Source organism: Butyricimonas faecihominis, from assembly GCF_033096445.1.
GTDB lineage: Bacteria > Bacteroidota > Bacteroidia > Bacteroidales > Marinifilaceae > Butyricimonas > Butyricimonas faecihominis.
This window is the reverse complement of the sequence record NZ_AP028155.1, coordinates 1-230,686: the sequence shown is the minus strand read 5'-3', so window position 1 is coordinate 230,686 and position 230,686 is coordinate 1. Positions and strand designations below refer to the sequence as shown.

The window sequence follows — 230,686 nt, the reverse complement described above, 5'->3', positions numbered from 1 at the left end:
CGGAAAGCGAAGACAACATACAGGCTCTCACGAAATACCGTTCATCCACCCCGGCAGAAGGATAAAAACGAGTAGCCTTCCGGTTACCGATCGTGATCGTACCTGTTTTATCCAGTAACAGCGTGTCCACGTCACCCGCCGTTTCAACCGCCTTACCCGATTTTGTAATCACGTTGGCACGTAACGCCCGGTCCATCCCAGCAATACCGATCGCCGAAAGCAATCCCCCGATTGTCGTCGGGATCAAGCACACGAACAGAGATATAAAAGCTGCCACCGTGATATTGGTTCCCACGTAATCACCAAAAGGTTTCAGCGTCGCGCAGACAATCACGAACACCAGCGTGAACCCGGCCAACAGGATGGTCAGCGCGATCTCGTTCGGGGTCTTCTGGCGAGATGCACCTTCCACCAGAGCGATCATCTTATCCAAAAAGCTCTCTCCCGGCTGGGTCGTCACCTGTACACGGATCTTATCGGAAAGGACCTTAGTTCCCCCGGTCACGGAACTCTTGTCCCCTCCCGCCTCGCGGATCACCGGGGCGCTCTCACCCGTGATGGCACTCTCGTCAATAGAGGCTAATCCCTCGATAATTTCCCCGTCGGAAGGAATCACGTCCCCGGCCTCACACTCGAAGACATCCCCTTTCTTCAATTGGGAGCTACTGATCACCTGTACTTTACCGTTCACGATCATCTTCGCCGGAGTCTCCTCTCTTGTTTTTCGCAAACTATCAGCCTGTGCCTTCCCTCTCGCTTCGGCGATAGCCTCGGCGAAATTGGCAAACAACAAGGTGATAAATAATATGATGGAAACCGCCACGTTATAACCGAATGACCCCTGATCCGTGATCCCGGCAAAAAGAAAATACAACGTGGCAACAATCATCAACACCGTACAAATCTCCACCGTGAACATCACGGGATTCTTTACCATCAGCCGCGGGTTTAACTTCACGAACGACTGCTTCAAGCTCTCCAGCACCAATTCCCGCGGGAAAAGTGAAGTTGATTTATTGGATTTCATATTCATACACGATTTATAATTCAAATTCTAAAATGATAAATAATCAGCGATAGGCCCTAACGTCAATGCCGGGAAGAACGACAAGGCTGCCACGATAAAGATTACGAGGAAAGTCATGACGGCAAAAGTCGTCGTGTCCGTCTTTAGCGTACCCGCGCTCTCCGGGATAAACTTCTTACTTGCCAGCAACCCGGCAATGGCCACCTGACCGACAATCGGGAGGTAACGTCCCATGATCAGCACGATACCGCACGTGTAGTTCCAAAAATAGGTGTTATCGCTCAATCCCTCGAAACCGGAACCGTTATTGGCAGCCGAAGAGGTGTACTCGTATAGCATCTCGCTTAAACCGTGGAACGAAGGGTTATTCAGCCAAGCTCCCGCCAGTTCGGGATTGTGAGCCGCCAAGAAACTAGCTATCGCCGTGAACAACAAGATAAAGAACGGGTGAGCCAATGCCACGATCATGGCTATCTTCATCTCTCTCGCTTCCACCTTCTTCCCTAGGAACTCCGGGGTACGCCCGACCATCAATCCACTGATAAACACGGCTATGATGATAAACACGTAGTAATTCATGAATCCCACTCCGACACCGCCGAACCAACAGTTTATCATCATGTTCAACATCGTGAACATTCCCGTGATGGGAGTCAGACTATCGTGCATACCGTTCACGGAACCATTGGATGTCACCGTAGTCACTTGGCTCCACAGGGCCGTACCCGCGGAACCGATACGGATTTCTTTACCTTCCATGCTTCCCAGTTCTTGGGCTATCCCCAGCTCGTTGATCTGCTCACTGCCTCGCATTTCAAAATAATGAGCGGCAAAAACACCCACAAGGAAGGCAAACAACATCACTCCGAAGATCGTGTATGCTAACTTTTTACGTTTCAAGTAGAATCCCAGCGCGAACACCATCGCCATCGGGATAATTAATATCGACCAACATTCCGTCATGTTCGTCAGGAAAGTCGGATTCTCCAAAGGATGGGAAGAATTCACCCCGAAATAACCACCGCCATTCGTTCCTAACTGCTTGATCGGCACGATGGCAGCCGTCGGTCCCTGTGAAATCATCTGGGTCTGTCCCTCCAACGTGGTCACTTCCATTTTCCCGTCAAAGCCCATCGGAACACCTTCTATGATCAAGATAAAACCAACAACCAAAGCTAACGGTAACAAGATTCGGGTACAACTCTTCACGAGCAACGCCCAGAAGTTACCGAAATCCCGTGTCGTTTTGGCAGCCATCGCCCGGAATATCCCGGCCAACGCAGCCATACCCGTGGCGGCAGTGATAAACTGAAACAACATGATCACGAACAACTGGGTGAAATAAGTCAATCCCGATTCACCGCTATAATGCTGCAAATTACAGTTTACCATGAAACTGATACAGGTGTTGAACGCCTGATCGGGTGTTTGTCCCACATTCCCATCCGGGTTCAACGGCAGATGCCCTTGGAAGACCAGAAGGAACATTCCCCAGAAGAACCAAAACAGGTTGATCGTCAACAATGCCACCAAGAATTTCTTCCAGTTCATTGACTCTTCCGGGTTTATACCGCTTAATTTAAACATCCATCTCTCCACGGGAGCCATAAAATCCGTCCATACACGCTCCCCTTTGTACACTTTTGCAATGTAACGTCCCAACGGGTAAGCCAGTACCACCAACAGGACGACCTGCAATACACTACCTAGAATCTCTGTATTCATTTCTTATTTTATCTAAAATTTCTCGGGCCGAACCAGTACATACATCATGTACCCGAACATCACCACACTAAAAATAAATAATACCGTAAACATTTTTTTCCTCCTTTAAATCTTCTCAAACCAATCAATACACTTAAAGAAAAACCAGTAACAGACGACGCCTGTCAGACACAAGAAAATAAATGATAATACCTGTTCCATAATTTCATATATTAATTCAATAATCTTTGCCCTTGTGATACCAATGGTATGCCACATGAAGAAACAATTATTATAACCATCTATGAAACAAGAATATAAACATCTTTATTGGAATGAATAAAAGACAAGAAACCCTACCAAAATGAAAAGGTCATCCTTCCATTTCGGTATAACAAAACGGAAAACAAACGAACGATACTTGTTATTTATCTCCCAAACCGTATTCCTCGATTTTACGGTACAAAGTAGTTAACCCGATACGCATCAACCGGGCAGCCTCCGTCTTGTTGCCCCCCGTGTGTTGAAGAACCCTCCGGATATGATTTTTCTCGATATTCGCCATGTCGAAATCGGAAAATCCTCCCGTTTCTCCCGCGGCCGGAACCGGACGTCGCAATTCAAGCGGCAGATCATCCTCCGTCAACTGCCCCTCTCCCGCGATCACGATACTCCGTTCCACCACGTTACGCAATTCCCGGACATTTCCATGCCAGCCGTAACGTTTCAAACATTCCATGTAATCCGGATGAATCTCCAACCCCTTCTTCTTCATCTTCGCCCCGAAATATTGCACGAAAGCCCGCGCGTACACTTCTATATCCTCCACCCGTTCCCGCAACGGCGGTAGCGGAATACAGAACACGGAAAGCCGGTAATATAAATCCTCCCGGAAATGCCCGTTCCCGATCTCTTTTGTCAAATCCCGGTTCGTGGCTGCGATCACCCGCACGTCCACCTTCGTGGGTTTCGTATCTCCTATTTTAATAAATTCACCAGCCTCCAAAATACGCAGCAACTTCGCCTGCAAATCAAACGCCATTTCCCCGATCTCATCCAAGAATATGGTGCCGTGATTCGCCTCTTCGAACAATCCCTTTTTGTCCTTCAAAGCGCCCGTGAAAGAACCCGCTTTATGTCCAAACATCTCGCTCTCCAGCAATTCCTTGCTGAAAGCCGCACAATTCACCGCCACGAAAGACTTCTTGGCCCGTTCGCTATTCCGGTGAATCGCCTGCGCGAACACCTCTTTCCCCGTTCCGGTTTCCCCCGTTAATAGCACGGGGACATCCGTCACGGAAACCTTCTTTGCCAGCGCAATGGCCTCCCGGATTGCCATTGAACTCCCTAGAATCGTGTCAAACGAGTATTCCCGATCCACCGGAATCTCCGCCTGACTCTCCTGCTTGGCCTTTGCCACCTGATCCATAGCCCGACTGATCAACGGGATAATCCGGTTATTATCATCCCCTTTCGTGAGATAATCAAATGCCCCGTTTTTGATCGCCTGCACCCCATCGGGAATATTCCCGTGGGCCGTCAGCATGATCACCTCCACCAGCGGCTTTACCCGCTTGATCTCCGCAATCAACTCCACCCCGTTCCCGTCCGGCAAACGCACGTCACACAACACCACGTCCGGATCGTGCAAAGCTAATTGCTTTAACCCGTTCTTGCAGGAATCCGCCTGGAAGACCTCGTACCCCTCCAGCCCTATGATCCGGGATAATAATCCCCTTAATTGATCTTCATCGTCTATAATCAGTACTTTATTCATAAAACGCCAATATGGGTACGAAGATACAATCATTTTATTACATTAAAAAGAACACGGGTTTCCAAAAACGACTTTTGCCTAAAACCAATAGATAACATTCGCCTATTCGTAGATAAAAAATTAGGAACTTATATACGAATTTGCAGTAAACCAACTCCCTCCCGGCTTCGCCGTACTCCCTCTATAAACAGAGGGAGAGTTGAAATACTCCCGGTCTTCGGGAAGAGTCACCAGCTCCTCCTCTGTTCATAGAGGAGGTGGCACAAAGTGACGGAGGAGTTTGAGTATGAAAACAAGCATTACCTTAGAGGAACCCACAACCTTCGGACTTCTCATGAATGCGTTACGAACCCACCATCCCTTCGTTCGAATCCTTTAAAATACAAAAAAGAGTCAGCTTTCGTGTGCTAACTCTCTCGTTTCGTGCGACTTGGGCGGAGAGGGAGGGATTCGAACCCCCGGTACCTCGCAGTACAACGGTTTTCAAGACCGCCGCAATCGACCACTCTGCCACCTCTCCAAATGCGGATGCAAAGATAAAGGAAAATTTAAATTCACAAAAGAAAGAATTTGTTTTTTCTTAAAAATATCCATCCCAATTAATACAGTTTAAAATCCCGATCCCGTAAACTCTTGACGGCAAGTTTCTCGTGTAAAACCAAAGGAGCTAACTCTTCTCCCGACAGACTTGATTTTGCCGGGATAAAAACCACGTGAGGATAGTTCAAAATAAGACCATGTAGTAATTTCACCCGCTCCATGTGAAAATCAGAAGTAACAATGAACAACAAATCCGGCCTTTCCCGCTCGATTATCGGCTTTGACATCCGGAAGTCCTCCACCGTATTCGTGGTCAGCGCAAATTCCAAGAAATCACTTTCCCTTACCCCTCGCTCGATCAAAAAACGTTTTGAATAATAAGCATGAGGATGATTGGTCGTGTTGAAGGATTCACCAAATCCCCCGGTACAAAGAATCTTCACACCATCATTATGAAGATAAAGCCCTAATGTACACTCTAGCCGATCCACCGCCATCGGGCTTAAATTTCCCTGTTCATCATTCGGTGCCCCCAATGTTAAAACGATCTGTTTCATATAATACCCCGGTTAGTTCAAATTTACGATTCCAAAGTTAAAGAATATTCATTATTTTTGTAAACAATACAACGTATTATTAACACAGGCAAAATGACAGAATCATGGACGGAAAATTAAGTATCAACACGGGTACCTGCATTAAATGCGGCAAGTGCGCACGAGTATGCCCTTCACAGATCATCACACAGGAAACAAAAGGCTCCGCGGTAAAAGTACAAAACGTAGAAAACTGCATCGTGTGCGGGCATTGCGTGGCAGTATGTCCTACCAGCTCGGTACTTCATTCCGAATTCCCGCCTGAAAAGGTACACGCGTTCAAATACAGTGACTACCCCACCCCCGAACAAATGATGCTCGTGTGCAAAGCCCGCCGTTCGAACAGGGCATTTTCAACCAGACCGATTCCCAGAGAGATGCTGGAACAAATCATCGAGGCCGCCCATCGTGCTCCAACGGCAAGTAATATGCAACAAGTACACTTCACACTGGTAACCGATCCCAAACAACTGGACGCAATCAGCCGTTTCACGCTAGACGTATTTAACTCGGCCGCCAAGAAATTGAAAAACCCGATACTAAAACCCATCTTGAAACGAATTATGCCGGACGCCTACCGTTACCTGCCCGTGTTTGACCGCCTGAACCGGGAGTATGCCAACGGACACGACATGATTCTGCGGGGAGCCACAGCCGCCCTGTTTATCCACACGCCCAAAACCAGTCGTTTCGGGAGCGCAGACGCAAATCTGGCTTATCAGAACGGGTCACTCATGGCGGAATGTCTCGGGGTAAACCAATTCTCCATGGGATTCGTCTGCACTGCCATCCATCAGGAAAACAAGGGAACTCTCGCTAATATGCTGGGAATAAACGGCACGATTCATGCCGCCATGGCCCTCGGTATGCCAGAATTCCGTTTCTCCAATTACATTGACAAAAAAGACACGGTAGAAACAGACCTGTAATTTACCGAGCCTCCAAACCGGACCTACTGTTCCGCCAGTAGTTTCTGTAACTTTACCGGAGTAAGAACTTCTCGGGTATAAAATTTCCCATCCACGAACACGCTATACGTGGTGAGCGGCGCCCGATGATCCCGTGCCATTTCATGAGTCATTATCGGGTGTACCCGCACGGGAACACTTGAAGATTGAATAACCGGATCTAGTAGTTTGATATAGGGCACCGTAAAAGGACATTGTGCCGTGTAAAATATATCTATTCCCTTAACATCATCGCCCAAACCGGCAGAGGCACACGATTTAAAACGAGGAAACGGTGCATCCGGTCTGAACCGTTTTACCAATAATTCGATGTTCGGAACACACGAATCACACACCTCGTACCCGTGCCTGATGAAAAAAGCCTTGTCCGAAAGATACGGTAACTTCTTCTTCCCTACCATCACGACCACACCGTTTGTACCCGCAACATCTTCCTCACACGTTTTCAACAACTCCCGACCGTATCCGTGTCCTTTAAACGATCCGGCCACCCACAGACAATTGATGAAGGTGTAGCCGTCCGCCTCGATAGGCACCCAAGCATATTCAGCCGGTAAATACTCGATGAAAACTTTTCCCCGGACATTCAGTTTGACAAACTTCAATCCCTCCTCCATACGACACGCCAACCACTCTTTCTTGGCCTCCACACCCTCAGCACTTTTCTTGTCAGACATGGCACAACAAATATGTTCCTGTTCTATATTCTCTTGGGTTAAAATTACTTTATCCATATTCTCATTTTGCAGATAAAGATACAACAATTATATACACAATCATCTCTATTTTGGAATTTTCCGGACAACCCGACAAGGATTTCCCACGGCAACCACGTTAGCCGGAATATCCTTCGTCACAACACTCCCCGCGCCGATCACCGTATTAGCACCAATAGTTACTCCCGGTACAATCGTCACGTTTCCCCCAATCCAGACATTATTCCCGATATTTACCGGATAAGCGTATTCCAACCCCGAATTACGAATCTCCGCATCCAATGGGTGACCTGCCGTGTATATGTTCACGTTCGGGGCAAGCATCACGTTATCACCAATCGTCACGGGAGCCACGTCGAGAATCGTACACCCCACGTTCGCATAGAAATTCTCCCCGATGCGGATATTATACCCGTAATCACAATTAAACGGCTGTTCAATCAGAAAATCATCCCCTGTACTTCCTAATAATTCCCGCAAGATACGTTCCCTGATCTCTTTCTCGGAAGGCCGGGTATGATTATAATCGTACAACAACTCTTTGGCCCGACTCCTCTCCGCGTATAGTACGGGGTCCATGGCGTTATACAGCTCCCCGCCAAGCATCTTCTCTTTCTCTGTCTTCATCATTTTTTTTACTTTATACAGAGAGGCCGTTCGGAAAGTCATTTTATTTCCAAAAACTCCTCCGTCACTTCGTGCCACCTCCTCTATAAACAGAGGAGGAGCTGGTGACTCTTCCCGAAGACAGGAAGTATTTCAGCTCTCCCTCTGTTTATAGAGGGAGTACCCCGAAGGGGGGAGGGAGTTTGAGAAGAGACTTTTTGAACAGCCTCCTTGACTCAATATATTTTCCTCTATCAAGCGTCATTCTTGGCATACTCGGACAATTCACACCCGAAAGTATCCATCAGGTAATTATCCAGCTCATCTGCCTTGAATGCCATATTCGTGATATTTTTCTGTACCTCGTCTGCAAAATCAGAGAAGATGTCGGAGATATGAATCCGGTAAGACAGATAAATCTGATTACCGTCCAATCCCAATTGATAAGGTTTCACCTCTGCATTCAACAAGTACGTCAACACGGGTTCGAGATTCTTCTTCGGTAACACGTTGATCGGTGAAGTACAGAACAGGTAAGAACGCTGGTACACGAACATACGGATCTCTGAACTTCCCTTGTGGAACACCCAACTCTCGTAACCGACACGGGCCAACACGGGATTAATTCCCATAGCCTGAATAGCTTCCTCGCAGAAAACTGCCAAGTCGGTCAATGAACGTTCCTGGAAAACATTCGACGGCAACTTATCCCCGCATGACGGGCAATATTCCTCTTCATCGGAAATAAACTCGTCACAACTATTACATTGCACGTTATATACGCTTGTATCCAGATCACCGATCTGTTCCAATAACTCACGTAAAGCCGTCACCGGAATACCGAATCCCATGTTATCCGCATCCGTGATTTTGCTTGCCGTGATTGCGACCAGTTCATCCCGGTCATTGAACATCGGTCCCCCGCTGTTTCCCGGATTCACGGCGGCATCCGTCTGGATATAATAACTATCGTTAATCAACTGCCTTGGGGACGACACGGTTCCCTCGGTTACCGTGAACGGCATCCCGAACGGGTAACCTGCCACGTTGATCTTCTGGCCGATAGACACGCTATCTAACGCGGACAAAGCGATTTCCGGTAGGGCGGAGAAATCCCCCTCGGCTTTTAAAAAGGCTATATCCTTTGCCGGGTTCACCAACACTACTCTAGCGTAAAAACGATTTTTGTCGTTATCTTGCAGGGCAACCTCGCGGAAACCGTCCACCACGTGGTAATTCGTCACGAACAGGTCATAATTTTTCAAGTAAAAACAACTGCCTGACCCACCGGCATGATTGACCTTATATACAGTGTTAAAAATATTCTGTTCCATAATCATTAAATTTCATTATTGTTGCTGACCGTTCCCCATATAAGTGGCGGCTAACTGTTGTACTTTCAACATATAATCTTCCATACTCACCTGTCCGGCAGCTAGCTGTTGCTGCAACTCCTGCACCTTCTGCACGTACTCCATCATTCCACCGCCCTGTTGCATGGCTTGTGCCGCTTGTTGCATTCCTTGCTGCATCATTTGCTGCATACCCTGCATCATCTGGGACATATCAAATTCACCTTCCTCGTCGTCGTCATCATCCGGTTCCAACTCTCCCTCCATGATATTATCCATGGCAGCATGTAAGATCGGGGCAGCCTCATCCCAAGGTTTGGCGGAAGCTTTTTCCAAGGCACGAACCACAACCGCATTCACGTCATCCTGCACGTTATTATAATAGTACATCTCGTAGAACTTGTAAACAATCATCAAGCAACACGTCATGTAATCACCTGTTTCAAACGCTTGGGTCGCACGATTGTATGAATTCTCGAAATTCTCCTGAATATTCTTCAAATTAGAACGACGTTTATCCGAAATAAAGGTCTCCACGTAATACAAATCCTCAGCCCATTGCTCTTTCGTCATTCCCTGCAAGCGGGCAATGACAGACTTCCCGTAATTCACCACTTCCGGCAGCGGAATATCTTCCCGATCCATCTCGGAAACGGCCTTATTCAAGTCATTCAACAACTGTCCCTGCGGGTGAGCGTAATACAATATCTTCAATATCGTCGTATCCAGCACGTTCCACGCAAACCCGTATTTCCGGTCCACCTCAAAATCCTTCACGGCATCCATACACTCCTTACAACTCAATTGTACCACCTCGTAAACCGTGTTCAGCGTCTCATCGTCAAAAGGAGTTACTTTCGGTTCATATATCCGTTGAGCCCCGAACTTGGTCTCGAACTCGTCATCATACTTGTCTCCCGTGTTACAAATCTCCTGAAGAATATAATAAATCTTGTAAGGATTTGCCAGTGCCAGCGGGCAAGTGTACTCGAATGCCAATCGATCCTTTTTCAACTCAACTTGAGCCAAGTCCATAGCATTAAAATTCAAGCCTGCAACCTGCCGTAACAAGGGAATACGATTCTTCTCCGGCAAAGAGAGAAACGGTGCGTGAATCAACAACCGATCATCCTCGATCTTTATATTCACCACGATCGAACCATGAGGAATATTAAATTCCGTTCCTTTCGCGTTCCCGTATTTCTCACGGAATTCGTCGTTCACATAGTCCAATAAAGCATAGAACGACTGCAAATATTCTCCATTATCGAACGCCTCTACACTCGTATCGAAATAATCGACCTTAATTTTACTTTCCGTAGAAGCGATCGTGGAAAGGTTAAATGTCAATGTTTGTTTCATGACTTATAATGTATTAAATAAATAATTATGATTCACGCGCTCACTCGTGCCACATCCACACGGGAGCGCTATAAAATTATACAATTATCCGAGAAATCCACCCCTCGGTTCGTGAAAATAGGTTATAAACCAAAAAATAATCATCAAATTTCTCATAATCAGCATCTCAAAACATATAATTTATCATAAGCAATCAAGGCCACACCGCCAGTATACACCATGCCCCGACCAACCTCCTTTCCCCCAACAAATAATTTTTAATAAAAAGTTTGAAACTGCACCCGCTCTTTTATCGTATATATAAGAAATTTATAAACTCAAAAACACTCAAAACATGGAAATTACACATGATAAAACCAGACATATGTTCGAATTCTCCAAAAACGGGAATTCGGCCGTCGTAGAATACAAACCCTTTGACGGGGGAATCAACATCTTACACACATTCGTTCCCAAACCTTTGCAGAATAAAGGCTACGGGGCCAAACTTGTGAAAGAAACGTTGAATTATGCACGGGAAAATCACTTGAAGGTTATCATCACCTGTCCTTTTGCCCGCGTATACGTGGCCCGTCATAAAGAATACGAAGATCTACTTTAATGCCATCTTCCCTACTAGCAAACACCTGCACATCAGAACGAAAAACAAAAATATTGCAAAAAAGGAGTGTTTGCGACAGAACAATTTTCCAAAAAATATAGAAATTTATAATTCTATCCTTTGGAACATCGGTAAAATTTAACAACTTTGTGGTGAATTACAAGAAGTGTGTAGCATGAAATATAACATCATTATCGCGATACTAATATGTGTAATCCTGTTTATTTTATACAAGTATATACAGGCGAAACAAATTATTAGCGACAAAAAAGGAGAAATCAAAACTTCTGAGGCACTATTCAATTTTATTTTACAACACATAAAGTCCTATATCCTTGTCATTGACAGGAACTTTATCGTGGAGAAAACGAACTATTACGCGATCACAGACACCGAGGACTCTGGACAACCTAAAAGAGTCGGGGAACTACTTAATTGTGTCAATTCCCTGAATAAAGGTTGCGGCAACGGAGAACTTTGCAAGGCTTGTCCCATCAGACAGGCAGTAACGGAAGCCTTTAAAACGAAAAAGGACTTTTCTAACTTGGAAACCACTGTAAGCCTGCGTCTATCAGACAAGAAAACCTTCAAATGCAATGTTGCCGTTTCCGGTTCATACATGAACATTCACAACCGTCCGGAAATGTTAATTACCATTCATGACATCACGGAACTCAAACAGGCTCAAATTCGCTTACAAGATGCTTTGGCCAAAACAGAACGGATTGAAAAGTCAAAATTCACGTTTCTCGAAAAACTGAGTAACGAAATTAACGACCAGTTAAACTGCATCTTAGGCTGGACCAACCTAGTAAGTACGGATAAAACACTGACACCTAACCAGCAAAACGAGTACATGAATCTTATATACGAACACTCCGACCAACTCTCGCATCTGGCAAATGACGTGTTGCGGCTGGCCCGGATCGATGCGCACAAGATCGATTTACAGATGGCAACCTTCTGTCTGCACGAGTTTTTTCAGGATATTATCCTTCTTCGAATGAACAACACCCACCCGAACGTGGAATTGTATTTGGAAGGAGACTCCCCGAATCTCTTGGTGTACACGGATCAACAAAAATTATATCAGGTAATTCTCAATCTCCTGTCCAACGCCCAGAAATTCACAAACAAAGGACACATCAAACTCGCTTATTCCGTGGATGAAGAACAAAATATGATTAACTTCATCGTGGAAGACACGGGCTTAGGAATGCCGCCCAGAATACACACGTACCTCTTCGAGAGATTCTATAAGGCAAACACCTTTACCGACGGCCCCGGACTGGGTCTATCTATTTGTAAGGCATACATTGAGGCGATGGGCGGAACCATTCAATTTACCTCTTCTGAAGGACGTGGAACTCGTTTCCATTTCTCTATAAGAAAAGAACCGATTCCGGCAGGTGATGTTGCACTGGATATGCACAAGTAATACATTATCCACCACCACGACCAAGTGTTTGAGTTTTTAATATAATTTACAAGACCGACTCAAACCTTATCCGGGAAGTTTCCGTTTATCACGAAAAAACGACACGAATGGAAACAACTCAAAAGCCAAAAGAGATCATCGGGCATCTCATGGTCTTGTCTACAATTGTCATATATAGCTTTAACACGAATTTCATGAAGATCCTCATGCCGGAATGGATCGGTCCTCATGGCCTCGTGTTAATTCGTTGCACGGTCATGGCTTTCGGTTTCTGGATCATCTCCCTCTTCATCCCGGCAAATAAACAACAGGCAAAACCCAAAAGAAAAGACATTTTCATGATGATGCTGGGCGGTCTGCTCGGCATCGGGGGTAACTTACTACTATACATCAACGGCTTGAATATCACGGGTCCCGTGGATGCTTTTGTTATCCGTACCGTGCAACCTATTATCGTAATTGCACTCGCCGTACTGATTCTTCACGCGGACTTCAATCGCTACAAAGCCATCGGTATCGTTTTGGGACTTGCGGGAACTCTTTACGTTTCAATCACCCCGCACGCAGGAGCGGTGAAAGACTCATTCACAGGAGACGTTCTGATCTTCGTTGCCTCGGTTTTCAACGCGCTCTATCTCATATTAATCAAACCCTACACCCAGAAATTCAATTCGGTTATCGTGATGCGCTGGATGAGCTTGGCAGCCTTTATCCTCGTACTCCCTTTCGGCTTGCATCAAACCCTCGAAGCCCCGCTATTCACGTCAGAGGCTCCCGTACATATCTGGTTGGAACTCGGTTTCGTGCTTATTTTCGCCACGATGATAGCTTACTTCCTAAACTTGAAAGCCCTGCTATACATTTCGCCCTTTGTGGAAAGCGTGTATATTTACCTCCTCCCTATCACCGGAGCCATCGTGTCAATATCGCTCGGTCTCCAGAAATTCTCATGGCACGACCCAATCGCCCTCGTATTATCATTGCAGGATTCGCATTGATAAACAAAAAGAAAAAAGTGAAAGCTGTTATAAACAAATCTTGAAATCAAACTATAAAAACACTTTCATACTCTCTGATAAATCGGCAATAATACCCTTATGTTTCTTCAGAAATTCACATATCTTCATCTTGGACTCGGGATTCTGTAATATTTCCGGGGATTCCAGCATCAAAGTCACCACATTTAGCAACTCGTTTGTCTCCTTGACACTTGTTGCCAACATCTGCATGAAAAACACTCTTTTCTCCTTATCCTCGAACAAAATTTCGAGCTCTCTCCGTAATTCCTCACCATCAATATTCGCCAATTTAACCTCACTCATCATTGTCTTATCTTTTTAAATTTCCAGATCTTACCACAATCAAAACACTTGTTTGCCGACCGGAATATCGGAAATAACGCCGACAACAAGAAATAAAGAATCACCATCGCCATTCCCGGCGTGTTTCTTTTACCGATATTCGCAGAACCACAGAACGGACAACAAGTCATATCCGTGGAACTATCTGCTCCCACGATCAAAATCTCCTCATCCGTTACCGAATTTTCGGGATTAATGTACCCGCCTTCTTTTAACAAAGCCACCCCCGATTCCAAATCCTCCGTGCGTACCATCAGTCTCACACCACCAATCGCCGTGGTATAGAAATTATTCACCTGTGCGGTAAACTCATCCGGTATCAAAGTCTCGATTCCAGCCGATTCCAAGTAAGACTTGATCATGTAAGCATCCTGCAAAAACGTAACTGTATGCACTACACTCCATTTACTCATACTCCATTCTCATTATATTTTGTATTCTCACTTTCCCCACAAATACCCGGACACAAGTTAGCATATTTTCGCTATATTTCCAAATATGCTACAATAACATTCCATTTTATTCCAATAACAAGATAAATCAATACAACATTGTCATGCTTTTCCTTCCTTCTTCCTCTTCTTCCACAACTGCCAACTATTGATACTATTCTGCCAAAGGACATAAGCGGCAGGTCCTATCGAAGAAAGAGGCGAAAGATACACTTGCGCCATCCATATAGCCAAAATCGTGTTTTTCTGTCCCAATCCTTGGCCTCCTGCAATGGTCTCACCATGTCGGCGACCGACCCAACGCCCGATCGCAAATTGTCCGATACACAATAACAACGCGGCAAAAGCGATTAAAAACTCTTCCCCGTAGTTTTTACTATCCTGCTGCATAATGAAAGACACCGTTTTCCCGACCACGATTGTCAGGCTGAACGACCACAAATAGAAAGAAATGCTTTGATGACTTTTCAACACCTTATGTGCTGAAGGAATAAAATATTCCAAGATCCATGCCCCGGCCAGCGGCAAAAGTAACAACGGCCCAACCTGCCGGCAAACGTACCATAAAGACGCACCGAAAGACATTTCCCCTTGCGTCCCCACGAGAGAGAAAATCACAGGTGACACGATTGCCACGCACAAATTACTCGCTAACGTGTAAGCGGCTAGACATGGCACACTCCCGCCCAGCATCCCCGTGACAACCGTCGCAGCCACGGCCGTCGGGGCCAGCACGCAAATCATCATAGCCTCTCCCAACAAGGCATCAAAAGGGCATAACACGGCGTACACGCACACGCTACCCACGACCTGAACCACAAGCATCCACACGTGTAACCGGGTAAAACGCATTTCTCTGATCGACAAACGACAACACGTGATTAATAGCATCACGGAAATCAAGTAAGGAGTCAAGAAAGAAAACAAGCTGAAAAAAGAGTAAAATATACCCCCGCTTAACATCGCCAAAGGCAACATCCATGTTTTTAATCGCTCTAACACGTCTTCATTATTTTTCCATCGCAAAGGAACATTGAATTCGTTAATAATCCAAATAAAAAAACAGAAGATCCCCCCTTCTGTCAAAACTTGTAAAATACCAGTTATAATCTTTCGTTTTTAACCCTAAATCATGGCTATTATGCAAAATTTGTCTACTTTTGCCCGTGAAACAGGAAAACATCTCCAAGGCGTATAATCACTACTAAATAGATTCGATCATGTCTGAAAACAAGAATACCGCAATTCCGGTAAATGAATTAGAAGATTTACAAGAGAAAGAGTTTATACTCCACGAACTACAAAAATCAGCAAAAATCGGCTGGTGGAAGGTAAACTTCAACACTCACGAAATCATTTGTTCAGACTACATCATGGATATACTCGATCTATCTAAAAACACCATGACCGTAGAAGAGTTCCTAAACATCATCAACGTGGAACACAGGCAACGTATCTCTTCCTCGTTCATCCACATCCGGACACAGAATTTCTACGACGAAATATTCCCGATCCAAACAAAGTATGGAGAATTATGGATTCATTCCAAGCTGGGCAACAAAATAGTGCGGGAAGACAACACGATTATCGCCATCGGATTTTCCCAAATACTTGATGAAGAAACGAATACATCCCTTTATAAAAACAAGGAAGACTCCCGTTTAAAGGAATTACTGGTCCGGCAATTTGCCCTGTCTCAGTCCCTATCAAACTTCTTAAAAAGTGCAGACACCCCAAAAGTCATCACGGACACGCTGAAAGATTTATTACAGCAATTTAACGGGGACCGCACTTATATATTCCAGTACGACAAGGCAAAAGGTACACAAAGTTGTATCTACGAAGCTACCCGGGAAGGAGTTTCCCCGGAGATCGACACATTGCAGGATATGGACATCAACTACAACCAGTGGTGGAGTAAACAAATGTTCAACAACGTGCCTATCATCATCAACAACCTAGATGAGATGCCACCGGAAGCCATAAGCGACAAGCAAACTTTGGCCCGTCAGAATATTGCCTCCCTCATGGTATTCCCACTTCTATCCGCACAAGGTATTTGGGGGTATATGGGGATAGACATTGTAAACACACCCCGCCTTTGGAGCATGATCGACAAGGAATGGTTTTCAGCCATCTCCAACATCATCAACATCTGTATCGAATTACGGGCATCCGAGAAAAAAGCCCAACAGGAAAGAGAGTATTTCAAGAGCCTTTACGATCATATGCCAATCGGTTACCTACGGATGCAAATCTTATATGATCATTCCGGCAAAGTAACCGATTACAAATATCTGGATGCGAATCCCGCCTTTTACAATATAACAGCATCGCCAATCGGTTCGTATATCGGTCATACTGCTAAAGACTTCAACGCGAACAAACCCGAAGAACTGGAAGTGTTGCAGCAAGTCGTTTCAAGCGGCAAAGTACTTGAAACCAATCGACTAATAGCAAATACAGGACGCCAGTATCATATCTTGATCTACTTACAAGGTCAACAAGAAGTCGTCGCTTTGTTCACGGACATCTCAGAACGGATGAAAACGATCGAGGCCCTTCGCCGTAGTGAAGAAACCTTACACAACATATACAAAAACATACCCGTCGGTATCGAAATCTATGATAAAGATGGAACCTTAATCGCTCTAAATGACGTTGAAAGCGAAATCTTTGGCTTCGAACACAAAGAAGACGTACTGGGAGTTAATCTATTTAAAAATCCGAATCTTCCCCAGCAACATCTCGAAATGTTACGGCAGGGCAAGGAAATCACATTCCCGCTGACATACAAATTCACGAACGTGAATAAAACCTACTACAACACGAAATACGAGGGAACGAGAAACTTGACGGTAAAAGGAAATTGTCTCTATGATACCAACAATAACATAGAAAACTACCTTCTCATCGTCATCGACAACACGGAAGCCATCAAGGCTTACCGCAAAATTGAAGACTTTGAAACCCTGTTCAATGACATCGCGGAATTCTCCAAAGTAGGTATTTGCCGCTGGAACCCGCTAAGTAACAACTTTTTGGGTTCGGACGTTTGGTTTCATAATCTAAACCAGACACCCCGCCAGATCAACAATATCATGGAAGCCTACGAGCATGCTCACCCGGATGATCTCCAATGTCTCGCCACGTTTTTCCAAAACGTCATGGACGGGGAGGAACAGTCATTCTCCGGGCAGGTACGTATCCAATTCGAGGATAGCTGGCGCTGGATGCGTATACGTTTCAAAGTGAAAGAATACAATCCGCAGAAAGGCATTATTGAACTCATCGGGCTAAATCTTGACATCACGGAACTAAAAGAAACAGAAAGTAAACTCATTGCCGCCAAGCTGAAAGCCGAAGAGGCTGATCGCTTGAAATCGGCCTTCTTGGCTAACATGAGCCATGAAATCCGTACCCCTCTCAACGCAATAGTAGGTTTCTCCAACTTGTTGGCTGACACGAGCAACATCGAGGAAAGGGAACAATACATCTCCGTGATACAGAAAAACAACGAACTTTTATTGCAACTCATCTCTGATATACTTGACCTCTCCAAAATCGAGGCGGGAACCTACGAGGTCACGTTTGCCGAAGTGGACGTGAATGACCTATGCGAAGAAATCATCTGTTCTCATGCTATGAAAGTCCCTCAGGGCGTGACGTTATCATTCGAGGAACACGAGCCTCATTGTTCCATTTGCAGTGACAGAAACCGCATCACGCAGATTCTTTCAAACTTCATCAACAATGCGATTAAATTCACGGAATTCGGTTACATTCACGTGGGTTATACTCTCTCGGAAAAGTACATCCGATTCCACGTGCAAGACTCGGGTATCGGGATCTCGACAAAGAATCAAGAACAAATCTTCGATCGTTTTATAAAATTAAATACCTTCGCGAGAGGTACAGGCTTGGGTTTGTCCATCTGCAAGAGTATCGTTGAAAAACTGGGCGGGGAAATCGGGGTTAAATCCACACTGGGATGCGGCTCCACGTTCTGGTTCTCGCTCCCCTACGATCCCTTGTATAAAGCAAAGTCAGGCGCTACCGACCATTGATAATTTGTTTAACACGATCGAACATGCCATTAAATCCCGAAATATCCCGTTTCATCCGAGAGCATCTGGACGACAATCCGGATCAGTTACTATGGAAGAAAAACGAGTACCCGGATGATCGTGTCGTGTTGGCCGTGGAACAAATTCAAGCCCGGGAGAATATCAAGGAGAAACTTCCCTCGTGGTATGCCTGCCGGGACATCTTCTACCCGTCCAAGCTATCCACCGAACAATGCTCATCCGAGACAACTGCTCCCTACAAGGCTCGACTCGCCACCGGTAACTCTCTCTGCGACCTCACGGGTGGCTTGGGCGTCGACACGTACTTCTTTTCCCGGCAAGTAGATAAAGTGACATACGTGGAACGCGATGAATCGTACTGCGAGGCTGCTCGTTCCAATTTCCTAGCGCTGGGAGCGACCAACATCGAGGTTATTCACGCTGACGCGACAACCGTGGCCAGCCAAGTTATTGCCGACACGTACTATGTTGATCCCGCCCGCCGGACAAGCGATAACAAGCGGGTGTTCGCCCTGACCGATTATGCCCCGAACGTACTGGAAATCAAGGAAACACTTTTACAACAAGGTCAACGCCTGATCATCAAAATCTCCCCCATGGCCGACCTTTCCGCAGTCCTGCAACTCCTACCCGAAACCACCGACGTGCATGTGGTTTCCGTCCGCAACGAGTGTAAGGAACTTTTATTCGTGCTGGATAAAACCCCGATAAATCAAGCGGTGAACATTCACACCGTGAATTTTGCTACCGACACGGAGCAATACTTTTCCTTTCTCTTGGAAGAGGAAAAGGACGCACAACCTCGCTACATGAGTCATATCGGCTCCTACCTTTATGAACCGAATAGTTCCGTCCTCAAAAGCGGAGCCTTTAAACTCGTTGCCAACCGTTACGGGCTGGAGAAACTCCACCCTCACAGCCACCTCTACACTTCGGATCATCTTGTTGCAGACTTCCCCGGTCGTGCATTTCAAGTCAAAGAAATACTGGACTTTTCAAGCAAACTGCTTAAACAGATTTCCCGCACCATCCCCAAAGCAAACATCACCACCCGCAACTTTAAACTATCTGTCAACGAACTCCGTACCCGAAGCAAGATAAAAGACGGCGGCACCACCTACCTTTTTGCCACCACCCTCAATGACGGACGAGCCGTAATCGTGAGGACAGAAAAATGAAGTTAGTATGAATCTTTTCGCTTGTTTCCCCCGTATAGTGCAGAAAACTAAACAGGACCAACATGAAAATACAAACCGGCCATGGCATGATCACGCTCACGGCACTCCTTGCCATCTATTCCATATCGATGGTAACTTCATTACCCGGCTTGGCCATCTCGCCGATTCTCGGTGATCTCAAGAACATTTTCAAGGATGCCAGCGACTTGGAACTGCAAATGCTCGAATCGCTCCCGTCGTTTATCATTGTCCCCTTCATCTTGCTGGCAGGACGATTATCTTTAAGGATTAACAAAAAAAGAATCCTTATCATCGGGTTATCAATATTCTTCGGGTGCAGCGTGATTTACCCTTTCAGTAATTCCCTGTGGCTGCTACTGGTAGTCAGCGCCCTCTTGGGCGTCGGGGCCGGGATGATCATCCCGTTTTCCACAGGACTTATCGCTGACAACTTCACGAAACGTTACAGGACCCGCCAACTAGGTATCGCCTCGTCGATCACCAACATCACGCTGGTTCTCACCACCTTTCTTGCTGGCGTTCTCGCCGACATCAACTGGCATTACGCATTCCTCGTGTACTGCCTGTCGGGGATCTCGCTGTTGTTCGCTTTTAAACTGAACTCTGCCCCTCCGGCAGCACCGCAAAGAGCCCAACCTGCAAACGATACTCCCGTATCGACAAACCACAACTGGCCTGTAGCGCTCATGTTTCTCTATTACTTTATCACGTTTATCGTGCTGACAGTCCCCTTTAACCTGTCGATCTATATGGAAACGTTGAAATTCAAGGACCCGGACATTTCCGGCACATATATTTCCGTCTTTTTCCTCGCCATGACAATTCCCGGACTTTTTATCAACAACATCATCGGATGGTTGCGCAGTTACACGAACGTGTGCTCCTCCGCGGCCATCGCCCTCGGTTTCGTGCTTTTCCTCGTGAAAGGCGGGCCGGTACTGCTAACCATCGGTGTTATCCTTATCGGGTTGGGGTACGGGTGTATGCAACCCATCATATACGACAAAACATCCACGAGTACGGCCGAATCACACGCAACATTCGCACTGGCACTGGTGATGGCCATGAATTATATGGCAATTATCACCTACCCTTTTATTCTCGAAATTTTACAGGGAATATTCTCCACGGATACCTCCTATTTCCCGTTTTTACTCAGCACGATACTGGCCGGGATATTTGCTGTGTTCACCTATTTTAAACGAAATACGAGTACTTTGGGAATACAAATTCAACGTTAAATATGGCGCGAGAAAGAACCTTCTCGCCTTTTCTCCCGTATTTACCCCATGCAAACAAGACAGATATAACTAACCAAAATTTCTAGATTATAAATTCTAAACTAAATTAATTCAAGATGACAACAAATTCAAACACAAAAGGGACTGCGATGAAACTCGGCGTGATGACCCTCGCAATTATGAATGTCGCGGCGGTTGTGAGTCTTCGTGGCCTACCGGCAGAAGCCGTTTATGGGTTGAGTTCTGCATTCTACTATTTATTCGCAGCCATTGTATTTCTGGTTCCCACGGCTCTCGTGGCAGCCGAATTAGCCGCCATGTTCGCCCAGAAAGAGGGTGGAGTTTTCCGTTGGGTAGGTGAGGCGTACGGAAAACGTTTTGGTTTCCTAGCAATATTCCTGCAATGGATCGAGAGTACGATCTGGTACCCGACGGTTCTGACATTCGGGGCCGTATCCATCGCGTACATCGGCTTGAACACCTCCGAAGATGCCCTGCTGGCATCCAACAAAATCTTCACGCTGGTTACCGTGCTGGCTATTTACTGGGTAGCAACCTTTATCTCGCTGAAAGGACTGGGATGGGTAGGTAAAGTTTCCAAGATCGGGGCCATGGTCGGGACGATTATTCCCGCCGGGCTTCTGATCGTTTTCGGTATTATTTACATTTCCACGGGCGGGCATAATAACATGGACATGAGCCAAGGTTTCTTCCCCGACTTGACCAAGTTTGACAACCTCGTGCTAGCCTCGGGAATCTTCCTTTTCTACGCCGGAATGGAGATGATGGGTATTCACGTGATGGACGTGAAGGAACCTGCATCGAAGAACTACCCGAAAGCGATCTTTATCGGTGCCGGGATTACCGTGGTTATCTTCGTGCTGGGTACGTTCGCGCTGGGTTTGATTATTCCTGCAAAAGACATTAACCTGACACAAAGTTTGCTTGTCGGGTTCGACGGGTATCTCAAATACCTGCATATCAGCTGGGCATCCCCGGTAATAGCTATCGCCTTGATGTTCGGTGTGCTTGCCGGAGTGCTTACTTGGGTTGCGGGTCCGTCAAAAGGTATTTTCACCGTGGGTAAAGCCGGTTACTTGCCTCCATTCTTCCAGAAAACAAACAAGATCGGTGTTCAGAAGAACATCCTGTTCGTACAAGGAGGAGTTGTTACAATCTTGGCATTGTTGTTCGTGGTCATGCCTTCCGTGCAGTCGTTCTACCAGATATTGTCGCAGTTGACCGTCTTGTTGTACCTGATTATGTACCTGTTGATGTTCTCCGGAGCTATCGTGTTACGCTACAAGATGAAAAAAGCAAATCGACCGTTCGCTATCGGCCGGAAAAGTAACGTCGGGATATGGATCATCGCCGGACTGGGATTCTGCGGGGCCTTGCTGGCTTTCGTGTTGAGTTTCATCCCGCCTTCACAGATCAACGTGGGTAGTAATACCGTCTGGTTTGCCGTGCTGATTATCGGGTGCGTCGTGGTTGTTGCCACTCCGTTCATCATCTACTCCTTGCGTAAACCGTCATGGAAAGACCCGAAAGCTGAAATCGCCCCGTTCCACTGGGAAGAACAACCGGTTGCCCCGGCTACTTCAACGACTTCAACTAGCCCGGCCACTCCGGATGCTAAAAAATAAAAAACGTAAAAACTACCCCCTCTAACTCCCCCTTACACAGGGGGAGAAACGAACGCAAGAAAGCGCCACAATGTTTCAATGCAGCGTATCCTCTCCCTGTGTAAGGGGGAGTCAGAGGGGGTAGTCTTTCATTCTAAACTCTAAATTTTAAATTCCAAACTATAATCACAGGTATGAAAAAAACAATTACAAGCAATGACCTCAAGAATTTAGTGAACGAGGCTCATGCACAAGTGAAGGATTTGAAGGGTGGGAAAAAGCGAATTATATTCCATTCCTAGACAAAATTGATTCTAATTTATTCGGTATATCCGTTTGTCTCCCGTCGGGAGAAGTTATCGAGGCCGGAGACACGAATTACGTTTTCGGTATCGAATCCGTCTCCAAAGTGTACACCGCAATTCTAGTCTTACGCCAGTATGGGGCGCAAGCCGTGTTAGACAAGATCGGGGCGGATGCCACGGGGTTGCCGTTTAACTCAATCATGGCAATTCTACTGGAAAACGATCACCCGAGTACCCCGCTCGTGAACGCCGGGGCCATCAGTGCCGACAGTATGGTGAAACCCGTGGGTAACAGTGAGGCCAAATGGAAGGCAATCACCGACAATATGCGGGAATTAAGCGGTAGCGATCTGAAGTTACTGGATGAACTCTATAAATCGGAATCCGAAACGAACTTCAATAACCGTTCTATCGCGTGGTTATTGAAGAATTTCAACCGGATTTACGATGACCCGGATATGTCGCTAGACCTGTACACCCGGCAATGCTCGATGGGTGTAACGGCAAAACAATTATCCATCGCCGCCTGCACGATTGCCAATAACGGTTTGAATCCCGTGACAAAACAACAGGTATTCGACCCATCGTTATCTCCTAAAATCACCTCCCTGATCGCAACCGTGGGATTCTACGAACACACGGGAGACTGGTTGTACACCAGTGGCGTTCCCGCTAAATCGGGAGTTGGTGGCGGTGTACTCGGAGTTGTTCCCGGACTGTTCGGTATCGCCGCTTTCGCCCCCCCTCTGGACGAGGCCGGAAACTCGGTGAAAGCACAGGCTGCCATCAAGTATATCGCACAGAAATTAAACGTGAATGTCTTCGGGGGAGATCACGTGGAAGTAATCAATTAGTTCATAAAGGGGCTGTCCCAAAAGTCAATTTTAAACAACTACCCCCACTACCCCCCTCTTACACAGGGGGAGAAACCGCTTGGTCATCAACTCTCCCCCTGTGTAAGGGGGAGTTGGAGGGGGTAGTTTGTAGATACTGGATAAGACTTTTTGGACACCCTCCTTATGGACCTTATAAACCCATTTTCTATGAAAAGAAGTAAAGTTTTCGAGCAAATACTCAACGGGCTTGTATTGTTGGGTAGTTTGGCAATTATTATTGTTGCCTCTATCGAACTACTGGACGGGAATAACGCTCTCAGCGAGGCTTTCATATTGAAATTCCATCTCTGGGTGTGCGGGCTTTTTCTGGCAGACTTTTTCGTTCGGTGGTACACGGATGGATGGACCGGGCGTTTTTTCAATCATAACTTGTTTTTCTTGCTGGTCTCGATTCCTTACCTTAATATCGTGTACGGTTTATCAACCACCATATCCCATTCCACGTGGCTAATCCTGCGGTTAATCCCTCTGGCACGAGGCATTTACGGGGTATCACTCATCGTGAGTTGGATGACACGCAGCCGGATCACCAATTTGTTCGCCACGTACCTGACGATTCTTTTCACGACGATCTATTTTTGCAGCATCATTTTCTACTACATGGAACACGGTGTTAACCCTCCCGTGAAAACATACTGGGACGCTTTCGACTGGGCGCTGATGAACGTCACCACGGTCGGGTCGAATATTTTCGGGGTCACGAAGATCGGGCAAATCCTTGCCGTCATTCTCGCCGCCGCGGGTATGATTTTCTTCCCGATATTCACCGCTTACGTCACGACAATATTCCAGCGAAAAAGAAAAGAAACGAACGGCACGGCCGATGAACAAACGACCCTTTAGACTAACGGCTTGTGCCGTTTTTTATAATTTTGCGGATCTCTCTTTCTTCTTCAGATAAACTGACCGGGAATTCGAAAGTCGTGCGCCCGCTAATAGTGACATACTCAACCTCACCAACTCTTTTTCTATGTTCTTTCAACGCATTCTCCGCCTGTTGAGCCTGCGATAATCTTTCAAAATGGTTTGTGTTCTTTTTCATGTGAATTGATTTATACTGCCAATTGATTATTTATTGTACAAATATTTACGGCATTCATTCCCCGTTTCCCTCGTTCCAAATCAAACGTTACTATATCATTCTCCACGATATCAACAAGGACATTATTGACATGGAAAAAGTATTTATCCGTCCCTACCAGATTCTTGATAAAGCCATACCCTTTCTGCGAGTCAAAATACTCCACCCGACCTTTCAAAATGGCGGGAGCTTCCTGCCTGGGGATTGAAATTTGTATATCCTCTTGCACGATTTTCTCCTCATCATGCCGCTCTTCAGGCGGTGTCGAGGTAATCATGCCATGTTCATCAACGTAAGCGATCATGTCATCGAAACTGGTCGCTTTACCGGATTGTTTTCTCTCTTCCTTCCGGTTTTGTTTTGCCTGTCTTCGGGCTTGTTTTTTCTTCTCGTTTTCTTTTTTACCAAATGTAGTAGGTTTTGCCATACAATTTATTTTAATTAATAATATCATTTACTTCTAGTGTCCTTACAGATAGGATGGGTATAAATAGTCAAACTTCCGGCCATGATAAAAAAAACGGGACACAGAAATTCAATTCATTCGTTTTAAAATGACAAATTAGAGATAGGGAGAATTAAAGGAGAAACCTGATTAACTTGTAAAAACGTTCCGATCAATAATATTCGAAATTCTAATTGAAACAAAGATAACACAATTTACCGGAAAAACAATCTTATTTCCCGATTATCGCCCTGCCATCACTTTAGCCATCGAGCAAACAGCCCCGTGTTGCCCTTCCCCCGGCAAACCGTCTCCTTAACAGTTTTCCTTCTCCACCACTTCTCCACCTGTTCATAACCACTTCTTCACCTGTGTACACGTGTTGATAAACAGCCTGTTAACACCTTTAAAGCTATTAACATAAAAGAATCATCAAGCAACAGAAAAAGAGGACTGCCAAGGCGATCCTCTATATAGTAAATAGTTGACAAACAGCACGTTTATCTGGAATGATTAAAACCTCTCGGTTTCTGCGGTTCTTTCTTCGCCCACATCAGAGCGCTATTTGTCGGCTCTTTCAGAGCATCCAACTGGTTCACGCAACGTTTGATGTCCTCCATCAACAGATCGGCCAAATCAAACCCGGTGCCCTGTCGAACAACAACACGCATGATTATCACGTCCTCCATCGCTTTCGGCATCGTGTAAGCAGGCACCTGCCATCCTTCCACGTGCAGCGCATCCGACAAATCGTACAAAGTCCATTTCCGGTTTGGATCATCTTTCAATTTCCAGATAAACAACGGGTTCGGCATATCATTACTGAAGAACTCGAAAATACCCATCTTTTTCAATTGCTCTTTCAGGTAGAGACAAACGTTCAGGCAATTTTGCTGTACTTTCTTGTACCCTTCCTTACCCAAGCGCATGAATTGGTAATACTGGGCCAATACTTGATTACCCGGACGAGAGAAGTTAATGGAAATACTCGGGATGTTGGCTCCCAGATAATTCACGGCAAAGTTCATTTCCTCGGGCAAATATTGCTTGTCTTTCCAAACCACCCAACCCACACCGGGATATACCAGACCGAACTTGTGACCTGAAGTACTGATGGAAAGTACCCATTTCAAACGGAAATCCCAGATCGTTTCAGGATCGATGAACGGGTGGATAAACCCACCAGTAGCGGCATCCACGTGGATACAAATCTCCCAACCTTTCTCGGTGTTCAACTTGTCGAGTGCATCGTTAATCTCCTTCACGTTATCATTCAACCCGGTAATCGTCACTCCTTGAATCGGCACCACGCAAATGGTGTTCTCGTCGCAAGCCTTGACCACGTCCTGCGGGTCAAGCGTGATCTTCTCCGCCGTCACGGGAATCATACGCATCTCGACATCCCAGTAGATAGCGAATTTCTCCCAAACCACCTGCATACAGGTCGAGATGATGAAATTCGGTTTATCGATAGGAAGACCTTTTGCCTTACGTCTCTTCTGCCAGCGTTTCAAGGCGGCAATACCACCCAGCATACAAGCCTCGGAAGAACCCACGGTACTCGTACCCGTGCAATACGGTTTCTCAGGTGAATTCCACAACTTGGCAAGGATATTCACGCATCGACGCTCGATCTCCGCCGTTTGCGGGTACTCCGTCTTGTCGATCATGTTCTTATCCATGTTCTCGGTCATCACTTTTCTAGCGTAATCATCCATCCATGTAGTCACGAAAGTCGCCAGATTCAAACGTGAATTACCATCCAACATGGCCTCGTCATGCACGATTTGATAGGCAACTTCGCCCGGCATCATACCCTCTGGCATCTCGTATTTCGGTGCCACCCGGGCCTCTTCATCCGTCCCAAAAACCGGTGTGATAGGATTTTCTGTCTTCATAATTAATTAGTTTAGTTTATTTAGAAAATTTTTAAAGGGCGTGTCTGTCAAGACACTCGTGAATAATTACGATGCCGCAGGACGAAAGTTTCAACCTCCCGTCACATTTAACAACCCTTGTACTTTGCTGACATCACTTACACATCCTTGACAACCAGTCCTAAATAGCGGGTTAAATCCAACGCCTGCACGGGTGACACGATCACGCCACGTAAATCCCCCACACCCAGCCGCAAGCCTTCCAACCGTGAGGATGTTAAGTCCATCCCCTTCAATGAAGTACGAGAAAACTCAGCCTCCACGAGGCTACACGTGTCGAACGCCACCGCCTCCAACCGGCAACTCTCCAAGGCACTTCCCTGCATATCACCGTGGGCGAAAAGTACTTGTTTCAAACGCCCCATCGAGAGATTCATGTAACGGGCGTTACAATGCCGGAACAACACGTTATTCAACACACCGTCCGATAGGTTCGTCCCCATCAACTTGCACGAACGGAATTCCACCCGGAACAACACGCTCCCCGACAAGTCCACGTTCGACAGGTCACAATTCTCGAACAACACGTCCGTGAGCCGGGACTCCCGGAAACGGCAACCGGGAAACGAGACATGATCAAACACGCAGGACGACACGTTCACCTCCGACAAATCTACCCCGTCAACCACCTCCCGACTGAACGAGCGACGATCCACCTCGTCATCGTCCACCAACAACTCGCTGAACAACTCGTTCCCCGTCTCTACCCCCTGCAACACGGGCGGAACCACCCTTACCTCGTTATTATTTCTTTTCACGTGACCTGATTTTTTCTTGTTTCACGCGAATATACACAAACCTCTCCCCGGATAAAAATAAACCCGCGAGAAAAACATTTCAAGTTAATTTTCAGTATAAGAAGAGAATATTAATTATATAACATCATGGAAACGAGTTTCTTGAAACTTATAGAATACAGCATAAAAGAACACTGGCACCTTCCCTCCCTGACGGACTACGAGGGTGCGGAACATAACTATAAAGACGTGGCACGGTGGATTGAAAAATTACATATCCTTTTCGAGGAAGGCGGTATCCGACCGGGAGATAAAGTGGCGCTATGCAGCCGCAACACGTCCAACTGGGGAATAGCTTTTCTCGCCACGCTCACTTACGGGGCGGTGGCCGTTCCCATCCTTAACGAGTTTAAACCCGACACGATTCACCACATTATCAACCACTCCGGGGCCCGGCTCCTGTTCGTGGGAAAATCCGTGTGGGATAACATAGACCACGAGAGTATGCCTGCGCTGGACGGGATCATCGCCATGGCTGATTATTCCGTGATCTCCTCCCGCAACCCGGTTCTCTCGGAAACCACAACCCGGCTGGAGACCTTGTTTTCCACCCAGCACCCCGGGGAACTGCGAATCGAGGATATACACTACCGCACGGAGGAACCGGAAGAACTGGCCATGATCAACTACACATCCGGCACCACCAGCTCGCCCAAAGGCGTGATGCTCCCTTACCGCAGTATGTGGTCCAACCTCCGCTACGCCCTTGACCAGATGGGTTACACGCCGGGCGAAAAACTTGTATCCATCCTTACCATGGCCCACATGTACGGGCTGGCCTTCGAGTTCATTTACCCCTTCGCCAGCGGAATACATATCTATTTCCTACAAAAAATGCCCTCGCCCAAGATACTGGGGGAAGTCTTTGCCGACATCCGCCCGCACCTGATCGTCGCCGTGCCTTTAATTATCGAGAAGATCATCAAAAGTCGAGTACTCCCGCAACTGGAAAAGTTTCATATCAAGCTGATGCTAAAAATGCCCATCATCGGGGGAAAAATCCGCCACAAGATCAAGCGGCAGATTCTTGATGCTTTCGGGGGACGATTCAAGCTACTCGCAGTCGGGGGAGCCGCCCTCAATAAAGAAGTCGAGGCATTCCTCCATTCCGTGAAATTCCCCTACACCGTGGGCTACGGCATGACCGAGTGTGGGCCTGCCATCGCTTTCGACCACTGGCAGACGTTCCGTCCCACCTCCTGCGGGAGAGCCGTGGACCGCATGGAAATCCGCATCGACTCGCCCGATCCGTTCAAACAAGTTGGAGAAATTCTCACCAAAGGCATGAATGTCATGGACGGGTACTACAACAACCCGGAAGCATCCAATACCGTGCTTTCCCCCGACGGATGGCTCCACACGGGGGATCTCGGCGTGCTGGATCCGGACGGGTATCTCTACATCAAAGGTCGTAGCAAAAGTCTCATTCTCGGCCCCAGCGGGCAGAACATTTACCCCGAAGAGATCGAAGACCTACTCAACGCCCAACCTTATATCGCAGAATCGCTAGTGATTGAACGGGAAGGTAAACTCGTGGCCCTTGTCTATCCGGATGCCGAGGCCATGAAACAAAACAAAATATCCCGCGAGGCACTTCTCAAAATCATTCACGAGACCCGCAAACAGATCAACCAACAGATCCCGGCATACAGCCAGATTGCCCGGATAGAGATTCACGACGAGGAATTCGAGAAGACCCCAAAACGAAGTATAAAGCGGTTCTTGTACCAGTAGTGAGGGAGTAAATTTGCAAATATCCCTTATTTTTACTATATTGTGAATCCATTCAGCGAATTATGGCTCGTGGTACATGATTTGCTATATATTAAAATGACATTTATATTCACGAAAAAACAACAAGAACATGAAAACACTGAAAACAATCATTCCAATAGGAATACTCCTTTTTACCTGCCTCTTCGCGATGGGTGAAAAGAAACAGAAAAGCGACACCGCGGGTATCGCCAAGATCGAACAACTCATGAAAAGCCGTGAATTCTACATCGAGGTAGATCAAGCCTTCCCGACAGGTAACAGCAGCATCACCATCGACTCCAAATACGGGCAGAAACGCATTGGTGGCGAAGGCTACGTTTCGCTGGCTACCAACGAGGGACAACTCTTTATCCTCGACACCATAGCCACGGGACGCCTGCCATTCTTCGGACGGGCCTACTCCACGGAATACGGACAAGGCGGCGGGATTGAGTTCGAGAAAGCAAAGATTGAAAACGAATCATTCAAGGTGATTAACAAACGCAAAAAACATTACATCGAATACAAATTCAACGTGAGAAATCGCAACGATGTCTTTAACTTCTACGTGGAAGTTTACGGTAACGGGAAATGCAGCGTCAACGTGACCAGCAACAACCGGGCAAGTATCTCATACGGTGGTGATCTTACTCCAATTCCGGATGATAAAAGAAAAGCTCTGGGGATATAAATAAGTTTATAAAATCGAACCTTTGCTTCTGAAAGGGGCTGTCCAAAAAGTCATTTTTAAATAACTACCCCCACTAACTCCCCCCTTACACAGGGGGAGAAACCGCTTGGTAATCAGCTCTCCCCTTGTGTAAGGGGGAGTTGGAGGGGGTAGCTTGTAGATATTGAATAAGACTTTGGGAACAGCCCCCTTACTACTTTTTCCCCTTCCCTCGAAATCTCGAAAAATATTCGTAACTTTGACACTTGTTTGACAGTATACTTACAGATGGAAGAAAGTTTTATATATTATATAGAGAGTAGTATCAAAGAAAACTGGGATCGTCCGGCACTGACCGACTATCACGGAATAAATTGTAACTACAAGGACGTGGCCCGGAAAATAGAAAAATTACATATTCTTTTCGAACACGCAGGCATTAAAAAAGGAGATAAAATCGCATTATGCGGGAGAAATTCCACAAATTGGGGAATTGCATTCCTCGCCACACTAACCTACGGGGCTGTCGTAGTCCCCATCCTAAACGAATTTAAACCGGATAACATACACAATATCGTGAATCATTCCGAGGCTCGCCTACTTTTCGTGGGTAGCGTCGTGTGGGAAGGATTGAACGAGGCCTCGATGGAAGCACTGGAAGGTATTCTAAGCTTGGAAGATAATTCAATACTCGTGTCGCGTAGCCAAGCATTATCACACGCACGGGAGCGACTGAACGAACTGTTCGGGAAGAAATACCCCGACCGTTTCCGCCCGGAAGACGTGAACTACACGTATGACAAACCGGAAGAACTCGCCATTATTAACTACACGTCGGGAACCACCAGTTTCTCGAAAGGGGTTATGCTCCCCTATCGCAGCCTCTGGTCGAACCTCACGTTCGCCTTCGGGGTATTTGGGAAATTACCCGGAGAACAGGTTATATCCATGCTCCCCATGGCACACATGTACGGGTTGGCTTTCGAGTTCATCTACGAGTTTGCCAGCGGGGCTCATGTATTTTTCCTGACGAGAACCCCGTCCCCGAAGATCATCGCGGACGCATTCTCCACGGTAAGACCCAACTTGATTATTTCCGTACCCTTGATTATCGAAAAGATTATCCGGAAAAAAGTATTCCCGGCACTGGAAAAACCATTGATTAAACTCATGCTTAACCTGCCGTTACTCGACAAGAAAGTGAAGAATTCCATCCGTCAGAAAGTCATTGATGCCTTCGGCGGGAATTTCAAAGAACTCATCGTCGGCGGAGCCGCACTGAATAAAGAAGTAGAAGAATTTTTACACTCGATAAACTTTCCCTATACCGTGGGTTACGGTATGACGGAATGCGGACCGATCCTCTCGTATGCCGGATGGGAAACTTTCAAAAAAGGCTCCTGCGGAAGGGCTGCACCCCGTATGCAACTGAAAATAGACTCGCCCGATCCGGCACATATCGTCGGGGAGATCCTAGCCAAAGGAGATAATCTCATGATCGGGTACTACAAGAACGAGGCGGCCACACATGCCGCATTCACACCCGACGGCTGGCTCCGCACGGGAGACCTTGGACTGATTGACGAAGAAGGCAACCTTTTCATCAAGGGGCGTAGTAAAAACATGATTCTCGGCCCCAGTGGTCAAAACATCTATCCAGAAGAAATTGAAGATCATCTGAATAACCTTCCTTACGTGAGCGAATCTATCGTGGTCGAGAAAGAAGGCAAACTCACTGCCCTCATCTATCCTGACTTCGAGACTATCAATGCCGACAACAAGAACTCGGATGAGGCCATCGCTGCCATCATGGAGGAAAACCGGAAACAAATTAACGAAACTCTCCCGGCATACAGCCAGATTGCGAAGGTTACGATATACAACGAAGAGTTTGAAAAAACACCCAAAAAGAGTATTAAGCGCTTTTTGTATCAATAGTTTCGCCGGAGGCGAAATAACAAGTTACAGGTTGTTATTAACCTGTAACTTATTATTATTGAAATAAAACAGCTAGAATTTACGAGGCTTACCCTTATCGTATATAACATACAGGGTATTTCCCTGCATCAAGATTCCCCGGCCTTTACCTGCCTCTCGGTTCTTTTGATTATTCACGTTCACGGCCACAACTTTCCCGTCAAAGAAGGGAGTCACGTCATCAAATATCGTGTGTCCCACGAATATACGGTCTACACCGTATTGTTCCAAAATACGCTCCACATCCTCCGGCGTGGAAGGACTATATTTCTCCTCATCTTTCACCATTCCTCGGAACCAAAAAGGTCCCCGATTACAATAGATGGAATCAGACAAGGCAGACAACTCCTGCCGTTCTTTTTTCGGCAAGAAAATAGATCTCGCCATCTCTTCGTTTACTTCTGTCACGGCATTTCCCATTCCGGTAAACTCCTTGCTCAGTCCGGCATGGACGAACAAATTCTTTCCCACGACCTGAATCAGATTACGAGAACGCAACCAACGCCCCAACTCGCTCTTCTCATGCCACAAGTCGGCATATTCTATCCCAAGTGATGTTGCTAAATCCTTATACTTGCTCCGGGTATATTTCAAGTTACCCCGCAACACCATTTCCTCGTGATTCCCTAACATAAAAGTCATCACCCCTCCCGCATCCTTCGCCTCCTGTTCCAACTTGTACATCAACCAGAAAATGGGCAACACGTCCTTTCCCCGGTCAAAGACATCACCGATGACAATCACCTGATTCTTACCGAACTTCCATTTATAATTCTTTCCGATCACACCATTGTTGCACAACACGGAAACGAAACTCTCCAAGTCTCCATGAGGATCAGAAATAATCAATGTTTTCTCCCGCTGTCCGGACTTCCAAAGTGGACGCTCCACGGGATGTAGTTTCACCTGAAAACGATGGCCGCCTTTCTGCGAAACCACGTCTAGTTTAAAACCTTCCGGTAGTTTCCCGTAAACACTATCCCGCACAACACCCCGTTCATCCACACGGATCACCCGTGCATTTCCGACCTCATCATATAACACGTACGGCCCGTCCACGGGAGCTTGCTTTGCCTGTTCTTCTTTCTTTGGCTTTAACGGGGTATCACCGTAACCGACACACCAAACAAAACTGAAAAACAACAAACAAGCGACTATTTTTAATACATTCATTTTATTTTAATTTTCAACTTTTATTTTCTAGTTTTCCAACTCCCCCTTCCTCAGAGGGAATTGGTGGGTGTAATCTACAATAAACAGGAACCTAGTCTTCCTCCAGTTTCATCCAGATATTCGGATCTTTCAAACTCCTGATCCAATACACCGTGTCCGAATCCCGGATAACCACAAACCCGTCTCCCGAGAAGAAGGCGTCGTAAACTGCTTTTGTATTCTTATTCTTTTTGATAGAATACAAATCCTTATCTGTAAAACCTGATGTTGATGAAGATGCCGCCTGATTATCAAAGATAACCTTATTCACACTATTATCCAACAACTCGAAGGTTTTGAAATCATAATTGTAATACTTCACGGAAGTACCTTGGTAAGCTCCTATCCGGAAGGAACCCTCATAGCCATCTTTCCGGTTCAATTCTAAATAGAAATCAATGAAATTCGGCAGACTATTCCGAATAATATCCCGTTGAGCCTCCAATTCCGCACTCATCTCGGTAATCACGTAACGTGCATCATCCCCATTCGTTGTTCTTAACAGATCGACAGATGCAATATTCTTATTGGGAACATACGTCGGAATCTGGTCTCTCGTCAAATTTAACGGGGCAAAATTCTGGATAAAGAACCGAATACTCCCGCCTTCATCGTTAGAAACAAATTCCCGGTTATTGAAACCCTCGCTTAAATCAACATTCAAACCGGAAAACTTAATTCCTGCCACTTCAATTTCCTGCATGAACTGGCACCCTTTATCCGTCATAACGTAGGGACTCTCAACCGACACGGCATCTCCTTCCTCATCTTTATAAGATATTTCACAGATATGATATATATCATCTAACTCTACCAGACCCGATGCCATTAACACGCCATGAACCGACATACCCAATCTTTCGTTCTCACTCAAAGCAAAACAGGAAGACATTTCGGCCATCATGCTAACTAGCTGCCAATCTTCCCCGGTCGCTTTCGTCAACTGGACTTCTACCCGATTCTTTTTCCCCACCAGATATAATGTATCGGCAGTTACTTTTTTCACCACGAACTCGAAATCCCCCTCTACCCCGTAACCTTTTTTATTCGAGTAATCAGGAGCCGGGTACTGCGGGTCGGCCAAACGATGTAAAGGACTATAAGAATCAAACGTCAGAACAACACTTTCCGATGTATTAAAATTATAAGAATAATCCGTATCTTCACTCGTGTCAAAATCACTGATCATCTGTACCCGATTCTTCGCCCCGAACTTGAAAAGAAAAGTATAGCCTCCATAACTTTCGACTTTCGGGTAATACACCATTTTCCAACCATTCTCGGCTCCCCTTAACGTCGTGTTACACTCGTCAATCACCGCCTGCAAACGTACCCCCGATTCTTCCGAGAACACATCATCGTCATCCGTACAAGCTGCCGGCAACAACACACTCGCCAACAACCATAAATATATTAACTTCTTCATAGGTATCAAGGATTAACATTATTAACAACCTCGTAAATAGCTTTCTCGCATTCTTCTTGTAAAGCATACAAGTCAACATTCCACACATCCCGGTAATAATTCAACACCATTTCCAATTTCTGTTGCAATTTGTCTTTTCCATCCTGCGTGGCAGGTTTATCCAACAAGACTTCCCACTCGGCACGACTATTGGAAAGCATAATTCCCACCATCTCGGCAAAATCTTCTGAAGGCTCGCTCATCGCGTAAGGAGAAATAAACCCGGCATCGTAGGCTTCTTGATCCTTCATGTTCTTCCACTGTTCCACGTAACCGGGGCTGATCAATTCATATTCCTTCGGGAATTCGATCGTTTGATTAGCAATATGCGTGAACTCGTGATGGATCGTCTTCATATAACGTTTCAAACGGGTTGCATTAGTACGGTCAAACTGGTTCACTTCGTAAATAATAATCTTCCGTCCTCCTTCAGCCGACCCTTTCGTGACGGTTCCATCCGAATTGTAACGGGAAGAACCGATAAACATCAACTGTTTGGGGGCCAATTTGCAGAAAAAATCATTGCCGGCAATATTCACGTAAGGGAGACACCAGATTTTTTTCAGAACATCGGCCAACCCCGCCGCATTATCCTCGGTCGGGGGTACGAGTGTCGCCGCCATATCCGACTCGATATCCAACCATTTATAAAGGACCTCAATGTTATAAGGTTTCGTGAAATTAGCCTGCATCCACAAGTCTAACTCGGTTAATTCCTCCGTTGAAGGATCAAAAATAGACGGTCCCAAATCATCGTCAGAACAAGCCGACACGGAAAAGAGCATAACCAACAAAAACAAATTCAATATATATCTTTTCATAATCTAAAGTATTTACGATTAATACTAACGGGGATTAGGTTCTACACCAAATCCTTGTGCCTCCGTCGGGATCTGAATTGCCCGGCGTAAATCATCACCCGTAAGAGTTATCGCCGGATCTCCCGTGAACTTGAATTCGTGAACCACCGGTAAATGGAAACGCTTAATGTCGAACCAACGCAATCCTTCCTGCATAAACTCCCGGCGCCTCCAATCCACGACGCATTTCAACAACGACATCTGATCCTCATCAATTTCCGACGCGTAAAAAGGAGCCAAATCCGGATATTTCTCGTTATCATCATAAAAAGCTTTAATCTTTGCCAAATTCACCCGATAAGCCGTAAAGTCTGCATCCACGTCATTCTTATTCACCCATATTCTTTCACTAAGTAACAAATTAATATCTTCCAAGGCCAAATCGAACTCATGTTTCATGATATAGGCCTCAGCCCGATTCAACAAAGCCTCCTCCGTACTCAATAAACATCCCACCGCATAGCCTTTACCGGTTGTCGATCCCACGGAATTATATTTAAACAACTCCTTGAACTTACGCATCTGTGCCGCATCGGAAGGAGTATAAGTAGAAGTAATATAGAAAGTTGCCGAACTTCCCGATGTTCCACAAATGTTCTTGTTGTAATACAAATCCGTGTAAATATCACGCGTCATTCCGAAACGCAAGCTGGTAGAATAATTATCACGAGCCCACCAACTTATAGCCGATACCATCAATAAAGTAGAAGCATGTTCCCCGTAGAAATAATCCTGTTGATAAGCATCCTTGTCCGAGCGATTCTTGATATGCCGCAAATCACGTAGTTTTTTCTGTGGATTAGCCCCCAACACGTTAGAAGTATACTCTATCACCTTATCCCAATCCCCCTTGTATTGATAGAAACGAGCTGCAAAAGCAGAGGCTGCCGCTTTTGTAAAATGATACTTCGGGACCTCGTAAGTTTCGTCTTTCAACAAAGGCAACCCTTTTGTCAGATCCTCCTCAATCAATTCGTACACACGCTTCAAGTTATCACGGGTATAGTAAACAATAGCCTGTGTCTCCGGTTTCGTGTTGTACGGAATACCCAGCATATTTTCCGCTTTATTCGGATCATAATGTTCAGCAAACAGATTGACCAGAATAAAATGATTAAAAGCCCTACACACCAACGCCTCTCCCTTGGCAGTAGAATATTCATCCGTGTCCCCGGCCTCTTCTATCGCCTCCAGCGCCATATTGGATGCGGCGATTGCCTCATAATAATTCGTCCACACGTACACGGGATTATCCTGTGATGTTTCCGTTCCGTCATCCCAGTAATACATCTGTTTATTCAACGTCGCACGGCTATGCGTGCTACTCACCTTTCTCTCCTGCGCATTATCGCTCATCACCTCACATATATGGTAATAATGAGCTTGGGGATAAGCCGATACCAGAACTTCTTTCACCGCATCGGGAGAGTCCAACAACGTCCGGTTGTCGGGTACAACGTCCAGAAACGAGTTACACGATGCTGCCAACATCATCATCAGACCGCCTGTTAATATATTTGTCTTCATATATATTCGATTTAATTCATTCATCAAACTTTTGTTAGAACCCTACCCGCAAAGAGAAGGTAATTTGTCTCGGCACTGGCATCGCCACACCGCCGGAACGGAAAAACTCCGGATCCTGACCGTGTAACTTCTTGTCTCTATACAACAAGGCCACGTTGGAAGCAATACATTTCAAAGAGGCAGATCCCAAACCGATCGTCTTCATCCATCGATCCGGAAGTTTGTATGTCAAACTAATGTCTTTCAATCGGATAAACGAACCGTCAGCAATTCGCTCCGTGGAAAAATTATAAGCATTGTAAGCCTCTTTATATTCATTCTTCGGACGTTGCTCCTGACGTTGGGAAAGAATAACCGGGATATTCGTTTTCGTCTCATCGCCCGATAACACCCAACGATCATCAAATTCTTTCGGCATCACGGTCATATCAGAATACTCGCTCTTGAAATAATCGTACAACCGCACCTTGTTGCCAAATTGGTAATTGATAAAGAAACTGAACGTCCAGTTCCGGTATTTGAAGGTATTCTCAAAACCTCCGGTAATTTTCGGATCAACCGGTCCTTCATATTTCAAGAATCCCAAGTTAATCGTCTCTTGAAAATCAATATCTCCCGTACAAGGTTGCCCGTCAGCATCCATCAATATTGGCATACCTTCCGCGTTCAATCCTAAAAAAGGAATAGAGAAAATACCTCTCACGGGATACCCCTTCAAAGGGGCTCCTTCTGCCTGCACCAGATCGATCACCCGCGGACGAGATTCCAGTTTCGTGATCTTGTTCTTGTTGAAAGCAAACGTCCAGTTCGTTGTCCAGCTAAAATTGGAATAAACCAGATTTTTCGTGTTTAAAGTAAACTCGACACCATTAGATTTCATATTTGCATAATTGGCCTTCTTCGTCTGTTGCCCTCCAATTCCCGAAGTCCGCACGTTACCAATCAAGTCAAATCCCTTTCTCCAATACACGTCAGCACTCAAGCTTATGCGATTATCAAAAATCCCCAGATCAATACCCACGTTCGTTTCATACTGCTTTTCCCATGTCAGTTCGCTATTCTCTAAAGAACTGATATATATCAAATTCTCCCTGTCACTTTGGTTCGGACGATAAGCCACGTCATTATACAAAACGGCTATCGAATTACTTGAGGGTCCCATACTCGCCGTCAACCCGTAAGTCGCCCGTAAGGTCAAACGGGATATTGTTTCAACTGGCTCCATGAACTTTTCATTCGTTACGTGCCATGCACCACTCACGTTCCACGTCGGTAACCAACGAGCAGACCGGGATTTACCCAATTTGTTAGAACCATCGTAACGCCCCGTCACGTTAAAAATATAAGTACCATTGTAACTGTATCCTACCGTACCGAAGAAAGCGGCAAAGCGATCGTATTCTTCTTCCATCCCGTAATAATCGACACCGTTTTCAATCTGTTGTTTCAACAAATCAGGGTCCAGAAAAGGTACTCCACCACGATCCCATTGGTAACCAAATCCCTTGTTAAAAGCTATCGTCCGGTTCGTATAACGTACTTCCTCTCCCGCCATCACGTTCAAAGTATGAATTCCCTCGTTGAAAGAAGTGTTGTAATTCAATATTCCCCGTTGGTAATAATTCAGCATCGTATTCTCATCCCGGTTATAAAATCCACCCTTCGGCATCACAACCTTAGCCGGATAGCCCGGATTATCCGGATCTTTATACAGGAATTTATTATTATCCCGAATCTGTGCATCCATATCAGCCCGGTAAGCCTCTGCCGCATTCGACTTATCGTTAATTCGATGTTCCCGGGTTGTCTTCACGTAGCGCACCGCACCCAAAGCCTTCACTTCCAATCCCTTCAATGGACGAATTTCCAACTCGGCCTGAAATTTAGCATCCAGCATATCAATATTCAACTTATTCGTATTCAACTCGTTCAGAATACTAAACGGGGCATAATTCATCGTGTAATACTCGTAATTCCCGTTATCATCATACGGACGTAGAGTACGGCTTGTATTTAAAGCGTAACTGAACGGGTTAATGTCAAAATCACGTTCAAAAGTTCCGTCCACGGCATTCGTCCTGCGACTATTCGTTCCCGGAGCCTTTTGCATACGCAAAGAATTTGTTGTTAACAAATTAACTGAAATCCATGGTTTTATATCGAAAGAGGCGTTCATGTTCGCCGTGTAACGATTCACTTTATCAGCGAGAGTCCAACCGGCATCATTAAAATAACTCAAAGAGGCATAAAAACGAGATCTTTCCGAACCGGAAGACAAACTTAAAGAATGTACCTGTTGCAAAGAATTCCTGAAAAGCACATCAAACCAATCCGTGTTTGCCATCTCGTACTTTTGTAGAAAAGCAGCTTTCGCTTGAGGAGTATTTTCTAACCCGAACTTACCTGTTACCGGGTCGTAGGTAGAAATCAGATCAGCCATTTTCTTATACACGCCACCATTTTTATCCCGAGAAATGTCCGCGTAATTCAACCAACCTTTCTCCTCCATCTCTTCGTAAACCATCATCTGCTCTTGAGAGTTCATCAAATTAAACTGGGAATAACTGGGTTTCATCCGTATCGTGAATTCACCGCTATAATTCACGGTCATCGTGCCTTTTTTACCTTTCTTCGTCGTGATCACCACCACACCATTCATTGCCCTCGCCCCGTACAATGCGGTCGCCGAGGCATCCTTCAATATCTGAAAGCTTTCAATATCATCCGCATTCAACCCGGCAATAGCCGAACTGATCAAAGTCTCCGAATTCCCGGATGACAAATCATCTGCAGAAATCTCAACGATATCTTCCAACACCAATCCATCCACCACCCACAACGGTTTCTGGTTTCCATAAATAGAAGAGGCGCCCCGGACCCGCATCTTCGGGGATGCCCCGAACGTACCCGACACGTTTTGAATCTGTACCCCGGCAGCTTTACCCTGTAACATCCGGCTCACGTCAATGGAACCCTCGACCATAGCGTCCTCGGCCTTGATAACTGCCGCAGCACCCGTAAACAATTTACGGTCTATTCTCTGGTAACCGGTAACAATCACCTCGTCGATATTCTCTACCACCTCTTTCAACACGATCTTTTTCAACGCCTCGGCATTAGCCACCGGAATTGTCTGGGAAACATATCCCACGAAAGAGATTTCCAGAACGGCTTTATTGTTCGGCACTTTCAACGAGAAATTCCCGTCCGGCCCTGTAACGGTTCCCCGCAACACCCCTTTCTCTCCCGGTTCGTCCTTTACCTTCACCGTCGCGCCCGGTAAAGGCTCTCCCTTTTCGTCAACAACTCGCCCTTTCACCTCGATCTCTTTCTTCGTGTTATCATCCGTCCCGTAAAGAATAATCGTACGATCCTTAATACGGTAAGTGATCCCCGAATCCTTCAGACACTTGGTAAGAATCGCATCGATGTCCTCTTGTTTCACGTGCAAAGTAATGTTTGTCAATTTCATGACCATAGCATCGTGAAAAAAGAAAGTAAAATCAGATTGATTTTTTACCTGCTCCATGAACTGTCCGAAAGTCGCATTCTCCAAATCTATGTCTAACCTCACCTCCTGTGAATAGACCATTCCAAATGAATGACAAACTGTCAGCATAAGGAAAAGCAATGTAGCTTTCATAATCCTGCATGTTTTTTTCAATGACCCGTACTTTGGAGGGTCATATTCTCCATTTTTTTTCATACATTTGTGTCGTTTAAGTTATTATTGCTGATTAACTTACTCTTGAAACAACCTCGTGTTCCAGCACCGGTTGTTTCTTTTTAATATACTATTATTGTTCTATCTTCTATCCTAAAATGGACAACTTGCGTCGATTCGATCACGTCCAACACCTCCGTGAAATCATCATACTTTTTCACCGCTCCCGTAAACGAAACTTCTTTCAATCGCTCTTCCGTAAACACAATATCGACATCATACCAACGGGCTAAATGTTTCAACATATCGCCTAGACGAATACTTTTAAACACCATACGCCCCGTGATCCAAGCGGTGTACATATCCACATCAACTTCTCGCTTTGCAAGCTTACCCCCAACAAGACAACCCTGTTCTCCCGGTTCCAGCCGAATTCGATTGCCAGCCCCACGCTCTTTCAAATCAATAGCTCCCCGCACCAAAGTGGCCGCCACTTCATCCTCGTTGGGATAAGCGTAAACATTAAATGCCGTTCCATACACCCGCACCTTCGCTTTTTCCGTCTCGACAACAAATTGTTTTTGTTTATCACGCGTAACGTCAAAAAACGCTTCTCCCTCCAAATACACTTTCCGTTCATTCCCCACGAACTCCACCGGATAACGCAAACTCGTTTCCGCATTCAACCAAACCTGCGTTCCATCACTCAAAATCAAGGTAAACTCCCCACCTCTCGGAACCGTGATCATATTATATTGTTCCTCTTTCCCTCCTTGAACCTCAGCAACCTGATACTTTATCACCCCGGAGTCCTGCCGGATTTCCACGCCATATTCCGGTTCGATGCTCCGGGAAGAATCAGACGTTAGGAATACCGTCTTTCCAGAAGCTAGTTGCAACGTTGCCCGCGGCTTTCCTGCCAATAATTTCGGAATTTCCTTGTGTTCCTGTCCTTCCCCGACCGGGGCATTTCCCGTCTGAATATAATAAAACCAAATGCCCATACAGGCAAATAACAACACGGCCGCACAACTTCCCAAACGGATAATTCGCCTTTTACGTCCGGCCAACCTCAATTTCTTTTTCTGCTCCAACAATTCTTTCAATGCATCCTCCCATTCCACACGCCCGTAAGCCAGAATCTTTCCAGAAGCGACTTCCTGACGAACCAACTCTTCGAACAACAATTTGTTACGAGGAGATTTATCCAGCCAACCATTCAGTTCTTCTTTTTCCGATTCAGTCATACTCCCCAACACATACCGGGAAATCATTTCTGACACCTGAAAAGTTTCATCCGCTCTATTCATAATTCATTCTATTTATGCCTTTATAAATAAAACAGGAATGGAAAGAAAACGGGGGGATCAAAATGAAGAAAAAAATAAACTATTTTTACAAAAAAGAAGAATTTAAAAGAAAATAGGAATAAACAACTCCAATCCTAAAGATCGTAACCGGACACTCAACCGTTTCTTTCCCTCTTTCTTATACTCCTTGGCAGTCTCTAAAGAAATACCCATTTTTTCCGCAACTTCAGAAATCTTGTACCCATCCAACGAAAGCATCATCACGTTGCGGTATTGTCGAGGCAATTCCTGCACGACTTCCAAAACCCGCGCATAAACATCTTCCTCCAAAACCCGATCCCAGAAAAGATCGACATCATCAAATTCCCGCAATACAAATGCCTCGTAACGCCCCTTGACCTGTTCATGCTGGATATAATTCATGCACCTATTTTTTACCGAATGATAAAGATAAACTTTTAACGCCGTGACATTCTCGAAATCCTTTTTCTGCCCCAGCATGGAAATGAAAAACTCCTGCACCACGTCCTTTGAGGCCTCTTCATTGTTGATATATTGACTGGCAAAGAGTACCATCGGCACGTAAAACTGCTTATACAAAAGAGTATAAGCCATATCATCATCCTTGGCCAGATGTTCTAAAAGTATCTCTTGCTCGCTCTGCATTAATCCTCGTAATCACATGATTAAAAAAACAAATAACAATCAACAATCCTTCGTTTATTGCAACCGAAAAATTAAAGGAAATAACCTGTTTTTCCTAAAAACAAATATTCTTTTTTTATCATTGATAGTGATTTTGTTTACGCAAAATGTAACAAATCATTTCTATTGATTTTCTTCTCGTTTTATAACAATCAATAAACGAACGTTTTATTATATTATCACACCAATCCCACCCACCAATTTTTATCAAACAATCAGATACAATGTATAAGCAATATAAATAACTAACAGCACGCCACCTTCCCCCCGCCCGATCTTGAATCCCGTTCGCATGAAAGGCAACAGAAGTAAAGAAGTTCCGAGCATCACCAGCATATCCGTCCAGTTAATCTGGTTGGTCTCCACGGGCGCAATCGTCGCTGTTAATCCTAAAACAGCCAAAAGATTGAATATATTCGAACCGATCACGTTACCGATGGCAATATCCGTACGTTTTTTCAAGGCAGCCACCACGGAAGTTGCCAGTTCCGGCATACTTGTCCCTGCTGCCACGATCGTCAAACCGATCACCGCCTCGCTCCATTCCAAGGCTTTCGCAATAATCACGGCATTATCGACGAGCAAGCCCGATCCCCATACCAACAAAGCAAGTCCCGCGATCACCAACACGACATCCAGCATCCAGCTCTTCGTGGGTTTGATTTCCTCGTCCCCTTCAACCACCTCTCCCCGCTTGGCCTTGTACACGCAGTAAATCATATAGGCACATATCCCGGCAAAAAACAATATCCCGGCCCATCTTCCGAAACTCCCGTTATGAAATATCCCCACGAACAATAACGTGGCCGCCAGCATCACGGGTGCATCCAGCCGAATCAACCGGGGATTCACCCTCAACGGGTAAATCATCGCTGAAATTCCAAGGATAGCACAAACATTAAATATATTAGATCCCATCACGTTTCCCACGGCAATTCCCGGATTACCTTCCAATGCCGACTGCACGCTAACCAGTAACTCCGGCGCACTCGTCCCGAATGCCACCACGGTCAAACCGACTACTAAAGGAGATATTCCAAAACGCACGGCCAGCGATGAACTACCTTTCACCAGAAAATCTGCCCCGAAATAAAGTACCACCAAAGAGGCCACGACAAGAAGTACAGGAATCAACATGAAAATCAAAAGTTAAAAGTTAATACTAAAAGTTCACGATCACGAGAACAAATATTCATCGTTATTCGTACTTTTGAAGTTCCAAAAATAATAATAAAATTACACGATCGGCTTTTAACCTTTAGCTTTTAACTCGAACAACATGTTAAAACAATTCAAAGAACTACTGAACACGGCAAAACATAACCCGAAACTCGGAGGACTGGAAATATTTAAATATATAGGTCCCGGCCTACTTGTCACCGTGGGCTTTATCGATCCGGGAAACTGGGCCTCCAACCTAGCTGCCGGAGCCGAATTCGGTTATTCCCTATTATGGATGGTCACCCTGTCCACGATCATGCTAATCGTGTTGCAACACAACGTGGCCCACTTGGGGATTGCCTCCGGCTTGTGCCTTTCGGAAGCCGCCAGTGAATACTTGAAACCCCGTTATGCCAAAGGTATTCTTTATTCGGCCATGCTCGCCTCCATCTCCACATCTTTGGCCGAAATACTAGGTGGAGCCATTGCCCTGCAAATGTTATTCAACATCCCGATCCGGACAGGATCAATACTCATATTGATTTTCGTGGTTATCATGTTGTTCACGAATACCTACCGGGTGATCGAGAAATGGATCATTGCTTTTGTTTCCATCATCGGCTTATCGTTCATCTACGAACTCTCCCTCGTGGAGATCGACTGGAACACAGCCTTGCCCGCATGGGTTACCCCCGCTTTTCCCGAAGGTTCCATGGTCGTTATCATGAGCGTACTCGGGGCCGTGGTCATGCCCCACAATCTATTCCTTCACTCGGAAGTGATCCAAAGCCGTCAATGGAATATACAGGATGATAAAATCATCAAAAAACAATTACGCTACGAATATGCCGACACGATCCTCTCCATGGTGATCGGTTGGGCCATCAACAGCGCCATGATCCTACTGGCCGCTGCCGCATTTTTCAGAACCGGAACTCCCGTCACGGAACTGGAACAAGCCAATTCCCTGCTGGCACCATTGCTTGGGAATAATGCCTCCGTGATCTTTGCCGTGGCTCTCCTGTTTGCCGGAATTTCCTCTACTATTACCTCAGGAATGGCTGCCGGCTCCATTTTCGCCGGAATATACAAGGAGCCTTACGACATCAAGGACAGTCATTCCCGCCTCGGTGTGCTAACTTCTCTCATCCTCGCTTTTGCCCTGATCATGGTAGTATCGAATCCTTTCCAAGGGTTGATTTACTCGCAGATGGCTCTAAGCGTGCAGTTACCGATCACCATTTTCACGCAAGTTTACCTCACTTCCTCGTCCAAAGTCATGGGGAAATACAAAAACTCTACTTACACGAAATGGCTCCTGTACGTGATCGGGGGAATTGTCACCCTACTGAACGTCATGCTACTTATCAGTTTTTTATAACCCAAATAAAGTAGAAATAAAACCCAGTTAAAGACTTATCCGACACGTACAAGTGTTAAAAAAAAGAGATAAAGACGACTCCACTCGGCTTTAAGTCGTCTTTATCTCGGCTATATCTCGTCTGTATCGTCCTTTCACGGGACTTTCACGAGATATTCACGATTGAATTCGGGTTAATTCGTTTACTTCACAAATTGATCCGGCACGTCTATCAAATCCTGCCCCCTCAACTCCTTGGCCAGAATCTTCCCGTCCGGCCCGACCAGTATGATATGGGGAATCCCCTTGATGCAATAGCGATCCATCACGTCATCCCCTTTCTCCAACATCAGATGATCCCAATAACTGCCATCCTCGTGAATCGCATCCATCCAAAGTTTCTTCACCCGATCAGAAGACACACCTAGTATTTTGAAATTCTTCCCGGCAAAATGCTCCAAGGCCCGTTTCAATGCCGGTGTTTCCTCCCGACACCAGTGACAATACGAGTTCCAAAAATCAACCAGCACGTAATTCCCACGCAGATCACTTAACTTCAATTCATTTCCTAACGTGTCCTTCCCTACAATTTCGGGAGCCTCGTGACCTATCGCACATCCCTCATATTTACCTAATTTCTCCATTACCCAAGGAAGATAACGGGTATTCTTCGCGGCCGCCCCAAAACTCTCAACATAAGCCTTTTCCGCTGTAATCTCTTCCAGCGTTGGAAAATCTTTATGTTGAAATTGCTTGTAATAATACAAATACATTCCAAAAGAATTCTCTTTATTCTTTTTCAAAACCTCTTTCACTAAAGCATCACTCCTTATCCTCCCTTCATCGTAATAATGCATAGATTCCTCTTTTATTCTAGCCATTTCTTCCCGGTTCCCCGCATCACGAGCCTGAAAAAAGAGTGCGTCCAAAGAATCGGTTATCTGCTTAAAAGTCGCCTCATCCCATTGCTCCATAAAGGCACGATATTTTTGATCCAAAAAAGCCCCCTCGACTTTCCAAAAAATTTCTTCTTCTGTCACGTTTTCCGGTTGCACTTTTATCCTCTTCCCATCCAGAAAAAAATACCCTCCATGATTCGGAGAATCTCCCAAAAAATAAAGTTCCGGCTGCACATTTTCCAATTCAAACATGAATTTTCCGTCTATCACGTCTGCCGAGTCCACGGCTCTATGGGATTTCCAATAATCACTCACGACCTCGCATAAATACATTTTATTTGTATTCAAATCACCCGTTTCCCCTTGGATTATTTGCTTGCCCGGTTGACAAGCAAATAACCCACAAGATATTAAAACGACAAAACTTTTTACACTTGTCTTCATAAATCAAATTATTAATCCTTTTTCAATTCGTTTTTTCCACCGTGGCAATCACCTCATCGCAGAAACCAGTCTTGGCATACATTTTTTGAGCCGAAATTCCACCAATACTGTTTAAACGATACACGGCAATCCCTCCCGATTTAGACGACAACTTTTTATCTTTAACCCCCACAGTCAATTGCACGAACGATGCTTTCGGATCAGTCTCTGTCGGGGCAGCCACTTCTGTACAATCGACGCTTGTCACCGTGTACCCCTCCGTATCTCCATCAATCAATACACCTCCGGACAAAGTCTTCACGTTAAAAGCCATTACTTTATTATTGCTTACAAAAAAGAATATATCCGAAATTCCTTTAGCGCTCATTTCCCACGGATTCATGTGTCCGATCTTCGGTTTCGTCCCCGGGATAAAGATTGATGCACTATAAAGATCGGCATTTGACGCTTTAGAAAGTGCCGATTTTGACAAAGAGAAAAACGTGTAACTAGTCCATGCAACAAACGTGAACTTGTACGTGATCACAAAGTACTCATCTTTATTTTCATCTTTCATCAATGCCCAAACCTCATCAAGCGTGCTATTCATGCTCCCGGACAAAATCATTTTAACCCCCTTTCCCATATTATTAGGATCAAATTTCGAGAAATCCGAATCTACCCCTGCCAATGAACTAAAAAATCCACCTTGTTGGTTAAATGCAAACCGCCCGTTTAAATTATCATAGAATAACGGAGAGGCGTAGAATGGATGATCTGTCGGGTGAGCCGTGTAATCTGCCATGGCATAATCTGTCGGGTCTGCAAGAAAGACTAAAGCCGGATTCCAACTCACGTTTTCTTCAGAAGACCCGTACTCTCTGACATACACTTTACCATTCATTGTTATATAATCCGTTCCCTGTCCTTCGGCATATCCCGTGATAGCCAATTTCCCCTCTAACTCGTCACCGAAAACGAACTTATTTTTCATATCATCCTTTCTCTCGAAAATAGTGGGATCCAGATAAACACCCCCAGTCTCGTCATCACAAGTAACAATAACGGCTTTATACCCCAACGGATTTCTCGGGTTAAGATCCGTTTGGAAAATTCGTTTAGATGCTGTACCCAACTTTTCGCCATTATTTGCCATAGTATAAATATTCTCGTACAACGTCGTCCCGTCTTTCTTCAACATAGCCAAATCCATTTCCCCATCCGTTTTACACAAAGCCAACGTTCCGCCCGAGTATTTACCTACCGTAGTGAAAGTAGATTTATTCAACGCATAAACACCCGTTTGATCGTCAATCACTTTAAAGACCAATGTATTTTCAACACCCGGTAATACATCACCGATAACAATACTCAAATCTTTCTCACGGGACAAAGTATCTGCCACATGTTGCTCTTGATTGTATTTATACCACACGTAAGAAAGTTTCGATTTCTCCCCGAATTTAGTGGTCACTACCGGAGAAATTTCCAACTTGGAACCGACCTCTATTTCCCGACTTTTCTCTATACCTGCAATCTCGATTTCATCTATCTCGGTATCACTAAATTTCGACTTGTCATCAATACATGAAAACGGGACAAGGAGCAATAAAATCAATATATATTTCAAATTTTTCATAACAATCTCATTATTAATCCATCATAATTTCTTACTATTTAAGGAACCATCCACCCCTGCATGACCTTTCCATTTTCATCCTCTATCCTATTCTCCGTGATGATCTTGTATAATTTTCTGGCATACGGGGTATAATAACCGGACTCGTAATAAATTTTATAATCATCGTTATAATCAGGCCTATCCCCGTAACCGAGATCCCAAAAATCATGCCCGGTCAACTCGATAATCATCGTATGTTTTTTCCTTGAATACTCACCGAATAATCCCACGAAGGCCCCCATATCTTCATAATACGCATCTCCTTCCGGCTTCCGGAGCATATCCGAAATAATCAACCGCACAACGGAACGATTCTCGTAAGCAATACCCAAACCGGCAACCGGAACAAGACGCAACGCCAAGATAACCGGAGCTTTCGTGATCCCCTCATCTCCTTTAATCAATGTCACCGGCATTTTGTACTCAAACACCCCGGTAGGGAACTCGTATGTTTCAGGAAGTTTCTGGTAATGAACACCCTCTTTCGCTGTCGTTTTTCCCGGAATCACCTCCAACTTGAATTTTTCCGAGACACGCAACGTATCACCTAAAAGTTTGACATTAATTGTTGTCGTCAATTCCCGTTCTGCCGTCAGTAAAGACACGAATATACTGTCTTTGTCCTTTGTCACGTCAGAATAATATATATCATGCATTCCCTCACTATATATCAAACGATCATTCTCGCTGCAAGAATAAAATACGATTCCTAAAAGAAGAATAAATAATTTTCTCATAGCTTCTATTTTTTTATGTTTCCAAAATCAACTTCATTCGTGGGGATCGGTAAATTATAAATCGCATTAGGATTCTTTATTGCAATGTTATTATCCGCCCCGATCACTTGCATCACCTTACGTTTATAGTAAAAGAACATTTGTCCTTCTCCTATAAATTCCCGTCGGTACTCCTGAAAGATATTATCTTCAAGATCTGCCGTCGGTGCTACATTTGCCAATCCCCTATGATTCCTCAATTTATTCAAATAACCATAGGCCTCACTTCCAGTTGCCGTTTCTGCCGCAATCAGATAAAGCTCGGAAAGTTTAAACATCGGAATATATTTCATGTCTTTATATTTTCCCAGGACATAAGAATCTCCATCGGTTCCCAATGTCATCCACGAACTTCTAAAATCACTCTCCAATCCCCCGGAATTAAATATATTTGCCTTACCGGACGATGACATGGAAAGTATGCTGGAAACAGAATTGGAGTTTTCAGTAAAATAAACCTCACTCAAATCTTTCAATTTCTGCACATCCAAGGTGAATATCAGCTCCGAACTAAACATTGGATTTCCCGAAGTAGCAGAACTATTGGCCAACTCGTAAGAAGTAGGGTTCTCACCATTCACTTCCCCAATAATCTCCTTCGCCTGTGCAAGTGCCAACTCTCTCTCGTTACCATAAAGATACACGCGGGCAAGAAGAGCCGTTACCGCATAATAATTCATCCGTTGTCCCCGGTTATATTGGGGATCAGAAGACTCCATCAATCCCTTGAACACTTCCAGACCTTTCATCAGGCCTTTAGCTGCCAAAAGATCGGTTTTTACCTTCTCCAACACCTCTTTCACCGTCAATTGAGGCCGGGCAACATTCGTATAAACATCAACGTAAGGAATTGCCATCGAATTCAAACCATTACCGTTATCCATGCTCGCCGATGACGCAAAAAGACGCAACATGTCAAAATGTAAAAACGCTCGTAAGGCCAAAAACTCCCCTTTATATATCTTATAAATATCTTCCGAAGAAAACACGTCCTTCTTCTTATCAATATATTCAAGAGCCAGGTTAATATTGGCTATCGCCGTAAAATGGTTTTGCCAAATAGCCAGAATCCGTGCTTCTTCCGCCGTTTCCTTGTAATTATACTCAGCCGCTTTCTTGAAATTATGCTCATATCCCGAAGAGGTCAACTGATGGGGACTCTTGTAATATTGAGCTAGCACGTCGAGATAACCATACGTCAAATCCCTTGCATAACTGTCCTCCCTGCACATTAACGCATAAACACCGATCAACCCATCCCGGAAACCAGCCTCGGTCAAAAACAGATCGTCCGCTTTCATATCTGATTTCGGCGAAACATCCAACCAATTGTTACATGCCGTAAGCATGAGAACCAGTGAAAGAATTATTGCTTTATTCATTCGTTTTTTCATAATGTTACCTGATTAAAAAGTTAATTGGGCCGAGAGAGAGAAAGTACGTGCAAAAGGATACGAAGTACCTCTTTCCATTTTCACCGTTGACGAGGTAAAAATATCATTACCGATCGCAGAAAGTTTCAGACGCTGAATCCCTATTTCTCTCAATTTATCACAACTGAAATCATAACCAATTGACAAAGATTGTAATTGAATGTAGTTTTCTTTCTCTATAAAACGTGATGTCGGGTTAGTCACGGACACGTCACTCACTTTTTTAAATTTAGCCACATCCCCCTCTTTGTTCCATCGGTCATACAAAATCCGTTTATCACCATTCTCGTTCGGGTTCACGTTCTCCACCTTATCCACGAGAGTTGAATTGTAGATATAACCGCCATATTTATAATACAGGTGTGCATTCAATTCCCACTTTTTATACGTGAACATGGTTCCTATCGTACCGTAAATCTTGGGATCCGTCGATCCGAATGGTTTGTAATTCGCTGCATCCCACTCGTTCACTTTATTCCCGTTCATATCCAAAAAAATTTCCTCCCCGGTTGCCGGATCGATACCTAGCGACTCGTTGGCCCATATCGTGTTCTGTGACAAGCCTTCTTTATACCGTATCACCGGTTTATTCTTCACTTCTGCATCTTGCTTGTCATTAAAAGCAGTCAATGCCTGATTGATCTTCGTCACCTTGTTTTTATTATGAGCCAGATTATACATGATGTCCCAATAAATTTCACGTTCTCTATCCCGAATTACCGTACCTTTCAATGTTAACTCGACACCACTGTTTTTCACCTCTCCCAGATTCTCCTTGTAAGAAGAAAATCCCAGCGAGGGAGCAAGAGTCACGTCAATAAGTACATCCTTGGAAATATCATTATAAACGTTGAAAGACCCCGTCAAGCGTCTGTCAAACAACTCGAAATCCAAACCCACATTTTGTTTTTCAACCTTCTGCCACCTCAAATTTTTATTACCGAAAGCCTTCAATATAGCTCCGATATAACCACTATATGAAATCGAACTAATTCGGTCATCGTTATAAGAATACATTGCCATGGATTGATAGGGGTTAAAATTCTGTCCCCCGGTCGTTCCGATAGATCCCCGAATTTTGAGCAAGTTGATAAATGTCAAACGTTCCATAAATTTCTCGTGATGTAAATTATATCCCAATCCTAACGACCAGAACGTACCCCAACGATTATTCGATCCATACAAAGAAGAACCATCACTACGAACGGAAAAATCAAGCAGAAATCGCTCGTCATACGTGTAACCCAAGTTACCCACAAAACCCACCAAACGGGTCACATCGTAAGCTCCACCGGGTTTATCACCCTCTTTAAACCCGGCACCCATCGAAATATGGTCCATGTTGGCATTCGGGAAACCAAGCGCATACACATCCGTCTGATCATGATTCGTTTCACGCAGGTTATAAATAAAACCGGCATTCAAGACATGCTTTTTAAACGTTTTGAAATACGTCAATATAATATTTACATCATAACTGAAATCCTCGTATTGTCCCTGCGAGTAACTTCCCTTCTTCTCTTTATCAATAAATTCCGTGTTTTCATATGGCTTATAAACATCTGTCCTTCCATTGTCAACACTTAACGATAAATTCGCCTTTAACTTCAACCCTTGAATAATATCATACTCGATAGCAAAATTATTCAAGAAACGATTTGAGGTCGATTGATCTTTAGAAGGTAAAACAGCATTATACAACTCATTGTACATCTTTTTTGTCTGAAACCCCCGGTCATAATACGAGTACTCGTAGAGCATCTTTTTCACATTCCCGTTCTCATCATAAGGATTATAATAAGGATTGTAATATTGATAAGCACTGAAATTACCATAAGGAGAATTCACGGATTTCACGTGATCAAACGAAGCATAATCCGTAAACTTCAACTTTTTCAAATTATATTGAAGCCGTATTCCTCCTCCGTATGTTTCACGTTTGGAACCTTTCATCACACCTATTTTATTAGAATAAGAAAGGTCTAAAGCATAACGAAACGATTCGTTACCACCTTCCGCAATAATAGAATGTTTGTGACCAACTCCTAACTCCCTCACGGGAATGGCCAACCAATCCACATCATTTCCTTGCTTAACAAGTTTCAATTTTTGATTATACGCGTCAAACGTGTCATCCGTCCAATCAGGCCTGTCTTCTTTATCATACAGTCCCGCACGAACTTCATATTCCAATTTTTCCTCCGCATTCATCAAATTATAATCGGAAAGATCAGCCACCTCAAAATTCATGCTCCCGTTATAAGATAATTGCAATTTTCCCGGTTTCGGCGCCTCTGTCTCAATAACGACAACCCCATTCGCCGCACGAGAACCATAAATAGCCGTTGCTGCCGCATCTTTCAATATCGTGATAAAACGTACCCGAGTCGGATCAAGGTCAAACACTTTTTCCGCCGACACCTCAAAACCATCCATGATAAATGTCGGCATATTCGGATTCCCGTCAAAATCAGCTTTCAAACTACTGGAACCGCGAATCTCGAAATTAGGAATCGTGTTCGGGTCACTCCCCATCTCGTTATTCACAACTTTCGTAAAAGAAGGGTCAAGCATGGACAACGTGTTCAGAATGTTCCCCGTGGATACTTTTCTCAAATCATTCCCGGAGAAGGTCGTAGAAACACCCGTGTAACTCTCTTTTTTTCTGGTAAAATAACCATTTACCACCACCTCATCTATTTTTTCGACATCCTCTTTCAACACGACATTAATCGAATCCTGACCGGTATATCGAACCTCTACCGGAACCATCCCGACAAACGAGAAAGCAAAAACAACCTCCTTCTTATTCTCAGGAATCGTGATGGAATATTTCCCGTTTATATCCGTGGCAACACCCACGCTCTCGCCTTTAATCAAGACGGAAACACCCGGTAAGGTCACCCCATGCTCATCTTTCACCGTCCCGTTCACCACCTTTTTCTTTTGCTGCTCACTCTTTCCCTCTCCTTTTTGGCGAATCAAGATCACGTTATTAAAAAATTCGTATTCCAAGTTGACTTTACCCAACACCATACTCAGCACGTCCTTCAACTCCTTGTTTTCAACTTTCACTGAAATCTTCCCCGCCTGACGGATAAGAGATGAATTATACATGAATTTAAGTGACGTCTGCTGTTTAACCACTTTCACAAACTGTTCAATGGATACATCAGATAAATCCAGCGACACAATATTCTTTTGAGAATACACATTCGCAGACAAGTTCAAAGTGAACAAGCAGATAAAAGCAATACACCATTTCATAATCATTAAATTTTTCTTGTACCTTTTTAATAGGCCAGGAAACCTAATTAATCGATTTTTTTTCATATTATTGTAGTTTATATTAATAATATAAATCGAGAAGGGACAGACGCCGAACCTGAGAAATTTGTTGTCTGTCTTTCTCTTTTTATTTAAATAGGACGATTGTATTTTTCTTTATTTCATACCGAATTTCTTTTAATTTTTCCAACAATTGCAAGAATGTATTAATAGAATCATATCTTTCAAGGCTACCCGTGTACTCCAATTCTTTCAGGCTTTCATCCTGAAAAATCACGTTTACTCCATACCAACGCTCCAATATTTGCATGATTTCAGCCAATGTTTTATCTTTGAAAATGAACACTCCATCTTTCCACCCGACAAACTCTTCCACATCCACGTTCCGTTTTTCCAAAGTTCCGGAAATATTAACTACAGCCTGTTCCCCGGGAGTCAAAACAACTTGTTCCTGTCGTAGAGAAGTAAAACGGACACTTCCCCTGACCAAAGTCGTGTAATTCGGATAACCCGGGTAAGCACTCACGCCAAAAGAGGTTCCAAGTACTGTTACATCACCACTTTCCAGACTTACAACAAAAGGACGAGTATCCTTTTTCACATCAAAATAAGCCTCTCCCGACAGGATCACTTCACGACTTTCCCCGCTAAACGCAATAGGATATTTCAATTTTGAATCTGCATTTAGCCAAACTTCCGTCCCATCATCCAAAAGAACATGACACTCTCCACCAATAGGCACAACCAACTCATTGTAGACATCCTTTATCGCACATTCTTCTCCGGATGAATAAGAAAGACGTCCGTTTTCATATTTCACCACACTTCCTTGAACATCTTTAAGTTCCAGAGGCTGTTCCCCGATCTCGATCATTCTCCCATCAGCCAACTTTAGAATAGCTGCATTACTCCCGGGAGGTATAATATGTTGCGTTACTTCAACTAACTCCTGTACCTCATCATGATATTCCCAAGGACGAACCAACACAAACACAAGAATCAAAATCGCAGCGATAGACGATCCCCAAGCTATCCACTTGCTCATCCGGGTATGACGCTGGTAAATTTTCAACTTATTAAAGGCAGGTTTATAGCTATATATTTCAAATTCCCGGAATTTATCCAGTACAAAAGTTTCATCCGATAATTGATCATATACCTCCTTCAAACAACCATCTTGCAAGGTTTCGTCCAATTCCTCTTTTTCTGCATCGGAAAGTGAAGTCGAAAAAGATTTTCGAAACAACTCTACCACTCTATGTAAATCCAATTTCATCTTCTATTAATTTATATCATCCAAGCATTTACCACGATTTCGAGAAAAAACTCGAAATATCAATAATGGATCGTTTCTTAATAGAAATGACGGATAAGCCAATATTAGTTTTTGAAAAAAGTAACTGTTTGGTTGTGAGAAACATGAGAAAAGGCAAAAAACGAGATATTAAGCGTTTTGTTGACAATAAAAAAACGATCGTTTAATTGTATAATACATGAAGTCATAAAGAGTATGACAAAAACGATAAAAAATTTCGGTCAAATTAAAAATAACAGCACGGAATCTTTCAACTTCTCTCGTAAATACTTGAAGCTCCTACTTTTCTGTGTTTTCACGGTGTGAATCGTGATCCCTAACTTTTCTGCAATTTCAGGCCCGGACAACCCCAAAATACTTAATTCCATTATTTCCCTTGCACCATCCGGTAATTCCTTGATATAACAATACAACTGTCTCAATAACTCATCCCTCACGGTAATAGCAAAGATCTCGTCAGAAAATTCCACCTCAGCCTCCAATACGATCTTTTGTTCTATACCCTTACGGATTTGAACATTACGCTTATAAATCAACGCATTGTTATAACAAGAACGATATAAATAAGAAGTCAGTTCCTTCATATCCCCAAACTGCTTGGAAGATTTCCAGATAGCCACCAAAACATCCTGTACAATGTCCTGAGCCTGATCCCGATCCCGCAAGATATTGTTCACGTAAGAACACAACACGGCATAATACCTTGCATAAAGCTCTTCCCACGCCCGCATATCTTTTTTATTAACGCCTTCCAATAATGAATCGAAATCTATTGACATATAAGAGGGATATTTAATAAAACAAATATACGCGGAAAAATAAACTTTTCACAATTTAAAGAAATAATATACGCTATTGTTGGACTATATAAAAAAGCATCTTTCCAAGATCAAACTCGTGATCATGAAAAGATGCCTAATAATAAATTCAAATCCGCCTACTCGAACTCTTTTAATGTTTTCTCGATGATACCTATCGCTTCAATCAATTGCTCTTCATTGATAACCAAAGGCGGGGCGAAACGAATAATATGCTCGTGAGTCGGTTTAGCTAACAAACCGTTGTCACGTAACTTCAAACATACATCCCAAGCCGTTTTACCATTCTTCGGGGTAATTACCACCGCATTCAGCAAACCTTTACCGCGGACAAGTTCCACCATATCGGATTTAATCGCTTTCATTCTCTCCCGGAAAATCTTACCCAATCTTTCGGCATTCTCTTCCAGTTTCTCATCCTTGATTACCTGTAAAGCAGCCATAGACACTTTGGCCGCGATGGGATTTCCCCCGTAAGTCGAACCATGTTCTCCCGGCTTAATGGTCAACATGATCTCGTCATCTGCCAACACGCAGGAAACAGGCATTAATCCTCCGGAAATAGCTTTACCTAGGATCAAAACGTCCGGACGCACCCCCTCGTGATCACACGCCAGCATTCTACCCGTGCGGGCAATACCGGTCTGCACTTCGTCAGCCATAAACAACACGTTATGAGCCTTACACAAATCATACGCTTTTTTCAAATATCCTTCATGCGGTACATAAACACCAGCCTCGCCTTGAATCGGTTCTAACAGGAATCCGGCCACGTTCGGGTCTTTCAACGCCTCTTCCAAAGCAGGAATATCATCATACGGTATTCTCACGAATCCGGGAGTGAAAGGTCCGAATCCAGCATAAGAAGAAGGATCGTTAGAAAGCGTAACAATCGTGATCGTACGCCCATGGAAATTATTATCACAAACAATAATCTTAGCTTGATCGGCAGGGATTCCCTTCACGTCATATCCCCAACGACGGCATAATTTCAAAGCAGTCTCGTCAGCCTCAGCACCACTATTCATCGGTAGCACCTTATCGTACCCGAAATATTTGGTGATATATTCTTCCCATTCACCCAGCACGTTATTATAGAAAGCCCGGGAAGTCAAAGCCAACTTTTTGGCTTGCTCCGTCATTGCCTCTACAATCTTCGGGTGGCAGTGTCCTTGATTCACGGCAGAATAAGCCGACAGGAAATCGAAATAACGCTTTCCGTTAACATCCCACACGTAAATACCTTCTCCTTTTTCTAACACCACGGGAAGTGGATGGTAATTGTGAGCACCGTATTGGGCCTCGCGGTCCATGTACTCTTGTTCGGTCATTTTTTTCATGATATAATTTTAGTTAGGTTCGACGTTTTCACGTAACGAGCACAATTTGATGAAAAAAAATCAAAAAAACAATGACAAAGAATGGAAAATTAAAAATGAAAAATTGGAAATGAAAATTACTGCTTATTATCAGAAGATTGCACGGGAGACGTCGATTGTTTTTTCCGCTTAAAAATAGCCAAGTATTTACGGAATAACTCTCGGAAGGTATCAAAAGTCTCTTGATAAGAGACACCGACACCTTGCACGGTCTCGGTCGCATTATAGGTAATCTTCTCGTCTGTATGCGAATAGGCCTTCAGATGCAGCGTCCCCTGACGATTTAATTTCACATCCACGTCAAAATCACCCGTGATTGACGTGTTGGAATTAGTCTTTGCTTTCTCCATCATGTTACCATTGGCAGAAATCGTCACCCGGTTATTCCAGATCTGGGTCGACAAGGCCAGCTCGAACTCGTTTGTCGTCACCTGATCACCCGGACGGTAAGAAAAACCAATATCAAAATTATTACTGATCTGCGATAACCAACGAGATAGTTGATTTGACAACAACTCACTCGCTGTCGTCACTCCCATCTGGTAACCTGCATTCCGTTCCTCCAGTTCGGCATCCTTATCAATATAATCCGGAGTATAGAACTTGTTCAATATCAACAAAGAAAACATCTGTTTATTAATCTCGTCCTGACTGGAAAAAAAGCTCTGCATCAGACTTCGCATCTGCACGTCGAGAGAAGGGAAATTAATGCCGAACTGCACGTTCGGGTTCATCAGATTCTCCCCCAACTTCAACTCGCACTCAACAGGCACTTTCGTTGTCTTATCCACCGTCGTCGTAGTTCCGGCAAGCAAATCACTCAAAGAAGTACGTAAATTATATATAGCACTCACGTCGATTGTGGCATCATACGGCGAGCCATTCCACCTGATACTTCCCCCGGGGTTAAGCACGAACTTCTTATTAATCAAATTACTCAACGTGAACAAGTAATCCCCTTTCTCGATCTTATACTCCCCGAACATATCCAACTCGTTATCTTTCCCCAAACCGAAACGCAGATTACCACTTCCCACCGTTTTCAAAATATCCCCGATCGTGGGGTCGAAAATAATCTGAACCTCCAGATTATTATTGATCTCGATATTAGCATTCAAATCAAAATTAGAAACCAGTGAAGAACGCTCTTCTTCCGCACGCCGTCCCTCATCTGCCTGACGATTATTTATAAAATGTAGGAAACTCCCATCTTCCTCCGTCAACGCGGAAGTCAATGGAATGTAAAGTACGGAATGCGCTTCCGGTTTTAGATTCACGGATAAAGCCCCGTCCCCGGACAAATTATTCATCCGGGTCTGTCCCGTGATATACAGTTGCCCGTAAAATGCTTCATTCTGGTTTGCCTTGGTATTCAACACCCGAAAATTATTAAATTTAAGCGACACGTCGTATAAATTCGAATTCAGATCGTAATACCCCGAACAAACCGACGCGTGTCCCTTGGCATCATATATCTTGAAATTATCCAGCACGACCCGATTATTCTTCACGGGTAAACGCTCATCGACTTTAAACGCCGTGTTCAATCCGGCTACCGTAAGCGCCACGGAATCCATTTCCAGAAAACCGTCAACCGAGGCTTTTTGTGTTGTCCCCTTCATAACCAGATTACCCGAGATCGTACCCTCACCACCTTTCAACATATCGGGGAAATAACCGGCCAGATAATTCACCTCGATCTTGGAAAGCTCCAGATTCACGTTCAAACTATCCGTAGAAGGCTTATAATACCCGAATACCCCGATCGGGGTTCTCTCCTTCATCCGGTTAACCATGCTTATCTCCAAAGCACTATTCAACGCGTCCCAACGAGAATTCAAATCCAGTACCCCTAATGTATCCCGGTTAACTCCCCACTGATCCACATTCACGTTGGCATATATCAAATTATCATTATACAAATCTCGAATCTTCACTTCACCATTTACCTGACCGAAAAGTTGTAATTTATTATCAAAAAGGATCTTGTTAAACTCGGTCAAACTGAAATCATGAAACTCCAAAGAAAGAACATCACGAGGATTATCCGTCACCCGTCCCCATAAACGAAAACGCTGTTCGCCCCGGTTGATTTCAAAATTATTCACGAAAATATTATTGTCCTCCTTCAAAATCATGGAACGTGCCACGTGCCATGTACTATCCGCCATAACAAACGTACTCGGATGAATAAACACTTGGGTTAAATGGCGGTCTCCGTATTTCAACAAACGCAAGTTAGCTGCAAACGACCCGCTATAACTCTCCCTCTCCCAATTACACCAAGTCAGACGCTCGCTCACGTTATTCGTGTTTACTTCTATCACGTTCCGCACATTATACAACTTCCCGAAATTCATATATCTCAATTCATCAGCAGAATACGTGCAGTGCAAGTTTATCCCGTCCCCATTCAGTTTCATTCGGGAATCACGTAATTTAAAATCACCATAGGAAATTGTATCTGCCTCCAAAGACAACTCTACTTGACGATCGGCATAATGATACTCACAGGCCAAGTTCCCACCCCGGGACAATTTCAGTTGCGGGTAAGCCACCTTCAAAAAAGGATTAATGTCATTTAAATGCACATCCAGCATCAGGCTCGTACCCTCCGGCAAAGCCTTGTCAACAGCATACTTATAGTCGGGCAAATAACTTACCAAAAAACTATTCCACAAATCCGTCACTTCCAAGGAATGGAAGAAACCTTCCATCGTCACGTCCGCCACATCCGACTGCAATTGAGTGAAACTGTACTCTCCCAGTATAGTCGTGGAAAATTTTAAGGAATCGGTACTCCACGTTCCCCTACTGTTCTCGTACTTCAACCCCGGCACCAGCAATTCCACCCAGCAATTATCCTCACTTTGCTTCAAAGTACCGCTAAAATCAAATTCAACAGACTCTCTCTCCCCAAAAACAGAGGGAGCCCACGAATCCCACCGACGCACGTTCACATAGCCTTCAGTCTTTGCCAAACTCAACGTGTCGCCCATAATATAATCCAAAAGAACATCAGCCTGCAAACTATCATTTTTCACGGAAGAAAGTAAATACAAGTGTTCACCTTCCGTTCCCAATGTCAAGCGAATATCCCGAATTTCCTTATCATATAACTGCAAACGACGTACATTACTCGACAAATTAAATCGAGAAATTGTATCACCCAACACCCCATCAAACTTCCCGAAAAATGACCCTCTACCCAAAAAGGATTGTTCCGTGAGAAATCCGAATTGCACCTGTCCTAAACCGAACCAACCATCGTAACGAATATCCCCGATACTGTCCATCACGCAATTAAAAAGCACGCTTCCCACCATTCCGGGAGTCGTGGTACGAGCCTTAACAGCAAAGTCCTCAATCTTTCCCTGAAAATTCCCGTCAAAAGTAAAGACATCATATTTATGCAAGATTTCCGGTATTTTCACGTAATGACTTCTAAGCCAAGGCATATAAATAGCCTCCAATTCCGGTGGAGACACCTTCGTGTCCGTGAAATCGATATTGAAATCCGTTTCGAAAAAAGCAGGTAACCCGTGCGATGCAAATGAACCATGCAGCACGCTTTTATCCCCCAAATAAATCTCTAAATCACGCCCTTCCAGATTATTTATCGTGTTAAAGACCACCCCGCTACCGAAAACGGTATTATGCATCCCCAATAACTTCCCGTTAAAATACGACAGATCATCAAAACTTACCCTAGAATCGGTAAACACGTAACGCTGTTGCATCCTCGTGGTAAAATTACGCCAGTAATCGTGTTCCGGAACCCAGTTATACTCCAACGTATCCAAATAAACCTTACTTCGTTCTGTCTGTATAAACGTGTTTGTTATCAACAAATTATCATCACTCGCCACGACTTCCCCTCCCATATTGGTCACCTCGAAACCGGACTTTTCCTTGAAACGAAGTCCCGCAACTTTAGCCCGATATTGCTTGTTCGAAAAATCAATACCTGAAACACGCACGTTCAGATTCTGACACTCCACGTCTGTCCAGTTAATCCCGTAATCTGTCGGTTCATAATCGCTCTCGATATACCGGAAACGACAATCTTTCAATATTACCTGAGTCAGATTCACGTTCCACCCCGAAGAGGTTTGAGGCACGGTATCGACCTTGGAAGATGAAAAAGAATTAATGAGCTGTTCCACGTTTGTAAGACTCTCCCCTCCATCTTGCCTACGTTCGATCCATAAATTAAACTTGGCTTTTTCGAAAGCAGCCTCCGTAATCGTGAAACGTCTTTTCACGAAACTCACGGAATCCACCTTCATCACCAGTCGCTCGCAAAACACAAGCGTATCTTGACGACAATCCCGAACAAACACATCATTTAAAATCAATGACTCTATCGGGCGGAATTCCACCCGTCCGATAGAAATCGTGGTTCCCGTCCGTTCCTCTAAAATACGGGTAAAATAATCCACTAACCTCGTCTGTACAAACGGGGTCATTAAAGCCATGTATGCAGCAAAGGCCAAAAAGACCAATCCTATCACACACCGAGATAATATGGAGATTATTTTTTTTATGCTGTCATTATTTTAGTTTGCACGCAAATTTATTAATATTGCAGGACATTTCATCTTAATAATTGAAAATTAAGAAAAATGTAAAACGAATTAATTTCGTGATGACCGATTTAATGATTCCGTGATTAATAATCACTAAATCTAAAATCACCAAATCATGAATTATGCAATCTAAAATTTAAAATCTAAAATCAAGAAATTAAAATGGGCATTGTAATTCTCGGTATTGAATCTTCTTGCGACGACACCTCGGCCGCTATACTAAAAGACGGGGTTGTGCTATCGAATGTTATTGCCAGTCAAAAGGTTCACGAGGCCTACGGAGGAGTCGTACCAGAATTAGCATCCCGGGCACACCAGCAAAACATTATCCCGGTGGTAGCGCAAGCTTTAAAACAAGCCGGAGTCTCAGAAGATGAAGTAAATGCAGTGGCTTTTACCAGAGGCCCCGGATTACTGGGTTCTCTCCTTGTGGGAACGTCCTTTGCCAAAGGATTCGCTATTGCCAAACAAATACCCATGATCGAGGTGAACCATTTACAGGCTCACATCCTAGCGAACTTCATCAAAGAACCGGGTGTGGAATCCCGTCACCCGAAATTCCCGTTCCTAACCCTACTCGTGTCCGGGGGAAACTCGCAGATTATCATCGTACGGGACTACCTAGACATGGAAGTTATCGGGCAGACCATTGATGACGCGGCGGGAGAAGCATACGACAAATGCGCCAAGGTAATGGGCCTCTCTTATCCCGGAGGACCGGTAATCGACCGTTTGGCAAAAGAAGGTAACCCGGAAAGATTCACGTTCAACAAACCGAATATCCCCGGATTGGATTATAGTTTTAGCGGGCTGAAAACCTCGTTTCTGTACTTCATCCGGGATGAAATCAAAAACGACCCGGATTTCATACAACATAACCTCAATGATCTTTGTGCATCACTGCAAAAAACGATCGTTGATATTCTCATGGCCAAATTGAAAAAAGCCGCTAAACAAACCGGGATCAAACAAATCGCCATTGGAGGCGGAGTATCAGCCAACTCCGGGTTACAAAAAGCCGTGTATGACGAAGGCGCCCACCTCGGTTGGGAAGTTTTCATCCCCCGGTTGGGTTTCTCGCTGGATAACGCAGGGATGGTTGCCGTTACGGGATATTACAAATACTTGGCATCACAGTTTATCGGCTTGGAAGCCCCAGCAGATGCCCGAATGAGTTTGAGAAAAGTTTAGAGTTTAAAGTTTAAAATTAAAAATATGAAAGTTCTAGTTACTTACAACATTCCCCGCGAATCATTCGCCAAACTGGGAAAAGAACACACGATCACAATGCCGGAAGGCGAGTATTTCACCACGGAAGAATTAATCAAACTTGTTCCGGATTACGACGTTATTCTAGGCATCTTCACCCGTTCTATCGATAATGCGGTTATCGAGGCCGGGAAAAAGTTAAAAGTAATTAGCAATTTCGGTGTCGGTTACAACAACATCGACATCAAATTCGCCCGTTCCAAAGGAATCGCTGTTTGTAACACCCCGAAAGCCGTATGTTTCCCGACAGCAGAAATGGCCATGGGCCTCATGCTGAGTGCAGCTCGCCGAATTACCGAATGTGACCGCCGCATCCGGGTTGAAAAAGAAAGCATGTGGGGCGTTATGAAAAATCTCGGTTTCACGCTGGAAGGGCGCACATTGGGAATTATCGGCATGGGAAATATTGGTAAAACAGTGGCTAAACTGGCAGAAGCATTCCGTATGAATGTTATTTACTACAATCGTCGGAGTACAGTAGAAGGATACGAGAAAATCGATCTTGACACGTTACTGAAAAGATCGGATTTTGTTTCCATCCATACCCCGCTGACGGACGAAACCCGCCACATGATCGGGAAACGGGAAATCGAATTGATGAAGCCGACCGCCATTCTGGTAAATACCGCTCGCGGGGCTGTCATTAACGAGAAGGAATTAGCCATCTGTTTACAAAATAAAACGATCGCCGGGGCCGCCTTGGACGTGTTCGAGGATGAACCCCATGTTACTGAAATGCTCTACGGCTTGGATAACGTGATCCTTGCCCCTCACAACGCTACAGGCACTATCGACACGCGCATTGCCACCGGGCAGGAAGCTGTTGATAACATCCTGAACTTCTTTAATGGTACACCCACTAATGTTGTAAATTAATGAAAACAATTATCACAATGCTGGTACTAACAGTATTAGGCAGCGCAGTCAGCGCCCAAAACATCAAATTACCCGCCCCGAAAAAGAGCGGGGGGAAAGCACTCATGGACTGTTTGAACGAACGGCAAACAGACCGTAATTTCGACTCGAAACAACTATCCTTACAAGACCTTTCCGACCTAGTGTGGGCCGCAAACGGTATTAACCGTCCGGAAAGCGGCAAACGAACAGTTCCCACCGCCACCAACTGGCAAGAAATGGTGCTTTACGTGGCCACGGCAGATGGAATCTACCGCTATAACGCAGAGAAACACGAATTGGAACTCGTGAAGAAAGGAGATTTCCGTAAAGAGTGTGGTCCACAACCTTTCATGGGTGTCGCTCCCGTGTGTTTTATCTACACGGCCGACCATAACAAGGAAGGGCGAATCACGAACCCAGAACACCAGAAAGAATACTCTTACCACCATGCCGGCTACATGGCACAATCCGTTTATTTGGTATGTGCAGCAAAAGATATGGCAACCGTGGTCATCGGTTCCGTGGATAAGGAAGAATTAGCCAAAGTCATCGGACTCCCGGCAAAACACATCGTTATCTACACGCAACCCGTAGGATACAAAAAGAAATGATTAAAACCGCCTTCGGGCGGTTTTCTTTTTCCCCTCTTTAAAAAATATTATTTATCCCTCCGACAAATACAATCTGCCAAATGATCGTTAATGAACCCCGCAGCCTGCAAATGGGCGTAGCAAATCGTGGTTCCGAAGAATTTAAAACCCCGCTTTTTCATGTCCTTACTCATGGCATCAGATTCAGGAGAAGATGCCGGAATTTCGCTTAAAGACCGAACAATATTGACAATCGGTTTCCTGTTGGGAAAAAACGACAGCGTGTAGTCATAAAAACTACCGAATTCCTTTTGAATATCAATAAATAGTCTTGCATTAGTAACTGTTGATTTGATTTTTAGACGATTTTTCACGATACCATCAAACTGCATCAATCGTTCAACATCTTCATCCGTCATTCGTGCTACCCGCTCGACATCAAAATCACAAAAGGCTTTGCGGTACCCCTCCCGTTTCCTAAGAATAGTTATCCAACTCAATCCGGCTTGAGCACTCTCCAACACTAGAAACTCGAATAATTTCTTATCGTCGGTCACTAATTTTCCCCACTCTTGATCATGGTATTTTACATATAGTTCGTCCGTTCCGCACCAACCGCAGCGTCCGTTTATTAAATCTTGCATAATTATAATATTTATAACACATTACAAATGTAGTTATTATTTCATCCATACATACAATTATCAAACGTAAGAATACTATTTACGCCATAAACTCCGCTAAACAACCCTCTGAACTCCTTTACATTATTAAAGAAATTAAATATCGACACGCAAAAAATCACCAAAAACTATTGCGCCAAAACCAAAAAGCTGTATATTTGCACCCGAAATAATTGTTCTTTGAACAAAGGGGAGATACCAAAGTGGCCAACTGGGGCTGACTGTAACTCAGCTGACATCGTCTTCGTAGGTTCGAATCCTGCTCTCCCCACTTATTCGCGGAAATAGCTCAGTCGATAGAGCACTAGCCTTCCAAGCTGGGGGTCGCGGGTTTGAGTCCCGTTTTCCGCTCTCATTTTAAAGCACTTACGATTGTAGGTGCTTTTTTCATTTCAGGCCATTTTCATGGTTTTTACCCCCTCATGTAAACCAAGATGTAAACCAGAAATGCAAACTAAATGCCTATGAATGCAATAGTTAGCATCATCTGTTATAAACAGAAAACATTAAAAGACAACAAACATCCATTAATGCTTAGAATTACCAAAGATGGTAAAAGGAAATATCATAGTTTAGGAATAGCAGTACATCCCCAACACTGGGACTTTCAAAAGAACAAACCAAAACCCAATTGTCCAGATAGAGATTTAATTAACAAGCTCATTTTAGCGAAAGAAACAGAATACCAGCAACAGATTTTAGAACTAGCTGCAACACAAAAACAATATACTGCGGCATCATTGGTAGAAAACAAGCAAAAGAAGTTTCAACTAAAAACTGTGAAGGAGTTTTATCAACAACTGATCAAGGAGTTTGAAGAAAACAATAAAGTTGGCAATCGACTTATTTACAAAACATCATTCAACTCTTTAAAAGCTTTCACTCAAAGTGAGCTTAATTTCTATTTCAGTGATATTGATAAAAATTGGTTACAGGCTTATGAAAAATGGCAAAGGAATAAAGGTAATAAAGAGACAACAATCAGCTTGCAATTCAGAACTCTCAGGAGTGCATATAATAAAGCTATTGAGGAGAAGGCTGCAAGTAAAAATGATTATCCTTTTGATGATTTCAAGATCGGAAAATTTAAAACAAAAACAAGGAAGAGAGCCATATCCAAGGATGATGTGAAACAAATTATCACAACAGAATCTAATAAGGATACCCCTTTGCGGAAACTTGCAAAAGATATATTCACATTCTCCTACTTATGCGGTGGGATTCCTTTTGTTGATATATCTAATCTAACGATGAAAAATATCCAGAGAGGAAGGCTTTTATATACCCGCCAGAAAACACATGGAGATATAAACCTCCAATTGTGTGATCAAGCTAGGGAGATTATAAAAAGATATTCCTCACACCAAAAGAATGCGATTTATCTCTTCCCCATCTTGAATGCTAATATTCATAAAACTGAACTACAAAAGCAGAACAGGAGGCATAAAGTGTTGGCACAAATTAATAAAGAACTGAAAGAACTAGCCTCTGAACTTGGAATTGAATCAAAAGTGACAACCTATGTTGCGAGACATTCATTTGCAAGTGTTTTAAAGAAATCTGGAGTTAATGTAGCCTTGATTAGCGAGGCGTTGGGGCATACAGATTTAAAAACAACTCAAATTTATTTGGATAGCTTTGAGAACACCCAGATTGATGCAGCAATGCAAAACCTTTTATAGTCACAAAGTCCTGTTTCCAGCTTGGATTCAGGACTTTTTTTTCTCTTTTCTTATATAATTAATCAAATTCTGTCCCTATCTTTGAAAACAAAAAGCATCATGGAAAGCGTGGATCAAAAAGATGAGCAATATCTAGGCTATCAATTTAACGGTGGGGATTTAAAAGAGATACTCCCAGTAATGCAAGAACATTTTTCATTCACTCTCTTTGAAATAAATGGTATGCTGGACTGGTGCAACAAGAAACTATATAACAATCAAGCCACAGAAACCACCGTTGATGAAAAAGGAATGCATCATTCACGTTTCAATCCAAAGAAATTTTTCATTGAAGAGAACCATCCAATCACTATTGTCTACCCAGAATCACTGGCTAAAAAGATACAGGAATTTTTTGATGATGAATCCAATTTAATCAAGGATGAGAAACAGAAGATCATCCTGTGGATAATGTTTTACGTTTACAGTGAATCTATCATTGAACCAGATTATTCAGAATGCTGGGACTACAATTACAGGATTTTCTATGAATTTGTGAGACCAGATATGCTGGCACTATATAAATTCCTGCATGATAATCATAAAAACTTCTCTTCCGATCAACAAGAGTACAAAGACTCTCCAAAATATAGAATGGAAGGGGCATGGTCTGATCCATATAAAAATATAACACTTTCTTATGGAAAACATTCCCTGACATTGAACAACATGAATAACTGGTTTCTCACCCATCTCACAGAATACCTTTGCCAGTATTTAAAAGAAGATGATATTAAAGAGGTGGAGTTTGAATTGAAGGAATATAAAAATAGAGTGGGAGCGAAACCAGATCATGACTTCCACAGGATTGTAACCCAGTTGTACCACTTCTTGCAGGATGAAACACCCTACCATGACCCAGAAATGAAAACAACTGATAAAATCTGCACCTTCATCACCAAATTTTTGGAGGTTCTGGGATTCCTTACCATAGTCCCGGATGATGATGAATTTAATATTAAAAAAGAAGAGAAGAAAAGGAGCAAGATTCTCTCCACTTGGGTCAACAACATTCGCACTAACATCAAGTACAATCTAGAGAGAGAGAAAGAAAGAGGGGCATATAAAAGCAAGAAACAAGAATTTTTTGAGAAAGCCTCTATTCAACCAGAATCTAATGAAGAAGAAGGGAAGACATTAATGGAGATATGGAATCCCAAGTACTGGTAAAAATTTATGCCATGAAACACCCTTAACTCTCTGGTTCTTATCACATAGAAAATTCACCCTTATCTTCTGGAATTACATTTTTTCCTGCCAAAATCCATTGCCATACCTTTGCATTGTAATCAACATCATAAAGTTGGTTACGGTGTTCTTTAGCTATTGAACAAAATGATGAATGTAAGGTTGAGAGGATTCCAGTCTCACAAGGTGGGACACTCCAAGGTAAAAGAAAAAATGGAGAGTTTGGAAACTTCACCCCCGAAACTCGTCACCCCCAGAAAGGATGAAATGGCCAATTATTCGGAATGGGGTTTTAAGTTAAATTTTTTTAATATAAAAATTATGAACGAAAAGATTCAAGAAGAGATTGGTGCAGAACAAATAGTAGAGCGTGCAGAACAAGTGGCTAAAGTTGAAACTAAAGAAGAGGTTATGGAAAATCCAGATAAAAAAGAGGAAGTAGCTCAAGAGCAGGTTGAAGAAACAACAGCAGAGCAGTCTCCTGCACCTGTAACTGGTATGGATAGAATCAAAGAGGCTATTGCTAGGATGACCAAAATTGAGATCAAACCTTTTTACAATATTAATTACTCCAAAAAATACGAGCAATTGAAAAGACATTGCGCATACAAACCAGTGCTGAGAATAACTACAGCCAAGGATGCCGGGGAGAATAGCCTATTTTGGATAGGGATTGGAGAAGCAGAAACAATAAAGTTGCCATTAAAGGCTAACAGTGAAAGCTTCTTGAGTTTATTGAGGTACATTCAAGAGGGGGTTCTTGATGATGAAGTTGACTTCAATAACAGCGACTTTGACGGGATGGAAGAAGACTGGGAAATAATGTACCTCAAGTCTTTGGGGAGCAAGAAATGTGATTTCACAATTTACTACGGGAACAAGCAGAATGTCTACTTATCCTATAAAAGCCAGTTCGGGGTGTTGACCTTCAATCTAAAAGAAGAAGGTGAAACTAAATACCTACTTTCCCAACTTTTGAGCAAGTAAATGTTTAACCTCTAGGAGGGGGGGAATCCCCTCTCCTGTCAAATATCTAATTCACATGAAAGCTAAATTACAATTTAACAAGGAAGGTTATATCACCGCCATACCAGTCAATTGCATCATTAACAAGGCAAGACCCAACTGCGGGGCTACCACCTGTGAAATTAATTCCCCCAGAAACTCCATCATCATTGAACCCAACCTGCCAGTTATCGAGGGGAAAGAAATATCCATGCAAGGGAAATTTTTCCCTGTCAAAAACGGGGTTAAGGTAAAAGAGATTAAAGACTACTTGAAGACAACGGTTGGATATAAAAAATTCATGACCACCCCGGAATCATTTCACAAGTTAAGAGAAGCCTTCAATGCCACTGGAGAAGATTTACATTCTTACTTCATGCTGTTTGATGAATCTCACAAGATAATCAATGATGCCCGTTTTAGGGTGGCTATCACCGCCATACTGGAAGACTTCTTCAAGTGCAAGGAGAGATCGCTAATATCTGCCTCCCCTTTCTCCAAGGAAGATGTTGAGCTGTTTAAACAGGAGGGGCTATACACCTGTGATATTAAACTGGAGAAGAGATACAAAAAAGATATAACAGTGATCAGCACCAACAACACCATCCAGACATTGAAGGATATATTATCCAGAAACACTTCAAGACAATACTTCATCTTTTTAAATTCAATTGATACCAGCTTGCAACTGGTGGAGAAGCTGGAGATTAAAGAGGAGAGTAATATCTATTGTAGTGGTGATGAGCATAACAAGAATAAACTCTACAGGAATGGTTACCATCAATTCCATCACCAGATAGGGAATTTCAATAAATATAATTTCCTTACAAGCAGGTTTTTCTCTGCCTTAGATATAGAACTGGATTACAAGCCAGAAGTGATCATATTCTCCGATTATAGCGTTGCCAGAAATTCTGTGATCTCCCCCCTTGATGATACTTGGCAAATTATAGGGAGGTTCAGAAATGGTGTGGCTTCCACCACTCACTTGGCCTTGACCACTCCAGAAGCTGTACCGGAATCTAAAGAATTAATCCTGCAAAAAATAATGGAAGAATATAATGCGTACAAGCTGGTGAAGGGATATAAAGAGTTACTCCCCCACTCTTTCCAAAGTCCATTGCAAGAATTTCTAGAGCATCTTCCCATCCATGAATATATAATGCCAAACGGGGAGTTGAACCGTTACAGGATTCATAACAGGTTAAATCATGAAGAGGTGGTGGGGATATACCAGACCCCGGAAACATTGAGGGAAGCGTACCTGCAATGCAATGATTACTTCAATCTCACTTTTGCAGAAGAATATCACGGGAATAAAGAGATGAGATTGGGTAAAAGGACATATAACAAATTCATGAAGAACATGAAATTCATGGAAGAATTCTATTACTTCAAATTGAATGAACCACTTGTAAACCAGCAGCAAAAGATGATTTTCAACTCTCTAAAAAAAGAAGATCCCCTGTTACTAGAGGCCTGCCAGCTCCTAACTAGGGAATTTATTGAAGAGGTGAGGTTTGATCGACAAACCTTATCCAGAGAGATCATCAAGGAGAGGTTCAATAGAGGGATAACCCGGCTTCCTGTCATTGATCTTGTTTTGAACACCTTTCATGAAAACAGGTTATACACTGAATCATATATAAAACAGGAATTGAATAATATATACAAGATTGCCCAACTGGAAAGGGAGGCTAAAGCCACTGATATTTCCCGCTTCTTTGAAACCTCTAAAAGGAGAACAGTGAACAAGCAAGGAGAGAAAGGATATTTACTATTGAATGCTAGATACTCCCTTTCCGGGAATAACCCCCGGCCAGAATTTAAAGAAACTAACACCGGGATATTGCTTGAGGTTGGTAGACAATTCATCGCTTCATGAAGAGATTCTATATAAAAGGACAAAACTGGATCTATCATATATAAATAAACAATTATTGTCCTTCATCCCCTGTCATCAATAGTTTTTAACCAGCATGTAAAAACAGCCCAAGGCTTGTTTTATGGCTATACTTTATCCATGCAAAAAATGAGAAACAGAATATAAACATATATATATCAATAGATTAATATTCAAACATGATGATATTTTCATAGTTTCCCGTGCCGGATTTTCTTATCTTTATATCATGAAATTGAATCAAGCTCGACTTCATTTCTCCCTGGAGATAAAAACAAGGAAAGGTGAAATAATCACTTTCTCACACCTTGAATATTCAATCCATGGCACTCTATTGGAAAAGCCATGTAAATTATCCATGTTTAAATAACACCCCCTGGAAATCAATATTTAAAATTGGAGGGGAGAAACACATCATATATAAATCCTCCCCCTGTTAAACGGGATATTATCAATCAAAACAATGATATAAACTGGATAAAAAGATAACATACATCAATCAATCTAGAAATCAGTCAATCTAAAAATAATATAACATGATAAATGAACAATCTAGCATCAATAAAGAAAACACCAATAAAATGGACATCAAGCAAAAAAGTGAAAAAGAAATATTCTATTTAAAAAGAATACCTGTTTATTATCTCTATATAAATAATCATTTCCACCTCGATTCCGGTTGAAATTTTTAAATATACCTTTATTATAACAAGCAATTTTATATCACTCTAAAAATCCGGGATGGTACAGGAATTAATTATTTATACCCCGTATATAAAGAGTTTTGAAAGGAAATGAAGAGAATGATGATCTAGAGAATATAATGAAGGTATGGTTATTAAATAGATTTCTATTCAATATTCACTGGATGGAGAAACAGTATATAATATCTTGATTAGATATATTTCATTTCAGGTGCTTGTCTTGATCCCATCCAAGTTTTAGATGGTTAAGGATGATGGAGGTTTAACGATCAAGAGGTGGTTGATTCACATGATATAGATTGTTTCCTTCTATCTCTTTATTAATTGATGTTTAGTTAATTTATTGGTTGATGGACAGATATTCATTTACATACTAGAGATAGATACTTTCTTGATTCATTTCCCCTTCCGGATTTTTTGAGCTTGTGGGAGATGATGATCAAGAGAAGAGGGAGGTTCATGAAACTTATCCTTGAGGTTGGCAACAGGATTATTCAACATTGCCACTCCATGATATAATCATTACTAGACAAGGACATTATTATTCCAAGTACAATTTATAAATAACAGGTAAAGAATACATTAACATTATCAATTAAATATAAATAATGATGAATATAAAATATTTAAAAACAATAACCATCCCGGAAGGGAAAGAATACTTGAACCAGTATCTAGAAGAATTTCCAGTTAATTGCTTGTTACATAAAGGAAAAACTGGATGCGGGGGTACTGAAATGGTTCTGAATGACAAGAGGAACACCATTATAGCGGTTCCTACCAAGGATTTGATAAAAAACAAGATAGAGCCTAATTTAAATAGAAAAGAGAGAAGGGATAACATACTGGGTGTGATGGAAGGGGTGGAAGAATACCAGATCAAGAATTACATTGACGAGCATGAAGTGAAGAAAATAATGGTTACATACGATTCATTACCCAAGGTTATAAAGATCATAGCTGCCAAAGGTGGGAATGCTTATGAAGATTACTTTTTACTGGTGGATGAATATCACAGGTTGTTTCTTGATAACCTGTTTAGAGATAAAGCGGTGAGGAATTTACTGGATGAAGCTACCAAGTTTAAATCTGTTACCTTCATGACTGCCACACCCGTGGATGAAATGTTTATCATGGATGAATTGAAATTCCTGCCAGTGCAAGAAATTAGCTGGAAGACACTGGAGCCGGTCAAGGTCACGGTGGTTAGAACCAACAGCTTGCTGGAACAGGTTCTTTTTTATATAGCTTACAGTAGAGGGTGTGCCATGCAAGGGGATATAAACCTTCATTTCTTTGTTAATAGCGTGGCGTTCATTTCCTCTATTATAAAAAAATCCCAGTTACCACCGGGGTTGTTTAGAGTGGTGTGTTCCAATAATAACATGAACAAGAAAAAACTGGGTGAAGGAGTAGAAATATCCACCACCAGCTCCCCTTCCAAAAAATTCAACTTCTACACCTCCACCGTTTTTGAAGGTAGTGATATTCTAGACATGAATGGTTACACCATAGTGGTGAGTGATGGTAACTCTGAAGGTAGGATTATAGATATATCCACCTCCATGAAACAGATATGTGGAAGGATCAGGGATAGCAAGTACAAGAACAGGGTGACTTACATTTGCCCTTTCCCCAAAAAACTAGAATTATCATGGGAAGAGTACAAGGCTTTTATTGATAAAGAGCTGGAAAATACTAGGGCTGGAATTGAAAGGATCAATAAACTGGAAGAGAAAGATAGATTGTGGGAGATAGATCTCGTGAAAAAAGGATTGAATGACACTTGCATCTTTATAAACAAAGAATCCAAGCTGGAAGTGGATACCAACAAGTACATGCTGGATTTATATAACTACAAAAAAAGGTGTGAGCTACTTGGAAAGGATTTAAACTTGAAACAAACCTTCAGCAGCCAGAATTATATCGTTTCCGAGATAGACCATGTTCCACACGAGAGAACTCCTTCATTGAAATTACTGGCAGGAACCTCCACCAGAAAATGTTTCAAGGATTACTTTGAAGAGTATGTCCAGTTAATGGAAAAAAGGGAAGGTGAAAACTCTCTAGCTTATCACTTCTCTAGACTGTTCAACTTGGAAGAAGAAAGACATCAAGTTCTGGCGAAAGAATACCCTCTAGTGAAAGAGGCTTATGAAAAACTGGGTGTGGATAAAGTGAAGAAGATGAAATATAAAACTTCTAACATAAAGAGGGAGCTGGGTAAACTGGCAAACATTCCAGATGCCAGAAGAGTGGTAGATTACATCAAGAAACGTTATGCCTTACCGGTTAAACTGGAAGTCAGCAGTTGGAGGGAGATCTTAAACCATATTTATCATGTAGAGTTAGGGCTGCAAGAATCAGCAAGGGCCAAGGCTACAGATTTAGATAAATGGTTTATCACCCGGTATGGATATTTTAATCAAGACGGGAAAACAGTGGATGCCATGACCGTTATAAGGGAGAAATCCATCATGGAGGAAGGGACAAAAGTTGATGAATGATATTAGAATAGACACTCTTTTGTCCTCAAGCTCCATTTCCCCGGCTTGGAAAATCACTATCATCCAAGTTGGGATCACTGTTATTTCCAGCGAAAAAATAGTCCTGTTTTTTAATATCTCCAGCTAGACCTCTATATTGAAAATAATAATATAATCATAACGGGTTAAATGGAGAGGGAGATTGAATTCATTCCCCCCTACCCTAGAATTTATCAAGGTTTATATTTTACTCCATCTAGCCAGAATCATGAAGAGCTTGTTTGAAAATATCATGATCTGGTTAGATACTGGAAGATTTTACAGGCAAGCACCGTTCTATCAAAATTATTACAAGTTCCAGTTGAATGACAAGAGCATTCCCCTCTTACATCCCCCAACATGGCTTTAAATAAAAACAAGATGGAAAGAGGATGATTCATGGTGATACTTCATTCATTTTTCATCCACTTCTCTATTTAAAACCAGTGTCTTATCAATTAAATTTATAATCATGAATGAAAAGAATCTATCATCACCACTCATCAATGAAACTAAAGCGGGAGAAGATTGTGATGATCTAACACTATTATCAGAGGTGGAGATTAAATACAAGCCAGAGGTTAAACCCAAGGATAGACCAAGGGTCACGATGGCGATGGAGGCATATAAACTCATCAAACCCTTTTTTGAAGGTTGTTTATATCACCATGAGGAAGCATGGGTGATGCTATTAAATACAAGCTGCAAGGTGTTAGGTGTCGCAAGGCTCAGTGTCGGGAATCAAGAGCATACTATCATAGACCCAAGAACCACCTTGCAATTGATGGTAAAGACCAATGCGGTCAATCTAATTATATTCCATAACCACCCAAGCCAGAGTTTGGCTTTCAGTCCAGAGGATATAAAAATAACCAAGAACATGATGAAGGCCTGCAAGCTGTTAAACATGAATTGTCTGGATCATATTATCGTGGGGGAAGATGGTTATTCCAGCTATTCAGAGGAAGGTTACTAGGAGGAATAATTATACTCAAGATAGATGAGAGATAAGAAATTTGAAAGGAATTTAAAACGGTACATGGTGATGATCTTGATCACTTTCATGGGTTACACCATTGCCTTGTTCACCATCTATCCAAAATCAGCAATAGTGGAATCTTGTGCTGTTTTTATCTTTTTTATAATCCTGTTACTATCCAAGAGAGGGTAAGGATTTTCACCTCTTTGGTTGTTTATATTGAATAGGCAGCCAGAGAGGTGAAAATCATTGATCGGAAGATTATCATGTTAAATTTTAATATTTTTGCAATCGACACCCCTTCGTGGACGTTTGTTAAATGCCATTTATTCTATATCTTTGTTGTGTCACTAGAGCGATCTGGTGATGGAATTTAAATATAGAAGGCGTTTAGTTTTATCCTGTAACTGAAATCTGGACAATTTCAACACACGAGGATAAGCGATACAAACGTTCATGCTTGCCATATATACGACTTGCATATAATGGTTTAGCGTGGGGTGTCGTTTTATCCGTGTGTAGGGAGTCCAGACCCTCAGTTGCGATAATTCTAACAGTTCCCACGCTTTTCTTTTTATATAATACCTTCTGGGAATTGAGGAAAAATACACTAGTAACCATGGAATTTAATAAAATTGAACGCATTGCTATTACATCTATTTTAATTGGAATGATGAATGTTGATAACGATGTCGACTTAAGAGAAGTTTTATATTTTAATCAAATACAAAACACAATCGGAATCACTCAAGAAGAATTTGAACAAGGGAAAGAACAGAACATCTTACTTTCTCTAGTTCTTATAAAAACCATGTCTGATAATAAAAAACTCGCTCTTGTTAAAATGCTTATAGAGATGATAAAGGCAGACGGTAAAGAAGCTCCCCAAGAAATGCAATTATTTAATATTATCATTGAATCTACGGGGATAAACAAATTACTTTAATAATGATCACTCAAAATATAATAAATATGCTAGTAAAATTTTCATCTAAAGACACAGCTACACTTTGTAAAGGATTAAACAAGTTAGTGAATTATAATACTTCTAAACCACTCAGTAGATTCTCTGATATACCTCAATATATGCGTCAAAAAGCAACACAAATAATGGCTGAGTTAAAACAAGATGGCATGACCAAGCTTGAGATAGATACATTGAAAATTCTACTGACCGCAACAAAAGAATTTGGTGGACTTTTTTATGATGTAGCTCTATTTCAGAAAATACAGAATTTAATGTACCAATGTGAATATAACCAATGTAAACCCAATTTTAAAACAAGAGAAGGTGAGGATATTATATTTATACCCTAACATTCTATCGTAATAGCAATTAAAAATTTATCATGGACAGGGAAGAATTTAAAACAGGAATGATTACCCATTATATCATTAAAGCTATAATCTGGGCTTTTATTATAGGCATTCTAGTTATGATATTCGATTAAATTTCAACCATTCACCAAGATACTATTATCTAATTACTAATAATAAATAAATCACCGTATGAAAAAATACAAAATAATACCAATCTTATTGATACTTGGATTACTATTTTCAGCTTGTAGTAAAGAAAAAAAACTGACAATAACAGATGTCTCATTTTCAAGTAGTAAAGCCTATTCTTTAGATCAACAATCTATAAAAAGAAAATTGCTAGGAACTAAAGTCGGCATAACTAAATTCGATGATCAAATCAAAATCAATTTTTATAACTCAAAAAATATTGTTGAAGAAAGTTTCATCCTAGATAAAGCTCAATTCAAATCATACGATTATTATTATGAAAGCGAGCAGCAATATAAAGGTACACTATTATCTCATAATTATTTACCCACAATTCCAATTCAATTTGCACAAGTAAATGGAAACCTGTTTTCACAATATATAAAATTTGAAATACAATTAACAATACAGAAAAATAAAACAGGTCGCATTTCTTCAGCCAAAATGGAAGTTGGTAACACGCAAGGAAAAATGTTCTTAACCCTTAAATAGAAATCTGATACTTCAATTACTACTAATATGAAACCTCTTTACATAGCTTGTTGCATCATATTAGGAATAGCTCTCCTACCAATCACAGGGGGATTTTATACCCTAGTGAGAATAGCCATAACCATTGGTGCTGTTATTGCAGCATTCCAAAATTCAAGTAACGGGATAAATATATGGAGCATCATGTTTGGGATTGTTGCTATACTATTTAATCCTATTATTCCTGTTTATTTACATGACAAAGGAGCATGGATGATGATTGATATTATTGCCATGATCCTATTTATTATCCAGATTGTGAGAAATAAGGAGTAGGACAATAATTGATGAATTATATATAGAATGAACTAGATTTGTCCCTCTAAATAGTGAGGCTATAGAAAGGAGCCAAATTCATCACTCATTACAGAAAATATCTAAAAGACAAAGAAAACGATGTAAACCTCCTACCAATCGGAGCATTACACGCCAGAAAACACAACATCAATGTTGAAGGAGTAGTCACTAACAAAGGAATCCCTGTCCTAATGGAAAAAGGAGGTTCCACTAAACAAGCGGCTGAGATTGAGAAGAATGAGATTATATTCAGACCAAAGGTAACTGAGAGGTTAGAAGAGTTATTTAAAGAAGGCACTGATGATGCTGCAATTGAGGCTGGGAAGTTATTAGTTAGAGAGATATTATATAATACTAAGGATGAAGGTGAATTTATTAGTACTGTAGAATGATGATAGATTTTGAGAAAGTAAATGCTTATTTGAATAAAGTAAGAAAATTTAGTAAAGGTGGAATAGTGAAAAAGGATGAACCTATTAAACAGACACAGGCAGAAAGAGCCTATAATTTTATAAATCCAGCAGATGGGTTTAATCTTTTCTCCACATTAAGATATTCAACTTTTCCAATTTATAGTTGGTTAGGCTCTACTATACCTCTAAGACCTGAAAATGATATGGCAACTCCAGTAGAAGAAGCATATTGGAAACACTATTTAAACTTAGGTAGAAATAAAACATTAGTTCCTGATACTAAATCTAAAATTAATTGGGATAAAGAAAATGGGTCTAATTCAGAATATGTTGGGGTTCCTCAACCAGTAGCTAGAAGAGTTCAAGCATTGGCTGACACTCTTAACATGGGAAGAATAGTAAGAAACTATCAAACATACAAAGAAAAATATCCAGAATTACCAGAAGAAGATACAATGAATGATATGTACAAATTTGGTAAGGAATTATTAGATTCAGGAAAAGCTCAACAGGCTAAGGAACATATGTCAATCAAAGAAGTTAAAAGAAATCCTAATTATATACAAGATAGGGCTTCTGGATTAGAGATATTAGGTAAGTTTGGCATGAAATGGGATAAGAATACTAATACCATTAAATTATATGATACTTATGATTTTCCTTCAAGATATACAGGTAAATATAGTATCCCAGAAAGAGAAAAAACTTTAAGAATACGTGAAGATATTAAATTTGATCCAAAACAAGGATCATTTCTATTAAGAGATAACATGAAGAATTATTATACAAATGAAGATAAATACTACCAATAAACTACCATTATTAATAGTTGCAGGATTAAATCTTAGTGTTATATCATCAATGTTAATAGCAATCGCATTAAGAGAATATTGGGGAATATGTAATCTAGTATATTGGAAACAATTATCTAACATATCAGATTATATATTGCTAATGGCTATCATATTACTAATTCCTTCAATTATATACTATGGCTATATAAGAAAATGGAAATATTTAATATGGTTATTAGTAATCGGATTTAATCCTATAACTATTATATGGTTAATAACAAATATTTAAAATGAACATGAATTATGTACACAAAAATAGAAACACCAAAAGAAATTCAAGTTACTTGGCGTTACCAAAGTACAGAATATCCCATAGCCGCATTTAAAAATGAAGAAGGGACTATATACGCTATTACTTATGAACACCCTAATTTTTCTGTATTTAGAAAAATAAATGATAAGGAATACATTACATCTAGATTAGGAGGACATTTAGAGGCAACAGAAGAAGAATTAGAGTTATTTAAATCTCTGTTAGATCAACTTCCAGAAGAAAAGAAAAAGGAGGTAAAAGCAGAATATAAACGCCCCTACCTCACAGATAAATACACAATGGAAGATGGTACTATTATTATTCTAAAGAGTTTTTAATATCTTGAAAAGCTTGAATGATGTCATCTATAATTTTAATTCGCTCATCATGTGAGGGTTCTTCTAATACACCTACATATAAAATATTATATGTCTTACCATCATACACATAAGTTTTTGAAATGGAATTTAAACCACTACTATCAACTTCACCACAAAAGACAACATCCATTCCAGTATCTGGTAAATGGAGATATGTAGTTTCAATAACTAGAATATAAACACAATCTTTAATTGGAAGTATGTCCTCAGGGTAATAACAAGAAAACTCATAATCTTTTTTAGATTTACCACGAAGAGTGAAGTAAGTTTGACGATCGCTCATAATGAATAAATTTAAAATTAATAACAGCAAATATAATAAATAAGGACAAGAATTGATGAATTATATATAGAATCAACAAAAGTTGTCTCAACAACTATTTATATTCATTCTAAATAATATATAACACATTGGAAATTATGAGAATATATATTAAATTTGTGATAGATAAATACTTAGAAATAGCAGAGTACAAAGCCCTCTGCAATGGCTTTAGATATTATTACCTTCTAGGTAATCTGCGGCAGTATGCTGACACATCCTCCCACTTACCGTATCTAAAGCGGCGATAACCATGTACAAAGACAGGTTTTGAAAAGGTGCAATTACAGATCATAATTAGTTCCTCCCATTAAATTAATTAATACTCAATTATTTTTAAAGTTGCAAGAACTATTTGAGCTGTAATTACACCACAAAATAACTAATAATTTAAACATAAATATGAAGAAATGGCTTTAGATTTTGATAAAGTAAATTCTTACTCAAGAGGATTAAAAGAGAAAACTCAGCCTAGAGATAATACTAGAATAAATAGTAAACTAGAACCTAGATTGAAGAAGAAAGAAGAAAAGGAGCTTCCAGATAATAGGACTTATTTATCTCAAGCTCCTTCTAAAGATATTAGAGAAGCAAATAATCTTAATCATACATTAAAACAGATTCAAGATTTTGGAGATAAATTGAAACAAGTTGGATTGGATTTAAGAGATTATGCAGCAGTTGGGACTTCTATGTTAAATCCAGCTGCAGGGATGGTGTTAGGTTTGGGTGATGCTGGGATTAGTGCAGCTAAGGGTGATTATGTTAGTGGTGGTGTACAAGCTGGGTTGGAGATGTTACCTTATGGTGCTGGAAAACTTTCTAAAGTTTCTAAACTTCCAGATGAATTATATAAACTAGCATCCAAAACAAAAGTAGGAGAAAAAATCATAACAAAACAACAAGATAAAGCTTTCCAAAAAGGAATTGACGAAGTAATTCAAATGTGGAATGGCAGTTCTGATCTATCTAAATATAAAATATATAAAGATTCTCCATATATGCCAGAATTAGTTAAATATGATCTTGATCCTAATATTGCAAAAAGAATTAAAAATTCTGGATTAAATGTTAGAGATAAATATAGTTATATGCTTGATTCGGATGGAGAAGAAATAAATAGGTTTATTTTATATGACAACAGTCCTAAAAGAAATCATTATCAATATAAAGGAGAATCCGACTTAGGCTCTGTAAAAGAAAATTTAAAAAATAAGTCTATAACAGGATATTTTGATGATTCTCAAGGATATAATGATATAGCTATAAAACGTAGAGATAACTCTGGAATTTTAAGAAAACCCAAGGAGATTAGAAGAACTTCTAACCATGAGGCAACACATTTATTACAAAATAATTATGGAGTGTCATTAGATGTTTTAAACTCTAGTGGAACTTATGGAAAGCTAAATGCTAATACTAATGTAGGAAATAAATTAAGTAAATTCTTAAATACTTCTAATGAATGGGCTGCAAGTGGAGATGAATTACATTCAGATTTATGGGCATTTAGAGTAAAACATAAAATTGGAACTAGAGATTTAACTGATGAAGAAGCTAAACAATTTATAATTGAAAATAAAAGACATTTTATAAAAGGAGTAGATTCAAATAATAAAACATTGATTGAAGGAATTAAATTGGCTCCAAGTGTGATTCCCGGATTTTTAGGTGTTAAATCATTAATGAATATGAGCAATGAGTCCAAATGATAATTTAAATGAACTTAAACTTGTTACATTTTATAATTCTGCCAAATCTAATTTTGATGTAGTCACTAATATATTTGATTTTTTCAATAAAGATGAATTATTATGTGAGGTAAATAAGGATAATCTAAATTTATTATACCTTATGTTTAAAGATCTTGGAAGATATAACACAAACTATTCTGAATATAAGAATAGAGAAGAAATAAGACTAGTCCAAAACAAATTGGATAAAGTTAATATTCAGAATCTATCAGAACTTAAGGAATATATAATTACAGCTTCCAAGTTTTATAAATTATTAGATAATGATAAATATAATGAAATTATTGAATTCCTAGATACAAAGAAATTTATTCCAAAAGAAACTAATTAATGAATAATGAATGTAATTTAAACACACTAACAGGGGCAGAAATTCTACAGTTAATAGATAGTGGTAAATTTATAAATGCAATTAGTAAATATGGATATGCTACAGTTCCCACAGCAATTGGAGGAGCTACAATGTTAAATAATAAAAATGAATAATTATGGAAGAGAATGATGATGAATATGAACATTTAGGAATATTATATTCTATAGAAAATAAAATTACTGGGGAATGCAAATGTTTTAAAACACGTAAAGAAAGCTTTGAATATTTAAAAGTAAATAATCTATCAGAAGGAGAATATGAAGATGGAATATTATTCATAACTGTTCCAGATCCATTATTTGAGAATATACCTCTTTTTCCAGAAGAAAAATAATAATTCAAATAATAAAAATGAATAAATATGTTTATACCTTGCCCTATTGTTTGGATTAAAGATGATGAAGGTAATGATGTCATTTTCCCAGTATTATCTGATCCAGAGATAAAAGAAGAAGAAAATATTATTCCTCTCCCAGAAGAAACTAATAATCTAAATAATAAAAATGAATGATTATGAATATTGGAAGTGGATATGCTTTAACCTTAATGCTCAAAGCAACAGAAGAATATATGGTATTTTATTCTCAAGAAGAATTTGATGAATATATAAGAGAACATAATCTATCAGAAGAGGATTATATAGATGGGTTTATACATTATGAACTTCCTCCTGAAAAACTAACAATTTAAAATGAACATGAGTATGAATAACGAAATAAAACAAACACCTCTCATGCAAGTAACATGGGATGGAACTTATGTACAACATAGAGATGGAATCTCTTTAGATCCGAATACTCAATATTTTCAAAATCAATACCCCAACTACTACAGTAGGATTTTTAATAGCAGAAAATGATAAAGTAATAGTTTTGGCATCCAGTATATATGGAATATGCATCCCAAACTCTATGGCAAAGAATTTTATAGAGATACCTAAAAGTTATGTAATAGAGAGAAAGGAATTAGATCCTAACCCTCTAGATCACTAATTCTACTTTCTAAATCCTCAATCTTACTTTCAAGTTCTTTGATCTTGTCAAGAAGAGGTTGGGGATCTGGAAATACTCCAATATGGGCATTACAGTTGCTACAAGTTATGACAATATAATCTTTCCCATTTATATATGTTTCATTAATATCGAAAATATCACTCTGGCATTCTTGATTAGGACAATTCATAATATAAGATTTAATTAATAACAGCAAATATAATAAAATAACAACAATTGAAATAATATGAATTATGAAAAATAAGCAGATACCTCTCTTAGATATATAAATCTATAAAAGCTATATCATAGAGATTAAGAAATTAGATAAAATAACACAACATCTTGTAAATTAAAATTTTACAAGGTTACTAGGAAACAAGGTTAAAAAGTTTTATTTTTGTAAATAATTCAAGATTAAGAGTTTGTAATTAAAATTTAAAATTAAAAATTAATATTATGAAAATAAGTGAGAATTTAATAAAGAAACTACAGGATGGTGGTCAGATGCCACTACAAGTTTGTACAGCTCAATTCAATTAGTTTACAAACTGAATCTTTATTACTAAATTTTCTAATCCCTATACTAACTTTATAATATCTATATTTCATATCTATATACAGGACAAAAACATATCAATCATATATAAAATCAAATAAAACTGTCCCACGATGAAAACACAATCTAATATCATAATTACATTCCTTTTCCTTATCATCTCCTTTAATGCTTGTAACACCAAAACAAGTTCGCAATTTAATAACTACAATATAGCTCTAGATACCATTATATCTGGATATAATAGTAAAGACTTGGACATATACACAGAAGCACAGCACAGAATCACATCTAATATCAATATATATGATAAAATGCAAGAAGATACTCTCCTATCCCCAATGGAAAGAAAGAATCTAATTGCTAAGCTTAGTAATGCATCACTCACATGGAATCAAGTAAATCACATCTTCACAAAGATAATATTTATCCCTGATGATAATAACAACATCATGGGATCAATTGAAGTTTCCTATATAAATCATGATCATGATAATGTTAATGATACAGATAGCATTACAATTCTACAAATCTACACCCCAGAAGAAATGAAAAACATTCAAGTAACATTAGCTGATTGGGAACAGGATTCTATATATAATGAATATTATTTAAATATTATATCACTAGAGCATGGGAGCTTCATTTCTCGATTGAAAAATAAAGATCAAAAAGAGTTCCTAGAAAGAGATGTTATGCTTATATATGAATATATACAAGAGATAGATTCATGTTATATAGCTGCATCTATACCCTTAAAAATACTCCAAAAACAATTGAAAGAAGATAATATGGAATGAGATTAATGGAAGAAACTAAATGTGAATCATAAGCATTTTATTTAAGTTCCTATTCAACCACACATCTATAAAAGGATAGTTGATAACTTTAAAAATAATGACCTATGAGCAACACTAGCTAAATACCAACCACCAACACTTCAATCTGTAATATATAAGATATAAATACTATTGAAGTGTAGAGGATGAGATAATCAGTAGAACATCATTTTTACTCATTATCTTATGAATTTTATGAGAAATTTTTATTACCAACTAGGTAAAATCATAAAAAAAATTCATGATTTTCATCAAAATTGGGAATGAAAACATCAACAATAATATATTGATATTTAAATATTTGCAAAACAAATTACTTCATTTCTGATTTTACATTGAGGTAAACCAACAGGTAAACCACAGAAATAAAAAGACATTTACCAAGTTGTAAGTGATTATAAATAAATAGATTGCGGAAATAGCTCAGTCGATAGAGCACTAGCCTTCCAAGCTGGGGGTCGCGGGTTTGAGTCCCGTTTTCCGCTCTCATTTTAAAGCACTTACGATTGTAGGTGCTTTTTTCATTTCAGGCCATTTTCATGGTTTTTACCCCCTCATGTAAGCAATGATGTAAGCAAAATCCCCCGTGTAAACCAAGATGTAAACCAAATCATTATCCGGCTCCCCGTGTGCGCGTTAAAATAAAAGAAGTAATGGTAATCCTACCGAGAATGAAGAGAGAAGGTACCTCTTTTTCGAAACTGATCCAGAGCTTACTCGTGGCTCATGCAGCCCGGATAGAATAAGCCCCGGTTAAGCTCTGAATAAGCAACGAACGAGAGGTAGCTTCTCGATTACTTCACGGTTAGATTACACTTGGTTCTCTACATAAACTGGAAAGCTGAACTTCAGGTATGATTCAATTTCAACAAAAGTTAATTCTGTTTACCATAAACCTTTTAAGATGAAATTTCTAGGAAGAGTAGGCGTTTTTTACCGAAACTATTACAATTTTTAACTGTATCATATTAAAAATGGTTTCAGTCATTTTTTACCTGCATCAAGTAAATCCAAATCTTCTTCAATCATAACGTCCAGTTCCCGATTTGAGAACTGGACGTTATCCCACCTTCGATATAATTTTCCTCAACTAGAAATTCAAGTAACTGCACATAACACCCCTAGTTTTCCAAGGAATATTTTTTACCTTCCAAGATCCAACTCTTCGGTCGTTCGCCTTTCAAATAGTAGTTAAAATAATCCATCACACGAGACGTTTGATCCAACATATTCTCGAGCAAGCCAATGGTATGTCCCTCTCCTTTATAAGCCAACAATATACACGGTTTTCCCAAGCGACGCATCGTGATATATAATTCCAACCCTTGACGCCAATCAACAGCCCGATCATCCGTACCAAATGACATTAACAAAGGAGTCTGAATACTTTGTGCTTGAAATATCGGGGAATTTTTAACATACTCCTCCCCTATTTCCCACCAAGGCAAACGAAAACGAGCCTGTCCAGTTTCAAACATCTCCTGATTCGAACGCCCATTTTCCCAGTATATACTATTGTACATACTAACCATATTCGTAAGAGGAGCACCAGCCACGGCTGCAGCAAACATCGGAGTCTGAGAAATAATATAAGCGGTCTGATAAGCCCCCCAACTATGTCCAAGCAATCCTAAACGCATCGAATCTATATCCCCACGTTTCAATACCTCCTGAACAGCAGCAATGACACAATCAGCCGCAGATTCTCCGGGATGATTTATCTCATAACGAATGTCCGGTTGGAAGACGAAATAACCCTGCAACACGAAATTCATCATATTATAAGTCTCCCGGGCGGAAGGATGCGTGAAAACATTCAGACGATGAGATAACAATTCATAAAGATGAACGATCATCGGATACTGTTGTCCTTCCTGATAATTCACGGGATAATACAAAGCACCTTGCAATTCCTGACCTCGAGAATTCCGATAATGAATCAACTCACTTTTTCTAAAACGTAGTGAATCACTTTGCCTTTGGGTTGAAACTACAGATCGTACCACACGGAACTCCTTATCTGTATAAAACAATTCTGAAGAAGTAATATTATCTTCCCGAGCAAACAGGTAACCTCCTTTAGCCCCAGCCTTTACTAAACGAGAATAGCTATAAGGTCCATACAATAATTGTTGATGTTGTCCTTTCGGATCATAACGAAATACACCCGTTTGTCCGTCACGACCTTTAACCCGCAATAAAAACTCCTTATCAATCGTCGGATTTCCCCGCTGCATGGACCGAAAAACAATACCTTGCTCACGTCCTTGCGTAAGTCGTTTTGTCTTTAACGTGACGGGATCAATACTCCAGATATCATACTCATCATAGCACCAGAATTCTTTATCTCCCGTAAGCCATCCGGCTACCCCGAAAGAAGGTGCAATATCAATAGGACCATCATAATATGCATCACTCAACTCTTCTGGAAGCTGATCCGTCAAATTAATTAATTTTCCCCGTGCAATATGATATGCCCACCAATTTTTATCCTTGAAATAATAAACATATTTCCCTTCACGAGAAAAAGATAACGACAATATGGTATTCTCTAACAAAAGAATACGTTGCCCCGTAACGGTATGTACCAAGTACCAATCACGATGTGCCTCCCGATAATGAGGTCGATAGGGCTTGTCATCTACAGCCAATACATAATCTCCATTAGGTGCAATGGCTGCCACACCAGAAAAGGTAGTGTCAATAACTTGTTTCCAACGTTTTTCTTCCGGCCACCAAGCACATAGGAATGCTTTCATTCGATTTTCATAATAACGGTCTTTCTGCCTGGATTGTACCTCGCCATCTCGCCAATGCCAAATGTCGACAGCCACCTTGGGACCAGCAGACTTGATTTGAGCCTTGGAAGTCAAACCAAAAAACAGTACTTTTCCATCCGCAGACCAACGTGGAGTATAAAACTCGCTTACCTTCATATTCTCCGGCAAGTTATTTTTCATATCTTCTGACAATGAATAATGGCGCAATTTACCTCCAATATTCCGAAGCACTTTAATGTCCCTATTACGATGTGCAGGAATACTATCAGCACATACTCTTACCAATGTCAGTCCCCATGTATCCCATTTCAAATTCTCGTATGTAGCTTGTTCTATCTCTGGGAATATCGTGCAGAAATCCGAAAGATTTATAATTTCTAAATGACTTTCATCACTTCCTGCACTTCGACACAAATAAGCCAAATATTGATGCGTGGGATCTAACACGTAAGAATTAATATTTGCAATTGTTTTGATGAACTTTTTCTCTAAATGATAAAGATTCAACTCCATTGCTTTTTCAGCACGACCTTTCAATACAAGATAATGACTATCTTTCGTAAAGGAAAAACTTTCTGCACCCTTAAATATTTTTTCCGTTCCTGATCCTAAATCAAGCAAACAGGTCTGATAAGCTACCCCGGCAGAGACATCATGATTCCCCGGCATTGAAAACGCTATCCAACGAGAATTCGCTGCAAATACAGCCATTGAAGCCGAAGCATATTTATACTCTTTACCTGAACGGAGATGACAGATATGCAAAGAATCGATCCCCATGGCATACTGGATACGCCACATTCCCCACTCACCATCAGGAGAGAGATCATACTCCAAAAGTTTATGCCAGATCTCAAACTCATGGTAATTTCTGTCCTCTTTTTCTGTTGCACACAATTCTCCTCCTTTTCCCAACAAGCAGAGGCCCATCAGGAAAACAATAACCAGTTGTCTAATGTTCATTATTTACCCAGTAATTTCTTCAATATTTCTTTTAATTTAGGATCAGACGGACGAGACGCATTTACATCCACCCATCGTCCCTCTGGATCTATCAGCATAAACCGTGGGACAGAACCTAATTTCAATTCATGAGGTAATTCGGTCCAATCACCCGCCCACAACTGGGTTCCACCTAATTGTCTCACTCGAACAAAATCTTTCCAAGCTTTCCGGTTTTTATCAATAGAAATGCTGATAAATACAATATCCTGCCCCTCAAGTTCCTTTTCCAGACTTTGTAGAGAAGGAATTTCTTTTTTACAGGGAACACACCACGTGGCCCAAATATCGATGTACTTGTACTTGCCCTTGAAATCAGCCATAGAATGCAATTGCCCGTTTGTATCGGGATACATCAGATTAGGAGCCAATTCTCCCGGCTGGAGAATTGAAACCGGACGTTCTTGTAAATGACGCATACGCTGCCGATAGCTTTCCGGCAATAACGGCATATAATAACGCTCATATTCGCAATAACGACGATAATCGGTTGTCGGTATTTTTGCCAATATATACTCAGCCTTCAATTCCGGAACATTCAATTCTGCCAAACGTTCCTCCATAGTATACTCCCGATCGCGGAAAATGAATGTCTGCTTATAAGTAAAGTAATTATTCAACAACTCCATGCCATAAGGTTGTTTCAATGATCGACTATCCTTTTCAGGAAAACTTTTCATGATCTGCTGGTAGTAGGCACTCTCTTGCTCTTCTGACTCATAATTCTGTTGTCTTTTAGCGACATACATGACAAAATGATTCAGCAAATCCAGCTCCACGATTTCCTTCAATTCCGTAACATAATTCGGAAGTATCCGCTCCACCTCACTCAACCAGTTGTTCACATTCTTTCTGACAGACTCAAAACGGGGGAAAAATGCACCATAAGTATCACTCTTCTGATCCCCTTTTAACTCTCTCTCCATCTCCCGCCACGTTTCCAATAAACGGTTTTCTTCATTCCCGGATTGTATTACACGAAAATTCTGATCTTCCCACACAACCTCTGTTTCCACACCAGCCTGCAGATAAAGCCGACAATACCCCTTCCCATCATACAAATAATAATAAGGTTGATTTTCTTCCGGCTCCAACATGAAAGCAAAACTTCCCCCGGAAGCAATGGAAGTACCGGCATATTCTACCGGTACTCCATTTTCTACTCTCATCAATTGTATATTCAAAGGTTGCTGCTCTCCCGATACACGTCCTTTTACTGTGGCAAAACCTTCAGCCTGAAGGCTTCCCACCTGCAAAATACAAAAGAGAAAATATAATAATCTGATCATATTAATAACACATATAAACATTATTCATATATGGACTCATGTACATTACTTCGGATGGAATTCCTGTTCCATTATACACTTCTGGGTTATCTTTCAATTTATTTGCTGTAATTTCAAATAAATACAATTTGTAATTATTCCCATCACTGGTAGCTACTGCCAATTTATTTATTTTATCAGTAATTGTCTCATCCATATAATCAGTATAATCAAATATCCAGTGTTTTATCAACACTATATTTTCTCCACTTGGAATAGCCAAGGAACCGTTATCCCGTACAACCTCCTGTTCTTTTTTATTGACTAAATCATAATAATATAACTTATCATTTACTCCAAAATAAAGCATTTGATCTTTACGATGCATCCCGAAACAGCTTGCCGCAGCTAATTTACTTCCAGCCTCTACAGTCTGTATATCTGTGATTCTATTTTTCAAGTAATCATTTTCGAAATTAACCAAACATTTCAGATCAAAATAAAATATAGCACGGCTACCATCCTTTTTATTATTCATCACCACATACCCTTTACCTCCTTCCCACATTCCTTCATCCAAAAATCCGGCATAAATAGGTTCCATATCCGGATAAGCAAGAGAATAGGCAGAATTTTCATCATTTTTAAAATAAGAAAGAGAAGTAACATTCCTTGCCGATGTACAAAATTGTCCTGATTTCAAGTCAAATAGCAAAGGAGACATTGTACCATTTTTCGTAAAGACACTCGATAATTTATAATCTCCCTCTTTCGGGTACGACAATTTATTCAGACCAAAAGCATCATCATATCCTGAATAGGTATATAGATATCCATCATTGATAAAGCCACTTTCTTCCGATCCCTCATACCATTTCTGTGGAGCAACAGTTGGCGCATTTTCAAAGAATAGTGAATTAAAATCACCCAGCTGTTTCATATCCGAAATCCGCACCAATGAAACATCTCCTTCCGAAGCCAATAAAAGGCATTGATTACCTGTTTCTACTTTATCCTCCTCTTCATTCGCCCATGTATAATTACCCACAAATCCCAAAGATCGAGGCTTTCCTGTCAACATTTTTCCCTGTGTTTGTTGTAACAAATCCGTATTCTCTTTTCCTTTCCAGAAGAAATCAAGATCAGTACCCCCTTCTTTCTCCTTCAATACATACCAACCTCTGGAATTTTGCGATTCCACGCTCAAACTAGAATATACATACTTCGTTATTTCAGTTTCCCGGTCACGGTACGCAAAAATCAACTGATAGGAAGACAATGACAACGAAACCGTATAATCCAAATCTTTCTCTAAAGACAAAGTATCTATACTTTTCCTGAAATCATTCTTATCATAACACATCCATATATAATCGTATACCCGTTCTTTATCCTCAGATTGAATCGTCGGAGTAATAACCAACTTTTCCATAAAAATAGCCGTGTACATACTATCAATACCCGCTACTTCAGCTTGATTTAAAGCATGATAGTCATAATTCCCCTTGTCGTCATAACAAGAAATACAAAACAAGGGAAGTAATATCAATAAAAATAAATATAAATTTCTCATAACCATATTATTTAAGGGAATACCACTTCATGACCATTTTCATCCATCAAAGGAGGATTGTTAGCCGGGTCTGCATTATACTTTTCTAATTCTTTTTTTATCTTTTTCAAAAGATATAAACCTTCAGCCGTTGGTCCCGCTTTAATATAAAGCTTTATACAATCATTATCCCATTTTTCACCCGTGGCATTGATCATAAAACGATGTTTTACCTCCGACCAATTTCCTAAATAAGTTGCACAATCATAATCAGTGTCTTTCCAAACTGTCGGACGCTCCAATTTATCGGAAATCGTGATCTTTTTTACAACGTATTTAGGTACTCCGGTCTCGAAATCATCAGAAGGCAACAAACGCAACTCCAATTTACGAGCATTCTCCTGCAAACTTTCATCCTCACGCTTCACAACAATCTTCACGGTGACTCCATTCTGGTTAGCCGGTAAAACCAACTCATGATTTTCCCCACCAAAGGCCTCAAAATGCACTCCTTCCTTTGCCGGATACTTCATATCCACATAAACAGAGTCTACCACCTTACTGGGATCTTCTGTATCGTAAGTATATTCCCACTCTTTTGTCACCTGCTCAAAACGAATCGTCCGCGGATAATCCACAACTTCTCCAACAGACATGATTCCAATATTCAACGTGTCGATTTCTTTATCACTTGAAAAGTAAGCAAAGGTATACACCTCATCTAATGACGAAGAAAACTGGACAAAATTTCCTCCTTTGAAATTCATATAATCTGATGAACAACCACCGCACAATCCCACGGCAAGTGTTATTCCTAATAAATATCTTAGTTTCATTGAACTTACATTTTGTAATTATTCTTCATATTTAATTTCACTCTTAGGCACTGGCAACACGTACACGCTTGTACTTCCCGGCGTGTTTGACCACATGATCATTTCATCATTCCGACGTTTATATTGATAGAACGCTTGCCCTTCCCCGTAGAACTCTTTGTGATACTCCATGGAAACAAACTGATTCTTTTGATCTACCCCAGCATTATCCATATCCAAAGATATACTTCGTGCTGTTAATAACTGATTAATCAATGGTTGATAAACCGCAGAATTATCACTACATTCAATAGCAATCAGATACATTTCATATAATCTGACAAGAGGTATCTGCTCCCGTGTAGCAACCTGAGCCTCACTCTGTTTGTATTTCATCAAGACGTAACGGTTTCCGGTAGTTACTCCCTGTAACTGCTGCCACAATTTCCCATCACCCCGAACGTCCGTAACATCTCCCTCAAATAATTCTGCAATTAAACTTTTTGTCTGTTCAACACCCCCGGAACGATAAATAAATGTTTCTGTAATATCTTCCAAATCGTATACATGCACAGAAAACAAGTGTTCAGAGCTAGCAATATAGTCCTTGTTTGTAAAATTCTCAGGCTGACTTAACTTAAACTGCTCTCCTACCCCGTCAATCACTTTCTTCGCATATTCTGCCGCTTTCTCTTTGTTTTGAATCCACAAATAAAAACGTGCCTTCACTGCCATGACAGCCCAGTAATTCATCCGATTCTGACGATAAGTAAAATAATCATCATCTATCCCTTTTTTCTCTACCTCTTCTAATAAGGTCTCTGCCTCATTTAAATCTTTTTCCAAAAAAGCGATATACTCTGCCCATGTATTCACGGGCATATTCTGCCGGGATACCTCTCTCGCATAAGACAAGATCTTCTTATCTGTCTGTTTTCCCGGAATCGGACCATACAACCGCAACAAATCCAAATGACAAAAAGCTCTTAATCCTAATGCCTCTCCCTTGATCAGTTTATACATATCTTCCGACAAGACACCATTATCAACAAAATCCAAAAGGTTATTGACATTAACAATTGCATTATAAAAATCTGTATACACCCCATCAATTATGGATTGGACGTTACTATTTTCATAATCGTAAGCACTGATATACCCGGATAATTCCGAAGCATTCGATTTCCAATGTTGTGCCAGATATTCGGTCAACTCCATGGTCAAAGTTTTCCCGTAAAGAGAATTACTCTTCAGCTTGATATAAACCCCTGTCAATGTATTTTTAAAACCATCTTCAGTAGAAAACATTTCTTCCTGTTCCACCCGGGTCGACGGTTTCACATCCAACCAGTTACTGCATCCCGTTCCCAACAGGAGACAACCACTAAGTATATAATATATAATTCTTTTCATATTACTATTCCATTAAAAAATTGCAGAAAGAGAAAAACTAAATCTACGGGAAAACGGATATGCAATACCACGTTCTTGTTTGATTGTTGATATCCGGAATAAATTATCCATATTAAATGCAACTGAAAAATGCTGCATTCCCAAATATTGTTTTATCCAATTCTGAGAAAAATCATATTTTACTTGCGCACTTTGGCATTCCAACGTATTTTCTTTCTGTACAAAACGAGAAGTCATTTGTGTCGCAGTCTTATCTTTCACGTCCTTGAAAAAGGTATGGTCTCCCGGTTCTCTCCAACGATCCTTATATACCCTACGATCAACATTATATTTTACATCTGCATTTTCAACCCGATCAATTAATGTCGAATTATAAGCATATCCACCAAAACGGTAAGCAAACGAAAGATTCACGCTAAGATCCTTCCAAGTAAACATGGTATTGATATTTCCCCGGAATTTGGGATCCTGCACCCCACAGGCCTGTTTATCACGAGCATCCCATACATAAGTCAATTCGCCAAAACGATTCACATACAATTCTTTACCCGTACTCGGGTCGATTCCCAACGAAGGAACCACATATAGCGTACGTAATGCCTCCCCTTCCCGATAAAGGAAGTTCGGATTTGAACCTCCAGCTGCTTCCAATTCTTCGTTTTCTGCCTTCAAAGCATCCGAAATCTTCACGATTTCATTCTTTTCATGAATCATGCTAGCAGATAAGGACCAAATTATATTTTTCTCCGTATTCCGAATCAAGAATCCCGATGCTGACAATTCCACCCCGGTATTTCTCACTTCACCAATATTTGCGGTATAACTAGAGAATCCATTCGCTAACGGGAGATACATCTCTGACAACAAATTATCTGTTGTATTTCGATAATAATCAGCCGTTACTCTCAAACGGTTATTCAAGAAAGCCAATTCAAGTCCCACATTCCATTTGTCAGTTTGCTGCCATGTCAAATCCTCATTTGCCAATCCCATCAATTCACTACCAAACCAATACCGATAGCGATCACCCGTAAAATACTCATAACTGGCTAATGCCTGATAAGCACTAAAATTTACAGCTCCCGTCACAGCATAGGATGCACGTAATTTTAAACGGTCCAACCAAGCAATCCCTTCCATAAATTTCTCTTGATTAATATTCCAACCTAAACCAAAGGAATAAAAAGGAGCAAACCGTTTATCACTACCAAAATCCGAAGCCCCGTCAACACGATAAGAAATATCAGCAAAATAACGTTTATCATAGATGTAGTTCACGTTTCCAGTAACCCCAAGACGCCTTTTTACAGATTCTGACCCCGATGGTTTTCCATCCTTTTCATACTGTAAGGCCATTGACAACATTTTCAGATTTGCCTGTGGAAATCCTTCCATCGTGAAAGTATAAGATTTTGATTCTGACTGAGCTAGATTATAGTTCAACCCGGCATACAACTCATGTTTATCGCCAAAAGTTTTTGAATAACTCAACGTTATATCCCAATCATAACTAAATCCTTTATCAGAAGAATAGATGTACTTTCCTTTTCTGAAAATCTGATCATCCGTGTAATCTTTAAAATCAGAATGCTCCGCCGGTTTGAAATTATCCCCGTTACTTAATGTTTTGGTCAATCCGATTCGTGAACGTAACGTCATATTTTTCAACGGTCTCCACTCAATAGCAAAGTTATCTGTAATCGTTGTTGTCGTTGTTTGATTTACCAAATCCAATGTTGCATCGTACAAGGGATTAGCCGGTCCAGGATTGAACAAATCGTTTGTCTCTTCCAATTCTTTTACAACTTTCCCGTTTTCGTCTACCCCCGTCCAGTAAGGATTTAATTTCACGTATTGGTCAAATGAACCATAAGAAGATTCATTGGATTCACTTAATCCTACCTCCAGACTATTTCGGAATAATAAAGATCCCAATTCATAAACCAAATCTACATTCCCGTTGAAAGTTTCACGGTTAGAGCCTTTCATTACACCCTTAACATCATTATACTGTACAGATGCGGAATAACGGAAACCACCTTCCCCACCTCCTTCTAAACGAAGATTGTGTTTGTGACCAACTCCTGTACGCAAAGGCTTGGATAACCAGTAGGTATCAACCCCGCTCTCCACGGCCTCTTTCACTTTCGTATAACGTTCTTGTAAACGCATCGTCTCGTTAGAAAAATTTCCTTCATAAAGTCCTGCATCTACCTCCAATTGTAATTTTTCCCGTGCATCCAGCAAATCATAATCTGTCAGATCCGGGATCTCCACGTTCAGACTTCCCCGATAAGACAAACGCAATTTTCCGACTTCTGGACGCTTAGATTCAATCACAACAACCCCATTGGCTCCACGGGAACCATAAATAGCCGTTGCGGATCCATCCTTTAATAACGTCACTGAACTAATATCCTCATCATTCAAATCCAGCATTCGCTGTAACGAGATTTCAAAACCATCCAAAATGATTAAAGGTGTGTTCAAACTACTTGTCTTCGTTTCGTTTTTTAAGTCTTCTACGGTAGGCAAACTTGACGTTCCACGAATTTGCACTTCCGGTAAATGATTCGGGTCCGACCCATACGTATTGTCCTCAATGATATTAAATGTCGGATCAATATTCTTCAGCGTTGATAACAAATTACGTCCTCTAAATGATTTTAGTTCTTTTTCTGTAATTGTTGAAACCGCACCCGTAAAACTTTCCCGTGATTTTTTAAAAATACCAGTCACGACAACATCTTCCAACTCATTCTCAGCAGGTTTTAACACAACTGTAAGTTTTGCCATCTCTTTGTTACCATCAACCATAATTTCTTTAGATTCCATTCCAACCATGGAAAACTGCAACGTGTGTTTCCCTGCCGGAATTGAAAAGGAGAATTTCCCATCGATATCTGTCGCGGCACCAATAGAAGTTCCTTTTATCAACACGGTCACACCCGGTAAAGGCTCTCCTTTTTCATCAGTGACCACCCCGGACATCTTCACGGATTTTTGTTGGGATTCATTAGCTTTCCGCTCTCTTACCACAATTACACCCCGACTTACCTCATAACTGAAACGTGTTCCTTCAAAAATTCGATTCAGCGCATCTTCCACCGTAACTTTTTCCAACTTCATATCCTTACAAGGAACATCTCTCAGTACATTTTCATTATAAAGGATATTTACCCCTGTCTGATCTTTGATCTTCATCAACACGCCACTTAGCGTCTCCGACCTGATGTCCAAAGAAACCATTTTGCCTTGCGCACTTACCGAGGTTGGAACTAAAACAACCAGCCCAACCATCAGGATATAAGCTAAACGCATAACTAAGAATTTTTTTCTCCAACAAAGGGACGATGTATAATCATCCAATCGTTTTTTCTTCATAAATTTGTCAAACATTTTATTTGTATTAAATGAATAATATGAAAACTAGAGGGTATAAATAGTTGGTAGCTTGCTATACCCTCTTTTATTAATTTCCTTTCCGTATATATACCGTTCGATCCTTTATTTCAAACTTCACATTCACGCCAAGTTCAAAAAGAGAAAGAAATTCCTGTATATTGGTGAATTTATCCAGATTTCCAGAAAACTCTAATGCCTTCAATGTACTATCTTCAAATACGACCTCTACATTATACCATCGTGATAATGTTTTCATAATCATGTCTAACCTCTCTCCTTGGAAGGATAATCGGTTATCTTTCCAACCGATATAATGGTTTACATTTATTTTCCGAACTATCGACTGGCAATTTTCTTTTTCAAATATCAACTGTTCTTCCGGTTTCAAAATTACTGATGGATTCATCCCATCATCAAATTTCACTTTACCGTTCACCAAGGTTGTGACCAAAGCAGACTCATCCGAATAACATTTTATATTAAATTCTGTTCCTAATACCTCAATCTTTCCAGATTCCGTTTTTACGATAAAAGGAGCAGACTCATCTTTCACCACGTCAAAATACGCTTCACCACTTAAAATGACTTCCCGCTTATCACCGGCAAACATAATCGGATATTTCAAATGTGAATCCGAATTCATCCATACTCGTGTACCGTCTGACAATACTAACAAATATAAACCACCCCGAGGAACTATCAATTGATTAAAAACAGTGGTATCTGGCATTGTCCGTTTCAAACGATTATATTCCAATCCTGTTGAGTCTGCAGCAATCAATACATTCCCGGCCTCTTCCAAACTACAATGCCCTTTCCCCAACACGACTTGTTCCCCATCCGCTCTCACTAATATCGCTTTCATCTCTGCCGGAAGAATGTTTTCCTGCTTTGCGATCATATTCGTTCCCGGTAATAATACTTCGACTTGTTTCCACTGTAACAATATGATACAAACAATAGCTACACACGCTGCACTAGCCACCCACATAATCATCCGCACACGCTTTTTCCTCTCCACCTGACGTTTCATCCGTAAAAAAGCATCTTTTCCTGAATAATATTTCCGTTTTTCTAACTTCTCGCTCACATACTCCGCATCCAGTAACTTCTCCACGATACCATCTTTATCCTCCTCCACGTCCTTCACCTCTGCCAACAGATGTCCCATCGCTTTATCTACAACCATACGTGACCGATCATATATCTCTTCCCATTTCATATTATTTCTGCCTTTATTTTGACAACAGACACTCAATATGAAAAAACGGGTGACAAAAAAATAAAAAAAATTAGTTATCCTACACGAAAAATAATCCGGCAATTACCATCCAGACATCCCCTAATTGCTCACGTACAAAAGCATAAGCCCTCTTTTTTTGTGTTTTTATAGTATTTTCAGAAACTCCCAACTTTTCGGCCATATCCTTCACCTTTTCCCCTTTCATACTTCGTAATAAAATATCTCGCTGTTGTTCAGGCAAACGGATAATCACGGTGTAAAAACGGGTAATGGCTTCTTCCTCCAAAGCCATTTCTACAGCATCACATTCATCACTAATGACTTGTCCCATCCACACCTCATGTGCCTTCTTACTTCTCTTCTGATCTCGAACAAAATTAAGCGCAGCATTGTACACGGCACGGTACAGATAAGCAGTTATCACTTTTATATCTTCAAAACAGACAGTTGAAAGCCACAATTTCACGAAACATCCCTGCACCACATCCTCCACCATTTGATCATTCCCCATAATTTTTGCCGCATAGCAACATAGTGGAGCATAAAAATAATCATATAGCTCAACCCAAGCTTTATCCTCTTTACGATTAACCCCATCTAAAAATTGCCTGTATTCCATCACAACTCTCTTAAATCTCACAAATATATCGATTCCAATATTATCTGCAAAAATATAGTTGTAAAAATCAAAGTTCGTAAAACCCTCCATACATTAGGCCAGACATTTGTGCCACTTTTCTTCAGAAACCATCTTTCAATGAATACATTATCATTCCATATTTAAAAAATTGTATTGTCCTGAAAAAAGTTTACTATAAACCAATTTCAGGAAATTACATTCCTTGTCCCCCCAATCATTGTACCGGAATACAAATTTCAGTGATCAAATTTTCCGGTGTAGTATGGTCCGGATGATTCAAGTACTTTTCGAAACCGGGGGTATCTCCCAGCTTATACCCTTTTTCGGGAATCCATTTTGCATAAATCGTATCGTAGACGGCATGAAGGTTTTCATACGGTCCTTGGTAGCGGAAGATCGCATATTTCCCGCCGGGAATTTCTTTTACTCCCACCTCTCCTTTCGGTTTCCCGACACGGGGTAACACGAGGCACACGGACGTGCGCAATTTATCCTGCTCCGTTACCTTCGGATCATCATGGTAAACACAGATATGCTCCACGTCCGGGGCAAAAAGATTTTCTTCCCGCACGTAATTCCACAGTTTTTGCCATGCGGCACAATAATCCAACTGGTTATATGCACCTGTCAGCCAAACGTAAATCACTTGTTTCGGGGCCAACACCTGTTCTTCAAATTCTAGTTTCAAATCGGGTCTTACTTCTACTGGTTTCATAATCGTGTAATTTTTATTATTACGGTATCCATTCGGCGAAATACCATAGAATTGCTTGAAACTTTTCGACAAAGAAGAAGGCACGTCATACCCGACCCGATAAGCAATGTCCTGCACGGGCAAATCGGAATAGCGTAACAAGCGAGCTGCAGTCTCGACACGTACCCGGGTGATGAAAGCCCCGACAGGCTCTCCCAGAAAGGCCCGCACGATCCGGTGGAAATGCCAAGGAGAGAAACCAGACATCTCGGCTAACATCCCGAGATCGATATTCTCATCCAGATGATTGTTGATATATTCCACGATCACGTTGATCCTTTTCAAGTACTCTTCTTTCGTTGTCAATTTCTGTTCCATATTCTTTTGTATTTCGAGACAAAGGTAAGACCCTGAATTGGGAGAGACTTTTCCGATCTTGCTAAATTAGTTTGTAAGGTTCTCTACACCTCCCCCTTCACAAATTGAAAGTCCAGCCAGTAAGTTGCCCGCTTTGCCGTGAATTTCAAAACACAATAAGTCGGGTCGTTCACCCCGCCCGGGAAATGCTCGATAAACCAATCCTGCCACAAGGCTTTCTTTTCCGCCTCGTCGGTAACAATCTCGATGTACCCGGTCAACACGACACTGTTAATCTCCTTCTGGAAACACACTCCCGCTTTAGGATTCACCCGAAAGTGTTCCGTTTTCTCGGAATACGTTCCGGTAGCAAACCAGATAGTAGTTATCCCTTCCGTTTTCACCTTTGACATCGGCACAGGACGGGGAAAACCGTTTTCATCAATAGAAGTCAGTACCACACTTTCGCATTGCTCCAATAATAATTCCGCTTTTCGTTTCAATTCTTCCATATATCCATCTTATTTAATTATAAATACAAAAGTAGAGTTCCGGGAAAAGAATCTTTTGTAAAAAATCGACTTTTATTCCCCCAAATAAGTGATCGGAGTATCTGCCGGCAAGGACGTGAAAACCATCGGCGAACTACCCGATAATTTCTTGAACTCTTTCACCAAGTGAGAAGAATCATAATACCCACAATCGACCGCCACGGAAAAGAGGTTATTCCCGGAAACCTGACGAAGTACATCCATTGCCCGACGAAATTTCACGACCCGGCTATACTCTTTTGGCGTGTAACCCGTGGCATGTTTAAAACGACGTTCAAAATGACGTTGACATATACACACCCGACTCATCAACTCCCGAACAGGCAACAATCCCCCGGCCTGACGGATCACCCCGGTTGTCCACACGATTTGCTTGTCAACCTCTTCGGCATATTTTAACCGGGATATCAGAAAAGTTTCGATCACTTGCAACCTTTCCGCCAGCGTACTTTTCTCCCTTAAAAGAGAGGCGAACTCTTCATGAAAAAGAAATCCCACGTCCCTCAAATGAAGTCTCTGCCCACTCAGCTCCCCTAAAGGCTTTTTCGTGAAAATAGTCAACCCGCAGGGAGTAAATCTGACCCCGATCATGTGTAGTGATCCGGCACAAACCGACAACTCCGAGTAAGTCTTCATCGCTCCCACGAAATAACCGTGTAAAGGATCAACGCCAAACCGATTTTTATCCTCTAGGTTACGCGCATCATCCAAGTTAAAAATGAAATCGGTACAACCATCAGGCAAAATTTTCATCTTCTCGCCCATTTCCGGTGAACCTTTCACCTCCCAATATTTGTCTATATAAGGAGATAACACGGGATGAGGGGGATATTCTTGGTACATGGGTTCAATTATTGGTATCAAGGCAAAGCTACTAAAAAAATCCGGGACGACCATACCATCTCCAACACAGGCATCATTTGGAGAAAAGTCCCTTCCACAGGTAACTTGGGGAGAAATTCCACAACTGGGGCAAAATTTTCCCCAATCGTGGAATTCAGATAAACACACGTACAAACTGTTTTTCAACACGTTATCATTTTACAACACGAATGGCACGGGCATTGCCTTTATTTAGGCATAGAATAAAACATCAAAACAAAAAACTATGAGAACGTTTATTTTTTTAGCAGTCAGTTTGTTTTTCATCGCCTTCCTCGGAAGTTGCGTGGAAAGTTCACAAAAATATAAAGCTTTACAAGCAAAAGCAGATTCTCTACAAGCCGTTAGCAACGGACAAAGTAACGAAATGGATAAACTTTTAGCAGATCTGAATGACATTTCCGCCGGAATGCAATCTATCCGCGAGGCCGAACACATTCTGGCCATCGAATCACAGAGTGACACGAAAAACAGCAAGAGTAAAAGCCAGATTACCGCTTTAAAAAATGACGTGCAAGCGCTTTCTGACGCTATCGCCGGTTACAAAGAAAAAATTGCTAAACTGGAAGGGACTAACAAAAGACAATCCGCTGAATTCAAGAAATTAATTGCCGGATTAAACGAAGAGTTAGCCATCAGAGATCAAAAGATCAACGAAATCAACCAGATTTTAGCAGCCAAAGAAAAGGAACTAGGTATCAAGACTCAACAAATAGCAGAACTTAACCAAAACGTGAGTAATTTACAAGAGGAATCAACTTCCCAAAAGGAAACGATTTCCAGTCAAGACAAATCACTCAACACGATCCACTACTTGTTAGGTTCCAGAAAGAGTTTAAAAGAGGCTAACGTGATTTCAAGACAAGGAATCTTCTGCCCGCCGATCGTTTCCTCTCAAGCTCAAAACGCAAAATTCGTGGATGCCGATATGCGTGAATTGACATCCATCCCGTTAAACACTAAAAAAGCCAAAATACTTTCTGTTCACCCTAGCGAATCATACGCACTGGAAACCGGGGATGACGGTATGCAGACTTTGAAGATTAACAACCCGAGTGCATTCTGGAAACAAACGAAGTACTTGGTAGTGATGATCAACGAGTAGCCTTAGATTCACACACTCATATACACACAACACACACAGGTAAGGTGTTCGGGGTCCTCCCGGACGCCTTTTTTCATGCCCGTTTGTTTTTTCCCTTTATTTTACCGTTATTTGTAATAACCTAATTACACGGACTCATGAAAATAGCCTTGCTCACCTTGTTATGTGTTATCGCTAGCAATGAACCGGACTTCGTCAGCCAGCAAAAGAAATATCCCCGGGTACGAAACGCCTACCACGAAAAAGAGGCATTACTGACCCGAAGATTAAAAGAACACAACCTTTCGTTGGACAACCTGAATATTCTTATCATGGCGTATAAAACAGAATGTGTCATGGACATCTATGCCAAGAAACGGGAAGACAAGGTGTATAAAAAGATTACAACGTATAAGATATGTGCCCGTTCCGGCTCTCTCGGCCCCAAACGTCATCAAGGAGACTTACAAATCCCGGAAGGTTTCTACCACATCAACCACTTTAATCCCACAAGTAACTATCATCTCTCTTTGATGATTAACTACCCAAACCATTCAGATAAGCTGAAAAGCAAAGCCTCCCACCTCGGAGGCAATATCTGCATTCATGGAAATTGCGTAACGGTAGGCTGTCTTCCCATGACAGACGACAAGATCAAGGAAATATACATCTATGCCATACAAGCCCGTCAATCCGGTCAGGAAAAGATACCCGTGTACATCTTTCCTTTTAAATTCTCGGACGAAAAGAATAAAAATTACAGCGAAACCTATCGTGCCTATCCTAACATATTAGATTTTTGGAAGAATCTTGAAACAGGGTATAATCTATTTATCAAGGATTTAAAGGAGTTAAATATCTCCGTGGACAAACTCGGTAACTATCAATTTTCAAAATAACGGAATAACCTGTCTCTAAAAACACTACCTTAGTGCCTTATTACAATAAGGAGACAGCAATATGCTATTCAGTAAAAACGAAAACAAACCGGCATCCTCCATCGAGGAAAAAATAAAACTCTATCGTCGTCAGGGTCACATTGTTCCCCCCCGAAAGATTATCAAGAACGCGGAACAGATAGAAGGCATCCGTGAAAGTGCAAAAATAAACACGGCCGTGTTGGATCACGTGGCGGCTAACATCCGGGAAGGAATGTCAACCGAGGATATTAACACGTTGGTATATGATTTTACCTTGGCACACGGGGCTATCCCCGCACCGTTGAATTACGAGGGCTTCCCCAAAAGTGTATGTACTTCCATTAACGAAGAGGTATGTCACGGAATACCGGACAAGAATATCATTTTAAGAAGTGGAGACATTATCAATGTTGATGTTTCCACTATATACAACGGTTACTTTTCAGATGCATCCCGTATGTTCATGATCGGGGAAGTTGCGGAAGATCGCCAAAAACTGGTGCGTGTCACGAAAGAATGTCTGGAAAAAGGCATCGAGGCCGCACAACCTTGGCGTTTTCTCGGAGACGTAGGCGCTGTTATTCAAGAACATGCAGAAAGTAACGGGTACTCGGTTGTCCGGGAATTCTGCGGACACGGGGTCGGCTTGAAATTCCACGAGATTCCGGAAGTAGAACACGTGGGAAGACGGGGTACGGGAATGCTGCTCGTTCCGGGCATGATCTTCACGATCGAACCGATGATTAACATGGGAGAACGGGATATATTCATCGATGAAGATAATGATTGGACGGTTATTACCGAAGACGAACAACCTTCCGCTCAATGGGAAAACACCATATTAATCACGGAAACCGGGAACGAAATATTAACCTGGTAACCCGTTTAACATGGCTAGCGAACAAATACCTTCCCCCTTGGTTGATCTCCTGCGGCAATACAAACTATTGCAAGAGGAATTCGAGTTTGAAAAAGAGACATTCTACCAACAAACACAACGTGCAGGAATCCCTAAACGGATTCAGCAAGGCGTTTGTTGGTATCCCGTGTCAGCGAATAAAAGTTACTACAACTCGTTAAACCAGCTCATCATCGAGATCAAACGGGATGAGAATGATGACACGGATCATAATTTCGAATACGGTCGTCCGGTTTGCTTTTTCCGTTTTGACCAAACGGGGGATCTGCGTTATTTCAGTTTCGCGGCAACCATCAGTTACGTTCATGAAAACACGATGCTTGTCGTGTTGCCTAACTCCAACAGCCTTCTGGATATTCAAGGATGCCCGGATCTGGGCGTACAACTCTATTTTGACGGGACCTCCTATAAAACCATGTTTTCCGCCCTAACGGAAGTCATGGAGGCCAAGAATAACCGCCTTGCCCGCTTACGGGAAGCCATACTGGGAAACGAGATGGTGGAACAACGGAAACTTCAACCGATTCACTTGATGTGGCTGAACCATTCACAGGAACAAGCGGTAAACCGGGTACTGGCAGCCAAAGAGGTTGCAGTTGTTCACGGCCCTCCCGGAACCGGAAAAACAACCACGCTCGTCGAGGCCGTCTACGAAACACTGCGACGGGAGAATCAAGTAATGGTTTGCGCCCAAAGCAATACTGCCGTTGACTGGATCGCAGAAAAACTACTGGACCGGGGAGTCAATGTACTACGAATCGGGAATCCCACACGGGTAAACGACAAGATGCTGTCATTCACGTACGAACGCAAATTCGAATCCCATCCTGCCTACCCCACGTTGCGAGCCGCGAGAGCATCCATCCGGGAACTCTCCGGACGCCTGAAACGCTTGAAAGGAGCCAAACGGGAATCCGCCCGCCGGATGCTGCATGATTTACGGGACCAAGCCATCAAATTGGAAATCAAGATTGATGCCCAACTCTTCGGGGAGGCCCGCGTGATTGCCTGCACGCTGGTCGGTTCCGCCAATAAACAATTAAACGGGAAAATGTTCTCCACCTTGTTTATCGACGAGGCCGCACAAGCTTTAGAGGCTGCTTGCTGGATTGCCATATCCAAGGCCTACCGGGTAATACTTGCCGGGGATCACTGCCAGTTACCTCCCACCATCAAATGTTACGAAGCAGCGAAAGGTGGGTTGGATCGCACGCTACTCCAAAAGATTATCCAGCGTAAACCCGAAACTGTTTCCATGCTCGAAACACAGTACCGGATGCACGAAGACATCATGTACTTTCCCTCGAAATGGTTCTACAAAGGCCGTTTGCAGGCATCTCCGGAAGTACGCCACCGTAATATTCTCGAATACGACACTCCCATCGAATGGTTCGACACGGCTCTCTGCGAGTTCTCGGAAGATTGTGTTAACGAAACGTATGGACGAATCAACAAGCCTGAAGCCGAATTGTTGGTAAAACAATTACAGGAATATATTGAGAAAATCGGAATCGAACGAGTGCTGGATGAAAGAATCGATTTCGGGTTGATATCCCCTTACCGGGTGCAAGTACAATATATCCGGCAAATTATCAAACGGAACCGCTTCTTTATCCCCTTGCGGAAACTCATCACGATTCACACCGTGGACGGGTTCCAAGGCCAAGAACGGGATGTTATCCTAATCAGTCTCGTACGGGCCAACAGCGAGGGAAACATTGGATTCCTGAATGACCTGCGCCGCATGAACGTGGCCATCACCCGAGCCCGCATGAAACTCATCATTCTGGGAGACGCCACCACACTCACCTCCCATCCGTTTTACAAGGCCTTGTACGAATATATCCGGGAGAAGGGAAAAATCATCGAGATCCACCCGGAAACACCCGACACGGCCCCATCCAAGCAAAAGTAACTTTATTGCAACATTATTTTCATTCGAATGTAACAATTCTACACCTACTTTGTACTCGTAAAAAACAGTATGTTATACCAGATGAAGTATGTTATACAATAGAGAATTAAGTTGGCTTTCGTTTAACGAACGTGTCATGCAGGAAGCCCAGGATAAGAGCGTCCCGCTTATACAACGCCTCCGTTTCCTCGGAATCTATTCCAACAATCAAGATGAATTTTTCAAGGTGAGAGTTGCCAACCTAGAACGGCTGGACAAGAAAAAGAAAGAAAAGGATAAAAAACTCTCCGGAAACCTAACCTCGCTGGAACTACAACGCAAAGTGTCGGAAAAAGTCTGTGAATCCCAAAAAGAATTCGAGAACACCTACACGCAAATTCTGGACGAAATGGTCAGCCATCATATTTACGTGGTTCATGAAAATGCTCTAGATGAAAACGAAAAACAATTCTGCAGACAATACTTCTCGGAGAAAATCAGTCCGTTACTCGTTCCGCTGATGTTAAGAAAAAGCGTCCGGCTCCCCTACCTGCAAGACGAGCGCATCTATCATGCCGTTAAAATGGTCAACAAGAATTCTACCAAGAACAACCGATACGCCATCATCGAAATACCACACAACAGCCTCTCACCCCGGTTCATCGTACTGCCTTCCCCAAACGACAATACCCGGATCATCTTCATTGATGACATCATCCGTCTTTGTCTGGATGATATATTTTTCATGTTCTCGTATGACGAGATCTCGGCCTACACTTTCAAATTCATGCGGGATGCAGAGCTGACACTAGATGACGACGTATCGAAAAGCCTTGTTGAAAAAATGGAGCAGGGATTGAATAAAAGACTTTACGGTCGTCCCGTTCGTCTCGTCTACGACGAAGCGATGCCCGGAGATCTGCTCAACATCCTCACCGACAAGTTAGGACTAAGTAAAAGTGGTAATCTTACCCCCGGCGGGCGCTATCATCTGATGCGAGATCTGATGAAATTTCCTAAAATTAATCCAAAATTAGAATACGAAGAGGTTTCCCCGTTACGCCATCCAGCCTTTAAACCTTTTTCCAGCGTGATCGACGTGATCCGGAAACAGGACATTTTGTTAAATTATCCCTATCACACGTTCAACCATTTCATCGACTTTATGCGGGAAGCCGCCATGGACCCGCACACGGATTCAATTTACATCACGCTATACCGCACGGCCGAAAGGTCAAAAATCATCAACACGCTAATCAATGCCGCCAAGAACGGGAAAAAGGTCGTCGTGTTACTGGAATTACTGGCCCGATTCGACGAAGCCAGAAATATCGACAATGCCGAGGCATTAAGACAAGCCGGGGTAAAAGTAATTTACGGGATACCGGGACTGAAAGTCCATTGCAAACTCGCCTTGGTCAAACGTCGGGAAGGCTCTCAATTAAAGGGATATGTACACGTGGGAACCGGAAATTTCAATGAGGACACCGCCAAAATATACAGTGATTTCAGCCTGTTCACCGCCAACCGGACCGTGGCGGAAGATGCGGAACGTGTCTTCGAGTTCCTACAAAATAATTACAAACAACTCGATACAGACCTGCTACTGGTCTCCCCCTACAACATGCGGGAACGTTTCGAATCCTTGATCGACAACGAAATCAAAAACGCTAAAGACGGAAAAAAGGCTTACATTTACGTAAAATGTAACAGCCTCACGGACGAACGGATGATCGGACTACTCTACAAGGCCAGTAAAGCCGGGGTACGTGTACGCTTAATCGTGCGAGGTGCCTGTTGCTTGATGCCCGAAGTAAAAGGCCTAAGCGACAACATCAGGGCTATCAGTATTGTGGATAAATACCTTGAACACGCCCGCCTGATCTTGTTTTACAACGGGGGAAAAGAAAAGGCATTTATTCTCAGCGCAGACTGGATGACCCGCAACCTAAGCCGCAGAGTGGAAGTCGGTATCCCGATTCAAGATAAAACCATACTGAACACGCTAAAAAATACATTTTCCATCCAGTGGAAAGACAAGGTAAAAGCCCGGAACCTGAATTTAGAGGTCATAAATCAGCGGGTGTCACCTTCCTCACCGGATGAAACAGACCTGCAAACTCGCTCACAAGTGGCACTATACAATTTTTACGCATCACAAAACGAGACACAAAAATGACCATAAACACGAAAACACTGGCCGCTATCGATATCGGCACGAATGCAATCCGACTTTTCATATCCAACGTGGAAGAATACCCCACGGAAACCCTGTTCAAAAAAATAGCCTTTCTGCGAGTACCCATCCGGTTAGGAGAAGACGTATTCACAACAGGAGAAATAGGGCAACAGAAAAGAAAACGCCTATGCGAAACCATGCAGGGATTCTCGTATATCATGTCTGCATTCAACGTGGAAAGCTACAAGGCATACGCGACCTGTGCCATGCGAGAGGCTCGAAACGGTAAATCCGTGGCCGAACAGATACAAAAAGAGTGTGACCTGAACATTGAAATCATCAGCGGGACCAAAGAGGCAGAAACCATTTTCGCCGGAGGCATGAACGAGGTGGTGGATGATGACAAAACCTACTTATACGTGGATGTCGGTGGCGGTAGCACCGAGGTAATTGTTTATAGCAAATCCGTCAAGGTCGAGGCTTGCTCTTTTCCGCTAGGAACCGTGCGTATGTTAAATGACGCCGTGGACAAAGAGGAGATGAAACACTTCAAAAAATGGTTGAAAAACATCACGGAAAAATATACCCCGGATGCCATTATCGGGTCGGGCGGAAATATCAACAAGATTCATAAATTACTGAATAAAAAGGAACGGGAACGAATCACATATCAGGAACTGGATATTCTTTACGAATACATGAAATCCTTCAACCTCGAAGAACGGGAACGGATCATGAAACTGAACACCTACCGGGCCGACGTGATCATACCCGCCATGAAAATATTCCTCACCGTGGGAAAAATATGCAAGATAAATGAAATCATCGTCCCAAAACTCGGATTATCTGACGGGATCATCCGGTTGCTATACGAGGAGGAAAAGAGAGGGAGAGTATAGACTTTACAAGCAGAAAGCGTGTTAAAATGCCTTTTAACACGCTTTCTTAAATCAAAAACAACAACTAGACTCAACAGATCACTTGCTTTAAACCACTAATCCAAGCATCTATTCTCTTATCAGTCTGGTCAGATTCATTGGATTCATCCAAGGGAAGTCCCACGAACTGACCATCCACACAAGCCTCGGAAGAGTCGTAACTATACCCATCGGTATCCACCGAACCGGCAAATTGACACCCACTTCCTTGTAGCTCGTTATAAATTATTCCGATAGCATCGCAGAAAGACCCGCCAAAAGAGGCAGAATCCCCGCATCCGAAGATTGCCACGGTCTTACCCGACAAATTCTTCGCTTTCAGCTTATCCAAGAAATCGTTCCAATCATCCTGCAACTCTCCGATTCCCCATGTAGAACTACCCAGCAACAAAACATCGTACTTGTCGACCTCGTCCACTTTTGTAGTTCCCACGTTATGTATATCTTCACTTGCAACACCCAAACGAGCCGCAATCGTTTCAGCCACTCCTTCGGTTGCTCCCGTCGTGGAGCCATAAAATATTCCAACTTTCTTCATCTCGATGTATTATTTTATTTTGTACATGACAAAGATAGCGCACCCGACAATACCGGTAAATCCCTATATATGATTAAATTTACCCCCGCCAACCCCTATTCATGGGGATGTGGTTAAAGCAGTAACAAACCATGATCCCGGATCGCCTGCATCTCTTTGCTATACCAGAAAGGCAGGAAGTCATCGTTAAACAGGATCTCGTAATTCCGACTAAAGTCTTCCAGCAGATAAGGATTCACGGCATCCACTCCCACCTGCATCAGCGACTCGTGGATAAAATGAGCCCAGTCACCTCTCATTTTGATCGCCATCTCCCGGCTATTCGTATGTAGCAATAAAACGATCGAATATTTTCCTTTTTTCACGCTCTCCGGCCCCAACTCCACCCGACCTCCTAACCAGTATAGGCGCCGGGAATGTAATTTTTCCACGGGTTCCTGTTCTTCCGCCATGTGTGCGACAAAGCGAGGCGGAATCGTGGTTGCCGGAATCTTGCAGTCAAACCACTTTTGTAAAGGCAAATCAAACCCCACTCCCCGCATATAATTATATAGTGAACGACTTAATCCATCCCCCAGTTCGTCATGATCACCACCTTGTAAATCCTCGAACGCCACGTCATTCCGGGCAAAGCCCCCGAAAGGCGGTTCAGTTACCCGGGTTCCGAATCGTTCGGGACACAAACCCACCGGACTATGTGCCGTCATGGCAAAACGATGCCAAAAACCGGAATGGATATATCCCAGCTCGAATAACTGGCGCACCACTTCAAGCGAATCAACAGTTTCCTGTGTTGTCTCCGTCGGGAAACCATACATCAAGTAAGCGTGAACCATGATTCCCGTCCCCGTGAAATGATTGGCCGAACGGGTCAGTTGCTCCAGAGTGACCCCTTTATTGATCAAGCCCAACACCCGGTCAGACGCCACCTCTACCCCGCCCGACACGGCAATGCAGCCGGATGCCTTCAGTAAACGGCACAGGTCTCGTGTATAAGCCCGTTCAAAACGGATATTCCCCCACCAGACAACCGTCAGTCGTCGGCGCAATATTTCCAGAGCCAGCTCTTTCAATAAAGCGGGAGGCGCAGCCTCATCAACAAAATGGAAACCACCTTCCCCCGTCTGTGCCATCACTTGTTCCATACGGTCAACAAGCGTTTTCACCTCATTCGGTTCATAACGCCGGATATAGTCCAAACTCCCGTCACAAAAACTACACTTTCCCCAATAACACCCGTGAGCCAGAGTCAGTTTATTCCATCGTCCGTCACTCCACAACTTATGCATCGGGTTTACGATCTCGATCACCGAAACATACCTGTCTAATAACAATCCGGAATAATCGGGTACGCCGACTTCTTTCTGCGGAATAATCACGGCCGACTCATCATTCAAAAACTTGACCTTCCCGCCTCGTAAGCAAAATGTGCGTACCAAATCGGAATCCCCGATCTGCCCCGTCACGTGTTCAAACAAACGCCATAACGGTAACTCGCCGTCATCCAACAGCAAGTAGTCGGTAAAGCGGAAGAAACGCACGTCAGTCAACGATCGCAATTCCGTGTTGGCAAATCCCCCACCCATCACCACCGTGACTTCCGGGTAATTAACCTTGATCCACTCCCCACAACGCAAAGCACTATAAAGATTCCCGGGGAACGGGACAGTGATAGCCACCACCTCCGGACGATACTCTTTCATCCGGCCCGCAAGTAGCCGTATCAGGTAATGATCCGTGAAAGTCAAAGGCTTTGCCAGCTCCGCGTTCAACTCATCAAAAGAAGAGGCCGAACGCCCCAGATGCTCCGCGTAGCGACTAAATCCGAAATGCTCATCCACCGTCTCTTGCAAGAAATCGGACAAATCTTCCAAGTACAAGGTAGAAAGGTAACGGGCTTTATCCTCCAACCCCATCACCCCGAAGGCCCATTCCGTATCTTCCTCCTGTTCGAAACGACTTGCCCGGGGTAGGAAATAGGATTCACAAATCGAGTAAGCCAGCGTCCGGTTCCTTCCTTGCAGAAAAGCCATGACCGCATCAATTGTGCGCTCATACTCCTCTTGCAAAGCAAAAACACGTCGGGCATTGTCCGACAAGCGGATTTCCCGGGCTGCCACCTGTTGAAAAAGCTCATGCAGCCCCCGGGATGAAAATATTTCCAGAATCACTTCCAAGCTCAAATCAACCTGCACGGAATCAACTCCTTTCGTGTTCAAAAAACCTTTCAAATACATCATCGCCGGGTAAGGTGTATTCAACTGCGTAAACGGTGGTGTCACCAGCAACACCTTAGGGGAAACATTCATTATCTTGAATTTATGATTAAACAAATGTACACTTTTTTAATTCCAAGACAAAATTTAGGATATGCCACTTTTATTTCTTAATTTAGCGAATCGTAAAACTACTAACATTTAGCTATTATGAGTAGAAAGGAAAAAAGCATTGAATTATTAAACAAAGCAGTTGCCGACGAATTGCTTGCCGTACACCAGTACATGTATTTTCATTTCCGTTGTGACGATATGGGTTACGACCTGTTGTCCGGGTTATTCAAACGTACCGCCATCCAAGAGATGATGCACGTGGAACAGCTTTCAGAACGTATCTTGTTCTTGAAAGGAGAAGTGGAAATGAAAACCTCCGGGGATGTTCAGAAAATCCACGAACCGAAAGAAATGCTGGAATTGGCCACGGCCATGGAAGAAGGTAGTGTAAACGACTATAACGCTTGGGCTCAAGAATGTGCTGCCAATGCGGATGCCGTATCCAAGAAACTATTCGAAACGCTTGTTGCCGAAGAAGAAGTTCACCAAGATCAGTATGAAACAGAACTGGACAACTTGGAGAAATTCGGAGCCAATTACTTGGCCCTGCAATCTGTTGAACGCAGTAAAAGCGTGGCCGTGGGAACCGCTCCCGCGGGAGAATAAATGATTAAGAAAGCGACTCAAAACGGGTCGCTTTTTTTCACCTCGGGTTTTATCAACAACCGCAATGACTGATCGTACGTCACGTAACTCCACATCCAGTTGATAAATATAAACAACCGGTTCTTCACCCCCACGATACTCATCAAGTGAACCAACAGCCACAATAACCATGCAAAAAATCCACTGAAACGAATACCGGAAATCTCTGCCACGGCATCATTCCTCCCGATCGTGGCCATGGACCCCTTGTTCATGTATTTAAAAGGACGCAAGGGTTTCCCCTTGATCATGTGTCGTAAATTCTTCGCCAACAAACTTGCCTGCTGTATGGAAGGCTGCACAACTTGCGGGTGACCGTTCGGGTAGTTCTCCGCCACCATCAAGGCGGTATCCCCCAACGCGAATATATCCGCCATCCCCTGTATCCGGTTGAACTCGTCCACGAGAAGACGATTTCCCCGACCGTAGATATCTTGAGGTAACCCTTCCAGACTGCTCGCCTTCACCCCAGCTACCCAGAACACGTTGTTCGTAACAACCTGTTCACCATCCACGAACGTCAATTTTTTTCCGTCATACTCTTTCACGAACTTTTTCAACAGCACCTCTACCTTCATATCCTTCAAATTCCGAATAACGTCCTCCGAAGATTTCTGTGAAAAAGCGTTCAGCAACCGTTCTCCCCCGTCTACCAAGAGAATCCGCATCTCGTTCCAATCCAGTTCCGGGTAATCCTTCGGTAACACGAACTTCCTCATTTCTGCCAAAGCCCCTGCCAACTCGATCCCCGTGGCCCCACCTCCCACAATCACGAACGTCAGCCAATGTCTCCGTTCCTCTGCATTCGACGTGTTCAGCGCCCGCTCGAAACTCTCGATCATCCGGTTCCGGTTAAACAAAGCGTCCGACGTCGTTTTCAATTGCATCGTCCGTTGTGCCAACGTCTGATCCCCGAAATAGTTCGTTCCTGCCCCTGTGGCAATTACCAAATAATCATAAGAAACATCCCCGATGGAAGTCTCCAAACGGTTCTCCTGCGGGATCACCCTCTCTGCCGTGCATATCCGCACATGAAAATCATGTCGTCTCTTGAAAATCTTTCGGAAAGGAAAAGAGATCGCACTCGGCTCAATTCCCGATGTTGCCACCTGATACAGCAAAGGCTGGAAAAGGTGATAATTATTTCGATCTAATAATATAACTTGAAAATCCCGGTCATTCAACCGACGAGCCAATTTCAACCCTCCAAAGCCACCACCCACAATAACAACTCGTTTTTTGGTTCCTTTACTAGGAATATTGCTCATTGTTTCCATACACGTAATAACTTTTATCTTCAGTTATACGTGATATTTCATTGAATCGTTCCGTTCCCGGTTAAAAATAAAAGTTTATAAAGTCGATAAGGTTTATAAACAAAGGGGTTGTCCAAAAAGTCCTGCCTGTATTTGCCAACTACCCCCACTAACTCCCCCTGTGTAAGGGGGAGTTAGTGGGGGTAGTTGTTTAAAATTGACTTTTTAACAGCCCCTTATATTAAAATCGGTAAGAAATACCTATTGATGGCGAGAATGCCGTGGATTTATATTTTCCCTCGAACATTTCATCCGCTCCCGTGACCACGTTCTTGTACGGGTACTTTCCGTGTTGGCTGAACCCTTGAATGTAAAGGAAAGCCACGTCAAATTGCAATCCCTTGTAAGGCTCAAAAGTCAATCCGGCAGAAAGCCCTAATTTGTCCATTCCCGGAGTTTCCGGGTTGTACAACTTCTTACGAATCGGGCTTTGGTCATAATATACTCCGGCACGTAACACCAAACGATCGGTTGTCTTGTAGCTTGCCCCGATACGGTAAGTCATTGAATTCTTATAATCTTTCTCCGCTTTAATCGGTGCGATTCCCAATTCCGCCTCGTTAAAATACACGTTCAAAGAATCGTAAGCATTCCATCCCACGTATTGCAAATCCAACGCCAACTCCCAACGATCCGTGGGACGATAGCTCACGCCCAACGTCGTGTTGGAAGGTAAAGGCAATTCTGCATGGAATGTTCCCTGATCATACTTCGGGATAGAGATATTCGGGATCGTTATTCCCATTTGTCCTACCACCGGCCCGTATTTTGCAAGTAATGCCTCCATGTTAGCGAACAAGTCTTCAATACGACGATTAGCGTAAGTCAACGAAGCCTCACCTTCTTTCACCCGCATCTTGATCTTGGAACGATAAGACAAACCAACGGTCACTTTGTCACAAATATCGTACATGATTCCCACGTTAAAACCCACTCTCATGTGAGCATTTCCTTCCAAACGAGCATAAGCCGGTGGAACCTCTGTCCCTTTCATCAATGCAACCATTTCCTGCATGGCTTTTTTATCCTCATCCGGGATTATACTCGAAGGAACACCTGCCAACTTAGGCAGTAAACTCTCGAATTTCGTTCCTATTCCCTGCAAATCGCTCGCCCCCATCAATGCCCTAGAAAGATTCACGTTTCCCCAAGCCAGTTGCAAACCGACACCGATACTCAAACGATCCGTGATCTTGTAAGAAAGCGTTGGTTGAATCACGTATGATTTCAGGCTAATATCCTGAATCAACCCTGCCCCGGCCCAGTTCTTCGGCCACTTCAAGGAGTTCCCGTAAGGAGTGGTCAAGCTGATTCCGGCAGCCAAATTATCGTAAATCTTGAACCCGGCGTAAGCGTATAACGGCGTTCCTACCGGGTTATCCGTCTTGGCCGAATACCCGTCGTAACTATATTTAGCCTTGGCCATGATAGCTGATATACCTAGTGAAAAATCCATATTGGTACGCAAAAACACCAATCCTGCCGGGTTAAAATGCATACTCTCCGCACCCAATTTCATCCCGGTCCCCACGTGTCCCATTCCGGTCTGTTTCGTGCTTAACAAATTGACTTGGTATCCTTCGGCAAAAACCGTCATGCTCAAAATAGAAGCCAATACTACAATGACTAATCTCTTCATAGAATCTTTTTTACATTATTACTTAACGATCAAATCATTAAAACAATCTAATCATTATTTTCTAAATTTTAAGGCGCAAAAATAACATTCAACTCCTTAAGTTGTTTCTACTTTACGGTATGCAACAAAAATTGGTTACCTTTGCGTCCAAAATACAGACACCATGATCACGTTTGAAATAGACACCGAATACATTGAATTAATCAAGCTGCTAAAGGCCACCCGCATCGCTGACAGCGGTGCCATGGCCAAGATTCTCGTGGAAAATGGAGAGGTTACCCGCAATGGAGAACCCGAATTCCGCAAACGGGCTAAAATCACCAAAGGAGAAATCATCACCGCTTTGGGACAAAGCGTGCAGGTAGTATAAGTGTTTTTTCATCAAAACTTATACATCAGCCCCACGTTAAAACCGTCAAATTTGTATTCAATGCGGAATCCCAAGTCGTGATAAAAACATCCCCCACCAAAAGACAAATCATGACCTTCCGTGTAGAAGGATGCCGAAACAAACGGCACCCACACACTCTTTTTTACAATCATAACCCGTTCCCGCACGGGAGTATAAGCATAAGTAAGATGTTTCAGTTCATTGTACTGCACGGAAAGCTCCACAGCTAATTTCCCGGATTCATTATCGAACAAGGTCCTCTTGTAATCCCGAATTAAATTCCAATCCTCTATCGTACTCTTTAGCGTTCCTTCCCGGTCCACGGTCGGAACATCCCGGTAAACCGTATCTGTTTTGTACCTGTACTTATAACGTACTTCTCCGGACAAGCGAACCGTGTCCGGAATAAAGCACGTTATAGTATCTCGAATCGTCTCACCCTTCACGTAGGTTGTTCTTTCCCCCTCCTTCATCGTGAACCTCCCGACAAAGAATCCCAACAACAAACAAATCACGCCGCATATAATCAGAGTCTTCATATCAATCCAATCTTTTACACGTTCTCCGGTTTCTGACTCATCGGTTTTATTTTACTCTCATATTTTGTCCAAGCTATTTTATATGTTTCCACGGACTCATCCGGAACATAGATATTGAAATCAGCATATATATAACCCAAATCGCTCACTAATGCAGGAGGTGTTATTGGTTTACATATAAAACTTTTCAAATTATTACATCCATGTACGACACTACTCCCGATTGTTGTAATAGTGGAAGGAAAAGTAATGGTCATCAATGAACTACATCCAGAACATAACGAATTCGGAACAACCGAAAGACCTTCTTCCAATTCCATGGTAAGTAATCTCAAATTATCTTGCCATTGTTGAGAATAATCCATATCCAGAAGTAATGTATTGGGAATAAAAATATGAACAAACTTACAATTTTTAAATATACCAAACCCTAATGTTGTTAAACAAGATAAATCTATACCATTTTCATCCAAAGAAGTATGACCAAATATAGCTATTGCTGACGTATCTATCTTTTCATTAGGCAAACTTATTGTCTTTAATCCGGTACAATTTTCAAATGTTCTTTGCTTAAACAAATTGACATTCACAAAATTCTCTGCAAAATCAGACAGGTCTGTTATTTCCTTATTATCCTTAAAATAATCATTAGGAAAATCTGTCACGGCTGCCAACTGTTTACGAGTCACACCCACCCCGTCCGTACTCCATCTCTTCACTACCAGCCGGTGGAATTCCGGGTCTTTAAACCGGACATAATAATTTCCTGTGATATTCAACACCAACCTATTAAATTTACTCCGTAAAGCATTGATCGACTCCTCGTAAACATCCGCATGAATATTCAACGTCCCGTCCAGCACCGGAACCGGGTCTTCCCCGGCAATTCCTTCACTGCTCAATCCCTCGTAACTCCCATCTGCCAAACTTGCCAACTTATCAAGTATATCCGAACTATCGTACGTCTCGTTAAATCCCACGAGCCGCACCCGTTTCAAAGCGTGTTCCGTCCCCTGTTCTTTCTGGGCCTCCATCATCTCTACCAGCAACTTCACCGGGTGAAGTAACGGACAATCCTCCACGAAAAAGTCCGTGATAATATGCTTACATTGATCCATCCTGACTCCCTCCGTCGGGAGCAACGGGTAGTTCGACAGTGACAGGTACTGATTGCGGGGACTAAACTCGATCACCCGCATACTACCACCCGTCGGAAGTTTCATCTGCGAAAGGGAGGTTCCGTCAGCATACACCTCTTGCAAGTGCGTGCAGGAAGTTAGGTTCAACGTACCACTCAACGTAGCAATATTCGACAACACGAGTTTTTGCAACGACGTGCAATTCGAAATTGTCAACGACGTGATCGAGATCACGATATGCCCCGTCTTGCTCCCCAGGCGAATCTCCCGGAGCATCCGTCCCTGTATCACCATGGACCCTTGCACGTTCTTGTCATACCAATCCCCGATGTTCTGTAAATAAGAGGCACCCTGTATCGCATTCTGCTGGTCGCCCGTTCCGGAAAGTTCAATCTCCATGGAACAAGTCTCCCCTGCCCGGGTCCGTTCGCCCCGGATAATCGATGTACCGTTGGCAATTGCCGGATACATGTCCATCGCCGGGGTCAGATCGTACGTGATCGTGTTTCCGGCGGCACGTACCGTGATCGTGTCCGTTCCCGCGGCCGAGAACAAACCGAAACTATACTTTGACATCATATACAGGATACGTTTCGTGATCCATCGCTGCTCCGCTTGATAGTGGTCGCCAAGCGACTGCGTGATCGGGTCCGTGTCGTTCGAATAAATTCCGGCACTATAAGCCAGTTTCCCGTTCTCGTAACAATATCTGGCATCGGCATTGTATGAATTTGCCGGGAAATACTCCTGTGCCTCGTCAAAGAAATACTTCTGGTAGAAAGCGTAAATCTTTTCCAGATCATTCCCCGACTTCAAACCGCCCAACGCCTGCATGGCCGTCATCATCCGTCGCATACTGGCCACCTTCTCCTCCGGGAAAGCCAACTCCATCAGGTTAAAGAAATTATTCGTTTCCCCGTTCCAGATCGAGGCCCCGGTTTCATCCGTGTCATGCGTCTCCACGCTATACTCCTTGTCCGGCAATCCCCGGTTCGTCGTGTCAAACCGGGTGTCCGCATCGTCCACCCGCCAGCGGAAACGACTCGTCCCTGTCCCGAACGAGTAAGGATACGTGTTCTTCGCCCGCTCATCCGTTCCCGCGTTAAACTCCACGTTATTCATGAAAAACAACGTGTCATCCACGTCCCAGTACAACGGAGCCTCCGCCCTGAACTTGGCAATCCGGGCATTCACAAATAACGTGTTCAACTCGTCGTTCGTCTTTCCCGACAGGTCGGCAGCCGACAGCCCGTACCCTTTATCCACCAGTTGCGTGACCAGATTAATCTCCCCCTTCCCCATGTCCGAGGGGATAAAACGATTCAACGACGCCTCGAAATAATACACGTCAAATCGGCTCCCGTCTCCCGCCTTGGCAATCCAGAATTCGCATGGCCGAGTTCTCATCGCGGCGGCCTGCTCGTTCAACTCTTCCGGGGTCCCGTCAAAAGGCAACAAACGGGGAGAACATTCATACACGATATTATATGCCGGGATAAACTTCGATATACTCTCCACCTTACCCTCTCCGGCATCCCAGCTATTCGCCCCGTTATACTGGAAAGCCTCTTCATCACTATTATACAACACGTTTTTATTCCAAGGCACCCGAAACAGCGTACATAATGGCGAGTTATCCGATCCCTCGATACTGATTAGGTTCGGGAACAAATCCGTGTCGAAACCGAACGTGTACTTGTCCCCCTTGTCAGGCCCGAACGTGTACAATCCCCGGAACGTGTACACCGTGCGTCCCTCCTCGTTCACAGACTTCTCGAAACACACGAAAGGCATCTGGTACACCGCCACGCGGGCATCCGCGTATTGCTCCGTTTCCATCGCCTCGTTCCTCAACCCGACTTCCCGGTACAAATCGTTATAAGCATTCACCGACCCGATCTTGTGCGACTGCATCGAGGAGGCAAAATTCTTCTTCGCCGTAAACTTCTGTCCTGCCGGAATCCACGGCACCATCTGCCACTTCTTCGTGCTTGTCGTCCCGTCGGCATGAGTGATCACCGATTTTGCCTTGTCCAGTTGGTAGCGGGTATTCCATATCCAGTACTTCATCGAGGACGTACCCTGTCCTTTCGCCGTGACTCCGGAAATCGAAACGTTCCATTCCGGGTGGTCCGTGAACAGCACGTCCAAATTACCCACCCGTGCTGTCTGGTCGGCCATCGAGGGAATCGTGTTGTCAAACACGAGACAATTAAACTGATCCCTCGTGTTGTCGAAATCCACCTCCGAACCGTTCCCGTCCAGAATATCGTTATACAGCCGGACACGGGCCTTTTCTGCCGAATCGGATAACCAGTTGATATAATTCGTCAACACACCCTGCGATGTCAGGCCGGAATCGTATTCCCGGATTCCGTATATATCCACATCTGCGCAGTCCGAGCCGATCACGATGCCCCCTCTCTGGGCAAAATAATCATTATCCTCGTAAGCGAACTCCCGGTTCTTAACCCCGTTGATATACAGGATACAGAGATTAAAATCCGGATTCCCGTACGCCATCGGGAGAATCGTCAGCGTGAACCGGGTCCGCTTTCCCTCGAACGTGTGGAGGCTCTGCACGCTGTCCTCCCGGAGCGACTGCGAGTGCATCACGATCTGATCCGCGTAAATGTTCAGCCCCGTGAACGACACCCCGTCGGGCATGGAAATCGTCACGATCGGTTTCGAGTAATCCGTCACGTGATCCACCCGGTAATCAATCTCCAGTGTCTTTCCGACCCGGGCGCATTCCCTCGCGAAGGGATAATAAGCCATCGTCAGCGAGGAACCCGCCATCAGCCGCAACACCCGGTTCCCGTCCGAATCCGGTACCCACCCGTCGTTTCCCCAGTTCATATTCTTCCACCCGGCAGCAATCGCCGTCCCATTCATCTCGTTCACCACCTCCCGGTAATTCTCCTGCCGGTTATTGCGAGTACGCGGGTTGACGTACAAGGTCGCCCCCGCAACGGCGGAATATCCCAGCGAGTTGTTCACGGGGAAAACGAGTGGTGACGTCAGTGCAACCGACTCGTCAAGCACCTCCACTTGGATGGAAAACTCGCTGTTGTCCAACGTGTCTATTTCTAGGGGAAGAGAGAACGTGTGCTTGGTCGACACGGCAATGCTGTTTTCATTCGAGGAAAACACTTGTTGCCCCTCCTTCATGATCACGAACCGGGCAAACGTACTCACGCTATCCCCGTCGTACATGGCGTAATCGAACAACGTGTTCTCCACCCAGTTCGTGGCCTTCTCCAACACGTTATTAATGGCAATCAGTTTCACCCGCTCCTCGGCAACAGCACAAATAATGTTGAAAGCAACCGTCTTCGTCTTGATACTCTCGTCCGAATTCGCCACGTATGCCGACACCCGGAACACCCCCGTCTTCCCCGGGTGAGGAATCGTGTAATTATAGGCTGTCTCGATATACACGTTCGTCCCGATCGCCACCTCGTACGACTCGTTATAATCTTTTCCCGACATTGAAACGTGCAACGTCTTCGCGATATTTCCCCCGATATTCAACGGCAAGATAATTGCCCCCGAGTAAGCTGTCCACCACCGGAAATTATCGGCAAAAATAGACAACGCCGTCAGTTGAACGGTATAAACAAAAGCGGGTGTCGTGATTTCCGTAACCTCCCCCGTCACCTTGATCATCACGTTATTGGCTCCCGAACTCAAAAACTCGGCCACGTCAAGGGCCACCGGGGAAGCACTATTCACGTATACCTGTTTCACGACCAAATAATCCGAATGATCCCCGTTCCTCACCGATATTTGCAGTAGTCCCCGCTCCCCGGTGTCCTCGTACGGCTCGGAATCTGCGTACCGTTCTTGACTTACGAAGGTGAAATTCAACCAGCAAGGCTCTCCCTTGCTGGCCGAAATATTCTTGCTATCCAAATTATTCACGATCCGGACATTACGTTGCACCCCGGTTCCCCCACCCCCGCCGCCGATTTCCGACAGGCGTTTCAGTGTCCACGTCCCGCTTCCTTTCGCCCGCATCAGCACCACGTCCTCGCTTCCGGCATGATCCGCCTCCTCGTCCACGTTATCCAAACTTCCCAGCGTGCCTCCCACCGTCAGGGGCAACGAGCCGATATATGTCCTTACCAGTTTCCCGTCTTCCTCGATAGCATACAATGTCCCTTCTTTCTTTTTCCCGATAGCGTCATATTCCGCTTGAGTCAACAACTCGTAATCCAGTGATAAGGCCTTGAGTAACGGGGTAATAACCTTCTCTTTCATATCCTTCAACGTCATGCTCCCCGCCACAAACCCGTTCTTCGCATCCGTCATCAAAAAAGTATCTTCATCCGACACGCCATGAGCCGGAAAATTCTTTATATCTAATGTTCCCATATCTATAACACGTATTGTTTATAATTATACACGAATTCCTCTTCCGTACCTTTGCCTTGCGGGGTATTGTAAAACCGTTTCCAGTACCCCGCCCATCCCGTCAGGTCCGAGGGAATCTTTTCCCGAACCCGGGCGTAGTGCATCCGGGTCATGCTGATTGCCAGTGCCAGATTATATTCCAAGTATTCACTTTTCAAATTGATCACGCCGGATACGATCAGCACTTTCCGGCACAAATCCGGCCGATACGACAAATAGTTCCGCACGATGTCATCAAAAGTCTCCGGTTCCATCTGGAAAATCCCCAAGGCCGGACCGTTCCCCAACTGACGGATATATTCACCCAATGCCGACTCTTGGGCTGCCGTCCCCATCAGCAAGTTTTCCGCCTCCTCCGAGTACCCCCCGATCCCGATCAGTACTCGTCGAATCAAGTTCCTAAGTTGCCTTTTGTCCATCATCCAGTTCTTTTATCTTTTTCAACAACTCCTCGGCACTCTTCGCCGTCGTGCAATTGATAATATCCCGGATCGCTGCCGGCAACTTCGCCACGTTTCCCTTTTTCGCCCGCTCGTTCTCCCACACGCTCCGTCCCTCGATCAGCACGATCGCCGCCGTCACGATCATCGAGGCATAAGGATATTCATACCACGGGATACAACTCCCGATCACGTCAAAAATCAACGCCATCACCTGTATCCGCCAATAATCCCCCAGTTTCCCGATCGTCCGCCGGAACCCACCCGAGTTTATCACTTCTCCCCTAGCCCTAGCACTATTCACCCCCGCCCACAAGTCCATACAAACCCCGATACACATGATCGCCCACATCGCAAGGATAACGTACACCCTTGTCAAGATCATTGAAAAATCTCCCGTTTTTAAAAACTCCATTATCATTTCACACTTTTTTTATTTTATTTCAAACTGCGCTCCTTAAAACTTAACATTCCCAGACCTTCCGAGGAAAAACCACTTTCCCTTATATTTCACAAAACTCACCTCCGCCCCACCATCTGTAATCTCCACCGCATCATCAATTACGCTACCATCGTTCCGGAACTGATAAAAGCCTCTCACAATCAAGTTTTGGTTATCGTAATTGCTATTTACCACCGTGATTAACTGCCCGCTATAGCCTTTACTTGCATCCAACGTCGTGTCAATAAATTTTGAATTATGATGTAAAAACACTCGCCAATTCCAATCTGACATACCACCATCGAACGTTCCGTCAATAACTCGTGTAGATACACTATGCAACATACTCATCCCTTGAGCATACAAGGCGTACTTCGCATAACTGTCAAGACTCCCGTAAGGTTTATAATATTGACTTCCGAGAAACAACGCCACGGAGTTCGTAGCATCAAATTCAGGGGCAGAACCCTTCCCGTCCTTTAAATAGCCTAGAACAGGCGCTCCTCCTAAACCCTCTCCGGGAAGAGCTCCAATATTCACCACCGCACCATCATCCCGGTCAAACCTGATATTTGAATTGGTAAGTAGCACACATTTTCCCCTGAGGAAGCCGCCTTCAATCATAAATTCCCCAATTTGATTCGTACTCCCAAGTTGAAAAACAGGCTTATCCTCGTTACCATTAACAACTCCTTTCAATCCCCAATCGTTCGCATCCTTGTAATTCATTGTCACATAATTCTTAGCATCTTTTCGAACAAGGACAGTTCCACCGAAAAAAGCATCTCCCGTTTGAGCATCTATGGAAAAGGTTAAATCACCATTCTTCATTCCGAATAATCCCGTCTGCATCACTCCATTAACCTCTATCATATCCCGGCCAAACATCACCCCGGTAAATTTGCCACTACTCTCTTTTTTCCCGGCAACCATCCGGGGAGAAATGATTAATTCTCTCCCGACATCGGTTTTGTTCCCGTTCCACTCCTCAATCCAATCCAACAAATTCGCATCAATCCCATCCTTCCCGTCCGCAATCACCGGCACCCGTTCCCGATCCAGCACCGTGCTACCCTCGTAGAGCGTGAATTCGATCCAAGTGGCACTGCCCACGCTTACCGCACCCGTGTAGTCGGTCAGGTTGCCGTCCGATAGCTGGTACTTCAATGTTTTCTCCGTGGTGACGTACGGGGCGGAATTGCCGATCTGCTTCAACTTCTCGCAACTGATCGAGGCGGGAGTGAATGTTCCCGTTTTATCCTTAACGATCACGTCCGCAGAAGGGCGCACGCTGTAAACCACGGCGGGTTCCCCGTTTGGTCCCGGGTAGGCTTTCGACAGGCTGTACACGGCCGTCAACGAGGCGTACCCCCTTTTCGTCGCTGTCACCGTCACCGACCCGCTATCTTCCGTCAACCCGGTCACCGTGATCGCCCCCGTGGAAGCATTCACCGATCCTGTACAACCGGAAAAACTGCCCGAGAAACTCCAAGCCCCGTCCAGCGCAGTCCCCACGTACACTTTAGCCGTTGATCCCGGAATACTCCCCGTCACGACACCCTCCGTGTCACAAGTCACCGAGGCATTCTCGTTCGTCAGGTCCATGTACACTGCATCCGATCCCCCGTACAATCTCGTCAGGGTAAACAACTTCAAGAAGACCTCTTTTCCCTCGCAATTCACCTCGATCTCCACGGTGGCCTTGTCCACCATGATCTTCGTGATCGTCAACACGCCATCCGCGAAAACATACTCGCACCCCTTCGCCGTCAACGCCACCGCATACTCACCCTCTCCGGGCGTCTCCGCGTAAGTCAATGCCCCGGCCTTATACGCCTGAATCCGGGTCTGAATCTTAAACCGGGAAACCACCACCGTATCATTCCCCGCCTTCACCAGCTCCTCCCCATCCACCACGTTCACGATGTCATAAAGCGACGAATCAATCTTCCCCTCACTGTCCACCGCCACTACCGCGTCGTAAGTCGTCAACAACACCGTGTAACCGTTCTCCCCTTTCAATTCCTCCCGTTGCCCGTCCGTGAACTCTAGGTGTCCCTTCATGTAAATATTATTCAGGTAAGCCGAGTAGCCCTCCATCGAAACACCCCCGACGTGCAGTCCCGACAAATCCCCGAACTGCATGGCAATGTTCCGTTCGGGATCGACCTCCCACGTGGCCACTCCCGTCAGGTAACGCTTGTACGTCCTTGTTGAATAGGCCGAAGCCCGCCGGGTCTTGTCCGTGAAATTCCCGTACACGGCAAACTTCATCGCCGGGCAGGGATGCACGCTCGTGCCGGGTTTCAACTCGTAGCGGAACTTCCCGTTCCCCACGATCTCCGTCGGCGTGAAATAAACCGTCGAAAACCCGGCCATCGTCAGGAACCCGCAACAGTCCACCCGGTTCCCGTCAGCATTCCCTGTGAGGTTATGGAATATTCCCCGGCAAATATCATTCACGTGCAGCCCCGCCAATTCCCCTTCTTCTAATTTCAGGGTCACCACCCGGTTTGCCGTGTCCACGCTCTCCACCGTGCCGTAGGCGATGGAGTTCCACAACTCCCCGCTGACCACATCCACCCGGTTAAACCGCAATTCCGGCACTTCAAGGAACTCCCGCAACGTCAATCCCGTCATCTCGGCGTACCCGTTCTCGTCCATCCTCACCCCGCTGCCGCCGATCATCCCGGGGATGAATGTCCCGACTTCCAGGTTCTTGAACACCACGTCACTCCCCGTCTTCACGGCTTGATCCATATAGTCGTCGAACGTATGCGTGTTCCATCTTGCGGCATCAGGCACTTGGGCCACCGTCTTGATCTGCCACCCGTCCGCATCCCACACGATGGCCTCCCCGTCGGTCATCTCGTCGGCCAACCGTCCGAAATTACGGGTCGTCCACTCCCGCGTGGCGTTAACGGCATTCAACACCTCGCTCCGGTCCAGTTCTATACTGCTCTTCACCTCTTGGATCTTCGCCGTCAAGGCATCCTCTAGGCTCACCTCTAGGTAATTCGACACCTCGCACGTCAGCTTACCCGTGTGCAACTGCTTTTTCACCGAGGTCAGCCGCAATCGCTGCACCGTCTCCATCCCGGGAACAACAATCCCCACGACATCCCCCGGGTTGAACACGATCCCCTTCTCCCGCACGTAGCGGTAATCTACATCTAGGTTATACTTCACCCGCAAACTCGAATGCGCCCGTATCCACTTGCGTCCTTTCTCCGCCAGCAACGCCTCCGCCGTGCGGACATACGCCTCCGGCAACGTGATCCCCGTGAACGTGAACTTGTCGCCCACCTGCACCCGCCACGTGGCGTTGGGGATCATCGATCGTTTCCCATCGTCCCCCGCAGGGGCCATCTCGTCCTCCTGCGGGATCAGCTTCAACGTCCGCACCAACCCACCGTCACACGTGAAAGAGAACGCCTTCCCCGTCAGGTCACCCGACAGGAAGTTCACCCGTCCCTCCTTGCCGATGACCACCTCTTTCAAGCTGAAATCAATGGCATTACAGGTCAATGTCAACCCGTCCTCCCCGATCGTGTCCACGCTCCCCGTGAACGAGGGTTTCACGTCGTCGAAATAGACCTCCCGTTCCACCAGTTTCGGGTACTCCTCCCGGTTCTCGAAATAAGGGATATATTTATCCGAATCCCGTTCCCGGGGACAGAGACGCTCCACCAGTCCTTTCCGGTAGCCAACCGGTAGATTTTCCGTGCTACCGTAAACGTATGCCCGGGTCACCGTGTTGTCGGTATCCACGTTCTGCCGTTGCAACGTGTAAAGCCCTTTCCCCCGTCCCTGCTCGAACACGAGGCTCGTGGCGTTTTCCACCCGTTCGTAGAACGCGATCGTCCGGTCACGAACCACGTATTCCACCCCGAACTCGTCCGCCAAGCGGTTCAGCACATCCCGGCACGTCGTGTTGTCGAAACTGAGATTCTTCCGCTCCGTCACCACCGTCACCGGGTGATCGCCCTTGTCCGTGGCCCACGTCCACCCCGGGTCGAAATCGTCCCGGTTAATATTCATCAGCAAAAGCTCCACGAAATCGTTCAACGTCCCCGACAACGAGAAGCGGCTCAGTCCCTGCACGTCCGAGATATAAATCTTGTCCAGCAAATTGTACAGGGGACTTTCCAACACCAAGTCATACCGGAACTCCACCGCCGAGGCCTTCACGAGGTCGGGCGCCCGGTTGATCGTGTAACTACTACCCTCCAAGCGGGCATAATCGCCCACCCGAAGATCGAGCGGCTCGCTCACGGTCACGCTCAACGTCACCTCGTCCGCCCCCATCAACGTTCTTTCCAACGTGGCGTTGTCATCCGGGACACTCGCCACGAGCGTCTCTTCCTTATTGATCTTCCGATAAATTTCGATCATATTCTATCACGTTTAAAGTAAATTTCACCACCCCGTCACTCACGATACTCACGCTAAAACCGTCCTTCACGAACACGCCTCGCTCCCGTCCGTTCGCCAAACGCAACACCCGAACCCCGGGCAGCCGCCACAAGGCATGGAACTGCCTCATCCTCGCCCCAACTTCCTTCAAATTCCCTGCCCGCATCACGCACTCTAGCGAGAGCGCCGGATTTTCCCGGAAAGCCGTGTTCAGGTAAGGGGCCGTCGTGCTTACCTCTATCCGTTTCGGGACTTTCAGGTCGCCTTTCACCGCCGTCACCGTTATTCCGAAATCCCGGGCCAGATTGAAGTCGTCCACCCTGATATTCCCGTCCCCGCTTCCCGCAAGGGTCAACTCCTCGAACTCCACGTGCGGCTCCCGAAACTTCAGATCGAGTTTCAGCAACTTGTCGTCCACCCGTTCCACGCCAACCTCATCCGCCATCACCACGTCGAAATTCCCCAACTCCGTCCCCAATCGCCGACAAGCCACTGCCGCCTCCCGGAAACGCTCCATGTTCGCCGCATCCGCCATCACGAACTTCAACCCGATCGTCCGCCCGTCATATTCCAAGTCCTTCCCGTCAAGATAAGGTTCCACCCCGTCGCCCCAGTTCCGCTCGATCTCCCCCTTGCGCTTCGGGAAATCGAACAACCCGCTCACCGCCACGCCACCATCACCCCGCATGGGCAACACGCCGTAAGCGGTCACATCAATCGTATCAAACTTATAAATCATACGTTTCCTTGTTTTTATGTACCACCTTCGCGTAACCGTCCCCGTCCGCCACCGCCGTGGCCCGGGCGTACAGGTTCACCACCACTTTCGACTCGCCCTCGCAATGCACCTCTACCGCCGCATCATCCAGCGCATCCACCATCACGAAAGCATGATCCCTCGCCCGAATCACCACCCGCGAATCATGCTTCACGTACAGGCGGCTCACCGCGTACTTCTCCACGCCACACTCCGCCTCGCACGTCCCCAGCAACACGGCATTTCCCCCCGCAATCTCCACCCGTTCGTCAATATAAATTCCTCTCTCGTGTAACATCCCGTCAAAATGCTCCTTCAAATACTCCTTTGTCGGGAAATTCTTCGCCAGACAAAAATCTATCCGATCCCAATAGCACTGCAACATCTCCTCCTTATCCCCCGCCGCCGCCAGTTGCGCCATCCCGTCAGCACATCCCTGTACCAACCCGGCTCCCGCCAACAATTCTTCCTTTAAAAACACCATATTAATTTTAAATTTTAGATTTTAAATTTTAGATCCTATCGATTAAGTGATTTAATGATTTTCGATTAAGTGATTTTAATCACCCAATCATCGAATCGGCAATCACGGAATCTTTTTCATTCTAAATTTCCTTTATCTTTCATCTTTTAGTCTTTATCTTTTAGTTTTTATCTTTCATCTCCCCCTCCCCGCATACCCCCTCGTGTTCCGGTCGATTGATTCCAAGTGCTGGTTCACCCGTCCAAGTTCGTGCATCGTGGCTGTCGTGCTTTGGGCGGTTACTCGGGTATTCACCGCGATCTCGTTCTGTAACTCGATCATTTGCGTCATGTTAAAAGGAGATTCCGGTACGGTCACAGTCCCCGTCAACAACCAATCCCGGATGGCCCGCACGTCCGAGGCCGTCATGTTCCAAAGTCCCACGAGCTGACTCGCCGTACCTTCCGTCATAGCCGCCTGCAATTGCCCGGTCACCTCCTGCACCCGACTCGACATATCCTTGTTCACCACCAGCCCCATATCGGTCATCATCTGCACCCACTCTTTGCTCTGGGCACTGATCGAGGACATACTCGACTCTAAAAGTCCCTTGATTTGCCGGATCTCCCCGGTACTGAAATTAACTCCTTCCTCCGATTCCTCGGCTGTAAACCTCTCCGCCGCATCGAACACAGGTTGTAACGATTTTTGAATTAACTTCATCGACAATTGTTTTGCAAGCATATTCTTAATCAAGGTATCAACCTTGCCCTGCATGATAGCGTCAATACCTTCGGTTCCCTGCGAGAAGGCATCCACCAGAGTTGAACCCAACTGGGAAGCAAATGACTTCAAATCAGTCGTCATCAATTCATCGATAATATTTTGTTTCGAATCCGCGATCTGATTCTCCAAGCTAGTGATCGCCTTTTTATACTCCTCTATTTTCCCCTTATCTTTTTTCTTCCTCTTCTTACTATCCTCCGCCCTTAACTGCCCCTCGACTTCAATTTTCTGCTTTTCCAAATTAGCAATCTGATCCACCTTCGTTTCGTACTCTTCCGTACCCAATGCTTGACTTGCAGCCCGGGCCAACCCATCATATTCCGTCTTTAATTTCTTCAGGTTCTCCGCGTGCTTTTTGATCTCTTTATCCGCTTTCTTCGTTTTGAAATCGAACAATTTCGTGGCACTCGTGATCATCCCCACTCCCCCGCTAATTATACACGAAACATCACCTGACACCAACCCTTTCGCCATATTCCCCATCCCGGAAACCATCCCGCTAACCTGATCGAAAGTTGCCTGCGCCTCCTTACTCATCCCAAAAGCCCCTCCTATTTGACTAATACCAGATAAAGCTTGAGTAGCAATGGCGGAGCATTCGCCAAGGGATTTTCCCAGTTTCTCCCATTTACCTTTAGTCATTTCAACCCCACTCCCCATACTTCTAAACAAATCCGACATTGAATCTTTCAATCTTTTAAAAGGTCCCTCATCTTCTACTGGTAAAACAACTTTATTCAATTTTTCCAATAACTCCTTTTTTGTATCTGCAGTCAGTTTCCCTGCTAAAGCCAACTGCTCTACTTCTTTTTTCAAAGTCGTAATCAAATCCTCAGTATTTTTTGTCGTTAACTGACCTACAACCGCCCAAATTACCTCCCATCCCTGAGGTAATTTCAACATCTTATCCCGCAAAGCCTCAATACTGGCCGTCTCTTCATTCCGGACGATCGTCATTGATTCTCGAATACGTACAATCTCACCCTCCACTGATGTCCGAAGTTGAGTAACTTGCAATTCCATAATCTCCCGGTTTGCCTTATCTTGAATCGCCTTTAGATCATCAGCAAACTTTTGATAGATAACCCGAAGACGCTCCAACTCTTTTTTATTGTCTTCTATACCTCCTAATGACATAAGCAAAACGCTTTCTTCATCAGAAGGATTTGTTGTAGATACACCCAATGCCAAGTTCATGGCACTTTCTTTGTCTATAATTCCCATAAGATTCTATATTTAGCATTATTCTTTTCTATTAAAATATGAGATCCTCCATTTTTTCTCATTTTTCCAAAGAGAAATGCAAATATTTTAGTTACAGGATTACAACAAATCAACAATATCACTATTTTGCAATATAATCAATTTATTATTCCATAATTATAGACATCAAATTGAAATATTAACTACCTTTGTTATAATAAAAAGAGAAGTAACATGAAATCAATTCTTTTATTTTTAGTCTTCTTTATATTCACATTTACAAGATCAGAGGCACAACCTGTAAAGGATCAAAAAGCAATATACATGACTTATGGGTGCTGCATTAAACGTGAAAATGCAGAAAATTTTAATTATGAAGACAATAACATAAAATTTAATATACGACCAGAGTTAACATGGTGTGAAATTAAAATAGAAAATAAGACTCATCAAGAAATGACAATTTTATGGGATAAAGCTTTATTTGTCGTTAACGAGCAAAGTGCAAGCTTTATGTATTATCTTAATTTAGATTGCATATCTTTCCTGTCTTCAGAAGAAATCATCGCACCACATTCCTATATTGAGAAAGAATGTACTAACACGACATTAAGAGGACGCTTTATTCTTGATAATCGCATCATCAAAAAAACAGGAGAGGATTATTATATCCGCTTAATAATTCCGATTGAAGTGAATGGTGAAGTGAAAAAATACGACTTTAAATATAGAGTATCCCTCATCAACGCAAAGAAACAGCAAAAATACAAGGAGAAAAGGCAAAAGAAAATCATGAAAGAACTTGAAAAAGTCATAAAGCAACATCAAGAATAGTAATTCTAATCCAAAACGTATATTTCGTCCCCGCTGACGCTCGAAGTTGAGCGGCTTGCAATTCCATAATCTCCCGGTTTGCCTTATCGTGAATCGCCTTCAAATCATCTGCGAACTTCTGGTAAATACCCCGAAGACGTTCCAACTCTTTTTTACTATCTTCAATATCCCCTAACGGCATAAGCGAAACACTTTCCTCGTCAGAAGAATTTGTTGTAGATACTCCCATGACCAAGTTCATGGCACTTTCTTTGTCTATAATTCCCATATTGTTCCATTATTATCGTTACTCTTTTCTATTAAAATATGAGATCCTCCATTTTTTCTCATTTTTCCTAAGAGAAATGCAAATATTTTAGTCACACGATCACAACAAATCAACAATACCACTATTTTGCAATACAATCAATTTATTAATTCATAAATTACAGATTTCAAATTGGAATATTCACTACCTTTGCATAAATAAAACAAAAGGAACATAACATGAAATCATTTTTTATATTTCTAATTTTATTCTCGGTTACATCCTTAACAACTGAAGCACAACTAGTAAATAATAAAAAAGCAACTTATAGGGAAACAGATTGTTACATTGAACGGATAAATGCAGAGACGTTTAATCACGAAGATCAGGACATCAAGTTCAAAATTATTTCTAGCACTTACTCCAAGTGGACAATTTCCATTGAAAATAAGACAAAAAATGATATGATTGTTTACTGGCGGGATTGTTCATTCGTGGTCAATAAAATAAGTGGAAGTATCTTATTCGTTAGCTCGAAAGATTTTTCTCTTGAATATTATCCACCTTACGAAGAAAAAATTGCTCCCGAATCAATATTGGGTGAAACGTATTTTACTCATAATAAACGAGAATACATCATTGACCCTAAAATCATAAAAAAAACGGGTGAAGATTATTACATTCGTTTAATAATCCCGATTGAAGTGAATGGTGAACTAAAAAAATATGATTTTAAATACAGGATATATCTTGCCAATGCAGAGAAACAGCAAAAATACAAGGAGAAAAGGCAAAAGAAAATCATGAAAACAATTACAAAAATCATAAAAAAACGTCAAACACAGTAAGTCCATTCCTGAATACGTGTAATTTCACCCTCCGCTGACGCTCGAAGTTGAGCAGCTTGCAATTCCATAATCTCCCGGTTCGCCTTATCATGAATCGCCTTCAAATCATCCGCAAACTTTTGGTAGATACCCCGAAGACGTTCCAACTCTTTTTTACTATCTTCAATATCTCCTAACGGCATAAGCGAAACACGTTCCTCCTCAGAAGAATTTGTGGTGGTTACTCCTAACGCCAAGTTCATGGCACTTTCTTTGTCTATAATTCCCATATTATACCATTGTTATCGTTATTCTTTTCTATTAAAATATGAGATACACCATTTTTTCTCATATTTTCAAAAAGAAATGCAAATCTTTTAACTGCATTACTACAACAAATCGACAATATTACTATTTTGCATTATTATCAATTTATTATTTCATAATTACACATATCAAATTAAAATATTCACTACCTTTGTATAAATAAAACAAAAGGGGCATAACATGAAATCATTTTTTATATTTCTAATCTTATTCTCGGTTACATCCTTGAAGTCTGAAGCTCAACTAGCAAAGAATAAAGCTGTATATAAATATATCGTACGGGATTGTTATATTGAACGTGAAGAGGCTGACGATTTAGACTATGAAGATAAGGATATCAAATTCGAAATCATTCCAGATCATTATTCCATTTGGACAATTTCCATTGAAAACAAGACAAAAAATGATATGATTGTTTACTGGCGAGATTGTTCGTTCGTAGCTTGTAAAATAAGTGGAAGTATTCTATTTGTCAATAAAAAAGATCTTTCTCTTAAATATTATCCACCTTACAAAGAAAAAATTGCTCCCGAATCAATATTTAGTGAAACATATTTTGCTCATAATAAAGTAACAAGCCTCATTAACCCTAAAATCATAAAAATAACAGGTGAAGATTATTACATCCGTTTAATCATCCCGATTGAAGTCAATGGTGAACTAAAAAAATACGATTTTAAATACAGGATATATCTTGCCAACGCTGAGAAACAACAAAAATACAAGGAGAAAAGGCAAAAGAAAATCATGAAAGAACTTGAAAAAGTCATAAAGCAACATCAAGAATAGTAATTCTAATCCGGAACGGTAGTATCCAAAATTTTGCAAATAATAAATCAGAAATATGGTCATAATCAACCTTTAATGGTACATTCTAAAAAATAAAGATTCAAATTTTATTGATTTTTAACTCGCTTGGACAAATGCCATCAGTTTCTGTGGGTATTATTTCACTAACCTGAATTTGATTTAGCTAAATATCCAACAAAGCATCTATTCGATTTTCGTAATTTGTTGTCTTCTCTATAAACTCATCAAGATTGATAACAAGAGAATCAAGTTTACAGAATAAAGTATGCTTGTTCATTATTACCTTATATCCATCATTGAATTCAGATATAACAACACTTCCTTTATACTTAAAACCTTCAACAGAAAAACAAATATAGGACTCTTTGATACAAATGTTTGATAGCCCCCACGAGGCCACTATTATGTTTTGGTTTAATAATGTCAATAGTGCTTGACGAATTGAATTACTTAATTTCATGCTTGCTATATTTAATAATTTTAGGCATCAAAATTACTAAATAAGATAATTAAAACAAAACTTTATCTTACATTTAATATATTGCAAATTAAAAATTAGTATTTCTAGCAATATAATTATTAACTTTGTATCCTAATTCACTAAAAAATGGATTTGAGATTAAAGGAAATACTTGCCCAAAGAGGAATTACACTAAAAGAGTTCGCTCAAAGTTCTGGTATTAGCCAGTCAAATTTGAGCAATTATCTCAATGGAAATATCTCACCGACTTTAGACACTCTAAAGAAAATCGCCACGAATTTGAACGTGGATGTGGTTGAACTTTTTCGTGAAAAGGATGAAGTTGAGATTTATGCAAAGTATGATGGGATTTTATATCCAATCAACAAAAGTGATATTTTAGACATAATTTCAAAAAAGAGTAAATAATGAGCGTCAATCATATAGAATTAAGCCTAGAGGAAATCCGGCATTATTTAGAAGGGTCTAATATAAACGTATTCGTTTTTTTAGACAATACGAAAGCAAGTGAATTCTATATTCGTACACAATTTATTCAAGATGATGATTTTTCTTGGACAACAATTGTGCCATATATTTATAGAAGGACTGGACTCGAGTTAAAGAACGAAAAGGATATTGCAGATTATTTGAGGTCTGTCAAAAAATACTTTACAAAGGATTGGATGGATTCTTGGGTAAAAAAAGAAAAAAAAGAGTGTCTTGCAGACATAGAGGCTAAAAAAAAGCAAAATGCAGACAAAGAAGCACGTGGGAAAAAAGCGAGTGAGATAGTTACCCCGTACGTGTTGCTTCCTCTTTTTAGCTTGAAGGAATGTAATAATAAAACAGAGTTGCCTCCAAACCCTAATCTGCAAAGGAGATTGCAATCTTTGAAGGATAGTGGTTACACCATAGCTATCGTACAGTATGGTAGAGAAAAAACAACAAGTACGTTGTTGCCTTTCCCTAAATATAAAGAAATGGGGTATGAAACCTTTACCAAACAGTTTAAGGCAAGAGTCATCCGTCTATTAAAACAAAGAAATGCTTTTGAAGCAAGAGAAACATCAGCAAAATCCTTAATACCAGACCATAAATTTTCAGAAGTAAGATGGGACAAAGAAACCAAAGCTGAAAATTCTATGGAAATGACAGATGCGCAAATAATAGAAAAATTCCAACTCTTGGACAATCAAAGAAATCAACAAAAACGTGAGGTCTGTAGAAATTGTTTCCAGAAAGGTATAAGAGGTACCATATATGGTATTAATTATTTTTATGAAGGAACAGAACGATGGAATTCCCAAATACCGACTGTAGGTAAAGCTGCTGAAAAAGGTTGTAAAGGTTGTCCTTGGTATGATATTGAATTATGGCGTAAAATGATTAATAAGAAAGTGTAAGTATGCCCATACATAATTTTGGAAGTGTTTGTTCTGGTATTGAAGCTGCAAGTTTTACTCTTACACCTTTAGGAGTAAATCCCTTGTGGCTATCTGAAATAGCAGAATACCCGAAGAGATTTTTAGAGCTACAATACCCGGAACATCCAAATCTTGGAGATATGACCAATATCCCCGAGATGATTCAAAATGCCCAAATCCCGACTCCGGACTTATTGGTAGGCGGAACCCCTTGTCAAGCCTTTTCTCTTGCTGGATGGCGGAATGGGGTCAATGACGAAAGAGGTCAACTTACTCTTAAATACATTGATATAATTGATGCTATAGATGAAAAACGAGAGGAATGTGGAGAAGGACGTGCCGTCTTTTTCTGGGAAAACGTGGAAGGTGCATTAACGGATAAAACCAACGCATTTGGATGCTTTTTAGCCGGATTGGCAGGCCTTGACGAGCCTGTAAAAGTGTCAAAATTTAAATCATCAGGCATTCTTCATGGTCCTATTAGAAATATAGCTTGGAGAGTTCTTGATGCCAAGTATTTTGGCGTACCACAACAACGTAAAAGGGTTTATGTATTAGGTGGCGGTCTTGACTTTCATCCCGAAAATGTCCTATTCGAAATAGGACATCAATTTCAAGACCCTTACAAATTGCGAGAACCTCGCCAACAAGTAGTAATGAATTTATTTGGCGAACAAGAACCAGAGATAAATCAGGATGTAATTCGTGAACTTCGTAGAGAAATAAATGGTCATGACATTGAAGTTTTCAGATGTTACTCTGACTGCTTATATGCAGCATACGGTACAAAATGGAATGGCAATGCGGCTGCCTTCAATGGCTCTTTGTTTATTTCTCAAAATGGTCGACTAAGACGCCTTACTCCTATTGAGTGTGAAAGACTTATGGGTTTTCCTGATGATTATACAGCCATTGCTAGCCCTCGTTTAACCAATAGATATCAAGCAACAGGAAATTCTTGGGCTGTACCTGTAATCAGATGGATAATGAACAGATTACTGGCAGAGGTAAATGATAATAACCATATAGCTCATATTGAATTACCAACTCCAAGTATTATAAATGAAAATTACACTCTATACTTGCTTGACGAATTCACATATGTTGGAGGACAATATCTAAATGCATCTACTTCGTGCTATGATTTTGTTCTAACCAATATGCTTGACATTGTAGATACTAACCCAGATGAAAAACTTTATATTTCCCAAGCTGGATGTGCAGGCATTCTAAGAAGGAAACGTGAACATAATGCAGGAATGAATCCAAGATTAGAAGTCGTATTAAAGAACTGCTCTCAATAAAGATTACAAACTATGAGCAAGAACGTCTCAACGGCAAATTGAAGAAATAATACAACCGAATGATGATAATAAAATTTCATTCGGCTGTAAAAAAAAAGTTGTGTAACTTCGCAACAAATCTTTATATTCTGTACATTTAAATAGTTATATCCGGCTTTTCGCATCCATATATTTCCTGTAACGTCGAGGTTCCCCGGTAGTGAAATCCACAAGTTCCACCCACTCGTATCCCTCATCTTCATCTTCGTCCCCGTATAGAATCCGGTTACGCTCGTTACACATATAAGTATATTCCTGTAACATACCCATGATCAAGGCATAACTACTGTTTAATGTCTGCTCGTGCGTGTAACCGAAAGCTTCCCTCACGTTCACGAGAAACATGAAACTACTTACTGGATTATCCAGCTTTTTAGATTTTTTCGGGCGGCTATGATCTCCGCCTCGTTCAACGGGCTCATGTTCTTTAGTGTCATGATAGATTTGTAAAAAGGGTTGTAGCCGACCCGAAACAGAACGGCATTCAACAAGATACGGGTGTCCTCCCACGTGCAATTATCCTTCAGCACTTCCCGGAACCATGCAGGAGGATCGCTTTTCTTATTGTGCAACCCAATACAAATGACGGAAAGAATAAGCTCATCATATTTTCCCATAACTTCCGGCACCCTCGGATCAAACGTCCCATCCCCGTTTCCCACGATCACCTCCAAATCCTCCGGATCAATAGCCAACAACAAAGGTTTCAACCGGAACCACGAACGCACGGTAAGCGGCGTAATCGTGATATATTTGTCCACCCGTTTTCCTTCCGGCACGGAATCGAGACACGCGAACTCGAAAGGAATACGAATTGTACTCTCACTAACGGTGTCGCTCTCTAACGCGATAATCTGTTTTATGCCCATGTACTAATTTTAGATCTTAAATTTTAAATTTAAGATTTTAGATTAAAAAAGCGTTGGCCTTGCGCAGCCGGAATCTCCTAATCTAAAATCACGAATCGTGAATTAAAAAAGGATGCCCCGGTATCGCTACTTTTGGCATCCTTTTACCGGTTTAGGCTTGTGGGTTCACAGTCTTCACCTCACGGATAAAGGACGGTTTCAAGCTTCCATCAGCGGCAATGGCCGATTGACGGGTCACTTTCACCAACAACAGATCGGTTTGTTCGCTGCCCGGTGCCTGGCTGATCTTGGCCGAAACAGCCCCGTTGACAATGGTGTACTCCACGTATTTCCCCTCGTAAGGCTGGGTGGCGATACAGAATGCTTTATTGATCGTCTCGACACTGTTGGGAGCCTCCCATTTATCACCGTTTTTTGTCCCGCCACAAAAAGTGACCAGCTCGTCAGTAGTCGGTGAAGGAATAGAAAACTCGATACTGTCGGCATCCCCCTTGCGGTTGATGATCGCTAGGGGATCTTCTCGCCCTTCCACCTCGATCTTCACTTGATTCGCATCGGCAAAATTAAACGCCACGGAACCTTTGTAAATATCTCGCAACCGGGTGTATGATGCCGGTACCACCCCGTTAACCGCTTCCCCGTAACCGATGGAAGCAACTCCAATTGCAATACTTCTTTCTGACATAATTTTTAAAATTAATGGTTATTAAAAATGTTTACTAAAAATCGTTCCGATTATCTATCCCCTGTCAGTGAATAATTCACCGGTTCGCTTTCCATTAAAATGCCGGATTACCAAAATATTCTCACATTTTCATGGCTTTTTTTAATTCTTGCCGAACGAGATCGAGCACTCTCTCCAGTATTCGATAACGCGTAGCTATAGATTCCGGTCCCTCCCAATCCTTTACAGGACAGCACTCCATGTAATAAAATATGAAAAGTTGCCGATAATTCGAAGGTATATCCAACCGATTCAGAAGGTCAATGACCCAATCATGGAAATCCTGCAATTGTTGACTTAAAGACTTTTCTTGCGGATCATAACTCATGCAATCGACGGGCAAAGACTCGCAAAGCACAAATCCAATCTTTTTACGGGAAGACTTCAGCTGGTGAAAAGTCTGCCATTGAAGCACTTTATATTTTATGGCACCAAGAACATAAAAGTCAAGCGTCGTTCCATTCTTTTTCTTTTCGTGCATGAAATCAATCAACCGGGAATCATTTTTCTTTTCTAAAAGTTCACAAATGACTTTATATAAAATATCCTCGGCCTCATCTTCAATATGATATTGCTTACTTTTGTAGATAGCATATTCCAACCAATGGAAATACCTACTATCAATAAAATTTAATAATTCATTACCTTCCATGATATTCATTTAGATTGTCCCTTTTATCTAAAATATAAAACGGCTCAGCTTTTATCACGAAATAGGATATTAAACGACATTTTTATAATTAATTAACATAAAATACAACAAACAACCTTCTTCCCTTCCGAAAATTGCTACTTTCATTTTCAATTCATCAGAGATCATCCTGTAGCGCTTAATAACCACAATAACATATCTAACATTCACGAACACCTTAATTGCCATCAATCAAAAATATCTACACGTTAGAAAGTTTTAATTACTATACACACACAAGTACCCCGATTCATGTAAATCGATGGCGTAGATACAGGCATCTTACAGTATAATCGTGCCGTAGTCTCAAGGGTAGGTCAACGATAGGTTAACGAAAGGTCAACGAAAGGTTAACGATACGGTGTGAGAATTTTTTGCAGATTTCACATTATAATAGAAAGGACTTCTCCACGAGTCACCAAAGAGAGTATAAGGAAAGAGTAACCGGAGATCACTGAGACTAATTTACAGAAATTAAAAACAAAAACATGAAAACTTCAGCAATTGAAAACAAAAGAGAAAAATGGCATACTAACGGACTCACGTTCTATTACCAAGCAGGCAAATTATGCCAGTGCCGTAGCAAGCGCCCCCGTTTACGAAATGGCAAGAAAAAAGACGGGACCCCGTTACAACCAAGTCCGGAGCAAATAAAAGCCAGAAAGGTTTTTAAAAATATTATCGCACTCAAACATTATTATTTTAAGCAAATCAAAGATCTCCCGATCTGGGACCTGGCTCCCGGGGAAGCAGGACAAACACGGCTGTCTAAATTTCATAAGGTAAACTCGGAAGCTTGTGACGAACGGGGCGTGGCGAATTACGCGGCTTTCAAATTCAGTATCGGCCAGTTGTTTCGCCCCGTCAATGTCCGGGCAACACGGAAGGGATGGGAAATCACGATGATATGGGAAAACCGGGAAAACCGCAAACTATCACTGCCATCAGACTGGTTACGGGTAGGATATTTCTACGGCTCCTATCCATTTTCACCGAGGTTACTACCCGACGTGGTAGCCAAACGGGAAGATTGCCAAGCAACGTTCAGTATTCCTAATCCCGGTCTGGAAATTTCAGAACCTATCCATTTGTATTTGTTTTTTTCCAGACAGGATCGGATTGCTTTTTCGACAAGTTACCACGTTCAACTTTAAGAAATTCAACATCAAACATTCATAAACTTATAAATACCAACGTTTTATTCAAGATTTCAACCAATCGTAATTGTTAATTATTCACAAATCTGAAGAATGTATGGGAATTTTCCCACGCTCTTATATTTTACTAACACAGGGAGCGACTCTCGATGAGTGTTCGAGAAATCTCCCTTGATTAATAACCTTAAAACCAAAAATCATGAGTAAAGAACTAGAGCCGGCAGCAACCGGCAAAAGCGGGAGACGTGGAAACGAAATTTTCTGGACCCATCCCACGAAGTCCGGTATCATCGTTGCCAGAGCCGTCAGTGCCCGGACGATAAAACTCGATGCGGAACGTAAACCCCACGCCGTCGCATTCGGAAGTATCGGACATCTCAGCCGAAAAATGATTAAAGCTATCCGGCTGGGATTTCCGCCCAACATTATCCGTGAGAAAGGGGCTACCCTTTTTATCCGGATCAATTTAAAAAACGGAGTTGCCGAAGGCATTCAAAACGATCCGGATGCGCCAGTAAGTAAGAACAAAAAAGCATCCGAAGAATTCCACGCAGAGATTCATTTCGATCGTCTGCTCGTTGCAAACGGGGAACTGGAAGGGCCGGACGTGACGGTTGCCATCGATAAGGAATCTCGAATGCTCACGTTCACGCAAACGGAGAACTTCCTAGAAGGAACCAAAAACGAAGAGAATGATCGTATTTATGCCGTGATTTATGAAACTAAAATCGAAGCATGCATTATTCGTGAACTTCGCCAACGGAAAGAAAACGGGGTGACCAGTGTTTCTCTACCGGAGAGATACGATCTTGACCAGCTAGCAATCTACACGTTTGCCACGAGCCGGAGAGGAGATCAGGCATCTAATTCCCAATGTCTCCAAACACCGAAAAACAAGGGAGAATAAATCGCAAGAAGGAGTATCTCGAAAGGGATTCTCCTTCCCTTTGCAACTATTTCGGATTATAACAAATGATTCAGTGATTCTACATTACCTTATCTAAAATCACTGAATCATAAATCAAAAATTACAACGTCTTATCCCAATTTCTCAGCCTTAAACCCGGCCTCTTTTACCAGCTCGATTACCCGGTCATCTGACAAATCGGAAGTAATCGTCAACACCCGGTCGGGAGTGGAGAGATCGATATTCCATTGGTCACGAGCGACTACTTTATCCAGCGTTTCACCGATCTTGGCAACGCATCCGCCACATTTGGCGGTGGTTTTGAATTTACTTGTTTTCATATCCTTCTTGTTTTTAATTACGATTCCACCCGTGAAGAACATTCGGCACATAACCCCTTCAACACGTAGTTTATACTTTCTAACGTAAAATCGCCGGGCAAGGCCACCGTGGGCACGTGAATTTTTCTTAAACAAAAGGTCTTATGGCAATTCCGGCAATAGAAATGAGCGTGAAGATCATCGATAGAACAGGTACATTCATTACTGCATACCGAATATTTCAACGAACCGGAACCGTCATCAATCACGTGAATCAAGTGATGATCCAAAAACAGATTAATCGTCCGGAATATCGTCGATTTATCCACGGTATCCAATTCCGTCTCTAGGTCCAGTAGGCTAAACGCCCGGGTAAAGCGAGTCATCGCTTTCAGAATCAACAGCCGCATGGCCGTCGGCTTGATCTCCCGCTTTTCCAGTTTTTCCAAATATACCTTCTCGTCCATAACTCTCTATCTTGCTCGTTTCTGTATTCTTATCGCATTCAAAATTGCCAACAAGGCTACCCCGACATCGGCAAACACGGCCTCCCACATGGTGGCGAGTCCCCCGGCACCCAGTACCAACACGATCAATTTCACCCCGAAAGCCAGCGTGATGTTCTGCCAGATGATCCGGCGGGTCTCTTTCCCGATCCGGATCGCCATGGCCAACCGACCGGGCTGATCCGTCTGGAGAACCACATCCGCAATCTCAATCGCAGCGTCACTTCCCAAGCCCCCCATGGCAACTCCCACGTCGCTCAGGGCAAGCACCGGGGCATCATTAATCCCGTCACCCACGAAAGCAACACGCCTTCCCGGATCGCTCTTCAATGCCTCCACGTGCGCCACTTTGTCCTCGGGCAACAAATCCCCGTAGGCCTCGTCCACGCCCAAATACCCTGCTAATTTAGAAACAATTGTTTGTTTATCTCCCGATAATATCTGAATATTATCAATATTTAATTTTTTTAATGCTGCAACGGCTTCTTTAGCATCTTCTTTCACGGTGTCCGCCAGCAACAAGTGACCGACGTACTCGCCATTTACCGCACACACGACAAGCGTTTCGGGAACCCCGGTCAGCTCGGACGGGAACGAGATCCCGTACTTCTCCAACAAACGAGTATTTCCTACCAGTACCTCCTGCCCATCAACGAGTGTCTTCAATCCGTAGCCTGCCAGCTCGGAGACCTCCACGTCACGCCGGATGGAGATTTGCCGGGATTTAGCATACTGCTCGACCGCCTTGGCTATCGGGTGATTGCTCCGGCTCTCGACAGAGGCAATTGTTCGCACAACCTCCTCTTCGGTAAAACCCTCCCGGACGTGTACTTGCTGCACCTCGAACACTCCCTTCGTCAACGTCCCGGTCTTATCGAATACAACCGTGTTAATCTTCGTGATTGCATCCAAGTAGTTTCCCCCTTTAAAGAGAATTCCCTGCCGGGATGCCGCCCCGATTCCCCCGAAATACCCCAGCGGGATACTGACCACCAGCGCACACGGGCAGGATATTACCAGAAACACGAGCGCCCGGTACAACCAATCATTCAGCACGAAAGAGAAGTCCGGTTGTACCCACGACACGATCCAAGGAACCAGCACGATCAACACGGCCAACCCCGTGACCACGGGCGTGTAGATCCGGGCAAACTTCCGGATAAAAAGTTCCGCAGGAGCTTTACGCTCGGAGGCGTTCTGTACCATTTCCAGAATCCGGGCCAGAGCACTCTGATCATAGGGCTTCGTCACCTTCACCCGCACAACCCGGTCGGTCACGATCATTCCCGCCAGCACATCCTCTCCCGTGCGGATGTTCCGAGGCACGCTCTCCCCGGTCAAAGCCGCCGTGTTAAAAGCCGCCACGTCACCCAGCATGATCCCGTCCAAGGGTACCCGTTCCCCTACCTTGATCTCGATGATCTCCCCGACACGAACTTGTTCCGGTTTCTCGATCTTTTCTTGCCCGTCACGAATAACCGTCGCCTGCTCCGGACGTACATCAAGTAAAGCCCGGATATTCGACCGGGCCCGGCTCACCGCACTATCTTGGAATTTCTCACCGATGGAATAAAATAACATCACGGCCACGCCTTCCGGGTACTCCCCGATATAAAAGGCCCCGATGGCTGCCAGTGACATCAACATGAATTCGTTAAAGTACTCCTTTTCCCGCAAGCACTCCACGGCCTCTTTCAACACGGGAAACCCTACCGGAATAAAAGCGACCAAATACCATACAAATCGCACGATTTCCGTCTGAAACCAAGCGACATTCCCCCAAGATAAACCGATTCCGCAAACCAGCAACCCGAAAGAAATCAATTCTGCACTATATTTTTTCATCATTCTACTGTTTTAATTTTCCGTAAAATTACGATTCATTTCGTGCAACTAAATTGCAAAAAACAGAACGCACATGAACATGATCCCAAGATCATCCCATGCGCGTTCATTCGAGCTGACACTCCATAGTTGATTATTTTACCATCACTTCCCGATGTTTCATGATTTCACCCATATGTTCCAATGCCCAATCCACCAGCATCTGCACCCGCGGCATCAAGCTTTCACCCAGCTCCGTGAGCCGATATTCCACCCGCGGCGGTACCTCGGCATATACCTTCCGCGAAATTAGCCCGTCGGCCTCCAACGTCCGCAGGGTGACCGTCAGCATACGCTGGGAAATGTCGGCAATCGCTTTATGAACATCACAGAATCGCATGGTTCCGTTCGCATTCAACGTCACGAGGACGAGCATTGACCATTTGTCACCCAAGCGACTCAAAACATCACGAATGGGACAATTATCGTTCGTGTAAAAATTTTCCATTTTTTTCTTCCCTATATATGGTTTAGTATCAACAATAGTTATCTCCGTGTAACTATCTTATCTATAAGTTCGTTCTTGTTTATGCAAATCAAATAGCTTACATTTGCTAAACAAAAGTAATAAACCTACTTTAAAGAACTATTGTTTAACTAAAAAAATTTACCCATGGCAAAAAAAGTAGCCGTATTGGCAGTTAACCCGGTAAACGGGTTCGGTTTGTTCCAGTATCTGGAAACATTTTTCGAAAATGGCATTTCCTATAAAGTATTTGCAGTGGCAGAAACGAAAGAAATCAAGACGAATTCCGGCATTGCCCTCGTGGCAGATGACGTGATTGCTCACTTGAAAGGACACGAGGACGAGTTCGACGCTCTTGTGTTCGGCTGTGGTGACGCTGTACCTAAATTCGGGGAAAACGCCGGAAAGCCTTACAACCAAGATATGTTGACCGTGATCAAAGCTTTCGGGGAAAAGGGTAAAATCATGATCGGCCACTGCGCCGCCGCCATGATGTTCGACTCCGTGGGCATCGCCACCGGAAAGAAAGTCGCCGTTCACCCCCTCGCCAAACCGGCCATCCAACATGCAAAAGCCACCGACGAGAAATCCGAGATCGACGGCAATTTCTATACCGCTCAAACGGAAAACACGATCTGGACCATGATGCCGGAAGTGATTGCGGCGCTGAAGGAATAAAAAGTTTATAAGGTTTATAAAGTCCATAAAGTCTATAAGGTCTATGGACCCTGCAGGCGCTTTGTCTATGGCAGCTTAAGCTGCCATTAAACTTGTCCGAAGGACACCCGACACTTTATAAACTTTATAAACTTTATAAACCTTACGAACTTTACAACCTCTCCTCCAAATAGGCCTCAATTACCCGAAAGGGAGCATCCTTCAACAAAACCCGTTTCTCTCGATCCAACAAATAGAATGTCGGGATCGCCCGCAAATCATAGAGGCGTTCCTTCGTGATCACTTGACCGTCATCATAAGTACACATCCATTCTTTCGGTTGTTCCGGCAACATTCGCCGCCATACTTCCAGCTCGGGATCAGGGAAAACAGATAAGAATACCAGTTTCTTCCGGTTTCCCTGTACTTTGACATTCAACAAGTTCTTCACCACCCCGGATGCCTCCACCTCGGCCTTAATGGCCCGGCAGGCATTACAATCGGGATTATTGAAGAAGAGAATCGTGTAATCCGCGTTTATGCCCGACAACTTCCCTTTCTTCCCGGAAGGTAATGTATAGGTGAAATCGGTTGCCGGATTCCCCACCCGATTCTTTAGCGCCATCTCCAGCCGAAAAGCGGGACGCATTTTATCTATCTCTCCCACCCGTTCGGAATTCACAATATATTTCAGCACGGGAATATAAAATTCCTCGTTCAACATCGGGGAATTCGGGTTATAAAGATATTTATCATACAACACCGTAAAATAAGCAAACATCAGCGTATCAGCCGAAAATGCCTTATCCAACATCCCGGAAATCTCTTTCTCGGCATCGGTATACGAGACATAAGGCAACACCTGCAAGAAGTCCACGAAAGCCTGTTCCGTGATCTCTGGCATCCGGATCAAGGAAGTATCGGCAAAATTAAACTTATCCCAGTAATGAGTCACCAAGTATTTCGCCCGCTCCCGCTGGTCGGTGTAAACAGGTGGAATTTCCGGTGCCTGAAATGATTTGATTTCTGTATTTTTAGGTTCCTCTTTTCCCTGTTTTTTAGGGGAAGAAGAACAAGCGGAGATTACTAGCGATAAACACGCGACAGCAATCCAAACCCGAACGATCCTACTCTTACTCATAATTTAATCTTTCATTTTCCTACACAAAGATACATTTTTATCCGAAAAACGAGGAACAAAAAAAGAACCCGGGAGTCACCCCGGATTCCATCCTAAAATTTACACGTTCACACTATAACGCGTCTACTATTTTCTTTTGCTCATTAAAAAACATCATCCGTTGGATCTCGCCACTTTGCGAAATCAGCGTAGAATGTCTCTTCAACGAATGAATCCATTTCTTCTGGTAATCACATATTTTACTGTCTCGCGAATCCATCGAGTTGATCGAATAAACCCGCAAAAAACATATCTGGAATCCGGCCTTTTCCACGTAACTGTATGTCGCTTCAAAATTCACGTTAGAAAGATAAACCGACAAGCCGTTTCCATTGTGGAATGACCCTTTTTCAGACAATACTTCCAACTCGCGTAAAAGCTGGTGTAACTCCTTCTTCATGTCCTCCACGTCTGTTGTCGAAACCAGTCCCAATTCCGAGAAATACTTGATCTCTTTCACGAATGAACTGAAAAGATTCTCATCCAGAATAAAGCAAGTCTTCCTGACAAGCCTTACATCCTCAAGCAATTCTTTCTGAACTTTCAACAATTTTTCCGGAAGAACGATATCGGACAAGGATGCGGGAGTTCTCAAGCGTTCGTTCTGATATAACCATCTGCCAATCCGGAACTTTGACAAATGTTCGTAAGGGGCGTAAAATGTATAAGGAATCGTGTTCGACGCGGTCACTACCTCCGTCGTCGGATCCGTCTTCACATAACGAAAAAGCCTCTGGTAACGCACCAGAATCTCGTAATAGGTATCCATGGGATCCGCCAGATTAAGCACGTTCAGATCGAACATCGCCCCACTGGACATACTGTTACCGATAATCTTATCTAACGATATGCCCAATTGACCGGCGATGATCGCAACTTCACTGAACGTAAAAGCAACCTCCCCCCTTAATCTCCGGTAAATCGCCTCCTTACTCATGCACAATATATCCATGAGGACATTAGCAAGATTACCCTCTTTAGGGGTAACCTCGCGCATCGTGCTGATTAATTCATTTACCACGGCATTCTTCATAGGGGTATTATTCCTTAATCAAAAAAGTATTTACCTATAGAAAATTTAACTACTTTCTTAGCCGGAATCACCATGTTTTCCTTGCTATTCGGGTTGTAACCGTTACGTTCTTTACGTTCTCTGATAGCGAAAGATCCTAATTCTAACAAGGATATTTTTTCACCTTTTTTTAACGTCTCAGCCATGGTTCCGATTACAGCGTTTACAGCCTTAGCTGCTTCTACTTTACTGGTTCCGTTTTTCTCGGCCACTTTTTCAATTAATTCTCGTTTGTTCATTGTAAATGGTTTTTAATTAATAAATAGAGTTTATTGCCACATATCACGAAACCGCGTCCGGTGATTACTCACCCGACGCGGTTCGAATTATAATTGTATTTTTGTCCCATTGATTCGCACGTTTAAAATTCATACCATACAAGTGGCATCTCGCTCACTCAACAGTACAAATATGAAGTATATTCTTCACAATTCTGTGCTACATTCAGGGTATCAACGATATACTAATTTTCTAATATCGTACTATGTTTTACATTTTAATTTATTTTGTGCAATAAACAATTCTAATCCCCGATCATCATTTCACTAATCGAAACGGAGACAAAAATACACTTTCAAAAATTGAACCAGCCTAAACACACAATCCCTCGACGATTTCCCGCTGCATTTTAAAGAATTTGATACGTTGCATTTCCCCACTCTGGGATATCAAGGTAGAAAATTTCTTCAACGAATGAATCCATTCTTTCACACTGTTAAAAACTTGTTCGTCACGCGTCGCGAAAGAGTTGATCGCGAAAACCCGAACCAAACTGATATGGTAGGCAGGAGACGCTATATAACTATAGGTAGCCTCGAAGTTTATATTAGATATATATATACATACCTCCTGTCCCGTCCTGAACGTCCCTCTCGTGGCAATCTCTTCCAGCTCATCGAGCAACTGGAGTAATTCCTTTTTCAATTTCTGAACATATTCCTGAGAGATCAAATGCACACTGGCAAAATACTTGATATCATTGATCAGGTAAATGAATAATTTACTATCCCATATATACTCCGTGTGCTGAAACTCCTGAGATTCCCGCACGAACTCCCGCTGCTTTTCCAACAATTTGTCGACGATCTCTATATCCTCGAAATGTTTCTCTATATCAATCTTTTCAAATTGATATATCCATTTAAACATCCGGAATTTAGACAAGAGTTCATATTTTAAATAAAAAGTCTGAGGAATCATATTCGAGGAAGTACAAAGCTCCGAGGCGGGGTCATGGTTCAAGTCCCGGAAAATTTTCACGTAATTATCCACGATAGAGTAATAGGTCTCCAACGGATCGGTCTGACGTATAATATTCAGATCAAATATAGCATTCGAATCCACGTTCGTCCCGGCCAGCTTATCCAGCGACACTCCCATTTTCTGGGAGATCGCGGCAGCCTCTGCCAACGTGAAGGGTACTTCCCCTCGTAATCTACGATACACGGCCTCTTTACCTAAATATAACATATCTATTAGCGTATTCGCCAAATTAGTACCATTCGGTAATTTTTCATTCATAGCTTTGATTAACTCGCTATTGTAATTATAAGTTGTCATGATTTGAGTTTTGATTAATACAACTATTTGATTTATTATACGAGTCTGTATTTATTTCTGTTGCGAAATACGAAATAAATATCTTACAAATTTAATAAAAATCTCGGAAAACAAGTCAAAATAAAAATGTAATTCCTTCATTAGAAAAGATTTACTTCTAAAATACACCTTTATGGTCACCAATCCAAACGTTTCATCAGATACTTTTGTAATAACAAAAAACAAAGTAAGCAGGGATATGATGAGGAAAGTAATAATCGTAGCAGGTCTGATTCTATTTATGGTGATAGGCAGATCTCACGGACAAGAAAAAAAGTTTTACGACGCTCCTCTAGTCGGAGTGAAAACAAATGCCCTTTACTGGTTGACGACGACCATTAACGTCGGGGCAGAAATCGGGCTGGGGCGAAAAACGACGGTGGATTTACTAGGGACTTACAATCCTTGGAGTTTTGGAGATAATAAAAAAGTAAAGCATTGGCTGATACAACCGGAGTTTCGCTACTGGACCTGCGAACGCTTCAACGGCCATTTTTGGGGACTACACGCTTTTTACGGCGAGTTCAACATGGGCGGAATCAAGATGCTGGGACTGAGAAAATACCGTTACGAAGGGACTCTCTACGGGGCCGGAATCGCGTACGGCCACCAATGGATTCTCGGGAAACGATGGAACTTAGAAGCCACGATCGGGGTAGGCTATGCACGTATCGAATACGACAAGTATAAATACCAAACCTGTGGACCATATATTAAAAAGGGTACGAAAGATTATATCGGCCCCACGAAAGTAGGGATCAATTTTATATATATTATAAAATAAGTAAGGTGATGAAAAGAGCGTTTATATATACTATATTCTTGTTGACTGTCGGGTTGTTCTTCACGGAACTCAAGGCTCAGGAAGTATATTTGGGAGAGGTGAAAATTATACAAAACCGTTTCGAGCAACGGGGAGACAGCGTTTATATCGAGATGAACGTGAACTTAAACGGTTTACCCGTGCATAAAAACCAATCTTTCATCCTGACCCCGGTGGTTGAAACGGAAAAAGCGTCCGAGGAACTCCCGTCAATCGTGATTAACGGGAAAAGACGGGAAAAAGCCTATCAACGGTCATTGGCTTTCAATCACGGGCAACCCCCTTTCCCGATTTACATGACGGTTATCGTTAATCAATGGAGCCGGGAGAGAATTGCCTATAACGTGGTTGTTCCTTACGAGACGTGGATGAAGGACGCTAAACTGAATTTACGGGAGAACTTCTGTGAATGTGGTGGGGAAAAACGTCTGATTTCCATCAAGATGCTGGCGCAAACTATCAAGCTGGAAAACCAAGAGGAAACAACCGTGAAGATAGTTTCTATCGAAAAGGAAGAAGACGAGAAAAACATATATTATAAGGAAGGTTCAGCATACTTGGATTTTCCACTAAACCAAACTTACATTCTCCCCGATTTCAGAAGAAACCAGAAGGAGTTGGACAAAATCAGGGTAACGCTAGATTCTATCACGAGCAATCCCGACTACGAGATCACGGGAATTTACCTTACCGGCTACGCGTCACCAGAGGGATCATATGCGCAGAACGAGGTGTTATCCAGAGATCGCACGAGAGCGCTGAGGAATTACTTGCTCCGCAGGTATTCATTCCCCGAAAACCTTTACCACGTGGATTGGCGAGGGGAAGACTGGATCGGATTAAAAAGATTGATTCTCCTGTACGGGATGCCAAATGAAGAGCAAGTACTCTCGATTATGGAAAACTACAGCGTGTTCGAGGGAAGAGAGAAACGCCTCATGGATTTGAACAACGGAAAACCATATAGGTACATGATGAAACATTTCTTCCCGGAATTGAGACGAGTGGATTACAAGATCACGTACAAGGTGATTAAATAAAGAAATTAAAACTATGACTAAACCAGACTAAAAATAATTCCTGAATGCCCTCCGGTATAACAAACGCCGATCCCCACATACACCTCTTACCGGGGGCATTCTTCTAAAAAATGAAAAGGCTATCCTTGAATGTCCCCGGTTGTAACAAACGCCGATCCTCACATACACCTTCTTAACCGGGGCATTCTTAAAAAAAATGAAAGGGCTATCCTTGAATGCCCCCCGGTTGTAACAAACGCCGATCCTCACATACACCTTCTAACCGGGGGCATTCTTCTAAAAAATGAAAGGGCTATCCTTGAATACCCTTCGGTTGTAACAAACGCCGATCCTCACATACACCTTCTTAACCAAGGGTATTCATTTACAAGGGTTGATCAGTGATCAACCCTTTTTTCATTCATACCCAACTCTAAACTTTTAGCTTTTAGTTTTTAGCTTTTAACTTTTAACTTTTAACCTCCCCTATCACCAGCACGCAAGGACAATGATCCGAGTGATACACCTCCGGCAAAATATAAGCATCTTTCAGCCGGGATTTAAGACTTTCGCTCGCCATGCAGTAATCAATACGCCATCCCTTATTATTTGCCCGGGCGTTAAACCGGTAACTCCACCATGAATATTTCCCTGCCTCTTCGGGATGGAAGTAACGGAACGTATCGATAAAACCGGTATCAATAAATCCCCCGATCCATTCCCGTTCTTCCGGTAAGAACCCGCTATTCGTGGCATTCCGCACCGGATCGTGAATATCTATCGGCCGGTGACATATATTGTAGTCCCCGCACAAGATCAGATTCGGCCGTACCTTTTTCAACTCCCCGATATAATGCTGAAAATCCTCTAACCATTTCATCTTAAATGCCTGCCGTTCATCACCGGTAGTCCCGGACGGATGGTACACGCTCACGACAGAAAGATCACCGTAATCGGCACGGATAAAACGCCCCTCGTCATCATAAGCCGGAATACCCATCCCGTACTCCACGTGGTCGGGCCCCACCCGGGTCAGGATGGCAACCCCACTATACCCCTTTTTCTTGGCTGAAAAAAAGTACGACTTGTAACCTAACGCCTCGAATTCCAGTGTAGGTATCTGATCCGGCTGGGCCTTCGTTTCCTGTAAACACACGACATCCGGCTGTTCTTCCTCCAGCCATTGTGTAAAACCTTTTGACAAAGCGGCCCGTAACCCGTTCACGTTATAAGTTATAATTTTCATACCGATTCATTTTACAATTTGCCTCAAACTTACAAAAAAGAAGTGAACCCCAAAAGCCGGGTATTACTTTTAGGGTTCACTTCACACGTGGAAATCTATTCCAGATATTTACGAGACAAGGGATGCAATTGCCCGTCCAGCTCATACAATTGGGGAATACCCGTCGGTATCTCCAACTTGACGATCTCCTCGTCGCTAATATCATCCAGATATTTGATCAACGCCCGCAGGCTATTCCCGTGGGCCGTTACCAGAACCGTCTTCCCAGAAAGCAACGAAGGTGCGATATAATCCTGCCAGAACGGGAGGACCCGCGTGATCGTCAATGCCAATGATTCCCCCAAAGGAAGAACGGCCGGATCAACATCCCTGTACTTATCCTCGAAAACGGCACAACGAGAATCATCCGGATCCAACAATGGCGGTGTCACATCAAAACTCCTTCGCCATATATGCACCTGCTCCTCCCCGTATTTCTTTGCCGTATCCGCTTTATTTAATCCCTGTAATGCCCCGTAATGTCGCTCGTTCAAACGCCAGTGATGAACTTCGGGTACCCACACCCGATCGACAACTTCTGCCAAAATATGCTGCGTGCGAATCGCACGTTTCAACACGGAAGAATAAGCTACATCAAAGAAAAGATCATGTTTCTTAATCAGTTCTCCCGCCCGGCGTGCTTCCTCTTCGCCCCGTTCACTCAAGTCGACATCCGTCCACCCGGTAAACCTGTTTTCCTTGTTCCAGACACTTTCTCCATGCCGTACCAATATTAACTTGTACATAACGCTTTATTATTTAATTGTTAATAGAATATACGAAAACGGGAAGAAAAAGTTGGAAAAGCGTGGGCTTGTGAGTGGAAATCTAAAATCAGTAAGGACTTTATGAACTTAGTAGTAATTTCTCAAAACCGGCTTGATACAAATACCCACTCGCACCATTGACACGTAACGATCGTATTCCAGAAGATTCTCCGCATACCCGTTATAGTATTGTAAAAAGAAATACTCGTTAGCTTTCGGTGAAGGCTTGAAATTGATCTCCAACGTCGTGTTCATATTAATAAACTTCCGGCGGGGATTAATCACGGCCGAACACCATAGGCGCTCGTCGGCACTCTGGTAGTTAAACGCCATGAATCCATAGCCTTTATACTTCAACAAATCGGGATTTCCTTCTTTATCGACCCATCCAGCCCATAATTTCATCTGGGCAGAAAAACGGTAATCAATAAACCACGAACCCGAAAGAGAAATGTAATTCCAACTGCGAGAGGCCAACGAATCCCGGCCGTTCGACTCGTGTTCAAAAGAAAGAACCGCTATTCCCATCAGTTGATTACGATAGATCAACGCTTTGCTCAAACTAAGCCCCGGATTAAAATTATTATCCAGAAATGGACTGGACTTCCCGTAAATATCCCAAAACGAACGCTGCGTGTAAGTTAAATACAAGAAGGTCTTGAAAGGCAAAATACTTTTCGTCAGACGTTGCCGGATACTGATCTGAAACTTGGCATCCGCACTGTGCTTGTCAATCTTCCGGTTCGTAGGCACCCCCGTAACGAAATAATTATCCCGGAAAATGCCAAAACTCGGCGTGTTATCAAACAACTCCAATGCAGTCCTCTCATCAACCACCACGGAACCGCCTTTTTTCTGTTTGCTGATCTCCTCCCGTTCCTGCAATATCCTCTTCTCCTCGTCTGTCTGGGCTTGCAACACCAAAGGCGTAAACACGCAAAAGCATAAAAGTATATAAATACCTCGGACCTTCTTTTTCATATATCTACGAATTTCTTTTACTGAACAACGAAACAATCGCCAGCAACACAATCGCCCCCACGGTCGCCGTGATCAAACTCCCGATAACACCCGTTGTCCATATTCCCATGATGCCGAAAAGCCAGCCTCCCAACACGCCACCAATGATTCCCACAATCAGGTTCACCAACAAACCCATTCCACCTCCCCGGACAATTTTTCCTGCCAGATACCCGGCAAGAATACCAATCAAAATATACCATATAAACATCATAACTTATAAAATTTAGGTTAATCTATCTATTTAAACTTGATAAAGCCCCAAAAAGTTATGATATTATGCATAAAAAAGTTCATAAAGTAGAACCTTATGAACTTTATAGACTTTACAAACTTTATATACTTATTCCGGCAAGGTCAGGAACAACCCCATCACCCAGTAAACAAGACCGGACATCACGATGGTTGCCGGAATCGTAAGAATCCAAGCAGCCACGATATTCGTGGCCGTAGCCCACCGAACAGAAGCAACCCCTTTCGTGATTCCAACCCCGATAATAGAGCCGGTAATCGTGTGAGTCGTACTCACGGGTATTCCCAGCACGGCCGTTCCCATCAATGTCAAGGCTCCGGACGTCTCGGCGCAGAATCCCTGCACCGGTTTCAACCGGGCCAACCCGTCACCCAAAGTCTTGATCACCTTCTTTCCCCCGATAATCGTACCTAAAGCGATCACCGAATAACAAGTAACAATCAACCAAGCGGGAACATGAAACTCTCCTGTATTCTCGTACAAGTAATCACTCACGAAAGTATTACTTCCTGCAACACTATATAACAGGATGGCAATGATACCCATCGTTTTCTGCGCGTCGTTAGCACCATGGCCCAAACTGAATATAGCGGAAGAAAACAACTGCAATCCCTTAAACAGCCCTTCCACTTTCATCGGGTGTTTTTTATGAAACACGAGCATCGTGAGACACATCATGAAGAATCCCAGTATCATACCGATCAAAGGGGACAGCACGATAAAGATGGCAATCTTGAATATCCCGGAAGCAACCAGAGCGTCGCCCCCGAACGTGAACCATACCGGACCGATCAATCCCCCGATCAAAGCGTGGGACACACTGATCGGCATACCGAAATGAGTACACAACCAAACCCAGATCACCGAACCGATCAAAGCTGCCAAAATAAGATATTCATTGATTTTCGAGGGATCCACGATTCCTTCGCCCATCGTGTGAGCCACGCTCACCCCAAAAATAAAGATAGCGGCAAAGTTCCAGAATGCTGCCCAGCAAACAGCCATCGTGGGAGAAAATACACGTGTCGCCACGATCGTAGCGATCGAATTGGCCGCATCATTCATTCCGTTCAAAAAGTCGAAAAGAAGAGCGATCACAATAGCTAAAAGAACGATTGTCAACATAGCGATCAGGCAAATTTAATAATAATACCTCGCACAATATCCCCCACGTCCTTTGCCCGGTCGGTAGCATCTTCCAACACCTGACCGATATTCTTCAGTTTCACGAGTTCGATAGCGTCCTTCTCGTTCGCGAAAACATCACTCATAAATTGTTCATACAAATCATCCACGTCATGCTCGATCTGTTTGATTCGAACACATTTCTCGTTAATCTCCTGCGGTTTTTTCTGGATATACTCCAATCCATTCATAATATCCTTCAAGATACGAGCATCTTCCACTATACATTGTCCCATTGCAATCAACAACTGGTTCACACTCTTCGGACGGTACATCAACATTCGTTTCGCTGCATCGTGAATAAAATCGAGGAACGTATCCATACGTCCACTCAACAGATTGATGTCCTCGCGATCGAAAGGGGTAACAAACGTCTTGTTCAATTCCTCGTACAACTTAGCGGTGATCATATCTCCACTATGCTCGTACTCCTTGATGTCCTTGTACAGCGCTTTCTGTTTTTCAGGGTCTTGCTCTTGTAATAACTCCACCAAAAGTTTGGCTGCAGCCTCTATATTAGCGGCTTGCTCGATATACAAAGGGTAAAACTTTTTTTCCTTTACCACAAATAATTGAAGAAATCGGTCTATTTTCATATTTTTTATTGATTAGCACACAAATGTAGTATCCCTACGCGGATATGTACGTTAAAAAAAACAAAATATACAATCTTTTTTTCCACATATTTAAACCCGGGCAATAGAAAGGAAACACGTGAAAAGTACCAGTGTAGTCCCTAACCAAAGACGTTCCGCCAATATAGGAGAAATTCCCCAGAAATGATACTCTAAGGCATCGTGACGGCACCCCGCAAGGCAATCCCCACACAAGGTACAGTTGATTGCCGGACGCCCTTTCAGCACGTCTGCTTTCGACAGAGCCCCATACCGACACACCCGCGTACAAGCCATGCAATGCCGGCAACGATCGTTCAGATGCAATCGCCATGGAGACACGTATTTCAAGTACATGACCAACGTCCCCGCCGGACAATAGGAAGAGCAATGCATGGCAACATGACGCCTTTTAGACACGAACCAAATAATCATGATCCCCACGCACCCGGCAAAAACAGCAATCCCCGTGGAATAAATCACCGGAACCCCGAAACCTCTCAACGCGGAAGCGACACCTATAAATACAAACAATACAGTCCAACGCATTCGGGACCTCATTTTAGAAGAAGGAACTTCCCGTTTTCCATTTTTTCCCGCTGCCAGACTATCCCACGCCCCGAAATAACAGAGTTGGCTACACCACGCTCCCCCGGACAATAGAATCGTCACTAGAAATAGGAACGGCATGAATGACACCTCTCCCCGGTAAAATACCCCTGCCGGGATCAGTCCGGGTATGGGAAAATGGAGTTTTCCCGACATCAGAAACACACTATCCACGAAAATTCCCAAAAATAACTGACTAAAGAACACGATCGAGAAGAGCAGCCAGATACGTCTCCGCCACACGCCTCGTCGTTTCCGGTCGAACATCTGCAAATATAGCCATCCACCGAAAAGAGCTGCCAGCACAATTTGAACCCATCCTCCGCCCGGCAACAATCTCTCCCCCAACAGCAACGGTGGTTTCACGACAACCTGTACCACGGAAAGCAACATTCCCGCAACAATCGTCGTGAGTATCGCCCCCAACACGGCCCCTTTTTGAATGTTGATTTTTTTTCTCATATCCACACAAAGATAATTGATATTTATTCATCCAAATCAAAAATCATTAACTTTGCTCCCGCAAAAATAAACATCATGTCAGACATTCCTGTCCTAATATCGGATTTGGCGATTATCTTATTTTCCGCCGGATTGATAACCATCCTCTTTAAATGGCTAAAACAACCTGTCGTGCTGGGTTATATCATGGCAGGTATTATCGCGGGCCCCTACACGTTTGGCGGCCCCATGATCATGGATGCCGAGAATATTCATATCTGGGCTGACATCGGGGTCATTTTCCTCCTGTTTGCCTTGGGACTTGACTTTAGTTTCAAGAAACTCATGAACATCGGGGGAACCGCCATGATCAGCGCCCTCACCATCGTGGGCGCCATGATGATGCTGGGTTACATCACCGGACTGTCACTCGGATGGGGACACATGAATAGCCTCTTTCTCGGGGGAATGCTCTCGATGTCATCCACCACCATCATTTTCAAAGCGTTTGACGATATGGGGCTCCGTAATCAGCGTTTCGCAGGAGTCGTCTTCGGAATTCTTGTCGTGGAAGATCTCTTCGCCGTAGTCCTCATGGTATTACTTTCCACACTGGCCGTCAGTAAACATTTTGAAGGAATGGAAATGGTCGATAGCATCCTTAAACTCATTGCCTTCCTCGTTTTCTGGTCTATTACCGGGATATTCCTCATCCCGACCTTCCTGAAAAAAACGAAACAATGGCTCAACGGGGAAACTTTATTAGTCGTGTCACTCGGACTCTGTCTCGGCATGGTTCTACTTGCCGTGAAAGCCGGTTTTTCCTCCGCCTTGGGGGCTTTTGTCATGGGGTCCATCCTAGCGGAAACCATCGAGGCCGAAAACATCGAACACCTCATTAAACCCGTGAAAGATCTCTTCGGGGCGATCTTTTTCGTCTCGGTCGGAATGATGATCGATCCCGCCATGCTCGTCGAGTACTGGTTCCCGATATTACTGATCACCGCAGTCGTCATGGCTGGACAAATCACGTTTGCCGCATCCGGTATACTCCTGTCCGGGCAAAGCCTCCGGATTGCCATCCAATCGGGATTCTCGTTAGCACAGATTGGAGAATTTGCTTTTATTATCGCAAGTCTAGGTATGACCCTGCACGTGACGGACAAATTTCTCTACCCCATAGTGGTTACCGTCTCCGTCATCACCACCTTTTTCACCCCCTACATGATTCGCTTGGCAGACCCCGCCTACCAGTTCGTGACCAAACACCTACCGGCCCCTTGGATTCATTTCCTCGACAGGTATAGCACGGGAACGAACACGATCCGCCATAAAAGCACATGGCACCAACTACTGAAAGCGTTATGCCGCATAGTGATCACCTACACCATCCTGTCGGTCTTCACCATAGCTCTTTTCCTACAATACCTGACCCCGCTAATCCGCAAAGAACTTCCCGGCATACAGGGCGGCCTTGTTAGTGCCGTTGCCATCCTGCTACTTATCTCCCCCTTCCTACGGGCGATCATGATGAAAAAGAACCATTCGGAAGAATTCCAACAATTATGGAGTGATAGTAAATACAACCGGGGACCACTCGTATCTCTCATCGTTCTACGGGTAGCGCTCTGCATCGGGATCGTGATGTTCGTCATATCCAGCCTCGTGAACGTCGCTGCCGGTCTCCTGCTGGTGATCGCCACTGCGGTCATCCTATTCTTCATCTATTCCAAACGGTTAAAAAAATACTCCATACAACTGGAACGCCGTTTCCTGCGTAACTTCACGGCCCGCCAAAAGGAACAAGAACGCAAGTCTCCCATCAAGCAACGTTTTGTCAAACATTTACTTGACCGGGATCTCCACCTCGCCGACTTCGAAGTGTCGCAATCCTCTCCCAGCGTCGGCAAAACGCTAAAGGAATTGAATTTCCGCCAGACCTGCGGGGTCAGCGTGGTAACAATCATCCGGGGAGAAGAACGCATAAACATTCCCGGTGGGGAAGAACGCCTGTATCCTTTCGACCACATCATCGTGGCCGCCACGGACAAAGAAATTAACGTCTTCCGTGAGTTTGTCGAAAACCGCGTGGAAAAACGGAAACATGAACTTGAACAACAGCGTCCCCCGGAAGTCAGCTTGGAACAATTCACCATTGAGGCCGACACACCACTCGTGGGACGCACCATCCGGGAATCCGGCATCCGTGATAAAGCCGCCTGTCTCGTCATCGGCATCGAACGCAACGGCACCTCCACCATGAACCCCACCCCGGACACAACCTTCGAGGCCGGTGACGTGGTTTGGATCGTCGGTGAAAAAGACAAATTGCTCCATCTCGCCGCAGGAGAAACTATTTAATAATTGAAAATTGAAAATGGAGAATTGAAAATTACATCATTCTATCTCCAACCCGAACAAGGCTTTCAACTCACTCACGGCTGGATTGATCTCGACAAAATGATCGAATTTATCCTTAGCCGTGAAAAGCCGTTTTTTCTCCTCGCCATTTTCCGGTTCCGTGTAAACTTGAACATTCAGGGTAATAAAACCATTATTCAATCTTTTGGTAAGGAAGGAGAGCAAGTAAGGATGTATATCCGTCACCTTGGATAATAAAAAGTCATTATCAACCTCAAGCGTGATAACAAACCCTTGCACTTTTGGAGTGTGAGAAGTCAAGGCAATCTTAACGGTCGTATCTTCCTGCGAAGTTGCGACGTAAGTTTCCAACGCGGAAATTACATCCGCCACAGTAAATTCGCTTTGTGCTTTTACCCGGTTATCCTCAACTTTTGCACTTCCTTCTTCCTGCCGGACCTGCAAGCTCTCCCGGGTCTCCGCCATTGCCATTTTCAATTTAAATGAATGTGGCGGTTCTGCCTTATAAGTATTCGTTTTCCCGGCAGGCACAGAAGGCTTTTCCCCGGAAACCGGAGCCGTTGTCCCACCGTCCGTTTGTTGGAATTTCCCATTAAAATCAGCTATCTTTAATAGCCCGGTAAATTCCTCTATGCTAAGACTTTTTTTTTTAGTTCATTAATTTGGCATAACTTGATCAAGGTGAGTTCCACGCATAAACGTTTCTCCACACGCATTTTATACTGCATCTCACATTGCTCGATCACTTTCAAGGCATCAAATATGAATTCGGGAGTTACAGTTTTCGCTTGTTTCAGGTAACGTTCCTTGATGGACGCACTCACCTCCAGCAATTGCACGGTGATTTCTTCTTTAGCAACCAATAAATCACGGAAATGACGTCCCAACCCGGAAACCAAGTTACCGGCATCAAAACCTTTCTCCATGATCTCGTTAAAAAGCAAGAACGTTTCGGCCACTTTACCATCGTGGAATAAATCTGTCAACTTAAAATAGTAATCGTAATCCAACACGTTCAGATTCTCGATCACCTTATCATAGGTCAAATCCTTCCCGCAAAAACTCACCACTTGATCGAAGATCGACAAGGCGTCACGCATGGCCCCGTCGGCCTTCTGCGCGATCACGTTCAACGCCTCTTCCTCGGCCTGTACACCTTCTTTAGTTGCAATTCGTTTCAGATGCTCGATCGTGTCGGGTACTTTTATCCGGTTAAAATCGTAAATCTGACAACGTGACAAAATCGTCGGTAATATCTTATGCTTTTCGGTCGTTGCCAGAATAAAAATGGCATGGGCAGGCGGCTCTTCCAACGTTTTCAAGAAAGCGTTGAAAGCCGAGGCACTCAACATATGCACCTCATCAATAATATACACGCTGTATTTCCCCACCTGCGGTAATATCCGCACCTGATCAACCAAACCTCGAATATCATCCACGCTATTGTTAGAGGCAGCATCCAACTCGTGAATGTTCAACGAACGCCCGCTATTAAACGCCTTGCACGACTCACACTCATTACAAGGCTCGGCATTCGGTTGTAGATTCATGCAATTAATCGTCTTGGCAAATATACGGGCACAGGTTGTTTTGCCCACCCCACGGGGTCCACAGAACAAATAAGCCTGAGCCAATTGTTTATTAAGAATCGCATTCCTCAACGTGGATGTAATCGAGTGCTGCCCGATCACCGTGTCGAAACTTGCAGGTCTATATTTACGCGCCGAAACAATAAAATTCTCCATGATAATCTATTACAGGTTGTTACCCAGCACGAGTAAAAAATCGTACCGGATTACAAATTTACAAAGTAAAATGATTTATCACGCCACAAAGCCTAATAATTTTTCTTATCACGCGAAACTATGTACGATTTAATGTGAATTCGATATAATCAAAACAAGGCTACTTTTATCACGATATCAATATTATTCAAATAAATATATCAGGAGATGCATCCCTTCTCCCAGCCCTTTACCGGGGATATAATGGCCCGCAATATTATTCTTGAACGTGAATAGCCTTGTTATTGGCCCGGTTGACGGGTTATTCGAGTATGTTATTTTTGCTTATTATCTGTTAAAATGGCGGCGATGATCGGGCGATAATCGGGCGACAATCGGGCGATGGCGCCTAACTGTCGCCTAACAGTCACCCTGCCGTCATGTAACGGGTATGGATCACCCCGGGAAAAGGGTTGTTAATCATCCTGTTAACTTTAGATCTTACTAATTTTTTGATTTAGTGATTTCCGATTTAGTGATTCCGACCCTCTACCCAACGCTCTTTTAATCACTTAATCATTTCATACAACCTCCCAATAATAAAGGGGATAACTGCTTATTTTTGCAGCTATCCCCTTCACTGTACATTTTATGTATCCCGCTACTATATCTTTTCCAAGTCCGTTTTAGCAATCCACCCCTCGTTTCCATCGGCCAAACGCACGTTGTACCAATCTCCTAGAGTTCCGATAACCTGTACTTTCAGTCCTTCGTGGATCACGAACAATTCGGTACCGCTATTATCCGGAGCCCCTCGTACCACTACACTGGGAGTCATAATAATCCCGCTATCCCTGTCAGTCATCCGATGATATTGTTTCAAAGCAAAGAAAATGGTCATCACGGACACCAACAGCATGATTATCCCTAAAGTGAACCAACTTTTCTTTAAAGATATAGATGTCGCGTGGAAGAACAACGCTGCCATGATCAGAAATCCTATAAACAGGATGACAGACACGTACGCCCATTGATCAGCCGTGAAAGCGGTCACGAAAGCATTATACCAACGTACAAGGAAAAGTTCCGGTAATACCTTGATATTGTCAACCGTGGCCTTTTGCGCCATCGTCAGATTATACTTTATATCATTATCGCCCGGATGCAACAATAAAGCACGTTCGTAATTCAGTATGGCTTTTGCAATCTCCCCTTGCTTGTAATAACAGTTTCCCAAATTGTAATACACGGTCGCAGATTCCATGTCATCGGACAACATCTCGTTATACAAATCAATCGCTTTCTGATAGTCGCCTTCCTGATACATTTTAGTTGCCTCCTCCGCCAGCGTCTTGACATCAGTAGCATAGGTCATCACACCGGATAAGAGCAACATCAATATTATATATATCCTTTTCATTCTTTTCAACTTTTAGTTTTTAACCTTAGTTTTTAGCTTCTAACTTTTAGCTTTCATATCGCTTTATCCAATTTCGTGATAATGGATATACTATCCTTGTACACGCTATCCATCTCTTCGCCTTGATTAGCACCCGGGGCATAACGAGCGTACTCGCAATGATCGAGCACCTCGATAAAGCTCTGAATTAACGTCGCATCTGCCCCCCGACGAGTCAGGTGATCACTGATATTATCCCGATTCAATTCTGATGCGGCTATGTTTAATTTATAACTAACATATCCCCACAAAGCGTTCAATGTCTCTTGATAGAATAGCTCAGAGTTTCCGGCTTTCATTGCGACAGAGGCTGCCCGTAAACGTTTCTGAGCCATTTTGTTCGCCGTTTTACTCTTCACCCGTACCAAATCGGCATTCGCCTTAATCCGGCGACGATTAAGAATCATTCCGACCACGAAAAGTACAAAAGGAATCAAGAAACTCAACCAGTATTCCATCGTGGCGAAATACAACACGCCTTTCGGACGGAGATCGTTCTTGTGAGTTTTGATATAACGAATATCCTGTCCCAACATCCTGACATCTTCTTTCTTGAACGACTGTAAGGCTGCCTCCCCGGATCCTTGACTGGATTCATTTCCCTTTTCAACCCGAACAGAATACTCCTTTCCCTTCAACATCTTATAAGCCCCGGCTTGCGGGTCAAAATAGGAGTATTGCACGGCTGGAATCTTGTAATCCCCCGCGTAACGAGGAATCACGAGATATTCAAAAGTAACAGTTCCGGACGTTCCGCTTATATCTCTAGTCACTTTCGGATCGTACACGTCAAAATCATGCGGGAAAGTGATTTTCGGAGCCTCTAACAATTTCATGTTTCCATTCCCGCGTAACACCACCTTGTACGTCAACGCGTCATTCGCTTTCAAGGTATCTGTTGACATAGAGGTTGTCATGGCAAGAGTTCCCACCATACCGCTAAATCCTAAAGGCTTTCCGGCCTCTGGTAAAGGTTTCACGGTAATTTTCACGGGTTTGCTCTTGCAGAGTACCCGGACATCACGGGAATTCCCGAAAAAGTCATCAAAGATACTTCCACCACGACTCCCCACCCGTTGGCGGACAAGACAATACAACTCGTAAGGCTCGATCGTCAACGTTCCGGCATGTTGCGGGAAAAGAATCGTTTTTTGTAACACGCCTACCCGATCATATATTTTCCCGTTATATTCCTCACGTTCCAAATGAATCTGGGGAATCTTCACGTCTTCTGTCAGGAACCCGTCAAAAGGCGGGATCTTTTTCCCCTGCACATCAACCAGATTTACCCGGGCATATACTTTCAACGTGGCAGTCAAACTCTCACCCACGTAAAGCGTGTTGCGGCTCACGTCCATTCGCAGGAACAAATCATCATCCGTAATCGAAGTACTTCCCCGGTTCTCAGAAACATCCCCGGAACTTTGGGCATTATTTCGAGGTTTCCCGGAACCTTTAATCACTTTTATCTTCAAGGGCTGGGACTTATACTCTTTACCATCCACGGTGATCGTGGCCGGCTCGATCGTAAACTCTCCTTCTTCCTGTCCTTCCAAAATATAAGTGTACGTGTACTCTTGATTTTGTTTCATATCACCATTGATAATCGTGATGTTAGAAGACGTACTCAATGACGGTCCTGCCAGTAAATCAAACCCTTTTATCGTGGGAACCTGTAAGTTCTCCCCCTTGTTGTTCAACACGAAGGAAAGACGGAATTGCTCCCCGACTTCCACAACGGAAGGTGCGGACGCGATAAATTCTGTCTTTTGGGCAAATAACTTAGACCCACCAATAACGCATAATAGCAATATGATAATGAATGACTTCATTTGTTTATCTTTTAATTCTTTATTATCTCTATGGAAAAACGTACAAAGTTACCAGTTTTTCTCAATCTTCATCTTCTTTGTCTTTTGAGCTTGAACTTTATCTTTCTGTACCTTTTCCTGTGTTTTCTTTTCATCTGCCTCCAAAGCCTCTAACAAGCGTTTGGCATCCTCTTTAGAGATTTTAGGCTGGGCCTGTTGGTCCTGCTGTTGTTGATCCTTATTCTGCTGATCCTTGTTTTGCTGGTCTTTATTTTGTTGATCTTTCTGATCTTGATCCTGTTTATCTTTATCTTGTTGATCCTTATTCTGATCTTGCTGGTCCTTGTTTTGATCTTTATTCTCGTCCTTATTCTGATCTTGATTCTGTTGATCTTTATTTTGATCCTGCTGGTCCTTATTCTGGTCCTTATTCTGGTCCTTATTTTGATCTTGATTTTGATCTTGATTTTGTTGATCCTGTTTCTGCTTGCGGGCAAATTCTAGATTATACTTTGTCTCTTGGGAATTCGGACGGTTTCTCAACGACTGTTTGTAAGCCTCGATACTCTCATCCAACTTGTTCATGGCCAAAAGAGTATTTCCGATGTTGTGATACAACTCTCCTAACTTTTCCTTGTCTTTCTCATTCTGTGCCAACGATTGGAATTGTTGTAATGCCTCGTCAAACTTTTTCTGTTTATAAAGCGCATCTCCCAGATTAAACGCACCCTCGTATGATTTCACTTCCGTATCCAAAGCCTTACGATACTCCACTTCAGCCTTCTCAAAATCCTGTTTATTAAACAGATCATTCCCACCCCGGATAAACTTTCGTTCCTGTTGCGCAGCCGATGGTAAACTTATAACTACAGCTGCTATCATCGTTATCAATATCTTCACCATAATGTCTCGTTTAAAATTTACCGATTCGTTTCAACACTTTTCGTCTCACTTCCAAATATATTGATCTTCAAGAAATTCTTGTTTTTACGTCCCAATACAATGAAATCCAGCAACACGAATATCAATGCCATGATCAGGAAATACTGGTATTTTTCAGCATAATCACTGAATACCCGTTCTTCCAACAATGTCTTGTCCATACGATCAATCTCGTCCAACAAGGTGTTTAATCCCACGTTCGAATTACTTGCCCGCACGAATATTCCCTCTCCGGCCTTGGCAATCTCTTTCAATGTCTCCTCGTCCAACTTGGATATAATCGGGTTACCACTCCCGTCTCTCATGTATTGTCCGGGATTTCCCTTCTCCGGGATCGGTCCTCCTTGTGCCAATCCCATCCCGATCGTGTGTACGTAGATACCTTTTTCCCGGGCAGCTTTAGCCGCGGCAATCGCATCGTCCTGATGGTTTTCACCATCCGTGATCACGATAATCGCTTTTGATGCCTCCGTGTCCGGGGTAAACGACTTCGCGGCCAAATCTATTGCCGTTCCTATCGCCGTACCCTGTATCGGGACAATATCGGTATTGATTCCCGATAGGAATAATTTAGCCGAAGAATAATCCGTCGTGATCGGCAATTGCACGTAAGCATCTCCTGCAAACACGATCAATCCCACTTTATCATCACTTAATTTTTCCACCATCCGGGAAATGGCTTGCTTCGCCGCATCCAACCGACTGGGCTTTATATCCTGCGCCATCATGGAATTTGACACATCCAATGCGATAATCAACTCCACACCCTCTTTTTTTACCTGTTGCAATTTTGACCCGAACTGAGGACCTGCAACCCCAAGAATGACGAAAAACAACGCTATCAGAACAAGTATAAATTTTAATGTCTCCCGCTTATAAGATTGCAAAGGCATCAGTGTTGACAATAATTCGGGACTCCCGAATTCAGCAATCGCTTTTTTCTTCCGAATCCTTGCTACCACGTAAAAAACAATCAACAATGGTATGATAATCAGCAAGTATAATAATTCAGGATGTGCAAATCTAAACATAACCCTTTCAATTTTAAATTTAATGATTCTAGATTTTAAATTCCGGATTGCATCAATTCACAATCTAAGATTTAAAACTTACAATTATGGAATTTTCCTCAACAACGTGTATCGCCCTAACGCCTCCACAATTAATAACAAAGCTCCGATCAAAGCAAAATAGAAATACTGCTCGTTCTTACGACTGAAATGTTTGACTTCTACCTTACTCTTCTCCAATTGATCAATCTCCTGATAAATTTGCTCCAGTTTTTTGTTATCTGTTGCCCGGAAATATTTACCGCCTGTCATGTCAGCAATCTGGGTCAATATATCTTCATCTATCTCAACCGGCATTCGCTGTAATTGCATCCCAAAGGGCGTCTGCACGGGATAAGGAGCCTCGCCCAAAGTCCCGACACCGATCGTGTATACCCGGATTCCAAAAGTTTTTGCCAATTCTGCTGCCGTTATCGGTGCAATCGCTCCCCGGTTGTTGACTCCATCCGTCAAAAGGATGATCACCTTGGATTTCGCCTTGCTGTCCTTCAAACGATTTACCGCATTTGCCAACCCGAGGCCAATAGCTGTTCCATCTTCAATCATCCCGCTATGAATATCCTTCATCACGTTGACTAACACGGCTTGATCCGTTGTCAAAGGACTTTGCGTGAAACTTTCCCCGCTAAAAACAACCAGTCCGATACGATCCTGAGGACGTTCCAATATAAACTTCGTTGCAACCTCCTTGGCTGCCTCCAGTCGATCAGGAGTAAAATCTCGTGCCAACATACTACCGGAAATATCCAATGCCAGCATAATATCAATACCCTCGCTGTTATAGGTCTGCCAACTCGTGCTGGATTGCGGTCTAGCCAATGCCAGAACCAAAAATAGAATGGCCAAAACCCGAGCTGCAAACAGCAAATGACGTAACCAGATCCGGCTACCCCGTTTCATTTGCTTGAACACCCGGATTGAAGAAAACTTCAAATCAGCATGCGAGCGTTTCTCCTTGAATATGTACCAGATAATCATTGGTATCAGCACCAACAACAACCAAAAGTACTCGGGATTTGCAAATTCATATCCAAACATATCTTCTATTTTAGATCCTATTTTATTTCTTGATTTAAGGTTTTGATTGCAAACGAATCATAAATCATAAATCATAAATCATAAATTAATTTTCGTTATCTTTCTCCTCTCCGTTTTCCTTCCCTTCCTTTTCCGCCTTCTCTCTCGCCTCCCTCTCCTGTTGCTCTTTCAACTCCTGCTCCAGACGTTCTTTCTCATGCTCGGCTCGAATTGTATCATTAGTTTCCTGTACAAAATCATAGGCAATATCCAAATTTCGTACGTTCTCATCCTGCAACGGCTCCGCTTTAGCAAACTTCACGAAATCAGCCGTTTCAAACATATCAGCCAACTTATCCCGTTGTTTTGCATCTACCTGCTCACATTTCTCCAAAGCCTTCAAAGTCTCAAAAGAAGTCTGTTCCATCGCTGAGATACCCAATTCTCCATCCAAATAATTCCGGATCGTGTCAGTTAATTGCGTGTAATACTCTTTGGTCTTTCCACTCTGCCATAACTTCTCCTTCTTGATCTCCTCCAGAGCCTTCATGGCCAACACGTACGGAGGAATTGCCGGTTTTTCGTGATGGAAAAGACTCTTACGGGATTTCCGAACTTTGATAATCCAGACAACCAGAAGAATCACCACGATTCCCAACAATGTCCATAACAAGTAAGGTAATATCTCGGCAAATGTCCACGGGGCAGCCAAAGGCATCACAATATCGTAATTTCCTTTCTGCTGATCGACCACAAAAGTATTCACGATCAAGTGCAACGGATCGGTCCTGAGCGTGTTATTATAACTTTCCTGTTGAATCTCGATGGGCATTGGTGGGATCACGAACACGCCCGAATCAAAAGAAGTTATCACGTAACTTTCCTGCACGAGTACCCGCCCGTCCTTTTCCACGATAGAATCACGAACTGGTCCGGATATAATCTCGATTCCTTGTGCTATCGTGTCCTTCAATTGAGGGAATGCCACTTTCACACCCGGTTCAGCCTTCACTTTCATCCGGAAATGAATCTGATCCCCGATCATGATATAGTTTGTGTCAATCTCGGCACTATATTCCCGATTTTGTGCTTTCAAAGCACTGACACAACCTAGTAGGATAATTACGAATAGAATAATTCTATTTTTCATTTTAATTCTCCATTTTCAATGTTCAATTAATATCCAGCCCCTCTTCTCTTGAATAACGTGATCAATGACCTCACGTAATCTTCATCAGCGCTGATAGAAGCCATGTCGACACCGGCATGTTTGAATATCCGATCCAGTTCCTTGTCTCGTTCGATGCCATACGCTTCGAACTCGTCCCGGACTTTCTTGTCGGATGTATCCACCCAAACACTTTCCCCCGTCTCCGCATCCGTCAAGTACATCAACCCGACAGGAGGCAATATTTTCTCTCTACGATCGTACAATTGCAAAGCCACCACGTCATGTTTCTTATTGGCAATAATCAACGGGTGTTCGAAATCGTGATCATCCATGAAATCGGAAATCAGGAAACAAGTACACCGTTTCTTGATAGCGTTTGTCAGATATTGCAACGCCACAGAGATATTCGTTTCCTTGTGTTCCGGATAAAAATCCACTAGTTCCCGGATGATATGCAAAATATGCGTCCGTCCTTTCTTCGGCGGAATAAATTTCTCGATCCGGTCAGAAAAGAAGATCACGCCAATCTTATCGTTGTTCTGAATGGCAGAGAAAGCCAACACGGCCGCAATCTCAGTAATCTGATTCTTTTTCAGTTTCGACACTGTACCGAAATTACGCGAGGCACTCACATCAATCAACAACATCACGGTCAACTCACGTTCCTCCTCGAATATCTTCACGTAAGGATGGTTATAACGAGCGGTCACGTTCCAGTCAATACTTCGGATGTCATCCCCGTATTGATAGGCCCGCACCTCGCTAAACGTCATTCCCCGACCTTTAAAAGCCGTGTGATACTCCCCGGCGAAGATATTACTCGATAACCCCCGAGTCTTTATCTCTATCTGCCTGACACGTTTTAATAAATCTGAAGTCTCCACCTTAGTTAATTTTAGATTTAAGAATTTTAGATTTTAAATTCCAGCCCCCTTAATTTATGATTTTAGATTTATGATCTCCAACCGCAAATCAATGCTTTTTTAATCGTAAATCGGTTTTCACAAATCGTAAATTAATCGGTCTTCAATCACTAAGGTACCTCTACCGTGTTCAAAATTTCACTGATAATATCCTCGCTGGTCAAGTTATTCGCTTCAGCCTCGTAGCTCAAACCGATACGATGACGCAGAACGTCATGACAAACAGCACGAACATCTTCCGGGATTACATATCCGCGACGTTTAATGAAAGCGTACGCTTGTGCTGCTTTGGCCAAACTGATACTAGCACGAGGAGATGCCCCGTAAGCAATCATGGAAACGAATTTTTCCAAGCCATGCTCTTGCGGGTAACGTGTTGCAAACACGATGTCAACAATATATTTCTCGATCTTCTCGTCCAAGTAAACCTCCTTCACTACCTCACGAGCCCGCAGAATATCTTCCGGTTGTAGGATCGTGTTAGACTGGGGATAAATTTTCTCCAAATTCTGACGAACGATCAATTTTTCTTCGTCTTTTTTCGGGTAATCAATAACCACTTTCAACATGAAACGGTCAACCTGAGCTTCGGGAAGAGGATAAGTACCTTCCTGCTCGATCGGATTCTGGGTTGCCATTACCAAGAATGGTTCTTCCAACTTGTAAGTCATATCCCCGATAGTCACCTGACGCTCCTGCATCGCCTCCAACAAAGCCGATTGCACTTTCGCCGGGGCCCGGTTAATCTCATCCGCCAGAATAAAGTTAGCGAAAATCGGTCCTTTCTTCACCACGAACTCTTCTCTTTTCTGAGAATAAATCATCGTACCGACAACGTCAGCCGGTAACAAATCCGGGGTAAACTGGATTCGACTGAATTTAGCATTAATAATGTGTGCCAGCGTATTTATCGCCAAGGTCTTCGCCAAACCGGGAACTCCCTCCAACAAAATATGTCCATTAGAAAGCATACCGATCATCAGTCCTTCTACCAGATGTTTCTGTCCGACGATCACTTTGTTCATCTCCATACTAATCATATCCACAAAAGAACTCTCTTGCTGTATGCGCTCATTCAATGCTTTGATATCAACCGTATTCATATCATCGATTTTTATATTGATTTATATTACTACTTTGTCTAACGTAAATATTCCACTTCGGTTTCAATCTCCTCAAAAAGAGAATCTATATCTTCACCGTTTTCTGTTTTTCCAAAAATAGAGATTATTCCGCCAAATGTTAAAATCAAAGACACTAAATAATGTTAAAACAAATTTTAAGGTTTTCCCAAATAATTTCTAATCTCCTCTTAAAATGCAGAACATTACTAATATATGGTCTATTTTTTAACATTTCACCTTTTCTCATGACACACTTGTTAACAGACCACTCTCAAAAAGTAAGCAAAAATCAAGGTTTTACGACTTAACAATAACCTATACTATTTTTCGACGAAACAGTCGGAACGGCCTTCGTTCCAAACAAAGATAAGAAATAAATCATGCTCAACGTCCGATACTAGCGACAAAATACACCCCAATTATAACGGGTCTACATCGAAATAAATACGCACTCCCCTACCAATAGGAGTTTTCACCAATTCATCACTTTTCTGCTTTAAGAAAGCTTTCAATTTTGACAGGGAAAGACCTTGTTCCGCCTTTATCAGAATTTGTATCCGATACATTTTTCTAACCCGGGACACATCCGGTTCTGCCGGGCCGCATACCCTACGTTCCAACCGTTCCCGCAGCAACCTAGCTAACTCGTTCGCGGCATTTCTCAAAACCACCTCATCCACATGCCTCAACTCTACCTGAATCAACCGGGAAAAGGGGGGATAGTTAAACATTTCCCGTTCTTGGGATAACTGAGTGTAAAACTCTCTATAGTTTTCCTTCCTCACCAACTGATACACTCGACTTTGCATATCTGTTACCTGAATTACCACCTTTCCGCGCTCACCTTTTCGTCCACTGCGTCCACTCACTTGCATCAACATATCATAAGCTCGCTCCTCTGCCCGGAAATCGGGAAATCCCATCAGACTATCGGCATCCATCACCCCGACAAGTTTCACCCGTTCAAAATCCAACCCTTTCGAAACCATCTGTGTGCCGATCAGCACATCCAAATTTCCACTTTCAAAATCATCGATTAAAGCCCTGAACTTTGCCTTATTACTTATCACATCCAAGTCCATTCGGGCAATCCGGGCCTCCGGAAAATACTGTTTCACGTCTTCCTCGATCCGTTCCGTTCCCGGAGTACGATTCACGTAATGTCCCTGCCCACACTCCTGACACACGGCCGGAACAGCCCGCAGGCTCCCGCAATAATGACAATTCAACGTGTTCCGGTAGCGATAATAAGTCATACTCACATCGCAATGTTTACATTTCAGGATGGAACCACAACGATCACATTGTAAATAAGTCGAATATCCCCGTCTATTCTGGAATAAAATCACCTGCATCCCGCTCTCCAACACCCGTTTCATTCCCTCGTACAAAACCGGAGTAAAACTCCCTTTCATCATCTTTTTACGACGATACTCCTTCATATCCACGAACAACAGTTCCGGCATCATTACTTCCCCGTAACGGGTTGTCAGTTGCACGAAACCATATTTCCCACTTAGGGCATTCTGATAACTTTCAAAAGAAGGTGTTGCAGAACCTAACAATATTTTTGCCCCACTCATCTTTCCAAGCATTATAGCGGCATCACGACCGTTATAGCGGGGTGCCGGTTCTTTTTGCTTGTAAGAACTTTCATGCTCCTCGTCAACAATAACCAAACCCAATTGTTTATAAGGCAAGAACACGGATGACCGCACACCCAACACCACGGGATAAGGATTCGTACCATTTTGTTTACGCCACATCTCCGCCCGGGTACTATCTGCCATGCCCGAATGATAAACGCCGACTTGATCCCCGAAGACCCGTCGCAGGCGTTTCACGATCTGTACCGTTAACGCAATTTCCGGCAACAAGTACAACACCTGTTTTCCTTGCCTTAGCGTCTCTTGTATCAGATGAATATATATTTCAGTCTTACCCGAAGAAGTTACGCCCTGCAACAAGACACAATCCTTCTCCTTGTAATACCCTTGAATGTCGCCAAAAACCTTTTCTTGCGCCCCCGACAAAGCGTGTACATTTTCCACTTCCTCTTTAGATACCTCTAAACGGCTGACTTCCTGCACAACAATTTCCAACACGCCCCGTTCACACAATCCTTTCAAGGCTGAGGCTGAACTACCGATTTTCTGAATAAACTCCGTTCTAGGCACCCCCTCGATTCGATGCTCGTCGCTATAATACACCCAATCACACAGCATTTTGTATTGAGCCCTCGCCCGTTTTAAGCTATCAAGAATCTCGTCCAGTTCCTCACTTGTGAACTTTCGTTTCCATCTCACCAAACGTTCAATTTTAGGCTTGAACAGATCATCTACCGACTCCTTGATTCCGATAATTTCTTTTTCCAATAAGGCTCGAACTGCAACATAGACATCCTTTCTCTTCAAGAGTTTTTCGACTTCGGCCATACATATCTCACCTCTTTCTCGAAATACTCCCATGATCTCCTTCTCTTCCCGGCTTAATTCACTTTCATCTACCAACCGTTCTTCCCAGCCGTTCACCAAGCTCAAACTCGTGTAACTCTCCAAGCGCATCGAAACAGGTAATGCTGCACGCATAACCTCTCCCGGTGGTGTCATGTAATACTCGCTGAGCCACAATAGAAATTTCAAATGAGAACCAGAAAGAGCAAATCCTTCCTCGATAACTCGTTCTATCGGTTTTGTTTCAAATCCGACAGGCGGATTCGTATGCAACGCATAGACAACACCCGTGTAACGTTTATTCTTAACAAATGAAACGACCACGAGCGCACCTACCGTTACCGAATGTTCATATTCTTCCGGTACCGAATAAGTAAAAAAACTTTCCACTCCCAGAGGGATAATGACATCCGCGTACAACAAACGAATTAATTTTAGATTTTAAATAGACAAGACTTCCGTAATATCTAACAAATTATGATTTAACGGTTTTGAATTCTTAATAGCCTTGTTAAAAGGAACATGAACAATATCCTTATTCATAATCCCAACCATGATACTGGTCTGGTCATCCAACAAAGCATCCACTGCCGCCACTCCCAACGTACTAGCCGTCACGCGGTCAAAAGCGGAAGGAGATCCTCCTCTTTGGATATGACCTAGAACAGTTACTCGCACATCATATTCGGGATGTTTCTTAGCGATCTGATCGGCAATCGTATACGCTCCACCTGATTTATCACCTTCTGCCACGATCACGATACCACTTGACTTATGAGGTTTATAATCATGTTCCAGGTAACGATCCAAGTCATTCAAATCCGTCTCAATTTCCGGAACCAGAACAGCCTCGGCCCCCGTGGCCACGGCCGACCGTAACGCAATAAATCCGGCATCCCGTCCCATAACCTCGATAAAGAACAAACGATTATGAGCGCTTGCCGTATCCCGGATCTTATCCACGGCATCCACCACAGTGTTTACCGCCGTGTCATATCCAATCGTGTAATCCGTCCCGTAAAGATCATTATCTATCGTACCGGGAATCCCGACAATATGCACGTTATGCTCTTGACAGAACAACCGGGCTCCGGAAAAAGTTCCATCCCCACCAATCACGACCAATGCATCAATTCCCAATTCCTGCATCTTCTCGTAAGCTTTCGTACGTCCCTCCGGCGTACGGAATTCCTCGCTACGGGCTGTTTTCAGAATAGTTCCTCCGCGTTGAATAATATTACTCACGTCATGGGAATGCATACGCACAATATTTCCCTCAATCAATCCCTCATATCCATCGTAAATACCATAAGCCTCGCAGCCATTAAAAATAGCGGCCCTCACAACCGCCCGAATCGCGGCATTCATTCCCGGAGCATCGCCTCCTGAAGTTAAAACTCCTATTTTTTTAATCTTTCCCATAAAAACAATGTTTAATTGAAAATTGGAAATTAAAAATGTTAATCTCTATACCCCCAATTCTATAATTTATTTTTTTAGCTTTTAGTTTTTAACTTTTAGTTTTTAGCTTTTAACCCCTCCTTTATCTCTTCCATCACCCACCTCGGTGTTGAAGTAGCTCCACTGATCCCAACGCTCACAGCTTTATCAAACATCTCATCACGCAGGTCTTTCACCCCCTGCACAAAATAAGTCCGGGAATTCACCTCCCGACAAACCTCGAAAAGTTGCTTCCCGTTGGAACTCTTTTCCCCGCTAACAAACAAGATCACATCATGTCTTGCTGCAAAATCTTTCAACTGCGGGATTCGATTCGCCACCTTGCGGCAGATTGTATCGTTTACTACCACGGAGGCCCTCGCATTCTCCTTCACCAACTCCACGACACGCTTGAAACCATCCAAACTCTTGGTTGTTTGGGAAAACAGGATTACCGGACGAGAAAAATCAATGGATTTCAAATCTTCCTCTTGCTCGATAATCAGCGCCTCATCATTCGTTTGAGCCACCAACCCGTTCACCTCGGCATGCCCTCTTTTTCCATAAATCACGATCTGCCCCCCGCTCGCTCTCACCTCCTCGTATGCCTCTCGTATTTTCTTCTGCAAATTCAATACCACGGGACACGAGGCATCGATCACCTCAATCCCGTTCTTCTTTGCCAGTTCGTATGAACTCGGTGGTTCACCATGAGCCCGGAACAACACACGACACGCCTTCAACCGGGCAAACTCATCATGATCTATCGTACTTAATCCCAGTTGTTTTAATCGCTCCACCTCCAAACTATTATGCACAATATCTCCTATGCAATATAATCTTCCATGTTGCAACTCTTCCTCCGCCTTGGCAATCGCATTCACAACCCCAAAACAGAAACCGGAATTTTCGTCAATTTCTACTTTCATATTTCGAACGAATGATCTTTAACATCTCTTCCACTTCTTCCTCCACGGTCATATCGCCATTATCAATCAACACAGCATCCGACGTTCTCACCAAAGGACTTGTTTCCCGGTGTTCATCTATATAATCCCGTTTCCGGACATTCGCCTCCACTTCTTCATAAGTCACCTGCTCCCCCTTCTCGATCAGTTCCTTGTAACGTCGTTGAGCCCGTACTTCAGGACTTGCCGTCATAAAGAACTTCACCTCCGCATGAGGGAACACGACACTCCCAATATCCCGTCCATCCATGATTACACCACCCTCTTTTGCCATCTCCCGTTGTTTCTCAACAAGCAACTCCCGCACGTAAGGCAACGCAGCTATCAAACTCACGTTATCAGAAACCTCTAATCCGCGAATGGCCATCTCTACATACTCGCCATTCATGTAAGATTCATAACGTTTTTTTTCCTCGTTATATTTAAAACCGAAAATAATTGTCGGAAGAACTTCTTTCAATTTTTCATCATCCACGTTCCCGTTTCGGATTAATCCTTCACGCATTGCTTTCAACGTCACGATCCGGTACATGGCTCCCGTGTCAATATACGTGTACCCCAAACGTGCAGCCAGTATTTTGGATACCGTGCTTTTTCCCGTAGAAGAATGGCCATCAACGGCAACAATCAAACCTTTCTTTTCCATTTTCAATTTTATCTGTTCAGATTGCGAAGATACAAAAAAAGGGAGTAATCATGACGATCACCCCCTGCTATATTTTTGTTACAAATTCTAGTTTACCAACTGCAACAATTTCTTTGCCTTCTCCATCATGGTCTGGTTAGAAGACTCTTCTGCCAAAGAAGTAGCGATCTTAGCATATCTTTTAGCAACATCCTCGAAACCACATTTGTTAGAGATCAAGGCATAATTATAAAGGGCATCAAAATCTTTCTTTGACTCGACGGTCTTACCTGCCCACAATTGAATCACCTTCAAACGGGAAACATCATTCATGATCTCCAACGCACCATCGGTGATCTCCTTGATCATTTTCCTGTTCTCGGGGAAATAACGGAATAATTTTCTAGCCTTGTAGAAATAATCTTCTGACTTACGCTCTGCCCGCAATTGCTTGATGTAAAAATAGTCAGCCACCACGTCATAATGCTCGTAACCGCTACTCTTCAAGAAATCCAGATACTTGTTATACTCGATCTTGTTACTGTTGTAGTATTGTTCCAAATGACCGACAAACACGTTATCCAACTTCTGAAACACATCATCCTTCGAGAAGTTCTGCATGAACTTGGACTGATTGTTAAACAAATATTTAATCTGGGGGGCATTCACATCATCCACGTAATCCCGGATAATCGACCAGTTATAATCCTTCAAGTAATCCGCCTCCTTCTGAGTCTGAAAATACCTGTTCACAACATCACGATTCGGCTTCCCTTGGTTTTTCAACTCTCTCAGAAGTTGAATTGTCGTTTGGGGGTCCGCAGGATTCGCCTCGAACTTCTTCACTAAATTATCCAATGAATCCATCTCCTTCTCGTGAGCTTGCACTCCAACAAGATTGAATAATAAAACACCTACGATTAATACAATTTTCAACATAATACTTGATACTTAAATTTGAACTTACACCCATATAACACCTTTAGGAGCAAAAAGGGTGACTCAAAAGTCGATTTTAACTTAATATTTAACATGAATTAATTATTTTACTTACAAAAACGAATCAAATCTCCCCTTTAAATAAAAATTTATAACCTTCTCATTCTTTTTCTCTCTAATCCGTGAAATATTTAATATTTACGGTGTTATATACGGACTAAACATATTGTATGTTTCACCCGAATCCCTCTTTTTACATGAGAATCACTTAAATTTTAACAATCTTAATTTTTAAACACTCCACACTGATACAGAAATGAATGTTTTGTTCAAATTTATCTATAAATTGGATGCCAATATTAACCGATCTCTTTTCCTCGACAAATTCGTTAACACGTAATATCAATAAAATCCTCGGAAATCATTGGAAACTAATTTTTCTGATTGCTCCTTCTTAATCAAAAAAATTAATACATATAACCGTCCCATACACTTGATTTTAAGAAAATTTCAAAGGTATGACTAGACAACGGAAAATTGTATTAGCGAGATTGACCAAAAATTTAACTTTTCAATCAATCTCGTCCTTATTCTAATTCTCGAAAAACTTCGATACCTCGAAATACAAATTACGATAATGTGCCCGTGTATCCCGGTCTCCAGAATTCATTACTCGTTTTAGTAATTTATAAACTTTTTCCAACTCATAATGATAAACAGCATTCGCCACTATTCTCGTGTCAGAACCATCGACTGGACTCATAGCCATACGTTCATGCAAATGGCTCGTCGAACAAGAACATATATCAGCATGATCACCTTCAACCAAAGAACGTCGTCCTTTCTCTCCTGTAATCCCTTTTCCCTCAGCCATCATTAATGACAAGATGTAATTGTACTGCATCACCCGTTCGTAATGATTAAGATCCTGACGTTTTAGCGTTGGTTCCATCACCAGATTATAAACATCGTCCATATACTCGACTGGCGTATAAGCATCTTTACCATCCTGTTTTTCCCATACTGAAAGATTTGATAATATACCACTTGACGTTAAAGAACCAACAACCAATCCCATATACTCTGCCACTTTTGTATTCCCGAATGAGAAATTTCGTTCTATTTCAGGTTGACAATACCAATCTGGGAATGCCCGTAATTGTTCTAATATAAAAGCTAATGCTTCCTGTTGTTTTTCCTTGCTCACGAATTTATAAGCTTTCTTTTGATCACCCATAACCGGAGCATCCAAATAAACACCTCCCAAATAAACGAGAATATGTTCAATATACCTCCTGTATTGACCGAATATTTCCCGATAAAGTTCTTCTGGTTTCTCAAAAGTCTCTCCTTCATCATACGTCCATTCTAACAAATGGCTCGTAATATATTTCAAGTTTTCAATCCCGTAACGATTAGCTTTCATACAATCATTACCCAAAGATTCAGATAAAGCAGACGGATCTACAATCGAAAACAAAGAAAACTGCTGAGGTCCATAATGATACATCGGATCATCTTGCTTTTCTTGTATCCATTGATTCAGAATCGGACGTTCTGCCTCCGGACTCTCTACTGCAATAGGCGCATATCCCCATTTTATGGCGTATTTATCATAAACACCCAAAAGTGGGGGAAGTAAATTTACACCTTCGTCTCCCGGTTGCGCCACATAATTAAAACGAGCGTAATCCATGATAGAAGGAGTTGTTCCATATTTCCGAGTAAATGTCACGGAACGCAAAGAATCTACCGGGTAAGCATAAGATGCCCCCATATTATGCATCAACCCAAGTGTATGACCAATTTCATGAGCCGCAACATACCGCAATGCTCGCCCCATCGTTTCCTCGTCAAACACTTTTGTCCTCACTTTAGGGTCAACCTGAGCTAATTGAACAAATTGCCAATTATGCAACAACTTTATCACGTTATGGTAGAATAATACATCAGCTTGTATGATTTCTCCCGAACGAGGATCAATCCAAGCCGGACCCATTGAATTGGCTGTTTCTGTCGTAATATAGCGATAACACGAGTAACGAATATCATCCGGATCAAAATTTGGATCATCCACCGGATAGTCTTTAGCTACTATCGCATTCTTAAAACCAATTTCTTCAAAGGCCGCTTGCCAATCTTCAACCCCTAACTTAATGTATTTTCTCCATCGTTCCGGAATAGCGGGATCAATGTACCACACGATCGGCTTCTTCGGTTCCACAAGTTCTCCATTACGATAGCGCTCCACATCCTCATCTTTAGGCTCGATTCGCCATCGTTGGATATAATCTACTTTTTTCAACTCGTCCACCTTTTCCGTATAAATATGTTTTCGTAACGGGAAATACCCGATTCGGACATCAGATATACGCGGTCTCATAGGCTCATCCGGTAACAGAATGATCGAACGAGTCATAATAGCTGTAAAAGGATAATCATCAACGGTATACACTAACCGACTTTTAATGTTCAGATTTAAAGGAAATGATTTCACTTCTAATATCGTCGATTTATCACTAGAAAAACTCCCCTCCAAAGGATTCTCCCCAAGAATAAAACTCAACGGGGTTCGCGGTTTAAAAGGACTTAATTCTTTCTGGTCCGAACAAAAGAAAAAAGAAACATCAATCACAATTCCGGTAGAATCTGCATTCTCACACACGATTTTAAAAGCCTCCATTATTGGCTCGACATTATTTCTTTGCAATGATTGATAAATCGGGGACATCGGGTCGCATTGATTCAACGGACTCAACCGATGTAAATACACTTGTTCATCATCCCGTGTAAATTTCACCAATAACGGATGAAGAGGCATTTCTCCTCCCGACACGTCGGTATTATTACTTGTAGCTGTTACCCGTGAAGAAAGCAACATTTCCTTATCCAACAAACATTGAGGTATTTCAAAATACACTTTCTGTTTTTTCTTGAATATTTTAAACATCCCTTCATGCACCTCCGCATCTTTTAAAATATCGGCATAATTACTAGCACTCACCGCCGAATCCTGCTTGGTTGTCACGGGACTCAACTCTCCCAACTTTTTGCCAAACAACTGAGCTTCACTAGTCTTTGCCAGTAATAAACCGGCAAAGATTAGTATTCCTGTCCTTACATTCATTCTTGATTATTTAAACTGTTTATTTCCAATAGCAACAAGATCAATCTGATATTTCATCTTAAAATAATTTACCAAGATGTCATATTTATCTTTCAATTTACTATGAGCATCTAGCACGGGTTTTAACTCTTCATAAGGAACCGTCAGAATTACTCCCATAAAATCTTTAAAATCACCTTCTTTATTAGGTGTCACCAATGAATAAGAATTTGAAGGATCTCTATACCAGAAACCATAATCTCTTACATCCACATCAGTCACACCCTCATTTTCCGGTAAATATTCCAAAAACGATTGATAATACCCTTTACTCACTTCATAAAAACTCTCCGGAACTTGAATAATACCATTTTGTAATAGATACTCTTGCCAGAACACTCCGTTAGTTGACTCGCGCATGCTTCTCAACTCTTCTTCTGATAAATTCTCTACCCCTTCCCGTATTTTTCCTAAAGCCAAATAACTAAGACCTGCTAAGGCCGCATTATCCTCCAGTACTCCCCAATTCATCCGGCCCACTTGTTTTCCAATCAACAATTTCAATGGAAAATACTTCTTTTTAAAGTCTATATCATAGATACTTAAAAATGTCTTTTCTAACATAGAAAATCCCTTCATCAAAACTACTCGGTCTTCTTGTTTTGTCAGATAAACATTTTTTGCTAGTCCACTCATGTTCCACTGGTAATCAATCGTATCGTAATCAACCATAATAATTGATCCGTTCTCTCGATAAAATTTATAAATATATTGATCGACCGCATCCCCTCCCTCCTTCAATTCATAAGGGATATCTCCCTTCGTCGTATGAATGTCATTCTCATCATAACAGGCTGAAAATCCCATACCTAATACAATGATTAACGATAGTAATTTATTTGTTCTCATCCTATTCTTCTTTTAATTATTGTACAATAACCCCTTTTCTCTCCGGACGATTGATATTCTCCAGATTATAGTCAAACTCTTTTACCTCCACAGGCAGAGGCAACGTGTACGCTTTATCATTCTCTTCAAGTACAAATTTCACTTTTTGAGAACTATTCATGTCTGTCGTGTAAATATGCTCTATCCTTGGACGATCCCAACGCCGGAGGTCAAACCAACGATGTTGCTCGAAACACAACTCGAAACGGCGTTCCTGCCGAACCAACTGAATAACATCTGTTTTCGTAGAAACTGTTATTGGAACCTCTACCTCATAACGATATTTCCGCAGATGTTCAATATCATCCAAAGCCAAATCCGTATGCCCCAACTCCGCATTAGCCTCTGCTCGATTCAGATAGGCCTCTGCCGTACGAAAAGCGAAACCATATACTCCTGTATTTGCAGCACCCTTCCCAACAATCAAATCACCCCAATCATCTTTCACGTAAGTCCGTTTTCGGGCATCATTTGCATGAAATGAATTATAAAACGCCATTGAAACAGGAAAACACCCACGATATGCAGCACTAAGATAATTCACTTCATAATCACCATACGTCCAAATAATTTCAGGATTTTCTTTCGTAAAAACATAATCTTCTTCCGTTAACGTTCGAATATCATATAAAGCCGAATTTACCGTTAAAACCTTATCCGCATAAGAAATGGCTTGTTCATAGTCTTTTTTGTATAGATAAAATCTAGAGGCTAACAAATAAGCAGCACCTTTGGATATCCGAAAAACCGTTTTCGTATAATCCGTAGCTTCAAGAAGTTGAATAGACTTTATCAGATCTTTCTCTATCAATTCATAAGAACGTGCCAATGTTTCCCGTTTATATGTCCGCTCCCGCACACTATGCTCGTAATTAAAGGGAATACCTAAAGCTTTATCAGCCGTTTCTTTCTCGTAAGGTTCACCGTACAAATTTACTAGCATAAAATAACAATACGCACGCAAAAAATAAGCTTCCCCCAGTAAATCATCTTTATCGCTCTGAATTCCTTCCGCATCATCCAATAAATCAATGACATTATTAGCAATAAGTATCTTACTATAATACGTTTCCCAAGCATTATCCGTATTCAACGCCCCGGTAAAACGATACTCCGGATTCGGTTGCCAACAAAAATAACCATACCCATCCCCCCGAATATCTGACTGCATAACGGGCCATGTATTCGCTTTTTCTTCAACATCATCCGTCATAATATCCAAATACGTATGAATCGACGTATTATTTCGGATATACCCCTCCCCAAACAAAAATTCACTATAGTCCTTTACCGTTTTAGGAATAATTAGGTCTTGAGAACTCTCTTCCAGAAAATCTCCACACGAAGAGAAAAGTACTACAACTATTATATATATCAATTTCTTCATAACAGTCTCGTTTTAAAGTGAAATATTTAATCCAAAAGTAAAACTCTTCGTCGGAGGTACCGTTCCGGATCCCAAAGTCATCTGTTCCGGATCCTGTCCTCGTAATTTCTTATTAGCCCACAACCAAAGATTCCCAGCCTCTAAACGCAAACTAACTCCAGACACTCCGATGTGTTTATAAAGATGTTCCGGCAAATTATAACTCAACGAAATATTTCTCATCCGCAAAAAATCACCCGACACAACCCGTAAATCTGCATTATTATACATCTCCCACTTATTACTGGATATTGTATATTTACGATCCATATCAGAATAAGCTAAACTCAAATCTGACAACGCTGGAATATCCGTATTCTCGTTTATCCCTTTTCTCCAACGATTTACAAATTCATCAGACATATTTTGCTGAGGCAAAGGCAACATCTGTCCTGTAGATTCATACAAATTATTCAATCGAACTTTTTTACCTACAGAGAAAGCAAATAATGCGTTCAATGTAAAACCTTTAAAACTGAAATAAGTCGAAAATCCTCCGTTAAAATCAGCCACCCGTTTTCCGGAATACGCAAATGCTTTAGCAAACATTTCCTCTTTTGAGATACCGTCCGGCTCATCTATATCTTTAAATTTCGGTAACCCCTCTTCATCCAAACCATCAAACTTATAGGAATAAAAGCCATCCAAAGGCTTAGACTCCACAATCAGATTCCCTTGCAAATAATCCTTGTAATCATAAGTCTGCGTCTGATTCTTACTGGTTACTTTATTATAATTCTGATACATATTCAAAGAGAGTCCCCATATAAAATCCTTCGTTTTTATCGGAGTTCCATTTAACGTAAATTCCCAACCCTTATTTTCCACATCACCCCCGTTAATTGAAACATCTCTTTTACCGGAAACCGTTGAAACTCGTTTGGTTATAATCTGATCTTCACCTTTTTTCAAATAATATTCAGCATAACCACTGATCCTATTATTCAAAAATGCAAACTCTAAAGCTAAATTATAAGATTTTGTCTTTTCCCACTTCAAATATGGATTCTGAAGTTTATTTAAAGATGACATATATTCTTTAGAAACATCATCCATTCCACTCATGGACACGATCAGATCCGGAGTCTGGTCCGAATGTACATTACCTTGTACCCCGTATGATCCTTTCAATGCCAATAAATTCATCCATTGGACATTACGAAAGAACACCTCGTTATGAATATTCCAACGGACAGCGGCAGACCATACTGGCAAGAATTTCGTACTCTTATCCTGTCCGAATTTATTGGATCCATCGGTACGGATATTAAAATTAGCCGTGTAACGGTCATCATAAGTATACGTGAAAGTCCCATAGAAAGAAACCACATTAGTCAAACGATCCACCACCACATCCGGATTAGCCATCAACCATTCGTTATATAAAGGCCATTCTGTTGCATTAATAGCAACAAACTTCTTACCTCTATCCGGTAAATATCCCCGTTGTACAGTAGATATTCCGTCATATTTTACAGAACGAGCTTCCGTCCCCACATTCACATCAATTTCATGCACCTCATGTAACCTTTTGAAATAATTAAATCCAGCCCTTACCGTGTATGTAGATGATAATGTATTATCATTTTTCAATTCCCCACCATAAGGTAAACGGCACCTAGTTTCAACAAAATTACGATCGGTCGGCAATTCATCACCATAATTCACACCCCGTAAATCCGCAATATAATATGATTTCTCGTTTGCCCATTCAGAATCCTTCGTATTAGCTTTTGATAGAGAAAACACTCCGGAGAATGTCAATCCTGACAATATTTTATAATTTACATCCACCATGAAATCAATTGTCTGATTCTTTATCTTTCGACCGGTATTATCTCGTTCATTAAGGATATTATAATTCAAGATAGTTTCATAACCTTCTGTTTTATTATAGAATAAATAAGATCCATCCTTATTATAAGCGGGAATCGCACGAGAAGTATTATAAGCATAACCATATGGATCGATAGAACCATGCAAATATTTCTTTGTTGCCGCGTAAGCCCTCAAAGATAACCCGACATTCAATCTTTTACTCAATTCTAAATTTAACTTCAAAAGAGCATTATAATTCTCCACATCAGAACCTTTCACCACGGCATTTGTATTTGCATATCCTGCAGAAAAATAATAATTCACAAACTCCGAACCTCCCGAAATTGATAATGAATGTTTATGAGACACGTCCGTTCTAAAAAGCTCATCGTACCAATCAGTATTCACTTTTTCAAGATCATACACCCGATCCACAAATTGTTCTTGGGTAATCCGTTTAGCATACAAATCATACAAAGCTCCCTCATAACCGATATTAGAAGGTTTTATTCCGAACGTCAATCCCCTCTCCTCAATCTCCTTAGACACATCAATTCTTTCTTTGGAATTCATCCGATTCAAATTATTATAACTCGGTCTCAAACTAATTCCCACATTACCAGAATAATGCACTGTTGGCTTTCCATATTTACCCTTTTTTGTCGTGATCACAATCACACCATTAGCCGCTTTCACTCCATATATAGCCGTTGCTGATGCATCTTTCAAAACATCAATACGATCAATATCTTCCGGATTAATACTGGCAATTGCATTACCAATCAAATTCACGTTATCCAAACTATTCAACTCTTCAGCAGAAATAGGCACCGGATCTTCTAAAATAATTCCATCTACCACCCAAACCGGTTCCCGATTTCCAGAAATAGAAGAGGCTCCCCGGATTCGCACTTTCGGAGCTGCACCAGGAGTTGAAGTCGGATTGATAATATTCACCCCTGCCAATTTTCCCTGTAACATATTATCAATCGAAATAGCAGCACCTTCCTGTAACTCAGATCCCTTCACGCTGATCACAGAACTAGCATTTTTACGTTTATCAATACGTTGATATCCGGTAATAACAACCTCATCCATCGTATTCACCTCCTCTTCCAACACCACATTAATCGTATCTTTACCCACATATTTCACCTCTTGTGTCTTCATTCCGACAAAAGAAAATTGAAGGACAAAATCTTTCTCTCCTTGGGGAATTGCCAACTTATAATCGCCATTCACGTCTGTAGCCGTCCCTACTGACAACCCTTTAATCATCACCGTGACTCCCGGAAGAGGTACCCCACTCTTATCTGTCACTCGCCCCGTAATAGTTCTTTGTTTCGCCTCTCCATTTTTTTGCTCCATTTCACTCAAATTACGGATCACTATCGTCTGATCCACAATTTTATATCCCAATCTAGTTCCTTTTAAACAAACATCCAATATTTCCTGAACGGTCACATTTTTCAGTTCAACCGTTAAGTCATTTACTTTAGCAACATCCTCGTGACTATAAAGGCAAGTATAGTCACTCTTTGATTCGATCATTTTTAAAACCTCCACCAAAGAAACACGAGCCACGTTTACATTTAACAATGTCTCCTGCGATTTCACCACGGCATTCACTTGAAGTACCGTAAGCAACATGAATAACATGAAAAACTTCATCATAAGACAACATTTTCTCAAGCCAGAATACCAGCCCTTGCATTTGAACTTTTTTTTCATACATTTGTAAATTAGATAAGTTACTGTCCTGAATCTGTTTCAGGATTAGGCAGGTGATATTGGCGTATCACCTGTTTTTTCATTCATTATTTCTTACAAAAACATTTCTATCCTTAATCTCTATATCTATTTTATTAATAAGTTTCAGCATATTAACAACTTGCTCCAAATCACTGTATCGTTTTATATTTCCCGTGAACAAAATATCTTTCACCGAAGAACTCTCATAGAACACATTAATATTATACCACCGGGCAATCGTGTTCATGATCACCTCTAAACGTTGTTTCTCGAAAACAAACCTTCCATCTTTCCACGAACAATACAAAAGCACATCAACGGTCTCAACCGTTGTCTTTCCATCTTCTTTATTCAAGCGTAATTGTTCTCCCGGTTTCAAATAGCTATAATTACCTCCCCTTTCAAAAGCAACTTTTCCGTTTACCAAAGTTGTTTCTAAAAAATTTTCATCTTGATAATCCCTTACGTTAAAAGAAGTCCCTAACACACGAATATCACCTTGATGGGTATGAACCACGAAAGGAGCCAAAGAATCCCGGACTATATCAAAATAAATTTCTCCCTTCATAAAAACTTCCCGTTGTCCCTTCTCAAATGTCACCGGGACCCGAATTTCAGATTCTGAATTCATTCTCAAACGACTACCGTCACTTAATAATAAATCATATTCTCCACCCCGGGGAATCGTAATCGTGTGATAAAGAGTTTCTACCACCTCTTTCTCTTCCTCATTCTTTCTTGACATCACACTCTTTTGAACAAAAGCTAGAAACGTCGTGTCTGAAATATCTATTTTTGTCCCATCTGGTTCTGTCAATATCGCCTTACAAGATCCCGGTTGTATTTTCTGAACGAAAGCAATGGATTCATCTTTAGTGTCGTGGAAAAAATAAAAACTTCCACTTAGCACAAATAATAATACCACCGCAGCCACATAACGATATAATGCCAAAGTTCTCTTCCGGTGTTTTGCCTGTTTCACTCGTCCTGTAAATTCTTGGTAAGCTTCTATAGCACTATATTCCTTGATAAATTCAAATTTGCGAGCGATGAAATCCGGTGATTGATAAAGATTATACAATCGTAAATGCTCGGGAGTCTCATGTTTCCAATTTTCAAGCTCGTTTCGACCGGCATCATCAATTTTCCCGGTTAATTCAGCTATAATCAAATCGGCAATATGAGTAATATGTTTATCCTGCTCCGTCATGTTTTCTTGGGTTTTATTACAAGACACGGAACATCATAAAAAGTGACAAAAATCTACAAGAAATTTATTAGTAAAAGCAAAAACGGGTGATTTAGTTTTTCTTTCAACTGCTCTTTTCCCCTCTTTTTCTGTTGTTTAACCGCATCAATAGATATTCCTAAACGCAAGGCAACTTCCTTATCACTCAATCCCTCCAAATTCAAATTTATCACTTTCCTATATTTCTCCGGAAGTTCTTCAATGGCTTGTTGCAAACGAATAAAAATTTCCTCCTCCAATACCGTGTTATAAAAGAAATCTTCTGAAACGACCTCCGCTCGATCACGATAACGATCCTCCACTTTCTTATCCCGAATATAATTCAAACATTGATTCTGTACGGAACGATACAAATAAAAACGTAAATCCGTGGTCGCAGAAAATTTATGAGGTGTAGTCCACAATTTAAAAAAAGTGTCCTGCACAATATCCTTCGCCACCTCACTCTCCACATATTTACAAGCGATGGCAAGCAATGTATGAAAAAACTCTTCATACAAAATTTTAAACGCTTCTTCATCCCCCTGAAAAATTCGTTTAGCTAATAATCCATTGTCCTTATTCATTCTACACCTTCACATTCTAAATGCAAAGATATGACTTTATTTTATACAGACAAGAGTCGCCCGAAATTCCCGGCCGACTCTTCTCGAAATTCATGCTACACGATATTTTATCTTCTTTTTCTTCTGATTAAGAACACAATACTCCATGCCATTATTGCCAATGGAATAAGCCAAACAAATAAAATTTTCACCCAAACCATCATATTCTGAGAAAACAACTCCTCGAAAGCCTTGTTCTCCAAAAGATCTCTTGCCATAGTGCAATTTATTCACGACATCTCCTCCACAAAAGTAAACTATTTGTCCCATTTTTCAAGAAATCATTAAAATATTTCAACGAAAAGAGGAGTTATCTCTATATTTTAAGATAACTCCCCCGAAAACAACAATTAAGATGATAATTAACTACTTTTCAAATAATTCCTTCAACTTCGTATCCAACCACCCGCCACGGGCATTCGTCAGCACGATTTTACCTTGCGGATCGATCAGGAAAGAACTTGGCACCCCGCTGATCCCGTATTTCTTCACGATAAAACCGTCAAATCCTTCTCCTTTATCGCAAACCTGCAACCAAGGCATTTGCTCCTGTTCCAAAGCCTTCTTCCACTGCCCTTTATCAGCATCTATCGACACGCTCACAATATCAAATCCTTTCGCATGATACGCCGAATAAGCATCTTTCAGATGAGGAATATCCCCCCGGCAAGGCCCACACCAAGAGGCCCAAATCTCCAACAAAGTATATTTACCGGGCTTTATCACGTCAGACAATCTTATCTCCTTACTCTCCTTATCCAACATCTCAATATCCAAATATTGATCGCCCACGTAAACCGGAATATTATTCAATCGTTCGGCTAGAGCCTTCCCTTTGGCACTATTCCGCGATGCCCCCGACAACAATGACAACACCTTTTCAATCTCACCCCGCCCATATTTCGTTATCGACAAAGTTCCGGCAACATATAGTGCCACCGGAGAATCCGGATTCTCTTTGATAAAATTTACCTTGTAACGATAAATCTCGTCCTTGCAATTCTCCAGCTCCTCCAAAGCATCATAAGCCGGTTGCCTGTTCTTACGTCCCAGATCATCCGCTTTCGCGTAATAATAAGCGACACGATACTTCTCGAACAACTCAGAATTTAACGTTGACAACGGCTCTAACCCTTTGTCATAACTCACGTACAAATCATTCGTCGGAGACCCCGTGATTTTCACGCAAGCCGGAACTGTTTTCGTTATCTTCGTGGGTAAACTATCATAAGGAGCCTCCAACATCATGGATGAATTATCGACAAAAACCGGTAACTTCACCGTACTTTTCCAATCCCCCCGCTTGTCATCATTTTTGTGAATCGTGATACAACGCATTTCAGGCGTATCAACCCTCCCGCTAAACTCGAACTCTCCATTTTTAATTACCGTACTATCATAAATATGCCTGTACTGCGAAAGATCAGTGAGAAAAACTTTCACTCCTTCGCCTCCTCCAACAATCCTTCCCTTGATCTTAAAACCGTCTGCACGACACTCGTTCACGCTTAAAACTAGTACAACCAAAACGTATATTATTTTCATACCACCCCTTATTTATTATACTTTTCCAACAACGGGGTAATCACATCTTTCTCCGATGGACGAGGAGCAGAAGCTGAAATAATCTTGAAATCTTTATCGATCAACAAGAAACGAGGAATTCCTGTAATATCCCAGCCTGTCCGGACCAACGGATCCTTTGAAAACAACTCCAACACTTTCCCATGATCAGCATCTCCTTTCAATTTATTTAACCAAACTTCCGTGTTATCATCTAAAGACACGCCAACAAACTGAACATTCGGGTACTTTTTGCTCAACTCATTAAAGAAAGGCATTTCTCCCAAACAAGGCATACACCAAGTCGCCCAAAAGTCAATAAACAACACCTTCCCTTTATAATCACTCAATTTTCCCTCTTTCCCGTTCATATCCACAACAGCAAAATCAATAGCCGGGCGTCCTTCCATCAATTTCGCCCTTTTTTCCAACCGTCCTAGAAAAGCCTGCTTAAAATCAGCATTTTTCAACTTAGAGCCGAATGCATGTAACTCATCATAAAGAGATTGCGTCATCTCCTCATTCATTCGATCCCCGGTCACGTAAGCATCATTTAACTCTTTCAACCGTTGTGATTTCGGAAAATCAAAAATAGAAGCATCCATATCATAACAACTCAGCAACACATCTCTCACCACGGCAACCTCCAAATACTCATCCTTAGCAGAAATCTCTTTCAATATTGGATTTATATATTCTCGAATAGACTTGTTAAAATCATTAGCGACCTTTTCTCCCTCTTCCCGTGTTTTACAATCTTTCAACAGATCAGAATACCATAAATATGCCATATAACTATTGGCAACATCCGCCTTGATACGCATCATTTCCAACTCCACAAACTCCTTACTCGCATTCGGCAATGCCTTCAATTCTTTCTCCCGTTGGGCAGCCCGCTCATCAATATATTTTTTCGTCTCTTCGAAACTACCTTTCACATTTCTCCCCGCCTCTAAAAATGATCCCGCCTTTGGGAACAAACGTCCTTTCATATAGTTATTCACGCCCGCACCTTTTCCCTTAAACCAACTTTGTGGTTGAGACGTTCCTAGATACACTTCCATATCATCCCCCGGAGTCAAATACAGCGTGTTCCGTCCTACCGAATAATATCCTGGCTTTTTCAAGTCAAAAGAAAAATCAAAACTACCATCTTTATTCACCGTGATTTTTTGACTCCACTCCTTAGATAATTCACCTGCAGCACCATCAAAATCCATAGATACCACATTAGCCCCGAACTCTTTCAAAGAACCATGCAACCGCACGTTCTTCCCCATCCCGTGGCTGGCAACACCAACCACGAGTAGGAACAATAACAATACATTTTTCATACAATACAAATTTTATAAAACCGAATTTTTATTCTTTAAACAATGCCGCCAACTTCTCGTTCAACCATCCCCCACGTGCATTTGTGCTAATGACTCGCCCTTCCTTATCAATCAACACGCATGAAGGTACACCGTTAACACCAAACAAATCCATACATTCTTTCTTATAACCTTTCCCGTTTGCTCCACAAACCTGATTCCAAGGCATACCTTCCTCTTTTACTGCTTTCTGCCATGCCTCCATATCATCGTCGATAGAGATACTAACCATTTCAAAACCTTTTTCATGATAGCGCTGATAAGTCTCTTTTAAATGAGGAATATCTGCCCGACAAGGTCCACACCAAGATGCCCATAATTCTACCAACGTATAATGTCCCTTTTTTAATAGCATTGACAACTTTACTGTCTGTAAATCTACATTCAACACATCAAAATCAGGCAACACATCTCCCACGTAAAGCGGCTGTTCCAATAAAGCTTTCATAGCTTGTTGTCCCATCGGGGTAGCTTTCACGTTTTCCGGTAAAAAACCAACCACTTCTTTCGCTTTATCTCTATCGTAAGCTCTTACCCGTAGATTTTTTGCCACATATAAAGCTACCGGAGACTCCTGATGTTGCCGGATAAATTCAACACCCACGGCAAAAACACTATCACGCATAGCATCCATCCCCCTCACACAACGGAACACATCATCTTCCGTCCCTTTTTTATAATAATAAGCACGACGGTAAGCATCAAACAAGCTGTCATCTTTTACAACAAAAGGCGTTACCCGTTCTTTATATTTCGCATATAAATCATGAGCATGAGAACCTTCTACACGCAAATTACCCGGTACTTTTTTCTCTAATTTTGAGAGTAGCCCTGCAAAAGGTAAAGAAACCCGAATAGTAGAATTTTCCACATATATCGGTAACTCCATGATCTTATCCCATCCATAAATTCGTTGCGACGGATCTTTAAAATAAGTAATACTACGTAATTCCGGATAATCCACTTTCCCTTTAAACTCAAACTTTCCTTTTTTCAACTGTACACTATCATAATACACAGTCTGCCCGGTATTCGTTAAATATACCCATTCATTTTCCGGTGCACCTTGAAATTCTCCTTTTATCACGAATCCTTCAGGCTTACTCTGGCATCCTACTAGAGACAGTAAACCCCATATAATAATTATCCACTTCATCTTAATACCTTTTTTAAATAAATACAAAATCAGCTATTTCTCCAAAATCAGAATATACCTGTGTTGCCGGATAAGTTACACTATTAGCCCCAACACTACCGGTTGATGACAAATTCAAGATAACAAAATCACTCTTGCCATTTCCCATATCAAAAGAAACTCCTAAACTACGTTGCAAATCAAACTCATAGGCTGCAAACTCTCCTTCTCCTGGAGCCTTTCTCTTGGCAAATTTCATTTTCGTAGCCTTTCCCCCCGTATGAGTATAGATTGCAGTAGCTTTTCCTCCGGCCTGTTTAAAGTCTAAACGATAAACCGTATTACCCGATGCGTAAAAAATAATACCACTATAAGGCGGAGTGGAAGCAAAACAAGCATTTTCATCTAATCCTTTAGGTAAATCAATTTGATAATAAGCATTAAAAGAGGCATAATCAGCATAAGTAAACCCTCTTGGATTAAATTCATAAACAAAACATTTATCATCACTTTTAGCCAAACCATAACCATACACACTTGTCCAACTTTGATCAAATTGATATCCGGTTCCCACGTACAACACTTTTTGATCCGGAGCTAACTTGTTAGGATCAGCTCCCGTAGCATTACCATCTCGAACCGGAATAGATTGAATCAAATCACTATTTTCCTCGCTCTCATTAAAGTACAAAGGATCATACTTCTTCACGCCTAACCCATCACTTTTATTGTAATAAAATGCAAAACGATGTCCGGCCTCATCATACAACAAAGCATTGTTAATAACTTTAGATGCCAAGGTAATCTTCACATCACCGGTCAACCCGCTTCCCGGTTTATACACTTTACCGGCCCTAGGGATCTGATAAAGAACTCCATTGGACAACAAAAGAGCACTGGCACTTCCATCACCATCCATCATCTCCACATGTTGGAAATCAAAACCTGCTTGAGCCATCGGGGCAACCATTCGAGACAAACTATCCTTTTTCTCAAATTTTTTCCATTGACAATAAACTCCGGCCTCTTTGGCAACATCAGTAAGCACGTAAAACATATTCCAGCCGCTCCCGGTTCCATAATATTTAACCGACGTTGTATATTGTCCCAAACAAAGTGGCTTACCTGTCAATCGCTTGCCTGATTCTTTATAATAGGCATCTTCATTCACCACGATATCAGCACCGATATATTCAATCGACCCCAATTCCGTCTGTCCGTTTTTACTATGTAAAACCATCCAAGTTCCATCATAAGGTTTGATCAACTTGATCGTCGTATTTACCGGATATTCAATTCCCGTTACCTTGTCAAACACATTTAAACGAAAAAAATGCTCGTATTTCAAATTTTTCTCTTCCGGGTCTATATGAAAACGTAAACTAGGTTCTATACTCACAGTGTCAAAACCTTCACGATCCGCTAAACCATAGAAATTATGATTGATCGTAGAATATAACCAAACATAACTCAAATTTTCATCGTCCTTTTGTAAGAGCTGTGACAGCCGGGGAACAATAGTAAGCGTGGTATCCTTGTCCAAACGCACGGAATACAACTCATCCAATTCAACTGCTACCGTATTAATATCTTCATAATCATAATTTCCCTTATCATCATAACAAGACACAAACAGTAACAAAGCCAGTATATAAATTAATCTTCTCATAATTTCTTATTTTTAAAGTAATTCTGAAATATCAGGAATCTCAATCCATTCACCCGTATTTTCATCTATCAAGGGTGCATTATCAGGATCTGCTTTATACTCTTCAAAATCCATGTAGAAACCATTCGAGTAAAGAACATCATAAAATTGATTCGTCATAGTCCATTCATTCAATACCGTACCTCCGTATTTCGTGATCAAATAACGAGCTTTCGTCTCGCTATAATCTCCAAAAAACATCGCGTAATATCCATCCCATTCTTCTTGAGAAGATCCCCACAATTCCAAATTAACAGAATTTTCTACCCTCAATTCAAAAGTTTGTCTTTCGGCAGTCCCCGCTTTAAAATCCGATTTCTCGTAATCAAAAGTCAGATAGGCAGAATATTCCGTATTTCGTTTTTCCGGACGTTTTATCAAAACTTTAAACACGGCAACACCCGTGTCTGCCGGGACATAATACTCCTCCGGACATACAATCTCCAATGTATTATCGCCTAACTTTTTCGTGGTAAACGCAACCTTTCGAGGATGATCTGCGGGAACTCCACTTATTTTAACCCCTACCAGAAGAGTATCCAATAACAAAGAATCTCCACGAGGATTAATCCCAAAATTTGTCTCATAATGCAAATATTCTGTTTCATCCACCCAATACGGTTTCTTATCTTTACCTAAATAATAATCAGCCATAAAATTAATCTCGTTTCCCTCTCCATATTGCACCATCTCGTATTCCTCACAACTCTGAAAAAAAAATAACGTGATTAAAACCTGTAATATAATTGCCAAATTTTTCATAAATCTCTCATTTTATCAGTAAATACAACATTCACGATGTCTTAATTTGTTTTACCAAATAAAGTTTCATTATCCGGCCAAGAGAACATATAATTACTTTCAGCCATTTGGTTCACAGGGCAATGCAGAAATGTCGTGTAAGCATGACGCTTATAGAAGAAAAACAATTGCCCCTCCCCGTAAAATTCCTTGCGGTACTCTTTTTCAATCTCATCCAATCTGTTAGCTTCCGTACAAACAACCGGATCTACCCCGCGTATATTTCGTACTTTATTCAAAAACTCAGCCGCTTCACCCGGAGTTGCCGCACATTCCGCCAAAATGTAATACATTTCAGATAAACGTATTAAAACAACGGTTCCTTCCGTGGATGCCCACAAGTTTTCTTGCTTATATTTCCGCATTTTGATTCCGTTTGTTCCGTAATCAAATCCAACTCCCTCTCTGATTCTCAAATCATTTGTCCCATCATTAGCCACATCAAACATTTCATTCAAGAAACTCTCCTTGACAATCAAATAAGAAGTACCATTGGTTATATCCGTCACTTGTTGGTCAAACTTATCCACGTAAACAGAGAACACGATCTCTTTTGAACGTAAAACATCTGTTGCATCCCCTATCAGATCGAAATATTTCCCGTCAATAACTTGATTCGCATAATTAACCGCCTCGGTCTTGTTTCCTGCATACAAGTAGACTCTCGCCAACATCGCTTTCACCGCATACAAGTTCATCCGTTTGTGACGATACTCCAAAAAGCCATCTTTTCCCGTTCCACTATTCCCATCTTCTGTTTTTGGAAATTCAAAATTCAACGGATCTATATTGGTCAATAAAATTTCAGCTCTTTTCAAATCAGCAATAATACTATCCACCACCACGTTAGAAGGTTGCATCTCCTTCGGTTCCTGATTAAACTCCGTCCGATAAGCAATTCGTTTCGCAGTTGGGTTGTCTTTATATATCGGTCCGAACATCCGTAACAAATCAAAATGCAAAAACGCTCTCAAACCCAAAGCCTCCCCTTTAATAATTTCGTAATAATGCTCCGTGGTAAACACATCTCTGTTTTTATCACAGTAATACAACAAATTATTCAAATTAGCGATCACGTTATACATCTTCGACCAAATCGCTTCCGTGTAACTTTCCGTGTATGTAGATGGGAATGTATACCACAGGGGGTTCTCATAATTTGCCACTGCATTAATCTGGTAACGTTGTCCCAATATATCCAAGAAACCATAACTCAAATTTTTGGCATACAAATCAGTTGACGCCATCTTTATATACGCTCCGGTTAAAGCTTCTTTAAAACCTAATTCCCGGCTAAAAACCTCTTCTTCTTCCACCGTCGTTTTCGGTTTTACATCTAACCAATTCGAACAGGAGGAAAACAAGAACATTCCTAAACAAATGCTAACTATATACTTTTTCATCGTTCATCAATTTAAAAAGTTACATTCAACGACATGGACACTTGGCGAGAGAAAGGATAATCAATTCCTCGTTCCATCTTAATCGACGAGAACCGACAAATATCTTCCATATACACTCCAATTGTCGCAGCACTAATCCCTACCCGTTTAAGCCAATCACATTTCTGTCCATCCAACCGATAAGATAAATTTATAGTTGAAAAATAAAATTCATTATCATCCATCACGAAACGAGAACTCTCCTTCGTATCCATCTTAGCAATATTTCCATCTATTGCCTTAAAAAACACCTGATCTCCAGGATTTTTCCATCGGCTATACAGAGCTCTCCGATCCGCATTCATTCGCAAGTTAGCATTTTCCACCTTATCTATCAGCGTCTGGTTAAAAGTCTGTCCACCCCAATGATATTGGCCGGCAAGCGTTAAACTAAACCCTTTATAGGTAAATGTCGTTGAAACAGAACCCTGAAATTTAGGCTCAGTATCTCCAACCGGGACTTGATCGATTGCAGAATATTCATTTGTCAGTTGACCGTCTCTAGTCAAAAATACCTCCCTACCGGATTGAGGATCTATACCCATCGAGCGAACTGCCCAAATCGTAGTTTGAGAATAACCGTTCTCATAACGGGGTAAGGGACGTTTTTTACGTTTATCTTCTAAACCGGTAACATACGGGTCTTCAACCTCATCCGCAATTTCCATTTGTTTCTCGTTCATCACTTTCAAAGCATTAGAAATTTCCTCTATCCGTGATTTATTATGAGAACCGGTAAAAATCACGTTCCAATAAGCTTGTCTTGCAGGATCACTATATGGCATTAAACGTAATGTCACCTCGTATCCCTTATTAGAAATTCTTCCCAGATTCTCTTTCATTGTTGGAAATCCGACAGACGGAGCCATCGTGTAATCCAACAACGTATTTTTCGTATATTTCTCGTAGTACTCGAATCTTGCACTCAGAATATTATTAAACATGGTAAAATCCAATGATGCATTATAATTTTCTGTCTGTTGCCATTTTAAATCCGGATTTCCCAAACCGTATATCTCCGTCCCCACCACATCCGAACTCTTGTAAGTTTTCATCAAATTAGAATACGTGTACATCTGTAGAGATTGATAAGGAGTAAACCCTTGAGACCCCGTAATACCGTAAGTTCCCCTCACCACCAATTCATCAAAAATACCTAAGTTATTAATAAAAGGTTCCTTTTCCGCATTCCAACGTACTCCGGCAGACCAGAACGGGGCATAACGGTTATTTTTCCCAAACTCAGAAGATGCATTGACACTCATACTATAATCAAAAGCATAACGTTGTTTATAAGCATAATTCAAGGTCATCACGAAAGCTAAAGATCTAGCAACACTCTCGCTTCCTGATGTGTTCTTGTATTCCGTTCCCATGTACACTTCACTCAACTTATCATTCGGAAATCCCTTCATGGACAATGTAGTCGATTTTGTAGAATTTTCATTCACACTATATCGCAAATAAGCTGTCAACAAATGATCACCCAACCCTTTAGTATACGCTCCAGACAAACTTAATCTATATTGAGTTCCCTCTGTTTTAGTCCATTCATACAATCCTTTTTTAGCCGGGTCTTCCTCAAGAAAGAAATCATTATGCTGGGCAGAGTTAAACACCTCTACCGTTCCATCCTTCCGGGTTAGCGTAAAATCCAAACTTAAACGGAAATTCTCAAGCGGTAAGTACTCCACTTTTAAAGCCTCCCGAAGTTCAAAATTCCGGCTTTCATTCTTTGAATCAAACTGTGCATTCCACAAAGGATTTAAAGTTGGCGTACCATAATAAGCAACAAATTCATAATTATCACCAATACTATGATCATCCAATACTTGCTTAATATTTCCATGCTCATCAGTCTTACGATAATAAGGATTTATTTTCGTGTAATCTTGAAAACTTCCATAAGGAGAAACCCTAGTACCATTTGAATAATCCACAGTCAATTGATTATTAATCAAAATTTTATTATTCCGGTAATTCAAATCAATCTTTCCTGTTTTAGTATTTAAATCCGTTTCTTTCATAATACCGGGTGCCCATTTGGCTCCCAGATAAATTTTATAACGCAACGTATGGTCTCCCCCCTCCACGGTCAAGCCATGTCTATGAGAAAAGGCTGTCTTCACTGGTTCTGCCAACCAATAGGTATTCACACCCCGCATCACCTCTTGGCGAAGATTATTATAATAATTCATCAACCCCAAATTATCCTTTTCATCATAATACCCCGCCAACTCCTCTATTTCCAGCTTCTCTTTCGCATTCATCATGTCATAAACACTCAAATCCGGCCATTCCAGTTCGTAATTACCATTATACGTGAAACGTAGTTTTCCCGGTAGCGGGGCTCTTGTTTCCACGACTACCACTCCATTGGCAGCCTCTGAACCATAAATAACCGTCGCTGCCGCATCCTTCAACAATGTAATTGATTCCACTTGTTCCGGATCAAGATCCATGATCGTAGTTGCATCCACGCCAATCACTCCATCCAACACGAACAACGGTTGATTCGGACGAGTATTTACATCTCCACGCAACACAACCACGTCATCACTCTGGTAATTACCCATGCTAGCTTGTCCTCGCATTTGAAAATCCGGTATTGCATTTGGATTCGAACCGGCCAGATTACTCGCATTCATCCTAAAACCGGGATCTAACATCTCTAACGCCTTCAAGACATTACCGGAAGTCATTCGTTTAATCTCATCCCTAGAAACCCGTGTTGCTGATCCCGTAAACCCTTCTTTCTTACGAGTAAAGATACCCGTCACCACCACGTCTTCCAGATTTTCAGTTTGTTCCTCCATCACAACCTTCAAATCCTTCTTACCAGCTAGAATCTCTTTATCCTTAATATCAGCCAGTTTCACCTTTTGCGTCTCCATTCCGACAAAACGGAAAACAACCACCACATCCTTCAGCTCTTTAGGCAAAGGAAGACTAAACTTCCCATCAATATCCGTGGCACATCCCACCGTTGTCCCCTCGATAAGAACGGTTACCCCGGGTAGAGGGGCCCCACCTTTATCCACCACCTGCCCTTTCATCAGAATCGTTTTCTCTTCCTCCTTGGCTACAACCGCTTTCGGGGTAATCACGATCAGATTGTCAACCAACCGATAACCGAAACTCTCTCCAAAAATCACTCGTACCAGCTCGTCCAGCGTTGCTTGGTTCAAATTCACGGAAATCTTTCTTGTCACATCCACCTCTTTCTTACTAAAAAAGAAATCCTGTTTTAACTGTTTTTCGACCTCCAGAATCACTTGTTCAATCGTAGCATCTTTCAGCTTCAGACTAACCGATGCATTCTGGCTGCGAACCTCTGCCGAAAGGTGCGTCAGCCCTATCAGCATAAATAAAATCACAATTTTCATCACTCGCAATAGGTTAAAAAGTTCCCTGAATGTGCAATTCATGCACATACTTCGTTTTTTTTTCATAGCTTTGTAATTGAATTAATACTTGAATTCTCTTCGGAGAATGAACACGGGGGTTGTTAGCGGCAATCCCCGTATTTCTTTCCTAACGTTTTATAATAGTTATCACTTTTCCTTTTACCTCGAAATCAACATTTGTCGTTACCTTGATCACGGACAACACTTTATCCAGATCCATATCCCTTTTGATCACGCCCCGGAACTCGTAGTCTTTCAATTCCGGATTCTGGTAGAACACCTCGAAATCATACCAGCGCTGCAACTGGCGCATGATCAAATCCAGCGTCATCGCCCGGAACACGAACCGCCCTTCCCTCCATGCCACGTAAGGCTCCACGTCCACCTCTCTCACCGTCAATTGTCCCGACTGCACGTCCATCACGCTCTGCATTCCCGGTTTCAGCACCTCTGCCTGCCCGTTCTTCACGGAAGACACCCGGACCGCCCCGTTCACCAGCGTCGTGTAGATCTGCCCGTCATCCCCGTAAGTGTTCACGTTAAACGATGTTCCCAGAACAGTCACTTCCGCCCCGTTCACCCGAACAACAAAAGGACGCAAACTATCTTTGTGAACCTCGAAATAGGCCTCACCTTTCAAATCAACGATTCGTTTCCCATCACTGAATTCTACCGGATATTTTAATTCGGAATCCGCGTTCAAAAATACCTTGGTACCATCCGATAATACCAATGAATACTCTCCCCCGATAGGCGTTGTCAACTTATTATACTCTTCTGTCACCACCCCTTTCCCATGTTCCTCGTACACGATTCCCCGATTGCTGGTAGCCACCCGTACTCGTTCATTCAACAAAATATTCAAATTCTGCCCTTGTTCCAACACCACCTCTTTCCCGTCAGCCATCATTAAAATAGCCTTTGACGTTCCGGGTTGCATCACATTCTTTGCCAACTCTTGTTCCTCATGCATATCCCGAACCCCGTTTATCGTACGCCCCACGAATAAACCGACCAACAAAATAATCGAGGCGGCAATCGACCAGCGCAAAGTCATCCGGCGACTCTTCTGATCATAAATACTCTTCTCCAAATGCAGGAATTCTTCTTCACCATTCTCTCCATAGCTTTGTCCGGACAACTTTTGCCGGATCGCCGCAATCTCGTCCAATAGCTCAACATGATTTTTCTCTTTCAACCATGCAGTCACCTCCTCGTCATTCAACTCCTCCCGCCGAGTAAGTAACCTATTGGCAAATTCTATATCGTCATCCTTATAACTCATTTTTGCTATTTTTTACAATAACACAACAAGCCCCCTCAAATGGGTGACAAAAAATTGAATATTTTTTTATCTAACGGAAAATAATCGGATTTGTATGGGTAATCCCATCTCAAAAATAAATTTTAATTAATATTTTTTCGTAATTATATTATACCAACTCCTATTCAACTCCCATTCATCTCCTATTCATCTCTAATTGTAATAGATCATAACATATTCATTTAAGATCGCTATAAAATGAATATTATTTTACAAATATGATAGATATAAAACTATAATTTTTATTATATAACTTAATACCTTTTGATAACGTTATAAATTCCCACTTAAAAATACCCGACAAAAAAACAGGACTCCAAAAAAGTCCTGTCTTCAAATTATCCTGTAAAAACAAAAAAATACCTCTACTTATATTTCTTCATTATTTTCTCGATAACCTCAGCCGTTAACTCATGTCCTTGTAATAAGGGAAAACCTTCCCAACGAACAATGCCTTTCGGATCAATCAAAATCACGTGAGGAATCCCCTTTACCCCAAGTGCTTTTTTCATCACACCTTTGGTATCTACCGCACTGTAATATTCGATATTCGGCTCTTTCATCTCTTTTACTTTAGCCGCAGTTTCATCAGAGATTCCGATAACAACCAACTTTTTCCCGAACTTTTTAGCAAACTCGTTTAATTCGGGTATCGCCTTCCGGCACGGGCCACACCATGTTGCCCAAAAGTCAATCAAAATGAATTTTCCCTTCAATTTCGGTTGTTGAGAAATCCACTCTTCCACCACAAATTCCGGGGCTTTCTTATTTAGAAAAGAATCTGCCCACAATTTTTTTCCATTATTGGACTCTTGTCCAAAGACGTTTGACAAGGTCAACGTCAGAACGATACATACAATTAACTTCATCATTTTTTTCACTATTTTAAATTAACATCCCAATTTTCAAACACTTATACTCGTTCCCGTTTCAGCAGGAATAACATCACCATTTCCTCCTTCAACTCGTTTCTCAGGAATTTCAACCCTCGTGAAATATGAGTCTTTACCGAATTCACACTAATTCCCATCCCGTCAGCCACGTCCTTGTATGTTTGACCTTCAACAAAACATTTCATCAGCACTTCCCGTTGTTTTTCAGGCAATTCGTCGAGCTTTTCGTTCAAGCGGGCCATACGTTGTTCATAATCATCCAGTTCCTCATCAGCATTCTGCAACGCCTCGACAACTTCCCGCTCGTTCATAGCCACAACACGCAAATGTTTCAAGTAATTCAAAGCATAATTCTTGGATAAGGTGAACAGGTAGGACTTCAAAGAATAAGAAGTATCCAATTTTTTTTGATTCTTCAACACCACGAGGAACACATCATGCACGATGTCCTTAGCCACCTCTTCGTCATTCACGTAGCTACATACGAATCCCACCAAATCCCCGAAATGGGATTTGAATAAACTTTCAAAAGAATCACTATTTAAGTCATTTCCTATCATGATACGCATATAACTAACACGACCTCTATCCATACAAAAGTAAACTTTTTATTGAAGACGACAAACAACTGGGACAATTATAAAATAAACTGTTCACGCAGCAACATGGGAAAAGACTTTAACCAGTTTCAAGGGATTCAGATTAATTTTATAAATTTGCTGACAGGTGGATAAGGACTTTCCCCGGACAAGGTAAAAAAACAACATCATAAATCAAAAACAGGCTCGCATGATACACGCTAATATAACACCCCAGAAACTATTTTTTATTCTCTCTTTGCTCGTGTTACCGGTTGTAATCAAGGCTGAACAACAGGGCTTGGAGGAACAATTACGAAAAGTCATCGCAAATAAAAAAGCACAAATTGGTATTGCCGTGATCATTAACGGTAAAGACACGATCACGATTAATAATGACGAGCGTTACCCGATGATGAGCGTGTTCAAGTTGCATCAGGCTTTAGCAGTTGCCGATTATTGCGAGAAGAAGGGTTTGTCTTTCGATACACCTATTTATATTCGTAAGGCTGATCTGAAAACGGACACGTACAGTCCACTCCGGGACCTGTATCCAAACGGAGAAATTTCTCTCCCGATAAAAAAATTACTAGAGTATACCCTGCATTTAAGCGATAATAATGCCTGTGATATTCTTTTCCAGCAAACCGGAGGCACGGAGGCTACGGATCACTACATCCGCTCCAATTTGGGCATGAGACATTTTGCGATCAAGGCCACCGAAGACGAGATGCACCAAGATAAAAACAAATGCTACCAGAATTGGAGTACCCCACTTGAAACGGCAAGAATAATTGAATTACTGTTGAACGTGCGGCTATTCGATGACGAATACCAAGGATTTATCAAAACGACCATGATGTCCTGCGAAACGGGAAAAGATCGGTTAGCCCGCCCTCTGCAAGGAAACAAAGCAATCATCGGTCATAAAACCGGGACCGGTGACCGGAATGACAAAGGACAAATTATCGGGATGAACGATGTCGGGTTCGTGTACTTACCCGATGGCCAAAGCTACACGATCGCTGTCTTTATAAAGGATTCAGAAGAAAGCGAGGCCGCAACAGCCCGAATTATCGCAGATATTTCAAAAACGGTATATCGACACGTTACGAATAACAGTCACGAATAAAACCATGAAATTTGTATTCAGGAAAGCCACAAAAAAGGATATTCCCACTCTCGGTCGGATGATGCGGGAGGTTTGGGAGGCCATGGAGCAGAAGGAATGGTTTGCCCAGTATGATGCAGAGAAATATATCACGGATTTATTCAATACACGCAAAGGAGATGTCTGGCAAGCAACAGACCCGATAACCCGACAAGTAGCAGGCATTTTCATCGCGACGTACCCGGGACGTGGGAACGAGAATTTGGGATACGACATCGGGTTGTCCGACCCGGAACTTTCACTCGTTGCCCACATGGACACAATTGTCGTACATCCTCTCTACCGGGGCCAAGGCTTGCAACAGAAACTGACTGCATTAGCGGAACAGGATTTATGCTCCCAAGGATTTCGGTATTTCATGTGTACGGTTCACCCGGACAATAAATATTCAAAGGGCAACATGGAAAAACAGAATTATAAAGTCGTGAAAGAGGCGCTCAAATATGGTGGTTTACCGCGACTTATATTTCTAAAGATCGTACCTCAACCATGATATTCTTTTAAATAAATTCAAACACACAGCTCAATCCCAACCGGCAGATTCCGCTATTATCCGGGGAATATCCGTGTTGTTTAACGGACTTCCATCAAAACGCCATGCCCCGGCTCCGATAGCGTATACAGGCACCCGTGTTCCCGTATGCTCAGGGGTTGTCCATCCTATCCCGGCTTTGTTGTTTAACAGTTGGACTGCCTGTTTGGCCAAAGGTTCCACAACAGCATACAATCCCCTTAGAGCAGCCCCTGCTTGTAGATAAGAACATTCAAACTCTGATTTCAGGACGTCTTCTTCCTCTTTCGTGATCTCTATTTCATTCCAAAAACCCAGTTCTTCAGACAATACAGTTTTCACTTCTTCCCATCGGACTTTACCTCCCCGTTTTTCCCGCAAGGAAACCAAGCGCTCGGACAGCACATCCAAAGAATTTTGCTGGTAAGATAAAAGTTTCAGATTCAAATCATATCCTCGCGTGCCAAGCCCCACACCTCCGGTCTCATGATCGGCAGTCACGATAACCAGCGTTTCGTCCGGATGTTGGTGGTAAAATTCCAAGACAACTTCCACTGCATCCGAGAAATCCATCACCTCATTCACCATTGTCGCCCCATCGTTGTTATGGCAGGCCCAGTCTATTTTACCACCTTCTACCATCAGAAAAAAACCTTTATTTGATTTTTGAAAAAGATAATCTATTGCTCCCCGGGTTATTTCAGACAACGTTAAATTCCCCGGTTTCCGGTCGATCGCATAAGGCAAACTGAATGGACTCGCCCCTGTTTCCTGCACGAAAACCATTTTAGTTGCTTTTTCCCGTTTACGATTAAAATCGTCATATCCCCTGGCAATCGTGTATCCCGCATCCTCGAAACTACGATACACGTCCGGGGCTGTTGAATCCGTCATTGAACGAGTCTGTAAAAAACCACTTCCCGCATAAAGGTCAAATCCCGCCTTAACGGCATCCATAGCGATCTCGTAGTACATGCTCCGGCTAGACTGATGAGCATAAAATACGGCGGGCGTCGCATGATCGATACTCACGCTAGTTGTAATACCCACGCTCAAACCTTTTTCCTTCGCTTTTACGGCAATACTATACACGTCTTTCGAGTGAATAGCATCCTTACCGATAGTTCCGTTTGAAGTGCGGGTTCCGGTAGCTAAAGCTGTTCCCGCCGCAGCAGAACAAGTAATCGCATTAAATGCCGAGTACGTGGACATCATGTTTACTACTGGAAATCCGGTAAAAGATAACGAATCCAAACCGATCCGTCCATCCAGTTCTGCCCGGTAAAACTGAGTTCCGGTCACTTGCCCGTTCCCCATCCCGTCTCCAATCAAGAAAAATATGTAACGTATTCCATCTCCCTTGCCGGAAGTACAGGAATACCCGAAAAATACCATCATTAAAACACTGAACCACACGATTATTTTCATCATTTACTCGCTTTAAGATTACAAGCCAAAAGTACAAGTAGGATATGACAAAAATATTACCGTGTGGTTAAGAACTGATAACAGATTACTCCGACACGAACGAGCCTCGAATATCCCCGCTAAGAAGCAGTAACGATAATTCGGAAACTTTTGCCTGATAGATAGCGGATAACTTCCGATCAACGGCATCAATGTAACTACGTTGAAATTCCCTGAATTCGATTCCGGAAAGCGACCCGATCTTGTATTTTTCTAAAGCCGCATCCAAGTTAGCCTCGGCCACACTAGCGCTTTCAATCTCGAAATTTACCATCAGCAGGTTGTTTTCATAGGAATTATACATCAACGCCAAATCTCCCAGCGTTTCTTTTTCCGCCTCCTGATAGGAAAGTTCGGTATTTTCCAATTCCAGTTTGGCATTCTTGATCTTCGTCCGGTTTTGTAAACGACTAAATATAGGGACATTTAACGAAAATCCCCAGTAAAAACCGTTTGACCGGTTCAACGTGGTACTGGAAGAAGGTGTATCTGTCTTGTTATAGTTGTACCCGGAGTTGAAATCCAGCGTCGGGAACAACACGGCACGGGCATTTTTTAAATCCAACGCGGAAATTTTCTGATCTTTTTTAGCGATCAACAAGGTGGTGTTTCCTGCCAGAGTTTTTTGTTCCAAGGTACCCAATACCAGTTGCGGCCCCAGCAAGATCGTGTCTTGCACGTAATTCACCATTTGCAAATCCGTATTCATCAATTTGTTCAACGTGATATAGGCACTTTTTAAAGCCTCCTTTTGCCGAACGTAAGTCGAGCTGTCCGTGTTCAAATCTATTTTTGCCTGTTGAGCTTCTAGCCCGGATCTATTCCCGATCTTGTAACGTACTCTGGCCTCGTCGTAACGTTCATTCGAGAGTTCCAGTGAATGACGGGCCGCCATCAATTTATGGTGTTGTACCAGCACGTTATAATAGGCTGCACTCACGTTCAAGATCAAGTTCTCCACGGCTTGCTGCACGGCAAGCTCACCCATTGCCAGCAGCTCTTTCTGTTTTTCATGGGTGGTGAACATCTCTAATCCGTCAAATATCCGCCAGTTTAGAGCAACTCCCGCGGTGTAGTTATCCGTTTTTACATCCGACATTTTATTCACTTCACCCGCGCTATTCTCGGTCTTCGTGTCATTGCGGGTCTGTGTCTGTTTCGCGGTTCCTTCCAACGTCGGTAGGAAAGTCGAGTAATTCAAATTATTCTTATCCATCCGAGCCTCGTTCCGGATGATTTTAATGGAAAAATTTGATTCCAAGGCTTTTTCCAGACATTCATCCAGACTCACACGCTGCGCGGAACAATCGAAAATTGAGAATTGAAAATTGAAAATGAACAATAAAACGATCATTTTCCCTATCCATTTCATATATCGTAAATTCTGTTTTTTCATAGTCATTCTTTATTCTACTCGCAAAATTTTCAATTTGTTCAATCTTCTATCTCTTCTATTATTTTTACTTCTTTCGACGAGAGGTAGGTGTAAATAGCCGGGATCACGAAGAGTGTCAACAGCGTGGAGCATACCATACCTCCCACTACCGCAATACCCATGGCAACACGGCTCTCCGCTCCCGCACCCGTGGCCATTGCCATCGGAAGAATACCTAACACGGTGGACAAACTCGTCATCAGGATCGGACGTAAACGAGACACGGCTGAATCCTCGATCGCTTCACGCATGGATAAACCGGCCAACTTACGCTGGTTGGCAAATTCCACGATTAAGATACCGTTCTTCGAAACCAATCCAACCAACATGATAATTCCAATCTGGCTGAAAATGTTCATGGTCTGCCCGAAATACCACAAAGCAACCATAGCTCCGATCAATGCCAAAGGAACGGTAAACATGATGATTAACGGATCACGGAAACTTTCGAACTGCGCGGCAAGTACCAAATAGATAAATACCAACGCCAACATGAAGGCGAACATCAAACTGGAAGAACTTTCCACGAAGTCCTTGGATGTTCCCGATAACGTGGTTTTAAAGTCATCGCTCAAGACCTCTCCTGCAATACGATCCATCTCTTCCAGACCTTGAGAAAGGGTCACGCCCTTTGCCAGTCCGGCAGAAACAGTTGCCGACACGAAACGGTCATAACGGTATAGCTGTGGCGGCATGGAACTTTCGGACGTTGTAATCAGGTTATCCAAATGAATCAGGTCTCCATTATTATTCCGCACGTATATTCCTTTCAAGTCGCTCGGTTTATTCCGATCCTGACGTTCCAACTGGGAAAGTATCTGGTACTGTTTTCCATTCATGATGTAATAGCCCACCCGTTGTTCACTCATGGTCAACTGGAGTGTTTTGGCAATGTCCTGCACGGAAACGCCCATACTGGCAGCCTTGTCCCGGTCGATATTAATAGTCAACTCCGGTTTCGTGAATTTCAGGTTCAAATCAGACGCCGAGAACACGGAACTTTTGTTTACCTCATCCATGAAAACAGGTAATATAGCCTTCAAGTCATCCAGATTTTTCGCTTGAATAACATATTCAACCGGAAGTCCTCCCCGCCGACCGCCAAAGGTCTGTTGTTGGGAAACCAAGGTACGGCCTCCGGTAAATTCACGCACTTGTATTGCTAACTCGTCGGCAATTTCCTGTTGGGTACGCTTCCGCTTGTCGGCATCAACCAACCATAATTGTAAACTTGCCCGGTTCGTTTGTCCCCCCCCCGATGAACTCAATCACTTTTTCCTGTTCCGGCACGGTTTGTTCCACGAAGTTAGAAATTTCATCTGCATAACGAGCCATGTACTCGTAAGTGGCTCCTTCCGGGGCAACCGAGTTTAACCGGATATTCGAACGGTCCTCCAAAGGAGCCATCTCCGAAGGAATCAATAACCATAAGAAATAAATGGCTACACCGGAAGCCCCGAGTATAATGATTGACCAATAACGAACTTTCAAAAATCGTTGTAACCAACGACGGTACACCCGGTTCATCCCCTCGAAGAAAGGTTCTGTTTTCCGGTAAAACCAGTTTTGCGTGGCATTCCGGGTCAATAGTTTCGTGGAAATCATCGGTGTAAATGTCAACGCCACGAAAGAGGAAACTACCACGGCTCCGGCAATCACCACGCTAAATTCACGGAACAAACGCCCCGTGGTTCCTTCCAAGAAAACGATTGGGAAGAACACGGCTACCAACACCACTGTTGTCGCGATAACGGCAAAAAATATCTCGTTTGATCCCTTGAATCCCGCCTGCAACGGGGACATTCCTTGCTCTATTTTCGTGAATATATTCTCCATGACCACGATAGCATCGTCAACCACCAAACCGATGGCCAGCACGACTGCCAGCAAGGTCAAGATGTTGATGGTGAACCCGGCCACGTACATAATAAAGAAGGAGGCAATCAATGACACGGGGATTGCCAGAACGGGAATTAACGTCGTCCGCCAACTCCGCAAGAAAAGGAAAATGATCAAAACAACCAAAAGGAAAGCCTCGAAAATCGTGTCCTCCACCTCGTTGATTGAACTCCGGATAAATACCGTGTTGTCGAAGGCAATCGTGGCATCAATATCTTCCGGCAGGTCCTTTTCCAAATCCTGCATCACGAGATAGGCCCGGTCCGCAATATCAATGTAGTTTGCTCCCGGCTGGGGAATCAAAGCACACATCACCATGGGAAGGCCGTTACGTTTGGCAATACTCCGGGTATTCTCGGCATCCACTTCCGCCACTCCAATATCTTTAAAACGAACAATTTTTGATCCTTCTCTCGAAATGACCAAGTTGTTGAAATCCTCGATAGACATTAATCGTCCCAACGTACGGATTGTCAACTCGGTATTGTCTCCTTCCACTCGTCCGGAAGGTAATTCGATGTTCTCTTTTTCAACGGCAGACTGCACGTCCATCGGGGTCAACCGATGTGCTGCAAGTAAAGCCGGGTCCATGCGCAAACGCACGGAATAACGTTTTTCTCCCCAAATATCCACGCTACTCACTCCGGGGATGGTCTGTAACCGTTCTTTGTAATAACGTTCGGCATACCCGCTCAGGTCGATCAACGAACGTTGACCACTACGCAAAGAAACAGCAAAAATAGGTTGGGCATCCGCATCCGCCTTGTACACGGTCGGGGGATCTATATCCTGCGGTAAACGACGTAACGTTCCGGAAACTTTGTCCCGGACGTCATTAGCTGCCGTTTCCAAATCCACGCTTAATTCGAATTCTATCGTGATCCGGCTTTGCCCGTCACGGCTCGTACTACTTAATGAACGGATTCCTTGGATACCGTTAATAGCCGATTCCAGAGGCTCGGTAATTTGTGTTTCAATAACATCGGCGTTAGCCCCCACGAACGAGGTCGACACGGATATTACCGGGGGGTCCACGCTAGGGTAGTCACGCACGCCTAAATATAGCAACCCGATGGAACCGACAATAACCAAAATCAAGTTTAACACGGTTGCCAGCACCGGACGCTTTATACAGGTTGAAGATAAACTCATACCACTGATTAATTTTTATTCAACTTGACATTCACAATCATTCCCTCACGCAATTGCATCAAGCCTCCCGTTAACACGGTGTCACCCACCTGTATTCCGGAAGTTACTTCCACGAATTGGGAATCCCGACTGTCTGTTTGCACGGGTACGCTGGTAGCCTTTTTATTTTTCACTACCCACAAACGTTTCCCGTCCATCTCCGGCACGACGGCCTCTGTCGGAACAAGTATATATTTCAAATTCTCAGCCGTCATCAATTCCCCTTTCACGAACATTCCGGCTACAAGATTTTTAGTATTCCGGTAACGAGCCCGCAGATTTATGGTATGAGTTGCCACGTCTGCCTGTGGATCAACAGCATACACTTCCGCCTCGATCTGATGTTCCATACCACTAGGCTGGAAAGTAAGTTTTCTACCCACTAAAGGCAGATCAATATATTTTTCAGGAATAGAAAATTCAATTTTCAGATAAGAGTTATCAACAATCGTGGACACCTTGGTACTCGGTTGCAAGTAACTCCCCTCACTCACGAAACGGAATCCCATTCGACCGTCAAAGGGAGCCCGGATTTCAGTTCGAGCAATTTTAACCTTTAATAATTCAATATCAGCCAGATTCATATTGTACTCGGTCTCCAACTGTTGAAATTCTTCCACGCTGATGGATTCCCGTTTTAATAGTATCCGCTGTCTTTCCAATTTGGCAGCCAATAATTCTTTTTGGAATTCGGCACGAGCGAGTTGAGCCTGCAAATCCGAATCATCCACTTTCACCAACAAGGTTCCTTTCTTCACCAACGTTCCTTCTTCAAAAGCGATCTTCACAACTTTACCGGCTGTTTCCGAAACCAGTTCGACTTCTTCATTTGCAACCAATAATCCCGTTACGGGAATTCCATTACCGGAAGTTGACATAGATGCCACGATCCCCGATACCGGTAAAGCTCCCCGGCTAGCCGCCTTGACAGCTGTTGTCGGGGTTGACGTCTCTTTATCCGAAGAAAAATCCAAACGAGGGATCACGATCGCTCCCACGATCACGACCGGAATTCCAATTTGTAAAACTCTCTTTAAACCTTTGTTCATATTTTTAATCATTACATACCAAAAATGCCTGTTTCAGCCGAGCCTAGACAAGTATTCACAACACTGTTGTTATGACATCAAATATCCCCAAAAGTTTATCAACAAACCGTTAATAGTTTGTTAAAATAACGAGATGTTTTAGATATTTTATTTAAAACCAATGGCGCCATTTAAACACGATGAAACCGAAGACGGAAAAGAGTATCGAGATAACAATCACGATCAAAAATCCGTATGGATTTTCCTCCAAAGAGTTCGGGACATTCATCCCGTACAAACTGGCAATCAAGGTCGGTAACATTAATATAATCGAGATGGACGTCATCCGTTTCATCACGATATTCAAGTTATTGGAAATCACCGAAGCATAGGCATCCATTGTACCGCTTAAAATATCGCTATAAATACGGGCCGAATCCTGAGCCTGCCGCAATTCGATCTCCACGTCCTCCACCAAATCCTCGTCGAAAAATTGCCGCTGCACTTTCAAAGTCTTCATTTTGATCAACAAGTTATCATTCCCACGCAAAGAAGTAATAAAGAATACCAACGATTTCTCGATTTTTAGCAACCGTTGTAATTCTTCATTCCGGATGGAACGTTCCAATTCGACCTCTGCCATATGCATCTGGGCGTTGATTTGTTTCAAGTATTTCAAATACCACACGGAGGCAGAAAGAAACAAACGGAAAACAAGATCCCAGTTATTGGCAATCTCCAAGTTTTTACGAATCACGTAATTGATGAAATCGGGAATCATTTCTGTCTCGTAATAGCACACGGTTACAAACATATCCTCCTTCACGATAATCCCCAAAGGCACCGTGATGAAAGGAATACTTGTATCTACCGACTTAAAAGGAATACGCAGGATCATCAGCGTCCATCCATCCTCTACTTCCAAACGGGAACGCTCGTCCACGTCTTCAACGTCATCAATAAAAGCCTCCGGAATTCCCATTTCGTCGATCAGGTAGCGAAGATCGTCCTGAGTGGGTGAAACAACATTAATCCAGCAATTGGGTTCCCATACTTTTTTTTCCACGAACCCTACTTTACCCATTAGGAAAGTTCTCATAATAATCCTCCTTCAATTTATGAATAGAGGCATTTATCGAGAACCCCTATTCAGATTAATACTGTTGATGATAGTCGTCCATATCTTGTTCTATGAATTTTGCCACAAAAGTAATCTTTTATTTTTAAAAACAGCAATTATTTCTTTAAATCGATAAAGACCGGAAGATGATCGCTGTATCCTCCAATGTAGTGAGGCCCCCGATAGGTCGGTTTCGGACGAACGCCGAAAGTCCCTCGCTCTTCTTCAAGTAGAAAATCCGCATCATAGATACCCATTCTTCGGGATACCTGCAAATCAGCTTTCCCATTCAACAAGTTCCCTGAAACAATGATGTGATCCAGCGTCTGCCACTCTCCCTTGTAACGATAACTACCATAGTTTTTTCCCAGCAAGTAATACCCGGTGTTGTAAAAGTTTTCAGATTTAATTGTCCCGGATTCCGGATCTTGAGTTTTCAACATCTTTTGCGCGGGTGTATTCGCACGCCCGTTTAAATCTCCCAAAATTAAAATCATGGCCCGGGGATGAAGATCCTGTATAGAATCCACCTTCTGCCTCACGACAGATGCCGCTTTTACCCGTTTCCATTCACTTTTCGCCTCCCCACCCCGCATGGAAGGGAAATGACAAACAAAAACATGAAGAGTATCGTTTGGGGCCGATATACCCTCACAATAAAGTATATCCCGGGTAGTCTCCCCGCTTTTTAAACGGACAGGAAAGAAAGCGTTATGCAATAGCCGGAATGAATCTTTCCGGTAGAGTAAGGCAACATCAATTCCCCTTGCATCCGGGGAGTCGGCATGTACAATCCCATAATTACCATCCGCCAACACCGTTTTGTTTACCAAGTCGGAAACAACACCCCGATTCTCCACCTCGCTCAAGCCGATGAGTAGCGGAAAGTTTCCCGCACCAAGACTGCTTAACACTTTCGAGATATTGAGTAACTTCCGGGTATAACGTTCCCGGTTCCAATGTTGTTTTCCCCGGGGAGTAAAATCGTCATCTGCCGTCAGCGTGTCGTTTCGGGTATCAAACAGATTTTCCGTATTATAGAACACGACTCGTTCCCGCACCCCCGTCTGGGCATATGAAACACAGGAGACACACAATAAAAATACCTCGATACAGGCCTTTAGAAACATCACTAGAGCAAAATAAGATGTTTCTCCAACAAAGCGATAATTTTACTCCTTAATAAATTTGCATTAATCGGTTTGGCCGTGTAGCCGTCAAACCCGCTGGCCATGATTTTCTCTTCATCAGAGGCATAAGCATAGGCTGTAACCGCAATCACGGGAACCGTCCCGGAAATCTTGCGAATTTCCTGCACGGCTTGAAAACCATTCAACTCCGGCATATTTATATCCATTAAAACCAAATGCGGATCGTGTTCTTTAAACAATTCAACGGCCTCCCGGCCATTCCACGCGTGTATCAATTGATAATCCTTTTTCAAGATGGATTCGAAAAGCATGTAATTACTCGGATTATCTTCGGCAACCAGTATTTTGAGTTTATTTTTTTCGACTGTGTGCTGAACGATTTTCTCTTCCTTTATTTCCTGATAATGCAATTTTACAGCCACGTAAGGAATCGTAAACCAAAAAGTTGTTCCTTGCCCGACTTCCGATTCCACCCCGATTTTACCTCCCATCCGTTCCACGATAGTTTTGCAGATTGACAAGCCAAGCCCCGTTCCCTGTACAAAATTGTCCAACTTCACGAATCGTTCAAACACGGCATCTTTTTTATCCGCATCAATACCGCATCCCGTGTCGGACACATAAAAATAAAGAGAATCTTTCTCCAAAAGATGATAACCGAAACGAATCGTTCCCTCTTTCGTGAATTTTATCGCGTTATTGATCAGATTGGTAATCACTTGTGTTAATCGATTTTTCTCCGAACGAATGCAACAATCCGGAAGATACTCATCAAATTTAATTTCCACCGCGGCAGAAGTCAGTCGTAAACAAGAGGTTTGTTCCAATCCTCGCATCAAGGCATTTAAGTCAAATTCCGAATAAGCAAACTCCATCGAACCGGACTCAATCTTGGAAAGATCAAGAATATCACTAATTAATTGCAAAAGTAACGTGTTATTGTTCTCGATAATATTAATATACTCTCGTTTCTCCTCCTCCGCTTCCGCTGATGCCAAGATATTGGAGAATCCGACGATAGCATTCAACGGCGTACGAATTTCATGGCTCATATTGGCAAGAAAGGCCGATTTCAACCGGTTAGATTCTTCTGCATGCTCTTTCGCCTCACGCAACGCCAGTTCCATTTGCTTCCGGGTCGTGATAACCACCGAAGAACCCACTAATGACAAGGGATGCCCGTTTTTATCCCGTTGATCCACGGTAGCCTGAGCCTCCACCCATTCGTAAGAATAATGATGTTCGCTCTTATCCAACACCCGGTATTCCTCCCTGATCTTGGACACGTTACCGGATATTAAAGCCGAATAAGCCGCCTTTACTCGCTCCCGGTCATCTTTGTGTATCTTTGAAAAATATTGCTCTTCAGGAACCGCCAAAGAATTCCCGTCATCAACACAATGTTTCAGTTCTATCGGACGATTCACATCACACAAGACGGTATGTCTTTCCAAATCCCAACGCCAAGGCACAATATTAGAAACATCAAGAGCCATAGACAATTTATAATTCACAGACTCTAACATGGATTTTGTTTTCCGTAAATCTGTCACGTCCACACAAAAAATATCCACCATATCTTTTTCCATGGAAGCGATATTGATTACCTCAAAGAATTTCCCCGTCCGTTTATAAAAATATTCGATCGTGAAAGATTTCTGTTCCTCAAGCATCTTTTTATATAACACGGCAAATTCTCCGCTTTTATTATCATCTTTCAACTCGCTCCCTTTCTTCCCGACGACACGGGACGCTTCTACAAAATATTCTTCGAACATCGGGTTCACTTCTTCAATCCGGTAATCCACGATATCCCCTTTCGCATTGTAAAGCAATCGATGTTTCATGTAGGCAAGAGGCATATTATTAAAAAGAGTCTTGTACTTCTGAAGTAATATCATCTCCCTCCCCCGCATCATTTTTTCCTTTTTTAAAAGTCGTACCCGAGCCCACATGATATAAGTAATGAACAACAAAACAACAATCACGATCCACATATAACGGGTTTTCTCCCAGAAACTTTCCGGAGCAAACAAATAATTCGCATCATCGGGATATAATGACTCCGGAATTCCCGCTTTTTGAAGGATCGGGTAGGACAAATAACATTCCGGTTTCCCGGCGATCTGCACGGGGATTGTTTTAGGGTCCTTCCCGTTCAACACATCCCGCAAAGTACGCATAACAGTATGGGCAAAATCTTTTCCTCGATAAAAATATCCCCCGGCCATCTCCCCGTCAGCCATCCCGACATCCTCTAAAGTAAAAATCGGATGATTGTCAAAAGAACAGATCGTCTTGTGATTATTCGAGGTTAAATATTTATTACCCGCCAAATTCTTCCGCTGGAACCAAGAATAATAAAGCAATCCTACCTTTTGAATATCAAACGATTCGATAGAATCGAGTACCTGATCCAAAGAGTATTCCCCCTCCGTAAAATAGGCCACCTCAAGATCAGGGAAATACTGCTCACACACTTTACGCATCTGGCATCTCACTTGGGCACTCACGTAACGATGGTCAGACATTAACACGATCTTCTCCAGATCGGGCAACAACAAACGCATTTCTTCTATCGTTTCCCGGATGTAAACCGGACACTTGATAATCGAGACGTTAGCCTCTCCCAGAACTTTTAATAAAGGAATCTTTTCTTCCTGAATAACTTCATGCTTTTTTAGAAATGCCTCCACGGGGGCAACGTAATCATTCTCCACGCAAAGAATCATAGGTACATCTTTCCAGATCCCGTTCAACTCTTGCTCGAACAGACACCAAGCACTACTTCCAAGTAAGACAATCGCTTTAGGCAGTTCCGTGTACTTCGACAAGACATCATCTTTCTTGACACGCATACTCTCTTCGTCATCAATCAAGAGTGTATTCATGGATTCCACCGCGACATTCTCCCCGATTGATCGATCCTTCCGGATACTATCAATCACATAGTTCGACCATATCGCCCCCTCCGTGTAAGAATTAATGACTAAAATATATCCTTTATCCCGAACACTCCCATGAACAGAAAAAGCCACCAGCAAACAAAATGCCCATACACCGATTTGAAATATTCTTTTAAAACGCATATTAACAAATTCCTTTATACCTTCGCACAAAGGTATAAAATATATTAAAGAATTTATCAATGTTGGGTTATTTTGGAATAATCAAATATATTTCCCTGTTTACATTCCCTGCAACTCTTCCCAATATTCCAAAGCCCGCCGGGTATGAGGGATCACGATGGTTCCTCCCACCAGATTGGCAACAGAGAATATTTCGAACAACTCTTCCGTGGTTACCCCGTACTGGTGACATTTTTCCAAATGATATTTGATACAATCATCGCAACGCAATACCATAGATGTCGCTAACCCCAGCATTTCTTTTACTTTTGAGGATAAAGCACCGTCCATATATGTATTGGTATCCAGATTATAGATCCGTTTGATCACTTTATTATCGGCAGCCAGTATTTTCTCGTTCATTTTAGCCCGGTATGCCCGGAACTGTTCAACCATTTCACTCATAATTGTACATTTTATAGCTAAACAAATAATTTCAATATATCATTAATGTTCGCAAACAACAGCAGGAACAACAGGAAGAACATTCCCACGATCTGGGCGTTCTCCATAAATTTCTCATTCGGCTTGCGACGTGTTATCACCTCGTAGAGCAGGAACATCACGTGACCTCCATCCAATGCCGGGATAGGCAAGAGGTTCATTACTCCCAAGATAATGGACAACATGGCCGTTAATTCCCAGAAAGCCCGCCAATCCCACACGCTGGGGAATATGTTCCCGATAGAAATAAATCCTCCCACGGACCTGAAAGCTTCCGGGTTTTTAAATAATTTGAATTGTTTCAGATAGGACTTGATCCAGTCAAACCCCATGTTAATTCCCGCGGGAATAGCCCCAAAAAAGGAATATTCTTTCACGGCGTACTCGAAATCGTTTATCACTTTCGGATACACCCCGATCACTTTACCACTTCCGAGAGCAATAGGGATAGAAAGAGTATCACTTCCCCGCAAAACTTTAGCATTCAATACACTATCTTGGTGAGAACGGATCAAATCAAGGTACTCGTCATAGAAAGTAAATGAATGTCCGTCTAATTCCAACACCCGGTCTTCTTCCAACATTCCGGCATTCCGAGCAGGTGATTCATCAGCAAACCCTTGTATCGAACCATCATATTTATAACGGGGTGTCAGTAAAGCTATCCGCTTAAACCCTTTCGAGGAATAGGACAACATCTCCCCTATCAATGTAGGAGGGAGATTTATATTCATCACCTGACCATCCCGCATAACCTGTATCGTCTTCGGATTCTCCATTAAGATATACCCCGGAATTTCGAAGAAATTCTCTACTTTTTTATTATCCAAGGATAAGATCATATCCCCATTTCGCAACCCGGCATTAAGCAATAAAGAGTCGCATACAACTCCATATTTCGCATTCTCGGTAGGCAAGTACTGCTCTCCCCACGCGTAAAGAATCATGATGTAAATGAAGAACGCCAAGATAAAATTAACAAGTACCCCACCGATCATGATGATCAATCTTTGCCAAGCCGGTTTGGAGCGGAACTCGTAAGGTTTTGCCGGTTCTTTCATTTGCTCCAGATCCATGGACTCGTCAATCATTCCTGCAATCTTCACGTATCCGCCAAGAGGCAACCATCCCATCCCGTATTCAGTTTCTCCCCTTTTAAAACGAAACAGGGAAAACCACGGGTTGAAAAAAATAAAAAACTTCTCCACTCGTACCTTAAATATTTTTGCCGCCACGAAATGCCCCAACTCATGCAACATAACCAGAATCGAAAGGCTCAACAAAAACTGTAATATCTTTACTAATACATCCATATACCTATTTTAGATTTTAAATTTTAGATTTTAGATTGAGAAATTCCTCTTTTGCTATTCGTCGGCCCTCTTGGTCAGAAACGATATAATCTTCCAAGGTAGGTTGGACAATATAACTCACTTTTTCCATCGTTCGTTCAATCACGTCAGACATGGCCGTGAAAGAAATTTCATCCTTCAGGAAGGCAGCCACCATAATTTCATTGGCCGCATTTAACACGCAGGGGGCATTCCCTCCACGATTCATGGCCTCGTAAGCCAATCCCAGATTTCGGAAGGTCGTTATATCCGGTTTTTCAAACGTGAGATCGGAATAAATACCAAAATCCAAACGCGGTATCTCCGAATGTACCCGCTCCGGGTAAGTCAGTGCATACTGAATCGGCAAACGCATATCCGGAACTCCCAACTGTGCTTTTATATTTCCATCCTGAAACTGAACCATCGAGTGAACAACGGATTGCGGGTGTACTAACACCTCTATTTGTGAAGGTTTTACCCCAAACAACCACTTTGCCTCGATCGCCTCGAAACCTTTGTTCATCATGGACGCAGAATCAATGGTAACCTTTGCCCCCATGCTCCAGTTCGGATGTTTTAATGCCTGTGCTGCCGTTACGGACTTCAAATATTCATAATCCCGTCCCCGGAAAGGTCCCCCGGATGCCGTTAATAATATCTTCTCCACCGGGTTGTTGTGTTCGCCCACCAAACACTGGAATATAGCCGAGTGTTCGGAATCCACGGGTAATATTCCCACCTTGTATTCCTCAACCAACCGGTTAATTAAATCTCCGGCAACAACTAAGGTTTCCTTATTGGCCAGAGCGATCGTCTTACCCGCCTTGATCGCGTTGATCGTGGGTAACAACCCGCTATACCCAACCATGGCAGTAACGACCACATCAATCGTGGATGTTTGCACGACTTGAGCAATAGCTTCGCTCCCGGCATATACCTTTATATCCTCGTCCTTCAATAACTCGGTTAACTCGGAATATTTTGATTCATTTCCGATCACAACCATGTTAGGCTTGAACTTTCTGGCTTGTCGTGCCAGTAATTCCACCTGATTATTTGCCGTGAGAACCTCTACATTAAACCGTTCCGGATTAGCGTCAATCACCTGCAATGTCTGCGTTCCAATTGACCCGGTAGATCCCAATATTGCTATATTTTTCATTTCAAAACAATCTCCAAAACCACTATTTACGAATCATTTAAACTTAATGAAGGTTTCCGGATTCAATGCTTTTCCCGCTTGCCACAACTCGAAATGTAAATGCGGTCCGGTTGTTTCTTCGCCCGTGTTCCCTACCACTGCAATCGCCTCTCCCGCACGGACAAAATCTCCCTGCTTTTTCAACAATACCGAATTATGCTTATATACTGAAACCAGATTTCCATTATGCTGTACTTGAATCACGTAACCCGTCTTAATTGTCCAATCCGTGAAAATGACCACGCCATCCAACACGGACAAAACATTTGAATTTTGCTTAGCCACCAAATCCACCCCGTAATGACGAGTCGTTTCATCAAAATGATTGGTTACCACTCCATCCAATGGTGAGAAGAAATGATAAAAATCATCATCGGAAGAACTGACATGCCCAAGGGTTAAATTGTATTTTTCTTCTTTTTCCACGATTTCCCGAAAACCGGCCTCTTCTTCCGACATACCTAACATCGAAGTATCATAGGTTACCTTTACATTCTGCTGCATCGACACGAAACTCGTCGTGTCCAAGTTTTCGTCTCTCAAAATAGTTTGTATGGAATGAAGAAAACGATCCTTCTTCTGCACTTCATTTAATAGGGAATCAACCCGTAGAGCGTTTTGTGTAATCTGACGTCTCAACTGTTGGCTCGGGTAACCCGGGATGAATTCCCGCAAATTTGTGAATGCAATCAACATGATAGTCAATATAATCAAGACAACGGCCAATGTACTTAATGCCGTGAGAACGTGTAACGGAGAGAGCCGAAGGTGCATCACCTCCTCGTAAGTTGACTCGTTAAATATCGTCAACTTATAGCGGTTCCTCAGCTTATTCCAATATTTTCGTTTTTTACTGCTCATCCAATTATTTTTAGCCTTCAAAAATAGTATAAAAATCCAACTTTCCCAGCCAGAGAATTCATAAACTTTATCGGGGCAATTGAAAAGAGTTTAGAATGAAAAAGATTTTATAATTGTCGATTGAACGATTAAGTGATTGAAAAGAGCGTTGAATTGAGGGCAGGAATCACTGAGCCGGAAATCATAAATCAAAAAATGGATCAGTTCTTGAATCAATTCGTGGTTTTGATAATCTCCGGGTATTGATAGATTCGCAAGTTAAAATAAGGAATCACGGCTAACAGATGATCGAATATATCGGATTGAACCTTCTCGTAGGCTACCCATTCTTGAATCCGGGAAAAACAATACACCTCCAGAGGAATACCTGTTGCCGTCGGTTGTAATTGCCGGACCATGTATGTCATATCCATATTCAAATCGGGATTGGCTTCCAGCCTGCGTACCGCATACTGTCTAAATACACCTAAATTCGTCAACTTCCGTTCATCCAACACGGCAGATGTCCCTTTATTTTGTTCGTCCAACTTCGGCAACATATCTTCAATATACCCTTTCAAGACATTCGATTTACGTAAAGTATCGATTTCCTCATCCGAAAGGAAATGAACGGAAAGCATATCTATATTAATATAGCGCATAATCCGACGACCGGCAGACTCCTGCATTCCCCGCCAATTCGTGAAAGAAGCGGACACTAACTGATAGGTGGGAATCGTCGTGATCGTCATATCCCAATTTTGTACTTTCACGGTATACAAGTTGATCTCCAACACCGTCCCGTTGGCATTATTGCTCGGCATCACGATCCAGTCCCCGATACGCACCATCTGATTGGCCAGTAATTGAACTCCTGCCACAAAACCTAATATCGCATCTTTGAATATCAACATTAAAACCGCAGCAAACGCCCCCAACCCGACCAGTAAATTACGGGGGGACTCCCCGATAAACTCGCTGACGATTGTAATGATAATAGCTGAAATCACGAAAATTTTAATCACCTGCACGAAAACTTTTATCGGACGATCTTTTGCGATCGGGTACGAATCGTAGATTCGGTTTATTGCATCCAGCACTGCAACAATCACGAAACCGGCAACCACAAGTATCCAAGCCACGATAAACCGATGAAAAAGTTCTACATGCTGCCACTTCCCGTACACGATTTTAAAAGCAAAATCTATAAATATCGGTGGTATCAGATTAAATATTTTTTGAAAAACACGCTCCTCGAAAAAAATATCATCCCATTTGGTTTTCGTACGACGCACCATTCCCCCGATCACCCGGGTTATTCCCTTGCGTAAAAAGAAGGTAAATAAAAAAGCGATCAGACAAATGACCACGATCTGCAAAAGGACCTCGACAGCCGAGGCCGTGGAAGGATCTTTAATACCCAAATTCAACCAAGAAAACCATTTGTTAATATCTATTTTCAACAGCATCATATCTTTCCCAAACTTTTACAGGCGTATACGATAAACCACCGGATAAGTTAAACCCCATTAACAACGAATCGTTCTAAATAATCTAAAAACCCTTCTATTTTTCCCTATTTTCACACTTAACCCCTAAATTAACGTTAAAGAATTAACGTATCAGAACAAAATTACTTACACTTTGCTATATTTGCAGACACAAACATTAAAACATTAAAATAATTCGTATGGCAAAAAAATTATTAATCGTGTGTGCTTTATTGGCATTGATCAGCACTAGCCTGTTCGCCCAATATGACATGAAGGCACCACTTCCCATGGATCCGAACGTTCGCATCGGGAAACTAGCTAATGGATTGACTTATTACATCCGCCATAACGCGGAACCCAAAGAACGAGCCAGTTTTTACATCATCCAAAACGTGGGAGCTATCCTAGAAAATGATGATCAGGACGGTTTAGCTCACTTTTTGGAACACATGGCATTCAACGGGACCAAGCATTTCCCGGGAAGAAAAGGTATTACCAACATGTTGGAAAAACATGGTGTTGAATTCGGAAGAAACGTGAATGCTTACACGGCACAAGACGAGACTGTTTACAATATCAGCGAGGTTCCTACAACCAATCCTGATTTATTAGATACTTGTCTACTCGTACTTCACGACTGGTCACATTATCTTTTATTAGTCGATGACGAAATCGATGGCGAAAGAGGAGTTATCTCGGAAGAATGGAGAACCAGAAGAACCCCGAGTTTCCGTATCCGTGCCCAAATCATGCCGGTATTACTGAAAGACTCTAAATACGCGAAAAGAGATGTTATCGGTAACTTGGACATTATCAAGAATTTCAAATACCAGACCCTTCGTGATTATTATCACAAATGGTATCGTCCGGACTTGCAAGCTATCGCTGTTGTCGGTGATTTCGATGTAGACCAGATGGAGAAAAAAGTAAAAGAATTATTCTCCAAAATCCCGACTCCGGTGAATCCGGCTGTGAGAGAAGAGTTCACGGTTAACCCTCACGACGATATTTACTTCGTATGCGCAACGGACAAAGAAGTAACTCAATCGTCTGTCAGCGTGTATATCAAATACCCCTCTACCCCGAAAGAAGAAAAGAATCATGAATACCTGAAAAATGGAATTCTTCAATCCTTCTACAACACCATGTTGGGACAACGTGTTTCTGAATTACTTCAAAAAGGCAATCCTCCTTTCATTAACGCACAAGCCGGATTCGGCGGCGGTATCGTAAGAGGATGGAGTACCTATATGATCTCTGCTACAGCAAAACCGAATGAAGAAGCAGCAGCACTGGAAGCTATCTATCGTGAAAACGAAAGAATAAAGAAATTCGGTTTCACGGAAGGCGAGCTTGAAAGAGCAAAAACCAACATGCTAGTAGGCTTGGAATCTGCTTACAAACAAAAAGACAAAACTACCTCCGAAGATTATATCGGTGAAATGCAATCTAACTTCCTTGATGGAGAACCTATCGTAGATTTCGATTACTATTACAATTTTGCCAAAGCTATTATCCCGACCATCACCGTGGATGAAGTTTCAGCTTTAGCTAAAAAACACCTTAACCGGAAAAACATGGTGATCGTGGCACAAGGCCCGTCTGAAGGAGTTAAACACATCACGAAAGAAGAAGCCATCGCCGTGTTGGACAAAGTTGAAAGCTCTAACTTAGAGCCTTATAAAGACCAAGTAACAGAGGCATCTTTAATCAACGAGGACTTGAAAGGTTCCAAGATCATCGCTACCAAAAAATTACCGCAATTCGATGCCGAAGAGTGGACTTTGGAAAATGGAGCAAAAGTGGTATTCCGCAAAGCAGACTACGAAAAAGACCAAGTACAAGTAAGTTCTTACAGTAAGGGAGGTACTTCATTATATGGTATCGACAAATTAGCATCTGCCCAAGTCACAGATCAATTTATCGGGGCTTACGGATTAGGAGACTATGACGCAATAACCTTGAGAAAATTATTAACCGGGAAACAAGCCCAAGCCGGTGTTAACATTGGCGGTCTTTCAGAATCAGTCGGTGGTGCATCTACTCCGAATGATTTCGAAACCTTGATGCAGCTGATCTACTTGCGTTTCGAGAAACCTCGTTTCGACAAAGAAGTACACAATACCATGATGCAACGTAACTACGCTGCCATCGAGAACTCAGCCAACAATCCTCAAAAGATTATGCAAGACTCTGTTAGCATGATCATGAGCAATTATAGCCCGAGAACATTGTTATTCGGTAAAGAATTTTTAGATAAAGTTAGTATTGAACAAATCGAGGAGATCTACCGCGACCGTATCAAAGACATCAGCGACTTTACATTCTTCATCGTGGGTAACATCGATGCAGAAACCGTAAAACCGTTGGTTGAAAAATACTTGGGATCTGTAAAATCTTACAACCGGAAAGAAAATTGGGTGGATAACAAAGTGAGAGGACCGAAAGGAAGAACTGAAAAAGTTATTGAACTGGATCTGACTACTCCGAAGGCAACTGTAATCACCAGTTTCTCTAAAGAGATGAAAACAAGCATTCACGACAATCTTTGCTTGAATATCTTGAGAGGCGTACTGGATCAAAGATACATGACCAATATCCGTGAAAAAGAAGGTGGTACCTATGGTGTAGCCGTTCAACCGAGTTCTTCTAAAGAACCGTACGAAAGCTACAGCATGAGCATGAGCTTTGATTGCGATCCGGATAAAGCAGAACACTTGAAATCATTAATCTATGCTGAAATCGACAAATTAATGAAGGAAGGCCCGACCCAAGAAGAGATCGACAAAGTAACTACTATCCTGAAGAAAAATAATGAACAAAGCAAACCTCATAATGCATATTGGATGAATGCAATTCAAACTTATTATCTTCGTGGAATTGATGTAACAGACCCGAAAAACTTCGATAACATTATTGACAAGATCACAACAAAAGACGTGAAGAAATTCACCCAGAAATTATTCAAGGGAGCCGATGTTGTTGATATGATCTTCCAACCGAAATCAAAATAAAATTAGGTTGCAATTTATATAAAAGGAAACGTCCGGGAGTAATTCCCGGGCGTTTTTCATTCATACAAAATTTCATCAAGTGATAAGTTCGAATTACTCCTCTCCCACTACTCCATCTCCCTTAAATTTAAATTGCTTAGCCACCCTAAAAATAACTTTTTGAGTTTCCGGGTATAAAACAACTTTTTGGGTTGAAAGAACATATCGATGACGAACAGCACATTTTTTCACGTTGAAAGATCCAAAACCCGCTAACCCCACATGCCCCTCTTCTTTTAGCCCTTCTAACATCGTATTGAAAATTTCATCAAATACCATCGTCACATCTTTTTGTGACATGCCATTTTTTTTGGCCACAATTTTAACTATTTTTCTCTTGTCCATATCTAATTATAATATGATTTTTCCTCACATGATAAATACTGACTAACGTCAATTCAACATTTATGCCTAACAAAGTTAGAGATTAAAAGATAAAACACAACATTTTTCATCCAAAATACAACAATATAGCAAATATTATTACAAAACACGCTTCCATCACACCTATTTAACCGACAATTCAGCTTTTGGGGAATCACTTAAATAATCTATACTGAATCATTTACCAATACTTGTTTAAGGGAAGAAGACTATGTAACTTTGTATGAAAACAATGAAAGGGAAAAATAGAATAAATCTCCAGAATATGAAAAAGGAAACAAAAACAATTCGTTTGATCTATCCCCAATGGCAAGGTGCCAATATCGTGAAATTGATTACAGAGGTCGAAAATCCCGATGATGCCTCAAGGGGATATGTCTTGGGGGCACAACTCTTAAATTTCCTTGCCCCGAGCAATGGTCAAGAAACATTAACGGTTCCCGTTTCGACTGAAATCACAGATCGGAAGGTAACAGACGGAGTCCTCGACCGGGATATTATAGTCCGTCAAACAAGAGCTGCATTAAGCATACTACAAGTCAGTAATCCCGATAAAATCGTAACACTTGGCGGAGAATGCTCGGCCAGTGTCGTTCCCTTTACCTATCTGGCGCAAAAATACAAGAATGATGTTGCCCTAGTTTGGATTGATGCACATCCGGACATCACGCTCCCCGGAGACATCTATCCCGGATTTCACGCCATGGCCGTAACCGCCTGCATGGGGCATGGAGATGCCAAAATCCTAGCGGAATTACCCACCCGATTTACCCCATCAAACATATTATTTGTGGGGTTACGCAACTGGGAACGTGAAGAAATCAAAGAACGACAAAAGCAATACGGAATAAAACATCTCACGCCCAAAGATGTTGCACAAAACAGTGATGCGATCAAAACTTGGTTGAAATCATGCGGAGCGTCGAAAGTCGTTATCCATTTTGATATGGATGTACTTGATCCTGCCGAAATCATCGCTGCTGTTGGTACAGACCCCGATGGGATGAAAATGGAAGAAGTCATTCGGGTAATAAAGGACATTGCTGCAGAAAAAGAATTAGTAGGCTTGACAATTGCGGAACCTATGCCTCGCACGGCAATCAGGATCAAAAATATGTTACATCAATTACCCCTATTACAATAAAGGATAAACCACAAAATTTCATTTCAAAATAACGACCATCCCTGTCGGGAGAAGCTAAAAAATGAATCTGTAACTTGTAGCCTGTAACTCGCCGAAGGCGAACATTCGTCCATAATACACCGTGTAGTTTCCTAAAATTGGTTTACTAGATTTGACATTCAATAAATTGTACAAAGCATTTTCAATTCTATTTTCTGTTACAAGTTTACTTCAAAAAACTGTAATTCCTGTAATAGTTTTACTTTTTTATTGGCATCCCGGGAATTCCCGGGATGCCAATAACACTTGGCGTCAATACATGACCCTGGCGAATAACTCTTTTTTATCGCGGTGTGCCTGGTCCGGAACTTTCAACCCGATAGCCATGTGTGGTCTTCTGGTGTTGTATATCCCGATGATTCTCTCCACTTGCATTCTCGCCTGGTCAATATCTCTCAAGACCATATCGTTTAACCATTCCCGTTTCAAAATCCCGTTCACTCTCTCGGCGATACCGTTATCGTAAGGGGAGCCATCTTGTGTCACGCTGACTTGAATACCGTGTTCTTTCAATATCCCGGTGTACAGCGAGGAGCAGTATTGCCCACCCCGATCCGAGTGATGAACAAGCTTATCGCTAAAGTTGGGAGGTAGCGTTGCCAACGCCCGGCACAACGCCTTCACGGGACCGGACGAGTCCAGGGTGGGGTGAACTTCCCACCCCGTGATCCGCCGGGAATAAGCGTCGGTTACCAGCGAGAGATACACGAAACCGGCACTCGTTGACAGGTACGTGATATCACTGACCCATACCTGGTTGGGGCGGGTAACTCGAAGCCCTTTCACCAGGTTCGGGTACTGGCGATGCCACGCCCGGGAATCCGTCGTGATGACCCGGTACTTCTTCTGTTTTATCATTAAATCGTGAAGGTGAAGTAAACGATAAAGCCAATCCCGACCGACGGGAAGCCCGTTAGACCCCAGCATGTTCCACAATTTATTAACCCCGAGGTTAGGCATGTCACGGCGAATATCCTGGACGATGGAAAGAACGTAACGCTCGCGTTCCTCGCCTCCACGATCGGCACGGAGGCTCTTGTAATAAGCCTGCTTGCTGTAGCCAAGGGAATTGCAAAGGTGTTCCGTCACGGCTTTACCTCCCCGCTCTTTTTGTCTCTCGACAATCCCGCTAATAGCATCTCCTCGTAGTTTTTTTTTACATCAACATGCAGGCGTTCCCTGGCTAACTCTAGCATTAACTCGTAAGCTTCCACTAGTATTTTCTGTTTCTCTACTTCCTGACGTAAAGACTCCAGCTCGGCGCGTTCTTGATCGGTCATCGGGTATAACATTTTGTAATTACGCGAAGATAAACGTTTGTGTTGTTCTTCCGATAAAACGCGAGATTTATACTTGTGTAGCCAAACGTGAAAAGTCGAGGGTTTGACCTCGTACTTGGCTAGAACTTCCGCGTAACCCATTTCATTGATTATTCGATCTCGTACCGCTGATAATTTCGTCTTCACGGCGTAATAACGACGACGAACAGGGGGAAAATTTAATTCTGACATTGGTTTACTAAGTTTACTGTAAACTTTTTTCAGGACAATACACCGGGGTTAGGCTAGCGATGGGCTATGACAAATACCAAGCAGGAACATAGCAAGAACATAGCAAGAACAATCTCCAGTGTACTTGCTATGTACCTACAGTGAAAATAACGTGTTCTTGTCCCAACCCATCGGCGGACAAAGTGTAGCCCGCAAGATAACCATAAGCGGCCAAATGATAGATGCTCCGAATTCAAAAGAAATATATCAAAAGTCTTAACGGGGCATTCCGGGTATATCACGATAAAAAGAGCATCCATGGGGGCTAAAGTATTCTTTTTATCTTGTCTTTTTTTTGTAAAAAATCCTTTTGTCCTTTGGAAATTCGAATAGAATACCTATCTTTGCAACCGCAATTGAGAAACACAATTGAAGGATTCAGTAGCTCAGCCGGTAGAGCACAACACTTTTAATGTTGGGGTCCTGGGTTCGAGTCCCAGCTGGATCACAATCTGAATGACAATCCGCTATAATAAACGAATTATAGCGGATCCTTTTTTATACACCAATGTATACTCCCAAAGGGAGGGGCAAATGAAATTCGCTATTCTTCGATACTCAAAGACTCGATCTTCAACAAACGTTCTCTAAGACGAGGCATATCTTTCTGTCTGATAGACAAAGTCATCTCACATTCCATCTCAAAATTTCGGGATAAAATGTCCGGTTCTTCTTCTTTCAATACTTTCATCACGTCATTCATCACGACATAAGTAAAACGCACGTGAATAACTTCATCTACCGTACGCTCCACGATCTCTGCATGATTGATCGCATCGGCGGCAGCTTCTTTATAGGCTTGAATCAAACCGGATACCCCTAACTTAATTCCCCCGAAATACCGGATCACCACGATAAGCACGTTGGACAAGTCATTGGAAATAATCTGTCCGAGGATGGGTTTACCCGCCGTAGAAGAAGGCTCCCCGTCATCATTCGCCCGGAAACGCTCCCGGTTTGCCCCTAGGCAATAAGCATAACAATGGTGTCGGGCATCATAATACTTCGTCTTAAGCCCGGTAACAATATCTTTAATCTCTTCTTCGGATTTTACGGGATAAATAAAAGAAATAAAGCGACTACCTTTTTCCTTGTACAGGCCTTCGGCAATCGCATTTACGGTTCTATATTTATCCTCCTCCATAAAGGAACGTGATAATTAGTTACGGCAATAAAGTTTCTTTTGGAGTTCCTCCACTTGAGCCTTAAAAGCACGATCGGTCTCCATCAAATCGGTAACAGCCTTACAAGCATACAACACGGTTGTGTGATCCTTCTTACCAATTTGTTTACCAATGTATGCCAACGATGCATTCGTGTAAGTCTTGCTGAAATACATGGCCAGCTGACGAGCCTGAACAACTTCCCGTTTTCTCGTCTTCTCTTGTAACATTTCGGGAGCCATGTTAAAATGATTACAAACAACCTGCTGAATATGTTCCACGGTCAACTCGACTTTCTGATTCTTCACCATTTTACCCAAAATATCCTTTACCACATCAACCGTCAGATCTTTATGGTTAAATGTAGCCTGGGCCAGCAAAGAAATCATTGCTCCTTCCAATTCCCGCACGTTATTACTTACATATTTACAGATATATTCCAATACCTCATCCGAGAAGTCAATACCATCTTTATGCGCCTTAAAACGAGCAATTTCCATACGAGTCTCAAAATCAGGAGCTTTTATCTCGGCAGACAATCCCCAACGGAAACGGGAAAGTAAACGTTCTTCCAAACCACTCAATTCAGCCGGTGAACGATCGGATGTCAAGATCAATTGTTTTCCCGATTGATGCAAGTGATTAAATATATGGAAGAATGTATTCTGCGTGGCAGTCTTTCCGGCCAACTCATGAATATCATCCAGAATCAACACGTCAATTAACTGATAGAAATGTAAGAAATCATTTATCTCATTTTTGCGTACGGCTTCCGTAAATTGAGTCTGGAAAACATTCGTGGTCACGTACAACACGACCTTGTTGGGATAATTTTGTTTTACCTCCATACCGATAGCTTGAGCCAAATGAGTTTTCCCCAATCCGGATCCACCATATATTAACAAGGGATTAAAAGCCGTACCTCCCGGATTTTGTGCAATAGCCACGGCAGCAGACTTTGCCAAACGATTACAACTTCCCTCGATATAACTGTCCAACGTGTAAGAAGGATTCAATTGAGGGTCTATCTGCAAACGATTATTATTACGCTCAAAAGGATTTTTAGGGGCAACACTATCCGGTTTACCATTCACGTATACCGTGTTTGGTTCCACCTTTTTCATGTTATTGGAAGGCATCGTTACGGAGAGAGGGTCACGAGGATGGCTCTCTTCTACTATAACCGAATATTCAAGTTTTGCATTCGGACCAATAGCGGTACGAACAGCCTTTCTCAATATATCCACAAAATGCTCTTCCAAACATTCATAAACATATTGACTCGGCACCTGAATTGTCAACACATCATCTTTGAAACTCAATGCACGAATCGGTGCAAACCAAGTTTTAAACGTTCTTGGCAACACCTGCTCCTTGATTAAGTCTAGACATTCCGACCAAACACTTTTACAATCCCTTTTCATTTATCTATTATTTATATCCCTATCTCATTTCTAGGAAATGGAATGCTAAATTCGAAAAAAAATCTTGGAAAAAAAATGATACTTTCACTTGTTTTTTATC

187 protein-coding genes, 5 tRNA genes and 3 pseudogenes (1 of these 195 cut by a window edge) are annotated in these 230,686 nt (G+C 42.6%); 65 read left to right on the top strand and 130 right to left on the bottom strand.

Features of this window, described 5'->3' with window-relative positions; translation table 11 throughout:
* The 5 genes from kdpB to R8806_RS00955 form a co-directional block, all read right to left on the bottom strand.
* Positions 1-1,027, bottom strand: partial view of a potassium-transporting ATPase subunit KdpB gene (gene kdpB / locus R8806_RS00975; protein ID WP_124318255.1) — the 5' portion only. Its footprint begins 1,013 nt before the window's first position; 1,027 of the gene's 2,040 nt are visible here — the first part of the coding sequence; it begins with the start codon at positions 1,025-1,027; its stop codon lies off the left edge, out of view.
* A gap of 27 nt (positions 1,028-1,054) precedes the next feature.
* Complete coding sequence (gene kdpA / locus R8806_RS00970) at positions 1,055-2,752, bottom strand: potassium-transporting ATPase subunit KdpA (RefSeq protein ID WP_151412205.1); 1,698 nt, start codon at positions 2,750-2,752, stop codon at positions 1,055-1,057.
* Between the two features lie 403 nt (positions 2,753-3,155).
* Positions 3,156-4,508 (bottom strand): sigma-54-dependent transcriptional regulator, encoded by a 1,353-nt coding sequence (locus R8806_RS00965; protein ID WP_124317309.1) that lies wholly within the window; start codon positions 4,506-4,508, stop codon positions 3,156-3,158.
* A 435-nt stretch (positions 4,509-4,943) separates the two neighbouring features.
* A tRNA-Ser gene (locus R8806_RS00960) sits at positions 4,944-5,028 on the bottom strand.
* 79 nt (positions 5,029-5,107) lie between these two features.
* Positions 5,108-5,605 (bottom strand): YdcF family protein, encoded by a 498-nt coding sequence (locus tag R8806_RS00955; protein ID WP_118305437.1) that lies wholly within the window; start codon positions 5,603-5,605, stop codon positions 5,108-5,110.
* Between the two features lie 104 nt (positions 5,606-5,709).
* On the opposite strand from R8806_RS00955, the gene R8806_RS00950 reads away from it, so the two are divergent.
* Positions 5,710-6,573, top strand: coding sequence for a nitroreductase family protein (locus R8806_RS00950; protein ID WP_317715745.1), 864 nt, complete (start codon positions 5,710-5,712; stop codon positions 6,571-6,573).
* Positions 6,574-6,596: 23 nt separating this feature from the next.
* On the opposite strand, the gene R8806_RS00945 is transcribed toward R8806_RS00950, so the two are convergent.
* The 4 genes from R8806_RS00945 to R8806_RS00930 all read right to left on the bottom strand — a co-directional run bounded on the left by R8806_RS00945 (position 6,597) and on the right by R8806_RS00930 (position 10,648).
* Positions 6,597-7,346, bottom strand: a complete 750-nt coding sequence (locus tag R8806_RS00945) for a GNAT family N-acetyltransferase (protein WP_124317311.1) — start codon at positions 7,344-7,346, stop codon at positions 6,597-6,599.
* A gap of 48 nt (positions 7,347-7,394) precedes the next feature.
* A complete protein-coding gene (locus R8806_RS00940) occupies positions 7,395-7,955 on the bottom strand; it encodes a sugar O-acetyltransferase (protein ID WP_124317314.1) in 561 nt (186 codons plus the stop codon).
* Positions 7,956-8,188: 233 nt separating this feature from the next.
* The gene (locus R8806_RS00935) at positions 8,189-9,268 is read right to left on the bottom strand and encodes a trypsin-like peptidase domain-containing protein (RefSeq protein WP_124317312.1); all 1,080 of its coding nucleotides are present in this window, start codon (positions 9,266-9,268) and stop codon (positions 8,189-8,191) included.
* Between the two features lie 15 nt (positions 9,269-9,283).
* The gene (locus tag R8806_RS00930; protein WP_124317313.1) at positions 9,284-10,648 is read right to left on the bottom strand and encodes a type III secretion system chaperone family protein; all 1,365 of its coding nucleotides are present in this window, start codon (positions 10,646-10,648) and stop codon (positions 9,284-9,286) included.
* A gap of 334 nt (positions 10,649-10,982) precedes the next feature.
* Between R8806_RS00930 and R8806_RS00925 the strand changes: the two genes are divergently transcribed.
* The 3 genes from R8806_RS00925 to R8806_RS00915 all read left to right on the top strand — a co-directional run bounded on the left by R8806_RS00925 (position 10,983) and on the right by R8806_RS00915 (position 13,685).
* Complete coding sequence (locus R8806_RS00925) at positions 10,983-11,249, top strand: GNAT family N-acetyltransferase (protein WP_124316137.1); 267 nt, start codon at positions 10,983-10,985, stop codon at positions 11,247-11,249.
* Between the two features lie 175 nt (positions 11,250-11,424).
* Positions 11,425-12,687 carry a sensor histidine kinase gene (locus R8806_RS00920; protein WP_124316136.1) on the top strand — a complete coding sequence of 421 codons (1,263 nt, stop codon included), beginning with the start codon at positions 11,425-11,427 and terminating at the stop codon, positions 12,685-12,687.
* A 107-nt stretch (positions 12,688-12,794) separates the two neighbouring features.
* The gene (locus R8806_RS00915; protein ID WP_183312885.1) at positions 12,795-13,685 is read left to right on the top strand and encodes a DMT family transporter; all 891 of its coding nucleotides are present in this window, start codon (positions 12,795-12,797) and stop codon (positions 13,683-13,685) included.
* A gap of 51 nt (positions 13,686-13,736) precedes the next feature.
* Here the strand turns inward: R8806_RS00915 and R8806_RS00910 are convergent, their stop codons facing one another.
* The 3 genes from R8806_RS00910 to R8806_RS00900 form a co-directional block, all read right to left on the bottom strand.
* A complete protein-coding gene (locus R8806_RS00910) occupies positions 13,737-14,012 on the bottom strand; it encodes a hypothetical protein (RefSeq protein WP_087422062.1) in 276 nt (91 codons plus the stop codon).
* On the bottom strand, positions 14,009-14,461 hold the full coding sequence (locus R8806_RS00905; RefSeq protein WP_124316135.1) for a putative signal transducing protein: 453 nt from the start codon (positions 14,459-14,461) through the stop codon (positions 14,009-14,011). Before R8806_RS00905 ends, R8806_RS00910 begins: the two co-directional genes overlap by 4 nt.
* Before the next feature lie 141 nt (positions 14,462-14,602).
* Positions 14,603-15,502, bottom strand: coding sequence for a transporter (locus R8806_RS00900; protein ID WP_124316138.1), 900 nt, complete (start codon positions 15,500-15,502; stop codon positions 14,603-14,605).
* Between the two features lie 218 nt (positions 15,503-15,720).
* Here R8806_RS00900 and R8806_RS00895 point away from each other — a divergent pair, with 218 nt between their 5' ends.
* The 6 genes and pseudogenes from R8806_RS00895 (at position 15,721) to R8806_RS00870 (ending at position 24,697) form a co-directional block, all read left to right on the top strand.
* A complete protein-coding gene (locus R8806_RS00895) occupies positions 15,721-18,567 on the top strand; it encodes a sensor histidine kinase (protein WP_124316134.1) in 2,847 nt (948 codons plus the stop codon).
* 23 nt (positions 18,568-18,590) lie between these two features.
* A complete protein-coding gene (locus R8806_RS00890; protein ID WP_124316133.1) occupies positions 18,591-19,766 on the top strand; it encodes a THUMP-like domain-containing protein in 1,176 nt (391 codons plus the stop codon).
* Positions 19,767-19,828: 62 nt separating this feature from the next.
* Positions 19,829-21,028, top strand: coding sequence for an MFS transporter (locus R8806_RS00885; RefSeq protein ID WP_124316132.1), 1,200 nt, complete (start codon positions 19,829-19,831; stop codon positions 21,026-21,028).
* 116 nt (positions 21,029-21,144) lie between these two features.
* The gene (gene gadC, locus R8806_RS00880) at positions 21,145-22,674 is read left to right on the top strand and encodes a putative glutamine/gamma-aminobutyrate antiporter GadC (protein ID WP_087422058.1); all 1,530 of its coding nucleotides are present in this window, start codon (positions 21,145-21,147) and stop codon (positions 22,672-22,674) included.
* Between the two features lie 173 nt (positions 22,675-22,847).
* Positions 22,848-23,812: pseudogene (glsA, locus tag R8806_RS00875) on the top strand (glutaminase A).
* A gap of 189 nt (positions 23,813-24,001) precedes the next feature.
* Positions 24,002-24,697, top strand: coding sequence for an ion transporter (locus R8806_RS00870; RefSeq protein WP_124316131.1), 696 nt, complete (start codon positions 24,002-24,004; stop codon positions 24,695-24,697).
* Between the two features lies 1 nt (position 24,698).
* Here R8806_RS00870 and R8806_RS00865 read toward each other — a convergent pair whose 3' ends face one another.
* From R8806_RS00865 to R8806_RS00850, 4 genes are all read right to left on the bottom strand, one after another.
* Positions 24,699-24,896 carry a hypothetical protein gene (locus tag R8806_RS00865; protein ID WP_124316130.1) on the bottom strand — a complete coding sequence of 66 codons (198 nt, stop codon included), beginning with the start codon at positions 24,894-24,896 and terminating at the stop codon, positions 24,699-24,701.
* Between the two features lie 10 nt (positions 24,897-24,906).
* Positions 24,907-25,362 carry a cold-shock protein gene (locus R8806_RS00860; RefSeq protein WP_124316129.1) on the bottom strand — a complete coding sequence of 152 codons (456 nt, stop codon included), beginning with the start codon at positions 25,360-25,362 and terminating at the stop codon, positions 24,907-24,909.
* Positions 25,363-25,880: 518 nt separating this feature from the next.
* Entirely contained in the window at positions 25,881-27,278 is a 1,398-nt protein-coding gene (locus tag R8806_RS00855) for a glutamate decarboxylase (protein WP_124316128.1), read from the bottom strand.
* A 137-nt stretch (positions 27,279-27,415) separates the two neighbouring features.
* On the bottom strand, positions 27,416-28,075 hold the full coding sequence (locus tag R8806_RS00850) for a pentapeptide repeat-containing protein (RefSeq protein WP_124316127.1): 660 nt from the start codon (positions 28,073-28,075) through the stop codon (positions 27,416-27,418).
* A 126-nt stretch (positions 28,076-28,201) separates the two neighbouring features.
* Here R8806_RS00850 and R8806_RS00845 point away from each other — a divergent pair, with 126 nt between their 5' ends.
* From R8806_RS00845 to R8806_RS00835, 3 genes are all read left to right on the top strand, one after another.
* A complete protein-coding gene (locus tag R8806_RS00845) occupies positions 28,202-29,848 on the top strand; it encodes an AMP-binding protein (RefSeq protein ID WP_124316126.1) in 1,647 nt (548 codons plus the stop codon).
* A 130-nt stretch (positions 29,849-29,978) separates the two neighbouring features.
* Positions 29,979-30,560: a DUF4251 domain-containing protein gene (locus R8806_RS00840; RefSeq protein WP_124316125.1), complete on the top strand. Its 582-nt coding sequence runs from the start codon at positions 29,979-29,981 to the stop codon at positions 30,558-30,560.
* Between the two features lie 267 nt (positions 30,561-30,827).
* The gene (locus R8806_RS00835) at positions 30,828-32,477 is read left to right on the top strand and encodes an AMP-binding protein (RefSeq protein WP_124316262.1); all 1,650 of its coding nucleotides are present in this window, start codon (positions 30,828-30,830) and stop codon (positions 32,475-32,477) included.
* A gap of 72 nt (positions 32,478-32,549) precedes the next feature.
* On the opposite strand, the gene R8806_RS00830 is transcribed toward R8806_RS00835, so the two are convergent.
* From R8806_RS00830 to R8806_RS00795, 8 genes are all read right to left on the bottom strand, one after another.
* On the bottom strand, positions 32,550-33,689 hold the full coding sequence (locus R8806_RS00830; protein WP_124316251.1) for a metallophosphoesterase: 1,140 nt from the start codon (positions 33,687-33,689) through the stop codon (positions 32,550-32,552).
* Between the two features lie 91 nt (positions 33,690-33,780).
* A complete protein-coding gene (locus tag R8806_RS00825) occupies positions 33,781-35,154 on the bottom strand; it encodes a DUF4302 domain-containing protein (RefSeq protein ID WP_151412206.1) in 1,374 nt (457 codons plus the stop codon).
* Positions 35,155-35,159: 5 nt separating this feature from the next.
* Positions 35,160-36,014, bottom strand: coding sequence for a zinc-binding metallopeptidase (locus tag R8806_RS00820; RefSeq protein WP_124316253.1), 855 nt, complete (start codon positions 36,012-36,014; stop codon positions 35,160-35,162).
* 24 nt (positions 36,015-36,038) lie between these two features.
* Positions 36,039-37,580: a RagB/SusD family nutrient uptake outer membrane protein gene (locus R8806_RS00815; RefSeq protein WP_164719582.1), complete on the bottom strand. Its 1,542-nt coding sequence runs from the start codon at positions 37,578-37,580 to the stop codon at positions 36,039-36,041.
* 34 nt (positions 37,581-37,614) lie between these two features.
* The gene (locus R8806_RS00810) at positions 37,615-41,223 is read right to left on the bottom strand and encodes a SusC/RagA family TonB-linked outer membrane protein (RefSeq protein WP_124316255.1); all 3,609 of its coding nucleotides are present in this window, start codon (positions 41,221-41,223) and stop codon (positions 37,615-37,617) included.
* A gap of 143 nt (positions 41,224-41,366) precedes the next feature.
* Positions 41,367-42,554, bottom strand: coding sequence for a FecR family protein (locus R8806_RS00805; RefSeq protein ID WP_124316256.1), 1,188 nt, complete (start codon positions 42,552-42,554; stop codon positions 41,367-41,369).
* A gap of 102 nt (positions 42,555-42,656) precedes the next feature.
* A complete protein-coding gene (locus tag R8806_RS00800) occupies positions 42,657-43,220 on the bottom strand; it encodes an RNA polymerase sigma factor (RefSeq protein ID WP_124316257.1) in 564 nt (187 codons plus the stop codon).
* A 246-nt stretch (positions 43,221-43,466) separates the two neighbouring features.
* Entirely contained in the window at positions 43,467-44,396 is a 930-nt protein-coding gene (locus R8806_RS00795; protein WP_124316258.1) for a calcium/sodium antiporter, read from the bottom strand.
* 142 nt (positions 44,397-44,538) lie between these two features.
* On the opposite strand from R8806_RS00795, the gene R8806_RS00790 reads away from it, so the two are divergent.
* Positions 44,539-45,801 (top strand): Nramp family divalent metal transporter, encoded by a 1,263-nt coding sequence (locus tag R8806_RS00790; RefSeq protein ID WP_124316259.1) that lies wholly within the window; start codon positions 44,539-44,541, stop codon positions 45,799-45,801.
* 182 nt (positions 45,802-45,983) lie between these two features.
* Here the strand turns inward: R8806_RS00790 and R8806_RS00785 are convergent, their stop codons facing one another.
* From R8806_RS00785 to R8806_RS00745, 9 genes are all read right to left on the bottom strand, one after another.
* Complete coding sequence (locus R8806_RS00785; RefSeq protein ID WP_124316260.1) at positions 45,984-47,123, bottom strand: redoxin domain-containing protein; 1,140 nt, start codon at positions 47,121-47,123, stop codon at positions 45,984-45,986.
* Positions 47,124-47,145: 22 nt separating this feature from the next.
* The gene (locus tag R8806_RS00780; protein ID WP_151412237.1) at positions 47,146-48,741 is read right to left on the bottom strand and encodes a PKD-like family lipoprotein; all 1,596 of its coding nucleotides are present in this window, start codon (positions 48,739-48,741) and stop codon (positions 47,146-47,148) included.
* Between the two features lie 38 nt (positions 48,742-48,779).
* Entirely contained in the window at positions 48,780-49,520 is a 741-nt protein-coding gene (locus tag R8806_RS00775; RefSeq protein WP_118304288.1) for a DUF4843 domain-containing protein, read from the bottom strand.
* Between the two features lie 5 nt (positions 49,521-49,525).
* Positions 49,526-50,953 (bottom strand): RagB/SusD family nutrient uptake outer membrane protein, encoded by a 1,428-nt coding sequence (locus tag R8806_RS00770; protein ID WP_124317908.1) that lies wholly within the window; start codon positions 50,951-50,953, stop codon positions 49,526-49,528.
* Between the two features lie 12 nt (positions 50,954-50,965).
* A complete protein-coding gene (locus tag R8806_RS00765; protein ID WP_229783034.1) occupies positions 50,966-54,259 on the bottom strand; it encodes a SusC/RagA family TonB-linked outer membrane protein in 3,294 nt (1,097 codons plus the stop codon).
* Between the two features lie 148 nt (positions 54,260-54,407).
* Entirely contained in the window at positions 54,408-55,556 is a 1,149-nt protein-coding gene (locus R8806_RS00760; RefSeq protein WP_124318419.1) for a FecR family protein, read from the bottom strand.
* A 260-nt stretch (positions 55,557-55,816) separates the two neighbouring features.
* Positions 55,817-56,374 (bottom strand): RNA polymerase sigma factor, encoded by a 558-nt coding sequence (locus R8806_RS00755; RefSeq protein WP_124317331.1) that lies wholly within the window; start codon positions 56,372-56,374, stop codon positions 55,817-55,819.
* Between the two features lie 158 nt (positions 56,375-56,532).
* Entirely contained in the window at positions 56,533-57,744 is a 1,212-nt protein-coding gene (gene rocD / locus R8806_RS00750) for an ornithine--oxo-acid transaminase (RefSeq protein ID WP_124317336.1), read from the bottom strand.
* A 125-nt stretch (positions 57,745-57,869) separates the two neighbouring features.
* Complete coding sequence (locus R8806_RS00745) at positions 57,870-62,306, bottom strand: translocation/assembly module TamB domain-containing protein (RefSeq protein WP_124317332.1); 4,437 nt, start codon at positions 62,304-62,306, stop codon at positions 57,870-57,872.
* A gap of 237 nt (positions 62,307-62,543) precedes the next feature.
* On the opposite strand from R8806_RS00745, the gene tsaD reads away from it, so the two are divergent.
* From tsaD to R8806_RS00730, 3 genes are read left to right on the top strand one after another with little or no spacing between them, the layout of a single operon-like run.
* Complete coding sequence (gene tsaD, locus R8806_RS00740; RefSeq protein ID WP_124317333.1) at positions 62,544-63,572, top strand: tRNA (adenosine(37)-N6)-threonylcarbamoyltransferase complex transferase subunit TsaD; 1,029 nt, start codon at positions 62,544-62,546, stop codon at positions 63,570-63,572.
* A 24-nt stretch (positions 63,573-63,596) separates the two neighbouring features.
* Complete coding sequence (locus R8806_RS00735) at positions 63,597-64,526, top strand: NAD(P)-dependent oxidoreductase (protein ID WP_124317334.1); 930 nt, start codon at positions 63,597-63,599, stop codon at positions 64,524-64,526.
* On the top strand, positions 64,526-65,158 hold the full coding sequence (locus tag R8806_RS00730; protein WP_124317335.1) for a SagB/ThcOx family dehydrogenase: 633 nt from the start codon (positions 64,526-64,528) through the stop codon (positions 65,156-65,158). Before R8806_RS00735 ends, R8806_RS00730 begins: the two co-directional genes overlap by 1 nt.
* 47 nt (positions 65,159-65,205) lie before the next feature.
* Here the strand turns inward: R8806_RS00730 and R8806_RS00725 are convergent, their stop codons facing one another.
* On the bottom strand, positions 65,206-65,781 hold the full coding sequence (locus R8806_RS00725) for a DNA-3-methyladenine glycosylase I (protein ID WP_151412239.1): 576 nt from the start codon (positions 65,779-65,781) through the stop codon (positions 65,206-65,208).
* Positions 65,782-66,009: 228 nt separating this feature from the next.
* Here R8806_RS00725 and R8806_RS00720 point away from each other — a divergent pair.
* The 15 genes from R8806_RS00720 (at position 66,010) to R8806_RS00650 (ending at position 80,040) form a co-directional block, all read left to right on the top strand.
* Positions 66,010-66,091: transfer RNA gene (locus R8806_RS00720), tRNA-Tyr, on the top strand.
* Positions 66,092-66,098: 7 nt separating this feature from the next.
* Positions 66,099-66,171: transfer RNA gene (locus tag R8806_RS00715), tRNA-Gly, on the top strand.
* Between the two features lie 113 nt (positions 66,172-66,284).
* Positions 66,285-67,502 (top strand): site-specific integrase, encoded by a 1,218-nt coding sequence (locus R8806_RS00710; RefSeq protein WP_124316943.1) that lies wholly within the window; start codon positions 66,285-66,287, stop codon positions 67,500-67,502.
* A 99-nt stretch (positions 67,503-67,601) separates the two neighbouring features.
* On the top strand, positions 67,602-68,711 hold the full coding sequence (locus R8806_RS00705) for a hypothetical protein (protein ID WP_124316944.1): 1,110 nt from the start codon (positions 67,602-67,604) through the stop codon (positions 68,709-68,711).
* Positions 68,712-68,876: 165 nt separating this feature from the next.
* The gene (locus R8806_RS00700; RefSeq protein ID WP_124316945.1) at positions 68,877-69,716 is read left to right on the top strand and encodes a hypothetical protein; all 840 of its coding nucleotides are present in this window, start codon (positions 68,877-68,879) and stop codon (positions 69,714-69,716) included.
* 55 nt (positions 69,717-69,771) lie between these two features.
* Positions 69,772-71,619, top strand: a complete 1,848-nt coding sequence (locus R8806_RS00695; RefSeq protein ID WP_124316946.1) for a DEAD/DEAH box helicase family protein — start codon at positions 69,772-69,774, stop codon at positions 71,617-71,619.
* Positions 71,620-72,949: 1,330 nt separating this feature from the next.
* Complete coding sequence (locus R8806_RS00690; protein WP_124316947.1) at positions 72,950-74,848, top strand: hypothetical protein; 1,899 nt, start codon at positions 72,950-72,952, stop codon at positions 74,846-74,848.
* Between the two features lie 490 nt (positions 74,849-75,338).
* Positions 75,339-75,842, top strand: coding sequence for a JAB domain-containing protein (locus R8806_RS00685; RefSeq protein ID WP_124316948.1), 504 nt, complete (start codon positions 75,339-75,341; stop codon positions 75,840-75,842).
* 622 nt (positions 75,843-76,464) lie between these two features.
* Positions 76,465-76,791 (top strand): tellurite resistance TerB family protein, encoded by a 327-nt coding sequence (locus R8806_RS00680; RefSeq protein WP_124316949.1) that lies wholly within the window; start codon positions 76,465-76,467, stop codon positions 76,789-76,791.
* A 26-nt stretch (positions 76,792-76,817) separates the two neighbouring features.
* Entirely contained in the window at positions 76,818-77,162 is a 345-nt protein-coding gene (locus R8806_RS00675; RefSeq protein ID WP_124316950.1) for a hypothetical protein, read from the top strand.
* A 192-nt stretch (positions 77,163-77,354) separates the two neighbouring features.
* Positions 77,355-77,846, top strand: a complete 492-nt coding sequence (locus R8806_RS00670) for a hypothetical protein (RefSeq protein ID WP_124318473.1) — start codon at positions 77,355-77,357, stop codon at positions 77,844-77,846.
* 27 nt (positions 77,847-77,873) lie between these two features.
* A complete protein-coding gene (locus tag R8806_RS00665) occupies positions 77,874-78,161 on the top strand; it encodes a DUF6804 family protein (protein ID WP_124318472.1) in 288 nt (95 codons plus the stop codon).
* 212 nt (positions 78,162-78,373) lie between these two features.
* A complete protein-coding gene (locus R8806_RS00660; RefSeq protein WP_124318453.1) occupies positions 78,374-78,574 on the top strand; it encodes a hypothetical protein in 201 nt (66 codons plus the stop codon).
* Entirely contained in the window at positions 78,571-79,407 is an 837-nt protein-coding gene (locus tag R8806_RS00655; protein ID WP_151411502.1) for a hypothetical protein, read from the top strand. Before R8806_RS00660 ends, R8806_RS00655 begins: the two co-directional genes overlap by 4 nt.
* A gap of 285 nt (positions 79,408-79,692) precedes the next feature.
* Positions 79,693-80,040 carry a hypothetical protein gene (locus R8806_RS00650; protein ID WP_124318455.1) on the top strand — a complete coding sequence of 116 codons (348 nt, stop codon included), beginning with the start codon at positions 79,693-79,695 and terminating at the stop codon, positions 80,038-80,040.
* Here R8806_RS00650 and R8806_RS00645 read toward each other — a convergent pair.
* Positions 80,021-80,365 (bottom strand): hypothetical protein, encoded by a 345-nt coding sequence (locus R8806_RS00645; RefSeq protein WP_124318454.1) that lies wholly within the window; start codon positions 80,363-80,365, stop codon positions 80,021-80,023. The two genes, R8806_RS00650 and R8806_RS00645, sit on opposite strands and share 20 nt — an antisense overlap.
* Positions 80,366-80,814: 449 nt before the next feature.
* Between R8806_RS00645 and R8806_RS00640 the strand changes: the two genes are divergently transcribed.
* From R8806_RS00640 to R8806_RS00615, 6 genes are read left to right on the top strand one after another with little or no spacing between them, the layout of a single operon-like run.
* Positions 80,815-82,116, top strand: coding sequence for a hypothetical protein (locus R8806_RS00640; protein ID WP_151411501.1), 1,302 nt, complete (start codon positions 80,815-80,817; stop codon positions 82,114-82,116).
* Entirely contained in the window at positions 82,103-82,489 is a 387-nt protein-coding gene (locus R8806_RS00635; RefSeq protein WP_151411500.1) for a hypothetical protein, read from the top strand. The genes R8806_RS00640 and R8806_RS00635 overlap by 14 nt, the downstream gene beginning before the upstream one ends.
* Positions 82,489-82,644, top strand: a complete 156-nt coding sequence (locus tag R8806_RS00630) for a hypothetical protein (protein ID WP_167513899.1) — start codon at positions 82,489-82,491, stop codon at positions 82,642-82,644. The genes R8806_RS00635 and R8806_RS00630 overlap by 1 nt, the downstream gene beginning before the upstream one ends.
* Before the next feature lie 2 nt (positions 82,645-82,646).
* Positions 82,647-82,865 (top strand): hypothetical protein, encoded by a 219-nt coding sequence (locus tag R8806_RS00625; RefSeq protein WP_151411499.1) that lies wholly within the window; start codon positions 82,647-82,649, stop codon positions 82,863-82,865.
* 27 nt (positions 82,866-82,892) lie between these two features.
* On the top strand, positions 82,893-83,042 hold the full coding sequence (locus R8806_RS00620; RefSeq protein ID WP_167513898.1) for a hypothetical protein: 150 nt from the start codon (positions 82,893-82,895) through the stop codon (positions 83,040-83,042).
* A 2-nt stretch (positions 83,043-83,044) separates the two neighbouring features.
* Positions 83,045-83,221 carry a hypothetical protein gene (locus R8806_RS00615; RefSeq protein ID WP_167513897.1) on the top strand — a complete coding sequence of 59 codons (177 nt, stop codon included), beginning with the start codon at positions 83,045-83,047 and terminating at the stop codon, positions 83,219-83,221.
* A gap of 282 nt (positions 83,222-83,503) precedes the next feature.
* Here the strand turns inward: R8806_RS00615 and R8806_RS00610 are convergent, their stop codons facing one another.
* Positions 83,504-83,713, bottom strand: a complete 210-nt coding sequence (locus R8806_RS00610) for a hypothetical protein (protein ID WP_151411498.1) — start codon at positions 83,711-83,713, stop codon at positions 83,504-83,506.
* 482 nt (positions 83,714-84,195) lie between these two features.
* Here R8806_RS00610 and R8806_RS00605 point away from each other — a divergent pair, with 482 nt between their 5' ends.
* Together R8806_RS00605 and R8806_RS00600 are read left to right on the top strand one after the other, a co-directional pair.
* A complete protein-coding gene (locus tag R8806_RS00605) occupies positions 84,196-84,882 on the top strand; it encodes a hypothetical protein (RefSeq protein WP_124316893.1) in 687 nt (228 codons plus the stop codon).
* A 451-nt stretch (positions 84,883-85,333) separates the two neighbouring features.
* Positions 85,334-85,406: transfer RNA gene (locus R8806_RS00600), tRNA-Gly, on the top strand.
* A gap of 636 nt (positions 85,407-86,042) precedes the next feature.
* On the opposite strand, the gene R8806_RS00595 is transcribed toward R8806_RS00600, so the two are convergent.
* From R8806_RS00595 to R8806_RS00545, 11 genes are all read right to left on the bottom strand, one after another.
* A complete protein-coding gene (locus R8806_RS00595) occupies positions 86,043-88,664 on the bottom strand; it encodes an alpha/beta hydrolase family protein (protein WP_124318205.1) in 2,622 nt (873 codons plus the stop codon).
* A complete protein-coding gene (locus tag R8806_RS00590) occupies positions 88,664-89,992 on the bottom strand; it encodes a TlpA family protein disulfide reductase (RefSeq protein ID WP_167513939.1) in 1,329 nt (442 codons plus the stop codon). The genes R8806_RS00595 and R8806_RS00590 overlap by 1 nt, the downstream gene beginning before the upstream one ends.
* A 1-nt stretch (position 89,993) precedes the next feature.
* The gene (locus tag R8806_RS00585) at positions 89,994-91,544 is read right to left on the bottom strand and encodes a PKD-like family lipoprotein (protein ID WP_164719916.1); all 1,551 of its coding nucleotides are present in this window, start codon (positions 91,542-91,544) and stop codon (positions 89,994-89,996) included.
* Between the two features lie 11 nt (positions 91,545-91,555).
* Positions 91,556-92,359, bottom strand: coding sequence for a DUF4843 domain-containing protein (locus R8806_RS00580; protein WP_124317998.1), 804 nt, complete (start codon positions 92,357-92,359; stop codon positions 91,556-91,558).
* Positions 92,360-92,377: 18 nt separating this feature from the next.
* Complete coding sequence (locus R8806_RS00575; protein WP_151412123.1) at positions 92,378-93,751, bottom strand: RagB/SusD family nutrient uptake outer membrane protein; 1,374 nt, start codon at positions 93,749-93,751, stop codon at positions 92,378-92,380.
* 12 nt (positions 93,752-93,763) lie between these two features.
* Positions 93,764-97,072 carry a SusC/RagA family TonB-linked outer membrane protein gene (locus tag R8806_RS00570; protein ID WP_229783015.1) on the bottom strand — a complete coding sequence of 1,103 codons (3,309 nt, stop codon included), beginning with the start codon at positions 97,070-97,072 and terminating at the stop codon, positions 93,764-93,766.
* 151 nt (positions 97,073-97,223) lie between these two features.
* Entirely contained in the window at positions 97,224-98,378 is a 1,155-nt protein-coding gene (locus tag R8806_RS00565) for a FecR family protein (protein WP_124315842.1), read from the bottom strand.
* A gap of 79 nt (positions 98,379-98,457) precedes the next feature.
* Positions 98,458-99,039 (bottom strand): sigma-70 family RNA polymerase sigma factor, encoded by a 582-nt coding sequence (locus R8806_RS00560; protein ID WP_164719556.1) that lies wholly within the window; start codon positions 99,037-99,039, stop codon positions 98,458-98,460.
* 214 nt (positions 99,040-99,253) lie between these two features.
* On the bottom strand, positions 99,254-100,111 hold the full coding sequence (locus R8806_RS00555) for an AraC family transcriptional regulator (RefSeq protein WP_124315840.1): 858 nt from the start codon (positions 100,109-100,111) through the stop codon (positions 99,254-99,256).
* A gap of 83 nt (positions 100,112-100,194) precedes the next feature.
* Positions 100,195-100,602 (bottom strand): pyridoxamine 5'-phosphate oxidase family protein, encoded by a 408-nt coding sequence (locus R8806_RS00550; protein WP_087421847.1) that lies wholly within the window; start codon positions 100,600-100,602, stop codon positions 100,195-100,197.
* A 72-nt stretch (positions 100,603-100,674) separates the two neighbouring features.
* Positions 100,675-101,670, bottom strand: a complete 996-nt coding sequence (locus R8806_RS00545) for a helix-turn-helix transcriptional regulator (RefSeq protein WP_229128219.1) — start codon at positions 101,668-101,670, stop codon at positions 100,675-100,677.
* A 79-nt stretch (positions 101,671-101,749) separates the two neighbouring features.
* On the opposite strand from R8806_RS00545, the gene R8806_RS00540 reads away from it, so the two are divergent.
* The 6 genes from R8806_RS00540 (at position 101,750) to R8806_RS00515 (ending at position 109,418) form a co-directional block, all read left to right on the top strand.
* Positions 101,750-102,628: a Cbp1 family collagen-binding glycoprotein adhesin gene (locus R8806_RS00540; protein WP_124315839.1), complete on the top strand. Its 879-nt coding sequence runs from the start codon at positions 101,750-101,752 to the stop codon at positions 102,626-102,628.
* A 137-nt stretch (positions 102,629-102,765) separates the two neighbouring features.
* Positions 102,766-103,506: a L,D-transpeptidase family protein gene (locus R8806_RS00535; RefSeq protein ID WP_124315838.1), complete on the top strand. Its 741-nt coding sequence runs from the start codon at positions 102,766-102,768 to the stop codon at positions 103,504-103,506.
* Between the two features lie 61 nt (positions 103,507-103,567).
* A complete protein-coding gene (locus R8806_RS00530) occupies positions 103,568-104,407 on the top strand; it encodes a methionyl aminopeptidase (RefSeq protein WP_124315837.1) in 840 nt (279 codons plus the stop codon).
* Positions 104,408-104,417: 10 nt separating this feature from the next.
* Positions 104,418-106,361 (top strand): AAA domain-containing protein, encoded by a 1,944-nt coding sequence (locus tag R8806_RS00525; RefSeq protein WP_124315836.1) that lies wholly within the window; start codon positions 104,418-104,420, stop codon positions 106,359-106,361.
* An 88-nt stretch (positions 106,362-106,449) separates the two neighbouring features.
* Positions 106,450-108,519: a polyphosphate kinase 1 gene (gene ppk1, locus R8806_RS00520; RefSeq protein WP_124315835.1), complete on the top strand. Its 2,070-nt coding sequence runs from the start codon at positions 106,450-106,452 to the stop codon at positions 108,517-108,519.
* Positions 108,516-109,418, top strand: a complete 903-nt coding sequence (locus R8806_RS00515; RefSeq protein WP_221230346.1) for a Ppx/GppA phosphatase family protein — start codon at positions 108,516-108,518, stop codon at positions 109,416-109,418. Before ppk1 ends, R8806_RS00515 begins: the two co-directional genes overlap by 4 nt.
* A gap of 70 nt (positions 109,419-109,488) precedes the next feature.
* On the opposite strand, the gene fldA is transcribed toward R8806_RS00515, so the two are convergent.
* Positions 109,489-109,995 carry a flavodoxin FldA gene (gene fldA / locus R8806_RS00510; RefSeq protein ID WP_027200058.1) on the bottom strand — a complete coding sequence of 169 codons (507 nt, stop codon included), beginning with the start codon at positions 109,993-109,995 and terminating at the stop codon, positions 109,489-109,491.
* Positions 109,996-110,108: 113 nt separating this feature from the next.
* Positions 110,109-112,304, bottom strand: a complete 2,196-nt coding sequence (locus R8806_RS00505; protein WP_124315834.1) for a B12-binding domain-containing radical SAM protein — start codon at positions 112,302-112,304, stop codon at positions 110,109-110,111.
* Between the two features lie 117 nt (positions 112,305-112,421).
* On the opposite strand from R8806_RS00505, the gene R8806_RS00500 reads away from it, so the two are divergent.
* Positions 112,422-112,931, top strand: a complete 510-nt coding sequence (locus R8806_RS00500) for a bacterioferritin (RefSeq protein WP_027200056.1) — start codon at positions 112,422-112,424, stop codon at positions 112,929-112,931.
* Positions 112,932-112,948: 17 nt separating this feature from the next.
* Here R8806_RS00500 and R8806_RS00495 read toward each other — a convergent pair whose 3' ends face one another.
* Positions 112,949-114,247, bottom strand: coding sequence for an NAD(P)/FAD-dependent oxidoreductase (locus tag R8806_RS00495; protein WP_151412122.1), 1,299 nt, complete (start codon positions 114,245-114,247; stop codon positions 112,949-112,951).
* 220 nt (positions 114,248-114,467) lie between these two features.
* Entirely contained in the window at positions 114,468-115,925 is a 1,458-nt protein-coding gene (locus R8806_RS00490; RefSeq protein WP_124315833.1) for an OmpP1/FadL family transporter, read from the bottom strand.
* 163 nt (positions 115,926-116,088) lie between these two features.
* On the opposite strand from R8806_RS00490, the gene R8806_RS00485 reads away from it, so the two are divergent.
* Entirely contained in the window at positions 116,089-116,295 is a 207-nt protein-coding gene (locus R8806_RS00485) for an RNA-binding S4 domain-containing protein (protein WP_027200054.1), read from the top strand.
* An 11-nt stretch (positions 116,296-116,306) separates the two neighbouring features.
* Here the strand turns inward: R8806_RS00485 and R8806_RS00480 are convergent, their stop codons facing one another.
* From R8806_RS00480 to R8806_RS00445, 8 genes are all read right to left on the bottom strand, one after another.
* Positions 116,307-116,855 carry a hypothetical protein gene (locus tag R8806_RS00480; protein ID WP_124315832.1) on the bottom strand — a complete coding sequence of 183 codons (549 nt, stop codon included), beginning with the start codon at positions 116,853-116,855 and terminating at the stop codon, positions 116,307-116,309.
* 14 nt (positions 116,856-116,869) lie between these two features.
* Positions 116,870-122,371, bottom strand: a complete 5,502-nt coding sequence (locus tag R8806_RS00475) for a leucine-rich repeat protein (RefSeq protein ID WP_124315831.1) — start codon at positions 122,369-122,371, stop codon at positions 116,870-116,872.
* 2 nt (positions 122,372-122,373) lie between these two features.
* Positions 122,374-122,832 (bottom strand): hypothetical protein, encoded by a 459-nt coding sequence (locus tag R8806_RS00470; protein WP_124315830.1) that lies wholly within the window; start codon positions 122,830-122,832, stop codon positions 122,374-122,376.
* The gene (locus tag R8806_RS00465) at positions 122,810-123,271 is read right to left on the bottom strand and encodes a phage holin family protein (RefSeq protein ID WP_124315829.1); all 462 of its coding nucleotides are present in this window, start codon (positions 123,269-123,271) and stop codon (positions 122,810-122,812) included. The genes R8806_RS00470 and R8806_RS00465 overlap by 23 nt, the downstream gene beginning before the upstream one ends.
* Before the next feature lie 36 nt (positions 123,272-123,307).
* Positions 123,308-127,687: a hypothetical protein gene (locus R8806_RS00460; protein WP_151412121.1), complete on the bottom strand. Its 4,380-nt coding sequence runs from the start codon at positions 127,685-127,687 to the stop codon at positions 123,308-123,310.
* A complete protein-coding gene (locus R8806_RS00455) occupies positions 127,659-128,447 on the bottom strand; it encodes a hypothetical protein (protein ID WP_124317811.1) in 789 nt (262 codons plus the stop codon). Before R8806_RS00455 ends, R8806_RS00460 begins: the two co-directional genes overlap by 29 nt.
* Positions 128,437-128,949 carry a hypothetical protein gene (locus tag R8806_RS00450; RefSeq protein ID WP_151412120.1) on the bottom strand — a complete coding sequence of 171 codons (513 nt, stop codon included), beginning with the start codon at positions 128,947-128,949 and terminating at the stop codon, positions 128,437-128,439. The genes R8806_RS00455 and R8806_RS00450 overlap by 11 nt, the downstream gene beginning before the upstream one ends.
* Before the next feature lie 174 nt (positions 128,950-129,123).
* A complete protein-coding gene (locus tag R8806_RS00445; protein WP_124318373.1) occupies positions 129,124-130,938 on the bottom strand; it encodes a hypothetical protein in 1,815 nt (604 codons plus the stop codon).
* A 213-nt stretch (positions 130,939-131,151) separates the two neighbouring features.
* On the opposite strand from R8806_RS00445, the gene R8806_RS00440 reads away from it, so the two are divergent.
* Positions 131,152-131,751 carry a hypothetical protein gene (locus R8806_RS00440; RefSeq protein WP_151412119.1) on the top strand — a complete coding sequence of 200 codons (600 nt, stop codon included), beginning with the start codon at positions 131,152-131,154 and terminating at the stop codon, positions 131,749-131,751.
* On the opposite strand, the gene R8806_RS00435 is transcribed toward R8806_RS00440, so the two are convergent.
* Positions 131,729-132,019, bottom strand: a complete 291-nt coding sequence (locus R8806_RS00435; RefSeq protein WP_124318471.1) for a hypothetical protein — start codon at positions 132,017-132,019, stop codon at positions 131,729-131,731. The two genes, R8806_RS00440 and R8806_RS00435, sit on opposite strands and share 23 nt — an antisense overlap.
* Positions 132,020-132,237: 218 nt before the next feature.
* Here R8806_RS00435 and R8806_RS00430 point away from each other — a divergent pair, with 218 nt between their 5' ends.
* Entirely contained in the window at positions 132,238-132,846 is a 609-nt protein-coding gene (locus R8806_RS00430) for a hypothetical protein (protein ID WP_151412118.1), read from the top strand.
* On the opposite strand, the gene R8806_RS00425 is transcribed toward R8806_RS00430, so the two are convergent.
* Positions 132,834-133,115 (bottom strand): hypothetical protein, encoded by a 282-nt coding sequence (locus R8806_RS00425; protein WP_124318501.1) that lies wholly within the window; start codon positions 133,113-133,115, stop codon positions 132,834-132,836. The two genes, R8806_RS00430 and R8806_RS00425, sit on opposite strands and share 13 nt — an antisense overlap.
* A 217-nt stretch (positions 133,116-133,332) precedes the next feature.
* Between R8806_RS00425 and R8806_RS00420 the strand changes: the two genes are divergently transcribed.
* Positions 133,333-133,941 (top strand): hypothetical protein, encoded by a 609-nt coding sequence (locus R8806_RS00420; RefSeq protein ID WP_124318446.1) that lies wholly within the window; start codon positions 133,333-133,335, stop codon positions 133,939-133,941.
* A 184-nt stretch (positions 133,942-134,125) separates the two neighbouring features.
* Here the strand turns inward: R8806_RS00420 and R8806_RS00415 are convergent, their stop codons facing one another.
* Positions 134,126-134,422 (bottom strand): hypothetical protein, encoded by a 297-nt coding sequence (locus R8806_RS00415; RefSeq protein ID WP_151412117.1) that lies wholly within the window; start codon positions 134,420-134,422, stop codon positions 134,126-134,128.
* Between the two features lie 147 nt (positions 134,423-134,569).
* On the opposite strand from R8806_RS00415, the gene R8806_RS00410 reads away from it, so the two are divergent.
* The 3 genes from R8806_RS00410 to R8806_RS00400 are packed head-to-tail and all read left to right on the top strand — an operon-like array spanning position 134,570 to position 137,153.
* Positions 134,570-134,851, top strand: coding sequence for a helix-turn-helix domain-containing protein (locus R8806_RS00410; RefSeq protein ID WP_118449657.1), 282 nt, complete (start codon positions 134,570-134,572; stop codon positions 134,849-134,851).
* On the top strand, positions 134,851-135,828 hold the full coding sequence (locus R8806_RS00405; RefSeq protein ID WP_317715743.1) for a hypothetical protein: 978 nt from the start codon (positions 134,851-134,853) through the stop codon (positions 135,826-135,828). Before R8806_RS00410 ends, R8806_RS00405 begins: the two co-directional genes overlap by 1 nt.
* 2 nt (positions 135,829-135,830) lie before the next feature.
* The gene (locus tag R8806_RS00400; RefSeq protein WP_118449661.1) at positions 135,831-137,153 is read left to right on the top strand and encodes a DNA cytosine methyltransferase; all 1,323 of its coding nucleotides are present in this window, start codon (positions 135,831-135,833) and stop codon (positions 137,151-137,153) included.
* Between the two features lie 144 nt (positions 137,154-137,297).
* On the opposite strand, the gene R8806_RS00395 is transcribed toward R8806_RS00400, so the two are convergent.
* The 4 genes from R8806_RS00395 to R8806_RS00380 form a co-directional block, all read right to left on the bottom strand.
* Positions 137,298-137,537 (bottom strand): hypothetical protein, encoded by a 240-nt coding sequence (locus R8806_RS00395; protein ID WP_118449663.1) that lies wholly within the window; start codon positions 137,535-137,537, stop codon positions 137,298-137,300.
* Positions 137,538-137,545: 8 nt separating this feature from the next.
* Positions 137,546-138,061 carry a hypothetical protein gene (locus R8806_RS00390; protein WP_118449665.1) on the bottom strand — a complete coding sequence of 172 codons (516 nt, stop codon included), beginning with the start codon at positions 138,059-138,061 and terminating at the stop codon, positions 137,546-137,548.
* 151 nt (positions 138,062-138,212) lie between these two features.
* Positions 138,213-138,746 carry a hypothetical protein gene (locus tag R8806_RS00385; protein WP_151412116.1) on the bottom strand — a complete coding sequence of 178 codons (534 nt, stop codon included), beginning with the start codon at positions 138,744-138,746 and terminating at the stop codon, positions 138,213-138,215.
* Positions 138,747-138,867: 121 nt separating this feature from the next.
* The gene (locus R8806_RS00380) at positions 138,868-139,446 is read right to left on the bottom strand and encodes a hypothetical protein (RefSeq protein WP_124317328.1); all 579 of its coding nucleotides are present in this window, start codon (positions 139,444-139,446) and stop codon (positions 138,868-138,870) included.
* A gap of 518 nt (positions 139,447-139,964) precedes the next feature.
* Between R8806_RS00380 and R8806_RS00375 the strand changes: the two genes are divergently transcribed.
* Positions 139,965-140,630 carry a hypothetical protein gene (locus tag R8806_RS00375; protein ID WP_124317327.1) on the top strand — a complete coding sequence of 222 codons (666 nt, stop codon included), beginning with the start codon at positions 139,965-139,967 and terminating at the stop codon, positions 140,628-140,630.
* A gap of 202 nt (positions 140,631-140,832) precedes the next feature.
* The gene (locus R8806_RS00370; RefSeq protein WP_124317326.1) at positions 140,833-141,540 is read left to right on the top strand and encodes a hypothetical protein; all 708 of its coding nucleotides are present in this window, start codon (positions 140,833-140,835) and stop codon (positions 141,538-141,540) included.
* Between the two features lie 131 nt (positions 141,541-141,671).
* Here R8806_RS00370 and R8806_RS00365 read toward each other — a convergent pair whose 3' ends face one another.
* The 4 genes from R8806_RS00365 to R8806_RS00350 all read right to left on the bottom strand — a co-directional run bounded on the left by R8806_RS00365 (position 141,672) and on the right by R8806_RS00350 (position 144,698).
* Entirely contained in the window at positions 141,672-141,881 is a 210-nt protein-coding gene (locus R8806_RS00365; protein WP_087421837.1) for a heavy-metal-associated domain-containing protein, read from the bottom strand.
* A gap of 17 nt (positions 141,882-141,898) precedes the next feature.
* On the bottom strand, positions 141,899-142,327 hold the full coding sequence (locus R8806_RS00360; protein WP_027200034.1) for a Fur family transcriptional regulator: 429 nt from the start codon (positions 142,325-142,327) through the stop codon (positions 141,899-141,901).
* A gap of 6 nt (positions 142,328-142,333) precedes the next feature.
* A complete protein-coding gene (locus tag R8806_RS00355; protein ID WP_124317330.1) occupies positions 142,334-144,211 on the bottom strand; it encodes a heavy metal translocating P-type ATPase in 1,878 nt (625 codons plus the stop codon).
* A 133-nt stretch (positions 144,212-144,344) separates the two neighbouring features.
* Positions 144,345-144,698 (bottom strand): winged helix-turn-helix transcriptional regulator, encoded by a 354-nt coding sequence (locus R8806_RS00350; RefSeq protein WP_124317325.1) that lies wholly within the window; start codon positions 144,696-144,698, stop codon positions 144,345-144,347.
* 165 nt (positions 144,699-144,863) lie between these two features.
* Here R8806_RS00350 and R8806_RS00345 point away from each other — a divergent pair, with 165 nt between their 5' ends.
* Positions 144,864-145,394, top strand: a complete 531-nt coding sequence (locus R8806_RS00345) for a DJ-1/PfpI family protein (RefSeq protein ID WP_124317324.1) — start codon at positions 144,864-144,866, stop codon at positions 145,392-145,394.
* Between the two features lie 151 nt (positions 145,395-145,545).
* Here the strand turns inward: R8806_RS00345 and R8806_RS00340 are convergent, their stop codons facing one another.
* The 4 genes from R8806_RS00340 to R8806_RS00325 all read right to left on the bottom strand — a co-directional run bounded on the left by R8806_RS00340 (position 145,546) and on the right by R8806_RS00325 (position 149,185).
* Positions 145,546-146,514: a DUF5106 domain-containing protein gene (locus R8806_RS00340; protein ID WP_221230345.1), complete on the bottom strand. Its 969-nt coding sequence runs from the start codon at positions 146,512-146,514 to the stop codon at positions 145,546-145,548.
* Between the two features lie 112 nt (positions 146,515-146,626).
* Positions 146,627-147,586, bottom strand: a complete 960-nt coding sequence (locus tag R8806_RS00335) for a helix-turn-helix domain-containing protein (protein ID WP_164719709.1) — start codon at positions 147,584-147,586, stop codon at positions 146,627-146,629.
* Between the two features lie 14 nt (positions 147,587-147,600).
* The gene (locus R8806_RS00330; RefSeq protein WP_087421833.1) at positions 147,601-147,864 is read right to left on the bottom strand and encodes an HU family DNA-binding protein; all 264 of its coding nucleotides are present in this window, start codon (positions 147,862-147,864) and stop codon (positions 147,601-147,603) included.
* A gap of 352 nt (positions 147,865-148,216) precedes the next feature.
* The gene (locus R8806_RS00325; protein ID WP_151412114.1) at positions 148,217-149,185 is read right to left on the bottom strand and encodes a helix-turn-helix domain-containing protein; all 969 of its coding nucleotides are present in this window, start codon (positions 149,183-149,185) and stop codon (positions 148,217-148,219) included.
* A gap of 238 nt (positions 149,186-149,423) precedes the next feature.
* Here R8806_RS00325 and R8806_RS00320 point away from each other — a divergent pair, with 238 nt between their 5' ends.
* Both R8806_RS00320 and R8806_RS00315 read left to right on the top strand, forming a co-directional pair.
* Positions 149,424-150,008, top strand: a complete 585-nt coding sequence (locus R8806_RS00320; protein ID WP_124318055.1) for a DUF3575 domain-containing protein — start codon at positions 149,424-149,426, stop codon at positions 150,006-150,008.
* An 8-nt stretch (positions 150,009-150,016) separates the two neighbouring features.
* A complete protein-coding gene (locus R8806_RS00315; RefSeq protein WP_124318054.1) occupies positions 150,017-151,087 on the top strand; it encodes a DUF3868 domain-containing protein in 1,071 nt (356 codons plus the stop codon).
* Positions 151,088-151,535: 448 nt separating this feature from the next.
* Here R8806_RS00315 and R8806_RS00310 read toward each other — a convergent pair whose 3' ends face one another.
* The 7 genes from R8806_RS00310 to R8806_RS00280 form a co-directional block, all read right to left on the bottom strand.
* Positions 151,536-152,312, bottom strand: coding sequence for an exodeoxyribonuclease III (locus tag R8806_RS00310; protein ID WP_124318053.1), 777 nt, complete (start codon positions 152,310-152,312; stop codon positions 151,536-151,538).
* 95 nt (positions 152,313-152,407) lie between these two features.
* Complete coding sequence (gene gpmA, locus R8806_RS00305) at positions 152,408-153,097, bottom strand: 2,3-diphosphoglycerate-dependent phosphoglycerate mutase (protein ID WP_124318057.1); 690 nt, start codon at positions 153,095-153,097, stop codon at positions 152,408-152,410.
* Positions 153,098-153,205: 108 nt separating this feature from the next.
* A complete protein-coding gene (locus R8806_RS00300) occupies positions 153,206-154,099 on the bottom strand; it encodes a phospholipase A (RefSeq protein ID WP_124317501.1) in 894 nt (297 codons plus the stop codon).
* A 4-nt stretch (positions 154,100-154,103) separates the two neighbouring features.
* On the bottom strand, positions 154,104-154,352 hold the full coding sequence (locus R8806_RS00295; protein WP_027199968.1) for a GlsB/YeaQ/YmgE family stress response membrane protein: 249 nt from the start codon (positions 154,350-154,352) through the stop codon (positions 154,104-154,106).
* A 129-nt stretch (positions 154,353-154,481) separates the two neighbouring features.
* A complete protein-coding gene (locus R8806_RS00290) occupies positions 154,482-155,516 on the bottom strand; it encodes an inorganic phosphate transporter (RefSeq protein ID WP_118259692.1) in 1,035 nt (344 codons plus the stop codon).
* A gap of 5 nt (positions 155,517-155,521) precedes the next feature.
* The gene (locus R8806_RS00285; protein ID WP_124317500.1) at positions 155,522-156,172 is read right to left on the bottom strand and encodes a DUF47 domain-containing protein; all 651 of its coding nucleotides are present in this window, start codon (positions 156,170-156,172) and stop codon (positions 155,522-155,524) included.
* A 90-nt stretch (positions 156,173-156,262) separates the two neighbouring features.
* The gene (locus R8806_RS00280; protein ID WP_124317499.1) at positions 156,263-157,261 is read right to left on the bottom strand and encodes a 4Fe-4S binding protein; all 999 of its coding nucleotides are present in this window, start codon (positions 157,259-157,261) and stop codon (positions 156,263-156,265) included.
* 75 nt (positions 157,262-157,336) lie between these two features.
* On the opposite strand from R8806_RS00280, the gene R8806_RS00275 reads away from it, so the two are divergent.
* Complete coding sequence (locus R8806_RS00275; protein ID WP_124317498.1) at positions 157,337-159,601, top strand: cation:proton antiporter domain-containing protein; 2,265 nt, start codon at positions 157,337-157,339, stop codon at positions 159,599-159,601.
* A 36-nt stretch (positions 159,602-159,637) separates the two neighbouring features.
* Here the strand turns inward: R8806_RS00275 and R8806_RS00270 are convergent, their stop codons facing one another.
* The 32 genes and pseudogenes from R8806_RS00270 to R8806_RS00115 form a co-directional block, all read right to left on the bottom strand.
* Entirely contained in the window at positions 159,638-160,093 is a 456-nt protein-coding gene (locus R8806_RS00270) for a hypothetical protein (RefSeq protein ID WP_151412113.1), read from the bottom strand.
* 188 nt (positions 160,094-160,281) lie between these two features.
* Positions 160,282-161,367 (bottom strand): annotated as a pseudogene (locus R8806_RS00265) (DNA polymerase III subunit gamma/tau); the annotation flags it as partial.
* A gap of 643 nt (positions 161,368-162,010) precedes the next feature.
* The gene (locus tag R8806_RS00260; RefSeq protein WP_124317349.1) at positions 162,011-162,766 is read right to left on the bottom strand and encodes a tetratricopeptide repeat protein; all 756 of its coding nucleotides are present in this window, start codon (positions 162,764-162,766) and stop codon (positions 162,011-162,013) included.
* Between the two features lie 53 nt (positions 162,767-162,819).
* Entirely contained in the window at positions 162,820-164,637 is a 1,818-nt protein-coding gene (locus R8806_RS00255; RefSeq protein ID WP_124317348.1) for a BatD family protein, read from the bottom strand.
* Positions 164,638-164,685: 48 nt separating this feature from the next.
* Positions 164,686-165,519, bottom strand: coding sequence for a tetratricopeptide repeat protein (locus R8806_RS00250; protein WP_124317347.1), 834 nt, complete (start codon positions 165,517-165,519; stop codon positions 164,686-164,688).
* 17 nt (positions 165,520-165,536) lie between these two features.
* Positions 165,537-166,589, bottom strand: a complete 1,053-nt coding sequence (locus R8806_RS00245; RefSeq protein ID WP_124317346.1) for a VWA domain-containing protein — start codon at positions 166,587-166,589, stop codon at positions 165,537-165,539.
* 84 nt (positions 166,590-166,673) lie between these two features.
* On the bottom strand, positions 166,674-167,666 hold the full coding sequence (locus tag R8806_RS00240; RefSeq protein ID WP_124317345.1) for a vWA domain-containing protein: 993 nt from the start codon (positions 167,664-167,666) through the stop codon (positions 166,674-166,676).
* Between the two features lie 85 nt (positions 167,667-167,751).
* Entirely contained in the window at positions 167,752-168,795 is a 1,044-nt protein-coding gene (locus R8806_RS00235; RefSeq protein ID WP_124317344.1) for a hypothetical protein, read from the bottom strand.
* Positions 168,796-168,821: 26 nt separating this feature from the next.
* Complete coding sequence (locus R8806_RS00230) at positions 168,822-169,700, bottom strand: DUF58 domain-containing protein (RefSeq protein ID WP_087421813.1); 879 nt, start codon at positions 169,698-169,700, stop codon at positions 168,822-168,824.
* 149 nt (positions 169,701-169,849) lie between these two features.
* A complete protein-coding gene (locus tag R8806_RS00225; protein WP_027199954.1) occupies positions 169,850-170,842 on the bottom strand; it encodes an AAA family ATPase in 993 nt (330 codons plus the stop codon).
* Positions 170,843-171,282: 440 nt separating this feature from the next.
* Positions 171,283-173,739: a replication restart helicase PriA gene (gene priA, locus R8806_RS00220; protein WP_124317755.1), complete on the bottom strand. Its 2,457-nt coding sequence runs from the start codon at positions 173,737-173,739 to the stop codon at positions 171,283-171,285.
* An 18-nt stretch (positions 173,740-173,757) separates the two neighbouring features.
* Positions 173,758-174,738, bottom strand: a complete 981-nt coding sequence (gene pfkA, locus R8806_RS00215; protein ID WP_087421811.1) for a 6-phosphofructokinase — start codon at positions 174,736-174,738, stop codon at positions 173,758-173,760.
* 95 nt (positions 174,739-174,833) lie between these two features.
* Entirely contained in the window at positions 174,834-175,685 is an 852-nt protein-coding gene (locus tag R8806_RS00210) for a 4-hydroxy-3-methylbut-2-enyl diphosphate reductase (protein WP_124317756.1), read from the bottom strand.
* Complete coding sequence (gene cmk / locus R8806_RS00205) at positions 175,669-176,370, bottom strand: (d)CMP kinase (protein WP_124317757.1); 702 nt, start codon at positions 176,368-176,370, stop codon at positions 175,669-175,671. Before cmk ends, R8806_RS00210 begins: the two co-directional genes overlap by 17 nt.
* Before the next feature lie 87 nt (positions 176,371-176,457).
* On the bottom strand, positions 176,458-177,288 hold the full coding sequence (locus R8806_RS00200) for a hypothetical protein (protein ID WP_087421808.1): 831 nt from the start codon (positions 177,286-177,288) through the stop codon (positions 176,458-176,460).
* Between the two features lie 592 nt (positions 177,289-177,880).
* Positions 177,881-180,415, bottom strand: a complete 2,535-nt coding sequence (locus R8806_RS00195; RefSeq protein ID WP_124318203.1) for a zinc-dependent metalloprotease — start codon at positions 180,413-180,415, stop codon at positions 177,881-177,883.
* Between the two features lie 6 nt (positions 180,416-180,421).
* Complete coding sequence (locus R8806_RS00190) at positions 180,422-181,303, bottom strand: zinc-binding metallopeptidase (protein WP_151412112.1); 882 nt, start codon at positions 181,301-181,303, stop codon at positions 180,422-180,424.
* 16 nt (positions 181,304-181,319) lie between these two features.
* The gene (locus tag R8806_RS00185; protein ID WP_124317923.1) at positions 181,320-182,729 is read right to left on the bottom strand and encodes a RagB/SusD family nutrient uptake outer membrane protein; all 1,410 of its coding nucleotides are present in this window, start codon (positions 182,727-182,729) and stop codon (positions 181,320-181,322) included.
* A gap of 12 nt (positions 182,730-182,741) precedes the next feature.
* A complete protein-coding gene (locus R8806_RS00180; protein WP_164719885.1) occupies positions 182,742-186,260 on the bottom strand; it encodes a SusC/RagA family TonB-linked outer membrane protein in 3,519 nt (1,172 codons plus the stop codon).
* A 136-nt stretch (positions 186,261-186,396) separates the two neighbouring features.
* Positions 186,397-187,548 carry a FecR family protein gene (locus tag R8806_RS00175; RefSeq protein WP_151412111.1) on the bottom strand — a complete coding sequence of 384 codons (1,152 nt, stop codon included), beginning with the start codon at positions 187,546-187,548 and terminating at the stop codon, positions 186,397-186,399.
* Between the two features lie 53 nt (positions 187,549-187,601).
* Positions 187,602-188,153: an RNA polymerase sigma factor gene (locus R8806_RS00170; protein ID WP_118304920.1), complete on the bottom strand. Its 552-nt coding sequence runs from the start codon at positions 188,151-188,153 to the stop codon at positions 187,602-187,604.
* A gap of 90 nt (positions 188,154-188,243) precedes the next feature.
* Positions 188,244-188,462 carry a hypothetical protein gene (locus R8806_RS00165; RefSeq protein WP_124317854.1) on the bottom strand — a complete coding sequence of 73 codons (219 nt, stop codon included), beginning with the start codon at positions 188,460-188,462 and terminating at the stop codon, positions 188,244-188,246.
* A 96-nt stretch (positions 188,463-188,558) separates the two neighbouring features.
* Entirely contained in the window at positions 188,559-189,737 is a 1,179-nt protein-coding gene (locus R8806_RS00160) for a TlpA disulfide reductase family protein (RefSeq protein WP_124317853.1), read from the bottom strand.
* Positions 189,738-189,745: 8 nt separating this feature from the next.
* Positions 189,746-191,089, bottom strand: coding sequence for a TlpA family protein disulfide reductase (locus tag R8806_RS00155; RefSeq protein ID WP_124317852.1), 1,344 nt, complete (start codon positions 191,087-191,089; stop codon positions 189,746-189,748).
* 28 nt (positions 191,090-191,117) lie between these two features.
* On the bottom strand, positions 191,118-192,284 hold the full coding sequence (locus R8806_RS00150; protein WP_124317851.1) for a TlpA disulfide reductase family protein: 1,167 nt from the start codon (positions 192,282-192,284) through the stop codon (positions 191,118-191,120).
* Positions 192,285-192,297: 13 nt separating this feature from the next.
* Positions 192,298-193,932, bottom strand: coding sequence for a PKD-like family lipoprotein (locus R8806_RS00145; protein ID WP_124318297.1), 1,635 nt, complete (start codon positions 193,930-193,932; stop codon positions 192,298-192,300).
* 12 nt (positions 193,933-193,944) lie between these two features.
* On the bottom strand, positions 193,945-194,733 hold the full coding sequence (locus R8806_RS00140) for a DUF4843 domain-containing protein (RefSeq protein ID WP_124318298.1): 789 nt from the start codon (positions 194,731-194,733) through the stop codon (positions 193,945-193,947).
* Between the two features lie 41 nt (positions 194,734-194,774).
* Positions 194,775-196,175: a RagB/SusD family nutrient uptake outer membrane protein gene (locus R8806_RS00135; protein ID WP_124318408.1), complete on the bottom strand. Its 1,401-nt coding sequence runs from the start codon at positions 196,173-196,175 to the stop codon at positions 194,775-194,777.
* 11 nt (positions 196,176-196,186) lie between these two features.
* Complete coding sequence (locus R8806_RS00130) at positions 196,187-199,666, bottom strand: SusC/RagA family TonB-linked outer membrane protein (RefSeq protein WP_151412110.1); 3,480 nt, start codon at positions 199,664-199,666, stop codon at positions 196,187-196,189.
* A gap of 82 nt (positions 199,667-199,748) precedes the next feature.
* Positions 199,749-200,906: a FecR family protein gene (locus R8806_RS00125; RefSeq protein WP_124318058.1), complete on the bottom strand. Its 1,158-nt coding sequence runs from the start codon at positions 200,904-200,906 to the stop codon at positions 199,749-199,751.
* A 404-nt stretch (positions 200,907-201,310) separates the two neighbouring features.
* Positions 201,311-201,817, bottom strand: a complete 507-nt coding sequence (locus R8806_RS00120) for a TlpA family protein disulfide reductase (RefSeq protein WP_229783016.1) — start codon at positions 201,815-201,817, stop codon at positions 201,311-201,313.
* 41 nt (positions 201,818-201,858) lie between these two features.
* Positions 201,859-202,431 carry an RNA polymerase sigma-70 factor gene (locus R8806_RS00115; RefSeq protein WP_229783017.1) on the bottom strand — a complete coding sequence of 191 codons (573 nt, stop codon included), beginning with the start codon at positions 202,429-202,431 and terminating at the stop codon, positions 201,859-201,861.
* A gap of 196 nt (positions 202,432-202,627) precedes the next feature.
* Here R8806_RS00115 and bla point away from each other — a divergent pair, with 196 nt between their 5' ends.
* Positions 202,628-203,548 (top strand): class A beta-lactamase, subclass A2, encoded by a 921-nt coding sequence (gene bla / locus R8806_RS00110; RefSeq protein ID WP_124316610.1) that lies wholly within the window; start codon positions 202,628-202,630, stop codon positions 203,546-203,548.
* Between the two features lie 4 nt (positions 203,549-203,552).
* On the top strand, positions 203,553-204,080 hold the full coding sequence (locus R8806_RS00105; RefSeq protein ID WP_124316611.1) for a GNAT family N-acetyltransferase: 528 nt from the start codon (positions 203,553-203,555) through the stop codon (positions 204,078-204,080).
* A 30-nt stretch (positions 204,081-204,110) separates the two neighbouring features.
* On the opposite strand, the gene R8806_RS00100 is transcribed toward R8806_RS00105, so the two are convergent.
* The 12 genes and pseudogenes from R8806_RS00100 to R8806_RS00045 form a co-directional block, all read right to left on the bottom strand.
* Complete coding sequence (locus R8806_RS00100) at positions 204,111-205,529, bottom strand: alkaline phosphatase (RefSeq protein ID WP_124316612.1); 1,419 nt, start codon at positions 205,527-205,529, stop codon at positions 204,111-204,113.
* 82 nt (positions 205,530-205,611) lie between these two features.
* Positions 205,612-206,961, bottom strand: coding sequence for a TolC family protein (locus tag R8806_RS00095; RefSeq protein ID WP_124316613.1), 1,350 nt, complete (start codon positions 206,959-206,961; stop codon positions 205,612-205,614).
* 38 nt (positions 206,962-206,999) lie between these two features.
* Positions 207,000-210,051, bottom strand: a pseudogene (locus R8806_RS00090) (efflux RND transporter permease subunit).
* An 8-nt stretch (positions 210,052-210,059) separates the two neighbouring features.
* Complete coding sequence (locus tag R8806_RS00085) at positions 210,060-211,139, bottom strand: efflux RND transporter periplasmic adaptor subunit (protein WP_124316615.1); 1,080 nt, start codon at positions 211,137-211,139, stop codon at positions 210,060-210,062.
* Between the two features lie 151 nt (positions 211,140-211,290).
* Positions 211,291-212,217 (bottom strand): magnesium transporter CorA family protein, encoded by a 927-nt coding sequence (locus tag R8806_RS00080; RefSeq protein WP_087421757.1) that lies wholly within the window; start codon positions 212,215-212,217, stop codon positions 211,291-211,293.
* 137 nt (positions 212,218-212,354) lie between these two features.
* Positions 212,355-213,368, bottom strand: a complete 1,014-nt coding sequence (locus tag R8806_RS00075) for an endonuclease/exonuclease/phosphatase family protein (RefSeq protein ID WP_124316618.1) — start codon at positions 213,366-213,368, stop codon at positions 212,355-212,357.
* Positions 213,369-213,370: 2 nt separating this feature from the next.
* Positions 213,371-216,478 carry an ATP-binding protein gene (locus tag R8806_RS00070; RefSeq protein ID WP_124316616.1) on the bottom strand — a complete coding sequence of 1,036 codons (3,108 nt, stop codon included), beginning with the start codon at positions 216,476-216,478 and terminating at the stop codon, positions 213,371-213,373.
* 99 nt (positions 216,479-216,577) lie between these two features.
* Positions 216,578-216,922 carry a carboxymuconolactone decarboxylase family protein gene (locus R8806_RS00065; protein WP_124317926.1) on the bottom strand — a complete coding sequence of 115 codons (345 nt, stop codon included), beginning with the start codon at positions 216,920-216,922 and terminating at the stop codon, positions 216,578-216,580.
* Between the two features lie 17 nt (positions 216,923-216,939).
* Complete coding sequence (rseP, locus tag R8806_RS00060) at positions 216,940-218,274, bottom strand: RIP metalloprotease RseP (protein WP_124317925.1); 1,335 nt, start codon at positions 218,272-218,274, stop codon at positions 216,940-216,942.
* Positions 218,275-218,290: 16 nt separating this feature from the next.
* Complete coding sequence (locus R8806_RS00055; protein ID WP_124317924.1) at positions 218,291-219,457, bottom strand: 1-deoxy-D-xylulose-5-phosphate reductoisomerase; 1,167 nt, start codon at positions 219,455-219,457, stop codon at positions 218,291-218,293.
* A gap of 33 nt (positions 219,458-219,490) precedes the next feature.
* On the bottom strand, positions 219,491-220,357 hold the full coding sequence (locus R8806_RS00050) for a M23 family metallopeptidase (RefSeq protein ID WP_087421751.1): 867 nt from the start codon (positions 220,355-220,357) through the stop codon (positions 219,491-219,493).
* Between the two features lie 212 nt (positions 220,358-220,569).
* On the bottom strand, positions 220,570-221,805 hold the full coding sequence (locus R8806_RS00045; RefSeq protein WP_124317927.1) for a mechanosensitive ion channel family protein: 1,236 nt from the start codon (positions 221,803-221,805) through the stop codon (positions 220,570-220,572).
* A 221-nt stretch (positions 221,806-222,026) separates the two neighbouring features.
* On the opposite strand from R8806_RS00045, the gene R8806_RS00040 reads away from it, so the two are divergent.
* Positions 222,027-224,843: a M16 family metallopeptidase gene (locus R8806_RS00040; RefSeq protein ID WP_124318066.1), complete on the top strand. Its 2,817-nt coding sequence runs from the start codon at positions 222,027-222,029 to the stop codon at positions 224,841-224,843.
* Between the two features lie 93 nt (positions 224,844-224,936).
* Here the strand turns inward: R8806_RS00040 and R8806_RS00035 are convergent, their stop codons facing one another.
* Positions 224,937-225,227: an HU family DNA-binding protein gene (locus tag R8806_RS00035; RefSeq protein ID WP_124318065.1), complete on the bottom strand. Its 291-nt coding sequence runs from the start codon at positions 225,225-225,227 to the stop codon at positions 224,937-224,939.
* Between the two features lie 262 nt (positions 225,228-225,489).
* Here R8806_RS00035 and R8806_RS00030 point away from each other — a divergent pair, with 262 nt between their 5' ends.
* On the top strand, positions 225,490-226,410 hold the full coding sequence (locus R8806_RS00030; RefSeq protein WP_373289761.1) for an arginase family protein: 921 nt from the start codon (positions 225,490-225,492) through the stop codon (positions 226,408-226,410).
* A gap of 291 nt (positions 226,411-226,701) precedes the next feature.
* Here the strand turns inward: R8806_RS00030 and R8806_RS00025 are convergent, their stop codons facing one another.
* Together R8806_RS00025 and R8806_RS00020 are read right to left on the bottom strand one after the other, a co-directional pair.
* Entirely contained in the window at positions 226,702-227,538 is an 837-nt protein-coding gene (locus R8806_RS00025) for an IS3 family transposase (protein WP_164720063.1), read from the bottom strand.
* Positions 227,535-227,960: a hypothetical protein gene (locus R8806_RS00020; RefSeq protein ID WP_124318325.1), complete on the bottom strand. Its 426-nt coding sequence runs from the start codon at positions 227,958-227,960 to the stop codon at positions 227,535-227,537. Before R8806_RS00020 ends, R8806_RS00025 begins: the two co-directional genes overlap by 4 nt.
* A 414-nt stretch (positions 227,961-228,374) precedes the next feature.
* Here R8806_RS00020 and R8806_RS00015 point away from each other — a divergent pair.
* Positions 228,375-228,447 (top strand) — tRNA-Lys (locus R8806_RS00015).
* 96 nt (positions 228,448-228,543) lie between these two features.
* On the opposite strand, the gene R8806_RS00010 is transcribed toward R8806_RS00015, so the two are convergent.
* Positions 228,544-229,143 (bottom strand): IMPACT family protein, encoded by a 600-nt coding sequence (locus R8806_RS00010; protein ID WP_124317948.1) that lies wholly within the window; start codon positions 229,141-229,143, stop codon positions 228,544-228,546.
* Positions 229,144-229,158: 15 nt separating this feature from the next.
* Positions 229,159-230,586 carry a chromosomal replication initiator protein DnaA gene (gene dnaA / locus R8806_RS00005; protein WP_124317949.1) on the bottom strand — a complete coding sequence of 476 codons (1,428 nt, stop codon included), beginning with the start codon at positions 230,584-230,586 and terminating at the stop codon, positions 229,159-229,161.
* Between the last annotated feature and the right edge of the window lie 100 nt (positions 230,587-230,686).

What these genes read in the sequence shown, in the direction of transcription:
- R8806_RS00780 (WP_151412237.1), bottom strand. Translation starts at nt 48,741, where the DNA reads ATGAAAAATTTGAAATATATATTGATTTTATTGCTCCTTGTCCCGTTT.
- R8806_RS00190 (WP_151412112.1), bottom strand. Translation starts at nt 181,303, where the DNA reads ATGAGAACAAATAAATTACTATCGTTAATCATTGTATTAGGTATGGGA.
- R8806_RS00800 (WP_124316257.1), bottom strand. Translation starts at nt 43,220, where the DNA reads ATGCAGAGCGAGCAAGAGATACTTTTAGAACATCTGGCCAAGGATGAT.
- R8806_RS00250 (WP_124317347.1), bottom strand. Translation starts at nt 165,519, where the DNA reads ATGGTGAAGATATTGATAACGATGATAGCAGCTGTAGTTATAAGTTTA.
- pfkA (WP_087421811.1), bottom strand. Translation starts at nt 174,738, where the DNA reads ATGGGAAAGATTAAAAAAATAGGAGTTTTAACTTCAGGAGGCGATGCT.
- rseP (WP_124317925.1), bottom strand. Translation starts at nt 218,274, where the DNA reads ATGGATGTATTAGTAAAGATATTACAGTTTTTGTTGAGCCTTTCGATT.
- R8806_RS00905 (WP_124316135.1), bottom strand. Translation starts at nt 14,461, where the DNA reads ATGAGTAAATGGAGTGTAGTGCATACAGTTACGTTTTTGCAGGATGCT.
- R8806_RS00915 (WP_183312885.1), top strand. Translation starts at nt 12,795, where the DNA reads ATGGAAACAACTCAAAAGCCAAAAGAGATCATCGGGCATCTCATGGTC.
- R8806_RS00050 (WP_087421751.1), bottom strand. Translation starts at nt 220,357, where the DNA reads ATGAGCAGTAAAAAACGAAAATATTGGAATAAGCTGAGGAACCGCTAT.
- R8806_RS00640 (WP_151411501.1), top strand. Translation starts at nt 80,815, where the DNA reads ATGGCTTTAGATTTTGATAAAGTAAATTCTTACTCAAGAGGATTAAAA.
- R8806_RS00685 (WP_124316948.1), top strand. Translation starts at nt 75,339, where the DNA reads ATGAATGAAAAGAATCTATCATCACCACTCATCAATGAAACTAAAGCG.
- R8806_RS00040 (WP_124318066.1), top strand. Translation starts at nt 222,027, where the DNA reads ATGGCAAAAAAATTATTAATCGTGTGTGCTTTATTGGCATTGATCAGC.
- R8806_RS00630 (WP_167513899.1), top strand. Translation starts at nt 82,489, where the DNA reads ATGAATAATGAATGTAATTTAAACACACTAACAGGGGCAGAAATTCTA.
- R8806_RS00315 (WP_124318054.1), top strand. Translation starts at nt 150,017, where the DNA reads ATGAAAAGAGCGTTTATATATACTATATTCTTGTTGACTGTCGGGTTG.
- R8806_RS00455 (WP_124317811.1), bottom strand. Translation starts at nt 128,447, where the DNA reads ATGATTTATAAGTTTGATACGATTGATGTGACCGCTTACGGCGTGTTG.
- R8806_RS00285 (WP_124317500.1), bottom strand. Translation starts at nt 156,172, where the DNA reads ATGAAAATAGACCGATTTCTTCAATTATTTGTGGTAAAGGAAAAAAAG.
- R8806_RS00395 (WP_118449663.1), bottom strand. Translation starts at nt 137,537, where the DNA reads ATGTTTCTCGTGAACGTGAGGGAAGCTTTCGGTTACACGCACGAGCAG.
- R8806_RS00890 (WP_124316133.1), top strand. Translation starts at nt 18,591, where the DNA reads ATGCCATTAAATCCCGAAATATCCCGTTTCATCCGAGAGCATCTGGAC.
- R8806_RS00500 (WP_027200056.1), top strand. Translation starts at nt 112,422, where the DNA reads ATGAGTAGAAAGGAAAAAAGCATTGAATTATTAAACAAAGCAGTTGCC.
- tsaD (WP_124317333.1), top strand. Translation starts at nt 62,544, where the DNA reads ATGGGCATTGTAATTCTCGGTATTGAATCTTCTTGCGACGACACCTCG.
- R8806_RS00310 (WP_124318053.1), bottom strand. Translation starts at nt 152,312, where the DNA reads ATGAAAATTATAACTTATAACGTGAACGGGTTACGGGCCGCTTTGTCA.
- R8806_RS00940 (WP_124317314.1), bottom strand. Translation starts at nt 7,955, where the DNA reads ATGAAGACAGAGAAAGAGAAGATGCTTGGCGGGGAGCTGTATAACGCC.
- R8806_RS00625 (WP_151411499.1), top strand. Translation starts at nt 82,647, where the DNA reads ATGGAAGAGAATGATGATGAATATGAACATTTAGGAATATTATATTCT.
- R8806_RS00870 (WP_124316131.1), top strand. Translation starts at nt 24,002, where the DNA reads ATGAAAAGAAGTAAAGTTTTCGAGCAAATACTCAACGGGCTTGTATTG.
- R8806_RS00930 (WP_124317313.1), bottom strand. Translation starts at nt 10,648, where the DNA reads ATGAAACAAACATTGACATTTAACCTTTCCACGATCGCTTCTACGGAA.
- R8806_RS00495 (WP_151412122.1), bottom strand. Translation starts at nt 114,247, where the DNA reads ATGGAAACAATGAGCAATATTCCTAGTAAAGGAACCAAAAAACGAGTT.
- R8806_RS00590 (WP_167513939.1), bottom strand. Translation starts at nt 89,992, where the DNA reads ATGATCAGATTATTATATTTTCTCTTTTGTATTTTGCAGGTGGGAAGC.
- R8806_RS00200 (WP_087421808.1), bottom strand. Translation starts at nt 177,288, where the DNA reads ATGTTGAAAATTGTATTAATCGTAGGTGTTTTATTATTCAATCTTGTT.
- R8806_RS00105 (WP_124316611.1), top strand. Translation starts at nt 203,553, where the DNA reads ATGAAATTTGTATTCAGGAAAGCCACAAAAAAGGATATTCCCACTCTC.
- R8806_RS00435 (WP_124318471.1), bottom strand. Translation starts at nt 132,019, where the DNA reads ATGGGAATTATAGACAAAGAAAGTGCCATGAACTTGGTCATGGGAGTA.
- R8806_RS00635 (WP_151411500.1), top strand. Translation starts at nt 82,103, where the DNA reads ATGAGTCCAAATGATAATTTAAATGAACTTAAACTTGTTACATTTTAT.
- R8806_RS00935 (WP_124317312.1), bottom strand. Translation starts at nt 9,268, where the DNA reads ATGGAACAGAATATTTTTAACACTGTATATAAGGTCAATCATGCCGGT.
- R8806_RS00660 (WP_124318453.1), top strand. Translation starts at nt 78,374, where the DNA reads ATGGAAAAAGGAGGTTCCACTAAACAAGCGGCTGAGATTGAGAAGAAT.
- R8806_RS00895 (WP_124316134.1), top strand. Translation starts at nt 15,721, where the DNA reads ATGTCTGAAAACAAGAATACCGCAATTCCGGTAAATGAATTAGAAGAT.
- R8806_RS00515 (WP_221230346.1), top strand. Translation starts at nt 108,516, where the DNA reads ATGACCATAAACACGAAAACACTGGCCGCTATCGATATCGGCACGAAT.
- R8806_RS00615 (WP_167513897.1), top strand. Translation starts at nt 83,045, where the DNA reads ATGAATATTGGAAGTGGATATGCTTTAACCTTAATGCTCAAAGCAACA.
- R8806_RS00920 (WP_124316136.1), top strand. Translation starts at nt 11,425, where the DNA reads ATGAAATATAACATCATTATCGCGATACTAATATGTGTAATCCTGTTT.
- R8806_RS00775 (WP_118304288.1), bottom strand. Translation starts at nt 49,520, where the DNA reads ATGAGAAAATTATTTATTCTTCTTTTAGGAATCGTATTTTATTCTTGC.
- R8806_RS00360 (WP_027200034.1), bottom strand. Translation starts at nt 142,327, where the DNA reads ATGGACGAGAAGGTATATTTGGAAAAACTGGAAAAGCGGGAGATCAAG.
- R8806_RS00840 (WP_124316125.1), top strand. Translation starts at nt 29,979, where the DNA reads ATGAAAACACTGAAAACAATCATTCCAATAGGAATACTCCTTTTTACC.
- R8806_RS00830 (WP_124316251.1), bottom strand. Translation starts at nt 33,689, where the DNA reads ATGAATGTATTAAAAATAGTCGCTTGTTTGTTGTTTTTCAGTTTTGTT.
- R8806_RS00485 (WP_027200054.1), top strand. Translation starts at nt 116,089, where the DNA reads ATGATCACGTTTGAAATAGACACCGAATACATTGAATTAATCAAGCTG.
- R8806_RS00175 (WP_151412111.1), bottom strand. Translation starts at nt 187,548, where the DNA reads ATGACGGAGCAGGATAAACATATTACTCATATTGCCGATTTGATTATA.
- R8806_RS00245 (WP_124317346.1), bottom strand. Translation starts at nt 166,589, where the DNA reads ATGTTTAGATTTGCACATCCTGAATTATTATACTTGCTGATTATCATA.
- R8806_RS00030 (WP_373289761.1), top strand. Translation starts at nt 225,490, where the DNA reads ATGAAAACAATGAAAGGGAAAAATAGAATAAATCTCCAGAATATGAAA.
- R8806_RS00965 (WP_124317309.1), bottom strand. Translation starts at nt 4,508, where the DNA reads ATGAATAAAGTACTGATTATAGACGATGAAGATCAATTAAGGGGATTA.
- R8806_RS00300 (WP_124317501.1), bottom strand. Translation starts at nt 154,099, where the DNA reads ATGAAAAAGAAGGTCCGAGGTATTTATATACTTTTATGCTTTTGCGTG.
- R8806_RS00760 (WP_124318419.1), bottom strand. Translation starts at nt 55,556, where the DNA reads ATGAAATTGGATTTACATAGAGTGGTAGAGTTGTTTCGAAAATCTTTT.
- R8806_RS00380 (WP_124317328.1), bottom strand. Translation starts at nt 139,446, where the DNA reads ATGAATATCATGGAAGGTAATGAATTATTAAATTTTATTGATAGTAGG.
- rocD (WP_124317336.1), bottom strand. Translation starts at nt 57,744, where the DNA reads ATGACCGAACAAGAGTACATGGACCGCGAGGCCCAATACGGTGCTCAC.
- R8806_RS00055 (WP_124317924.1), bottom strand. Translation starts at nt 219,457, where the DNA reads ATGAAAAATATAGCAATATTGGGATCTACCGGGTCAATTGGAACGCAG.
- kdpA (WP_151412205.1), bottom strand. Translation starts at nt 2,752, where the DNA reads ATGAATACAGAGATTCTAGGTAGTGTATTGCAGGTCGTCCTGTTGGTG.
- R8806_RS00365 (WP_087421837.1), bottom strand. Translation starts at nt 141,881, where the DNA reads ATGAAAACAAGTAAATTCAAAACCACCGCCAAATGTGGCGGATGCGTT.
- R8806_RS00325 (WP_151412114.1), bottom strand. Translation starts at nt 149,185, where the DNA reads ATGACAACTTATAATTACAATAGCGAGTTAATCAAAGCTATGAATGAA.
- gpmA (WP_124318057.1), bottom strand. Translation starts at nt 153,097, where the DNA reads ATGTACAAGTTAATATTGGTACGGCATGGAGAAAGTGTCTGGAACAAG.
- R8806_RS00145 (WP_124318297.1), bottom strand. Translation starts at nt 193,932, where the DNA reads ATGAGAAGATTAATTTATATACTGGCTTTGTTACTGTTTGTGTCTTGT.
- R8806_RS00445 (WP_124318373.1), bottom strand. Translation starts at nt 130,938, where the DNA reads ATGGGAATTATAGACAAAGAAAGTGCCATGAACTTGGCATTGGGTGTA.
- R8806_RS00035 (WP_124318065.1), bottom strand. Translation starts at nt 225,227, where the DNA reads ATGGACAAGAGAAAAATAGTTAAAATTGTGGCCAAAAAAAATGGCATG.
- R8806_RS00290 (WP_118259692.1), bottom strand. Translation starts at nt 155,516, where the DNA reads ATGTTGACAATCGTTCTTTTAGCTATTGTGATCGCTCTTCTTTTCGAC.
- gadC (WP_087422058.1), top strand. Translation starts at nt 21,145, where the DNA reads ATGACAACAAATTCAAACACAAAAGGGACTGCGATGAAACTCGGCGTG.
- R8806_RS00460 (WP_151412121.1), bottom strand. Translation starts at nt 127,687, where the DNA reads ATGATCGAAATTTATCGGAAGATCAATAAGGAAGAGACGCTCGTGGCG.
- R8806_RS00400 (WP_118449661.1), top strand. Translation starts at nt 135,831, where the DNA reads ATGCCCATACATAATTTTGGAAGTGTTTGTTCTGGTATTGAAGCTGCA.
- R8806_RS00540 (WP_124315839.1), top strand. Translation starts at nt 101,750, where the DNA reads ATGAGAACGTTTATTTTTTTAGCAGTCAGTTTGTTTTTCATCGCCTTC.
- R8806_RS00180 (WP_164719885.1), bottom strand. Translation starts at nt 186,260, where the DNA reads ATGATGAAGTTTTTCATGTTATTCATGTTGCTTACGGTACTTCAAGTG.
- R8806_RS00580 (WP_124317998.1), bottom strand. Translation starts at nt 92,359, where the DNA reads ATGAAACTAAGATATTTATTAGGAATAACACTTGCCGTGGGATTGTGC.
- R8806_RS00885 (WP_124316132.1), top strand. Translation starts at nt 19,829, where the DNA reads ATGAAAATACAAACCGGCCATGGCATGATCACGCTCACGGCACTCCTT.
- R8806_RS00350 (WP_124317325.1), bottom strand. Translation starts at nt 144,698, where the DNA reads ATGGAAAATTTTTACACGAACGATAATTGTCCCATTCGTGATGTTTTG.
- R8806_RS00425 (WP_124318501.1), bottom strand. Translation starts at nt 133,115, where the DNA reads ATGGGAATTATAGACAAAGAAAGTGCCATGAACTTGGCGTTAGGAGTA.
- R8806_RS00295 (WP_027199968.1), bottom strand. Translation starts at nt 154,352, where the DNA reads ATGATGTTTATATGGTATATTTTGATTGGTATTCTTGCCGGGTATCTG.
- R8806_RS00565 (WP_124315842.1), bottom strand. Translation starts at nt 98,378, where the DNA reads ATGAAATGGGAAGAGATATATGATCGGTCACGTATGGTTGTAGATAAA.
- R8806_RS00165 (WP_124317854.1), bottom strand. Translation starts at nt 188,462, where the DNA reads ATGGGACAAATAGTTTACTTTTGTGGAGGAGATGTCGTGAATAAATTG.
- R8806_RS00765 (WP_229783034.1), bottom strand. Translation starts at nt 54,259, where the DNA reads ATGAAATGGTGTATTGCTTTTATCTGCTTGTTCACTTTGAACTTGTCT.
- R8806_RS00170 (WP_118304920.1), bottom strand. Translation starts at nt 188,153, where the DNA reads ATGAATAAGGACAATGGATTATTAGCTAAACGAATTTTTCAGGGGGAT.
- R8806_RS00865 (WP_124316130.1), bottom strand. Translation starts at nt 24,896, where the DNA reads ATGAAAAAGAACACAAACCATTTTGAAAGATTATCGCAGGCTCAACAG.
- R8806_RS00680 (WP_124316949.1), top strand. Translation starts at nt 76,465, where the DNA reads ATGGAATTTAATAAAATTGAACGCATTGCTATTACATCTATTTTAATT.
- fldA (WP_027200058.1), bottom strand. Translation starts at nt 109,995, where the DNA reads ATGAAGAAAGTTGGAATATTTTATGGCTCCACGACGGGAGCAACCGAA.
- R8806_RS00665 (WP_124318472.1), top strand. Translation starts at nt 77,874, where the DNA reads ATGAAACCTCTTTACATAGCTTGTTGCATCATATTAGGAATAGCTCTC.
- R8806_RS00210 (WP_124317756.1), bottom strand. Translation starts at nt 175,685, where the DNA reads ATGAAAGTAGAAATTGACGAAAATTCCGGTTTCTGTTTTGGGGTTGTG.
- R8806_RS00390 (WP_118449665.1), bottom strand. Translation starts at nt 138,061, where the DNA reads ATGGGCATAAAACAGATTATCGCGTTAGAGAGCGACACCGTTAGTGAG.
- R8806_RS00080 (WP_087421757.1), bottom strand. Translation starts at nt 212,217, where the DNA reads ATGAGAACTTTCCTAATGGGTAAAGTAGGGTTCGTGGAAAAAAAAGTA.
- R8806_RS00160 (WP_124317853.1), bottom strand. Translation starts at nt 189,737, where the DNA reads ATGAAAATAATATACGTTTTGGTTGTACTAGTTTTAAGCGTGAACGAG.
- R8806_RS00260 (WP_124317349.1), bottom strand. Translation starts at nt 162,766, where the DNA reads ATGAAAAGGATATATATAATATTGATGTTGCTCTTATCCGGTGTGATG.
- R8806_RS00620 (WP_167513898.1), top strand. Translation starts at nt 82,893, where the DNA reads ATGTTTATACCTTGCCCTATTGTTTGGATTAAAGATGATGAAGGTAAT.
- R8806_RS00925 (WP_124316137.1), top strand. Translation starts at nt 10,983, where the DNA reads ATGGAAATTACACATGATAAAACCAGACATATGTTCGAATTCTCCAAA.
- R8806_RS00610 (WP_151411498.1), bottom strand. Translation starts at nt 83,713, where the DNA reads ATGAATTGTCCTAATCAAGAATGCCAGAGTGATATTTTCGATATTAAT.
- R8806_RS00810 (WP_124316255.1), bottom strand. Translation starts at nt 41,223, where the DNA reads ATGAAAGCTACATTGCTTTTCCTTATGCTGACAGTTTGTCATTCATTT.
- R8806_RS00020 (WP_124318325.1), bottom strand. Translation starts at nt 227,960, where the DNA reads ATGTCAGAATTAAATTTTCCCCCTGTTCGTCGTCGTTATTACGCCGTG.
- R8806_RS00605 (WP_124316893.1), top strand. Translation starts at nt 84,196, where the DNA reads ATGAAAACACAATCTAATATCATAATTACATTCCTTTTCCTTATCATC.
- R8806_RS00405 (WP_317715743.1), top strand. Translation starts at nt 134,851, where the DNA reads ATGAGCGTCAATCATATAGAATTAAGCCTAGAGGAAATCCGGCATTAT.
- R8806_RS00690 (WP_124316947.1), top strand. Translation starts at nt 72,950, where the DNA reads ATGATGAATATAAAATATTTAAAAACAATAACCATCCCGGAAGGGAAA.
- R8806_RS00195 (WP_124318203.1), bottom strand. Translation starts at nt 180,415, where the DNA reads ATGAATGTAAGGACAGGAATACTAATCTTTGCCGGTTTATTACTGGCA.
- R8806_RS00240 (WP_124317345.1), bottom strand. Translation starts at nt 167,666, where the DNA reads ATGTTTGGATATGAATTTGCAAATCCCGAGTACTTTTGGTTGTTGTTG.
- R8806_RS00845 (WP_124316126.1), top strand. Translation starts at nt 28,202, where the DNA reads ATGGAAACGAGTTTCTTGAAACTTATAGAATACAGCATAAAAGAACAC.
- R8806_RS00430 (WP_151412118.1), top strand. Translation starts at nt 132,238, where the DNA reads ATGAAATCATTTTTTATATTTCTAATTTTATTCTCGGTTACATCCTTA.
- R8806_RS00370 (WP_124317326.1), top strand. Translation starts at nt 140,833, where the DNA reads ATGAGTAAAGAACTAGAGCCGGCAGCAACCGGCAAAAGCGGGAGACGT.
- R8806_RS00735 (WP_124317334.1), top strand. Translation starts at nt 63,597, where the DNA reads ATGAAAGTTCTAGTTACTTACAACATTCCCCGCGAATCATTCGCCAAA.
- R8806_RS00375 (WP_124317327.1), top strand. Translation starts at nt 139,965, where the DNA reads ATGAAAACTTCAGCAATTGAAAACAAAAGAGAAAAATGGCATACTAAC.
- R8806_RS00725 (WP_151412239.1), bottom strand. Translation starts at nt 65,781, where the DNA reads ATGCAAGATTTAATAAACGGACGCTGCGGTTGGTGCGGAACGGACGAA.
- R8806_RS00415 (WP_151412117.1), bottom strand. Translation starts at nt 134,422, where the DNA reads ATGAAATTAAGTAATTCAATTCGTCAAGCACTATTGACATTATTAAAC.
- R8806_RS00550 (WP_087421847.1), bottom strand. Translation starts at nt 100,602, where the DNA reads ATGGAAGAATTGAAACGAAAAGCGGAATTATTATTGGAGCAATGCGAA.
- R8806_RS00270 (WP_151412113.1), bottom strand. Translation starts at nt 160,093, where the DNA reads ATGGCAATGGCGGAGACCCGGGAGAGCTTGCAGGTCCGGCAGGAAGAA.
- R8806_RS00670 (WP_124318473.1), top strand. Translation starts at nt 77,355, where the DNA reads ATGAAAAAATACAAAATAATACCAATCTTATTGATACTTGGATTACTA.
- R8806_RS00475 (WP_124315831.1), bottom strand. Translation starts at nt 122,371, where the DNA reads ATGGGAACATTAGATATAAAGAATTTTCCGGCTCATGGCGTGTCGGAT.
- R8806_RS00140 (WP_124318298.1), bottom strand. Translation starts at nt 194,733, where the DNA reads ATGAAAAATTTGGCAATTATATTACAGGTTTTAATCACGTTATTTTTT.
- R8806_RS00480 (WP_124315832.1), bottom strand. Translation starts at nt 116,855, where the DNA reads ATGAAGACTCTGATTATATGCGGCGTGATTTGTTTGTTGTTGGGATTC.
- R8806_RS00065 (WP_124317926.1), bottom strand. Translation starts at nt 216,922, where the DNA reads ATGAGTGAAATGGTTGAACAGTTCCGGGCATACCGGGCTAAAATGAAC.
- R8806_RS00530 (WP_124315837.1), top strand. Translation starts at nt 103,568, where the DNA reads ATGCTATTCAGTAAAAACGAAAACAAACCGGCATCCTCCATCGAGGAA.
- R8806_RS00650 (WP_124318455.1), top strand. Translation starts at nt 79,693, where the DNA reads ATGTACACAAAAATAGAAACACCAAAAGAAATTCAAGTTACTTGGCGT.
- R8806_RS00100 (WP_124316612.1), bottom strand. Translation starts at nt 205,529, where the DNA reads ATGATGAAAATAATCGTGTGGTTCAGTGTTTTAATGATGGTATTTTTC.
- R8806_RS00825 (WP_151412206.1), bottom strand. Translation starts at nt 35,154, where the DNA reads ATGAAGAAGTTAATATATTTATGGTTGTTGGCGAGTGTGTTGTTGCCG.
- R8806_RS00575 (WP_151412123.1), bottom strand. Translation starts at nt 93,751, where the DNA reads ATGAAAAGAATTATATATTATATACTTAGTGGTTGTCTCCTGTTGGGA.
- R8806_RS00555 (WP_124315840.1), bottom strand. Translation starts at nt 100,111, where the DNA reads ATGGAACAGAAATTGACAACGAAAGAAGAGTACTTGAAAAGGATCAAC.
- R8806_RS00730 (WP_124317335.1), top strand. Translation starts at nt 64,526, where the DNA reads ATGAAAACAATTATCACAATGCTGGTACTAACAGTATTAGGCAGCGCA.
- R8806_RS00385 (WP_151412116.1), bottom strand. Translation starts at nt 138,746, where the DNA reads ATGTCAGAAAGAAGTATTGCAATTGGAGTTGCTTCCATCGGTTACGGG.
- R8806_RS00950 (WP_317715745.1), top strand. Translation starts at nt 5,710, where the DNA reads ATGGACGGAAAATTAAGTATCAACACGGGTACCTGCATTAAATGCGGC.
- R8806_RS00130 (WP_151412110.1), bottom strand. Translation starts at nt 199,666, where the DNA reads ATGAAAAAAAAACGAAGTATGTGCATGAATTGCACATTCAGGGAACTT.
- R8806_RS00595 (WP_124318205.1), bottom strand. Translation starts at nt 88,664, where the DNA reads ATGAACATTAGACAACTGGTTATTGTTTTCCTGATGGGCCTCTGCTTG.
- R8806_RS00345 (WP_124317324.1), top strand. Translation starts at nt 144,864, where the DNA reads ATGGCAAAAAAAGTAGCCGTATTGGCAGTTAACCCGGTAAACGGGTTC.
- R8806_RS00135 (WP_124318408.1), bottom strand. Translation starts at nt 196,175, where the DNA reads ATGAAAAAGTATATAGTTAGCATTTGTTTAGGAATGTTCTTGTTTTCC.
- R8806_RS00525 (WP_124315836.1), top strand. Translation starts at nt 104,418, where the DNA reads ATGGCTAGCGAACAAATACCTTCCCCCTTGGTTGATCTCCTGCGGCAA.
- R8806_RS00945 (WP_124317311.1), bottom strand. Translation starts at nt 7,346, where the DNA reads ATGGATAAAGTAATTTTAACCCAAGAGAATATAGAACAGGAACATATT.
- ppk1 (WP_124315835.1), top strand. Translation starts at nt 106,450, where the DNA reads ATGTTATACAATAGAGAATTAAGTTGGCTTTCGTTTAACGAACGTGTC.
- R8806_RS00450 (WP_151412120.1), bottom strand. Translation starts at nt 128,949, where the DNA reads ATGGTGTTTTTAAAGGAAGAATTGTTGGCGGGAGCCGGGTTGGTACAG.
- R8806_RS00705 (WP_124316944.1), top strand. Translation starts at nt 67,602, where the DNA reads ATGGAAAGCGTGGATCAAAAAGATGAGCAATATCTAGGCTATCAATTT.
- R8806_RS00225 (WP_027199954.1), bottom strand. Translation starts at nt 170,842, where the DNA reads ATGAATACGGTTGATATCAAAGCATTGAATGAGCGCATACAGCAAGAG.
- R8806_RS00120 (WP_229783016.1), bottom strand. Translation starts at nt 201,817, where the DNA reads ATGATGAAGTTAATTGTATGTATCGTTCTGACGTTGACCTTGTCAAAC.
- bla (WP_124316610.1), top strand. Translation starts at nt 202,628, where the DNA reads ATGATACACGCTAATATAACACCCCAGAAACTATTTTTTATTCTCTCT.
- R8806_RS00275 (WP_124317498.1), top strand. Translation starts at nt 157,337, where the DNA reads ATGTCAGACATTCCTGTCCTAATATCGGATTTGGCGATTATCTTATTT.
- R8806_RS00410 (WP_118449657.1), top strand. Translation starts at nt 134,570, where the DNA reads ATGGATTTGAGATTAAAGGAAATACTTGCCCAAAGAGGAATTACACTA.
- R8806_RS00860 (WP_124316129.1), bottom strand. Translation starts at nt 25,362, where the DNA reads ATGGCAAAACCTACTACATTTGGTAAAAAAGAAAACGAGAAGAAAAAA.
- R8806_RS00535 (WP_124315838.1), top strand. Translation starts at nt 102,766, where the DNA reads ATGAAAATAGCCTTGCTCACCTTGTTATGTGTTATCGCTAGCAATGAA.
- R8806_RS00235 (WP_124317344.1), bottom strand. Translation starts at nt 168,795, where the DNA reads ATGAAAAATAGAATTATTCTATTCGTAATTATCCTACTAGGTTGTGTC.
- R8806_RS00805 (WP_124316256.1), bottom strand. Translation starts at nt 42,554, where the DNA reads ATGAATAGAGCGGATGAAACTTTTCAGGTGTCAGAAATGATTTCCCGG.
- R8806_RS00280 (WP_124317499.1), bottom strand. Translation starts at nt 157,261, where the DNA reads ATGAGAAAAAAAATCAACATTCAAAAAGGGGCCGTGTTGGGGGCGATA.
- R8806_RS00770 (WP_124317908.1), bottom strand. Translation starts at nt 50,953, where the DNA reads ATGAAAAAACGAATGAATAAAGCAATAATTCTTTCACTGGTTCTCATG.
- R8806_RS00910 (WP_087422062.1), bottom strand. Translation starts at nt 14,012, where the DNA reads ATGATGAGTGAGGTTAAATTGGCGAATATTGATGGTGAGGAATTACGG.
- cmk (WP_124317757.1), bottom strand. Translation starts at nt 176,370, where the DNA reads ATGGAAAAGAAAGGTTTGATTGTTGCCGTTGATGGCCATTCTTCTACG.
- R8806_RS00470 (WP_124315830.1), bottom strand. Translation starts at nt 122,832, where the DNA reads ATGATGGACAAAAGGCAACTTAGGAACTTGATTCGACGAGTACTGATC.
- R8806_RS00125 (WP_124318058.1), bottom strand. Translation starts at nt 200,906, where the DNA reads ATGAGTTATAAGGATGACGATATAGAATTTGCCAATAGGTTACTTACT.
- R8806_RS00790 (WP_124316259.1), top strand. Translation starts at nt 44,539, where the DNA reads ATGTTAAAACAATTCAAAGAACTACTGAACACGGCAAAACATAACCCG.
- R8806_RS00835 (WP_124316262.1), top strand. Translation starts at nt 30,828, where the DNA reads ATGGAAGAAAGTTTTATATATTATATAGAGAGTAGTATCAAAGAAAAC.
- R8806_RS00440 (WP_151412119.1), top strand. Translation starts at nt 131,152, where the DNA reads ATGAAATCAATTCTTTTATTTTTAGTCTTCTTTATATTCACATTTACA.
- R8806_RS00465 (WP_124315829.1), bottom strand. Translation starts at nt 123,271, where the DNA reads ATGATAATGGAGTTTTTAAAAACGGGAGATTTTTCAATGATCTTGACA.
- R8806_RS00355 (WP_124317330.1), bottom strand. Translation starts at nt 144,211, where the DNA reads ATGAAAAAATATAGTGCAGAATTGATTTCTTTCGGGTTGCTGGTTTGC.
- R8806_RS00585 (WP_164719916.1), bottom strand. Translation starts at nt 91,544, where the DNA reads ATGAGAAATTTATATTTATTTTTATTGATATTACTTCCCTTGTTTTGT.
- R8806_RS00330 (WP_087421833.1), bottom strand. Translation starts at nt 147,864, where the DNA reads ATGAACAAACGAGAATTAATTGAAAAAGTGGCCGAGAAAAACGGAACC.
- R8806_RS00095 (WP_124316613.1), bottom strand. Translation starts at nt 206,961, where the DNA reads ATGAAAAAACAGAATTTACGATATATGAAATGGATAGGGAAAATGATC.
- R8806_RS00420 (WP_124318446.1), top strand. Translation starts at nt 133,333, where the DNA reads ATGAAATCATTTTTTATATTTCTAATCTTATTCTCGGTTACATCCTTG.
- R8806_RS00820 (WP_124316253.1), bottom strand. Translation starts at nt 36,014, where the DNA reads ATGAAAAGATATATATTGAATTTGTTTTTGTTGGTTATGCTCTTTTCC.
- R8806_RS00710 (WP_124316943.1), top strand. Translation starts at nt 66,285, where the DNA reads ATGAATGCAATAGTTAGCATCATCTGTTATAAACAGAAAACATTAAAA.
- R8806_RS00695 (WP_124316946.1), top strand. Translation starts at nt 69,772, where the DNA reads ATGAAAGCTAAATTACAATTTAACAAGGAAGGTTATATCACCGCCATA.
- R8806_RS00785 (WP_124316260.1), bottom strand. Translation starts at nt 47,123, where the DNA reads ATGAAGACAAGTGTAAAAAGTTTTGTCGTTTTAATATCTTGTGGGTTA.
- R8806_RS00675 (WP_124316950.1), top strand. Translation starts at nt 76,818, where the DNA reads ATGCTAGTAAAATTTTCATCTAAAGACACAGCTACACTTTGTAAAGGA.
- R8806_RS00645 (WP_124318454.1), bottom strand. Translation starts at nt 80,365, where the DNA reads ATGAGCGATCGTCAAACTTACTTCACTCTTCGTGGTAAATCTAAAAAA.
- R8806_RS00085 (WP_124316615.1), bottom strand. Translation starts at nt 211,139, where the DNA reads ATGAACAAAGGTTTAAAGAGAGTTTTACAAATTGGAATTCCGGTCGTG.
- R8806_RS00855 (WP_124316128.1), bottom strand. Translation starts at nt 27,278, where the DNA reads ATGAAGACAGAAAATCCTATCACACCGGTTTTTGGGACGGATGAAGAG.
- R8806_RS00185 (WP_124317923.1), bottom strand. Translation starts at nt 182,729, where the DNA reads ATGAAGAAATTGATATATATAATAGTTGTAGTACTTTTCTCTTCGTGT.
- R8806_RS00955 (WP_118305437.1), bottom strand. Translation starts at nt 5,605, where the DNA reads ATGAAACAGATCGTTTTAACATTGGGGGCACCGAATGATGAACAGGGA.
- dnaA (WP_124317949.1), bottom strand. Translation starts at nt 230,586, where the DNA reads ATGAAAAGGGATTGTAAAAGTGTTTGGTCGGAATGTCTAGACTTAATC.
- R8806_RS00490 (WP_124315833.1), bottom strand. Translation starts at nt 115,925, where the DNA reads ATGAAGAGATTAGTCATTGTAGTATTGGCTTCTATTTTGAGCATGACG.
- R8806_RS00115 (WP_229783017.1), bottom strand. Translation starts at nt 202,431, where the DNA reads ATGGATAGAGGTCGTGTTAGTTATATGCGTATCATGATAGGAAATGAC.
- R8806_RS00150 (WP_124317851.1), bottom strand. Translation starts at nt 192,284, where the DNA reads ATGAAGTGGATAATTATTATATGGGGTTTACTGTCTCTAGTAGGATGC.
- R8806_RS00655 (WP_151411502.1), top strand. Translation starts at nt 78,571, where the DNA reads ATGATGATAGATTTTGAGAAAGTAAATGCTTATTTGAATAAAGTAAGA.
- R8806_RS00795 (WP_124316258.1), bottom strand. Translation starts at nt 44,396, where the DNA reads ATGTTGATTCCTGTACTTCTTGTCGTGGCCTCTTTGGTGGTACTTTAT.
- R8806_RS00335 (WP_164719709.1), bottom strand. Translation starts at nt 147,586, where the DNA reads ATGAAGAATGCCGTGGTAAATGAATTAATCAGCACGATGCGCGAGGTT.
- R8806_RS00075 (WP_124316618.1), bottom strand. Translation starts at nt 213,368, where the DNA reads ATGTTTCTAAAGGCCTGTATCGAGGTATTTTTATTGTGTGTCTCCTGT.
- R8806_RS00755 (WP_124317331.1), bottom strand. Translation starts at nt 56,374, where the DNA reads ATGTCAATAGATTTCGATTCATTATTGGAAGGCGTTAATAAAAAAGAT.
- R8806_RS00010 (WP_124317948.1), bottom strand. Translation starts at nt 229,143, where the DNA reads ATGGAGGAGGATAAATATAGAACCGTAAATGCGATTGCCGAAGGCCTG.
- R8806_RS00570 (WP_229783015.1), bottom strand. Translation starts at nt 97,072, where the DNA reads ATGCGTTTAGCTTATATCCTGATGGTTGGGCTGGTTGTTTTAGTTCCA.
- R8806_RS00255 (WP_124317348.1), bottom strand. Translation starts at nt 164,637, where the DNA reads ATGAAGTCATTCATTATCATATTGCTATTATGCGTTATTGGTGGGTCT.
- R8806_RS00340 (WP_221230345.1), bottom strand. Translation starts at nt 146,514, where the DNA reads ATGAGTAAGAGTAGGATCGTTCGGGTTTGGATTGCTGTCGCGTGTTTA.
- R8806_RS00155 (WP_124317852.1), bottom strand. Translation starts at nt 191,089, where the DNA reads ATGAAAAATGTATTGTTATTGTTCCTACTCGTGGTTGGTGTTGCCAGC.
- R8806_RS00045 (WP_124317927.1), bottom strand. Translation starts at nt 221,805, where the DNA reads ATGCTGTTGAAAATAGATATTAACAAATGGTTTTCTTGGTTGAATTTG.
- R8806_RS00320 (WP_124318055.1), top strand. Translation starts at nt 149,424, where the DNA reads ATGATGAGGAAAGTAATAATCGTAGCAGGTCTGATTCTATTTATGGTG.
- R8806_RS00070 (WP_124316616.1), bottom strand. Translation starts at nt 216,478, where the DNA reads ATGCGTTTTAAAAGAATATTTCAAATCGGTGTATGGGCATTTTGTTTG.
- R8806_RS00700 (WP_124316945.1), top strand. Translation starts at nt 68,877, where the DNA reads ATGATGAATGTAAGGTTGAGAGGATTCCAGTCTCACAAGGTGGGACAC.
- R8806_RS00815 (WP_164719582.1), bottom strand. Translation starts at nt 37,580, where the DNA reads ATGAAGACAAATATATTAACAGGCGGTCTGATGATGATGTTGGCAGCA.
- R8806_RS00505 (WP_124315834.1), bottom strand. Translation starts at nt 112,304, where the DNA reads ATGAATGTTTCCCCTAAGGTGTTGCTGGTGACACCACCGTTTACGCAG.